This window comes from Mesorhizobium loti CJ3sym (genome assembly GCF_000472785.1).
GTDB classification, from domain to species: domain Bacteria; phylum Pseudomonadota; class Alphaproteobacteria; order Rhizobiales; family Rhizobiaceae; genus Mesorhizobium; species Mesorhizobium loti_E.
On record NZ_AXAL01000001.1, the window covers coordinates 54835 to 275144 of the forward strand.

The window sequence follows — 220310 nt, forward strand, 5'->3', positions numbered from 1 at the left end:
ATTCCAGCGTCTTCTTGACCGTGCCGGAAATCCGCTTGGCCGAGAATTCGAGGTCGGAAAGCGCTGTCGCGACCTTCTTGCCGCGGATGAGCGCGGCAACGAGGTTCAGCTTCTGCGGGCTGATACGGATCGTGCGCAATACGGCGCGCGCTTCGTTATCAGCAAGCCTGCGCGGAGCTTTGGCCTTGCCCATGATTATTTCCTCTTCGCCTTCTTATCCGCGCCGTGACCGTAATAGGTCCGCGTCGGAGCGAATTCACCGAACTTATGACCGACCATGTCCTCGTTCACCGAGACGGGAACGTGCTTCTGGCCGTTGTAGACACCGAAGGTGAAGCCGACGAACTGCGGCAGGATGGTGGAGCGACGGCTCCACATCTTGATCACCTCATTGCGACCACCTTCACGAACCTTGTCCACCTTCTTGAGAAGGTAGCCGTCGATGAAGGGGCCTTTCCAAATAGAACGAGTCACTTGGCGTTACCTCTTCTTAGCTCTTGCGCTGATGGCGCGAGCGCAGGATGAACTTGTCGGTCGCCTTGTTGGACCGCGTCTTCTTGCCCTTGGTCGGCTTGCCCCACGGGCTGACCGGATGACGGCCACCGGAGGTGCGGCCTTCACCACCGCCATGCGGATGGTCGACCGGGTTCATGGTCACGCCGCGATTGTGCGGGCGCTTGCCACGCCAAACCGTGCGGCCGGCCTTGCCGTCGTTGATGTTGCCGTGGTCCGGGTTGGACACGGCACCGACAGTGGCCATGCAGGAGCCGTGAACGACACGCTGCTCGCCCGAATTGAGGCGCAGGATCGCCATGCCCTGGTCGCGGCCGACCAACTGGCCGTAGCCACCGGCCGAACGAGCGACCTGGGCACCCTTGCCCGGCTTCAGCTCGATGTTGTGGACGATGGTGCCGACCGGCATCGAGGCCAGCGGCATCGCATTGCCCGGCTTCACGTCGACCGCTTCGCCGGCCACGATCTTGTCGCCGGGAGCCAGACGCTGCGGAGCAATGATGTAGGACAACTCGCCATCATCATACTTGATCAGCGCGATGAAAGCGGTGCGGTTCGGATCGTATTCGATACGCTCGACCGTGCCGACGACGTCGAACTTGCGGCGCTTGAAGTCGATGATGCGGTACGAACGCTTGTGACCACCGCCGATAAAGCGAGCCGTGATGCGACCGTGATTGTTGCGGCCGCCCGACTTGGTTAGGCCTTCAGTCAGACCCTTGACGGGCTTGCCCTTGTAGAGGCCCGAGCGGTCGACGATGACCAGCTGGCGGGTGCTCGGCGTTACCGGGTTGAATTTTTTCAGTGCCATGTTTCTGTCCTCGCGGCCTTGCTCAGAGACCCGTCGCGACGTCGATCGACTGACCGTCGGCCAGTGTCACAATCGCCTTCTTGACGTCGCTCTGGCGGCCAACCGTGCCACGGAAGCGCTTGATCTTGCCCTTGCGGACAAGCGTGTTCACGGCCATCACCTTGACGCCAAACAGCGCTTCGACGGCAGCCTTGATTTCCGGCTTCGACGCCTTCTTGGCGACGTTGAAGACGACCTGGTTGTTCTCGGAGGCCATGGTCGACTTTTCGGTGATCGCCGGCGAGACGATCACGTCATAATGACGAAGGTCGGTCATTTAAAGCGCTCCTCGAGAGCCTCGACGGCGGCCTTCGAAAGGACCAGCGTGCCGCGGCGCAGAATGTCGTAGACGTTGATGCCCTGGATGGGCAGCACGTCGATGTTTGGAATGTTGGTCGCGGCCAGCTTGAAGTTCTTGTCAAGCTCGGCGCCGCCAATCAACAGGGCGTTGGTCAGGCCCAGCGTCGCGAAATTCGCGATCAGCGCCTTGGTCTTGGCCTCGGTCAGCTTCAGCTCGTCGATGATGATGATCGACGCGCTCTTGGCCTTGGCCGAGAGAGCATGCTTGAGGCCAAGCGCACGAACCTTCTTGGGCAATTCATGCTCGTGGCTGCGAACGACCGGGCCGTGGGCCTTGCCGCCGCCGCGGAACTGCGGAGCGCGTGCCGAATGGTGACGGGCGCGGCCCGTACCCTTCTGCTTGTACATCTTGGCACCGGTGCGCGCGATTTCGGCGCGACCCTTGGCCTTGTGCGTGCCCTGCTGCTTCTTGGCGAGCTGCCAGCGCACTACGCGCTGCAGAATATCCTCGCGCGGATCAAGGCCGAAAATCTCCTCGGAGAGTTCCACCTTGCCGGCGTCTTTACCGCCGAGCGTTGTGATCTTGAGATCCATTATTCTGCTCCCTCTGCGGCCGGAGCCTCGTTCTTGGCGACGACACGGATCGCGGCGGGCTTCGGCGCATTGGCCGGCAGTGCCACCTTGGCCGCATCGCGGACCAGGATCCAGGCGCCCTTCGATCCGGGAACCGCACCGCGGATCAGGATCAGGCCGCGATCGGCGTCGGTCGAAACGATCTCGACATTCTGTGTGGTGACGCGGGTGTCGCCCATGTGGCCAGCCATATGCTTGCCCTTGAACACCTTGCCCGGGTCCTGACGCTGGCCGGTCGAACCGTGTGTACGGTGCGAGACCGAATTACCGTGCGTCGCGCGGCCACCACCCATGTGGTGGCGCTTGATGACGCCCTGGAAACCCTTGCCGATCGTCGTGCCCGTCACATCGACCTTCTGGCCGGCGACGAAGTGCTCGACGGTGATCTCGGCGCCAACATCGATCATGTTGTCGGCGGAGACGCGGAACTCGGCGACTTTCGCTTTCGGCTCGACGGAAGCGGTCGCGAAATGGCCGCGCAGCGCCTTCGACGTGTTCTTCACCTTGGCGAGGCCAACGCCGAGCTGAACGGCGGTGTAGCCATTCTTCTCCTGCGTGCGCTGCGCCACGACCTGGCAGTTCTCCATCTGGAGAACGGTGACGGGAACATGTTCCCCGGCATCGTTATAGATGCGGGTCATTCCCACCTTCTTTGCAATCACACCTGAACGCATCGGTTCAATTCCTTTAGAGTTCCGGGCCAGGGGCACCGCCCCTTACCGCGCTCTCATTCCCTTAGAGCTTGATCTCGACGTCAACGCCGGCGGCCAAATCGAGCTTCATCAAAGCATCGACGGTCTGCGGGGTCGGGTCGACGATGTCGAGCAGACGCTTGTGCGTGCGCATCTCGAACTGCTCGCGGCTCTTCTTGTCGACGTGAGGCGACCGGTTAACCGTGAACTTTTCGATCCGCGTCGGCAGCGGAATGGGGCCGCGGACGTTTGCCCCGGTGCGCTTGGCCGTCGACACGATTTCCTTCGTCGAGGCGTCAAGCACGCGGTGATCAAACGCCTTCAGGCGGATGCGGATATTCTGTCCGTTCATGCGTCAATTCCTTGTTCTGGCGCGGCGCGGGCAACTTCCGCGCCCGCGACAGATCGGTTTAAGTCCAAATTACTCTTTGATGGTGACGACGATGCCGGCACCGACGGTGCGGCCGCCTTCACGGATGGCGAAGCGCAGCTTCTCTTCCATGGCGATCGGCACGATCAGCTCGACGTCGACCGTGATGTTGTCGCCAGGCATAACCATCTCGGTGCCTTCCGGCAGCGACACGATGCCGGTCACATCCGTCGTGCGGAAGTAGAACTGCGGACGGTAGTTGGTGAAGAACGGCGTGTGACGGCCACCTTCGTCCTTGGTCAGGATGTAGGCTTCGGCCACGAACTTCTTGTGCGGCTTCACCGTACCGGGCTTCGCCAGAACCTGGCCGCGCTCGACACCTTCACGATCAACGCCACGCAGCAGCGCGCCGATGTTGTCGCCAGCCTGGCCCTGATCGAGCAGCTTGCGGAACATTTCAACGCCCGTGCAGGTCGTCTTGGTCGTCGGACGAATGCCGATGATCTCGAGTTCCTCGCCAACCTTGACAATGCCGCGCTCGACGCGGCCGGTCACGACCGTGCCACGGCCCGAGATCGAGAACACGTCTTCGATCGGCATCAGGAACGGCTTGTCCAGCGGACGAACCGGGGTCGGGATGTAGGCGTCGACCGCAGCCATCAGCTCGCGGATCGCGTCTTCGCCGATCGTCTTGTTGGAATCTTCAAGAGCAGCCAGCGCCGAACCCTTGACGATCGGAATGTCGTCGCCGGGGAATTCGTTCTTCGACAAAAGCTCGCGAACCTCGAGCTCGACCAGTTCGAGCAACTCGGCGTCGTCGACCTGGTCGACCTTGTTNANNAACACCACGATCGACGGCACGCCGACCTGACGGGCNAGCAGGATGTGCTCGCGGGTCTGCGGCATCGGGCCGTCGGCGGCCGAAACGACCAGGATCGCGCCGTCCATCTGCGCGGCACCGGTGATCATGTTCTTCACATAGTCGGCGTGGCCGGGGCAGTCGACGTGGGCGTAGTGGCGGGCAGCCGTCTCGTATTCGACGTGAGCCGTCGAGATGGTGATGCCGCGTGCCTTTTCCTCAGGCGCCGCATCGATCTGGTCATAGCGCTTGTATTCGCCAAAATACTTCGTGATCGCCGCCGTCAGCGACGTCTTGCCGTGATCGACGTGACCAATCGTGCCGATGTTCACATGAGGCTTGTTACGCTCGAATTTACCTTTTGCCATAGTCTCTTTCCTTGGACGGCCTTGACCTTCAGTTCAGTCGAATGCGGGGCGATTAGCGACAAAGGCCAAAAAACACAAGCGTCTTTTGGCCGGGTGCCGTCTCACTCAGTCCGAACCTGGGATCCGATTGCGGGGATGTGGCGCTGATATAGGAAGGCGAAGCGTGAAATGAAATGGGCGACAGGCCGATCGACAGAGGCCCGCATCAAGTGCTCCCATCGGCCAATCCCTGTCTGAGTTCACGGCCAGTTGATGGCCCATTGCGGTCGTTATCGAGGTCTGATCTCCTGATCCGATGCATTTCATCCCTGCCTCGATCCGTGGCCCCCTGTTCATGATCGTTTCGACCGGGTCGTACCTGGTCAACGATACGATGATGAAACTCGCGACCGCAGGCCTGCCGTCCTACGAAGTGCTGTTCCTGCGCGGGGTCGCGGCAACGCTCTGGGGCTTCCCGCTGCTGTTCCTGCTCGGCTACGGCAAACAGATCCCGCTGATCTTCGACAAACGCGTGCTGCGCCGGAACCTGCTCGAACTGGCGGCGATCCTTTGCTATGTCGTGGCGCTCGCCAATATGCAGATCGCCGATTCCACGGCGCTCGGACAAATCACGCCGCTGCTGATGCTGGTCGGCTCCTCGATCCTGTTTGGCGAACGCGTCGGCGGCCAGCGCATGGCGCTGATAGGGCTTGGCTTCATCGGCGCGCTGATGGTGGCGCAGCCGACCATGCAAGGCATTTCGATCTATGCGTTGCTGGCGCTGGGCAATGCCGCGCTTGCAGCCGCGCGCGATCTCGCCGGCAGACGGGTTTCGGCCGAGGTACCGGGCATGATCGTGGCGATTTCGGCCGTCGTGGTGGTGCTGATCGGCGCCGGCGCCGCGCATCTGGTTTCCGAGCGCTGGGTGATCCCAGAGGCACGCCACCTGCTGCTGATAGCCGGCGCCGGGTTTTTCCTGATCTTCGGCCATTTCTTCATCTTCATGGCCTACCGCGTCGGACCGACCAGCGCCGTGGCGCCGTTCTATTACTGCTTCACCGTCTGGGCGGTCATTTCGGGCCTGCTGGTGTTCGGGCAGTTCCCCAACACGCTGGCCGTCTGCGGCATCCTGCTGGTGGTGGGCAGCGGGCTGACCATCGTATCGCTGGATCAGCGCAAGCGCAGGCTGACCGTCGTCGCATAGCATCGACACCCGAGCGCTTGTTTCCGATGCTGCAGAGGCCAGATTGATCGTCTATCCGGCGGAGCCATGATCAATCAGCCAAGCGAGCTTCCCATGACCGATTTTGACCAGAACAGGAACTCCGACGCCGAGCATAAGGCCGCCATTCGCAAGTCGCTGGTCGGCTGGGCGGTGTTCATCGCCGGAACGCTGATCTTCTTCGCCGCGGCCGATGCCGTGCTGATGCCATAGGCAAGCCCGAAGCCGGTCTTGCCTCAGCAAAAATCCGAAACTTCAGATCATCCGGCTGACGCTTAGAGCGTCCGGCGTCCGCTGAACTGGTGGTAGGCCCACAGCACAACTATCGCGCCAACCACTGAGACGATCAGGCTGGAGATGTTGAGCCCGGTGACACCCACGCCAAAGATTTGGCTGCAGATCACGCCGCCGACGATGGCGCCGACAATGCCGAGCACGATATCCATGAGCAGGCCCTGGCCGGTCTTGTTGACGATCTTGCTGCCGATGAAGCCGGCGATGGCGCCGAGAATGATCCAGCTGATGATACCCATTTTTTCCTCTCCATCCCTCGCCAGCCCGACATTTTCATATGATTGTCAAAACCACAAGCGAGCTTGAAATCCCGCCCGAATGCGCCATTGTTGGAGATGGGCTGGGCTTGGTTGAGATGGAGGATCCACCTATGGGACTTTTTGACAATGCCGTTCCTGGCGGCAACATCACCAAACCACTGATGATCGCGCTCGGCGCGCTGCTGGTGGGAAAGATGCTGAGCGGCAGAAGTGCCGATCAGCCGGATCAAGCGCCTGCGCCAACCGACCCAACGCCTGCCGGAACCACCGCCAGCGACGGCGGCCTGCTCGGCGGTCTGGGCGGCCTGCTCGACAAGCTCAGGGATGCCGGTCACGGCAACGCCGCCGACTCCTGGGTCGGCACCGGGCAGAACCAGTCGATCAACGCCAATGATCTCGGAGCAGCGCTTGGGCCGCAGGTCATCCGCGAGATCGCGCAACGCACCGGCATGGATGAGGGGGAACTGCTCAAGCAGTTGTCCACGGCTTTGCCAGGCATCGTCGACAAGCTGACGCCGAACGGCCAAGTGCCACAACAGCACCAGGTGGCTTCCGCGTTCAACAGCTGACGTTGCGCTGAAACGTTGAAGCGCTGCGCATCGGTCGCGCAGCGCTTGGCTTGCGGTTTCTGCCTGCGTGGAAATCTGAGGCTGGGTGAAGGTCTGGAGCGGGTAGCGGGAATCGAACCCGCATATTCAGCTTGGAAGGCTGCTGCTCTACCACTGAGCTATACCCGCGCCTTGCACTGAAGTACCGGATTCAATGGAAAAGCGCCATGCGCTTTTCGTCTCCGATGCTTTTCGTGTTTTTACGTTTCAGGGCTTCCGGGCCGGCAGTGGTGGAGAGGGTTGGATTCGAACCAACGTAAGCTAAGCTAACGGATTTACAGTCCGTCCCCTTTAACCACTCGGGCACCTCTCCAGTCTGCCGCCGGAGCCATGCAACGAGGCATTCGCGCCAATTCGGACCCGAGTTGTGTCTTCTCCGAAACCAGCGAAGCGCCTTATGGCGGCAAGGCCATTGGGTGTCAACCGCGCAGGAAGGGTTTTTCGATGTTGTTCGCCGACTGCGGCGACTGGGCATATCCTTGGCGGGAGGAGACAGCTATAGAAGCCGGCCATGAGCAACAATTCCAACACCCCAAAAGACACCCATTACGCCAAGCTGCGCCGCGCTTTTCGCGACGAGAAAAGCGGTGGCGCGCCGGCGTTCAAGCCGCGCCAGCCCGTGCCGCCGGGCGAAACCGCAGCCGACGGTGTGGTGCGACTTTATGGCTTGCACACGGTGCGGGCGGCGCTCGACAATCCGAGGCGCAAGATCCGGAAAATGCTGGTGACGCGCAATGCGGCCGAGCGCCTTGAGATCGCCGATCTCGCCGCCCTGCCCTTCAAGACCGAACTGGTCGAACCCAGGGATATCGACAAGATCACCGGTTCGGACGCCGTGCATCAGGGCGTGCTGATCGAGGCGGAGCCGCTGAAGCCCAAGCGGCTCGATGCGCTCGGCGACGCAAAGCTGGTGCTGGTGCTCGACCAGGTGACCGATCCGCACAATGTCGGCGCCATCCTGCGCTCGGCGGTCGCCTTTGGCGCCGGGGCGCTGATCACCACGGCCCGCCATAGCCCGCAGGAATCGGGCGTGCTGGCGAAAGCCGCTTCCGGGGCGCTCGAGCATATCGACCAGATCGAGGTGAAGAACCTTGCCGACGCGCTCGATCAACTGCACGAGGCCGGCTTCCGCACCATCGGGCTTGATTCGGAAGGCCCGGCCGAGCTCGAAAAGAGCTTTGCCGGAGAGAAGATCGCGCTGGTGCTGGGCGCCGAAGGCAAGGGCCTGCGCCAAAAGACGCGCGAGACGGTGACGACGCTGGCGCGGCTCGACATGCCTGGCGCGATCCATTCGCTCAATGTGTCGAACGCGGCGGCGATCGGCCTTTATGTCGCGCAGACATTCTTGAAGCGCGGTTAGAGCGGTTCTCCGTTTCACGGAAACGGTGAACCGCTCTAACCCTTTGTTTTGACGCAATTTCGGACGGAAAACCGTTCACACTTTTCCTGAAATTGCTCTAAGCCTGAAAACGGCAGGCCGTTTGCCGAAAACCACCCCGGACGAGAAACGGGTTCCAGCTTCAAACACCGGAACCCGTTCTTCGACAGGGAAGAGTTGGCGGCTTGGGAACGTTGCGCCGCCCTCTCCTGACCTATGCCGCTTTACCTTTGACGTCGGCTGGCTCGCTGCCGACCTCGAAATTGGCCATCCGCTCCAGCGCGCGGACCAGCGCCGAATGATCCTCCCTCGCTCCGCCATTGGCCGCGCAGGAATTGAACAGCTGCTGGGTGGTCGAGGTGTTGGGCAGCGAAACGCCGAGCGCCTTGGCGCCCTCCAGCGCCAGGTTGAGATCCTTCTGGTGCAGTTCGATGCGGAAGCCGGGCGCGAAGGTGCGCTTGACCATGCGCTCGCCATGCACTTCGAGAATCCGCGAGGCCGCCAGCCCGCCCATCAGCGCCTGCCTGACCTTGGCAGGGTCAGCGCCGGCTTTCGAAGCAAAAACAAGCGCTTCGGCGACGGCTTCAATGGTCAGCGCGACGACGATCTGGTTGGCGACCTTGGTGGTCTGGCCGACGCCGTTCGGCCCGACCAGGGTGATGTTCTTGCCCATCTTCTCGAAAATGGGTTTAGCGCGTTCAAAAGCCTTTTCCTCGCCGCCGACCATGATGGTGAGCGACGCCGTCTTGGCGCCGACCTCGCCGCCCGAGACCGGCGCGTCGAGATAGTCGCAGCCGAGATCGTTGATTTTCTTCGCAAACACTTTGGTCTCGATCGGCGAGATCGAGCTCATATCGATGACCAGCTTGCCCCTGGTCAGGCCCGATACGACGCCGTTGTCGCCGAACAGCACCTCGGCGACTTGCGGCGTATCCGGCACCATCATGATGATGATGTCGGCGGCTTTTGCCACGGCGGCATGGCCGGTAACGGTCTTCAGCCCCTTGGCGATGAGATCGGCCGGTGGCTTCGAGCGATGATCGCTGGCGATGACCTTGTAGCCGGCATCCAGCAGATGCCCCGCCATGGGCGCACCCATGATGCCGAGGCCGATGAAGCCTATGGTTTCCATTGTGGTTCTCCTGATATTTGTGCGAACGCCCCCTCATCCGGCCCTTCGGGCCACCTTCTCCCCGAGGGGAGAAGAGGTTGCAGAGGTTGGTGCGCGTCTCTTCTCCCCACCGGGGAGAAGGTGGCCGCGTTAGCGGCCGGATGAGGGGGCCTTAGCCGCTACGGCGCTGCCCTGCCCGGCCAGGTCCCGGAACCAGCCCAGCCCGGCCTCGGTCCCGGCCTTCGGCTTGTATTCGGCCCCGATCCAGCCGGAATAGCCGATCCGGTCGATGTGATCGTAGAGGAAGGGATAATTGATCTCGCCCGTCCCCGGCTCGTGACGGCCGGGATTGTCCGCAAGCTGGATATGCGCGATGCGGCCGAGGTTTGCCTCGATCTTACGGGCGAGATCCCCCTCCATGATCTGCATGTGATAGATGTCATATTGCAGGAACAGGTTCTTCGAGCCGACGCGGTCGATCAGCGCCAGCGCCTGGTCCGAATAGTTGAGGAAGAAGCCCGGAATGTCGCGGGTGTTGATCGGCTCGATCAAAAGCCGGATGCCGGCCTGCTCCAGTTTCTCCGCCGCGAAGGCGAGGTTTTCGGCAAACACATCCTCGAGCACCTTGCGGTCGGCGCCGGCGGGCGCGATGCCGGCCAGGCAATTGACCTGCGGGCAGCCGAGCGCCTGTGCGTAGGCGATCGCCTTGGCGATGCCCTGACGAAATTCCGGCACGCGGTCCGGCAGCACGGCGATGCCGCGCTCGCCCTTGCCCCAGTCGCCGGCCGGCAGGTTGAACAGCACCTGGGTCAGGCCGTTCTTCTTCAGCCGGGCAGCGACGACATCGGGAGCATGGTCGTAAGGGCCGATGTATTCGACGCCCTTGAAGCCGGCGCGGGCAGCGGCGTCGAAGCGGTCGAGGAAATCATGCTCGCCAAAGAGCATCGACAGATTGGCTGAAAAACGCGGCATCTCTTTTCTCCTAATCCAGCATCACGATCGCGGTCGGTGCATCCTCATGGCTTTCGGCAAGGTCCTCGAATTCGGTGATCTTGTCGATCTCGGTGCCCATCGAGATATTGGTGACGCGCTCCAGGATGAATTCGAGCACCACCGGAACCCGGTGTTCTTTCATCAGTTGCTGCGCCTGCTTGAAGGCGCAGGCAAACTCCTCGGGCTTGCGCACCCTGACCGCCTTGCAGCCCATCGCCTCGGCAACGGCGACATGGTCGACGCCATAGCCGGCCTCGGGATCGCCTGATCGGTTGATGTTCTCGAAGGCGAGGCTGACCTCATAGTCCATCGCAAAACCGCGCTGCGCCTGGCGGATCAGGCCGAGATAGGCGTTGTTCACGACGACATGGATGTAGGGCAGCTTGTGCTGTGCGCCGACCGCCAGTTCCTCGATCATGAACTGGAAATCATAGTCGCCCGACAGCGCCACGATGGTGCGGTCCGGATCGGCGGCACGCACGCCGAGCGCTGCCGGCAGCGTCCAACCGAGCGGGCCGGCCTGGCCGCAATTGATCCAGTTGCGCGGCTTGTAGACATGCAGAAACTGCGCGCCGGCGATCTGCGAGAGTCCGATGGTGGTGACATAGGTGACGTCGCGGCCAAACGCCTTGTTCATCTCCTCATAGACGCGCTGCGGCTTCAGCGGCACCTGGTCGAAATGCGTCTTGCGCTTCATCGTCTTCTTGCGGGCCTGGCATTCCTTCGCCCAGGCCGACCAGTTGCGCAGTTTACCTGATGTCTTCCACTCGGTGGCGACGTCGAGCAGCATCTTCAGCGCCGCGCCCGCATCCGAGACGACGCCGAGATCCGGCGCGAAGACACGACCGATCTGCGTCGGCTCGATGTCGACATGGATGAATTTTTTGCCCTTGGTGTAGACATCGACCGAACCGGTGTGGCGGTTGGCCCAGCGGTTGCCGATGCCGAAGGCGAAGTCGGCTTCGAGCATCGTGGCGTTCCCATAGCGGTGCGAGGTCTGCAGCCCGCACATGCCGGCCATCAGCCGGTGATCGTCGGGAATCGCGCCCCAGCCCATCAGCGTCGGGATGACCGGCACGCCGGAGATTTCGGCGAACTCGATCAGCAGATCCGACGCATCGGCATTGATGATGCCGCCGCCAGCGACGATCAGCGGCCTTTCGGCCGCGTTCAGCATCGCCAGTGCCTTTTCGGCCTGGGCACGCGTCATCGCCGGTTTGAACGGCACCAGTGGCTCATAGGCATCGATATCGAACTCGATCTCGGCCAGTTGGACGTCGACCGGCAAATCAATCAGCACCGGCCCAGGACGCGACGAGCGCATGAGATGGAATGCCTTCTGCAGCGCCATCGGCACGAGATAGGGCTCCATGACGGTGACCGCCCATTTGGCGACCGGTGCTGCGATGGCGGCGATGTCGACAGCCTGGAAATCCTCCTTGTTTAGCCGAGCACGCGGCGCCTGGCCGGTGATGCAGAGGATCGGGATGGAATCGGCCGCCGCCGAATAGAGCCCGGTGATCATGTCGGTGCCGGCCGGTCCGGAAGTGCCGATGCACAGACCGATATTGCCTGCCTTGGCCCGCGTATAGCCTTCGGCCATGTGCGAGGCGCCCTCGACGTGACGGGCGAGTACATGGCGGATCGTGCCCCTTGCCTTCAGCGCCGAATAGAACGGATTGATCGCCGCGCCCGGCACGCCGAAGGCGCAGGAAATACCTTCCTTTTCGAGAACAAGAACCGCCGCATCGACAGCGCGCATCCTGGCCATTTTTCCGGCCCTCCACAGGGTTTGTCATTATTGGATGGCCAAGAATGTCAGCACGTCGGCTATTTTTCAATTTTTTCAGAATATTTTTTCATTTCTAGAAAACGGCTGCTGAGTGCTGATTTTATTGACTTTTCGGTTTTCCAAGAATTTGCCTTCCCGCCCGAGTGAAAAACTTTTTCATTGCTTGTTTGGTGAAATCAGCAAGGATGGCGCCATGGATACGACCGAAAAACGCCAGCGCGGCCGGCCGCGCGCTTTCAACGGGCCTGCCGAGGCCAGTTCGGTGCAGTCGCTCGACCGGGCCTTGCGCATCTTGGCCATTGTCGCTGAGGGCAGCGGCCTGTCGCTGAGCGAAATATCAGCGCAGAGCGGCCTTGCCGCCTCCACCGCCTACCGCATGCTGACGACACTGCAAAACCACGGCATGGTCGAGTTCGATACGTCAGACCAGTTGTGGTCGATCGGCGTCGAGACCTACCGCATGGGCGCGGCCTTTCTGCGCCGCCGCAAGCTGGTCGACCGTGCCCGCATCGTCATGCAGGAGTTGATGGAAAAGACCGGCGAGACCGCCAATCTCGGCGTCGCCGAGGATGATTGCGTGGTGTTTGTCAGCCAGGTCGAGACACATCAGGCGATCCGCGCCTTCTTCCGGCCGGGGACGCGCAGCCCGTTCCACGCGTCGGGCATCGGCAAGGCGGTGCTGGCGCATCTCGAACCGGAGCGCGTAGGCGCCATCTTGCGCAAGGCCGGACTGCAGCGTTTCACCGACAAGACGCTGTCCGAGATCCCTGCCCTTGCCCACGATCTGGCTGTCATCAAGCAGCGTGGCTGGTCTGTCGATGACGAGGAACGGCATCCCGGCATGCGTTGCGTGGCGGCCGCCATCTTCAATGAATTCGGCGAGCCGATCGGCGGCGTCTCGGTGTCGGGGCCAACCGTACGGGTGACGCCGGAGCGGCTGGCCGAGATCGGACCGATGGTGCGCAGTGCCGCGGCCGAAGTGACCAGGATGATCGGCGGCGTGCAAGCCGGCTGATCAGCTTGCCCCGGGCAGCGCACTCCTCGTCGCAATATCGAAGAAATCGAGCAGGATAGCCATGCCGACACCACAGGCGGTGAAGATGAGGCCGGCGATGAAGATGCGGTTGGCGCGTTCATAGACACGCCGCTGCAGGGACTTGATGTCGAGCAGCAGCGACAGCGCCCGCATCTGCAAGGCGATCCCGGCCAGGATCGGCAGAACGGCGACAAGATGGTAGGCCCGCCAAGGGATCGGGTTGGCGGCCCAATGAGTGATGAACCCAAGCGAAAATGCCAGCAGGATGCCGACAGTGGTGACTGTGCCGTTGCGGAAAACCGTCTCGATCAGGTCTTCCCTGGGATCCTGCTCGTCCAAGCCACCCTCCCTCAACCGGCCATCGGGATAGACTAGACGCCGCTAAAATCGCTGTATAGCGCCGCCAGATCGGATTTCACCGCCTTGCCGTGGCGTTCGAATGCATGCGAAAGGGCGCGGATGAGGAAAACGCTTCAGCTTTTGCTTGTCGCTTCGCTGTACGGATGCGTAGCGACGACACCTCAACCCGATGCCGGCGATCAACGCGTCGACCCTATTCCGTTCTCGCTCGCGCTTGAGGAGATCGTCACCACCGGCATTCGTCAGCGCTTGCCAGATCCTGCTTCCGCCAGGTTCGGCAGGACGCTTGCCGGCGAGCGGACGCTGAACGGCCGCAGGGAGATTGTGGTCTGCGGCTTCGTCAACGGCAAGAATCCGCCCGACGGCTCTGGCGGCGACCAAGCCTTCATTGCCAAGATCTACCCGGATTCGGGAAGCAGCTTCGAACTCGTCACCATGGGCAGCGTTTCGGAAACGCGGCGGCTCGTCGGCAGGACCTGCAGCGCTGCCGGATTGCCGATCGCCGATTCCGACCTGCAACGGTAACTATCTATGAGACGAACGAAAGAGGGGCTCGCGCGAGCCCCTCTTCTGTTGCGGAAATGGTCCTCCTCTCAGAGCCGGCAGTAGTGGCTGTAGCCGTCATGGCCGATGTAGGTGTCGGAGTCCGGATCGTAGCTCGAATAACGGTCGAAGCAGCGGCGGACGTGCCAGGAACCGCCGTCTTCGTCGACATAGACGGTGCGCGGCGGCTGCTGAGCGAGCAGGCTGCCCAGGACAAACCCGCCAACGCCGGCGGCGATGCCGATGCCGAGGTCGTGGTGATGCGAATGGGCCGCCGAAGGCTGGACGGTGCCGACCAATGCGGTGGCGGCGACGGTGGAGGCGATGAGGCCAGAAACGAGTGTGCGCTTGAACATGACGATCTCCTTGGTTTGGTTACCGAGGCGATCCATCCGCCTCTTGATCATCTGTCGCTGCGGCAACGAAAAAGGTTCGAATATTTTTTCGAACAGATGGTGATCGCCCAATTCGAAGCGGCATGTGACGCCAATCATCAACGATGGTCGCGCATGACGACACGCAGACGCGAAAAAGGGCGGTCGAAGCCGCCCTTCTCCAATCGCGTCGCCAGATAGGTTCAGTAGATGATGATGTGATGATGATGGTGGTGATGATGATGATGGTGCCACCAATAGTCCGGATAATCCGGATAGTCCGAATAGTCCGAGTAATCCTCGTAATAACCGTGGTGGTGATGATGGTGCATGCCATGGGCCGACGACGTCTGAACCGTGGCGGCTAGCGCGCCCGTGGCGACGAAAATAGCTACGAGAGCGGAAGTGAGCGTGCGCTTGAACATGATGATCTCCTGGATCCTTGACCGAGGCGACCATTCGCCTCTGGAGATCAGTCGGCGTGGCCGGCCAAAAGGTTCGAGAGGTCGAGGAGATTTTCGGCTGAGCCGGAGGAAAGGCGAGTAGCGAGTGGCAACAGCGAAAAGCAGGGGACACCAGAGTGCCCCTCGTTTCCGACTATTCGCTATTTCGCTCTCTCACCCCATGCCCGTGACATGGCGAAGCCAGAAGGCGAGCGCAATGAAGCCTATGATCGTGGTGACGCCGGCCCAGTCGACATTGGCCTTCTTCACATCGCTGATGATCTTCACCACCAGCATCCAGGCGATGACGACGATGGGGAGAATGATGACGAGCCGGATCATGCGACACTCCAGTCCGAAGCGATTGCACCTCACAGATATGTAGGAAATGGCTTTGCGGATTTCAGCACCCCGCCTGCACCGCGTCATCCACCGCTGCGGGTAGCCGAAAACGGAGTTTTGTCTTTACTGGCGCAACAAATATGCTAACCGGAGCGCCGTGCCCTTGTAGCTCAGCTGGTAGAGCAGCGGTTTTGTAAACCGAAGGTCGGCGGTTCGATTCCGTCCGGGGGCACCAGTTTCCACCCGACAATCCCCAGAAATCAAGGAACTCAAGGGTTTCAACGTCCCCCGAGGTACACCAAAAGGTACACCGAGGATGAAAATGGCACTGGAACATGTCCAGCCGCGCGGCAATCGGAAGGTCTATCGTCGGAAGGTGCCAAAGCCCCTTCAAGGCATTCTAGGCAAGACAGAAATGGTCCTTCGCCTCGGTAAGACCGATGCCGAGGTACGCAAGCAGTATGACGCCACCCACGCCGAGGCAGAGCAAATCTTCGCCAAAGCATGGGACGAGTTGCATGGGGTGAAGGCGCCGGCTACGAAGCTCACAGCGCGCGAACTGTTCGACCATGCGACCAAGCGACTTCGGGACCTTGGCTTCAACCCGTATCGTGCCGGCAGCGGCGATCCAGATGATCCTGAGGAACTGTCCGAATGGATTGCTCGCGATGTCGTCGCCGAGGGGATCGTCAAAGGCTATCCAAGGGATGAACAGACCGACCACCCCATTGGCGTCTCCAGCGAGGACCGGGCACTGCTGACGCTGCTTACCTCACCAAGCACCCCTCAGGGTCCCTCACCCACTCTAGAGGACGCCAAGCGGCTTTATCTGAAGGCCCGGTTCACCAAGACCAATCCCTCTGAGAAATCGAAGAAACGGGATGAGCAGCAAGCCGACCGCGTCGTTGGACATGTCATATCAGCTCTCGGCTACGACCCAGTGTTGGCGGACATGAAGCGCGCCGATGCCAGAACCGTTGCTGACGCCATGTTGAAAGAAATCCCGACTGCCGCGACCGTGGACCGATACCTCAACGTCGTGCGCGCAATTGTTGCCCATGGCATTCGCGAGTTCGACCTAACCGGCACAAAAAACCAATTTGAGAAGCTTGATGTTGCCGACAGCAGTCGAGAGCCGGACAAGCGAAAGAGGCTACCCTTCACGTCCGAGCAACTAGCCGCGACGCGAGAGCGGGTGCTTGACCGCGCCGCTAGCGATCTCCAGCAGATTTGGCGGCTCCTAGAAGGCACCGGCTGCCGTCTATCAGAGATTACCGGGCTGCGTGTCAGCGACGTTATGCTGGACGCCCAATATCCGCACATCGACGTTGAGTGGCATGACGAGCGTCGCGTCAAAACCGAAGTGTCTCGTCGGAAGGTCCCCCTCATTGGCGACGCCCTCCAGGCAGCACATGAGGCCGTTGAGGCGGCAGGCGAAAGCAAGATGCTGTTTGCCCGCTATGGCCATGAAGGCGGCGGCGACAAAGCCTCGGCAGCGCTTGGAAAGCATGTCAGGGCCGCTGTGGCCGACAGGAAGGTGACCACGCACTCATTGCGCCACCGCATGGAGGACTTGTTGGTGATCGCTTGGGTCCCCGAGAAGCTCAAACGGTCAATCATGGGCCACTCAGGGGGCGGCGCCGGGGACAACTACGGTGGCGAAGAAGCGCGGCTGAAGGTGGCGACTGAAGCGCTGGTGAAGGCGCTGCTTCTTGAAGAGACGGCCACTTAGACGGGATAGGTCTCGGGAAGAACGCATTGCAGATGTCGGCGCATTATCCTAAGCCTGGCCCCAACTTAATCCATCAAACGCTGACAAGATTCGCAATTGGCTAAGTCATCTGCCTTGTGAAAAAAGGTTTCGGCCCTTGTCGTCAGCGGACATCTTAAACCTTTGTTGACTATAACCGGCCAAAGCTAAGCGCGTGAATGACATCGTACAGCCCACTTTCGCCGAGCTAGATGCCAACGCCGAGGCGGCGCTGATCGCTGGCGCGCGCTTTGCCCAACCTGTCAAGGGTTTGACTCACGGCTTCTACAAATATCCTGCTAGATTCTCCCCTGCATTCGTCCGAGCTACAATTGAAGTTTTTACAAAGCCCGGAGACCTAGTGCTCGACAATCACGTCGGCGGCGGCACGACGATGGTCGAGGCAATCGCTTCTGGACGGCATGCCGTTGGCGTTGACATTTCAAGCCTTGCAGAGTTCGTGTCGTCGGTTAAGGCTACCGTGTTCTCGGACGTTGAACTCGACGAACTTTCAGTTTGGGCGACGAAGCTTCCTCATTCGATTGACCTTCGTAAACAGAGCATTCACTTCGGACACTACGCAGAGCTTGGATATTATAAGCACCTAGAGCACAAGTCTCGGTGGCGTCTCAGAAAGGCCATCGAACAAGGAATGGGAGCCGCCATATCGCTGGGCGAACCCCGCCTTGAAGCGTTTGGGCGGTGTGTTGTGCTACGCACGGCTCAGTGGGCTCTTGACGGGAGGAAGTCTCTTCCATCCATCAGCGAATTTCGGACGTTCCTTGGCGAAGCAGCGACAGCAATGGTTGGTGGCGCCAGGGCCTTGCGGGCCGCTTCGGTCGCAAATGGCGTCCCGACTAGCGCGATAATCCTCAATCGATCCGCCGCAGGCTTCGAAGTCGACGAGCGCGTCACAAATATTCGACCGAAACTGGTCCTGACCTCGCCGCCCTATCCTGGAGTGCACGTCCTCTATCACAGGTGGCAGGTGGACGGCCGCAAGGAATCAGCGCTGCCCTTCATGATCGCCAAGCGGCTGGATGGTAGCGGCGGTGCCTTTTACACCATGGGCGACCGCAAGGGATCGGAGTACTTCGCGAACATAAAGGCCAGCATGGGATCTGCGGCGGCAGTCGCTGACGACAACACCATTATCGTTCAAATGGTGGCGTTTGGCGACGCACAGCACCAGCTGCCTCGGTATCTGGAGACAATGTCCGAGATCGGCCTTGAGGAACTCCTCCTATCCTCCCTGCATGGAGAAGGGGATGGACGCTTGTGGCGCACCGTCCCAGGACGTCGCTGGTACAGCCGTCAAAAGGGGGATACGCCAGGCTCCCAAGAGGTGGTTTTGATCCATCGGAAGCGCGCGCATGGGATTAGGCCGCTTCCCCCGCAATCGCTGACAGCGGCTCAAGTTCACCCGTAATCTGCGATAAAGTGTCGACCAGCGGTAGGAGGAAAGGCGCAATAGCACTTGTCACGTCCTCTACCGTGTCATGCAGATCAGGGCGTTTTGTCTCCTCGCCCTCTTCCTGGCTTTGCGGTTCGCGCTTACGGCTTTCGAGATCATGCCGAATTAGGGCAAGGGTGATGAGGGTCATCCCGAATTTGTATCGATCTCTGTATTCATTCATTCGCTTAGGCCGCGCCTTCACCGCCTGATCGATGAAAATGTTGTTCATGTTGATTGTATAGTCAAAGAGAGCGGTCCCTTCCTCAGCGCCGGGCTGACGCTTGATCCGCATTGCGGTGAATTTGGTGAACGGCGGGTCCTGGTTTCCCCAGCCTGTCTCCCAAACATCAACTGGGTTCGGGACATTGAGCTTCGTGTCGTTCTGAGCGCTTTTACCGGGTTTCTCGCCCGGCACGTCAGGCTTCGGCTTGGGTGGGGTGGGCCGCTCCGGTGTTTCTCCCCTTTCCGCTTGGATAGTCAATACGAAACGATTTCGGAATGGTTCGACGCGGCTCGGGTCCATGATCTGAGCCTCAAATGTTAGCTGTTCGCCAATCGCCGCATCGGGCGGAAGAGACAAAGACAGGGTTGCGTTGCCCTCAAATAAATGCGGTGTCCGCCAATTCTTGGCCGGGACCAGCCCCACTCCCGTGACTTGGAAGAGCTTGAACTCACCAGGGTCCTCATCGCGCCGAAAGTAATCATTCTCGACGTCGGTCACAAAGGCGATACGAGTCTGGGAATTGATGTTGGAGTCGCGCTGCAACTCAACCTCCGGAATGCGGTCCTTGAAGTGAAACTTCGTTGGAAACCGCAAACCCTGCCAGGGCTTCTCAACAACTTCGACGGAATGAGGTTTGAAGGGGTTTGCGATACGGAAGCCTGTTCCGAGAATTTGTTCAAGCAGGGGGTGCTTCTTGACCATATCCTCAATGAACTTCTCGAATGTCGCCGACACCTCCGGATTGTCTGACAGCTCACTCTTCCGGCGGGCATTTGCAATCTGCAGGAGTTCCTTGTGATTTTTAAGCTTCTCCTCCAGTTCCTGTTCCAACCGAAATTTTAAGTCTCCGTGCCGAAGATTCTCACGTGTCGGCATGAATAGCTTCTCGTGGGCGCGCACGCTGATGGCACTTGCGTCGACGAAGACGAGTAGTGAGTCCCACAGATAGTCTTGTTTCACCGCCCTGCGCCGGAAAAAGTCCTTGCTGAAGAAGGCATGACACTGGCCGTTGAACGTGAAGACGACCCCTTCATCCTTCCGGTAGTTGTCGGCGGGATTTTTCTTCTCGTCCTTGGCGCGCTTGCGGAAAAGATAGATGCGACCTGTAAATGTTTCCCCGTCGAGGTTGATGTCGAACTTATCAAACCATTCAACGTTCTGGCGCTTCGGACTTTTACGATCCTCTTCCAAAGTGTGGATCAGGCCGGCCATGGTCGTACTATAACTTCCAGAATGCCCGGAATAGTTGCGACATTCATGGAAATGGACCGGTAGCGCAGGCTCAGGCAGCAGGATGCGGACCCGTCCCAGAAGACCGCCCTCCAACATCATATTAGTGCTCGCCCTTACTGCGTATTCATACAGCTTGAACAAAGTTCCCCAGATGGCCTCTCGGGCATACGGCTCGTTCTTTATCGGGAAAATCGCCAGGGCTGGTGCCTGGAAAGTCAGCAGGCCCCGATTGCCCAGCGCGTCTGGCTCGCCGGCCGGCGCTAAATAGGTAAATCGACTGGCGCGAGGCGAGGCCGGGCTTGGGTCTTCGCGGCGTATGATCGTGAAGCTCCAGAGCGAATCTTCTGGGTCCGCGTCTGCGGGCAGTAGCTTTGGATTTCGCTTGCTCAGCACCAATTCGACATTGTGTTCTACGCCACAGAACTCCAGAACACCGCTGCCACCCATGTTGAATTTTCCCTGGACGAACGGGATCGAGTTCTTATTTCCCTTGTGCAGAGATAGAATAGTCTTCGGCATGCCCTTGGGCGTCTGTCCCTCGCCGTCATCGACGATAGTTATGGAAGGCCGTCCGCGCTTCCCTGTCGCGGCGACAGTGATCGATTGAGAGAGCTTCTCGACGTTCTTAAGTTCCTCTCCGAATAGGAGGTTGCGGGCGTCGAACACGGATTGTGGAGCAGCGGCCCCGTTGATCGGCAGTCCCGCCATCCGAGCTGACGCGATGAGCTTGGTGTCGATCGAGTTCATGAGCTTCTCAATCAGGGCTTGTTCCGCACGGCTTTGCTGTCCGCCAACAGTGGCCCAGTTCTCGGGCTGATCCCCATAGAACCGCCAAGCGGTGGGCTCGTCCCAATACCCCGCGTCCTTCAGCAAGGTAACGACCTCAGCCTCTGTATCCGCCTTGAGCAGGCTGTCGAACAACTTCCGCGCTTCCATGCCCTTAGGCATACGTCACCTCCTATGTCTGTTGCCTTAGAGCTTGAAGTCGACCTCGTCTTTTCCACCGGTCGACATCATGCGAGCCTCCAGCGCGTCCACCTCTTTTGTCAGCGCCTTCACGATCTTTTTGACATCTGTTTCGGTGTATTCGTAGGCATTCTTGTTCGCCAATTTGGCGATAACCTTTATCATTTTAATCGCGTTCTTCGTGCGATTTTCAGCCAATTCAACGAACTTGAGGCGCTTCGCATTGCCGGTTTTCACTTTCGAATTTTCCGCCGGTTTGTCCAGCATCTGTGCAGTCCTTTCGCTGATTTTATATTCGGTAATTGATTTGATAATTTCTCTCCTAAATTAGACGATATCCGGAGTCAAGGAATGAATCTCGGCGCGCCTACGCTGTGCACTCTTTTTCGTTCAAATTGGATGATTTTGGGTGCCGGCGGCAGTGAACACCGGTCGTTCTGGTACGGTAACCACCGTGCTCATGAAACGTTGAAAGGCTCAATTTTGCTAGAATGCATAGAGCAATTGGTCTCTAATCGACCTCAGAATTTTGTCGCAACGGGCCGCCTTGTCGCAATGTGCGATCTCTACAACCTCACCACGAGCCAAGAGGCCATCCGCCAGTGGACTGGCGCCCTGCGGGACATCTTGGGCAATCTTGAGCCATCGACCGACATCTATCCCAACCGACCCGGCCCAGTGGTCCGTAACGCATTGGATGGGGAGCGTGAGGTTGCCAACCTGCTTTGGGGGATGCCGACCCCATCCGAGCGGGTGAAGGGCAAAGCAGACTACGGCACGACCAACATCCGCAAGCCGCAATACACCCACTGGCAGCAGTATCTCGGCGTCGAGCATCGCTGCGTCGTGCCGGTTACAAGCTTCGCGGAACCAAGCCCTAAGGACGAAGATAAGGACCCCGAGACGGGCATTCAAAGGAACTTCTGGTTCGCCTTGAATGAGGATCGCCCGCTGTTCTTCTTCGCCGGCCTGTGGACGCCTTGGCAGGGCGTACGAAAGGTCAAGGACGGCCCAGGCGATCACGAGGTCTACGGCTTCATGACGACAGACCCCAATGCCCTGATCAAGCCAATTCACGAGAAGGCCATGCCGGTCATTCTCACGACACAAGAGGAGACTGAGGTCTGGCTTACAGCGCCTTGGTCAGAAGCGAGGGGGCTTCAGCGGCCCGCACCAGACGACGCCCTCGTGATCGTCGACAAACCCGCCACCCAGGTCAAATTCCCGTTGGGATCGACGCCCGGCGACCAACTGCGGTTGCTGTAGGTATCGTCCCAGGCGAGACGAGCGCTGTCAGACCGTGTATTTTCCCTTGGTGTCAGTCAATTTCTTGACAAGCCCCTTCATCTTTTCGCCGTGTTTGCCAACATAGTTTTTCAACCAATCTTCATAAACCTCATAGGCATCCAGGAGCGCTTCGCGGGTAACATCTCCGTCATGGCTGCCGAGATTGCCGACCACCCTTAGTGCGGTGAGCGTATCTTTGTATTCCGGAGATTTCTCACCGAAGAGGTCTATTCGAGCGGCAAGAGTAATGAAGGCACCCTTTTCTGTCGTAGCCGGGATGCCCTCGCTGTCCAAAATGCGTTCGACGCTGATCCGTAGCCGGTTGGCGGCGGAACCACGGTCTCCCCAGAAAGCGCTGAAAGACTGCTTAATGGCATTTTGGGCCGCGCTCGGCGTCGCCGGTGGAATGTTCATCAAAGGGGCGCCTGGTATCATGCTTTTGGGGACTAGAGACTCGGCAATAAACTGCTCGCTATCGTCGTCCGAACGGAACTCATTTGTCACCGTTTCGCCTATCATCGAAACGATATCGCCACACTTTGGCTGATCACAAACGAGCAAGCAGGAGAACCTACCCCTCTCCCATTCTGGTTCCCAGTCAGGATTGTCACGTTCGGCGATCACATCGGCCGAATAGCCGATCCTCAAGCTTTCTTTGTCAAGCGCGAGGTTGCCGCGACCGCACGTCGGGCACTGCCAGGGCGGCAGATGCTCTTGCATGAAATATTCGTCCCAAAAATAGCGAACGTTTGCCACGGCAACCCCACTGACAGCCAACGCCAATCGTCATTTCGCGTTGGGTATCGTATTTCGCTTCAAATGTCGTGAGCCGTTGTGAGCTACGACGTCATAGGGATGACTGCTTTTGACTCTGAGCGTCCCTCAATCCTCATCCCGCCAAACGACGCGCCGCACCGTCCTGATTTCAGCGAGCCGCCTGACTCGAATGCCATGCCGCTCTCGTGCCGATGGGTTTTGCGTCTCGGCGTGCATGAACTCGTTCTTGCCGCACCGTTTGCAACTCATTCTGCTCCCGACCAGCTCAGCCTCGATATCACCGAAGATTTCCCTGAGGTCAGCCGGCAGATACCAATGCTTGACGTTGCACAGCCCGCAACGGACTAGCACCAACTGCCCAATCTCATGGGCATTGCTAAGCCTCCATGCGCCGCCGCGCTTTCGTCTTCCGCCGGTGTCAGGCATGACCCAAAATAGGAACTCATTCCTCTCGGGGTCAATCGGCTCTTGACATTTACGTTCTCTTTTTGTTCACTGCAGGCAATGGAGCGTTTGGAGTTACCGCAATGGACCGCATCGTCACACTCAGCAGTCGCCAAGAGGCCGCCCTTCAAGCCCACGCCGACGATTTCATTGCCGTCCACAAAGGCGACGTGATGAAGGCGCTCAAGGAAATGATCGTTCTAAACGGGCACCTACAAGAACGCCTTGACGCGCTCACCGCGCCACGCCGCGCGACACGATAGGAGTAAGCACCATGGGCACAATGTACTTCGACGCCGAGGCCAAAGCCGAACTGCACTCTGAAGCGGTGAAGCTGATTGCCCGCTACGACAGCCCCCTTGAGACCGTGAAGGCGCTCATGGCGTACAACTGTGAGCTTGAGACCCAAATCCTCGCCATAGCTCACCGGCATCCGGGGATTGTGGCGATCAGCTACGACCCCACGTCTCCCGTTCTGGGCTGATCTGAATGTCAGCGATCCTGCCTCAACAGAAGGCACCGAAGCTCATCGTCGTCACCGCCTTCGACCGCGATGAGGCCGGCGACCTTCAGCCTATCTTTGGGCCTGCCGAGCAGCAGACCGAGGACCGGGCGATAAGGACCGCGAAGGGCTTGGCAGGGAAACACGCCGGAGTCATTGCGTGGTCTCGCGATGCCAACCCGTCACTGGGTGAATACGGGGAGCCGACTACGCTCTTTGTTGGCGGGGAAGTTCCCGACATGGAGTGAAGATGCGGGGTCAATCCGCTAAGAAGAACCTCCGGCTAGAAAATCCTTCAACTCAGCAATTCGTTGTACGGTCAACCGTTCAAGCTCCGATATGTAGAACACCGGGCGAAGCGTTCCGCCTTCGGCAATTGAGGCAGCCAACGCCGACTGCCCATCTGCATATTGTGCCCATGTGGCCTGCGTGCGAACAACGCTCTCGTAATCCGACGGCGATAGTTTCTGCTCCAGCGCTTCAAAGACGCTCTTCAACACGGCTTGAGCAGAGAACAATTTATTGCTCCACTCTTGGTCAAATTCAGTTTCAATATCGGAGTAAGCTTTAACTTCCAAATTCGGCCTGTGTGCTGAAAGTGCTACAGCACTCTTTACCGCCAAATTTACAATCTGATGATGAGTTTTGGCCGACCTTGGGAGATCGATCTTGACGTCGTCCTCGATCGCACGAAGGCGAGATGGCTTTTGCATTAGGAAATTTTCAATCTCGGCAACTTGATCGAGTGTTAGGCCGTGCTTGTCCATATTGCCGCGCAGCTCGACAATTTTGGTCAGTCTATTTAGCCGCTCATCTGCGTCCGAGCCCTCGATTCTGCGTTTCCCGAGATAACTCAAGGCTCCGGCAAAAAGCCGAACAAGCAACTCGATCATTGCTCGAAGCCCCCCACAATTTCCCTTTCGCCTGTGCCGTGTCCCTGTTGAATGAGACTAAGGGAGGTCGGAAATATTTGGTAGAAATTTCTGCGCGGGTGATCGGATAACTGGCACGCGTGAAGCCCCCCCGTACCCCCCTCGGTTCCACCACACGCGGTTCCCAAGGGTCGCGCTGGATGGCGCAACGGCTGTCGCTGGGGGTTGACTGCGCGCGGACAGGGACAAACCTGACCACTAGCTATGGCAATCGTGCACAAACCTATGCGTTGGTGAACAAAGCCATTGACATGTGCACTAATCGTCCACTAAGTGGTGTACACCAACACTCTTAGAGAAAAGTGCACACCATGATCATCGGCTATGCCCGCGTCTCGACCACAGGCCAGGACCTCGACGTGCAGCTTCAGAAGCTCAAGGCCGCTGGCGTCGATAAGACCTACAGCGAGAAGAAGTCCGGTCTGGACGATGAGCGCAAGGAACTTGCAGCGGCCCTTGAGTATGCCCGCGAGGGTGACGTGTTCGTGGTGACCAAGGTGGACCGTCTGGCCCGTTCAGCGGCTCACCTTCACCAGATCGTCAGGGACCTCGACAAGAAAGGTGTCGGCTTCAAGGTGTTGGATGACGCCTCGCTGGACACGACCACCCGGACAGGCAAGCTGGTGTTCGGCATCCTCGCCAGCATTGCCGAGTTTGAAACGGCGCTGCGGAAGGAACGCCAGATGGAAGGCATCGCCAAGGCCAAGGCCGAGGCGGAGAAGAAGGGTGAGCCGTGGAAGACCGGCAGGCCCGTGACGCTCGACCATGACCTGATCAAGGCCCTGAAGGCCGAGGGACGATCTGTGAGGCAGATTGCCAAGGAAGCCGGGTGTTCTCCCTCGGCGGTCCAGAAGGTCCTCGCAGCGGCGTGACAATTCCCATAGCCATCCCACTAGCACTACGGAGGCGCAAAGGCCCCCACTAGGACCATGAAGGCGGCAAAGGCCTCCACTAGCTTAGGAAGGTAGAATATTAGCGATTGCTGAATAGGCACACTACTAGCACTACTAAGGCGATAAGGCCCCTACTAGCACTACCCAGGCGATTGCCCCAGCTAATAGAACCTACGAAGGCGCCATTGAGGCCACCACTAGCACTGCCCAGGCGACTTCCCCCTCCACGAGCATTACCAAGGCGACAACCCCCTCCACTAGGACTACGGAGGCGATTTGCCCACCTACTAGCACTGGGCAACGGCCATACCCACGTTCAGGCCGCTTGGGCCTAAGCAGGCGACAAGCCCACCCACTAGCACTACCCAACGCTCTTCTCCCGATCGACCATCCTGTGCAGACCTGACAGGCACCCCTGTTGCTCCTTCCGGGGGCGCTTGAAGGTGTCGCCGGGGTGGTCGGTCTTGGTGAGGTGCGAGGCTCAGCGAGCTATCCCGAATGTTCAGACGCGTGTCTGCTCATCTATGCATTTGAGGGTGGACAGCCGCCCGATCGACCATACCCAACAAGGAGCAATGGAATACACGACCGAAGTACTCGACCGAACTACCGGCGACCTCAAGACCGTCTCTCTCGGCAGTTGGATCTCCGTGACTGAATACGGCGCTTCCAAGGGCGTTGGATCTCGGCAAGTCCGAGCGATCCTGTCCCACCTCGGGCTACTCCAAGAACAGCTTGAGGTATCCAAATCAGGCAACTCTAGGGTCACCCGAAGACGCCTCACTAACGAGGCCGTCAAGGCCGGTCTTGGCAAGTGCATCTATCCGAAGAAGGCGGGAAGCTATCCCTTCGATGTCCTGTCGCCCGAGGGCCAATCTTGGGCCGACCTAAGGTGGGACGATGCGGTCAAGACCATGGCGTCTGAGATCGCTTCAAACCCGATTGCCACGACTGCCAAGGAATGCCTCGACCAGTTCAAGCTGTCGCGACTGTCAGACATGACACCTCAGATGGAAGTCTGCTTCCTGTCCGACCACTTCTCCGACCTCCTCCAGGTCGACATCTGCCGGATCACCGGGGCATCACCACGCATGGTTTCCCTGCATGTGAACACCCGAGCGGACCAGATCAGGGCATGGAAGGCTTGGAGGGATAAGACACTTCTCGTCACCGAGCGTGTCACCTTCAATCCCAACTGTGTTGACCTCTAGCGTCCCCCTGAGTTGAACCCGGACTGGGGATTTCCTTCTTTGGTCTCCCCTTGTGTGGTCTCCACCCGAAGGGTTCCCCTAAGTCCCCCAATTAGTTCGCCTTTGGGCGTTCCCTGACTACGTCACCATGATCGTCATCCGACTGGATACCTACATTACACAAGGAGTTACATCGTCGAAAAATGACTACCGATGAGAAGGCGCTGGCGACTCTACGTCAGCCTGGATGGGACCCGAACGGGCTCCATGACCAATACGTTACCGAGCATGCCGTGACGGCTTTCCTTGCGCCCTACCGGGACAGCCACCCCGATGGTCGACCCATTCACGAACATCGCCTTGGAGCGTCGTGGACGGGGCCAAGGAATGCGGCTGGGGATCAGACCTATCTGCCGTCGCTATGGGCCATGCTTGACCATGTGGCCGACGTCAAGGACCTGACTGACAGACAGGTGGTCCATCTCGTCATGACCTCGACCGACAGCGAAAGTTACAAGCCGGAAGAGTGGCAGACTATGGTCGCGGGCAAGATTGCCGAGGCCAAGGTCCGCCATGACGCCGACAGGCGAAGCAAGCGGCACAAGCTCGACCACGACGACAGAGCCGCGCGGGGAGGCCGGGAACGGCTTACGCTCGACCATCTATCGGGCCAACGGGTGATCCCCGACGACTCCTTGTCACAGCGCGCAAAGATGCGCCGAACGAAGTCACTGAAGGACGCGAAGGCGCGGCGAGACCAAAGGCGGAAGACTGCCGAGGGTGTCGTGATCCAACCACGTAAGGAGGAATGGCGGGCGACGAGCCCAGAGCAAGTGAAGCAGTATCATCAGACCATGGACCGGCTGGTTGCGATGGGAACCCTCGACCCGTTCACGGTCGACGACGAGGCGGCGGACCCTGAGGGCTCGCCTATGGCGTACCTCTACCGCATGGGCCGAATGACTTCGAAGGGGGATCGAGCGTGACCCCGGATCAGATCAGGCGGCGCGATTGGGTCGCTACTTATCCGTCGCGGGAGCAGGCTCTGGCCCTGATCGAGTGGTTCAAGAGCGACGACTGGTCGTCCGTCTACTATGACCTCGACAGGCGGCTCGCGGGGATCGGCATCAAATGGACCGACAGTTTCCTTGCGGCTGCAGAGCGATGCTGGGAAGTCTATGGCTACCCGGAACTGGAGCCGGTGGCCCGTGCGCGCAGGGTTGCCGAGGTGACGACGCGGCCCGCCCTCTCAGCGCCACGTGTAGGAGTCGCCAGAGGCAGCGACGACCTTCCCGGTCCATCCGCCCCAACCGCACCTAGCGCTCGTTCTGGAGGCCCTCAGACGATGACCTACGGGTTCTCACCACAGCGCTAACCCAGCCACCACCACCAAGCCTATCTGCACCCGGAGCAATAGCGCACCGGGGCCGATCAACCATGACCAAATCAGACAGGAACTGAAACCATGACCGACTTCACCAACACCACCGCATTCATCTCCGACAGCACCTACGTTGACGCCGACCCGGCAACGGAAGCTGTCGCCAAGGCAGAGGCCGAAGCCCGCGTGGCGTTCGCCCCGCACAGCGCACGGAGGCCAGCCGAGTGGCAGGACCTAACCGGCATCACGACCGTGAAGGACGGCGCTGTCGTCGACATCGTCGAGGAGGATGGTGCCGCAGAGGCCGAGATCGCGGCCGAGACTGAGACCGCCGGCTAAGCCCCAACCGATCATCACCCAGAAGGAACGGACAACATGAACCATTACGACGACAACCCGAACAAGTACCAGGCCGACAACACGCCACTGGCTCAGGCCATGATGCGGGCTCAGGCTGCACAGGTCGAAGCGGACAAGGCCAAACAAGACGCCTTGGCTGCCGAGGGGACAGAGCGGGCCAAGCAGGAAGAGATTGACCGTGCTGTCGAACTCTCGATGTCCCGCATGAACCAGCAACTTCAGGCCCAACGCATGGGCGTGAAGACGCAAGGGGCAATCAGGTCTCAGGACGTTGGGGTGATCCCGCCCATGGCAGAGGTGGAGAAGACCACGGTCAGGGTCCTCGGCGGCATTGAGGTCTCGTACCAGCAGGCCAGGGACATGGCCGAGGTCGGGCAGATCACGCAGGCCGACTTTAACAAGGCCGTGGTCGATGGGCTGGCAGCCCGTGGCTACGCCGCGCCGAAGTCTTTCAGGTAACCGTAGCGGACGCCGAGAAGCCTCTGGCCCCTGTCGAGGGGTCGGAGGTTCCGACTGCGGAAGAGAAGACCGACCAGACCGACAACGAACTGACCGACCACGAGAAGGAGGAGAAGCAGCATGCCGAGTTTGTGCGCATGGCCGACCAGAGCCTTGACCGCTTCAGGGACACCCACAGCGAACCCCAGCAGCAGTTCATCGTGGACGCCTACGTGGAGACCGGAGAAATCCCGACAGGGGAGGCCTTCGGGATCGAAGAGGTTGAGGCGGCTGTGGTCGAGACTGCGTTCAGCCAGCATCTGGACCGCAATGTCCTTCGGCAGCATGGGCTGACGCTGGCGACATACTTCGAGCATGTCGACGCGGCTGACTACCCGGCGCTCCGCAGGGCTGCGGCTAAGGGCGACTGGCACGTCTTCCACGGGCATGCTCAGGCCATAGCGACGGCCCGGAAGGCCGGCACAGCCTTCGCCGACTGACGCCCTTCCCCTTCCCCCCGATGCATCGCCCCAAGAGGTGCGTCGGGGCTGGGGTTCTAACCGATGCTCGGTTCCGCAGCGGGTGCAACTCCGCTTCAAGCCGACGTCTCGTCACATCAGACTTCAACACAACAAAAAGGAACCAACTTTGGACCACTTCACCACCACCTCCACGATTAACTCGGTCAACGAAATCCAAGACGTCTTCAACTGGTCTATCAGGACAACGCACGGCATTTTCAAAGCGCAAAGTTACCGGGCCCAAGACCGAACCTTTCTCTGGGCGCGGGTCGAGGCAGAGGAGGAACTGACGGCGCCAGCTTACGAAGCCTGATCAACCAAATCCGCGCGGCGTCAATCTGAGCCCCAAGCTCACGGGGCCGCGCGGGTCTTCCCGGGTCGTGAAGTACCGCCCCACCGCAGGGATGGTTCCGGTAAGGGAACTGTTCCGTTAACGCATTGAATTTATTTGATTTGACGAGTTTGACGACTACCCGATATCCGATGGCCGGCCACGCCAGCAGGGTGAGGCGACGACAGGAGCAAGTCCCAAAATGCAGATCGACTACAGCACCCTTGAAGTTGACGTGGCCGAGTGGATGAAGGGCCACGTTGAGCGCGTCAAGGAATGCTACGGAGAGGGTGAGGCCTATGCCGAGGCCGTAAGGTTGGTCGACGAGGACCCGTGGCAGGCCCTCCAGTGGTACGTCGAAGACATCCGGCAGGGCCTAAGCGCGGCGTGAGAACGCCTTCATGAGATGGGTCTTTTGTCCACGGCATGAGAAGATTGTGGCCGCCTGCCCCACCACCTCCAGCGCATGCTTGGCATTCCTGGCCCTCAACCGGGCTCTGGACCTTCGGCGAACGGTTCTTCCGAGCGGTCGATAGGTTCCAGCACGTTGACCGGGACCCCTTTCGCTTTGGTGTAATCTACAAGCTTCTGCACGACGTGTTCTGCGACCAAGGTGACGCCCATACACATTTCGCTCAGCTCATGTCTGGACAGGCGTATGGCGGTGCCGACCGGAAATGCACGTTCTTTCCAATGCATCCCGATCCTGACCGCCCCCCCTCGCGCTACGAACGACTGATCAGTTCCCATCGTTGCGTTGTCCATCAAAAGGTTCTGACCGTCATCGCCAACGACAGAAACACCAATCAGGCACCACCGAATGCGAAGCTCACCGCTTGGAGCATCCTCGGAAGTCACATTGCCCATTCGATGTGAGAGGCAGTTTCGAGCGAGCCGAAAGGTCTCGAACATTTCCCCCAAATCAGGATCAAGCTGCAGGTCAGGCGCCAGAACCTTGTACTGTGCGCCCACGTTCAGCTTCTCAAACTTGCGTTTCGCCTTCAGGTCTTCGATTTCGGAGTAGGTCATGGTTTGAAGGATGCGGTGGATGAAAAACGCTTCCGTCAAAAACATCGAAAAATTGTCTGCCAAATCCCTTAGACAGTTACCAATCGTCCAGCTTTCAAACTCGTCGACGTAGTGGCGCTTCGTTTCATCCGATGGGTCTGAGGGAACGAAATGGAACTGCACATTGTCAGAGAGAACGTGGGAGATTGGCGGGCTCACCATTGCGGCGTTCGTGCCCAGTCCCATGAATACGGACGCTCGCATTACCCCAAGTTCGGCTACTGCCTTCAACTTGGTGAAGTCAATTTTGAAGTTTAGCTTCGGGCGTAGTGCTTCGGCATCGTTCATGAGGGCAGACTACCAGAAAAAAGCGAACAGGACTTTGTATCTCCGTTGACAGAAGGTACACCATTCGGGCACAAAGAGGTACACCGAGCTTAACCGCTTCGGGGGAAGACACCCTCCTACCCCATTGATTTTTCACGGTAAGTTCGGGTGGAACGCCCTAGTTGGATTTGGCCATTAGCGCCGTCCGGGGGCACCAGCTTCCTCCAGACTTAGGCCACGCGACACGGCTGGCGCTAGTCCATTCTCATGCTCGGTTTGGTCGGTGATAAAGGTGCAAGGCACATCATTCGCCGATGAGATAATCGATGTCTTGGAGCTTTCGGCATCATCCTCTAGTTAGGGCATTTCTCAAAAAAAACTGATCGCTGGATTTCCGGCAGGCCTTCGAACTGAATCCGAACCACCTCGATCCTTACTCCAACCTTTTGAAAGACAAGATGCATGTTGTCGTAGTCGTGTTGGGATGTTTTGCCATCTGATCGGGTGACCGTGACGGGGTGGAGGCCTATCCCGATCTCGTCGCTGGCAACGAGTGCCGATTCAGTGACTTGATCGACCGTGGTAATCAACACTCCGCCGTGCTTGTCCAGGATGGTCGCCGTCGCCTCTCCGCCAGACGGTGCCGCAAAAGTAACTCTATCCATCGTCGGCTGAGAAAGTTCCCTGCTGCAATTCGACGACCACGCGCCCATGAGGCCAAATTGCTTCATAGGCCCTTCGATGTCACCGCCAAAGGCTGGTGCGGAAAACACCCCAGATGCCAAGAGAGCCCCGAAAAAGATGCGCATTGCCCTCCTGCACGCGTTCCCATGCCGCACGCGCAAGTTGGGCACTGAACTTAGGCACGTCTATGACCGACTCTCGAATGGTTCGCGCAGGCTGCGCCAAGGGTCGGCGGTTCGATCGCCAGCCCCAGCCCGCTACGAGGCGCGGGCAACTTGCCCAGATGCGCCCGTCCTGTTGAACGTGTTCCTCACCCTGATCGACTTATAGACATAAGCTACCCAGATGCCGATCCCAACAAACGAGGCTATTGGTGCAACCAGCGCATTGTCTGCGAGCACCCGGTTCACCGGAACGCCCAGAATTAACGCGATCCAGATCGTGTCCAGGACGAAAACGACAGGGATCGCAAGCCACTGAAGCAGAAACAATTGCGGGAACCGGTGGCTTCGCCGCAGCATCGAAACGAGCACAACGAGTTGAAGCGCCAGAAATGCCAGATTGAGAGCGACCTCGCCATACACCGCCAGCGGCCCATTTGAGAGGGTCATGAGTTGCTGGTAGGCGTCGGCCGAATTGGCGAAGTCAGCGAGTGTACGCAGCGGTGACAATGCCTGGCCGATAGCCAGCAGCATCAGCCAGCCGCCGAAGCCCACGAGAGCTTCAGGATTCTGTGACGGCTTCGCGGCGGATCGAATCGCAAAGAAAACAGGCACGCCGATTAAAAGCAGCACGATTGCCCAATGCCAGATTGAAAACGCCCCCATTTACCTCTCCCTCTTTTATACCCCTATAAGTTGTATCGGATTTCAAAACTCAACTCAAGAGGCGAACCCCGCCTGAAACCACATCTTATGCCGAAGCGACGATTTCTCCTGCCTGCTGCTGACTCCCTCACACCCCGATCGCCGCCACCAAAATCCGGTTCTGCCTGCGTATCGCGGCGCGCAGCTCCGGTATCCTTGCCTCGTCGCGCTTCACGAATTCGATGAACATCATGTTCATGTTGTTGAAGATCAGTTCGCCCAGCGCGGCACCGTCTATATCCTGCCGCACCAGGCCAATCTCCTGCAGCCGGCCGATCAATGCGCGGATCTGTTCGGTCAGCGAGTGGTCCAACTCTGTATAGGCCTGGCCGAACGGGCTGTCGGGGAGTTGGGTCGAGATAGCCATCGCCTGCCGCCACATCTCCTTGCTGAGGTAGTGCAGCGAGTGCTCGATGTAGATGCCGATCAGCGTGTCGAGCGCGTCGCCGACATTGGCCGGCGGCCTGGCGACGACGCCGCGCCCGGCATTGAGCACCTCGTTGACTTCCAACGAGACGATGGCGCCGAGGATGTCGCCCTTGTTCTCATAGTAATTGTAGATCGTGCCGATCGACACTTCCGCCTGCGCCGCGATCGCCTCGATCTTGGCGCCCTCATAGCCGGCCTCGCGGAAAAGCTCCGCGGCCGCCTCGATGATGCGCCTGTGCCGATCTGCCTTTTGCCTGGCCCGCAATCCGCTCATATCAGCCTCTTGCCACAAAAACAGAATTGACTCAATTTTAGAATTGGTTCAATTTTTTGCAAGAAGCCACAAAGGCAAGGGAGAACATTCGATGTCCGTCACATCCGCATCCGGGAATCCGCTTTCCGTCCTGAAGCGCCATCTGCACGCCGCTTGCGCCGCGACCGCACTGCTGCTTGGCGCGGGCAGCGTCGCCGAGGCCGCCGATCTCAACGCGCTGATCTGGTGCGATCATTCCGATCCCGCACTTCTGCAGCCCTTCGAGGAAGCCAACAACGTCAAGGTCAACGTCAAGGAGTTCGAGGGCACCGGCGCCGGCCTGGCTATTGTCGAACAGTCGCAGCCCGGCGACTGGGACGTGATGGTGATCGACAGCATCGACGTGCCGCGTGGCGTCGAAAAAGGACTGTTCGAGCCTTTGCCGGAAGACAAGCTGCCCTTTGCCGACCTGTTTGCGCAGGTGAAGATGGACGGCTCGACCGTCGTCGGCGGCAAGCGCTACGGCATCACCGAAAAGTTCGGCTACAACACGATCGGCTTCAACAAGACCAAGGTCGATCCGGCCGACATGCAGTCCTTGGCGTCGCTGACGTCAGACAAATACAAGGGCAAGGTCGCCATCTACGACTATTACCTGCCGGTCATCGGCATGGCGGCGCTTGCCATCGGCAAGAAGACGGCGGATCTGACCGAAGCCGATCTGCCTGCTCTCAAGGCAGAGCTTCTCAAGATGAAGGCCAACGCCAAGCTGGTCGGTGAAGTGACCGCCAGCCAGACGGCGCTGGCCACCGGCGAAGTCGACATCCTTGTCGGCGGCGGCGAATGGGTGACGGCGGGGCTGGCCAAGGAAAACCCGGCGCTGGACTTTTCCATCCCCAAGGAGGGCGCAGTGCTGTGGTCGCAGTCGCTGGCCATGTTCAAAGACTCCAAGAACAAGGACATGGCGCTGAAATTCATCCAGTACATTATGAGCCCGGAAGGCCAGGCGCGGCTTGCAACCTCCTCCTGCTACTGGGGCATGCCATCCAACACCAAGGCCGCGCTCACCGACGACCAGAAGAAGGTGCTGCGCTTCGACGAGCAGCCCGGCTTCCTCGCCCGTGCGCAAGCCTATCCGGCGCCGAACGCCGATCTCGACAAGAAGATGCAGGACATGTGGACCGAAATGCTGCAGGCGAAGTGAGCTGATACCGCTGATGAGCGCTTCGGCAAACAACCCCCAGGCAGGCCGTGCCCTGCCCTGGGCGCTGGTCACGCCGGCGCTCGGCTGGACGCTGCTGTTCTTCGTGCTGCCCTTCATCGCCATGGGGTTTTCCAGCCTGACGGCGCATGAGGGCGGTGGCTTCACGCTCGGCAACTACAGCCAGTTCTTCACCAACCCCTCCTACTGGCAGGCGATGGTGAACTCGTTGCAAGTGACGGCGATCGTCACCGTGGTCTCGGTGCTGCTCGCCTATCCCTTCGCCTGGATCCTCGCCGAACAGGTGCCGGAACGCTGGCAGCGGCTGGCGCTGATGCTGGCCGTGCTGCCGTTCTGGACTTCTTATGTCGTGCGTTCCTACTCCTGGCTGCTGGTGATGGCGCAGAACGGCGTCATCAACCGCGCGCTTACCGGTTCTGGCCTGATCGCCGAGCCGCTGCAACTCGCCAACACTCGGCTAGCCACGGTTACCGGCTTCGTGCATTTCTTCGTCATGCTGCTGACGCTGACCATTTTCGCCAATTTGAAGCAGCTCAGCCCGAGCTACCGCAAGGCGGCCGCCGATCTCGGCGCAGGGCCGGTGCGTACCTTCCTGCATGTCGTCTTGCCGCTGACCTTGCCCGGCATCATGGTCGGCGCCTTCCTGACCTTCGTGCTGTGCATCGGCGACTACATCACGCCGCAAATCCTCGGTGGCAACAACGAGTTGCTGATGCCGCAGCTGGTGATGATGCAGATCGGCAGGCGAGGCGATTTTCCGCTGGCCTCGGCGCTGTCGATCATCCTGATGGCGGTCGTAACGATCGCCTACCTTGCCTGCGCGCGCTGGCTGAAGATCGAGCGGGCCTGAGATGCGCTGGTTTGTCCGGATCGCATCCTGGGCCTATGCGCTTGCCGTCTACGGCTTCATTTTCCTGCCGGTGGTTGTGCTGGTGCTGTTTTCGCTGCAGGCGACCTCGTTTCCCATTCCGCCCTTCACCGGCCCGTCGCTGCGCTGGTACGATGCGGTGCTCAGCGATACGCGGCTGACCTCGGCGCTGGTCAATTCGCTGCTGGTGGCGTCAATCTCCTCGGCCACCGCGGTTACGCTCGGCTTCCTTTCGGCCTGGGGTTTCGCGCGCTTCGTGCTGCCGGGCTCGGGCCTGCTGCGCGGACTGATCACGCTGCCGCTGACGGTCAGCTACCTCATCATCGGCATGGGGCTACTGGTGCTGTTCAACTGGGCCGGCGTGCCGAAATCACTGCTTGCCGCCGGCATCGGCCATGTCGTGATCAATCTGCCGCTGTGCTTCGCCATCATCTACAGCCAGATGGGCGACCACCAGATCAACATCGAGCGCGCCGCGCGCGACCTCGGCGCGCCGGAATGGAAGGTGCTGCTGCTGATCACCGTGCCGGTGATGGCGCCGGCCATCTTCGCCGGCTTCTTCCTGTCGATGACCTTCTCCTGGGATGAGTTCGTGATCTCCTTCTTGCTGACGCGCTTCGAAACAACGCTGCCGGTGGAAATCTGGAACCTGCTGCGCTCCGGTCTCAATCCGAAAACCAACGCGGTCGGCTCGCTGGTTTTCGCCGTTTCCATCGTGCTGGTCGTGCTGTTCGAACTGACATTGCTGCGCAGGAGAAAAGCATGACCGCGCCTCTGGTCGATATCCGCGCCGTCTCACACCGTTTCGGGCAGCTGGCGGTGCTGAAGAACGTCTCGCTGCGGATCGAGCCCGGCAGCTACACGATCCTGCTCGGGCCGTCAGGTTCCGGCAAGACGACGCTGCTGTCCATTCTTGGCGGCTTCGTCACGCCCAGCGAAGGCAAGGTTTTCATCCGTGGCGAGGACTGCACCGCGGTGCAGCCGGCCAAACGCCCGACGACGACGGTGTTCCAGGACTATGCGCTGTTTCCGCATATGAGCGTCGGCGGCAATGTCGGCTTCGGGCTGCGCATGCAAGGTGTCGATGGTGCAACGCGGGCCGCGAAAGCGCGCGAGACGCTGGCGCTTGTCGGGTTGGCTGCCGCCTTCGACAAGAAACCACACCAGCTCTCCGGCGGTCAGCGGCAGCGCGTGGCGCTGGCACGGGCGCTGGTGATCGAGCCGGCGGTGCTTCTGCTCGACGAGCCGCTCGGCGCGCTCGACCTCAAACTGCGCCGCCAGATGCAGGACGAGTTGAAGGCAATCCAGAAGCGCGTCGGTACCGCCTTCATCCATGTCACCCACGACCAGGAAGAAGCCATGGCGCTGGCCGACCACTGCGTAGTGATGAATGACGGCCGCATCGAGGATGAGGGACCGCCCGAGCGCGTCTATGCCAGGCCAGCGACGCGCTTTTCGGCGACCTTCATGGGTGAAAGCACCATCCTTGCCGGCAAGGTCACGCAAGCCAGGGACAGGACGAGCACGGTAGAGACGCCGGCCGGAGCGGTTTTTGCGCCCAGCACCTTGCCGGTGGGCTCGGCTGTTGCGCTGGCCATACGACCGGAGCATCTTGCTTTCAATGCAGCGGGAGCCGTGAAGCTGGGAACAGCTCAGGTGCGCGACGTCGTCTTCCAGGGCAGTTTCAAGCGTGTGCTCGCGGTTTCCGCTGAGGACCCCTCGCTGCAGTTCATTGCAAAACTGCCCGCGTCAGCCACCGTCCAGCCCGGCGACACTGTTGCCGTTTCATGCGATACCGACCAGATCATCGTTTTGACGGACTGAAATGGGAAGCCTTCCGGTTATCGACGCGCCAGACTGGTACGAGACCATCCGCATGGCCGATGGCGTGACGCTGATCCACGAGCCGTGGATCAAACCTTTCTTCCGCTGCAACATGTGGCATGTGCGCGGACGCGACCGCGATCTCCTGTTCGACACCGGTCTCGGCCATTTCAGCCTGCGCACGCATGTGCCTTTGGTCAGCGAGCGCAAGCTGACCTGCGTTGCCAGCCACACGCATTTCGATCATATCGGCTGCCATCACGAATTTCCCCACCGTTGCGTGCACAGGGCCGAGGCGGAAATCCTCGCCGATCCGCGCAATGAATGGACGGCCGCCGGCACCTATGCCACCGAGGAGATGTTCGATCGCCAGCCACAGGGCTGGGACACGGCGCGCTACGGCATTTTGGCCGCGCCGGCGGACCGCCTGCTCGAGCATGGCGACATCATCGATCTTGGCGACCGCGCCTTCGAGGTGATCCACACACCTGGCCATTCACCCGGCGGCATCGCGCTCTACGAGCGAAAGACCGGCATCCTTTTGTCCGGCGACGTCATCTATGACGGCCCGCTGATCGACGACGTCTATCACTCCGACATTTCCGACTACGTCGAGACGCTGCTCGCCATGCGCGATCTCGATGTCTGCGTCGTGCATGGCGGCCATTTTCCGAGCTTCGGCAAGGTGCGCTACCGCCAGTTGATCGACGAGTATCTTGCGCAGAAACGCCAGGCCGGCTGCCACCTAAGCCAGCGCCCCTGAGAAACAGCTACGGCATCAATTCGAAATGCCGCGGAAATGCCTGATGCAGCAGCAGCAGCATGGTCTTGCGCAGCACATTGGTGTCACGGCTCGAAGGGTTGAGATGATCCCAGTACCATGCGCCGTGAACCAGATAATTCAGGCTCTCCGACAAGGTGTTGATGTCGACGTCGGAATAGCCGCCGCTGCGTGAAATCTCGATCAGAAACTCGCGCGCTTCGGCGGTGTAGGCGAGATCGCTCGGCAGGCCGATTTCATTGTAGATCTGCATGCTCTTGCGGTCGCTGGAGAAGACGACAAAAACGGAAACCCATTTCGGATGCTGCCTGGCGAAGCGTTGAGCGCATTCGACCGCGCCGAGTAGTCTTTCAACCGGCGACAGGCCCGGCGCTCGCACCAGCGTCACCCACAACTCGTCGTACCGATCGCTGAGATACTGCAGGACAGCCCGGAACAGGTTTTCCTTGCTGCGAAAGTGGAAAACCACAAGCGCATTGGACGAGCCAACATGTTCGGCGATGCGCTGCATGGTGACGCTGGCCAGGCCCTCCTCCGCGATGAGATCGATGGTGGCATCGATGATGCGCTGGACGCTTGCTTCGCCGCGCTCGCGCCGACGGTCTTTCGACACGGCATCGTTCGCCGAGCCCCTGCCCTCAGCCATTGTAGCCCTGCGTTTTTCGGCCGCGGTTGCCTCGCGTTGTGCCATTTTTCATCCGGCCTTTCGAACTGTCGGCGAGAATCCCCGGCTCACCATAGCCGACGCCGGAGATCAAGCACCAGTCGCAGACGCTGCCGTTGATCAAAGCGACGGACGTGTCTCGGCATTCCTGTACCACTGGCCCTGTGCCGTTTCATAGGCGAGTGCCGCCCGGAACACATCGGCGTCGCAATAGGTGCGGCCGACGATCTGGATGCCCGTCGGGACACGGTTCGCGGCCCAGCCCGAGGGCATGGAGAGAACCGGACAACGGCTCATCATGTTGAACGGCGTCGTCATCACCCAACCCAGCGACGGGTTCACTTGCTTGCCATTGATCTCGACGGTGTCCCTGGTGTGGTCGAACTCCGCCGGCACCGACGGCAGGGCGTTCGTCGGGCAGATCAGCACATCGTACTTTTCCAGCAGCGGGCCCAGTGTCTGGTACATTCTGGCGGCGACCTCCAGGGTTCCGACAAAGTCCGTCGCCTTCGACCTCTGACCGTCCTCGGCAAACCGGCGCGCATAGCTCGTCATGTCCTTGCCGTGCTCCTTGAGCAATTGCGCCAGCGAGGCGCCGAAGAGATGCTCAAGATAGGCCATACCGGCCTTGAGCACCTCGTCGCCCCAGCCCAGGTCGACCTCCTCGACCGTGGCGCCGAGTGACCGGAACACATCACACGCGGCAAGCGTGTTCCTGCGAACATCGTCGTCGACCTCAAACGAACCGAGGTTCATCGAGAAGGCAATTTTCCAGCCCTTGATCGGCTTGTAGTCGAGCGGCAGGCGCAGCTTGGGACGCAGCGTGGCGATGTCGAGCGGGCTCGGTCCGGCCATGACGTTCTGCAGCAGGATCGCATCCCTGACGTTTCGCGCCAGCGGTCCTGTGTGGCAATAGAAATCGAGGTTGAAGGGCGGCTCGTCGGGATTGCGGCCGTAAGGCGGCTTGAAGCCGACGAGGCCGCAGGCCGAGGCAGGAATGCGGATCGACCCGGCAATGTCCGAACCGGTGGCGATCGACGATGTGCCGGAAGCCAGCGTTGCCGCCGCGCCGCCCGACGAACCGCCTGGCGTGAAATCGCGATTCCACGGATTGCGGGTGACACCCCATCGCTTCGACCAGGTATAGCCGGCGCAGCTGAATTCCGGCGTCGCCGTGCGCGCATGCACGATGCCGCCCGCCTTGATGACGCGCTCGTTCATCGTCGAGGTATGACTGCCGATGGCGTCCTTGGTCAGCAGCGAGCCATGCGAGGTCGGCTTGCCCTTGATGTAGCTCTCGTCCTTGATGCCGATCGGCAGGCCCTCGAGCGCGCCGGTTTTGGCGCCCTTGGCGTATTTCGCCTCGGCTTTCCTGGCCAGTTCCATCGCCTCGTCAAAATGGGTGAAGGTGAAGCAGTTGATCGTCGGCTTCGTGGCCTCGGCGCGGCTGATGGTGGCCTGCATCAGTTCGACGGGCGAAAGGCTCTTGGCCTTAAACCGCCGCAGCGCTTCGCTCGCCGGCATGTAGCAGAGGTCGAGATCGGTCATGAAAGTCTCCTGCGATCGCCGGATCGCCTTGGCTTGATGGATCGAGAGGTGGCCGCGCCGCATGTCGCGGCGCGGAAAACAACGGATCAGACTATTTCTGCAGGTCGGTCCAGATTTTCGTGTAGAGCGCCTGCACATCCGGCGGACAGGCCGCCATGAACTGGCCCTTGGCGGCGAATTCGGCCGGCACGTTCACCTCCGGCGCGTCCTTCATGTCGGCCGGCATGAAGGCTTCCGAGCCCTTGATGCCGTTCGAATAGCGGGCAAAGGCCGAGATCAGGGCGGCGTTCTGCGGATCCATGATGAAGTTCTGGAACAGCTTGGCGTTGTCGACGTTCTTGGCGTCCTTGAGAACCGCGACGTTGTCCATCCAGATCGGATAGCCCTCCTTGGGATAGCCGTAGACGATCTTGTCATTCTGCAGCCGCTGGCGCAGCGAAATGCCGTTCCAGTTGACGCCGGCGGCGATGTCACCCTTGCCCAGGCCATCGACGGCACCGTAGTCGAAGGACAGCCATTTCGCCTTGGCCTCGACCAGCTTGTCGCGCACCTTCTTCAACAACACCTTGTCGTCGGTGCAATACTGACCACCTTCGTAGGCAATAGCGAGAAACATGATGTCACCCATTTCGGGCACGACATTGATTTTGCCGACCAATTCGGGCGGCGGGTCGAGGAAAATTGCCGACGTGTTCACATCGCCCGAATAGACTGATTTGTTCACCGATATGCCTGTCGTGCCCCACTGCCACGGAACCGTGTATTTGCGGCCCGGGTCGAACGGTACATCGACCCACTTGGGATCGACATTCTTGAAATTCTCCATAGCGTTGGGATCGGTTTCCAGCAGCAGCCCCTCGCTGATCCAGATGGGGACGACGCTGGCCGAGGGCACGACGATGTCGAAACCGGCGCCGCCCTGGCGGATCTTGGCGAGCGCGGTGTCGTTGGAATCGAAGTCGGTGACGGTGACCTTGACCTTGTAGGTCTCCTCGAACTTCTTGATGAGGTCGGGGTTGGTGTAGTTGCCCCAATTGTAGATGTTGAGCTCGCCATCAGCACGCGCCACACCCGTGACAGCCAGCAGCGATAGCCCGACGGCTGTCGCGGTCAGTTTCCAGTTCATGCTCGTTGCTCCCATTGTTGGGACCGGCGGCGATGCGGCCTCAGGTCCGTTTCCTGCTGAAGAAAAAGAAAGCCGTGACAATGCCGATCGACAGGACAAGGAAGACTGTCGAGATCGCATTGATTTCCGGCGTCACGCCGCGACGAATCTGGCCCAGCATGAAGGTCGGCAGCGTGTCCTGGCCGCCGGATTTGACGAATTCGGTGATGACCACGTCATCCAGCGAGACGACGAAAGCGAGCATCAGCCCTGCCAGGATGCCCGGCCAAAGCAGCGGCAGCGTCACATGCCGGAAGGCCTGCCATTTGCCTGCATAGAGGTCGGCCGCCGCCGTTTCGAGCGATAGATCCATGCTTTCGAGCCGCGCACGGATCGGCAAATAGGCGAACGGGATGCAGAAGGCGGTGTGGGCTGCGATCAGGTATCCAAGGCCCGAATAACCGGTCCAGATCTTGATGCGCGAGAACACAATCAGCAGCGCCACCGCGGTGACAATCTCCGGCACCATCAGCGGCTGGTTGATGAAGGCGTATTTGAAGGTCAGCCCGCGATATGGCTTGGTCCGGGTCGTCGCCAGAGCCGCCATCGTTGCCGTGATCGTCGCCAGGATGGCGGCGACGGCTGCGATCTGGAACGAGCGAATCGAGGATTCGATCACCAGCGTGTTGTTCCAGGCGACATGGAACCAGCGCAGCGAAAAGCCCTTCCAGATCGCCAGCGATTCGTTGTCGTTGAAGGCGAAGACGACGAGCGTGCCGATCGGCAGATAGAGGAGGAAGAAACACACCATCGCTATGGTGACGAAGCCGTTCTGCTGGCGGACATCGAAGCGCTTAGCCATGGCTGCCATCCGACCTTGTCATGTTGCGGACGTAGAACAGCAGCGCCACCATCACGATCGCCATCAGCGTGATCGACAGCGCCGCACCGAGCGGCCAGTTGCGCCCTTGGCCGAATTGCAGTTCGATCAGATTGCCGATCATCAGATTGGTGCCGCCGCCCAGCACACGCGGCGTCACATAGGCGCCGAGCGAAGGAATGAAGACTAGGATCGAGCCGGCGACGATGCCCGGCGCGACCAGCGGCACGATGATGCGCCGCAACACCTGGAACCGCGTCGCGTACAGGTCGTAACCCGCCTCGATCAGCCGAAAGTCGATCTTCTCCATGCTGGCGTAGAGCGGCAGCACCATCAGCGGCAGGAACACATAGACCATGCCGAGCAGGACGGCAAAATTCGTATACATCAGCTGGATGGGATGATCAGTGATCCGCAGCAGCTGCAGCAGCCAATTGATGAGGCCGTCATTGCGCAGCACTTCCTGCATGGCGAAGGTTCGGATCAAAAGGTTGGTCCAGAACGGGATGGTGATCAGGAACAGCCAGATATCGCGCCGGTGTTCCGGCCGTGTCGCGATGAAATAGGCGGTCGGAAAGCCGAGGATCAGCGTCAGGATCGTGGTCATGGCGGACAGTGACACCGAGCGCCAGAAGATCGACAGATGCGCACTGGCGAAGGACAGCGTGTCGTCGAAGGCGTCTCGCTGAAGCAGCACGCTCACCCAGGCGTCGGTCGAAAACTGCCATTTCACGTCGCCGTAATTGCCTGGGGTGAGGAAGGAATAGACGACCACGATCAGCAGCGGCCCAAGCGCCGCGAGGAAGACGATCAGCAGCGCTGGCGCGGAGAGCAGCCAGCGCGAGCGGATATCGTTGCGTTCGGCCTTGTCGGCGATCTCTTTCGCGGTCGCCATGACCTAATCCTTCAGCATCTGCGCGGCGGCATCGCCGATCTGAATGCCGACCTTGTCGCCGGCTTCGAAGCCGCAGCCGGCACAACGTGAATTCTGCTGGCGCACGATGAAGGGACCGCCGTCCGCCAGTCGGATATGGATATGCGTGTCGGTGCCGAAATAGACGACGGTCTCGACCGTGCCGCTCAGGTCGCCGGCGGCCTTGACCAGCCTGGCATGCTCGGGCCGCACCATCAGCGTCGCCTGGCTGCCCGGCCGGAAATCGCTGGTGGTGGTCGCGAGGATCCTTGCTCCCGAGCGCAGTGTGACCCGCGCCTTGCCATCAGCGGCGCCTTCGACCGTGCCGTCCAGGAAATTGGTCTCGCCAATGAAGTCGGCGACGAAGCGTTGCGCCGGGTGATCGTAGATGTCCCAGGGGGTACCGACCTGCAGGATCTTGCCTGACGACATCACCGCGATGCGGTCTGACATGGTCAGTGCTTCTTCCTGATCATGGGTGACGAAGATGAAGGTGATGCCGGTTTCGTGCTGCAGCCGCTTCAACTCGATCTGCATCTCCTTGCGCAGCTTGTAGTCGAGCGCCGACAAGGGTTCGTCGAGCAAGAGCACCTTCGGCTGCGGCGCCAGCGCCCGCGCCAGCGCCACCCGCTGCTGCTGGCCGCCGGAAATCTGGCTGGTGCGGCGGCTCTTCAATTTCTGCATGTGGACGAGCGTCAGCATCGCATCAACGCGCGCCTCGATCTCGGCCTTGGGCTTGCCCAGCATCTTCAGGCCGAAGCCGATATTCTCGGCCACCGTCATATGCGGGAACAGCGCATAGGACTGGAAGACGGTGTTGACCGGGCGCTTGAACGGCGGCAGCGGCGCGATGTCCTGGCCGTAGAGCAGGATTTCGCCGGCGCTCGGAAAATCGAAGCCGGCTATCAGCCGAAGCAACGTTGTCTTTCCGCAACCGGATGGGCCGAGCAGCGTGAAGAACTCGTTTTCGCGGATGGAAACTGAAACGTTGTCAAGGGCTCGGACCGCGTCCTGGCCTGTCCCCTGGAAAACCCTAGTGACGCCCTTCGCCTCAACGGCTGGCCGCATGGCTGTCAAGATATTCCCCTCCTTAGTGGCCATTCACGGGCGGATGCCAGCTGGCCAACTTGGTAATCTGCGCCAGGATTAATTATAACTAACCATACAGTCAATATCTTTTTGTCATTGCGCGGATGCCACGACACCGGCGGGGCGGCCGATGCGCTGCCTCCCCAAACGTGCTATGGTCACAGAAGAGGCCATTGATGGATTGGGGCAAGCTCTGGCGTATTCGCAGCGGCTTGTGGGCTTGGGTCAGGATCATGCGCCTTCTTGTGGCGACCGTGCTGCTGATAGCCATGTCGTTCTTTTCCGCCGCGCGCGGCGAAGAGCGGCTCGCCTTGGTTGTGGCCAATCCGGGATATGAGGGCTCGCCGGCGATCGCCAACGCCGAACCTAGTGCCGAACTCGTTGCGACCAGCCTGCGGTCACTCGGCTTCACCGTGCGACAAGTCTCTGATGGCGACCGCGCCGATGTCGCGCACGCCATGTATGATTTCGCCAAATCCCTGGCCGACCCGGATGCCGTCGGCATCTTCTACTATGTCGGCCATACGGCTCAGGCCAATGACAGGAACTATCTGCTGACGCGCGGCTCGCGGACCGATTCCAAGGAAGCGGTAGACCAGACGGCATTGCCTCTCGACCTGTTCACGAAGGCGCTTGAGGCGACACCGACATTCAAGGTGGTTTTGCTGGATAATCTCGGCGACGGAGACTCCTCCGCCCCAGGTGTGGTGCGGGGTCTGGCTGCGGTTGGTCCGCTGCCCAACGGCATCGTCGCCTTTTCCGCTCAACCAGGAAGCGTCGCACTGAATGGCGCTGGACCGGTCACGGTGTTTGCCGATGCGCTGGCAGCCGCACTGGCCAGAAAAGGCGTGAGCATCCAAGCCATGATCGCGTCGGTCAGCCAAGGCGTGGCAGACCAGACGCTCGGCGCCCAGCGGCCATGGACAGGCCCTGGCCTGTCGGCAGACTTCGTGCCAACGCCGGACAATCCGATTGCCGCCGAGCCAGCACCGCCGGAGCCGGCTGGCGCGGCGCCACAAGCGGCTGCCCCGGAAGCAGTTGCTTCCGAACCGGCACCGCCACCGATGCAGAGTGGCGCCAATGAGGGCGGCGACAATAGCCCACCGGCCAGCCCCGATTCCGCAAATGAAGGTTCGAGCGCCGGAAGCAGTGACTATGGCTCCGGCAATTTCGATGGCGGCAGCCAGGAAGTCCCTCCGGCGGATGTTGCACCGGGCTCCGGCAATCCCGACGCCATGACGGGCAACAGCGCCGATGAGGCAGCCCAATACGAGGAATACAAACGCCAGGAGTTGCAGCGCCAGCAAGATGAGGAGCAGGCTCGGCAGCAGTACGAGGAGCAAAGGAAATATCAGGAGGATGCCGCCAAGTCGTCGGCCGCCGCCCAGAACAATCTCGCCGATACTTATCCGAAGGGCGGCGCAGCCGCCGGTGCGGAGCCTGCTCAACCGCCCGATGCGCAGTCAAGCACCGAGCCGCCACCGCCGCCCGTCGACCAGGCGGAGATTGCGCCGGGAGGCGGCGATAACGCGTCATTGCCCGCACCAGCATCGGCTGCAACCGGCGCCGAGAGCCCGCAAGAGGCGGCGGCGCCAGCGGATGTCGAACCACCTCCGCCACCCCTCGATCAGGTGGAAAATGCTCCCGGGGACGCAGGCGGCTCGCCTGCCCCACCTCCGGCAACTGCCCCTTCGCCGTCGGGGAATGGGGCTGAAGTCGAAGTGGTCCGCCATCCGACTATCGACGCACCAGACGAAGTGGTGGCCGGTGAGACGGTGACCGTTTCTATTGCCTTGACCGAAGAGCAACTGACACCGGAGGTGAAGGTGAAAGCGGCGCCGGGATCGTCGGTGACGGCGGATGGCGCGCTGGCCATGGCGATGCCGGCAGGCACCGACCAATGGCCCATCGACATCGACCTCTTCGCTACGGGCTTTGACCTTGCCGACGGCGGCAAATGGAGCCGGCAGACCACCCTCTATCGTGAAGGTGACAGCGACTTCGTCCGCTTCGACCTCAAGGCGCGGCCAATTGCAAAGGACAGCAAGCCAAGCCAGTTCATTGCCCGAATCTACAGTGCGGGAAAATTCCTGGGATCGGCGTCGCGGCCCGTTATCGTGCAACGAGCAGCGCCGGTTGAGGCCGCCGCGCCAAGTGCCACGGCCCAAAGGACGGCCGCACCCGCCATGTTGATGCTCGCCTCCGCTCCGCCCCAACAGGCGCTGACCGGTAGCGTCCAACTCGGCAATGCCGCAGCCGACGAGGTGCCCGACCTCGATGTCACCATCCTCTATGACGATCCAAGCGGATTGGGCCCGGGCCAGATCATCATCCATTCGCCGCATCTGGCTGGACCGGTGACCGATACATTCTCAACACCGCCGCAAATGGCGACCTGGCTTGATTCCGAATATCGCCGCTTGCTGCAACTCGGCCTCGGTCTGCGCAGTGCGGTGTCGCTGCAACAGCCTGCCGCAAGCAGCGACCCCGAAGCGCAAAAGCGCTTCGTCACGCTGGCCGCCGAAGGTTTCGGCGATGCGCTCTACAAGGATTACGTGCCGCAGGCATTCAAGGATGTGTTCTGGTCGCTGCGCGACAAGGGCGAACTGCATTCGATCCAGATCACCTCGAACAGTCCCACCCTGCCCTGGGAGTTGATCCGCCCGCAAAGCGCCGATGGCGCAACCCGCGATGGTTTCCTCGGCATGAATTACCGGCTGGCGCGCTGGGCACCGCGCAGCACCTCCTCGCAGGTCGACAACCCACTGGACCGGATGGCTTTTACCGGCGTTGCCGCGGTCGCTCCTTCCTATGTCGACAAGCAGTCACTGCCGTTCCAGGAAGTCGAGATCGACGCGCTGAGCAAGCTCGCCGGCTACCGCCGCTTCGGTGGCGATTTCGTCTCCTTCGAGAAACTGGTCGGCGAGGTGTCGACCGGCTTCATCCATTTTTCGGGTCACGGCGAGGTCAATCAGCCGAGCAGCGGCCGGCCGGTTTTCGCCATTGACCTCGCCGACCAGTCGCTTGACCCCGACACGTGGGGTGCGCTGGTTGCCGCGGCACACGGCAAGGGCAACCCGTTCTACTTCTTCAATGCCTGCGACACGGGCAAGTCCCAGATGCTCGGTGGCTTCGTGCAGGGATGGGGTCCCGCAGTGCTGGCGGGCGGCGCGTCCGGCTTCATCGGCGGCATGTGGCCTTTGACCGATCGCGCCGCCGCTGCCTTTTCAAGCGATTTTTACGGCGGCATCAGCACCCGGCTCAAGGATGGGCCGGTTTACCTCGCCGAGGTCCTGAAAGGTGTTCGCAAGCGCTTCTATGAAACCGGCGACCCGACCTATCTTGCCTACACTTTCTACGGCAACGCCAACCTTCAGGTGGTGACACAGTAGGCGGCAGCTTGCGCCCCGACAGGGCCGAAATCCAATCATCAGTCGGAAATGATTGTCGGAAGCGAGATCACATAGCGCGGTGACACCGATCCCCTCCGGCGTCTCCTCCACAGCCTCAGCCGCTCTCTCCAACTGACTGGAAGCTTCTCGTAGACCGGGGGAGCCAGGCCGGCGAGCTCATAGTAGCCGTCGAGAATGTTGGTGCGCAGCAATTCGCGCTCCTGGGTGTAGAAGCTGAAATGGGCAATGATCAGGTCGCCAAAAATCTTGCCCGGCCGGTCCAGTTTTGCCGGCAGCGTCGCCGACAGCCACTCTTCCTCATCGCTGCCTGACGGCGGATGGAAACCCTCTCCAAGACCGACAATATCCGATCCGAAGAAACCGATTGCGTTGATCGAGAAGCGCGACAGCCTGATCTCCCGGTCAGGCACACGGAAGTCATCAAGCCGGTTGGAGCGGACAGCTTCGATGAAGAAGGGATGAAGCGCCTGCGGAAAGCTGGCATAGGCCCAGGAAAATTCGCAACAAGCCTGGCATGTCAGCGGCCCGTCTACCACCACCCTGGAAAGCTGTTTGATCAGCGAATTGCAGATTGCGTTGTTGATGATCAACGGCGCGTACCAGATAGCCGATCCTCTTTCGGCCATGACCCTTGCCATGAATTTTTGAAAGAAGCCGTCCTCGACAAAAACCACGTCATCGTCGAGGCGAAGGTAGAAGGCATCGGGGTCGTCGCAAAAACGGTAGAAGTCGCCGATGACATTGACCCCGCCATTGGCATGCGGAAGTTTTTTTATCCGGCAACGTGGGTCGGAAGCGGCCAGTCGTTGCAGGTAGGCCCGATCGGCCTCGTTGCGGCAGTTGTCCCACAGGTGCCATTCGTACACCTCAGGACTTTTAAGGACATGGTGGCTGAGCAGGCGAAGATATTTCTCGCGGCCGGCCGGGGTCACAACAATCAATTTCATAACGTCCCGTCCCGAAATGGTTGCGTGTTTTGGTCAGCGCGGCAGCCGTGTTGCGACTCCAGGTTCGCGTTGTATTGCAAATCGCAGCGCCCGACATCTGCCTGATAATGCCAGACGAACAATTCGCTCTCACCCGTGGCTCTTCGCATTGATCCGGCTTTGGTGTAGGGGCTCGCCATGACGGCCTTGGACCAAGACATCGGTGGCGAAAGCAAAACCTTGACGGGGGCCAGCCGCAATCTCGTCATCGTCAGGGCCGGCGACAACTCTCTCCATCGCGGATGGGGTGCGGGCGATCCAGAATGCGTGTTTGATCTGATCGTCAGTTACTACGGGTCCGATCCCCTGGCATTTCGGCAGCCCCATGAAAACAGGGTCGACTACATCGGAGGCAAGTGGGATGGCCTCCACGCCTTGCTCGTTCAGAAGCCGGAACTCCTTGATCGCTACCAGTATATCTGGTTTCCGGATGATGACCTGGAAGCAGACCGGACAACGATCGAGGCGATGTTCGCCAACATGAGACGGCTCGACCTCCACATTGCCCAGCCGGCGCTGACGCCGGACAGCTACTATAGCCATCTGCCGTTTTTGCGCTCCAAAAGTTTCGAATTTCGTCTGATCGACAAGGTCGAGATCATGGCCCCGTGTATGAGATCGGACGTGGCAGGCAAGATGCTACCTCTTTTCAAGGGATCCATGAGTGGGTTCGGTCTCGATCACCTGTGGACGAGGCTTGCCGAGCAGAATCTCGGGAAATCGGCTGTCTTCGACGCCTTGACCGTCCGCCACACGCGGCCGGTTGGAATTCATCTGGCGACAACAATACTCAAGTCCGGCCGGTCGGCCGAGGCGGAATACCGCCAGTTGGCGATGCGATACGGCTTAGGCGAGTTCTTTCCGCTGTCTTATGGCGCCGTCGACCACGCAGGCAGGTGCTGGCGATCACGATCCATGATCGGCCTGCGCATGATGGCCGACTATTTTGTCGAGCGAAAGGATTTCCGGCGGGCGTTTCGGCCGAAGAAGCTGTTGTGGCGCTTTCTGCGCAGACAATGCGCCGAACCGATCGACCTGTCGCAGATCGTGCTCGACGCATGAGGACGACAGAGCCGCGAATAGACAAGGATTTTATCGGGGAAGCCGACATCCTCATAGTCGGCGCGGGTTTTTATGGCGCAACGCTTGCCGAGCGCATCGCCACGAAACTCGGCCGGCGCGTGCTGGTGATCGACCGGCGCCGGCACATCGGCGGCAATGCCTATACCGAACAAGATCCCGCCACCGGCGTCGAGGTTCATTGCTATGGACCGCATCTGTTTCACACATCCAACGAGGACGTCTGGAACTACCTGCGCGGCTTCACCGATTTTACGGCCTATCGCCATCGTGCGTTCTCGACCTATCGCGACAAGGTCTATCCGCTGCCGATCAACCTCGCCACGATCTGCCAGTTCTTCGGCAAGCGGCTGAGCCCGGACGAGGCACGTAGCCTGATTGCCGGGCAAGCGGCCGAGCTTGGCGACCGCCAGCCGGCCAATCTCGAGGAGAAGGCGATCTCGCTCGTTGGCCGTCCCCTCTACGAGGCTTTCATAAAGGGCTACACCGCCAAGCAATGGCAGACTGACCCACGCGAACTTCCGGCGCAGATCATCGCCCGCTTGCCGGTCCGCTACACATTCGAAGACGGCTATTTCAACGACCGCTTCCAAGGTCAGCCTGTCGACGGCTATACGGCGATCTTCGAAAAGATGCTCGCGCACGAGCTCATCGAAGCACGGCTTGGCGTCGATTTCTTCGATATCAAGCCCTTGCTGCCGAAGGACCTGCCGGTTGTCTACACCGGTCCAATCGACCGCTATTTCGACCACTCAGAGGGCGAACTCGGCTGGCGAACCATCGATATCGATCTCCAGGTCATGGACACGCCGGACCATCAGGGCGCGGCGATCATGAACTATGCCGACGAAGCCGTGCCCTACACCCGCGTCGTCGAATTCAGGCATTTCAATCCGGAACGCCAGCACAAGAGCGACAAGACCCTCATCGGCCGCGAGTATTCCCGTTTTGCCGGCCGCACCGACGAACCCTATTATCCGATCGACACACGCCGGGATCAGGCGATTTACCGTCGCTATCTGGAACGGGCCGCAGCGGAGCGAAACCTGCATCTCGGAGGACGGCTGGGCACCTATCGGTACCTCGACATGCATCAGGCGATCGGCGCGGCGCTGAAGGCTTTCGAAACCGTGTTCGAACCCTATTTCACCGGCAGGCTTGATTCTCTTTCGCGGTTGCCATGACGGGCCGGGCCGCAAGATTTTGGATCCTCAGGCTGACGCCGCCGAGCTGCCGTCAGTCACAATCTGCCGCCGGAACCATTCGAAGGTGCGCTGGATCCCTTGCTGATAGCCGATCGTTGCCTCCCATCCGGGAAGAACCTGCCTTGCCAGGGTCAGGTCCGGGCACCGGTTTGTCGGATCCTGCGGGACAGGCGCATGGTGTTCGATGCGGCTGCCCGGAACCAGCGAGCAGACGAATTTCGCGGTCTCGAGAACCGAGATCTCGCGGTTGTTGCCGATGTTCAGGGGACCCCGGTGCGAGATCAAGTCGCGCCAGAAGAACCGCTCCAGGCCATCGACGATATCGTCGACATAACCCCAGCTGCGCGACTGGGAGCCGTCGCCATAGACGGTGAGGATTCCCGTCGTCAGAGCCTGACTGATAAAATTCGAAACGGCGCGGCCGTCATCGACGCGCGTTCGCGGGCCATAGGTGTTGAACAGCCTGACGACGCGGACATCGAGCCCGCTGACGCGCTGTTCTTCGAACAGCAACGCCTCGGTGCAGCGCTTGCTCTCGTCATAGGAGGCCCTTGGCCCGGTGCAGTCCACGGACCCCCGGTAGCTTTCCGGTTGCGGCGACACCACGGGATCGCCATAGACTTCCGAGGTCGAGGCAAAGCAGAAGCGACCGCCGGGCTTTAGCAGCGACAGAAGATTGAGCGCGCCGCCTATGTTGGCCCTGATCGTGCGGGCCGGCTCGCGCATGTACCATACGGGCGAAGCCGGTGACGCAAGATGGATGATCTCATCGAAATGCTGGCCGGACGTGAAGCTCTCGGCATCGGCGATCTGCAGGGTGAACCGCGGATCCGCGACATGGGCAATGTTGTCGCGCAATCCGGTCCATAGATTGTCGACAACGACCAGTTTTTCCAGATCATTGCGCCGCAGCAGGCGATCGACGAGATGAGAGCCGATGAAGCCGCAGCCACCAGAAATCAACACGCTGCGCCGCATGTGCACTCCCCTCCAGAAACACGGCCGACCAACGCGCCGCAAGGTTGTTTCCCAAGGGTGATGGGAACAGGGTCCTGTCCAGATCCGACAAGTCTTCTAGCAGTGCTTTGATCGATGCCGCAATTGCAACGATCAAACTTGTGTTGCGCCAGCCGGTGTTCGGTCGCCAAGGGATGAACTGCATGCAGCGAAGGACCGGGCGGCGGCAGTGCTTGCATGGCCTTCGGTTAAGGTATTGCGCGATCTACAGCGCCCTTTGCGGGCAAGGCATTCCGATAGCATCGCCGCAGCGTGATGCTGTGGGCAGTGGTCTGATGCTCATCTCTTCCGACTGGCGTACCAGCTCGGCGAAGATCAGCGCGAAGCTGCCCAGCATGACAAAAACGATGATCAGGCGTGTTACCGGCAATATGTCGGCCTCATCTGGCTGGTGCGTGCCCTCCGAACATCAGGATGTTCCCAAGGGTCATGCGCACAGGTCAAAAGTGCCACAGCGCCCATTTGCCGTCCCGAAGGATACGGCGGTACTGCGGGCGCCCCCACGCCATTCATGCCGGCTAACATGATCGATCCGGCTTTACGAGAGTTTAAGCTCCGTCTTAACCATCACATTCGTTCGTGCCCTGTCATGAAAAGCGATCCGCCTGCCCGGGCGTCGCTGTCGCCGCTTTGCCGGCTCGCACAACGGCTCTCTTTGCAGACCCGCCCGCCCCATGCTACCCCGACGCTGGCGCGGCCGGACCTGCCACAGCCAATCGGTCGCGATCGGGGAGCCATGAGCACAGCCGCCAACAGCATCGCCTTCGTTTCGTCCGACACAGCAGACGCCAAGGCGGCGCTGGAAAGCCTGTCGGCACGCTACGGCCAATGTCCGGTCGCGGAGGCCGCGGTCGTGGTCGCCCTGGGCGGCGACGGTTTCCTGCTGCAGACCTTGCGCGACACGATGGGAACAGGAAAGAGGGTCTACGGCATGAACCGTGGCACCATCGGCTTCCTGATGAACGAGTACCGTTCCGGCGGCCTCACCGAACGCATCGCGGCCGCCGTCGCCGAAACGATCCGCCCGCTGGAGATGCAGGCCGTCACCTCGGAGGGTGAAACGGTTTCAGCGCTGGCGATCAACGAGGTGGCGCTTTGGCGCCAGTCCTACCAGACGGCCAAGATTCGCATCAGCATCGATGACCAGATACGGCTCGAAGAGCTGAACTGCGATGGCGTCATGATCGCGACGCCGGCCGGGTCGACCGCCTACAATCTTTCCGCGCACGGGCCGATCCTGCCCCTCGACGCGCCGTTGCTGGCGCTCACACCGGTCAGCCCGTTTCGCCCGCGCCGCTGGCGTGGCGCATTGCTCTCCAACAAGGCGACCGTGCGCTTCGATATTCTGGAGCCGGAAAAGCGGCCGGTGAACGCCGCCGCCGACCATACGGAGGTCAAGGCGGTGACCTCGGTAACGGTACGGGAATCGCCGGCAGCAACAGCGACCTTGCTGTTTGACCCCAATCACTCCTGGAACGAGCGCATCCTGGCCGAACAGTTCCGTTACTGAGCCGGCACAAAGACAGGCGGCCGGATTAAGCATCGCGATTAAGGTTACGACTTCACAATCGTGCCAATCCCGCCCGTTTCTGTTGACAAATCGCGGACTTGCGCCTAATCGCAATGCCAATCTTGCAAGCGCGCGGCGCTTGCCGCGACAAACGCCGTTGCGCTTCCCCGAACCAGCCAAAGACAACAACACTTGTCCTCAGACACCACGATCGCTCAAGAAGCGTTGACCTTTTCAGACCTCGGCCTGTCGCCGAAGGTGCTTTCCGCAGTCACCGATGCCGGCTACACCGTGCCGACACCGATCCAGGCCGGCGCCATTCCGCACGCCCTGCTCGGCAAGGATATTTTGGGCATCGCCCAGACCGGCACCGGCAAAACAGCTTCCTTTGTGCTGCCAATGCTGACCCGCCTCGAAAAAGGCCGGGCTCGCGCCCGCATGCCGCGCACGCTGATCCTGGAGCCGACGCGCGAGCTCGCCGCACAGGTCGAAGAGAATTTCATCAGATATGGCAAGAACCACAAGCTCAACATCGCGCTTTTGATTGGCGGCGTGTCCTTCGATGAACAGGACAAGAAGCTGGAACGCGGCGCCGACGTGCTGATCGCGACCCCTGGCCGCCTGCTCGATCACCGCGAGCGCGGCAAGCTTTTGCTCAACGGTGTCGAGATCCTCGTCATCGACGAGGCCGACCGTATGCTCGACATGGGCTTCATCCCCGATATCGAGCGCATCTGCGAGATGATCCCGTTCACCCGGCAGACGTTGTTCTTCTCGGCGACGATGCCGCCGGAAATCACCAAGCTCACCGAAAAATTCCTCCACGCGCCGGTGCGCGTCGAAGTCTCCAAGGCAGCTTCCGCCGCCACCAACATCATCCAGCGGCTGGTCAAATCCGGTTCGAAGCCTTGGGACAAGCGCGAGACGCTGCGCAACCTGATCAAGGCCGAAGACGCGGAACTGAAGAACGCCATCATCTTCTGCAACCGCAAGATCGAGGTGGCGGAGCTGTTCCGCTCGCTGCTGAAGCATGATTTCGATGCCGGTGCGCTGCATGGCGACATGGACCAGCGCGCGCGCATGCAAATGCTGGCCAATTTCCGTGATGGCAAACTTCGCTATCTCGTGGCGTCCGACGTCGCCGCGCGCGGCCTCGATATCCCCGATGTCAGCCACGTCTTCAATTATGACGTGCCGATCCATGCCGAGGACTATGTCCACCGCATCGGCCGCACCGGCCGCGCCGGGCGCTCAGGCAAGTCCTTCACCATCGCGACCAAGTCCGACACGAAGTACATCGACGCCATCGAACGGCTGATCGGCAACAAGATCGAGTGGCATGACGGCGACCTGTCGACCGTGGTCGCCAGCGAGGGTGGCGAAGACGATGCTCCGCGCCGGGGCAAAGGCGCGCCGCGTCGCGCCGGCCGCAAGGACGAGGACCGCAAGGACCGGGGCGAGCGCAAGAGCGGCGGCGAACGCCGCGCAAAGCCTAGCGAAGAGACGGTCCCGGCCATCGTCCAGCAGGATCAGCAGCCGGATGTGACCGAGCCGGCTGTCGCCGATATCGGCGAGCGGCGGGCGCGCAAGGAAGCAATCCGTTCGGAAAACGGCGAGCGCAAGACGTCCGATCGCAACGAGCAGCGCGCACCGGAGCGTGGCGACACCAGGCCGCAGCGCACCAACGCCCGCCCTGCCCGCCATCACCAGGAAGACAACGACACCACCGTCGGCTTCGGCGACGACATGCCGGCCTTCATGCGCATCGTCGCCAAGGTCTGACCGGTACCCGTCCGACCCCACCAATTCTTCCGGAAAACCAAATGAAAACGGCCCCGCAAGGGGCCGTTTTCGATTCAGATGAACCTCGACTTAGACCATGATCTTTTCCGAAAACCGGATTCCACTTTTCGGGATCATGATCCCGTTCAGGTCAGCGGCGAAAGCTGGATCTCGACACGACGGTTCTGCTCGCGGCCGGCGGCCGTCGCATTGGATGCGATGGGCCGTGTCTTGCCGAAGCCGGTGACGGCGAAGCGGCGCTGATCGACGCCCTGGCCGGAAAGGTAGTTGGCGACCGCCAATGCACGACGCTGCGACAGATCGAAATTGTGCTGTTCGCCACCGGTCGAATCGGTATGACCGAACACGTCGACAGTCGTCTGGCGGAACTTCTTCAGCACCAGCGCGACGGAATTCAGCACCGGATAAAAGCCGGGCTTCACCGCATCCTGATCGATATTGAAGGTGATATCCGACGGCATGTTGAGGATGATCTGATCGCCACTACGGGTGACGCTGACGCCGGTGCCCTGGAGCTGCCGGCGCAGTTCAGCCTCGTTCTGATCCATGGTGGCGCCGATAGCCCCGCCGGCCAGCGCACCGATGCCGGCGCCGATCAGCGCGTTGCGGCGGTCATTGCCACCGGCAAGCAGGCCAAGGCTGGCACCCGCCAGGGCACCAAGGCCGGCACCCGCGGCCGTGTTGGAAATCTTCTGATCGCCCGTATACGGATCGGTGGTGGTGCAAGCGCTCACGAGCAGAGCCGTCGCCACGACGACGAGCACGGTCTTCTTCATAGATGGTCCCTCTCCAAGTCGCGCCTTTTCGACGCCAAATCAGCCCTTCCCGCGACTTGTACCATGAATTGCGGCGAAAAGCGGAACGGGAAAGGCGCCTGCAACGGCTTTTCCCGGGGTTGGCTGCGTGACGAACGGCCTTGGCCAGGCTACCAAAGATTCTTGCCGTCGATGACCACCACTTCCACCTCGTCGAGATCGAAATCATCGAACAGCCGCGAATTGACGCTGATCTTTGGATTGTCGAAATCCGGCTCGCCGGTCGACCAGTCCGGTGTTTCGGTGAAGGTGCCGCAGCCGCAGGTGGCGCAAAAACCATGCTTTACGGTTTTCGAGCCCCATTGATAGAAGGAAACATTCTTCAGTGGCGTGATGAGCTTGAACTGCGACGGGATGTAATAGGCCCAGAGCGAGCCGCGCTTCGAGCAGAACGAACAAGTGCATTGCGTCACCGTCCGCGGCGCCTCAGAAACCTCGAATGTCGTCGCCTTGCAATGGCAGCTTCCCTTGATGGTCATCAACATCACCTCTCCATTGTCCGCCGCCCAGGCGGCAAGGCACCATAAAGAGCCGATCCTGACAACTGTCCGTCAGCAGGCTTTGTTCCTCAAACAGCGACTCCAGGTCAGACGGTCCAGGTCCAGTCGATCGGGTAGTTGAAAATCGGGGTAAACGTCACGCCGACCGCCTCCATATCCCTTCGGCCGTCGACGACCATCTCCTTCAGTCGGTCCAATTGTGCCGCATGCTCGTCGGTGTCCCAGACACTGACTTGCACGATCGAGCCCTTCGGCGAGACGCCCGCATAAAAATGAAGGAGCCCCGGCAGCCGTCTGATGGCCGGGATTATGTACTGCGCGGTCTTCTTGCTCGCCGCGTCGACCTCTGCGAACCGGCTCGGATCGTAGCTGGCACGCGAGACGCGGACGACGGCGGTTGCCGGTAATGACTCGGCCATGGTGATTCTTTCAGTCATAGGGATCCTGTCTCCTGGCAATTCCGTTACGATCTACCATCCGTTTGTAACAACCAAAGCGCCGTGGTCGTCCTCGCTGCGGTCGGCATCGCAGCCGCGGCCCCCTCCTGATTATGAGTCCGGACCTTAGTAGGACTGTGGCGGCACGAACAGGCAAATGGTCTTGCCGGCATCGAGCCCGGCCTCGTGCGCGCACCAATGGAACTCACCGTCGGGCGAATCCTTGATCCGTCGGTCGCTGTAGGCCAGCACCTCGCCGGTGTCCTTGATGACATAGCCTTCGGGGCGTTCGCTGATCGAGGTCTGCGACACCTCATGGCAATCGTAATTGGCGCAACAGGCAAATGGATAGCTCCAGCCTTGCGGCTTGGCCGCGGTCGGCTTGGCGTCATGCGCCAATGCCGGCGTCGTCAGAGCCGTGATTGCACAGGCAGAAAATAGCGGCAGGAGAAGCTGGCCAACCGTCTGAACGGCGATGGCCGATCTGGAACTGGCAGCAAACATGGGAACGTTCCTTTCAAACGAGGTTCAAGCGTTTTTGCTTGCCCGTTCCCGGAACGTGTCTTCCCAGTGGCCGGATCGTCAGCAGATATGCCGCGACCGGCCATAAATGCTTTTGTCTCCTCCTCTTTCGATGGTGAGCCGATTTATGAGTCGGCGCAAGAAGAGATCCCGGTCACCACGCCTGCCGGTCGATCGATCAGGCTAGGTTGCGTGTCCTTCAAATTGCGGGAGATCGTCGTTGATTGTGTACCACGGTGCCTTGGAGCCGACAAAGATGTGCATTGTCGGTCGGATCGTCGGAGCATCGACGAGCGTTCCCATGGTGACGTGGGCGAACACACCCTCGCGCACGGCCGAATAGAGTAACGATCCGCACAGCTTGCAGTGGGTATCGTGGTTGGCGCGCTCGTCGCCAAAGATCATGAGATCGCGAGCGCCGTTGGTGAGGCTGAGCTTGGCGCGTTCGATGCCGGCGAATGGCTTGAAGGCCGAGCCGGTCGAACGCCGGCAATTCGAACAATGGCAATTGGCGGCATAGACGAACTCGTCAGCCACCGCGTATTGAACCGCACCACACAGGCATTTGCCGGCAAGCTTGTGACCGGTTGTTGTTTGCCGCTTCGTCATCCGCTGATCCTCGCCGCGAGGCATCGGGCCAACCCGCCTGGACCTGATTGTCCTTAGTCCAGGTCGGCCACGGTTTCGCCGGCACCACCCTCGATGCGTTGCGACAGCGAGGCCTCCATGAAATCATCGAGGTCGCCATCGAGCACGCTCGACGGGCTGGTGCTTTCGACGCCGGTGCGCAGATCCTTCACCAGCTGATAGGGCTGCAGCACATAGGAGCGGATCTGGTGACCCCAGCCAATGTCGCTCTTCGACGCCTCGGTAGCATTGGCGACGGCCTCGCGCTTCTTCAACTCTTCCTCGTAGAGCCGCGAGCGCAGCATCTCCCAGGCCTTCGCCTTGTTCTTGTGCTGCGAGCGTTCAGCCTGGCAGGCGACCGCAATGCCGGTCGCGATATGGGTGATGCGTACAGCCGAATCGGTCGTGTTGACGTGCTGGCCACCCGAGCCGGACGAGCGATAAGTGTCGATGCGCACATCCGATTCCGAAACATCGATCTCGATCCTGTCATCGACGACTGGATAGACCCAGATGCTGGAGAAGGACGTATGGCGACGCGCATTGCTGTCATAGGGAGAAATGCGCACCAGGCGGTGGACGCCCGATTCCGTCTTCAGCCAGCCATAGGCATTGTGGCCCTTGATCAGCAGCGTGGCGGACTTGATGCCGGCTTCTTCGCCGTCGTGTACTTCCAGCACCTCGACCTTGAAGCGGCGGCGCTCGGCCCAGCGCGTATACATGCGCAACAGCATCGAGGCCCAATCCTGGCTCTCGGTGCCGCCGGCGCCGGCATGAACTTCGAGATAGGTGTCGTTGGCGTCGGCTTCACCCGACAGCAGCGTCTCGACCTGGCGGGCCTTGGCCTCGCCCTGCATCGAGCGGATGGCGGCTTCAGCCTCCGCCACGATACCTTCGTCGCCTTCTTCCTCGCCAAGCTCGATCAGGCCGATATTGTCTTCGAGCGCCTGAGTGAAACCCTTGACCGCTGTGATGCCATCTTCAAGACCCTGGCGTTCGCGCATCAGTTTCTGCGCTTCCAGCGGTTCGTTCCAGAGGCTGGCGTCCTCGGCGCGGACATTGAGGTATTCAAGCCGCTTTATGGCCTGATCCCAGTCAAAGATGCCTCCTCAGCAGGGTTATCGCCTGCCTGATCTCGTCGACAATATTCTGCGTTTCCGCGCGCATGGCCTGGTATTTTGTCCTGTTGCTGAAGTGACACTTCGGTCGGCGCGATACATAGGGACGGCGCCGCCATGTGTAAAGCGAAATGGGCCGGCCCCGAGGCCAGCCCAGTGGTCGTCATCTGGACCCGTCAGTAGAGGCCGCCGCCGCCGTCCTGGATGGCCTGGTTGGCCTGCGGCGACAGCGGGCCGCCCGACGCATTGGAGCCGTCGGCACCCATGCCGATCACCCAATAGCTGTCGGCGGGACCGGTGCCCGGCTTGAAGGCCTCGATGATGGTGCCCGCATCACCCGACGTGGCACGCATGCCGGTCTTGCGGTTGATGGCGATCAGGTTCATGCCGTCGGGAACCTTGAAGTCGACATTGGGCGTACCGTCCAGCGCCACGCGCATGAAATCCTTGAAGATCGGGGCGGCGAGACCGCCGCCGGTGGCGCCATGGCCAAGGCCGCGCGGTGTGTCGTAGCCCATATACAGGCCGACCACGAGGTTCGGCGTGTAGCCGATGAACCAGGCGTCCTTCTCGTCGTTGGTAGTGCCCGTCTTGCCGGCGATGTGACGGCCCAGTTCACCGATGGTGGCGCCGGTGCCGCGCTGCACCACGCCTTCCATCATCGATGTGATCTGGTAGGCGGTCATCGGATCGAGCACCTGCTCGGAATTGTCGACCAGTTCCGGCTCCGGCTGGTTCTTCCATTCCGGCGCGTTGCAGCCTTCGCAGCCGCGCTCATCCTGCTTGAACACGGTCTTGCCGTAGCGGTCCTGGATGCGGTCGATCAGCGATGGTTTGATCGACTTGCCGCCATTGGCCATGATCGAATAGGCCGAAACCATGCGCATGACGGTCGTCTCGCCGGAGCCCAGCGCCATTGGCAAATACGGCGCCAGATGATCGTAGACCCCGAAGCGCTCGGCATATTCGACGACCAGCTTCATGCCCATGTCGTTGGCAAGCCGCACCGTCATCAGGTTGCGCGACTTTTCGATACCGGAGCGCAGTGTTGCCGGTCCGGCGACCGTGCCGTCATAGTTCTTCGGGGTCCAGGTCGTGTTGCCGCTCTGGATGGTGATCGGCCCGTCCATGATCACCGAGGCCGGCGTATAGCCATTGTCCAGTGCGGCCGAATAGACGATCGGCTTGAACGAGGAACCCGGCTGGCGCATCGCCTGGGTGGCGCGATTGAACTCCGACTGCGAATAGGAGAAGCCGCCGACCATGGCCAGCACGCGGCCGGTATGCGGATCCATGGCGATCAGGCCGCCTTCCACTTCGGGAACCTGGCGCAGGCTGTAGGCATTCTCGGAACCTTCGTTCTTCTGCACGAAGATGACGTCGCCAGGCTTGAGCACTTCGGCCGGCGACTTGGCCTTGACGGTCTTGCCGTCGACCAGATGGCGCATGGCGAAACCCATGTCGTCCTTGCTGACGGTGCCTTCGACACGTTCCTTGACGATCTCGCCCGACGCCTGGCGCGCAGGCTGCAAGCCGATCGAGAGGCCGGTCGACGAACTGTCGAGCACGACCGCCAGCGACCATTCGGGAACGTCTTCCAGTCCTTTGACGGCGCCCAGCGGGACGCCCCAGTCGCTCGACACATCAATCGACGTTACCGGCCCGCGATAGCCGCGCAGCGTGTCGTATTTCATCAAGCCATTCTGCATCGCCTTGCGGGCGATGAGCTGAACCTTCGGGTCAAGGGTCGTGCGAATGGAAAGACCGCCCTCATAGAGCGCATTCTCGCCATAGCGTGCGATGATCTGGCGACGGACCTCTTCGGTGAAATACTCGCCCGCGAACAAATACGAGCCGGTGCGGCGTGGGGCGACACCAAGCGGCTCGGCCTTCGCCTTCGCACCCTCTTCGGGGGTCACATAACCGTTCTCGACCATCTGGCCGATGACCCAGTTTCGCCGCTCAATCGCGCGATCGGCATGCTTGAAGGGATTGTAGTTGGCCGGACCTTTCGGCAGCGAAGCCAGATAAGCGGCCTCGGCCACGGTCAGTTCGTTCACCGATTTGTCGAAATAGGTCAGTGCGGCGCCGGCGACGCCATAAGCGTTGAAGCCGAAAAAGATTTCGTTGAGGTAGAGCTCCAGGATACGATCCTTGGAATAGGCCTGTTCGATGCGGAACGAAAGAATGGCTTCCTTGACCTTGCGTTCCAGCGAGCGCTCGTTGGTGAGAAGGAAGTTCTTGGCAACCTGTTGGGTGATCGTCGAACCACCCTGCATCGGCCCACCCGAAACATAGGTCAGCACCGCGCGGCCCAAACCCGTTATATCAACACCGGGATGGCTGTAGAAGTTCTTGTCCTCGGCGGACAGAAAGGCCGCCTTGACGCGATCCGGTATCGCCTGGATCGGCAGATACAGGCGCCGTTCGCGCGCATACTCCGCCATCAGAGAACCATCCGAGGCATGGATGCGGGTGGTCACCGGCGGCTCGTACTTGGCCAGCACTTCGTAGTCAGGCAGATCCTTTGCTACATGGCCGATGTAAAGCGCAACGCCCGCCGCGACCAGCAGGGCCAGCGTCGTGCCTACGCCGAAGAAATAGCCAATGAGACGAATCATACCCGCTCCAGTCCTTGGTTCGGGAGTTTCCTAAACGAAGCCGCCTTCCACGCAAGCTTTCGAGCCGGTCCCAATCCGTAATCGAAAACCCATGTCGCCACCATGTGGACAAAATACGGCAAGGCCTGATTTCGTGACCATGCGCCAGAAATAAAGGCACCGGGTGTTGTCAACGCGCAACGCCGCCCCTGGTTGCAGGCGTCGCCAGCCCATGTCAGCCCCCGGTTGCCGTTCCGACACGGGCCGAAGCGAAAAGCGCGACGGCGTTGGTAATGCTTTGTGCGGCCTTGCCGCGCCATTCGGCGTCGAGCAGTTGCGCCTCGTCCTTGGCATTCGAGAGATAACCGAGTTCGACCAGCACCGACGGAACGTCCGGCGCCTTCAGCACCTTGAAGCCGGCCGAACGCTGCGGATTGTTTATCAGGCCGACGCTGGTCGACAGCTGGCCGACCAGAGTGTGCGCAAAACTCATCGAGAAATTGTGGGTCTCGCGGCGGATCAGGTCGATCAGGATGTCGGTGACTTCCTTGTTGTCGTCCTTGATGACCATGCCGGCGAACTGGTCGGAGAGATTTTCGCGGTCGGCAAGCGCCTGCGCCTGCGGATCCGACGCCTTGTCGGAGACCGTATAGACGGTGGCGCCGCGGATGCCCTTGACGCTGATTGTGTCGGCATGGATCGAAATCAGCAGATCGGCCTCGTGCTGGCGGGCGATGCGCACCCGGTCGTCAAGGCGCAGATACTCATCGGTGTCGCGGGTCATGAAGACATCGTATTTGCCGATAGCCGCGAGCTTGTCGCGCAGCTCGGTGGCGAAGGCCAGCGTGACATTCTTCTCGATGGTGCCGTTCAGGCCCTCGGCGCCGCCGTCGATGCCGCCATGGCCGGGGTCGATGACGACGGTGAAGCGATGGCCCGGATTGGAGACCGGCCCGGTGCCAACGCGCCCGCCTTTGTCGGTCGAAACCGTCGATCCAGTGGTCAGCGCCTGGTTGGCAAGGGCTACGTCGAACTCACGTTCAGAGGCGGCCGACATGTCGATGGCAATGCGGTAGCCGGTTCCGTCCTCATTCTTGAGCACATCGAGCTTGTCGACAGCAAACGGCCCCTTGCCGGTAAGGATCAGCCGCGAAACGCCCTCGCCGAGTTCGCCCAGGCGCACGCCCTTGACCAGGCCGCGCGGCTTCAAATCCTTGGCGTCGATGGCCAGCCTCGTATTCGCCAGGTCGATAACGAGACGATTGGGCCCGCGCAGCAGGAACCATTTGATGTCCGGCTCGCGATCGAAATCCAGGACGATGCGCATCTTGGTGGCATCGCCCGCCATCTTGTAGTCTTTTGCCACCAGCGGCGCGTCGGCGGCATTCGCAGCGGGGGAAAAGGCCTGGGAAAGCGCCACCAGCAGCAGGAGGCAGAAAGCGCCAAGAATCCGGCCGCCAACACGACATCCCTTGTCTGTGAAGTCTGCCAGTCCCATTTCTCTTCCAGTCGCTCCGGTTTGGCGCGAGGCGCCCGAACGTTTCTTCGAAGTGCCGGTTAGGCCGCGAACTCGATTAACGATTGGTATCCAGAGAAGGTTAACCAAGCCTTTTCACAGGGATCAGAACCCAGACTTACGCTGCGGAACTGCTTTTTGCCGGCATCGGAAATCGGGGTTGCCTTCCAACCCGCCAAATCATAAAAGCGATAGTGGATCACTGCAATCCTGGAACCGCCCTCCTCCGCAGCTTCCTGCTACAGGGTCAGATGAACGGCGGCTCCTTTCGCTTCACGCGAAAAGGGTTCAGGTGATTGCGACGAATTTCGCAGGCGTGCTCCCGTGGCGGGGGAATCGCCTGCGTGAGGAAAACGGCCGGGTTTGTCCCGCGCCGGCTCTGTATGAGCAAACAAGCTGGTCCGGTTTCCGGGCTTTGGTTCAAAAGGTTCTGCTGGTGACGATGGCTTCAAGCGCAATTATGGAAAGGTCCGCATCAAACCGCGCCAATATGGCTGCGGGCGGCACCGCCATGGCGCGCAGGCCCCGTCCGGCGGACATTCAGACATCCGGCACCCACACTCCAGACACGCAGCAGCGGGCTTTGTTGCCTTGCAAGCTGCGGCTGACGGCTGCCGGGAGGAAACGAAATAATGCCCAACAAAATGCTGATAGACGCCTCCCACCCGGAGGAAACACGCGTTGTCGTCGTACGCGGTAATCGTATCGAAGAATTCGACTTTGAATCCCAGGACAAGAAGCAGCTCAAAGGAAACATCTACCTCGCTCGCGTAACGCGCGTCGAACCTTCCCTTCAGGCAGCCTTTGTCGAATATGGCGGCAACCGTCACGGTTTCCTCGCCTTCAGTGAAATACACCCCGACTACTACCAGATTCCGGTCGCCGATCGTCAGGCGCTGCTGCGCGCGGAAGCGCAGGAGGCCGAGGACGAAGAGGACGAGGACGGTGAAGGCGATGACCGCCAGAGCCGCGATCGCGGACGGCGCGGGCGCCGGCGCGGCGGCAAGAGCCGCGACCGGGCTGAGCACAAGCGCGATGCGGGCGAGGCAGGTGAAGGCTCCGGCGAGCCAGCCGAAGGCAGCGACAATGGCGACATCGTCGTCGAGGAGATCTCCCACACCTCCGAGATCATCGAACACGCAGCCGATACATCAGACCATCCGGATACCTCCGGGCATGCCGATGCATCCGGCCATGATGAGGGTTCGGCCGAGCAGGACGAAACCGAAACCCGCGAGGGTGGCCCGACATCAATCGCCGCCGCGGTCGAAGGCGATGTGATTTCCGAACCTGTCTCGCAGACGGAACAGGGCACTGAAGCAACCTCCGGCGACAATGATCGCGGCATGCTGGAGGAAGTACAGTCCTCGCATCCCGATGACCACGAGGTCGAATCGGTCGGCGCCGAGGATGCGCTGGAAGAAGTGCGCAACCGCCGCAAGCCGGTGCGCCGCCAGTACAAGATCCAGGAAGTGATCAAGCGCCGGCAGATCCTGCTGGTGCAGGTCGTCAAGGAAGAGCGCGGCAACAAGGGCGCCGCGCTCACCACCTATCTGTCGCTTGCCGGCCGCTATTCGGTGCTGATGCCCAACACGGCGCGCGGTGGCGGCATTTCGCGCAAGATCACCAGCGCGGTCGACCGCAAGCGCCTCAAGGAGGTGGTTGCCGATCTCGAAGTGCCGCAGGGCATGGGCGTCATTCTGCGCACCGCCGGCGAGAGCCGCACCAAAGCCGAGATCAAGCGCGACTACGAATATCTGATGCGGTTGTGGGAAAATGTCCGCAACCTCACGCTTCAGTCCACCGCCCCTGCCCTCGTCTATGAAGAAGGCAGCCTGATCAAGCGTTCGGTGCGCGACCTCTACAACAAGGATATCGACGAGATTCTTGTCTCGGGCGAGGAAGGCTACCGCGAGGCCAAGGACTTCATGCGCATGCTGATGCCGAGCCACGCCAAGGTGGTTCAGCCGTTCCGCGACACGACGCCGATCTTCGTCCGCAACGGCATCGAGGCACAACTCGACCGCATGCTGCAACCGCAAGTGACGCTGAAGAGCGGCGGCTACATCATCATCAACCAGACCGAAGCGCTGGTTGCGATCGACGTCAATTCGGGCCGTTCCACCAAGGAGCACTCGATCGAGGACACCGCGCTCCACACCAATCTGGAAGCAGCGGAAGAAGTCGCGCGTCAGCTAAGGTTGCGCGATCTCGCCGGCCTGATCGTCATCGACTTCATCGACATGGAGGAGAACCGCAACAACCGCTCCGTCGAGAAGCGGCTGAAGGATCACCTCAAGAACGACCGGGCACGCATCCAGGTTGGCCGCATCTCGCATTTCGGCCTGATGGAGATGTCGCGCCAGCGCATCCGCGCCAGCGTGCTGGAATCGACCATGAAGCCGTGCCCGCATTGCGGCGGCACCGGCCATGTCAGGTCCGATTCGTCGGTCGCGCTGATGGTGGTGCGGGCGATCGAGGAATTCCTGCTCAAGGATTCGCGCAGCCACATCACGGTGCGGACCCCGGCAGCGACCGCGCTCTACGTGCTCAACCACAAGCGCGGCACGCTGGTGGAACTCGAAAGCCGCTTCGGCCTGACCATCACGATCGAGGCCGACGACACGGTTGGCGCCCAGCATTACGCCATCTTCCGCGGCGCACTGGCTGAAAAGCCGGAAGGCTTTGTCGAGGCGCGCAGCTTCCCGGCCTATGTCGAGACGGAAGAGCCCGAAGACGAGATTGTCGTCGTCGAGGAAGACGACGAGGCACCGGTGCAAGCCGAGCAGCCACGCCAGCAGCCGCAGCAGCAACAGCCGCGGCCCGCCGCCGGTGGCGAGGACGGCGAAGGCCGTGACCGCAAGCGCCGCAAGCGTCGCAGACGCCGCGGCGGTAAGGATCGCGACCGCGAACATGGCGCCCCGACGGACGGCTCGTCCATCTCCGCTCCGGCCGGCGATTTCGCCGAATCGGCAGACGATGCGGATAATGACGAGACCGAAACGGACGATGCCGCTCCGGTCACGGCCAGCGAGTCCGATGAAGCGGTGCAGGCTTCAGATGATGGCCAGGGCAAGAAGCGTCGTCGCGGCAAGCGCGGCGGCAAGCGCAATCGTCGCGAGGACGGTGAAGGTGAGACCGAGGCAAGTGCCGAGGAAACGACCGAGCCTTCCCAGGCAGATGCTTCCGAAAGCGAACCTGCGTCGATCGAGCCGGTGGTTGCTGCTGCAGTGGAAGAGTCGGTCGTTGCGGTGAGCGAAGAGGTGCCGAGCACCGAGAAGCCCAAGCGGGCGCGCCGCCCGGCCAAGCCGAAGAAGGCAGCCGCCGAAACGGCTGCTGTCGAAGCGGCTGCGGAAACGCCGGTCGAGGCTCCGGTGGCCGTCGCTGAGGAAACAGTGGCTGCAGCCGTTGCGGAAGAGCCTGCGAAGGCCCGGCCGTCACGCCGCAAGCCGGCAGCCATCGACGCACCTGTGGTGCCGGTGGTTTCCTCGACCGTCGCCGATGCGCCGGAAGCCAAGGCCGAAGAAAAGCCGAAGCGCGCCGGCTGGTGGCAGCGGAAAGGCTTTTTCTAAGCTTTTCAGCTGATTGAATTGATTTTCTGACAAAAAGAATCCCGCGCTGATCGAAAAGACGGCGCGGGATTTTTCATATCTGACAGGTGGCGCAGTGCTATGGCGCGAAGATCGACCAGTTCATCATTCTCGCCAGCTTCTCCAGCGCGATCGAACCCAGCTTGGAATTGCCGTTGGCGTTGAGGCCGGGCGACCAGACGGCGAGCGAGGCAACGCCAGGCACGATGCCCAATATACCGCCGCCGACGCCGCTTTTTCCCGGAATGCCGACACGGAAGGCAAAGTCACCGGAGCCATCATAATGACCGCAGGTCAGCATCATGGCGCCGATGCGCCGCGCCCGCTCGGCCGACACCACGGAATGCCCGGTCGCCGGGTTCTTGCCGCCATTGGCAAGGAAGCGGCCGGCCAGCGCCAGTTGCCGGCAACTCATGGCAATGGCGCAGTGGTGGAAATAGACGCCCAGAGCCAGTTCCGGCGCATGATGAAGATTGCCGAAGGATTTCATGTAGTTGGCGAGCGCGAAGTTGCGATAACCGGTGGCCCGCTCGGACGCGGCGACCTCACGGTCGATGATGATTGTGTCGTCGTCGGCGAGGAACTGGATGAAGCGCAGGATTTCGCCGATCGCCTCGCGCGGCTGGTGGCCGGCAAGCAGGATGTCGGAAATAACGATGGCGCCGGCATTGATGAACGGGTTGCGCGGAATGCCGTTCTCGTGCTCGAGCTGGACGATCGAATTGAACGGATTGCCCGATGGCTCGCGCCCGACCCGCTTCCACAACGCGTCGCCGACATTGCCGAGCGCCAGCGTCAAGGTGAACACTTTCGAGATGCTCTGGATGGAGAAGGGCTGGTCGGCATCACCCGCCATCAGCACACGGCCGTCATTGGTGACGGCGGCGATACCGAATTTCCTCGGATCGACCTTGCCCAGCTGCGGAATGTAGGTGGCGACTTCACCGCGATCGGTGCGCTCGGCCATTTCCGCCGCGACTTCGGCCAATGCTTGATCAAGTTTGGGGGCCTGATCAAGTTTGGGGACCTGCTCGAGTTCCGGCATGGTGCTACCTCAACCAGCGTTCGATGCGCGCCATCGCCTCGACCATGTCGTCGTGGCTGCCGGCATAGGAAAACCGCATCGTGCGATGCCCCGCCCGGGTGTCGAAGTCGCGGCCGGGCGTCGCCGCCACATGCGCCTCGGCCAGCATCTTGCGTGCAAAAGCCATGCTGTCATTGGTGTGGCGGGTGACGTCGCAAAAGGCATAGAAGGCACCGTCCATGGGGGCGGCAAGAGGAAATTCCAGCTCCGGCAGACGCTTCATCAGCAGCTCACGATTCCAGGCGTAGCGGCCCTTGACCACCTCCAGTTCCTCTGTGGCGGCGAAGGCCTCGATCGCGGCGATCTGCGACAGCTCCGGCGGTGAGATATAGAGGCTCTGGGCGATGCGCTCTACCGGCCTCACTAGCTCTTCCGGCAACACCATCCAGCCGATGCGCCAGCCGGTCATGCAATAGTATTTCGAGAACGAATTGATCACTGTCACGCTGTTGCCGAAGGCGAGTGCCGTGGTGTCTGGGGCGCCATAGGCCAACCGGTGGTAGATCTCGTCGGAGATGACGGCGACCCCCAGTGTTTCCGCCATATTGACCAGCGCCGACAGTTCACTGGGCGGTATGATCGCCCCGGTCGGATTGGCCGGACTTGCAAACAGGACGCCTTTCAGCGGCTTCTCGCGATGCGCTGCCTCCAGATGACCGGCATGCAGATAGGCCGCGTCGCCGAGTTCGATCTCGACCACCTCGATGCCGAGCGCCGCCATGATGTTGCGATAGGCAGGGTAGCCGGGTGCTGCGATGGCGACCCGGTCGCCTGGATCGAACATCGCCAGGAAAGCAAGATTGAAGGCCGCCGACGAACCGGTGGTCACCGCGATCCGGCCGGGCTCGATTTCAAGCCGGTAGTGATCCGCGTAGTGCTCGGCGATAGCCTTGCGCAGGCCCGCCAGCCCCAGCGTGTCGGTGTAGCCAATGCGGCCATCCTGCAAGGCCTTGGCCGCCGCGGCGCGAACCCGTGCGGGTGCCGGATCGGACGGCTGGCCGACCGCCATCGAGATCACCGGCACCCCTTGAGCTTTCAGCCGGTTCGCTTCGGCCAGCACATCCATGGCGTGGAATGGCTCGACATTGCCACGACGTGAGAGCGAAACGACCATTTTATGCCTATCCCGACAGTTGAGCACGCCATGCCCTTGATGCATGCGCCGCACAAATGCCCGATTGGTGTGAGGATCACAAGTTGAGGAAGTTTCCGGTGCCGACTTTTCATCTTTCGCCCGCTCGTCTACCAGTGGACACGTCATGTTGAGCCGACCCAGATCGACGATTGCCCAGGCAGTGCGCGTTCTCGCGACGCTTTCGCTTGGCGTCGCCGTTGCCGTGGCGAGTTCGGTCACTGCCTTCGCCCAAAACGTGCCGGTGGTACGCGATGCCGAGATCGAGGCCCTGGTGCGCGACTACGCACGGCCGATTTTCAAGGCGGCCGGGCTGGCGAATGACGGCATCGACATCGTGCTGGTCAACGATTCTAGCTTCAATGCCTTCGTCACCGGGCGCCGGCTGTTCATCAACACCGGCGCCCTGATGACGGCCGAAACGCCCAACGAGATCATCGGCGTCATCGCGCATGAGGCCGGTCATATCGCCGGCGGCCACCAGCAGAAACTGCGCGACCAGCTCGAGCGCGCCAAGACCATGGCCATCATCGCCACCTTGCTTGGCGCCGGCGCCATCGTTGCCGGTGCGACCACCAACAGCCGCGGCCTTGCCGGCGCCGGCATGGGCGTGGCGGCCGGTGGCGGCGAGATGGCGCAGCGCAGCATCCTCGCCTATCAGCGCACCGAGGAAATAACCGCCGACCGTTCGGCGATCACCTATCTCAACGCCACCGGCCAGTCCGGAATGGGCATGCTGAAGACGTTTCATCGCTTCCAGACCGCGCTATCGCTGTCGGGCACGCAAATCGATCCCTACCGGATCAGCCATCCGATGCCGCAGGATCGAATCTCCAATCTCGAAGTGCTGGTCAAGCAAAGCCCCGATGTCGACAGGCTCGACCCGCCGGCGCTGCAGCAGCGCCATGACATGATGCGTGTGAAGATCGCCGTCTACATGGAAGGCCAGGCCACCGCGTCGCGGCTGATACGGAAGATGCAAGGGACCCTCGCAGGGCAATATGGCGATGCCCAATCGACCTACCTTTATGGAGATATCGCTGCTGCGCTCGCCAAGACCAACGCGCTTATCAAAGCGCAACCCAGGAATGCCTACTTCCAGGAGTTGCGTGGCGACATCCTGATGAAGGCGAACAAGCCTGGAGATGCGGCCGAAGCCTACGCCAGGGCGGTCAGCCTCGATCCGGCGCGATCTGGCTTGCTGCCGGTCTCGCTTGGTCAGGCGCTGATGGCGGTCGGCACGCCCGAATCGCTGAAGAAGGCCGTGGTGCAGATCAACAGTGGCCTGGGGCGCGACAAGGAAAATTCCGTCGGGTATCGTTACCTGGCGCAGGCTTACGGCGAGTTGGGAGACATACCAGGCGCCGAGCTTGCCACGGCCGAAGGTCATTTCTATTCTGGTAATTACAAGGATGCGAAGATTTTCGCCATGCGTGCGCAGCAACAGATGAAGCGCGGCGAGCCGCGCTGGATACGCGCCCAGGACATCATAAACTACAAATCGTCGAGCAATATCTAATAATTCTCATGAACCCTCCGGCCCCGCGCTGCGACACAGCCAGACCGAAAGACAGGCAAAAGGAACGAGAACGATGAAAAAGGCACTGCTTCTGGGCACCACTGGGATCGCGGTAGCCCTTGCCATGCTGGCATTCGGTTTCGTGGCCGGCAGCCCGCAAATCGCCAAGGCCGGTACGACGCAGCCTGCCCAGGTGGCTCAGCCTGTCCAGACGGTGGCTGATACCAAGATCGATCGCACCGAGGTCGAAGGCATCATCCGCGACTATCTGTTGAAGAACCCGGAAGTGCTGCTCGAAGTGCAGGACGCACTCGAGGCCAAGCAGAAGGAAGAGCAGCGCATTGCCCATCTCGGCGTCATCAAGGACGCCAAGGACCAGATCTTCAACTCCGCCTTCGACGGCGTCGTCGGCAATCCGAACGGCAAGGTGACGATCGTCGAGTTCTATGACTACAATTGCGGCTTCTGCAAACGCGCCATCGAAGACATGCAGGCGCTGACCAAGTCCGACCCCGATCTGCGCTTCGTGCTCAAGGAATTCCCGATCCTCGGCCCTGATTCTCAGAAAGCCAGCGTCGTCTCGATGGCGTTCCACCTGATGATGCCGCAGAAATACGGCGAGTTCCACAATGCGCTGCTCGGCGGCCAGGGGCGCGCCACCGAGGCGACCGCGATCAAGATCGCGCTTTCGCTGGGCGCCGACGAGGCGACGCTGCGCGCGAAGATGAAGGATCCGTCGATCCCCGAGGCCTTCTCCAAGACCTACGATCTTGCCAACAAGCTGGCGATCACCGGGACGCCGTCCTACGTCGTCGGCAACGAGGTCGTGTTCGGGGCTCTCGGGCAGGACGTGCTGGCGGAAAAGATCGAGGCGGCGAAAGCCGCGCTTTGATCAGCCACCGGTTTTCTTCACGGGCGCATTTCGACCTGTTGTGGACAGTGAAAGAACGCACTTGCGCTCTTTTCGCGGACGACTATGCCCGGTATAGAGGCCCAGCGCGCCGGCTTGATGCCGGCGCCGGAAAAGGTCTGGCTTTTTGAAAACGGTTTTCGTCCTGAACGGTCCCAATCTCAACGCGCTTGGCAAGCGCGAGCCGGGCATCTATGGCGGCAAGACGTTGGCCGCGATCGCCGACGACTGCAAGCAGGCAGGCGCATCGCTTGGGCTCGAGATCGATTTCCGCCAGTCGAACCACGAGGGTGACCTCGTCGACTGGATCCAGGAAGCCGGCGACAAGGCAGCCGGCATCGTCATCAATCCGGGCGCCTACAGCCATACCTCGATCGCGATCCACGACGCCATCCGTTCGGTTGCGCCGCTGCCGGTCGCCGAAGTTCACCTTTCCAACATCCACGCGCGGGAATCATTCCGCCACGTCTCCATGGTCGCGCCGGTCGCCGTCGGCATGATCTGTGGCTTTGGGCCGCTCGGCTACACGCTGGCGCTACAGGCGCTGGCCGCACGCCTATGACCGGCCAACAAACAGAAGGCTCGAAAATGTCGATAAAGAAGACCGGTGTTGACCAGCAGCTGATCCGCGATCTGGCGGGCATACTGAACGACACCAACCTGACCGAGATCGAGGTTGAACTGGGCGACCTGAAGGTGCGCGTGTCGCGGCAGGCACCAGCCGTCCACGCAATCGCGGCACCCCAGCCCAGCTATGCGCCGACGGCAGGCGCCCAGCCCGCAGCGGCGGCCGCCCCGGCGGTGGTCGACGTGTCGAAGAACGCGGTCACCTCGCCCATGGTCGGCACCGCCTATCTGGCGCCGTCGCCCGATGCCAAGGCGTTCATCGAGGTCGGCCAGAAGGTCAAGGAAGGCCAGACGCTGCTGATCATCGAAGCGATGAAGACGATGAACCAGATCCCCTCGCCGCGCGCCGGCACGGTGACGGCGATCCTGTTCGAGGATGCTTCACCGGTCGAATACGGCATGCCGCTCGTCGTGGTCGAGTAGAGCGGGCCGGATGTTCCAGAAAATCCTCATCGCCAATCGCGGCGAAATCGCCCTTCGGGTGCTGCGCGCCTGCAAGGAACTCGGCATCCAGACGGTGGTGGTGCATTCAACCGCCGACGCCGACGCCATGCATGTGCGGCTGGCCGACGAGAGCGTATGCATTGGCCCTCCGCCATCGCGCGACAGCTATCTCAACATCCATCAGATCGTCGCGGCCTGCGAGATCACCGGCGCCGACGCCGTGCATCCGGGCTACGGCTTCCTGTCGGAGAACGCCAAGTTCGCCGACATCCTGGCCGCGCACAACATCACCTTCATCGGCCCGTCCGGCGACCACATCCGCATCATGGGCGACAAGATCGAGGCCAAGCGCACCGCCAAGCGTCTCGGTATCCCGGTTGTGCCCGGTTCCGACGGCGCTGTTACCGACCAAAAGGAAGCCAGGCGCATTGCGGCCGAGATCGGCTACCCCGTGATCATCAAGGCATCGGCCGGCGGCGGCGGGCGCGGCATGAAGGTCGCGCTTACCGAGGACGACCTCGAGATCGCCTTGCAGACAGCCAGCACGGAAGCCGGTGCCGCCTTCGGCGACGATGCGGTCTACATCGAGAAGTACCTGGAAAAGCCGCGCCACATCGAGGTGCAGGTGTTCGGCGACGGCTTCGGCCGCGGCGTGCATTTCGGCGAACGCGACTGTTCGCTGCAACGCCGCCATCAAAAAGTCTGGGAAGAGGCGCCCTCGCCGGCCCTCAACGCCGAGGAGCGGGCCCGCATCGGCGGCATCTGCGCCAAGGCCATTGCCGATCTCGGCTATTCCGGCGCCGGCACGATCGAGTTCCTCTACGAGAATGGCGAGTTCTATTTCATCGAGATGAACACGCGTTTGCAGGTCGAGCATCCGGTGACGGAAGCGATCACCGGCATCGATCTCGTGCATGAGCAGATCCGCGTCGCCTCGGGCGGCGGACTTTCTGTCAGGCAGGAAGACATCAAGTTCAATGGCCACGCCATCGAATGCCGCATCAATGCCGAGGATCCACGCACCTTCACCCCCTCGCCCGGCACCATCACGCATTTCCACACGCCAGGCGGCCTCGGCATCCGCGTCGATTCCGGCGTCTATTCCGGCTACAAGATCCCGCCCTATTACGACAGCCTGATCGGCAAGCTGATCGTGCATGGGCGCAACCGCGTCGAATGCATGATGCGGCTGCGCCGGGCGCTCGATGAATTTGTCGTCGACGGCATCAAGACGACACTGCCGCTGTTTCGCGATCTGGTCGGCAACGCCGACATCGCCAATGGCGACTATGACATCCACTGGCTGGAAAAATACCTGGCCAAGGAAGAGTAGTCCGGGGACGCGATGACCCGCCCCTACGCGCCTGGCTATCGCATCCCCACCGACCTTCTGCTCAAGGCCTATGCCTCGGGCGTGTTCCCGATGGCTGAGAGTGCGGCCGACCCGGAGGTGTTCTGGGTGCGGCCGGAGACGCGCGGCATCATCCCGCTTGACGGTTTCCACACGCCCAAAAGCCTGAAGAAGACGATCCGCAAAAGCCCGTTCGACATCCGCTTCGACTTCGATTTCGAGGCGACGATCGATGGCTGCGCGGAAAAACGCGAGGACCGGCGCTCGACCTGGATCAATGGGCCAATCCGCGAGGCCTATGTGCAGTTGCACCGCATGGGCCACTGCCATTCTGTCGAGGCCTGGCGCGAGGACCGGCTGGTCGGCGGCCTCTACGGCGTGTCGCTCGGACGGGTGTTCTTCGGCGAAAGCATGTTTTCCAAAGAGACGGATGCATCGAAAACCTGCCTCGTGCATCTCGTCGAGCGCTTGAAGGCGCGCAGCTTCGCCCTGCTCGATACGCAGTTCACCACCGAGCATCTGAAGCGCTTCGGCGCGGTCGACGTGCCACGTGGTAAATACGAAAAGATGCTGGCCGAAGCCCTGAAAGGCGAGGCGATCTTTTTTCCGTAGGGTCGAGCCCTTACTTGGCCGCAGCCTCGATCGGCGTCTGCGAATGGAACATCATCTTCCAGCCGTTGACGCGATGGACATAGCCGGTGCTGACCAGCGCCGCGTAGGGTTCACCGTTCTCCCGCGTCGCATGCGCCTCGTAGGTCAGCATGACAATGTCGCTGCCCGGTTCGATTATTCCCTTGAGCTCGATGTCGAGGTCGCGCCAGCGATTGGGCTTCGTTGCGGTCTCGGCCAGGTCGGCATTATCCATCGCTTGTGCCATTCCAGGGAAAGCTACCAGGCATTCGGTATCGACATTAGCCGCATAGTAGGCCTCGTCGCCCGTCCAGAAGCCCTTTTCGAGTTCGAGCAGCTCTTTCTTGCTTGCCGTGATCCGCTTGCTGTCTGACATCGGAATATCCTCCGGGCGCATCAATGCGCGGTCGTCCGTGGCCCAACGTGTGATGGCCACGACGGTTCCCAGGGATCAGTTGGTGTCTGACGTATCCGGTTCCGTGGGATCGGACTGTTCCACATCCGGGGTGGTCGCGGGCTTTGGCTTGGCCGAAGCGGGTTTGGGCTTGGCCGTCGCAGGCTTCGAAGCATCCGCCTTGGTGGCGTCAGCCTTGGTGGCGCCAGGCGCCGGCACATCCGACTTCTGCTTGCATTCCTTCAGCCAGACGTCATAGACGGCATGTTCGACGGCGTTGAGGCCGGGGCTTTCGGCGAACATCCAGCCGGTGAAGATGCGGCGGATCTTGCGGTCGAGCGTGATCTCGTCGACCTCGACAAAGGAATCTGTCTTCGGCTCCTCGGTCTGCGGCCGCGAATAGCAGACGCGCGGCGTCACCTGCAGAGCGCCGAACTGCACCGTCTCATCGATATAGACATCGAAGGTGATGATGCGGCCGGTGATCTTGTCGATGCCGGCGAACTCGGCAACCGGGTTGGTGATGCGGTCCGATCCAGCGGATGCTGCAGGCGCTGCCGGCGCGGGCGCAGCGGGTGCGGGCGAAGCCGCAAAGGCCGCGGTGCTGACGGCGAGGCCGGCGGCTAGCGTCAGACCGCCCGTCGATATCAGGTTGAAAAAGCTCATATAGGGGTACCGGTGGTTCGTGCCCGGGTGATTCCGTCGATCGCCAAGGCTAGTCGCCGTTTTCTGATCAGCAAGCAGCTAAACACCAATTGTGGCGATAAAGGACCGGCCTGCAGCTTGTGTTGTTACAAGACGGGGCGCCGTTACAACCTCGGGGCCGTTACGATCCGGGTGTCCAGGCGTCGTAGTCACCCGTGACCTGCGGGCGATGCTGATTGGTCAGCACCGAGCCCTTCGGGCGGTAGGCGGCCGGGCTACCCGTCAGGTTGGGCTGGTGTGGCTTCTGCCAGTCGCGCGGCTTGTAGTCTTCGCTCGGCGGCGCGACATCGACGCGATGATGCATCCAGCCGTGCCAGCCTGGCGGAATGGCCGAAGCTTCGGAATAGTTGCGGTAGATCACCCAGCGGCGCGTGCGGCCTTCCGAATCGATACCACCCTCGTAATAGACGTTGCCGACCTCGTCCTGGCCAACCCGCTTGCCGTACCGCCAGGTGTGCAGGCGCGTCCCTATCGTCTGGCTGTTCCACCAGGTGAAAAACTGCGTCAGGAAAGTCTTCATCGCAAAACCCTCGCGCTGGCGGCGCCTGTTTCCTGCTTATGGCGTCAGGCCCTCGGGAAGGCAAGGGTTTTGCCGCAGGCAGCGCGCAAATGGCGCGCTTGGGATCCGACACGAGCCTGTGATCGCGCGAGGCGGCAGGATGCACGCTTGCCAAGCCTTTCCGCTCTTTCTAAAGCTCAGCGCGCCCATGCGGGTATCAACCGGCCATGGGCCGAAGGAGGTGACGATTGGCCACAAGATTGCCGACCACCGACATTCGCATCGGCACCGAGTTGATTCGCCGCCGCAAGGGCGGCACGCCCCTGGTCTGCCTGACGGCCTACACCTATCCCGTCGCTCGCCTGCTCGATCCCCATGTCGACCTGCTTCTGGTCGGCGACAGCGTCGCGATGGTGCTGCATGGCCATGAGACGACACTGGGCGCCTCGCTCGAGATGATGATTGCGCATGGCCAAGCCGTGATGCGCGGCTCTGCCAGGGCCTGCATTGTTGTCGACATGCCAGCCGGCAGCTACGAGGAATCGGCTGATCAGGCCGTGGCCTCGGCGCGGCGCATCGTAGACGAGACCGGCTGCCAGGCGGTGAAGCTCGAAGGCGGCGTCGACATGGCCGCGCAGATCGCGGCGATCGTGGCCGCCGGCATTCCGGTCATGGGCCATATCGGCCTGCTGCCGCAGTCGGTCGAAAAGGATGGCGGCTACAAGATCAAGGGCCGCACCGACGAGACTATCGCATCGCTGATAGCCGACGCGCTCGCCGTCGAAAAAGCCGGCGCCTTCTCCGTGGTCATCGAAGGCACCATCGAGGCGGTCGCGGCCGATATCACACGCCGCATCGCCATTCCAACCATCGGCATCGGCGCCAGCGGCGAGTGCGATGGCCAGATCCTGGTCATCGACGACATGGTCGGGCTGACCGTCGACCGTGTGCCGAAATTCGTCAAGGAATACGCCGATCTGCGAGGCGTGATCGTGCACGCCGCCGAGCGCTACGCATCGGAAGTGCGAAGCCGGACATTCCCCGGCCCTGACCATGTCTTTGCCGACTCAAAAGTCTTTGCCGACTCAAAAGTCCTTTCGGGCACACATGGCGGAGATGATGCATGAGCCAGCCCGACGTCGTCGACAGCGTCGCAGCACTTCGCGCGCGAATTCGTGACTGGCGGCGCGATGGCCTGCGCGTCGCCATGGTGCCAACCATGGGTGCCTTGCATGAGGGACATCTCTCCCTGATCAGGATCGCATGCGAAAAAGCCGAACGCTGCGTGGTGTCGATCTTCGTCAACCCGACGCAGTTCGCACCGAGCGAGGATCTCGACAAGTATCCGCGCCAGCTCACCCGCGACCTAGACATGCTGGCGACGGTCAAGGCCGATCTCGCCTTCACGCCGACGGTCGGCGCGATGTATCCTGCCGGCTTTGCCACCAAAATCTCGGTCGGCGGCCCGTCCGCGGGGCTCGAATCGGACTTTCGCCCGACCTTCTTCGAGGGCGTCGCCACGGTGGTGGCCAAGCTTTTTCTCCAGGCGACACCCGACTATGCGGTCTTTGGCGAAAAGGACTACCAGCAGCTTTGCGTCGTCAGGCAGCTCTGCCATGACCTCGACCTGCCGGTCGAGATCATCGGCGCGCCGACCATACGCGACGCGCATGGCCTCGCCATGTCGTCACGCAACGCCTATCTCGACGAGGCCGAACTCGCTGTCGCCCGCCAACTCAACGTGATCCTGCGTAAGGCCGCGGCGGCGCTGGCGTCCGGCGCACATCGAGATGACGCGACCGCCGAAGCCCGCCGCGCCCTGACCGCCGCCGGCTTCCAGAAGGTCGACTATGTCGAGGCCCGCGAAAGCCTGACGCTTGCACCATGGCGCCGCGACCGCGCGGGGCGCCTGCTCGCCGCTGCCTGGCTCGGTAAGACACGACTCATCGACAATGTGGAGGTTTCCACAGGCTAAGACGGAATTTGGATCACTGATGCTTGCCCCACCGGTATGCACAAAGCCGCCCGACTTCTGTTTAGCTATAGCTAAAATAAACATTTATTCGCGTATGTATGGCATTCCACCCTGACGTAATAATTCCTAACTACTGCGGCATGATCAAGTTACACAGCGGCGCTAGCGTGCAACCTAGCGCAGTGTTGTTGTGGAACCCGGCACTGCGTTACCCCGGAGGCGGTACGAGAGGGCCCATGTCACTGTCGGCGGACACGATCGACCGCGCCCTGCCTCAGGTCGTCGAGGCCATATACGATTCGGTTGCCGACGTTGACCGCTGGCAGTCGACGCTCGAAGCCATTCGTCGGCTGGCGATTGGCCAGCTTGCCATGCTGGCGGTCGTCGACACAGCGACCAATTCCGCTCGGTTTTCCGTGTCCTGCGGCGATCCTGCGATCCTGGAGCCGCTGCAACGCGACTATCGGTCGGAGGTCCCCTTCTTCACGGCCGTGCCGAAGATGGAAATCGACATGCCCTTCACGGTCGATTCCTTCTATTCGCTGCAAGGACCAGACGCGCGGCAGAATTGGATCGACAGCCGCATCGTGCGCGAATGGGTGGAGCCCAACCGCCTGGACGACTTCTTCTGGGTAGCGCTGATGAAGCGACCAACGCGCATCGGCACGCTGATGGTGGTGACGGACAAGGACAGGCGGCAAATCTCGACGGAAGATCTGGCGCTGGTTTCGTCGCTTGCACCGCATGTACGGCGCGCGGTAACGATCGGCGACCTGTTCGAGGCTGAACGACGCAAGGCCGAGATTTTCCGCTCGATCATCGAAAACCTCACGCACCCGGTGATGATCGTGTCCAACGACATGCAGATCATCTTTGCCAATTCCGCGGCCGAAGCCCTGCTGATGGAAGGCTCGGCCGTCTCATCGGTGCGTGGCCAACTGGCGTTCGCCTATCCACAAGCCAATGCCGCGATCAGCTACGCGGTCGAACTCGGCACGCGCGATGAGTTCGCGCTTGGGCCTTCCGGCATCAACATTCCGCTCGCCAAGGTCGGCGTTCCGGCCGTGGCGCATGTGATGCCGCTGGCCCGGCGCGAGATTTCGGCGCGGATGTCGCAGCGCGCCGCAGCCGCGATCTTCATTGCCGCCGTCGGCGCCACGCCGACCCCGGCACTGGACGCGATCGCGGCGCTGTTTGGCCTGACCGCAGCGGAAAAGCGCGTCACCGGCCATGTCGCCTGCGGCAAGACGCGCAGGGAGATCGCATGCGCCAGCGGCGTTTCCGACGGCACCATCAAATCGCAGCTGGCGACGATCTTCGACAAGACGGGAACAGGCGACCAGCGGGAGCTCGAACTGCTGATACGTGAACTGTCGCCGCCGCTGCGCTCACGCTGACCTGGCCTTCCCAGTGCCTACTCCTCCGTCGGCATGTGCAGGTACATCGACTGGATGCCGACCCGACCCGGGCCGGTGAAGCGGTTGACGATGAAGTTCATGTTGGCGCCGAAGAAGCCGCTCGACAGGCGGTCGATCTTCGTTTCCATCCGGACCGAGGCATCCTTGAACAGCCAGCCGCCCGGCTCGATGTCGATGGTCTCGCCGGCGGCCAACGTTTTCTCGAAGACATTGCCGTAGCCGTGCAGCCAGACGATGCCGTCACCCGCATCGCCGCGAAACCGGTCGATGAAGAAGCCGCTCTGGCCAAACAGCATCGTCGCCAGGCCACGTACCCGCTCGAAGGTGTAGTCGACATTGCCCGTGGCGGCGAGAAACTGGTGTTCGCGCACCTGGATCTCTTCGCCGCGCCTAAGATGGATCGGCACGATGTGGCCGGGCCCGTCGCGGCTGAAGGCGATGATGCCCGCTCCCGACGCTTCGGTGACGAAGATCTGCATACCGGCCATCATGCGCTTCAGCGCGCCCTTCAGCGATTTCAGGCCGATGGTGATGGTGGAGTTCTTCCACAAAAGGATGTGGTGCTCGAAATAGACCGGCATTCGCGTCACATCGACCGAAAGCACCGGCACCAGTTCACCCGCTATGTGATAGGTGACGCCACCAAAAGTCTCATCCGACACTTGTGTCGGCATCAGTTCCGGCAAGCTTGGCATGGTTCCCCCCTCGCCGCCTTGCGCGCCAGCCCATTCCGGCTTCCGCACGGTCAGCTGCAGCAGCTTGGTATGTACCCCCCAGGCCGTCAAACGAAAACAGCCCTCCTCCGCACCGCTCGCGCGAAGGTGATCCGGACAGGTGTGCGCCGAAAGGATCAGCCGGCAAGAGGCCGGCGATAGACCACCGTCGGCTCGCCGGAAGCACCGGTGTGCTCACCGGCATCGCCGGATCGCACGAAGCCGTTGGCTTCGTAGAAGGCGATGGCGCGCGTGTTCCGCGCCTCCACTTCCAGACGGATGGCGTTGGCCTCGGGAAAACTTTCGATGATCTCATCGAGGAGCATGCCGCCGATGCCCCGTCCCTGCAGGCTGGGCAGCACGTAGAGCTGTCTCAGGACAACCAGCTTGCCGCCGTCGATGCTCTCGGCAAAAGCCACGCCGCCTATGCGCTTGCCGTCATCGGCAACGAGGAAGTCGCTGTTGGGTTTGATCAGCCGCGCCTTCAGAGAGGCGATCGAATGCCATTCGTCGGTGATCTCGGTGACCTTGGCGGCACCGTAGATGGCGTCATACGTCGCATGCCAGGTTTCGACCAGCACTGCACGAATTGCATCAAGGTCACGTTCGCCTGCGGTGCGGACGAACATGGCCTTACTCGATGCCGAGCTTGGCTTTGACGAGGTCGTTGACCGCCTGCGGGTTGGCCTTGCCGCCGGTGGCCTTCATCACCTGGCCAACGAACCAGCCGGCCATGGTCGGCTTGGCGCGCGCCTGTTCGACCTTGTCGGGATTGGCCGCGATCACCTCGTCGACCGCCTTCTCGATGGCGCCGGTGTCGGTGACCTGCTTCAAGCCACGGCTTTCGACCAGCTGGCGCGGATCGCCGCCTTCGTTCCAGACGATCTCGAACAGGTCCTTGGCAATCTTGCCGGAGATGGTGCCATCCTTGATCAGGTCGATGACCGCGCCGAGCTGGTCGGGTGAAACCGGAGCATTTTCAATGTCCTTGCCCGCCTTGTTCAATTGGCCGAGCAGATCGTTGATGACCCAGTTGGCGGCGAGCTTGCCGTCACGTCCGGCGGCCACCTTCTCGAAATAGTCGGCGACCGACTTTTCCGACACCAGAATCGAAGCGTCGTAGGTCGAGAGACCCAGCGAGGAGATCAGCCGCGCCTTCTTGTCGTCGGGCAGTTCCGGCAGTCCTGTGGCCAAAGCATCGACATAGGCCTGGTCGAATTCCAGCGGCAGAAGATCGGGATCGGGAAAATAGCGGTAGTCGTGCGCTTCTTCCTTCGAGCGCATGGAGCGCGTCTCGCCCTTGACGGCGTCATATAGCCGCGTTTCCTGGTCGATCTTGCCGCCGTCCTCCAGGATGGCGATCTGGCGGCGCGCCTCATAGTCGATGGCCTGGCCGATGAAGCGGATCGAGTTCATGTTCTTGATCTCGCAGCGTGTGCCGAACTCGCCACCGGGCCGGCGCACCGAGACGTTGACGTCGGCGCGCAGCGAGCCTTCATCCATGTTGCCGTCGCAGGTACCGAGATAGCGCATGATGGTGCGCAGCTTGGTGACATAGGCCTTGGCTTCATCGCCGGAGCGCAGGTCAGGCTTGGAGACGATCTCCATCAGCGCCACGCCAGAGCGGTTGAGGTCGACATAGGACATGGTCGGATGCTGGTCGTGTATCGACTTGCCGGCATCCTGCTCCAGATGCAGCCGCTCGATGCCAACCTCGATGTCCTCGAACTCGCCCTGCCGGTCCGGTCCGACCGAGACAATCACCGTGCCCTCGCCGACGATCGGCTGCTTGAACTGCGAGATCTGGTAGCCCTGCGGCAGGTCGGGATAGAAATAGTTCTTTCGATCGAAGACCGACTTGTGGTTGATCTGCGCCTTCAGGCCGAGACCGGTGCGGATCGCCTGCTTGACGCATTCCTCGTTGATGACGGGCAGCATGCCCGGCATGGCCGCATCGACCAGGCTGACATTGGCATTGGGGGCCGCACCGAAAGCGGTCGAAGCGCCGGAAAACAATTTTGCTTCCGAGATGACCTGCGCGTGAACCTCGAGACCGATGATGATTTCCCAGTCGCCGGTGGCGCCAGGGATCAGGCGTTTTGCGTCGGGCGTGCGGGTATCGATGAGTGTCATGGCCTGCCGTCAAATTCAGAATTGATGCTGAATGCACTGCGCATTCAGGAGGTACAAATCGTACCCGCTTCGCTAGTGCAAACCGCCAAAAGAGACAAGCGCAAAGCCGCGGGCTGGCCTTTTCGGCCGCTTTCGCCTATAGGACGCTCATCCCAATGGAGAGTGGATGTCCACTTACGCTCAGTCCCGGTAGAGCCCTGACCTCGTAGCGAGGCAGGGCAGAAAACCTGAAACCCCGTGCCGCGAAGCTTCGCGGCGGCGGCATTTTTTGTTTTCCCGGAAAAACTCTCACATGGATATTTCGCGCAGCGCATGACCCCGAAAATCGGAATCGATTTTCGGAAAGGATCATGCGCCAAGTTATAAGTGCCACAGCGTCCTTTGCGCGTCCAAGAGGACGCGCGGCGCTGTGGGACAGCGCATCCTGCATTTGCTCGCGCAGGGCGGACGCATTGAAATCGAAAAGAACCAAAAAAACGGATCGCCTCCGTCAAATGTCTGACCCGCGACGGCTGGCACTATCCGGGCGTCGATCTCGACCTGTTTCGAAAGTTGAAACGCAAGAAGGCGGTTTCGTCGCCGGAAGATGGCGGTCCCTACCGCACCACAAGGCGCGGACTAGAACTCGTCCGTTCCGAACTCGACAACAGATAGCCTGTGGTTCCGCCGGTCGGCACTCCGGCCGGCGGTTCCGTTCGCCGCTCAGGCAGTGGCGATGTAGGCCCTGATCTCGTTGGCCTCACGCTCGACATCCTCGATGCGTCGCTTGACCACGTCGCCGATGGAGACGATGCCGTCGAGCAGGCCGTCCTTTTCCACAGGCAGATGGCGGAAGCGGCCCCTGGTCATGATCTCCATGACCTCGTTGACGGTGTGGTTCTCATTGCAGATCTTCACCTTCGGCGTCATTGCCGAACGCACCGCGATATCGAGTGCCGCACCACCTTCCTTGGCGACAACCCGCACGATGTCGCGCTCGGACAGGATGCCGACGATCTTGCGATCGCCATTGGTGATGACCAGCGCACCGATCTTGTGTTCGGCCAGGATGCGGATGGCTTCGCTGAGCTTTTCGTTCGGCCCGAGCGTCATCACGTCGTGGCCTTTTCTCTCGAGAATTGCCTTAACAGTCATGGCTTCCTCCTCCGCTTTGCTTTCCGGTCCCCTGCCCAGACCGGCTTCACATAAGAGTGAACATCGTGCGCCGTGATCGGTTGCATTTCAAGTGCGGTGGTCGCTGCTCTCCCATTCGGACGGCTGCCATCGCCGGTCGAACCACCGCAGGCCGAAGAAGCCGGCGACGAAGCCGCCAATATGGGCCTCCCAGGCGATCTGGCCGTCTATTCCAGGGGCGAAGCCAAGCAAGCCTGTGGCGAGATTGATGATCATCCAGACGGCGAGGAAGATCACGACGCCGCGTAAGCGCAGTACAATGCTGATCGGCAGCACGGGACCTGCGAAGGCAGCCTTGCCGGCCGAGCGGTCGGTGCGGAAACCAAAACGTGCCGCGGCACCCATCATGCCCGATATGGCGCCGGAGGCACCGACCAGCGGCGCCTCGCCATAGGGATGCATGGCCCAGAAGAGCACCACGGAAGCCAGTCCGGTGACGGCGAAGAACAAGGCGAACCAGAGCGCGCCGAGACGGTTGGCCAGCGGCGAGCCGAAGGCGGCGAGCCAGACCATGTTGATGGCGATATGGGCAAAGCCGCCATGCATGAAGGCATAGGTGAAGGGCCGCGTGAACAGGAACCAGTCGAAGCCGTATTGTCCGGTGTAAAGGACAGGGATGAAGGCCCCGTCGTAGAGCAGCGTCATTTGCTGCGCGTCGTTCAGGACATATTGCTGCAGCAGAAAGACGGCCGCGCAAATGCCGATCACCGCCAGCACGACCGGCGGCAGATTGAACACCGGCTCGCGTGTCGGAGGTGGCATGTTTTCGGCCTGTTCGGCCTCGGAAGGATTTTGCGGTTCGCTCATCTGCAGTCGCACTCGGTGGTGGTTCGATCTGGGGCTGGTTCGATCTGGCCAGCATCTAGATCACGGCCAACGGAACCGCAAACGGCGAATCGTCCTGATGCGAATCAAAAAAGAAGCCGTTCAAGGTTTCCCTTGAACGGCCGGTCGAGCCCCCTGCTCCCCTAAAACTCTTGACTGAAGTGCTGCCGATCGTCGCGAAACGACCGCTTCTGGAGTGGTTTTGGTGTGCCACAGGGCCTGCTTCGCCGCAACGTAAACCAGTTGTTAACCTTAACGGCCCCGACCCGTGAACAAGTGTTAACGACGCTGGCACGGTTCCTGCTCCCCAACGCATGTAAGTCATCGGAGGGCGCCCTTCTGTTCACCGATGGGACATCAGACGACAGAATGCGCGGAGCAGCATATTATGAACCAAAACGGATCGATCACGCTGTTCCACTATTGGAACCGCCTGCGTGACGGACGCCCTGCTCCGAAGCGTTCGGAAGTCGAGCCGGCCGACATCAAATCGCTGCTGGCCGATACATTCATCCTGGAAAAGGACACGCGCGGGCAACCCGTGTTCCGCCTCGCTGGCACCAGGCTCTGCGCCTGCTATGGCCGCGAACTCAAGGGGTTCTCGTTCCCGTCGCTGTGGCGCGAGAAGGATCAGCGCCTGGTCTCCCGGCTGATTCATGGTGTCTTCGACCAGAAATCCGTCGTCCTGATCGCTTTCGAGGGCTTCAGCCGCAACGGCCGCTCCAACAAGTTCGAACTGCTTGCCTTGCCGCTTGACGGCGGCATCGAAAATCCGCGCTGCCTGGGCGTAATCAGCGCGGTGGAGAAGCCGTTCTGGCTGGGCGCCGACCCGATCACGGACGCAATGATCGATTCGATCCGGGTCATCGATCCGGAGAAGGAACTCCTTAACAACCGTCCGGCGATCGACGTTCCCTCGCTCGTTCCAGCCGAACTCGATGCGCCCGAAACGATCTCGGCGCTTGGCCGGGCGCGCCGCATCCGCCATCTCGTCGTCTTCGACGGCGGGCGCGAGGAATAGTTGATGATCGCACGGTGTTGCAGGCTCGTTTTTTCCCTTTGTTAACCCGCTTTGTTGTACTTCTCTGATGAAATCCCTCGCATTGACGCGCGGGAATGCCAAACGGGGTGTAGGCAGTCATGAGGTCAGCGGCGGTCGACTACGCGCCGTCCCAAGCTGAAAGGCGTAACTTTCAGCGCGTCCGGGTCAAGATATACGGGCGCTTCATGCTGGAAGATCGCACCGAACACCCTTGCCAGGTTGTCGACATGTCGCCCGGCAACGTCGCGTTCCGCACCGACCGGGTCGGCATGCCCGGCGAAAAAGTCATCGCCTATATCGACCATATCGGGCGCATCGAAGGTGTCGTCACACGCACCTTGCAGGACGGCTTCGCCATGACGGTGATTGCGTCCGACCGCAAGAAGGACAAGCTGGCGGCGCAATTGACCTGGCTTGCCAACAAGCACGAGCTCGACCTGCCGGAAGACCGCCGCCACGAGCGCGTCGCGCCGCGCAACCCGACCAGCGTGCTGCAGCTTACCGACGGCCGTCAGTACCAGTGCCGGATTATCGACCTGTCGCTGTCCGGCGCCGCGGTCGAGATCGACGTCAAGCCGGCGATCGGCATCCAGGTCATGCTTGGCACCATGCGCGGGCAGATCGTTCGTCATTTCGAGGATGGCGTCGCCATCGAATTCGCCGTCATCCAGCGCCCCGAAACGCTCGATTCCGAATTCAACACGCCGCGCGCCTGACCGGATCGGACGGGAAACCCCAATCAAACCGGCCCTTCGCGGCCGGTTTTTTGTTTCTGGGCAACAGCGACTGGTATCCCCTGGAAGCGATCGACGTCGCTTCGGGCAACCCGAGGCGGCTATCTGCAGGATCGGCCGCAAAAGCCGCGCGCCCCAGCAGGCCAGATCCGGCAATCCAAACAATTCAATACTCAAATGATTCAAATTTTATGTTTATTCTACTGGCGTTTTACTTAAAGTCTGCTTCGCGCTTTTGCGTCAAATAAATCCAGCTGTGGCAATGTCTCCTTCGAACGGGGAGACTAAAAATGAAAAAAACGAGGGGCAGGCTGTTGCTGTTGGCAATGGCGATGCAGCTTTCCGCTTGGGGATCAGCATATGCCGCGGGACCGGCCTATATGCACACCGGCGGACGTACCACGCAGCCTGTTGGCCATTATGAATTCTGCCAGCGCATACCGATCGAATGCAACGAGAAGACTCCCAAGGGCGATCCGGTCGACCTGAGCCGCAAGCTCTGGGCGACGATCGTCAACGTCAACAATTCGGTCAACACCCGCATCAAGCCGCGCACCGACATGGAAAACTACGGTGTCGAAGAATACTGGTCCTATCCCGACAATGGCTATGGCGATTGCGAGGACTACGCGCTGGAGAAGCGTCGCGAACTGATGAGCGCGGGCGTGCCGGCCGGTGATCTCCTGATGACGGTTGCGCGCCAGCCAAATGGCGACGGCCACGCCGTGCTGACCGTGCGCACGAGCCTCGGCGAGTTCATTCTCGACAATCTGGAAACCAAGGTGCTGTCCTGGACGGACACCGACTACACCTATCTCAAGCGTCAATCGACGGAGAATTCCGGCGTTTGGGTGACGATCAACGACGGCCGCTCCGACGCGGTCGCCAGCGTCCGCTAGGACGCAACGAGAAACCCGGTCGAGTCCCCACCCTCCCCGTCCCCAACGACCGGGTCAAAGGAGCCGGCCCCGTCCCCGGGCCGGCTCCGCCATTTCTGGTCATGGCTGCTGAAATTGATCCAATTTCGATGGCATAGTGCCTATTCGCGTCACCATATCTCCATAAGATATCAGCCGCAGGAGGTACTATGCCGACCGAAGCTCGATCGCCGCGTCTTGCGGTTCTTATCGATGCCGACAACACCTCCGCCAAGATTGCCGACGGCTTGTTCGAGGAAATCGCAAAGATCGGCGAAGCCAGTGTGCGCCGGATATATGGCGACTTCTCCAGCCCTCGATCCAAGGGCTGGGCAGACATCCTGACGAAGCACGCAATCATTCCGCAGCAGCAGTTCGCCTATACCACCGGGAAGAATGCTTCAGATATCACGCTGGTAATCGACGCGATGGATCTGCTCCATAGCGGTCGTTTCGACGGTTTCTGTCTAGTTTCTTCCGATAGTGATTTCACCCGGCTTGCTGCACGCATACGTGAACAGGGTGTCGATGTGTTCGGGTTTGGAGAGCAGAAGACCCCGGAGAGTTTTCGGCAGGCTTGCCGCCGGTTCATCTACACCGAGAACCTTCTGCGTGGCCCGGCGAACATCCCGGACACCGCGCCCGCATCGAAGCCGCTTCGATCGTCCAGTGCCGCGCTGCCCATACTCAAGAAAGTCATTGGCCAGATGGACAGTGAAGACGGTTGGGTGCTGCTCGGCACATTCGGCAAGCAACTCTCGAACCTCTTCTCCGATTTTGACCCTCGCACCTATGGTTTCGGCAAACTGAGTGACCTAGTGAGGGGCACAGCCCAATTCGAAATCGAGGCTCCCAAAGGGGGAGCCATGCGGATACGAATCAAGCCCCCGGCAGCGAGAAGGGGAAAAAGCAAATCCACCTGATCCACGCGGGGATGCCGTCCCCGTAACTTGCCGGTTGGATGGTGGCTTACACCTTCGTCAGCCCAGCCTTGAAACGTTTGCCGTTGGCGACGTAGTGCGCGGCCGAGCTGCGCAGCCTGGCGACAGCTGCATCGTCCAGCACCCGGATCGCCTTGGCCGGCGAGCCGACGATCAGCGAATTGTCCGGAAATTCCTTGCCCTCCGTGACCAGTGCGCCCGCGCCGACCAGCGAATTCTTGCCGATCTTCGCACCGTTCAGCACGATGGCGCCCATGCCGATCAGGCTGTTGTCGCCGATCGTGCAGCCATGCAGCATGGCCCGATGGCCGATCGTGCAGCCTTCGCCGATGGTCAGCGGAAAGCCGGGATCGGTGTGCATGACCGTATGTTCCTGCACATTGGTGTCGGCGCCGATAGTGATCGGCTCGTTGTCACCGCGAATGACGACGCCGAACCAGAAGCCGGCGTTGCGGCCGATACGCACATCGCCAATCAGCGTCGCGTCGGGAGCGATCCAGTTCGTGTCCGCATCCGCGAAGCTGGGTTCAGTTCCATCGATCGCATAAAGCGGCATTGTCGGCCTCCGATTCGTCTCAGATGCCGGACCCTATGAGACGGATCGTCCATGAGGCAATGGCCAGTATGACGATGCCGAGCGCGAGGGACCAGGCAATCGCGGTGCAGCCGCATGACAGGAGCGCCATTGTCGAAATGCGGTTCTGGCGCCGGGCATCGAGGGCATCGTTGACCAGCATGAACGGGCCGGCGCCCGCCGTCGCCGCCAGCGAGCGCAGCACATGCGAGGGCGACACATAGGGCTCTGCGAAGGCGACCTTGCGGCCCGACACCAGCTCCATCGTCGAGCCCGTCAGCCCGCAAACCGTCAGCCCGACGACAAAAGCGAACAGGAAGAGTTCCATCTGGGGCATCTTAACCTTCCATTTACCATGAAATCGCACAGTCGTTTCAGGAAGGCTGCAAGAGCCGTGCCGCGCGATGTGTGCCGTCGAGGGACACCGGGAATGGCGGTTGGGATGAGGACCGAGATGAAGCAGGCAGCAATCGCCAACGGCGCTGAATTCACCGTGGTTGATTCCATGCTGATGAGGCGGGTGTTCTATGCCTTCGCCGCACTTGCCCTGCTGTCGGTAGCGATCAGCGTTGGCGGCAAATGGTTCGGCCATACCATCGCCATGGCCGGATACACGGACGATCCGACCATCCGCCAGGTCGTGATCGGCAACAATGTCATCGCCGTGCCGGCCAATACCATTCGCTTCGCCCAGGCCCGGCGCGACGGCATTGCCTCGCGTCTCGACCTCTATCTGCGCTATCCGCAGATGGACGGCTACAGCGAGGCGGCTCGCGACGATTTCAATCACTCGGAAGCCAACAGGAACATCATCTTCCTGTCTTTCGAACAGCAGATGATGTCGCGAGACATGAGTGGCCGGTTCGCGCCGATCTACAGCGCGCTGATCGTCCAGCCCGGCATTCCCGGACCTGGCGGCACGACGGTCTACGCTTTCAATGAGAAATCAGGCTATCTGAACGAGGTGCTGGTGGTCGGCAAGCGCGAGGGCAAGGACCCGTTCGTGGCCCGCTGCCTGAGCGGGCCGAGTGCTGGAGAATCGCTGGCGCCCTGCGAGCGGGACATCCATGTTGGCAACGATCTCAGCCTGATCTATCGTTTTTCCAAGGAATTCCTTGGCGACTGGCAGGCGCTCGATGCGGCGATGACCGCCGAGGCCGGGCGTATCCTGAAGACCGGACATTGACAGGGAGAGGCGGCCGCGCTCGGCGCGGCCTGCCGTTGGATCGCGGGCTCAGGCCAGATCGATATCGAGGATCGCCATCGAGAAATTGTAGTCGCCGTCGTCCTCATCCTTGAAGACGATGCCGAGAAACTCGTCACCGACATAGACCTCGGCCGAATCGTCCTTGCGCGGCCGTGCCTTGACCTCGAGCTTGGGGTTCTGGAAGACGCGCTTGAAATAGGCGTCCAGCTTTCTGATTTCGTCCGGCTTCAACAGTCTTCTCCGATCATCGGGCTTGCTGGTTTGAAGGGCGCTTCTGGCACGTCGACAATGGCGATGTAAAGGCAAGCCGGCCGTATTGCACCGGAAGCGTCAGCGCCTCCGGGCAAAATCGCAATCACGCCAGGCAACGCGCCGGCGCGGAAAATCAGATATCGAAGCTGACCACCTGGTCCATCGTCTGCGACGGCAGAAGCTGGTCCATCTGGCGCGAGGGCTGGTCGCAGCCGGTCTCGCCAACGACGCGGGCCGGCACGCCGGCAACGGTCTTGTTGTGCGGCACCGGCGACAAAACAACCGAACCGGCGGCGATCTTGGAGCAATGGCCGATCTCGATGTTGCCGAGAATCTTGGCGCCGGCGCCGATCAGCACGCCACGGCGGATCTTGGGGTGGCGGTCGCCACCGGCCTTGCCGGTGCCGCCCAGCGTCACGCCGTGCAAGATCGACACATCGTCCTCGATGACCGCGGTCTCGCCGACGACGAGGCCGGTGGCATGATCGATGAAGATGCCCTTGCCGATGCGCGCGGCCGGATTGATATCGGTCTGGAAGACCGAGGATGAACGGCTTTGCAGATAGAGCGCGAAATCCTTGCGGCCCTGGTTCCACAGCCAGTGCGCCAGCCTGTGGGTCTGGATGGCATGAAAGCCCTTGAAATAGAGCACCGGCATGATGAAGCGGTCGCAGGCCGGGTCGCGGTCATAATAGGCCTGGATGTCGACGCGCACGGTCGTTGGCCAGTCCTTGTCGTCGGCCAGCATCGATTTGAAGGTCTGGCGGATGAGATCGGAGCCAATGTCCTGGTGGGCAAGCCGCTCGGCGATCCGGTGGATCACGGCCTCTTCCAGGCTCTCCTGGTTCAGGATCGTCGAATAGAGGAACGCGGCAAGAAGCGGATCACGGTTGACCGCGTCCATCGCCTCGTCGCGGATCGAACGCCAGATCGGATCGACCGGCTGCAACACGCTGTGGCGGGAAATGCTGATGCTGTTCATCGACGTCTCGTCCTGGGTCCTGCTAGCTTGCGGGTTATGCATGCCTACTGTCTGGCCGCACATATAAGACAGATCATAGCACGAATGAACTCAATTTTCCTTAGTGCTGTGTCAAATGGATTTGGTTCGCAGGAATTCAAGCAGCCATGGAAAACGAACCCTTGATCGACACCGACCTCAGAACCGAGCTCTCGGTGCTCTACAAGGCCGAGGATCGCCACTACCACAACCTTGCCCATATCGAAGCGATGCTCGCGTTGGCTGGGGAGTATCGAGCGTCGCTCGGCGATCCCGAAGCCGTCGAAGCGGCGATCTGGTTCCACGACGCCATCTACGACAGCAAGGCCAAGGACAATGAGGCCAGAAGTGCTGCCCTTGCCGAGACAAGGCTCGCGGGGAGCACCGACGGCGGGCGCCTGAGCCGCATCAGCGCGATGATCCTCGCCACCGCCACGCACCAGTTGCCCCGGTTCGATGACGCGACGGCCACGCGCGACGCCAGCCTCTTCCTCGACATGGATCTGTCGATCCTGGGTGCCGCGCCGGATGCGTTCGACGCCTTTGAGCGCGCCGTCCGCCGCGAGTATGGCTGGGTGGAGGAACCGATGTGGCGTGCCGGACGGGGTGCTGTGCTGACCGGTTTTCTCGCCCGCCCGCATATCTTCCACACGCAGGAATTTCGCCAACGTTTCGAGCCGCAGGCCAGGCTGAACCTGGCGCGGTCGCTGGCGGCCCTGCAAAAGCCCTCGTGATTTTCCGCCGGAGATCTCCCCCGCGCACTTGCATGTGGCCCTAAAAGGCCATTGGCTGACCGATGACTGCGAGACGCGGATCGCTGAAATCGTACAACGTGGATTCTCCCGAGGTGCCGACATCATGAGCAGCAATTTCTTCCAACCGGTCGACGCTTCGGTCGTTCCCCGCTTTGCCGGGCTCTCGACCTTCATGCGGCTGCCGGCGGTGGCGAGCGCCGAGGGGCTCGACATCGCGCTGGTCGGCATACCCTGGGACGGCGGCACGACCAACCGCGCCGGCGCGCGCCACGGCCCGCGCGATATCCGCAACCAGTCGAGCCTGATGCGGCGTGTCCACCACGTTTCGGGCATCGAGCCGTTCAGCATCGCCAATGTCGCCGATGTCGGCGATCTCTCGGTCAATCCGATCAACCTCATGGACGGATTGAAACGCATCGAGGACGGCATTGCTGCAATCGTGGCGGCAGGCGCCATTCCGCTGGCCGCCGGAGGCGATCATCTGACGACGCTGCCGGTGCTGCGCGCTGTCGCCAGGCACAGACCAGTCGGCATGATCCACTTCGATGCGCATTCCGACACCAATGACCGCTATTTCGGCGACAATCCCTACACCCACGGCACACCCTTCCGCCGGGCCATCGAAGAGGGCCTGCTCGACCCCAGGCGGGTCGTGCAGATCGGCATTCGCGGCTCGATCTACGAGCCCGGCGAGCATGACTGGGCGGTCGCCCAGGGCATTCGGATCATCTACATGGAGGAATTCGTCAGGCGGGGTGCTACCAGCGTCATGGAAGAAGCGCGTACTATTGCCGGAACCGGCCCAACCTATGTGACCTTCGACATCGACTGCATCGACCCGTCAATGGCGCCGGGAACAGGCACGCCCGAGCTCGGCGGCTTCACCACACGCGAGGTGCAGGAAATGGTCCGTCTGCTCGACGGATTGAACATTGTCGGCGCCGATGTCGTCGAAGTGGCGCCGCCCTTCGATCTCGCCGGCATGACGGCGTTGGCGGGCGCGACGATGATGTTCGAATTGCTGTGCGTGCTGGCGAAGTCGGTTCAGGCAGCAAGAGCGTGCAAGATCAGGTAAAGGCGCCTATCGTCGACGCCATTGCCGCGAGAATACCAAGCCCTGCCATCACCGACAGGCCGTTGAGGATGATCCCGAGAAGGCCGAGTCCACGGCTATCGTTTGAGCGGACCAGCGCCATGATCCCGAAGATGAACCCAGTGATATGCATGATCGGCGCGGCTATAAGAAATATGGCCATGAAGACCCATGGCGCGATGTCCTGGACCAACTGAGACGCGTCGCGCGGTATCGCCACCATCGTGATGATGGCGAGCGTTCCAGCCCCGAACGCGCACAGCGCCAGCACGACCGAACGTTTGCCGAACTTGCCTTGCGCCACCACGCCCGGCATGTCGGCCATACCTCTTCCCCATTGCGCCATTGTTGCCCCCCGGCTCACCACTCAAAGCGGATGTTCAGCATAAAACTCCAGCACGCGTTGCTTGAAGGTCTTGTCGCCGACCGCCAGCATATGGTCGCGTCCTTCGATGTGAAAAGCCCTGGCGTTGGGCATCAAGGCCGCAAGCTCGTCGGGCGAGCCGCCGATATCGTCCGTGGTGCCGACGGCGACGAGCGTCGGTTGAGCGATGCGGGCGATGTCGTCCTCATCAAGCAACTCCCGCGATTTTGCAATGCAGGCGGCAAGTGCCCGGCGATCACTGTGGGTCTGATCGGCAAAGGCGCGAAAAGAGCGCCCGCGCGGATGGGTCGTCGTGGCCGGATCGTCGGCAAGGAGGGTCGCCGCGATCGGATCCCAATCGCCGACGCCGTCGATCATGCCGATGCCGAGGCCGCCAAAGACCAGCGTCGCCACCTTGTCGGGATCGGACAGCGCCAGGAACGCCGCAATGCGCGCGCCCATCGAATAGCCCATGACATGGGCGCGCTCGATGCTGAGATGATCTAGCAAGGCGGCCGCGTCCGAAGCCATTTTCGCGGGTGTGTAATCGGCCTCGTCGTAGCTCTTCGACGACGAGCCATGGCCGCGATTGTCGAAGGCGATGGCGCGATAGCCGGCATCGTTGAGCGTCTTGAACCAGCCGGGCGATACCCAGTTGACGTAGTGGCTCGAGGCGAAGCCGTGGATCATGAGTACAGGATCGCCTAAGCCCGATGCCGGCTGGCGGTCGAGGAAGGCTAGATCGAAGCCATCATGGGAAAAGAACTGCATCGGCAGGTTAGTTCGCGCTCAGTTGGAATTGACGTTTGGAGAATCACCTTTGTCCGCTGGTGGCATTCCGGGGCCAGATACCGTGCCGACGGCCGGATGGCGCAGCAGATCGTCATACTCGATGCCATTCTTGGCGGCGGTGCCAGCCTTGAGCTCGAGCACGAAGCGCACCGGTACACCCGGCGAAATGACGGCCTCGGATTGCGGTTCGCCATGCTTGACCGCCCGGATCTTGCCATCCTGACCGATAAAAATAAGATCAAGCGGCATCGGTGTGTTCTTCATCCAGAAACTGACCTGCTGCGGTATCTCAAAGACGAACAGCATGCCGTGGTCATCCGCCATGTCGTCGCGAAACATCAGGCCAGCCTCGCGCTCCGGTTCGGTATCCGCGATCTCAATGGAAAAAGAGCGATTGCCGTTCTTCGTCGCCACGACCAATGGCGTCGGATCGACCGGAAGAATCATTGCCCGGCTGTCGGCCGCGCTTGGAACCTGGAAATAGAAGAAGGCGCTTGCTGCTACGATGACGGCAGCAATGGCGCACATTATGCCCGCCGTCAGCCAATTCCTGTGAGCCATGTAAAATCCTCGACCAAAATCGTCCTAGACCATGATCCCCAAAAGGGGAACCCGGTTCTCACTTGAGATCATGGTCAAACAATGAGGAGGTGGAGGAGCCATCCCGATTTTACCGGGATGGACAAAGCCCTAATGCGAGACCGGCAAGGTGCCCATATCGGGGTGAATTTCGGCGGCCATAAGGCCTTTGTCACCGCGCCCGAACCGAACAAGCACAACCTGCCCCGGCCGAAGCTCGGTGATGCCATAGCGACGCAAGGTCTCCATGTGGACGAAAATGTCCTCGGTGCCCTCGCCGCGCGTCAGGAAGCCGAAGCCCTTTGTGCGGTTGAACCACTTCACCAAAGCGCGCTCGAGCCCGCTTTCCGGCGTCACCGCGACATGGGTGCGCTGTTCCTGCATTTCCGCGGGATGGACGGCGGTGGTGATATCCATCGAAAGCACACGGAAGGCCTGCAGCCCGCGATCGCCCTGCTTGACAAGACAGACCACACGCGCGCCTTCCAGGGCTGTCTGGAAGCCGTCCCGCCGAAGACATGTCACATGGAGGAGGATATCGCCCGAGATACCATCATCGGGAAGAATGAACCCATAGCCCTTGGCTACATCGAACCACTTGATGGCGCCGGCAATTTCTGCAAGGTCGGCATCGCCGCCTTCGTCGCGCGCCAAGGCGTCGCCAAGGGTTCCGGCCCGCCCCGTCAAAGAGGCCTTTTCCCCCATAAGAATGCCCCCTTTTTTCAAGAACACCGCAACTGATTCTTGACACCAGATTAACACCGCGGCTTCCGGTGTGTGCAAGACCTTCCCTGCCTTTTTTCACGGTTCATTGCGCGAATGCCGGATTTGTTCTTTGCCGGCATCGCCTGCCGCCTGAGATTGCCCTTTCGCCAGGCCGACCCTATGTTGCGCCGCAGCCCAACGACCTCAGGAAAATCACATGCGCTATCTGCACACCATGGTCCGCGTCGCCGATGTCGATGCCTCGCTCGATTTCTACTGCAACAAGCTCGGGCTGAAGGAGGTCCGCCGCTACGAAAACGAGCAGGGCCGCTTCACGCTGATCTTCCTCGCGGCTTCTGAAGACGAGCAAAGTGGCATCGCCGACAAGGCACCGCTGATCGAACTGACCTACAACTGGGATCCTGAAGACTACAAGGGCGGCCGCAATTTCGGCCACCTCGCCTATGAGGTCGACGACATCTACGCCACCTGCCAGCATCTGATGGACAAGGGCGTCGTCATCAACCGGCCGCCGCGCGACGGCAATATGGCCTTCGTCAAATCGCCGGACGGCATCTCGTTCGAGCTGCTGCAGAAGGGACCGGCAAAGCCCAAGGCCGAGCCCTGGGCCTCAATGCCGAACACCGGCACCTGGTAGCGATCACGCCATCTTGAGCAAGGCGGCCGCGCGGACAAGCCGGCCGCCTTTGCCGTTCTGATCGACGGCACCTATCTACCTGCCTGACGCGTCAGCCAGGCAAAGCCAGCGCCCCGTCCAGGAGAATTCATTCATGCCGACCAGCCGTGCCGATGTCGCCACCGAACATGCCAGCCGCTATCTGCAGCAGCTGTGCAAGCACTGGGCGCACAAATTTCCCGTCGAATTCGACCCCACCCGTGGCACGATCGATCTTTCGCTCGGCCGCACGGTCATGGATGCCGATGCGAGCACACTGCACATCACGGTGTCGACCGACGAAGCCGGGTCGATCGAGCGACTGGAAAGCGTCGTCGCCGACCACATCAAGCGCTTTGCTTTCCGCGAGGAACTCACCTTCGACTGGAAGCCAGCGGCGTAATCGGCCTATTTCTGATCGGCCTGATCGGCCATCTCCAGCAGCGCCAGCGCCGAGCGCCAGTTTCGTGCAGTGCCAGGCACCTTCAGAACGCGCGGAATGAGGTTAGCAAACACGGATTTGCCGAGCCCGTCCGGCGCATGCAAGTAGAGCACGTCGCCCTTAACCTCGAAGCGCTCGGGGCCGGTGCATTTTTCGGTCAGCCGCGCCACCTCATCGGTGGTCGGTTCACGCTCCAGCGCATAGGCGTGGAGCTTGGTGTGGTCTGCGGCCGCTTCCGGATAGGGATTTTCGCACACCAGCCGTTCGAACCAGGAAAGATCGCGCACCATGATGCGCGAATGAAAACCCCATTTCTTCTCGAAGGCCGCTTCGATCTGTTTGGTCAGCGCGGCCGCGTCGCCCTTGCCGGCCCGGAACACTGCATTGCCGCTCTGCACATAGGTGGCGACATCGGAAAAGCCGAGATCCTCGAAGAACGACCGCAACTCCGCCATCTTGACGATGCGGTTGCCGCCGACATTGATGCCGGAGAACAGGGCGATGAAGACTTTCCCGCTCATATGATGAACCCGGCCAATGTCTCGTTGTCGGTGATATCCTGATACTGGACGCCCTCGGCCTCGAAATTCGCCCTGAGCAAATCGAAATTGCGGCGGTCCTTAGTTTCGATGCCGATCAGCACCGAGCCGAAATTGCGCGCCGATTTCTTCAGATATTCGAAGCGAGCAATGTCGTCGTCCGGGCCCAGCATTTCGAGGAAGTCGCGCAGCGCGCCCGGCCGCTGCGGAAAGCGGATGATGAAGTACTTCTTCAGACCCTCGAAGCGCAGCGCCCGTTCCTTGACATCCGGCAGCCGCTCGAAATCGAAATTGCCGCCTGAAACCACGGCGACAATGGTCTTGCCGCGGATCTCCTTCCTGGAAAAGTCCTTGAGCGCGTCGATGGCCAGCGCGCCGGCCGGCTCGAGCACGACGCCTTCGATGTTGAGCATCTCGATCATCGTCGCGCAGAGCCGGTTTTCCGGGATCAGCCGCACCGTGTCGGCGGCGAATTCCTTGAGGTATCGCAAGGGTTCGCGGCCGATCTCGGCCACCGCCGCGCCGTCGACGAAATTGTCGACCTTGGCGAGCTTCAACCGTTTTCCGGCCGCAAGGCTGTCATGCAGGCTCGGCGCGCCGGCCGGCTCGCAGAAGACGAAACGCGCGTCCCGGCCCTGATCGGCGAAAAAATGGGTGACGCCGGCGGCGAGCCCGCCGCCGCCGACCGGCAGCATGATGATGTCGGGCATGCGCGCGCCCGGCATCTGGTCCGAGATCTCATAGGCGACCGTCGCCTGCCCCTCGATGATGTCCTTGTGGTCGAAGGGCGGCACCATGTGGGCACCGGAGCTTTCGGTGAATTCGAAGGCGGCGCGATAGCAGTCGTCGAAGAAGTCGCCGATCAGCCTGATCTCGACGAACTCGCCGCCGAACAGCCTGGTCTTGTCGATCTTCTGCTGCGGCGTCGTCACCGGCATGAACACCACGCCCTTCTTGCCGAAATGGCGGCAGACGAAGGCAAAACCCTGCGCATGGTTGCCGGCCGAGGCGCAGACGAACAGTTCGGCCTGGTTGCCGGCGGCAAGCGCCTTGCGGAAGAAATTGAAGGCACCGCGAATCTTGTAGGAACGCACCGGGCTCAAATCCTCACGCTTCAACAGCACCCGGGCGCCCGTCTTTTTCGACAGATAGTCGTTTTCCTGCAGCGGCGTTTCCGGAAAGATCTGGCGGATCGCGGCGGCAGCGGTAGCGACGCGCGAGGAAAAATTGGTCATCGGAAAGTCACCTTGTGCCGCATGTCTGCGCGGACCCTGTCATCAACCTTGCGCACAGAGAGTCTGTCAGTTGCATCCTGACCTCGCGCAGCCGATCCTGCCTATTGCATATCTGGCCCCGCAACGCCATTGTCCGGCCATCCATGCCCCTCCCGCAAAGGGCATTCGAAGAATCGTTGCAAGCACTTGGGGGCGTTTGTTCATGCCTGTCGCATCGGTCGGCCTGAAATTCATGGCGCTGCCGGAATTCGGCGAACCGACGGTGATGCCGCTGGTTGCCCGGAATACCCATGAGGCGCGCATCGAGGCGCTGACCGCGCGGGGCGCCAAGGCCGGCTTCGATGGCTTCGCCATCTATGGCGACCGCGAACACGCGGCCAATGTCGCCTATCTCTCAGGCTACGATCCGCGCTTCGAGGAGACATTGCTGGTCATCGTTCCGGGCCGGCAGCCAAGACTTCTCGTCGGCAATGAGGGCTGGGGCTATGCCGAACTCTGCAACGGCCCCTACGAGCGCGTGCTCTACCAGACGTTCTCGTTGCCGGCGCAGCCGCGTGACCGCTCGGACGCACTGCCCGACATCCTTGCCGCCTGCGGCCTGAAGCCCGGCCACAGGATCGGCGCCATCGGCTGGAAGCCCTTTGGCGCCGGCGACGCCGGCTTCGATGAGACGACGCTCGACCTGCCCTCCTTCATTGCCGATACGTTGCGCGCTTTCGTCGGCGACAAGGGCGCGGTCGTCAATGCCGCCAATCTGCTGATGAACCCCACCGACGGCCTGCGCGCCATCAACGAGGCGGACCAACTGGCTGCCTTCGAGTTCGCCGCGACCTTCACCTCGCAAGGGTTGCGCAATGTGCTGCGAGGTATCGAGCCCGGGATGACCGAACTGCAGGCGGCGCGGCTGATGGGCATGAACGGCCTGCCGCATGGCTGTCACCCGATGCTGTCGGCGGGAAAGCGCGCCGCCTATGGCCTGCCCAGTCCTCGCCTCGATGTGATCAAGCGCGGCGACCCGATCACCATGGCCTATGGCATCCAGGGCGCGCTCAATGCCCGTGCCGGCTTCCTGGCCGAGGATGCCTCCGAGCTGCCTCCTGCCATCCGCGACTATGTCGAAAAGCTGGTCGCGCCCTATTTCGCCGCGGTTGTCGACTGGTATGAGGCGATCGGTATCGGCACCACGGGCGGCGCTTTGTGGAAGGCGGTGCATGACCGCATCGGCGACCCGTTCTTTGGCGTCTCGCTCAATCCCGGCCATCTCGTCCATATCGACGAGTGGATGCATTCGCCGGTGTTTTCCGGCTCCGGCATCAAGCTGAAATCCGGCATGGCATTGCAGGTCGACATCATTCCGGCGACCGGCAGCGACTATTTCACCACCAACATCGAGGACGGCATCGCACTCGCCGACGAGGTGCTGCGCGAGGAGATCGCGGCACGCCATCCCGAGGCCTGGAACCGCATCGAAGCGCGCCGCGCATTCATGGCGGACGTGCTCGGCATCCGCCTCAAGCCGGAGATGCTGCCCTTCTCCAACATTCCGGCGTTTCTCCCGCCATTCTGGCTTTCGCGCAACAGTGCGATGGCTGTGACCAGCCGCTGACCACATTTCGACCCGATGTGACTTAGTTCTGCCGCACTCTCCCTGTCCGGGAGGTGTCGCGGGGGTGGATGGGCCATTCGGCCAGAGTTGGAATTTCTAAGTGCCTTTGAAGAAGATTTTTATAGTCGTCCTTGCCTTGCTCGTTGCCGGCTGCGCCGGCCCGCAAACCCAGGAACTGCTTGGCAGCGCTGTCATGTCCGCGCCGGTGACGGAAATCGCTGGCAACCACTCGATCTTCATCGCCACGACGCGCAAGAAGTCCGACGATCCCAACAAGGTTTTCGATGGCGAGCGCTCGGCCACGCTAAACTATGCCCGCGTCAACGTCACCGTGCCGGGCATCCATCAGACCGGCCAGATCGAGCGGCGCTCGCGCGGCAAGTCGAATGATCCGGCCAAATATTTCATGGCTTCCGAGGTCGTCGGCTACGACGCGCAACCGAAATTCTCCAGCGCGCTCAACGCCGATATCGCGGCACGCGGCGGCCGCGTCATGGTCTTCGTGCATGGCTACAACACCGGCTTCGACGATGCCGTCTACCGCCTGACCCAGCTCGTCCATGATTCCGGCTACCCGGGCACGCCGGTGCTGTTTTCCTGGGCCTCGGGCGCCAGGACCACCGACTATGTCTATGACAAGGAAAGTGCGAGTGCCGCGCGCGACCAGCTCGAAGTGACGCTGCGGATGCTGGAGCAGTCCGGCGCGCGACGCATCGACATTGTCGCCCATTCGATGGGAACCTGGGTGACGATGGAAACGCTGCGCCAGATGGCCATCAGCGGCGACCGCGACCTCGGCGGCAAGCTCGGCGATGTGGTGCTGGCCTCGCCCGACATCGATGTCGACGTGTTCAAGAGCCAGATGCGCCGCTATGGCAAGCCCGACAAGCCGTTCATTCTGCTGTTGTCTGACGACGACCGCGCGCTCAGGCTCTCCGGCCTGATCGCCGGTTCGCGGCCACGCGTCGGCGACTATAAGGATGCCGCCGATCTTGCCTCCTACGGCGTGACGGTCGTCGATCTCTCCAAGGTCAAAGGCACCGACAGCTTCAACCATACGAAATTCGCCGACAATCCGGCCCTGGTGAAGATGATCGGCCAACGGCTGCGCGAGGATGACGGCTTTGCCAGCGACCGAGATGTGACCGACCGTATCAGCCAGCTCGGGCAGTAGATGCGGTTTGGTGACAGTCGTCTTAGCCATTCACCCTTGCGGACGCCCCGATTCACTTTGAACTGGACCGCGCCCGGCTCTGGCCTTATCGGAATACCAAGCGACGTCATGTTTTTGACGTCCCCCTTTACGGGAGCCGGCGCGTGACCGTGCGTTTGAAGAGTGTCGTCGCCTTAACCTTCGCTGTGCTGGTCGCCGGCTGCGCCGGAAATACGCACGATCTGCTCAACAAGACGACGGTCGCCGTGCCCGCATCCGCCATCGCTGCCACGCATGAGATTTTCGTCGCCACGACCCGGCAGAAAGCGACGAAGGATCCGCGCCAGGTGTTCGACGGCGATCGTTCGCTGACCACCAGCTTTGCCCGGGTCGATGTCACTGTTCCGAAAAGCCATCAGGTCGGCGCCATCGAGCGCGCCAAGGGCTCAGCCAACAGCAATCCGGCCAAGGATTTCACCGCCAAGGACGTCACCTACTACGAAGGCGCGCCGCAATTCGCCAAGGCGGTCGGTGCCGACATTGCCATGCGCGGCGACCGCGCGCTGGTCTTCGTGCATGGCTTCAACAATGGCTTCGACGACGGTATCTACCGGCTGACGCAGATCGCCCACGACACGAAATATCCGGGCACGCCGGTGCTGTTTTCCTGGGCGTCGAGCGCCAAGACGACCGGCTACATCTACGACAAGGACAGTGCCAACGCCGCGCGCGACGATCTGGAGGCGACGCTCAGAATGCTCGCCAAGACGCGGGTCAAGAGCATCGACATCATCGCTCATTCGATGGGAACCTGGCTGACGATGGAGGCGCTGCGCCAACTCGCCATCACCGGCGACCGCGATCTCGGCGGCAAGCTCGGCTATGTCGTCCTGGCTTCGCCCGACATCGATGTCGACGTGTTCAAAAAGCAGATGATGCGCTACGGCAAGCCGAACAAGCCGTTTGCCGTGCTGCTTTCAAGCGATGACCGGGCGCTCAAGCTGTCGTCCATCATCTCGGGTGACAAACCCCGTGTCGGCGACTACGGCAATGCCGCCGATCTCGCCAGCTATGGCGTCTCCGTGGTCGACCTGTCCAAGATCAAGGGCGGCGACGGTGGCCTCAACCACGCCAAATTCGCCGACAATCCGATCCTGGTGCAGTTGCTCGGCGACCGCCTGCGCACGCCAGCTGGCCTCGCCTCGGACGAACCCGATCCGGCACAGCTCAACAATCTCGGCCAGGGCCTCGGCAAGGCCGTCGGTTCGGTCGCCGAGGTCGTCATCACCACGCCATTCAAGGTGCTGACTATCGTCACTGGGGGGTGAGTACCGGACGCTGGGTCGTTGAGCCTAGACGAACAGATCGACCTTCTGGAACGTCGTCACGTCTATCAGGCCGACATCGGAAATCCTCAGCTCCGGGATGACCACGAGCGCCAGCAGCGAGTGCTGCATGTAGGCGTTGTTCAGCGAACAGCCCATCTTGCGCATCGCCTCGGTCAGCTTTTCGGCTTTGGCGGCGACGATCTCGGCGCGCTCGTCCGACATCAGGCCGGCGATAGGCATTTCGACCAGCGCCAGTTCCTTGCCCTTGGAAAACAGCACGACGCCGCCGCCGACTTCGCCCAGCCGGTTGACCGCCAGCGCCATGTCCTGCTTGTTGGTGCCGACGCAGATGATGTGGTGGGCGTCATGCGCCACGCTCGACGCCATGGCGCAATCGCTCATATAGCCGAAACCGGAGACGAAGGCGTTGGTGACGCCGCCCGTGCCCCTGTGGCGCTCGACCAGCGCGATCTGGCAGACATCGTTGCGGCGGTCCATGGCAACCAGCCCGTCCTCGACCGGCAGATCCGCCTCCAACGCCCGCGTCGGCGCCTGGTTCTCGATGACGCCGATCACCCGCACCCGCACTTCGTTGGCGCCCTTGGGGGCCGTGATGTCGAAATCGCCGGCCTTGAGTTTCTTGCCCAGCTTGACGGTGTTCTTCGCCGTCTCTGGATAGTCATAGGCCGGAATGTCGATGTCGAGCTTGCCGCCCTTGGCCAGCCTGACGCCGCGTGCATAGACCTCATCGATGGTCATTGCGGCGAGATCGGAGACAATCAGCAGGTCGCCCAACCGCCCCGGCGCGATCGAACCGATCTCGCGTTCCAGCCTGAAATGCTGGGCGGTGTTGATCGTCGCCATCTGGATCGCCGTCACCGGCTTCAGCCCCTGTTGGATGACGTGACGCACCACCCGGTCCATATGCCCCTCGTGGACCAGCGTGCCGGAATGGCTGTCGTCGGTGCACAGTATGAAGTTGCGCGGATCGATGCCGCCTTCGGTCACCGCCTTGATCTGCGAGGCAACGTCGTACCAGGCGGAGCCCAGCCGCAGCATCGCCTTCATGCCCTGGCGCACACGGGCAATCGCATCCTCGGCGCGCGTGCCTTCATGGTCGTCCTCGGGTCCGCCGGCGACATAGCCGTGGAACGGCAGGCCGAGATCGCGGGACGCATAGTGACCGCCCACCGTCTTGCCGGCTTTCACAGTGGCGGCGATCTCGCCGGACATGACAGGGTCATTGGCGACGACACCGGGGAAATTCATCACTTCGCCGAGCCCGATGATGTTTTCCCAGGTCATCGCTTCGGCAACATCGGCGACCGTGAGCTCGGCACCGGAATGTTCGAGCCCCGGTGCCGAAGGCACGCAGGACGGCATCTGCACATGCACGTTGATGGGCATGGCAACCGCCTCGTCATGCATCAGGCGAACGCCCGGCAGGCCGAGCACGTTGGCGATCTCATGCGGATCGATGAACATCGACGTGGTACCATGCGGGATAACCGCGCGGCAGAATTCGGTCACCGTCACCATGCCGCTCTCGACATGCATATGCGCATCGCAGAGGCCCGGCACGAGGTAGCGCCCGCCGGCGTCGACCACCTTGGTACCCTGACCAATCGCGTGGCTGGCATTCGGCCCACAATAGGCAAAGCGGCCGTCTGATATGGCGATATCGGTGCCGGCGATGATCTCGCCTGAGTGAACATTCACCCAGCGGCCGTTGCGGATGACGAGATCGGCGGGCTTGCGGCCCATGGCGACGTCGACCAGATGTGTCGCCATCTCGGTCCATGGCTTGGGTTTCGTCGCATGCGCCGCCGGCTTCTTTGCCATCAAGAGACTCCTGTTTACGCGACTGTGCCAAGCCTGCCTGGTTTTGGCCAGCGCCAAACAGACGGTGAGGCCTACCCAGCCTTCACGAGGGCTATTTTGCCGTCACGAAGGCTGCTCGGCCTTAACCTCGACCGTGACTTTCGCACCCCCGGCCGAAATCCGTTCCGCGAGGCGCTGGAGCTCGCCAGCGGCGAAGGTGCCGTTGAGCATCACCTCACCGCCGAGAATGGGTTCGACCAGGCGCGGCGACGCCACCACGGCACCGTCGACGCTGAGATCGACCACCTTGCCGACATTCGCCCTGGTGAAGTCGGCGAACGCCTTTGCACTGTCCGGCGTCATCTTGAGGTTGAGGACATCTGTCCCGACGCTGCATCGGATACGACCGCTGCCTTGGCAATGGTGAGCGCCAATGGCGCGGCCATGGCGAGGCCGCAGGCAAGCAGCACGATGGCCACTCCAGCGACAAGACGAGCCAGGCTGTTCATCAGCATTTTCCTCGCAAGAAGACCATCTTGCACGGTGACGCCAGCAATGTCAGCTGTCCTCTGCTTGCCGCCCGGATAGGCGAGCGATACGGGCCGTGGCGGGGAATTCAGGGGCGGCCGACGCCCGCAGGGGGCGGGGGAATGGGTTGGGCCTGATGGCGCCGGCCTTGGCGGATCAAATCCGCTGCACCGATATTTACCCGTGCCAGCGCCGCGGATAATTCCGTGATCGCACCAGTATCGCCGAGCCCCCTCCTCTGGGTTACGGGTTCGGGCAGGCCCAAGAACACGACTTGACGGCTGGTGTCTGGCATCTGAAAAGGGCTGGCCTGCGGACGTGGCGGAATTGGTAGACGCAAGGGACTTAAAATCCCTCGATCTCTGATCGTACGGGTTCGATTCCCGTCGTCCGCACCACCCTTCGCTCTTCGAGCTTCGGGTGGCGGGCCACCTGGAGCTCGTTAGACGAAGGAGTGTCCGCCGAAGCCTTGGCGAAGGAGGACCGGCGAACTCATCTGTTCATACGCACCGGAAATTCCGCTTCCGCACCCGGCCAACCGTCTCCAATGGCTCGGGTCAAGCCTTCATCGGATTCAGCTTCAGGTGCTGGATCAAAATAATCGTCTTGGCGTCGATGATGCGGCCGTCGGCAATGCCGGCCAGTGCCTCATCGAGCGGCATTTCCAGGACCTCGATGTCCTCGCCCTCCTCCGGCGCGCCGCCACCAGCCGAGATGCGGTCGGCCGGCGAATAGCGAGCAACGAAGAACCAGAGCCGTTCGGTGACGCTGCCTGGGCTCATATACGGCGAAAACAGCCGCTCAATCTTGTTCAGGCGGTAGCCGAGTTCTTCCTCGGCTTCCTTGCGGATGGCGGTCTCGGGATCATTTTCATCGAGCAGCCCGGCACAGGCCTCGATCAGCGGCTCGCGGTGGCCGGTGACATAGGCGGGATAGCGGAACTGGCGCACCAGGAGCACGGTCGAACGCTGGGGGTCATAGGGCAGAATCACCGCGCCGTCGCCGCGATCATAGGTCTGGCGGATCTGCGTCTCCCACTGGCCGTCACGCCGGCGATAGTCGAGGACGGTCTTCTTCAGAACAGCCCAGTCGTCGGACAGAACCTCTTCCGAGCGGATGCGAATGCGATCTTCCATCATGGTCTCCATGCTATTGGTCGAGGCGTAGCCGCCAACAGGTATTTGCGCAATGCAGGGGAATGGTTCAAAAACGCGTTTCACCGTCTCGTGTCTGGCGCGCTCTCGATCCATTGCCTAGACAGCGGTTTACCCTTCCCGGAGCGCCCTTTTCATGACAGCATCGCTTTTCCAGCCGATCACGCTTGACGGCCTGACCTTTACCAATCGCATCGCCGTGGCGCCGATGTGCCAATATTCCGCCGAGGACGGCTCGGCCAGTGATTGGCACCTCTACCACTGGATGAACCTGGCGATGTCCGGCGCCGGCATGGTCACTGTGGAGATGACCGACGTCGAGCGGCGCGGGCGTATCACGCATGGTTGCCTGGGACTTTACTCCGACGACAACGAAGCCGCCGCCCGCCGCACACTGGATGCAGCACGGCGCGTTGCCGCGCCGGGCACGAAGTTCGGCACACAGCTGGCGCACGCCGGCCGCAAGGCCTCGAACCGCAAGCCGTGGGAAGGCGGCGGGCCGCTGCAGCCAAATGAAGATCCCTGGCAGACCGTCTCGGCCTCGGCCATCGCCTACGATAGCGGCTGGAATGTGCCGCACGCGCTGGAGGACGAGGAGATCCCGCAGCTCATCGAGCGGTTCGCCGAGGCCGCAAGGCGGGCCGAACGCGCCGGCTTCGACTTCATCGAGCTGCACGCAGCGCACGGCTATCTGATCTTCCAGTTCCTCTCGCCTCTGTCCAACCAGCGCACCGACCGCTGGGGCGGCTCGCTGGAAAACCGGATGCGTCTTGTCGTCGAGATCGCCAGGGCGGTGAAGAAGGCAGCACCAAAGCTGATGCTTGGTGCGCGACTGTCGGTAAAGGACTGGGTCGATGGCGGCTTTGACGTCGAGGACGCGATCGAGGTGGCGAAAGCACTCAAGTCCGAGGGCGTCGCCTATCTCTGCTGCTCGAGCGGCGGCAATTCGCCCTTGCAGAAATTACCCACCGGCCCCGGCTATCAGGTGCACCTGGCGGAGGCCGTGCGCAAGGGCGCCGGCATCCCGACCCGCGCGGTCGGCCTGATCGACGATCCCCGGCAGGCCGAGGCTGTTATCGCCGAGGGCCGCGCCGACATGGTGGCGTTGGCGCGCGCCTTCCTCGCCGACCCGCGCTGGGGGTGGCGTGCGGCCGCGACTTTCAGTGAAAAGATCCATCCGGCACCGCAGCTCGCCCGTTCGGTCACGACCATGGAACACTGGATGAAGGCCGCAGGCTGATTGGCCGCTCCTCGTGACTTCCGGCGAGGCGCCACTTCTTCTGATGTTAGCCCTGCTTCAATTCTGTCCTCAACCTGTTACCTTAGGTAAGGCTGCGGCGGGCGCGGCCGGGCTTGGGAGGAATTCATGTCGTTCAGGGCATTGTTACCGGCTGCCGCGTTCGCGGCTGTCGCCGGACTTTGGATCGGCGTATCGACGCCGGCGGGAGCGCAATATTGCGAAGGTACGGTGCACGGCCTGTCCGGGCGCTACAATCTGGCGACGGGCAGCGGCTTTCTCGCCGTGCGGACACGGCCGAACTCGTCGTCGCGGATGATCGGGCAGCTGTTCAATGGCGATCACACCGAGATCTTCGACCGGCGCGGCAATTGGTACCAGGTCGAACTCGGCGGCACTACCGGCTGGGCAAACGCGCAGTGGCTCCGCAACGATTGCGGCTACTGAGACGCCCCTGCATGTGGCCCAAAATGAATCCGGTTTTGGGACATCAAACAAAGACCTGAGAGCGCGTCGCAAACGCGACGCGACTTTTGGGCGCAGGCCGAAGGCCACTTTTGCAACCAAATTGGCTGTTTTGCGTTCGGCCATGATGGACAACAAACCTTTTGAAACGCCTGTCGTGGTCGAACTCGGCCATGTCGGCAAATATCGCCATATCCGCAGCACCCAGGAAGCGGCGGAGTGTCTGATGACGGTGTGGCCGCTCAATCGCGGTCCGCGTCATCGTGATGCCCTCGACACTTGCCTCAAAGTGCTGGAAGGTTATCGTTCGACGGCGGATGCACGCCGGGCACTGATCGAGGCCGCCAGGGAATCGGAAGTGCTGGTGCCCGACGACAGGCTGCCCGACGACCGGCTGCATTAGCAGGCGGACCTTTCAACCGGAGGTTTTCATGGCGAAGCTGACTTACAAGATCGTCGAACATGACGGCGGCTGGGCCTACAAGGTCGGCTCGACCTTCTCGGAGACATTTCCCACCCATCAAGATGCGCTGCGCGCCGCCGAAATCGCTTCGGCTGAGCAGCAGGTGGCAGGCGCGACGGACGGCATCCAGTATGAGGATGCCGACGGCAAGTGGCACGAGGAGCTGGCCGACGGCCGGGATCGGCCGCAGACCGAGGTCTCTGACTGATTTTGTCGCCAAGGCCGCAGACCACGGACGTGCGTAGAGAAGACGTCTCGTGGCCAGCTGCAAGCCCTCGCGGCCGATTATTTACCGCAATACTGGTCGTTCATATTTCCCTGGGCATTCGCGTCAGGACCAGCCGTGCTGTAGGCACAAGGGCCGACCGCGCCCGAACTGCCAAGAGTATCCATCCCAGAGCGGACGCCATTGATGCTTCCAATCGTGTTCTGGTCGACGCCTGACGACTCTTCGTTGCCGAACGGCCACCAGTTGTGATGATTTGAATATGCGCCGTCGGACGATTGCGCCATCGCCGATGTGGCGAGGCCGATCGTGAGGACGAAAGCTGCGAGAAATTTCGTGTTATTACGCCGTGTCTTGGTCGCCTTGGGTGCGACACGGGGTAAACCCGGCAATCGGCCGAATGGTTCATTGAAGTTGTCGTGAGGCTAACGCGATGGCCGCCCGGAAAACGCGCGAGCTGCAATACGCTCGATAAAAGCAATGATCCGTTCCGGCTCGACGAATTGCGGCATGTGGCCGAGGCCATCGGCAATTTCGAAATCGAGTCCTGCGATCTTGCCTTGCATTGGTTCGCCGTGGGTTCGGATGTCGATGACGCGGTCGGCCGCTCCAAAGAGGATGCCGGCGGGCATGGCGATCTCGCCGTAGCGCTGCTCGATGCGGCCAAGATCCTCTTCGACCGCAACGATATCGGTCGACGTTGCGTGAAAATGAGCAGGCCGCAGTCCAAGCCACCCTCCACCCTCGACCATATAGTCGGAAGGAAAAGCCTGAGGCGCGAATATGAATTCCATCGTCGGCCGCGCATATCTAAGGCTTGTCGGTATCGCCACCGTGTAAGCCATGATCCAGCGCCAAAGACGTGACCGGATATTGAGCAAACCGGTCTTTTCACGCATGCCGGTTTCCAGATGCGTCAACGGCGCCAGCAAGGCGATGCCCGAAATCGCCTCGGGATGTTCCACGGCCAGGGTCAGCGTGATGGCGCCACCCAGCGAGTGGCCGACCACCAGAGGCCTTTCCAGACCCAGCGCTTCGATGAAGCGGCGCACCAAAGCTGCCTGTTCTGGCAACCGGCCCGTGGCACCGTTGGCGCGCACCGAATAGCCCGATCCAGGACGATCGAGCGCGATCAGCCGGTAGCCCGGGCCGAAATGCGCAAACAGCGCGTGCCGGAAGTGATGGAGTTGAGCACCAAGTCCGTGCACGAAGACGATCGGCCTGCCCTCGCCGATATCAACATAGTGGATGCGGCTGCCGTCGATCTCGACGAATTTTCCGACCGGCGGCACCAATCTTTGCGCCTTCGCCGCGATCCACAGTGTTGCGAGCACGAGACAGGCGATCCCCAGGACCGCCAGCAGAAACAGCGCGGCCAGCAGCCACAACAGAATTGACAGGAGCATTGTTCACCCGGATCAGAACCAGGTCAGCTTAGCCGCATCCGATCGCACTGCAACCTTGCATCGAAACGGGCGGTCCGAGGGACCGCCCGTCGACATCGGAATTTCCGATAGAAACGACGCCAGCCGGCCTGACGCGGCCGGCGTCGGAAATCAGCCGTGGAGCTTCGCGGTGATTTCGGCGACTCGCTTGCCCTGGAATTTCGCGCCTTCGAGTTCCTGAGCCGAAGGCTGGCGCGAGCCGTCGCCATCGCTGGTCGTGGTCATGCCGTAGGGCGCGCCGCCACGCACGACATCGTTGCCCATCTGGCCCTGATAGGCATAGGACAGCGGCACGATGATCATGCCGTGGTGCTGCAGCGTGGCCTGCGTGCTCAACAGTGCGATTTCAGCGCCGCCATGTTGCGTGGCGGTCGAAACCATCACCGAGCCAACCTTGTTGACCAGTGCACCCTTGGCCCACAGCGGGCCGGTCTGATCGAAGAAATTCTTCAGCTGCGCGGCCATTGCGCCAAAACGCGTGGAAGCACCGACGATGATGGCGTCATAGTCGCCGAGTTCGAGCGGATCGGCGATCGCCGCTTCCTGGTCGAGCTTGTAGTAGGCAGCCTTGGCGACCGCCTCGGGCACCAGTTCCGCAACACGCTTGATGGTCACCTCGGCGCCAGCCTCGCGGGCGCCCTCGGCGGCTGCCTTGGCCATCTGCTCCATGTGACCCCAGCTCGAATAGTAGAGAACAAGTACCTTCGCCATTTCCATCTCCTTGATTGCGCAACGGAGGCTGACACTGCCTCGTCGCGCAAGGTGTTACTGGCCCCGGTGTTCACTGGATATCTCGTATATGGGAACAGATTGTTCACCGCCCCGGTGGCATTGCCGCTGGCCTCGCGCCGCGCTATTTCAGGCGACCCCGTCCTGCCGGAGCCTTTCCATGCCTGAAATCGTTACCGCCGCCATGCTCGTCATCGGCGATGAGATACTGTCCGGCCGCACCAAGGACAAGAATATTGGTCACCTCGCCGACATCATGACGGCTGTAGGCATCGACCTGAAGGAAGTGCGTATCGTACCCGACGAGGAAGACGAGATCATAGCTGCCGTGAACGCGGTGCGCGCACGCTACACGTATGTCTTCACCACCGGCGGCATCGGTCCGACGCATGATGACATCACCGCAGATTCGATCTCCAAGGCGTTCGGCGTTCCCTGCGAATACGATGCCAAGGCCTATGCCATGCTGGGCGAGAGCTACGCGGCGCGCGGCATCGAATATACCGAGGCGCGCAAGCGCATGTCACGGATGCCCCGCGGTGCCGACCATATCGACAACCCGGTGTCCGTAGCGCCCGGCTTCCGCATCGGCAATGTCCATGTCATGGCCGGCGTGCCGTCGATCTTCCAGGCCATGCTCGATAATGTCGTGCCGACGCTGAAGACCGGCACGAAAATGCTGTCGGCGACGGTGCATTGCCCGTTCGGCGAGGGCCTTATCGGCGGGCCGCTGGGCGACATCCAGAAGGTTCATCCGGACACCATCATCGGCTCCTATCCGAAATATGGCGACGGCAAGTTCTGGACCGAACTCGTCGTTCGCGCCCGCAGCCAGGAGGCACTCGAGGCCGCGCGTACCGATGTCGAGGCAATGGTGGCGGGTTTCGCCACCAAGGCGAGCTGAGGCCGGAACCAAGCACGGCGCGCCAACGTTTCCCTGCACGCGAGATCGAGGCAGATTGAGGGATCATCATGCGCTTCAAGACCATCGTTGCCATTCTGCAGAACGAGCAGGACGCCGAGCGCGTGCTCGACTGCGCCATTCCGCTCGCCAGCCGCTTCGAGAGCCATCTGGTCGGCATCCATGCCGAGGCGCTTCCGGTGCCCTACACGTCGGCGACCGGCTTTCCCGATACCGAATTCCTGCAGGTTTCGGCCGACATGAACCGGGAGCGGGCCGACAAGCTGCAGGCTGTCTTCCTCAGGCGTATCGAGGATTCCGGCCTCTCCTTCGAGTGGCGCAGCCTGGAGAGTTTTTCCGGCGACAGCGCGCTGACCGGCATTTCAAGCGTGCGCGCCGCCGATCTGATTGTCGCCGCCCAGCGCGATACTGGCGGGGATCCGAGCGCCGATGTCGACACGCTGGTCTATGATGCCGGCCGGCCGGTGCTGGTGGTGCCGAGCGCGGGTCCGCTGGTCACCACCTTCAAACATGTGCTGCTCGCCTGGAACGGCAGCAAGGAAGCCGCGCGCGCCGCCTTCGACGCGCTGCCCTTCATCATCGAGGCCGATAAAACCGACATACTGGTCATCGATCCGCCCGATACGCTCGACGAAAGCCCGGAGGCTGCCGGAGCTGAAATTGCGTCGGCCCTGTCACGCCACGGCGCCACCGTCAGCGTCTCGGTGCAGAAATCGGGCGGCACCTCGGTTGACGACATGATCCAGAACAGGGTCGCCGAGACCGGCGCTGATCTCCTGGTGCTTGGCGCCTACAGCCACTCATGGCTGCGCCAGCTGCTGTTCGGCGGGGTGACGCGCACGGTGCTGCGCACAACCCAGGTGGCGGCCTTCCTGTCGCGGTAAGTCCACAGCCATCGCAGCCGGTCGCCCTTGCCAAGTCCAAGGGTTTCCAGTTAATTCCGCGCGCATTCCCCTGTTTTTGTGCACGCGGTCTTCGCGTGCTGCGGAGTGCGCGAAAAATGTCCCTTCCCGAAAAAGCCTTCCCGGTCTCCTGGGACCAGTTCCATCGTGACGCCCGTGCGCTTTCCTGGCGGCTTTCCGGCGCCAACAAGGGACAATGGCGAGCGATCGTCTGCATCACGCGCGGCGGGCTGGTCCCGGCGGCGATCATCGCGCGCGAACTGGGCATCCGCATCATCGAGACCGTCTGCGTTGCCTCCTACCACGACTACACCAGTCAGGGGCAGATGCAGGTGCTGAAGGAGATTACGCCGGCATTGCTGGTCGACGACGGGGTCGGCGTGCTGATCATCGATGACCTGACCGACACCGGCAAGACGGCGGCGATCGTGCGCGCGATGATGCCCAAGGCGCATTTCGCCACCGTCTACGCCAAGCCCAAAGGCCGGCCGCTGGTCGATACTTTCGTCACCGAGGTGAGCCAGGACACCTGGATTTATTTCCCTTGGGACATGGGCTTCACCTATCAGAAGCCGATCGCCGACGACCACGCCGGCTGATTCGAAACAGGCTGCTTTTCCAGACAAGTCGCCACAGATGGCAATATTTTGCTTCCGCAGAGCGGTCTCGGAGCAGGATATCCTGTAAAATAGACCTTTGGTGACGGGATTCGGCCAGCCTGATCAAAGTTTTTACTTTTATTGGTCACGATTAGCCGTAAGATTCGTGAGGCGGCAAACGATTCTGGAGGCTGGGGCTAGCTTTCTCCGATGTTGACGAGGCCAACGACGCATAACCATCTGGCTGAAAGGGTCCGGCGACTCTTCGGCACCGCGCCGTGCCGTCTGCAGGTTGCCGCCCTGCCCTGGCGCGATGCCGGGAACAGCGTCGAGATCATGCTGATCACCAGCCGTGATACTGGCCGCTGGGTGTTGCCGAAGGGCTGGCCGGAAGCCAGGGAGCCACTGTGCGAGGCAGCCGCGCGCGAGGCCGGCGAGGAAGCCGGATTGCGCGGAAGCATTTCCCATCTCGAAGCCGGTCGCTACTTCTATGCCAAGGTGCTGGCATCGGGCGAAGAAGTGCCTTGCGAGGTGCTGGTATTTCCCCTGCATGTCGACAAGATCGCCGACCGCTGGAAGGAAAAGCGCTCTCGTACCCGCAAATGGGTCAGTTCCAGCGAAGCGGTGCGCATGATCAATGAACCGGACCTTTGCCAGATCATCGCCTATTTCTGCGCCGACCCGCACAGGTTCGCCTGAGAGCACAGGTTTGCCTGAGAGCGTGTATCCGCGCCAGTTTCACAACCATGTGATGTGCCGCGTGAATGGTTTGCTAAGTTTTCTTCGCTAGGAATTGGCCAATCCGGCAGTTTCATGATGGCGAATCCTGTAAACCCACTTCAGCAAGATCCCGACGGCCCCAAGCGCGAACATCGTCCGCGCGTGCTCAAGGGCGGAACTGTCATTACCGGAATTCAAAACTCGGAAGTCGCCGTTATGCTGCGCAACCAGCATGCCGGCGGCGCCGAATTGAAAGTACCGCCCGAATCGCGGGTTCCCGATCATTTCCTTCTTTATGTGCCGCTCGACGGTGTCGCCTATCGCTGCGAGGTCCGCTGGCGCCGCAGCGACCGGGTCGGTGTACGGTTCACCGGCACCGAGCCGAAGCCCAAGTTGCATTACGGCTGATATCAGGCGTATCGGCCTGAGAGGCTTTGCGGCCACCGGATTGCCTCTTGACCATCGGCAGCGCGCAACCCCACTGCCGCAAACGGCAATCGTAGCAGCGCGATCTATCCCCGTTATCCACATATGTGACACACAAGATGTTGGGGTCACAAAAGCTACGCAAACGAATCCTTGACGGCGCAAACCGAGTCGCCTTTTATACGCCATGCGCTCCTGTTGAGAGTGCGACCGGAAAGTTCTGAGCCCGGTCTTTTTCCCGGATTATGTGCGTTTTTGCTCGCATTTCCGCCTGTTTACGAGGCAGGCGGAAGCGTTGGGATTGTGGGTGGTGGGGCGACGAAAGGGAGAATTGTCGGACTGGAATAAATAGTCTGTTAACACTATATTTAGTGTTTGCAGGTAGGTTCGACGCTAGATAGTGTGAATTTCCCTCCAGCGAGGGAATCGAAAAAATCAGATTTGAGGGACCTGCGGGTTTCGTCGGCGTGTTGGGCAGAGGCTTCGCAGGAAGCATCATCAGCAAGGGCCGGGAAAGACCGTGACATGGAGAGCCGGCCGTTTTCGAACGCCGGCAAGCGGCGGACACGCGCGTTTCGCATTTGGGGGCAGAAATCCCCTGACGAAAGCGCTATATATAGACAAAAGGGACCGGACCAATGCGCATCGAGCGTCGTTTCACCAAGGCAGGGCAATCAGCTTATGCGGAGATCGAATTCCGCAAGGCACTTTCCGAGATCAAGAATCCGGATGGCTCGGTGGTGTTCCGCTTGGACAATATCGATGTGCCGGCGCAGTTCTCCCAGGTCGCAGCCGACATCCTGGCGCAGAAGTATTTCCGCAAGGCCGGCGTTCCCGCCCGACTGAAGAAGGTCGAGGAAACCGACGTCCCCTCCTTCCTGTGGCGCTCCGTTGCCGATGAGGCGGAACTTGCCAAGCTGCCGGAAGCCGAGCGCTATGGTTCCGAAATCGACGCCCGCCAGGTCTTCGACCGGCTGGCCGGCACCTGGACTTATTGGGGTTACAAGGGCGGCTACTTCAAGTCGGAGGAAGACGCGCGCACCTTCCGCGACGAGCTGGCCTATATGCTGGCCACCCAGCGCGTCGCGCCGAACTCGCCGCAATGGTTCAACACAGGGTTGCACTGGGCCTATGGCATCGACGGTCCGAGCCAGGGTCATTTCTATGTCGATCCCTTCACCGGCAAGCTGACCAAGTCGAAGTCCTCCTACGAGCATCCGCAGCCGCATGCCTGCTTCATCCAAGGCGTGCAGGACGACCTCGTCAACGAGGGCGGCATCATGGATCTGTGGGTGCGTGAAGCGCGCCTGTTCAAATACGGCTCCGGTACCGGCTCCAACTTCTCGCTGCTGCGCGGCGAAGGCGAAAAGCTGTCGGGTGGCGGCCGCTCGTCCGGCCTGATGAGCTTCCTGAAGATCGGTGACCGCGCCGCGGGCGCCATCAAGTCGGGCGGCACGACGCGCCGCGCCGCGAAAATGGTCATCGTCGACGCCGACCACCCCGATATCGAGGAATTCATCGACTGGAAGGTCAATGAAGAGCAGAAGGTCGCTTCGCTGGTGACCGGCTCGAAGATCGTCAAGAAGCACCTCGAGCTGATCATGAAGGCCTGCGTCAATTGCGAAGGCAATGGCGACGACTGTTTCGATCCGGCGCTGAACACCGCGCTGAAGCGCGAGATCAAGGCGGCCAAGAAGGACGCGGTGCCGGAGAACTACATCTACCGCGTCATCCAGTTCGCCAAGCAGGGCTACACCCAGATGTCGTTCAAGACCTACGACACCGATTGGGATTCGGATGCCTATCTGACCGTTTCGGGCCAGAACTCCAACAATTCGGTGTCGCTGAAGGACAATTTCCTGCGCGCCGTCGAGGACGATGCCGACTGGCACCTGACCGCCCGCAAGGACGGCAAGGTGCTGAAGACGCTGAAGGCACGCGACCTCTGGGAAAAGATCGGTTACGCCGCCTGGGCATCGGCCGATCCCGGCCTGCATTTCAACACGACGATGAATGACTGGCACACCTGCGCTTCGGCTGGTGCGATCCGGGCCTCGAACCCGTGCTCGGAATACATGTTCCTCGACGACACGGCATGCAACCTCGCCTCGATCAATCTGCTGCCCTACCGCAACACCGATGGCACGATCGATATCGCTGCCTACGAGCATACGGTGCGGCTGTGGACCATCGTTCTCGAAATCTCGGTCATGATGGCGCAGTTCCCGTCGAAGGAGATCGCCAAGCAGTCCTACGAATACCGCACGCTCGGCCTCGGCTATGCCAATATCGGCGGCCTGCTGATGACCTCGGGGATTCCCTATGACTCCGACGAGGGCCGCGCGATTTGCGCCGCGCTCACCTCGATCATGACCGGCATGGCCTATGCCACTTCGGCCGAGATGGCCGGTGAACTCGGCGCCTTCGCCGATTACGACCGCAACGCCCAGAACATGCTGCGCGTCATGCGCAACCATCGCCGTGCCGCCTATGGCGAGAAGCAGGGCTATGAGAAGCTCGCCGTCAACCCGGTGCCGCTGGTCGCCTCCGACCTCAAGCAGCAGGCGCTTGTCGAGCATGCGAAAGCCGCCTGGGACCGCGCCATCGAACTTGGCGAAGAGCATGGCTACCGCAACGCGCAGGCGACCGTGATCGCGCCGACCGGCACGATCGGCCTTGTCATGGATTGCGACACCACCGGCATCGAGCCCGACTTCGCCCTGGTGAAGTTCAAGAAGCTCGCCGGCGGCGGCTACTTCAAGATCATCAATCGCGCCGTGCCGGAAGCCCTGCGCACGCTCGGCTACTCCGAAGCCCAGATCGGCGAGATGGAGGCTTATGCGGTCGGCCACGGCAATCTCAACCAGGCCCCGGCGATCAATCCCGGCTCGCTGAAGGCAAAAGGCTTCACCGATGAGAAGATCGCGGCGCTCAATGCGGCGCTGAAGTCGGCCTTCGACATCAAGTTCGTCTTCAACCAGTGGACGCTCGGCGCCGACTGGGTGAAGGAGACGTTTGGCTTCACCGACGAGCAGCTCAACGACTTCTCGTTCGAGATCCTGCCGGCGCTGGGCTTCTCCAGGAAGGACATCGAGGCCGCCAACATCCATGTCTGCGGTGCGATGACGCTGGAAGGCGCGCCCTTCCTCAAGGCCGAACACCTGGCGGTGTTCGACTGCGCCAGCCCGTGCGGCAAGATCGGCAAGCGCTCGCTTTCGATCAACAGCCACATCCAGATGATGGCGGCGGCGCAGCCCTTCATCTCGGGCGCTATCTCCAAGACCATCAACATGCCGAACGATGCGACGGTGGAAGACGCCAAGGGCGCCTACATGCTGTCGTGGAAGCTGGCGCTGAAGGCCAACGCGCTCTATCGCGACGGTTCGAAGCTGTCGCAGCCGCTCAACTCCTCGCTGCTCGCCGATGGTGAGGACGATGAGGACGAAGCCCTCGAGCAGTTGATCCAGGCTCCGGCGGCAGCGCGCGCGGCGCAGATCACCGAACGGATCGTCGAGCGCATCATCGAGCGCGTGTCGCGCGAGCAGGAAAAGTTGCCCGGCCGCCGCAAGGGCTACACGCAGAAGGCCAAGATCGGTGGCAACACCATCTTCCTGCGCACCGGCGAATATGATGATGGCCGCCTCGGCGAGATCTTCATCGACATGAACAAGGAGGGTGCCACGCTGCGTGGCCTTCTCAACAACTTCGCCATCGCGATCTCGCTCGGCCTGCAATATGGCGTGCCGCTCGACGAATATGTGCACGCCTTCACCTTCACCAAATTCGAGCCGGCCGGCATGGTGCAAGGCAACGATGCGATCAAGAGCGCGACGTCGATCCTCGACTACGTGTTCCGCGAGCTCGCCATCTCCTATCTCGGCCGCAACGACCTCGCCCATGTCGACCAGTCGGACTTTTCCAACACCGCGCTTGGCCGCAACATCAGCGAAGGCAAGACCGATGCCGTCTCCAAGGGCCTGACCCGTGGCGCCTCGCCGGTGAAGCTGGTGTCGCGGGCCATCGGCAACGAGCCGAAGGGCTTTGCAGCCTCGTCGGGCGCCCCTGCCCGCTCAGTGCCGACCGCCTTCTCCGGCTCCAATGTGCTGGCGCTGAAGCCGGCCAGCGACGAAGCGGTTGCCTACAAGCGCGACTATGAGGAGCGGGCCAAGGAATTGACCGAGGACATCGCCTTCGAGGAAGCGGCGGGCTCTGCTTCCGACGCGACGGCGGGGTTGTTCACCGACGCGGCAGCGAATGAAGCGGCCGAAGCGAAGAAACTCGCCAACGACCGCCGCGCCAAGTCACTGCTGCAAGGCTACACCGGCAATTCCTGCTCCGAGTGCCAGAATTTCACGATGGTGCGGAACGGGACTTGCGAGAAGTGCGATACGTGTGGCTCGACGAGCGGTTGCAGCTGAGAGTTCCCGACATGTCAGAGCGGGAGCAACCCAAGTTCCGGCTTATTGACGGAGGCAATCAGAAGCCTGCGAGGTGGCTGTCGCCACCTGTGACTACCTTGGGTAGGTCACCGTTCGACAAAAATCGAATTATGGCCTACCGGGTGACCAACGGTGACGTGCAAAAGCACTTGGATGCTCGCAAGCGGCAGCCCATCCTCGATCTTTGGTGGCACGTTCATGGGATAGTGCCACCGATATCGGGCGCGGCTAAATTTGACACGACAGACTCTCGAGGAACTCGTGGACTGCGTGGAGCGCATGCTTGCTTTCGCGGCCTGATGCGCCCTGCTGGTGAGGACGACCGGGGCTTTGATTACGTGGCCTTCGTCACCAAACCTGCCATCGGATTGAAGTATGAACCTTCGATGGCATGCTTGATCAAACAGTTCGATTTGCCTGCCGACCTCGTTTTTGTGATATATGCTCGACTTGATTTTCCGGAGGGCCGGAGGCATAATCAGATTGATGGCAAGCCACCGGTAACGGAGGGTGTGATCGTGCTTTGGCAACTCGTCGAGTGCGATCCGGAAAATCCACTGCTGCCAATCGATCATAAATCGCGTTTCCGTCGGAGACTGTGGTAGAGCAGGACAAGTAGCTATGGGCATGCTAACCGCAACGTTTGGTGAGTATACGCCGAGAGCACTGTACTACGAGGACGCGGACGCCCTTGAATACGTTAGAGTTGATGCACCGGTAGTGTATCGGCGTATCGATGAATTTCTTACTTTAATACTCGACCTCGAAACTCGCGAGCCAGTCGGCTTCAAGATCAAAGGGTTTCGAAATTTTTATTTACGAACGATTAAATCCAGCCCTCGGACTATAGAATCACCTTTTCTTCGCTTAATAACTGTTCTGGAAGATTTGATGACCGAACTTGGCGAGGGCTTTTTTTCAGAAGCTCCGCGTCGTGATGCTTATCAGACAGCTGCCGACATTGCAGCCCAAGATCAAGTTATCGTGTCTGACTTTCCCAAAGCCGCTTGAGCATCAGCTAGCGTCCCAAGATTTGCAGCGTCTGTTCGTCAAACAGCGGCTCATCCTGGCCGATGCGGACAAACAGCACTTTCCGCCCCTCACCCGCAGGCGCCTCGAAATACTGGATGCCATCGGGCATTTCGCCCCAGTCGCCGCAGGGCGGCTCGGGAACGTCGTTGAGGTCAGCAAGCGCGGCCAGTTCTTTCGCGTAGGCAGCGTCGGGGCTGAATGTGTAGCGCTTGACGCCGGCGGGCACGGTGCCCTCAGTGTAGGGCGCCAGCACACAGCGGGCGCTGACGGCCTTGTCGGTCTTTTCCAGGAACAGGCGCTGCACGGCAGCCTCGGCGGTTTCGCCCGGCTTGATCTCGAACACCTCGATCAGCGGGTCGGCCGCGCCGCCATCGCTGTATTTGATGGCGAGCGCGTTGCCGGCGAATTCGAAGTGGATCTGGCGGAAGCCGAAGTCGCAGCGCTGCGCCCAGGCGGCAAGGCCGATCGTCTTGTCGGTCAATTTTTCCCAGACGCATTTGTCGATCGGCGGCCGCGACGGCGCCGGCTCGTCCGCGTGTGCCGTGGCCGAGACCGTCAAAGATGCGAACAGGGCGCTCACCCAGAGAATGGACTTCATAGCGCTATTCATCGCTGCATCCTGTCAAAGTGAAGGCATCCCATGCCGGGGCATCGGGATTGGCATTGGCAAAATCGGACAATTCGGTGAGGGACACGCCGAAATCGGGCAACAGCAGGCCTTTCGGCGCTGGTGCCGTTTCGTGGGAGTCCAACTGCTCGGCGCCGCCTCCGGTCAAGGCATAGACTTGGCCTTCCCATATCCGGCAGAGCCCACTGCCATCCTGCATGCCCGCTTCGCGGTCATCGTCGGTGCAGGTGTGGCGGATGGTGCCGAGCGGGAACGAATTCTTGCCGTTGGTCCAGGTGATGTCGGCCGGCAGGCTTTTGTCGGTGTTGGGCACGCTCAGCGAAAATACCTGCGCCGTCAGCGCCGCGGGTTCGTTGTCCAGCGGCCGGAATTGGAGAACCGCGCCCGAGCGCGGCTCGCGGTAGGTGGCGTGGCTCAGCAGACATTCCTTGGCGCTCGCCGCTTGCATCGGGGCCAGCAGGCCCAGGACAACAAAGGCCAGTTTGCGAATGATCACTGGATGTCTCCGGAAAAACGTTCTCTAAGCCAAAAGCCTGTCCTCACACCAGTCCGACCAGAAAGGCGGCGCCGCCGAGAAATCCAGCCGAACAGACCCACAGCCAGAGACCCCTCACCCGGCATTCGAGCACGGCCGAGCCGGGGTTGGCGGGGTCATAGTGCACATCGACCTTGCTGCCCTCTGCATAGCTTCGCGCCTGACCGCTGACGAGGCCGGGCAGCGAAGCCGTAACCGTGGCGCCGAAGCTGACGCGGTCGGCACTGTAGCGCTGACCGGCGACGCCATAGCTGTAGACGATGCGGGATTTGAAAACGGTGCGCCAGCGCCGATAGCCGCTATAGTTTCGCAGTGCCTGCAGGCCGGAGGACTCGATGCGGCCGGCGGTAACAGGCCATTTTGCCGCCTGCTCGGCAAGCGACTTCTGGGCGAAGCCCATGCGCAGGATCATCAGGCCCATGAACAGCAGCAGCGCCGCAGCGCCAAGGTTCTGCGGCTTGGGCAGATGCGGCCGGATCGCCTCCAGGAGCCCGCCGACTGAAAACACCAGCACCAGCGCACCGATCACCAGCCCCGCCGAGAGCTGGACCATGAATTTGAAGGCGCCGTCCGGCATGGTGCGCTCGATCACGGCTTTGCCCGTATTCGCCGGATCATAGAACACGGTCACCGCAGCGCCCTTGGGAAACCGCGCAAGCGTTTCCGTGACTTCAAAATTTCCCAAATTCTCCTGCACGCTGTAGTGCGAACTCTGAAGTGTCTTGCCGCCCACCTTGTACTCGAAGGTGATGGCCGGAAAATTGCGCATCTCGGTGGTATCGCTGCTGTCCGAGCCTGCGCCCGAGCTTCTGACCTCACGCGCCTCGACGCGCGACGAGATGATCTTTCCCGGCGTCGGCAACCAGTGGCTGAGTGCCCGCACCTCGCGCCATTTCACGATGGTGATGAGCGACAACATGCCCGCGACCGAGCAGGCAAAGCCGACAAGCAGAGTCTTGAGTTCCACCCTGATCCCCCCGGATTGCAGGAACCGGCACTAGACAGCACGGCGGTGGCAATGTCTCGCTTATTCGCAAAGCCGCCAGAGTGAGCGGCCCGGGAAATCCAGATGGATCGACGCTGCCAGCGGCGCTTTACTCATCGATCTCCATGACACGGACATAGCCTTCCAGCAGAAGCGCGCGATCCCGGATGACATTGGTCGCGTCAGCGGCCTGCATGGGCACGTACATCGTGCCTTGCCTTGTTTCGTAGAGCGCGTCCCGCGCCTTCGCTTCGGCATCGCGGAAGGTCAGCCAGGCGCGCTGCGACAGGCGCAGTTGTTGGGCGGCCTCGCGCGGCAATTTGTGCATCAGCGTGGCGTAGGCGGCATTCATGCGGTGGTCATAATCGTCAGTCGCCGTCGTCTCGCATTCGGTTTGGCCTGATGTAGAGCCATGATCTGGGTCATTTAGGCAGCGGTCGAGTGTCTCGGCCGTGGGGTCTTTCAGAGCCGAGGCCACAGGGGCGCCGGCGACAGCGTCAGCAACAGGCAGGCCAGCGCTCCGCTGATGAGCTTTCCCCCAAATTTGTGCATTGCTCCCCCCAAAGATGACCCGACGCGCGGGTGACGTTCGCGCATCAGGATCGTCTTCTGCCATTGTGGAGGCAATATGCCCGCGGCATCAGCGAATGCTGCCTGCGGAAGCGTGTCCGTCGAGCAGCCCGATATCACGCTTGAGATGATCCGACATTGCGCGGTGATCGAGCAGGCCGCGCGACCGGGGCCTGAAGGGCGCAACGAAGAGATCGAGGAGCTGATGACGAAACCCGTTGTGCAGCGTGGTGTTGGTCATTGCCGTGTCCTTCCAGGTCGAGTTGATGACCAGAGAATGCCGTGTTCTGCCCTTGGTTTCCAATCGAACGTCGCGTAGCCTGCATCAGGAGGATTGATGCATCATGAGCTGGGACTTACCGCCGTTGGGTGCTATCCGGGTGTTTGAAGCCGCGGCGCGGCTTGGCAGTTTCACCAAGGCCGCGGAAGAACTCGGGATGACCCAGTCGGCGGCCAGCTATCAGATCAAGGTGCTGGAGGAACGCGCCGGGACGCCGCTTTTCATAAGAAAAACAAGACAAATCGCCTTGACCGAGGCCGGGCAGCAATTGGCGCCACACGCCACAAGCGCGTTCTCGGCCCTGGCGGATGCCTGGGTCGCCACCAAGGGTGGAGCGAGCGGCGTGCTTTCCGTCACGACCATGGCGACATTTGCGTCGAACTGGCTGGCCGTTTGGCTTGGAACATTCCAGCTGATGCATCCAGATCTGGCCGTGAAGGTCGATACATCGTCCCGGCTTGTCGATTTCGGGCGCGAGGGCATGGATATCGGCATCCGCACCGGCACCGGCAAATGGCCCGGCCTGACCGCTCACTATCTGTTCAAGGCTGACTACACGCCGATGCTCAGCCCAAAACTGGCCGAGAGCGTCGGCGGCATCAGCCACCCCGAGGACCTCTACAAGGTGCCGCTCTGCGGCCCTGACGATCCCTGGTGGAAGATCTGGTTCGAAGCCGCCGGCGTGCCCTTCGATCCCGCTCGTGTCATCGCGCGTCCGGCGCTCGGCGGGCAGGCCTATGACGCCATGGCGGCACTGACCGACCAGGGCGCCGCAATCCTCACGCAAAACCTCTACAGCGTGCTGTTGGCGAAGGGACAGCTGATACAGCCTTTCGACATCGTCGGGTCCGACGGCGACGGCTATTGGCTGGTGCACCTGGAAAGCCGCCGCAACACACCCAAGATCAAGGTGTTCCGGGATTGGGTGCTTGCCCAGACGGCCGATATTCGAGAACAGGAAGCGCGCCAGACGTAATTTTCCTGGGTGCAATCGCAACTGAGGACAGAATGATCGATCACATAACCATCGAAGTGGGTAACCTGGAGAAGAGCAAGCTCTTCTATGAACGCGCTTTCGCGCCGCTCGGATATCGCCTGTCCTTCGGCAAGGAAGGCGTGTTCTGGGCCTTCGATGTCGGCAATGGCTGCCTGTTCGAGATCCAGCGAACCGGCGAGACGCCGCCCCTCACCCATCTGCACGTGGCTTTGCGCGTCGGCAGCAAGGCAGAGGTCGATGCATTCCATCAGTCAGCGCTGGAGGCCGGCGCCAAGGACAATGGCGCACCTGGGCCGCGTCCCGACTATGCGCAGAATTACTACGCCTGCTTCGTGGTTGACCCCGATGGCTACAACATCGAGGCGATGATCAACGAGCCTTCGGCCTGATCTCACCTTTACCAGCCTCCGCTATTCATCGGCATGAGGCGGACATAAAGCCTTCCAACCGAATCGCGCAATCGGGCACCGGCGCCCGCATCGACCAGTCAGTTGATCGAGATCAATGCAGACGCGTCGCCAGTCCTGTCTCCTCGGCTATCATTCCAAGGAGAGCGAACATGTCGACTTACGACCTCATGATTATCACCGCGGTCCTGCTTAGTTTCGCGTCATTTTCCGGGGCACTAGCGTTTGCCACCTTCGACGAATCGCGTCGTCGTCGCCGAAGATAGAGTTTGGCGTTCCAACCGTATGGATGGACGGTCCGGCGGCCATCCACACGACGAAGTGATACAGGTGCAATTTGACGATGGAACAGATCGAATGAGAACATCAGGAAGATAGCAACCGGGAACTGGCCATGAACGACGACGCCGACGACGACATCGTGAACCAGCTCGCTTATGTCAGGGCCGATCCAACCCAGCATGACACGCTGACGCTTCTGACCATGATCGATGCGGCGCTTGCCGAGATCATGGGCTTGAGGGCGAGGTTGCGGCTGAGCGAGGAACGCAATGGCGGCAGCCACCAGCTCCAATGAAGGTAAGCCGGTGGCGGTGCCAAGAGACCAGTCCTAATCCACGTCAGCCATCATCTGCCGGCCACCGCCGCCGGCCCAGGCGCGCCATTGCTGCTCATCGCCGTGGAAGACGTTGAGATCGATGCGGCCGGTCACGCCATGCGACAGGCCGGAGCCGGAATACTGCCAGAACAGCCATTTGCGGTCGGGATAGACCTTTGACGGATGCCGCGCCACCGCGCGTACCCAGAATGGGTAGTCCATGAAGGCGCCCTGGAGATTGTCGCGGTAGAAGTCAGGCGATGTATAGATGATGGGCCGTTGGCCGTAGCGACGCTCAAGCTTGTCCATGAACACCTGCATCTTCTCCAGCACCTTTTCGCGTGATGGACGCCGCGTGCAGGAGGAATCGCCGTTCCACTCGACGTCGATCACCGGCGGCAGCGCGCCGTCGACCTTCGGCACGTTGCGGATGAACCAGTCGGCCTGCTCGCTGGCGACGCGGCACCAATAGAAGAAATGGTAAGCGCCGCGCTTCAGCCCGGCGGCGTCGGCGCCGCGCCAGTTTTTCATGAACATCGGGTCGAGGTGGTCGCCGCCATCGGTCGCCTTGATGTAGGCGAAGTTGGCGCCCTGGGCGCGCAGCTTTCCCCAGTTGACGTCGCCTTGCCAGCGCGAGACATCGACCCCGTGCACGGCAAGGTGCCTGGGTGAGGCTTTGCCAAAATTGATCGGCTTGGCGTCGCGAAAGCCGTAACGCATGATCGACCCGGCAAACATGGGCGGCGAATTGCGGCTCAACAGCTTCGACGTCGAGACCAGCGCGGCGGCCCCGACGGGCGGCTCGGCACTGTCGGACGGTTCAGGTGTTGCGAGCATCGCCGTTTCTTCTTCCGCCAGGCCAAAAGGCCGGGCAGGCTCGTCCACGGGCGGTGCCTCGGCCAGCTTGCGCGCCTTGGCCTTGGCTACAGGGACCGATGCGATCGGTGCGCTTGGCCGCACCACCGAACTGGTGGTCTCGTTTGACGGCTTCTGCACATCGAGCGCGTCCATGCCCGATGTCGACGAACAGCCGGCAAGGCACAGCGATGCGATCATGAAACTGACGACGCCTGATAACCGCATCTGGACCTGTACTCAGAACACAACAGACCGAAGGCGACGGGCCGACGGACAACCAGCCCAGTTATGAACGAGAAATTACCAATAAAGTTTGAATCAAGTTTTTTACCATAGCTGTGGCTCGTTTAAGACATCCGTTGCCAACGTTCGGCCAAGCCTTGACAGCGCCATGATGTGGCTGTTGAGACAATCTACGGCCACCGACATTTCCGCGATTTCCGAAAAGGCGCCCGATGACTGCGTTGCAGCGGCTTCTCCTCATCCCCCTGCTCGCCGCCCTCTCCTGGAGCGGCGCGCTCGTGGCCGGGACGGCGCAAGCCAGCGGGCTGGTCGTCGTCCCCCCCGGCAATCGCTCGCAGACGCAACCAACGATCCCGGATGCATCGGCGACGCGAACCCGCGCCTTCAAGACCACCTACGCGGAGAAATACGAGAAGATCATTGCGCTCTTGAAGCGCGAGAAGAAACTGGTGGCGCATATCAAGCAAGTCGCCACGGCTTACGATATCGACCCCATCCATATCGTCGGCGCGCTGGTCGGTGAACATACCTACAATGTGACAGCCGTCGGCTCAGTGCAGACCTACTATGTGAAGGCGCTGTCCTATTCCGGGCTCGATTTTTCCTTCCGCTACAAGGGCATGCCGGTGCAGACCTTTGTCCAGCGGCCGGAATTCGCCGCCTGCACACAGACCGGGGACAGTGCTGCCCTGTGGAGCTGCCGCGACAGGGTCTGGGTCGAGCATTTTCGTGGCAAGACGGTCGACGGCGTCACCTATGAAGCCCAGACCTTCCAGCAGGCGTTCTTCCAGCCCTTCTTCGCCGGCCAGACATTTGGCCTCGGCCAGATCAGCCCGCTGACCGCGCTCGAAGTCACGGACATGGTCAACAAGGTGAGCGGCTACGACAAGCTCACACCGGATCATCCGCAGGCGATCTATCGCGACGTCATGGATCCGGACCGCAGCATCGTCTACATCGCCGCGATCGTGCGCGACGCCATCGACGCCTACAAGGAACAGGGCTTCGACATTTCAGGCAATCCGGGCATCACGGCCACGCTCTACAATGTCGGCCAGCCCCGGCAACGGGCGGCGGCTCTCGCCAGCGGCAAGGGCCGCAAGCTGCCGGTCGAGAACTACTACGGCTGGCTCGTCAACGACAAGCTCGACGACCTCAGAAGCCTGCTCGACAGCGGCAGCTGAGAAACGCTTTTATCAGGAGCCTGCGTGCAGTCGTTCATCGACCAGAGCGTTTGTTTCATCGAGAACCATCAGGCCTGGGCTGGCCTGGTGGTCGGGCTGCTGGCCTTTGGCGAGTCGCTCGTGCTGGTCGGCATCCTCTTGCCCGGCACCACGGTGCTTATCATCGTCGGCGGTCTGGTGGGGGCCGGCATCGTCCAGCCTCTGCCCGTCCTTCTGGCGGCAATGATCGGGGCGGCGCTCGGCGATACCGTCTCCTATTTTCTCGGCAGATGGCTGGGCCGTGGTGTCGTCCACAAATGGCCGCTCAACCGTTACCGCCGCGAGGTCGCCAGGGCGCGGCTATTCTTCCACCGCTACGGTTTCTGGGCCGTTTTCATCGGCCGCTTCTTCGGCCCGGTCCGTGCCACCGTGCCGCTGGTCGCGGGTATGATGGGCATGCACCGGCGCCGCTTCCAGATCGCCAACATCCTGTCGGCGATCATCTGGGCCCCGGTCGTGCTGTCGCCCGGGTGGTTGGTGGCCAAGGGTGCCGGCAGCTTCCCCGAACTCGATGTGACCAGCCTGTTCGGAATAGCGGCGATCGCCGCAATCGCCTTAATCATCATAGCGGTGATTGCTTTCAAGCTGCGGGGCAAGCGAACCGCCCGCGCCTAACCCCTCTTTCGAAACACCCCGATCATCGGGCCCAGGTTCCAGTAATCGTCGTTGCGGCCGATGGCGGGCGCGAGCAGGCTCGAAATCGAGCCGTCGAGAAACAGCGCATTGTCGCAGCCGAGCGCATCCCGGAACAGTCGCGCGAATGAATGGAAATTCACCGTGCCGTTCGAAATGGCGAAAACCGCGACGCCATCCTTGCGCACCCCGACCCCGTCGCGGGTCTTGCGCGACGTGCCGTCGGACTGGAATTTCGGATGCAGCTTGCCGTCGACCACCAGCATCGGCCCGGATTGCGTCGCATACTCGGTGGACGGCCGCTTCCTGACGAAGTCCCTGGTCGCCCGGACCGCCGCCTTACCTTGGCTGATGTAGAAGATGCCATTCGGCTGCAGCGAGAAATTGCCGGTTCCCGATCCCGTCTTCACATTAGCCATTTCCTGGCCACGTTCGACATAGAGGCCGACCGGCCTGAGGTCGGGATGATACATGCCGCCATTGATCGCAAACAGCATGGTGCGGCCGGCCGCGCGCTGGGCGTCGTCGAGATTGTGCAGCGACTGATATGGCTTGCCGGCCGGATCCTTCCAGAACAATTCGATCGAATACAGCTTCGGATCGACCTCGCAGACGAGGTAGCTGGACGACTCGAAGGCGAAGTCGTGGCACGGCGGCACCGACGCGAACCATTGGCCGAATGCCATCGTGGTGGCGACCGCCTGCGGCAGCGCCGACTTGAACAGGCTAAGCAACAGGGGCGCCGCGTTCAGAAGTGTCAGAAGATCCATGCATCCATCCGATTGCCAGCTCCAACGAGCCGCCGTGGATAGCACCGTCGGCCGGCACTATGAAGGCCGGTTCGGGAGTATGGACAGTGTATGTGGGGCCGGCGCGGTAGCACCGACGAGACTATTTGACCGAACTGACCAGTTGTTCGTCGCCACCGAGGATGGAGACCCAGTGCCCGGTGTTGTCGCTCGCCTGTCGTTTCAGGTAGCGATAGCTCGTCTGGTTCCAGAGACGAACCTTGTCGGTCAGATTGTCGAGGATGAAATCGCCCTTGTCGGTGCGCACCGTCAGCACGGCGTGGCCTTCGCCATCGGTCTTGCGAACCACCGTCATCAGCAGATTTGCGACGGGAACACCCAAGCTGCTGAGCTCACGGCGCTTTTCCAGCGCATAGTCCTCACAGTCGCCAAAGCCGTTGTCGGGATAGGCCCACCACTCGTCCTTGCCGTAATTGTCCATGTCGCTCATCGGCTTGACGCGCTTGTTGACCGAGAGATTTACCGCCGAGATATCGTGCAGCAGCTTGCTGCTCATATGTTCCGGCACGTTGTTGGGCGAGCGGATCGAGCATTCGGCGACATGGATCTTGCAAAAATCATAGTGGCCGATCGGTTGGGAGGTCGAGCCGCCGACAACCATGGAAACAGGCGCGGCATAGGCGGAACCCGCCGCCACACAGAACGCGGTCAGGGCAACCGCCAGCCCCAGCCCCTGCGCCTTGCGGCGCCAACCCATCGAGGATGCCATCCGGCCCCACCCATCTGTTTTGTTAACAGAACGTTAAGGGCTGTTACATTCCGAAGTCAATGAATGCGTTTGATCACATCTGCGAGTGCCTACTCATCAGTCGAAGGGGTTGCGCACGCGCAACACTTCGCATGATTAAGCCAGCCATCCCATCGCCACGGCCAGCAGCAAGACGACGCCGAGCAGGCCACGGTAAATGACGAAAGGCCAGGCCGAGAAGCGTTCCAACACGCGCATCAGGCCCCAGATGGCAAAGAATGCGGAAATCGACGCAACGACCAGCCCGGTGGCAAGAACCGACCAGCCATGAGCGTCGAGATGGACCTTGTGCAGTTCCCACAACTCCTTGAGACCGGCAAGCGCGATGGCGGGCAGTCCAAGCAGGAACGAGAAGCGCGCCGCCTCGGCGCGCTTGAAGCCCAGCCCCAACGCCGCCGTCAAGGTCGAGCCTGAGCGCGAGACGCCAGGGATCAGCGCGCCGATCTGAGCGACGCCGACAAGCAGCGCGTCGGCCAGCGAGGCTTCGCCGATCGTGCGCTTGTGGCGGGCGAAAATCTCAGCTAGCGCCAGCAGGATCGCCATGGCGATGCAGGCCCAGCCGATCACGCTCAGGCTGCGCAGCGGCGAATTGCAGGCATTGAGCACGCCCGACAGCGCCACGCCGGCAATGACGATCGGGATCGTCGCCAGCACGATCCAGGACGCCAGCTGGAAATGCCGGTCGGCAAAATCGCGTCGTGTGAGAGCGTCGAGCGAGCCGAACAGGAGATCCCTAACATCGCTCCAGAAATAGCTGACCACGGCGGCAAGGGCGGCAAGCTGCATGGCGGCGGAGAAGGCGGAGCCTGGATCCTGCCAGCCAAGCACCGCCGGCACGATGCGCATATGGGCGGTCGAGGAAATCGGCAGCAATTCGGTGATGCCTTGCACCAGGCCGAGAAAGGCGACCTTGGCATATCCCAGGCCGACAAAGCCGGTGTCCACGCCCTGGGTGCAGATGTCAGCCATGTCGGGTTCCGTGTGTGAGAGATCGAACTTGCGCTGATATGACCGGTGTCGGTCAGTCCCGGGCAAGCCATACCGTCATGGGTTGGATAATCAATTTACGGATTCGTAATCTGGCACAGCCGCGTCGAATGCGCACGCGCCGAAACCGGCCCAAGGGGCCGGCCTGTGTCCTCATGGGGGGAAAACGGCAAAGCGATTACGGGCACAGCCAGAGTTTCTGGCAGGTCCTGGCAATCACATGCGCCGGCGGAACGACAGGCTCCTCGGCCGAAGGGCGGCGAGCCCGTTCGAGCAGCATGCGTACCTGCTCGGGGCGCACGCGATCGCGCTCCATGACAAGCAGAACCATCGGATCGCTCAAAAGCTCGTCCAGGGTGCTGATGCTGTGGTCCATCCGTCGTCTCCTCGAATGCCGGCCCGCGCTGCATAGATAGGAAGACAATGATGGCCCGCCAATGACGATTTGCCGGCTATCGCGTGGTGATTTCGATTAAATTTTGGTCATGGTCGCGCATGACCTTCTCCTTGAGCAGAAGGACAGAACTAGCCTGGCGGCGGGCCGCCCTCATACTGCGGCAGGCCATCATCGAGCACCACCCAGGGCTGCTTCGACGCCGTGAAAATGTGCATCTGCGGCCTGAAGAGTGTGGGGTCGTCGAGCGAACCAGTGGTGACGCCGATGATGCCAGCGGAATCACGACGCGAAAACATCGTCGTGCCGCAGCTGGGGCAAAAGCCGCGCTTAAGATCGGGCGATGTGTTCACCGTCGCCAGCGGCCCTTCGATCGTCACCTCGTCGATGCGAAACAGCACGCGCGCGTTGAAGGCAGCGCCGATCGCCTTCTGGCAAAGCCTGCAGTGGCAGATGCGCTCGTTTATGGGATCGACGTCAGCGCTATAGCGAACCGCCCCACACAAACATCCGCCCTGATATCTGGCCATCGCCCTGATCCAAAAATGGAGACAATAAGTCACACGGTAGTCGCGCGATCGACAGGGTCAATTGAAATGGTTTGATACGATGCCATCGATAACCGTGATGCGGGTGAGGCTCATCATGACGCAAGACATCGAAACCATCGGCATCGCGGATCTGTTCGGGCCACCCTCGGCCGCCCGCGACCGCGCTGACGCCAGGATCATGGCCGCTGCCTCCGGAATAGGCTTCATGGCGGTTCGCGATTTTCCTGGCGACGCCTGGTTGACGCCCGGCAACCGAGCGCAATTGCTGCGTGTCTTCACCCTTCCCGACAGCGAGAAGCAGAAATTGCTGCGCTGGAATTTCGACCGCACCCGGAAGAATGTCTATCGTGGCTGGTTCCCGCTGCAGCCGAAAGCCGTTTCCTACAAGGAAGGCATCGACATGGGGCCGGACCTAGCTGACACAGCAGGTGTTTCGGCCTCCGAAGATCCGCTGTGCGAACCGACGCCGCTGCCAGCCGAAGATACACTGCCCGGCTGGCGCACGGCCGCGGCGGACTATTATCGCGCGATGGAGACGGTCGGCAACGCGCTAATGCGGTCGATCGCACGCGGACTTGGCCTGCCGGAAACGATCTTCGATCCTTATTTCGAGCATGGCATCTCGACGCTGCGCCTGATCCGCTATCCCTTGCGCGACGCGAACGCCGGCGTCGACACCAGCGGTCCGGAGTTCTCGGTGGTTCACAAGGGGGAGAAACGCACCGTCATCGGCCGCGAGCATGCCGATTCCGGTTTCGTCACCTTGCTGGCGCAGGACGGCGTCGAGGGCTTGCAGGCAAAGAACCTTGCCGGCGAATGGATCGACGTGCCGCCCGCCAACGGCACGCTGGCGGTCAATTTCGGCCAATTGCTGGAACGCTGGACCGGCGGGCGTGTCCGGGCAACGCGGCACCGGGTGATCGCGCCGAAGACGGCGCGATTCTCGATCCCGTTTTTCTATGAACCGCGTGTCGATGCCGAGATCGCGCCCTTGCCGTTGAGCGGCACCGAACCTTTCCTGCCATTTCTCTATGGCGACTATCTCTGGGAATCGGCGACGAACTTCGTCGAGATGAGCGGCATCAAGCATTTGCGTCAGCCACACCGCGCTAGGGCTTGCTGAGCCCAGGCGCGGTCGTCGTCGAGCCGTCTCGTATCAGAGCGTCCTGGCGAGTTCCTCGAGCTGGTCGGTGCACTGGCCCCAGCCGACGTGAAAACCCATCGCCTCGTGCTGTTCGCGGTCGGCAACACTCCAGTGCCGGACGCGTGCGATGTAGCGGGTCTTGCCCCCGCCTTCGTCCTCGAAGGTCAGCACGCCGGTCATGAACGGCTTTTCCGATGGCTCCCAAGCCTTTGTATAGGCATCGGTGAAGACGATCTTCTTGCCGGGAATGACTTCCAGGAAAACGCCGGGGTTGGGAAATTCATTGCCGTCCGGGCCAGCCATGATGACAAGGCTCGATCCGCCGGTGCGCACATCCATTTCGGCGCGCGGCGTCGTCCACGGCTTTGGCGCAAACCACTGCGTCAGCAGTTTGGTGTCGCTCCAGCAGCGATAGACGTTCTCGCGCGGCGCATCGATGATGCGGGCGAGAACCAGTTCGCGGTCATTGGCGGGGGCGATGTCGAGCTTGGTGGTCACAGTGGTCTCCTCAGGTTTGATCTTGGCTTCCGTCCCGAGGACGAGCAGATCAAACGCAAGCCGACACTTTCAGTGAAAAATTCTGGCAGTGAAAAATTCTGGAGCCGCCCGCATTGCGACGAGGCGGGCAGAGTCAGTGGCGCTTGGCTTGCACCAGATAAGCGTCGATTTCGGTCTCGCCGAGCCACTTCGCCGCCTCGAGCCGATGCAGGCCCTCGACGAGGACATGGCGCTTGCCGTCGTGGCGGACCTGGATCGGCGTCTTCATGCCATTCTCCAGAATGTCCTCGGCGAGACTCCGCACGGTCTCGGGGTGCAGCGTCTTCTTGCGCGCCGTCGGCACGTAGATATCGTCGAGCTTGACCTTTTGCACTCTGAGCATACTGGCTCCCGAGGCGGAAAATACCGCCTCGCCTGAGATAGTCGCTTTGCCGGGTGCGGCCAAGAGCGGCTAAGCAAATGCTGGCCCGATCGTTTCCATTTGACGCTTGGCGGGCAGATGGCCGAAATGGCGCCTTCGATCCTTTCCGGTGTTCATGACCCATCTGCCTACCGAATTCCCCGATTTCGGGTTGACGCCCGAGCAGCGCCGTCACGCGGTGCGCGGTCACTATTACGAATGGCCAGGCATGGACGGCGAGCGCGGCGAGATCTGGTGCTACAGCGACCGCTTTTCCTATCGCGCCGGTGAGACGGTGACGCTGCATGTCAATTCGACGGCTCCGGCATTCAACATGGCGATCGTTCGAGACGGCGGCACCGAGACGAAAGTGTTCGAGACATCAGGCATTGCGGCGGTCTGGCAGGACTCGCCCGACCAGTGTTCCGCCGAGGGTTGCGGCTGGGAAGCCGCCTTCGAATTCCGTGTCGGCAACGACTGGCCGTCCGGTGCCTACCTGATAACGCTGACTGCCGCTGGCCATGACGGCAAACCGATCCAATCCCGTCATCTCTTCATCGTCAGCCCCCAGCCCGGCAAGAAGCCTGGCCGTGTGCTGCAGGTGGCGGCGACGGGCACCTGGCTTGCCTACAACACATGGGGTGGCTCCAACCACTACCAGGGCATTACCGGGCCGGACCGCAACCAGTACTCGCCCATTGTGTCGACGCAGCGCCCCTGGTGCCGTGGCTTCGTCGTGTTGCCCAAGGATGCGCCGCGCGTGCCGCTGGAAGTGGCCGTACCGCCGAAGACAATCCCGCGCTATCCCCACATGGAATGGGCGCTGGCCACCGGCCATTCGAAGAAATACGCCTCATCGGGCTGGGCGAGCTATGACAGTCACTTCTTCCGTTTCGCCGAGCGGGCCGGCTATGCCGTCGATCTCGCCAGCCAGCACGATCTGCATTTTTCGCCCGACATTCTCGACGGCTACGATTGCGCCGTCTTCGTCGGACACGACGAGTATTGGACCTGGGAAATGCGCGACGCGGTCGACACCTATGTCGAACGCGGCGGCCATGCGGCGCGCTTTGCCGGCAATTTTATGTGGCAGACACGGCTGGAAGACGAGGGCCGCCGGCAGGTCTGCTATAAATACCGCGCGCGCGCCGAGGACCCAGCCTATCTCGGTGGCGGCGACGTTACCCGTGCCACAAATTCCTGGGAAGCGCCGGAAATCGGCAGGCCGGGTTCGGCGACTTTCGGCCTCAACGCGACACGCGGTGTCTATGCCGGTTGGGGCGGCTGCGCGCCGCGCGGCGTGCGGGGTTTCCCGGTCTACCGGCCCGAACACTGGGCCTTTGCCGGCACCGGCATCTATTATGGCGATCTGCTGGGCGCCGACAGCCATGTCTATGGCTATGAGGTCGACGGGCTCGACTTCGAGATCCGCGGCGGCCTGCCCTACCCCACATCAGACAGCGGTGCGCCCGACGGGTTGCAGGTTCTCGCTGTCGGCATGGCCAGCCAGGTTGAAGAAAGCGCCGACATCCCGATCGAAGACCAGTTCCTCACCGACGAGGATGGCCGCTTCACCGCCGAGACTTTGTTTGGCGAGGCGAGCGACGCCAATCTCGAAAAAGTCAAACGCGGCAATGGCATGATCGTCAATTTCCCGCGCGGCAAGGGCGAGGTGTTCCACGCCGGAAGCTGCGAATGGGTGGCCGGCCTGCTACGACAAGATCCGATGGTCGAACGCGTCACCCAGAATGTCCTCGATCACTACCTTGGAAAGTCCTGACATGTCGAAGACCCAGACCGCCGCTGAAGTCACCGAGGCACGCCGAGAATCGCATCTGTTCTACCTGTCCAGCCTGCGCCGGCCGCTGATCGATCGCGCCGAAGGCATCTATATGTGGACGCAGGACGGCCGCCGCTTCATCGATGGCTCGAGCGGCCCGATGGTCGCCAATATCGGCCATTCCAACCGCAATGTGCTTGACGCCATGAAGCGGCAGATGGACCGCGCCACCTTCGCCTACCGCCTGCATTTCGAGAACGAGCCGGCTGAGGAACTGGCGCGTGAACTGGCCGGCAAATTGCCGGAGGGCATGGACCGCATCTTCTTCGTCTCGGGTGGCTCGGAAGCGACGGAATCCTGCATCAAGCTGGCGCGGCAGTGGGCTGTCGCCACCGGCCAGCCCAGCCGTTGGAAGGTGATTGCGCGCTTCCCCTCTTACCATGGCGGCACGTTGGGTTCGCTGTCGATCACCGGCGACGACGCGCTCGCCGAAACCTTTGAGCCGATGATGCGGGTGATGCCGACCGTGCCGGCGCCAACCGCCTGGCGCGACCGCGACAATCTTTCGCTTGAACAGCGCGGCGTGCGCTATGCCGACATGCTGGAGGAGAAAATCCTTTCGGAAGGCCCAGACAGCGTCGTTGCCTTCATCATGGAGCCTATCGGCGGTGCGGCAACAGCCGCCCTGGTGGCGCCGGACAGCTATTATGCGCGCATCCGCGAGATCTGCGACCGCTATGGCATCCTGCTCATCCACGACGAGGTGATGAGCGGCGCCGGACGCACCGGGAAATTCCTCGGAGGCGACCACTGGAACTGCAAGCCCGACATCGTCGCCCTGTCGAAGGGGCTGGGTTCGGGCTACGCGCCGCTTGGCGCGCTGGCAGCTCCCATGCGGCTGGTGCAGCCGCTGCTTGCCTCCGGCGGCTTCCAGCATGGCCACACCTATGCCGGCAATCCGCTGGCCTGTGCCGCCGGCCTTGCCGTGCTCGGCGAAATGGACAGGCTCGACCTGATCGCCAATGCAGCTGCCATGGGCGACGTGCTGATGGACGGGCTGAAAGGGCTGGCCAAGCGCTTTCCATTCATTGCCGATGTGCGTGGCAAGGGCTTGCTTACCGGCGCCGAGATGGTTTCCGATCCCCAGACGCTGCGTCCGATCGACCAAAACAAGAAAGCCACGCAGCGGCTGCTCGATCTCGCCTATGAGCGCGGGCTGATCATCTATGGCCGCAGGGTCAAGGGTGGTGTCGACGGCGATAATTTCATGGTCGCGCCGCCGATGATCGTTACCAGCGAACAGGTCGGCGAGATCGTCTCCATCATCGGCGACTCGTTGGAAGTGCTGGCCGCCGAGCTCGACCTGCCGGTCGAAGGTCAGGGCTAAAAAAATGGCGCCGCGAAAAGTCATCATCACCTGCGCCGTCACCGGCTCCGTGCACACGCCGTCAATGTCGCCCTATCTGCCTGTGACCCCGGACCAGATCGCGGCCGATGCGATCGCGGCGGCGGAAGCCGGCGCCTCGATCCTGCATCTGCACGCCCGCGATCCCAAGGACGGCCGACCGACCGCCGATCCGGACGTGTTCATGCAGTTCCTGCCGCGCATCAAGCAGGCGACCGATGCGGTGATCAACATCACCACCGGCGGCTCCTCGCTGATGACGCTGCACCAGCGGCTGGCGGCACCTTTACGGGCCGAGCCCGAAATGTGTTCGCTCAACATGGGCTCGATGAACTTCGCGTTGTTCCCGATACTGGACAAACCACGCGAGTGGCAGCACGAGTGGGAACCAAAACTGCTCGAGGCCACCCGCGACACCATTTTCAAGAACACCTTCGCCGACATGGAGGGCGTGCTCGAAAGGCTGGGTAAGGGCTGCGGCACGCGCTTCGAATTCGAATGCTACGATGTCGGCCACCTCTATTCGCTGGCGCATTTCCGCGACCGCGGACTGGTGTCGGGGCCGCTCTTCATCCAGTTCGTGCTGGGTATTCTGGGCGGCATCGGCGCCGATCCGGACAATCTCATCCATATGAAGCGCATCGCCGACAAGCTGTTCGGCGACAGTTATCAGTTCTCGGTGCTGGCCGCCGGCCGCCAGCAGATGCCGCTGATCTCGATTGCAGCCGCGATGGGCGGCAGCGTCCGCGTCGGCCTGGAAGACAGCCTCTACGACGGCCGCCAGTTGGCGAAATCCAACGCCGATCAGGTGCGCCGCATCCGTGGCATTCTCGATGGCCTGTCGCTGGAGGTTGCTACGCCGGCCGAGGCGCGTGAGATGCTGGCGCTGAAAGGTGGCGATCGGGTGGCGTTTTGAGGCGATGGTTCTGAGATGACGGCGTTCCTTCACACACCCCTCTGTCCTGCCGGACATCTCCCCCGCAAGGGGAGAGATCGGATGCCGCGAACGGTTTCGCCAATCTCCACCGTTGCAAGATGTGCGACACTGCGGAAGCTGCCCATCTCCTCCCTTGCGGGGGAGATGTCCGGCAGGACAGAGGGGGGTGCCTGGGCACCTTGCCTATCGTGAGCAACTCATCTGAAGTCACCCTCCGTCACGGCACAATCGACGACGTCGACACCATCCACGCCGCGCTTCTCAAACTCGGCACCCATATCGGCGCCCATCAGGAGATCACGTCCACACCCGACGACCTCCGCCGCTACGGCTTTGGCGAAAAGCCGGCCTTCTCGACGCTGATCGCCGAAGTCGGCGGCGAATTCGCCGGCCTGTGTCTTCATTTCCCGATCTTCTCGACCTGGATGGGAAGGCCCGGCGTCTATGTGCAGGACCTCTTTGTCGAGGACCGGTTTCGCGGCCGCAAGATCGGCCAGCGCTTGCTGCGGCGCGTCGCGGCAGAGTGCCGGAAGGACGGGGGCGTCTATCTCAGACTGTCCGTTGATACCGACAATGAGGGCGCCAAGGCCTTTTATGAAAGACTAGGCATTGCCTGGTCGAGCTACGAACAGACGCAAAAAATCCTCGGCGAGGCCTTTTTTGTCTTCGCCGACGCACCGGAAAATGGGGATCAGGAATGAAAGCCCTTTATGCCGAGGAGCAGAAGCGGCACGACCCCAAAGCCTTTCTTTCCAGTGGTGCGCCGCAACCAAATCCGGAAAAACCCGAACGCGTTGAGAGATTGTTAGCCGGCGCAAAATCTGCCGGCTGCACGATCGAGCGGCCACGCAATCACGGGCTCGCCCCTGTCTCAGCGGTGCATACGCCTGAATATCTCGACTTCCTCGAACACATCTTTGAGCGCTGGCAGCGCATCGATGGCGCCTCGGCGGAGGTGATCCCCAACATCCATCCGATCGCGCGCAACGGCTCCTATCCGGCATCAGCCGTCGGCCAGGCCGGCTACCATATGGCCGACACGGCTTGCCCGATCTCGTGCGAGACCTGGCAAAGCGCACTGTGGAGCGCGTGGAGCGCGGTCGACGCCGCCGAAACGGTGATGACCGGCGCGCCAGCCGCCTATGCGCTGTGCCGCCCGCCCGGCCACCATGCCTTTGCCGACGTCGCCGGCGGCTTCTGCTTCATCAACAATTCGGCAGTTGCGGCGCAAGTGCTGCGCAAGCAGGCGGCGCGGGTGGCGATCCTCGATGTCGACCTGCATCACGGCAACGGTACGCAAGGTATCTTCTATGCGCGGCCTGACGTGCTCACCGTCTCACTGCACGCCGATCCGGTGCGTTTCTATCCGTTCTTCTGGGGCCATGCCTACGAACGCGGTGAAGGGCCTGGCCTTGGCTATAATTTCAACCTGCCACTGCCGCGCAAATCCGCCGACGCTACGTTTCTGGAAGCACTCGAGGTGGCGTTCCAGCGCATCCGGTCCTTCTCACCCGACGCACTGGTCGTGGCGCTCGGTCTCGACGCATTCGAGGGCGATCCGTTCGGCGGGCTTTCGGTGACGACGCCAGGTTTTTCCCGTATCGGCGAAGCCATCGCCAAGCTCCAGTTGCCCACGGTCATCGTCCAGGAAGGCGGCTATCTCTGCGACGAACTCGGCGACAACCTCACCGCCTTCCTCACCGGCTTCGGCGGCAAGGCGCGGTAGAGATTCAAGCAGGCGTTAAGAGCGCTGCTGCCTGAGCATGGCGATGACCCGGTGCACGCTCTCCAGCGTCTCGTCGATTTCGCCAGCCGTGTTGTAATGCGCGATGCCGATGCGCACGACGCCTTGTTCGGCCGGAATGCCGAGCTGGTGGACGATCTCCCAGGCGTAGTTGTGACCGGACCACAAGAAGATGTTTTCAGCATTCATCTGCCGGACGACCGTCTCCGGCACGATGCCTTCGACAGTGAAGGAGACCGTCGGAACGCGATCACCGAGCCGCTTCGGATCGGTGATGCCGCGGATGGTCAGGCCTGAAATGTCGGACAGGCCATCGATCAGCCTTTGCGCCAACGGGTTTTCAAAGGCGATCGACACTTCGAACGCCCTGGCAACCTTCTGCCTGCGCGAACCACCCTCTCCTGCGGCAGCGCCCAGTTCCGCGAAATAGTCGACTGCCGCCGTGAGGCCGGCCATCAGTTCGATCTGCGGTGTGCCGAGTTCGAACCGCTCCGGCAAGCCATTGGACGAACAACGACATTTGTAGGGCTTCAGGCCTTCGACAACGTCACGCCGCCCCCACAAAATGCCCATATGCGGGCCGAAGAACTTGTAGGCCGAGCAGATCAGGAAATCGCAGCCGAGATCGCTGACGTCGATCAGGCCATGCGGCGCGAACTGGACGGCATCGACATAGACTAGCGCGCCGGCCTGTTTTGCAATGGCAGTCAGGGACTTAACCCGGTTGATCGAACCGGTCAGGTTCGAGGCATAATTCAACGCGACCAGCCGTGTCTTGTCAGACAAGAGATCAGCCAGCTTCGCCTCCTCGACCTGCCAGCTCTTTTCATCGAATGGCAGCCAGCGCACGACGAGGCCAAGATCCTCGGCCAGTTGCAGCCAGGGCGACACATTGCCCTCATGGTCCATGCGGGTGAGGATGATCTCGTCGCCGGGCTTGAAGCCGCGGCCGAGCGTACGCGACATGTGATAGGTCAGCGTCGTCATGTTGGCGCCGATGATGATTTCCCCGGGGCTCGCTGCCCCAAGGAAATCGGCCATCGCCTGATGCGCGTCGTCGACGACAGCTTGAGCGGCGATCGTCGTTTCGAAATAGCCGCCGAGATTGGCATTGGTGGTCAGCAGGCAGCGCGACACCGCATCGGCGACGGCCTGCGGCACCTGCGTGCCGGCGGGGTTGTCGAGATAGATGCGGCGGCGGCCCTTGTCGGTCAGGGAAAGCGCCGGAAATTTTCCACGCACGGCCTCGATTGGAAAACCCACCATTGTCTCCACCCCTCTGCTATTTCCAATAATTCCGTACCCCGCGCCAATCAAGGACAGGGATTGCCGACCCGCTGATGGATTGCATCCACCGCCTTCTGCATCTCTTCGGTCCAGACGACATCCACCGAGGACAGCGCCATTTCGAGCTGCGGAATGGTCGTCGCGCCGATGATGTTCGAGGTGACGAAGGGCCGGCTCGACACATAGGCGTTGGCAAACAGCGCCGGTTCCAGGCCGAAGGAGCGTGCCAGCTCATTGTATTCGAGCTGCGCTTGCGCCGCATTGGGCGTCTCGTAACGCTGGCCACGATTGAACAGCTGCGAGCGTGACCCCTGCGGGCGCGCGCCATGGTCGTATTTGCCGGTCAAATAGCCCTGCGCCAGCGGCGAATAGGGCAGCAACGACACCTGCTCGCGCTCGCAGACCTCGGCGAGGTTCACCTCGAAGGTGCGGTTGACGAGATTGTAGGCGTTCTGGATCGAAGCGACGCGCGGGCCGATGCCCTTGTCCGCCTCGGCAAGGAACCGCATGACACCCCAGGAACTCTCGTTCGACAGGCCGAAATGACGGATCTTTCCTGCCTTCACCAGTTCCTCGAACACGGCAAGTGTCTCTGCGATCGGCGTTTCGTCGGTCGGCGCGCCTACTGCATCAGCACGGGGCGCAACAGCGCCGACGCGCGTCGGGTTGGCGCCCCAGGGGATATCGCGTTCCGGCCAGTGGATCTGATAGAGATCCAGATAGTCGGTACCCAGCTTGGCCAGTGACTTGTCGATAGCGTCAAAGATATCGGCGCGCACCAGTTGCGATGGTCGGTCGCCGCGAAACCAGGTGTTGGCCGTGCGGCCGACGACCTTGGAGGCAAGGATCACCTTGTCGCGGTTACCCTTGGCCTTCATCCAGCTGCCGATGATCTTTTCGGTCCGCCCTTGCGTCTCCGCCTTGGGCGGAATCGGATAGAGTTCGGCGGTGTCGATGAAATTGACGCCGCGCGAAAAGGCCAGGTCCATCTGCGCATGACCTTCGGCCTCGGTGTTCTGCTGGCCCCAGGTCATGGAGCCCAAGCAGATCTGGGTAACAAGGAGATCGGTCCGACCAAGACGGCGTTTGTGCATGGAATTCAGCTCCGGAGGGATAGGCTGGCGCGGTCGCGCGGGAGGAAGCCGCATCTATAGGGAAAGCGGAGGCGCTCTCCAAGCCTCGCCAGGCCGACTTTTGCGTGAACCAGCGGTGTTTAGCGGCGAACGCCGGCCACAGCGTGGCGCTTGGCCTCGTCGATCAGCATGTTGGCGATCTGCATGCGGATCATGGCGCGCTGGCGCAGATGCGGGGCAACGCGGTCGGGATGATTTGCGAAGGCAAAGCTGCGGCGCATGCGACTGAAATCGGCAACCTGCTTGGACTGATTGAGGCCGAGTTCGGCAGCGATCGAGTCAGGATCGATCGGCGGCAGTTTTTCCTCAGGCTTCAGCTCTTCGCCAGCCAAAGCCAGCTTGGCATGATCGAGCAAGGCCGCGAATTCGCTCGCCAGATCGGTACCTGCCTCGCGGTACTCTGCCGCTGACACCTTGATACGGCCGGAATGGAGTTCATCGGCGACCGAGAGATAGTCGAACGGAATGGACGGACGCGCGCCGGCCTCGTTGCCCTCACTGCCGTCGACCTTGTCGGAGGCAACGAAGAGGTCATCGAGCAACGATGCGAAATCGCGCTTGGCGCTGGTAGCGATGTCAGCCTCCCCCTTGCCCGACTGTTTGGCTTAGAGAGCATAGAACCGGCTCGTTAAAAATACATGGCACCGATCTTAAGGAATTTAGTCGTTGCGAGGATTACCGTCCGAGCATCAATGCCTCTCAAACAAAAAGCCGGACCGCACTTTCATGCAGTCCGGAAATTCGCCAGGAGTGGCGAGGAAAAACTAGCCATGTGCTAGCGTCGAAGCCTACGATCCGTACAGCGCAGAAGTTTCATCGGGTCGCAAAAGAATTTTATGAAAATCATCCGGACATAGCAGGCATGCAAATGCTGCACTGCACAATTGTCACGATTCACCTATATTGGCTGGCGTGGAGGACCAACCAGGAGCCTGAATCATGGGTTTCTTCACTGAAATGTTCGCCCGGCCGCGCCCAAAAGAACATCTGAGATACCGCGCGGCGCTCGCACTGCTTCACTCGATGAGCAATGCCGACCGTGCCGACATCGGCATCAAGCCCGCCGATTTTCCACGCATCGCCCGCGAAATGTCCATTGGCTAGACTCTTTGTTTTGACGCAATTCCCAAGGGAAAGCGCCATGCGCTTTTCCCGGAAAACCGCCGACACTTTTTCTGGAATTGCTCAAAGCCGTTGCGAGATGTCCCGGATCGATCCGGGACATCTCAAAGCCTGATTTCTCAGCGCGCTCCGAGGAATGTCGCCTTGCCCAGCGGCACGCCATTGTGGCGAAGGATGTCGTAGGCTGTCGTGAGATGGAAGTAGAAATTGGGCATGGCCAGATGCAGCAGATATTGCATGCCGCCCATCGAGATTTCGCGTCCGCCGAGTTTCAACTCGATCATCTTGTCGTCGGATCCGTCGATATCAGCGGCCGAAAAAGTCGCCAGAAGCGCGAGTGTCTTGGCGATCCGCGCCTCCAGATCGGCAAAGCTAGCCTCGTTGTCTTCATATTTCGGCACCTCGCGACCGGCCAGCCGCGATGGCGCCCCCTTGGCATGATCGGTCGCGATCTGCACCTGCCGGGTCAAGGCGTACATGTCGGGAGCCAGCCTTGAGGTTAGAAACACCTGTGGGTCGATCTTGCGGTCAAGCGCATTCTGTTCGGCGGCCGCCAGCACACTGGAAAGTGCTTTCAGCCTGGCTGAAAACACGGGCACGGATGCCTCATACATCGATATGGTCACGTCAAATCTCCTGTCCGGCCGAACGCCGGCTGGGGGACGTAGCGCCTGCGCGCACGATTCTTCAAGCGCCGTGAGCTCCGCGTCACCACGTCGCCGCAATCGCCGTGGTAGAATTTCCGTTATCGAGCGGAGATTCCCGATGAGACGCGTCCTTCTCGCAGCGACTGCCTTTCTCTCCCTTGCCACGACAGGCCAGATGGCGCTGGCCGCCGACGACGCGCCCGAAGTACCCTATGTTGACGACCGGTCGAGCGCAGAGGCGGTCATCCGCTCGCTCTACAGCGCCATCAACCGCCACGAATTCACTCGGGCCTGGGGGTATTATGGCGACGCCAAGCCGGCTAAGGATTTTGACACATTCGTCAAAGGCTATGACGGTACCGACAAGGTGGAAGTCGCGACCGGTGCTGTTTCAGACGAGGGTGCAGCCGGCAGCATTTTCTACAACGTGCCTGTCGCCATCCGCGCCACGGACAAGAGCGGCGACGCAAAGGTCTTTGCAGGCTGCTACACGCTGCGCCAGGTGAACGCCCAGATACAGGCGGCGCCGCCCTTTGATCCGATCCACATCGAAAAAGGCGCACTGAAACCTTCGACCGCCGATTTCGAGGAGGCTGTGCCGCCAAGCTGTGGCGACGGACCACCGCCGCCGAAGAAGGATACGGCACTTGAGCAGGCCAAGAAGGCCTTTCTGGCGACCTATGGCGATCAGTGCGACAAGGACCTTGTGGCCAATGAGCCGGAAATCTTTTCGATCAAGTACAAGGACAAGAATGCGCAGCCCGGTGATCCGGACAAGGAAACGCGGCTGTTTCATTTTTCCTGTGCGGCCGCCGCCTACAATGAGAACTCGATCTACTATATGACGGATGAGGTCGACGGCGTGCGGCAATTGCAGTTCGCCGAACCGGAGACCGATATCCGCTACGAAAACAACGACAGTGACGGCAAGCTGTTGAGCGTGACGGTGATCGGCTTCCAGACCACGGGATGGGCCACCAACTCCGACTATGACCCGGACGCCCATACGATCACCACTTTCAACAAATGGCGCGGCATCGGCGATGCCTCCGACTCCGGCACATATTTGTTCCGTAACGGTGATTTTTCGTTGGTTCAGTATGACGTCGACGCGTCCTATGATGGCGAAGAAAATCCGCAGACGATTGTCGACTACAACACCGCACCCTGAAGCGCGATACGGTTCAAGCTTTTGTGCTTTTGTATCAAGGCGCCTTCGACAGCATCCAGTTCAGCGTGCCGCGCCAGTCGATCATGCGGATGGGCGTGCCATGCGTGCCGGTCTCGAAGCGGACGAAACGGGTCGGATATGTCTTCGATCTGGCAAGGATCGAGCGGAAGAAGGCTTCCTGGTTAGCCACGGGAAAGACGACATCATGGCTTCCCTGACCGAAGAAAACCGGTACGCGGCGCTTGAAGGCAGGGCTGGCCAAAAAGCTGTCGTCCCAAAGTGAGCCGAGCAGCAGCAGCCCGTTCATGCGCCGGCCGGTATCGTCGCGAGCGGCAAGCTTCCAGCACAACGCGCCGCCCATCGAGCCGCATGCGACGAAGATTTTCGCGCCCGGCGACTGTTCGGCGTAGTGATCGATCAGAGCGGCGACCTGAGCCGCACCCTTGTCGCCGAAATCGGTAAAGTCCGGAGTGAGATAGAGGCCGCCGTTGCCGGCCATCAAATTCTTGATGCGGTTGAAATTGCCGCCGAAAGTGAAGTCGTCGACACCCTGCTTGCGACTGCCGCCCTGCCCGTGCAGGTAAAGCACAATGATGCCGGCGCCTTGCGTCTTCCCCACAGCGACGTGCCTGACATCACCGGCATCGGTCTTCAGCAGCAAATCCTGCTGTACCTTGCGCACGCCGGTGTCGGTGTATTGGGCATGCACGCGCTTCTCCGGCACCTCATCGCGCTGGTTGATGTCGCGCATCTCGCGGTAGTCGATGACCGTATAGGCGCCATTGGTGTCGGATGAGAGCGTGGCCGGATAGGCAAAGAGATCGTCCTTAAAGGGTTTTAGTTCGAGTGCATTGGCCTGGGCGGCAGAAAATAGGAAAAACAATGAAATCAGAAATGCTTGGAGCGCGACCGCCCCCCTCTGGCCTGCCGGCCATCTCCCCCTCAAGGGGGGAGATCGGATGTCACCACGGTTTTCGCTAATCGCCACCGCTGGAGGAAGAATGCCGGCGCGGAAGCTGCCAATCTCCCCCCTTGAGGGGGAGATGGCCGGCAGGCCAGAGGGGGGTAGAAGCGCAAAGGCTGGTGAACTGGAAACCATCCTTCAGCCATGCGTTTTTCAGCTTCGGTTTGTCAATCCTGCAGCACGCCGCCTGCGCCTTCGAGCGCCTCGCGAGTGTCAACATCGACAGAAGCGCCCTCGCCAATCTCGACATCGATGACATCAAGCCCTTCGGCCTCGACCAGATGGCGCGCGCCGGTGTCACCTTCGAGATGGGCGATGGCCGGGAACAGCGAACGCGGCAGGAGCACCGGGTTGCCGCGCTTGCCCTCATGCGAAGCGCGGACCACCGAATTGCCTCCGGCTTTGCGAAACGCATCGATCAGCCGGTCGAGATCGTCGGACGCAACACCCGGCATGTCTCCCAGAACGATCATCACACCGGCGACGTCCTCAGGCAGATAGGCGATACCGGCTTTCAGCGACGTGGACAGGCCGTCGGCAAAATCGGGATTGTCGGCGAAGGTGACGTCGAGGCCCGACAAAGCCGTGCGCACCCGCTCGCGCTGATGGCCGGTGACGACGATCGTACCCGAAGCCTTAGAGGCGAGTGCACGCTCGGCCGTGCGGCGCACCAGCGATTGACCGTTAAACAGCGCCAGCAGCTTGTTCGGCCCGCCCATGCGGCTCGACCGGCCAGCCGCCAGAAGCACGATCCCGACCTTCAGCTGGCTCTTGGCCGGCAGCGGTTCGCGCGGCTGCGGCCGCGTCGGGATTTCCATCAACAGCCCGCCGACCCCCATGCCGGCGATATCGCTCGCGGTGACATCGAGCCCGGCGACCAGACGGTCGAGCACCCAGTCGAAGCCGTTTTCCTTGGGGCTGCGGGCGCAGCCGGGCGCACCGATGATGCGTTTGCCGGCAAGTGTGCCGAGCACCAGCAGATTGCCGGGATCGACCGGCATGCCCGCGCGGATGACAGTACCCCCCGCCATTTCGATCGCCGCCGGAACAACATCGGCGAAATCGCTCATCGCCGAGGCGCCAAAAATCACCACCATGTCGTTGTCGCGCGCCAGCGACGCGGCAGCCTCCGCAACGGCCGTGATCTCATGCGCCGTGCGGCGCTCGGCCGTCAGCCTGCCGCCCGAGCGCGCCAGCCGCGCTTCAGTGACGCGCAAAGTCTTGTCGAGCACGCCGGGCTTGATGCCCGGCAGAACCGTCTGGATGACGCCGACGCGCACCGGTTGGTAGGCGTTGACGGCAAAGATCTCGCCACCGCCGCAGATTTTCATGGCGGTATCGACCAGCGCGGAACTGACCGCGAAAGGAATGATCTTCACCGTCGCCACCATTTGGCCTCTCTCGACCGGCGCATGTTGCGCCAGCGTGGCGATGGTGATGGCCGGATCGATGGCGTTAATGGCGTCGATCATCCCGGCGTTGACGGTGAAGATGCCCGCCGCGCCAGCATGAAGATTGACCCGTCCGGTCGCAGCCGGCCTGGCCTCGATGCCGCGAAACGCCATGCTCTGCGCGATCTTTTGCGCCGCGGCATCCTCGCTGAGATCGTCCGAGGCCAGCACGGCGGCAACGACCAGCGCAATTCCGGCACTCTTGAGTATGGAGACGTCCTCGGCGCTCAGCCTGTGCGCCTTGCGAAAGCGTTTTTCGCCGGCGGTGGTGGCGTGTGCCAGCACGGCGCCTTCGGCCGTTTCAACCGGAATGGGGCCGAATTTCACGCGGCTACGCCCTTGGCATCGACGCCGCGCGAGCGGAAGGCGTGGACGACTTGCGCCAGCACCGCCACAGCAATCTCGGCGGGGCTCGCGGCACCGATGTCGAGCCCGATCGGCGCATGGATGCGGGCGATCTGGTCCGCACTCGCGCCCAGCGCCAGCAGGCGTTCGACGCGCTTGGCGTGCGTCTTGCGGCTGCCAAGCGCCCCGACATAGAAGCAATTGGCGTCAAGCGCCGCCCTCAGCGCGAAATCGTCGATCTTCGGGTCATGGGTGACGGCGGCGAGCGCCGTATAGCTGTCGAGCGGCAGGCGCTTCAGCACATCTTCCGGCCATTCGGCATGCAGCGCGACATCGGGAAAGCGATCCGGTGTCGCAAAGGCAGTCCGCGGATCGATGATTTCGAGGGGGTAGCCGGCTATTTTCGCCATCGGCGCCAGCGCCTGGCTGATATGGACGGCACCGATCACCACGAGGCGTGGCTGCGGCAGATGCGCGTTGAGAAAGAATGTCCGCCCCTCGGCTTCGACGGAGCCGGAGCTGCCTGATCGAAACGCCCTGGCGATCGCGGCTCCGAGATCGCCGGCGACCTGGTCGCCCTCACGCACGATGCGATCACGGCCGTCACCGAGGTCGGTGACGAGGATCGCGGCGCGGCGGGCGCGGCGCTCGGCGTTGAGCGTTTTCAACGCGTAAGGGTCCATTGGATCAGCCTAATCTCTCAACATAAACCTTGATGCGGCCGCCACAGGACAGGCCGACCTGCCATGCAGTTTCGTCGGCAACGCCGAACTCCAACATTTTCGCTTTGCCCGTATCGATGACGTCGATCGCCTCCGTCACGACAGCCCCTTCGACACAACCGCCTGAGACGGAACCGTGAAAATTGCCGTCGGCGTCGATGACAAGGTGGCTGCCCACCGGGCGTGGCGCCGAACCCCAAGTCTCGACCACGGTCGCGATGGCGACATCCTTGCCGTCCTTCATCCAGCCTTCCGCGATGATCAGCGGATCACGGGCTTCATCGAGATAAATGTTGTCGCTCATTGTTGCTTCTCTCAGGGTCTGTTTTTCCAAGGAGCCGGGAAACATATGGCTATGCGGCGTGCCTCGCGCCAGCGTCCATCCATCGCCGCGGATCGACTGAAAGCGCCGACTTCTTGTCCAGCGAGGCGCAGAGGTCGGCGAGCGCATCGAGATTGTGCACCGAGCGGAATTCGTCGACATGCGGCAACATCGCCTTGACGCCGCGGGCTCGTGCCTGAAAACCGTCGAAGCGCAGCAACGGGTTGAGCCAGATCAGCCGCCGGCAGGATTTGTGCAGCCGTTCCATCTCCTCCGACAGGCCGGCGACATCGTCACGCTCCAGCCCGTCGGTGATCAGAAGCACGACTGCGCCCTGCCCCAGCACGCGCCGCGACCACAGCTTGTTGAACTCGGCCAATGTATCGCCGATGCGCGTCCCGCCGGACCAGTCCTTGACCGCCGCCGAACAGTCGGCAAGGGCGGCATCGGGATCGCGATGGCGCATCTGCCGGGTCAGGTTTGTCAGCCGCGTGCCGAAGACGAAGGTGTGCACGCGGCGGCGCTTTTCCGTCAGCGCATGCAGGAAATGCAAGAAGATGCGCGTGTACTGGCTCATCGAACCGGAAATGTCGGCCAGCACCACCAGCGGCGGGTGGACTTCGCGGGCCGAGCGGAATTTCGGCAGGATCAATTCACCGCCGGTGCGCGCAGCCGAGCGCATCATGGCGCGCGGGTCGATGCGGCGGCCATGCGCATCGGCCTTGAAGCGCCGGGTCCGCACCATGTCGACAGGCAACCGCAACGCTGCGATCGCCTTCCTGGCGTCAGCGATCTCTGCGGCATTCATCTGGGCAAAATCCTTGGCCCGCAGCACCTCGTTGCCGGAAAAGGTGAAACGGGCATCGACCTCGATCTCAGGAACTTCCTGCGCCGGCTGGTTCTTCTGGTGGCCTTCGAACATCGCCTGGCTGACGCGGTTCTCGGCCGCGCGCGGCTTCTGCTTCTCCCTGACGTCAGGCGCCACCGGCGAAAACATCGCCAGCATCTTTTCGATCAGTTCGTGCGACTTCCAGAACAGCCGGAAGGCTTCGTCGAAGATCGGGTGATCCTCGTGCCTGGAGACGAGCACAGCGTGCAGCGTCCAGTAGAAATCGTCGCGCGAGCCGATGCCGGCGGCCAGCACCGCCTCGATCGCATCCTTGACCGAGGCCGGCCCGACCCGCATGCCGGCCTTGCGCAAGGTGCGGGCAAAATAGACGATGTTGTCGGCGATGCGTCCGTCCGCCGTCGCCTCTCTGGGGTCGGCCTCTTTGGGGTAAGCACCCGGCGCCTTCATCGACGCTACTCCGCCGCCGCGAGCTCGGCCTTGACCTCGTCGAGGATACGCCGGCCCTCGCCCGCGCCGATGCGGGCAATGTCGTCCTGGTATTTCAACAGCACGCCGATCGTGTCGGACACGGTCTCTGGATCGAGCGCCACCTTGTCGAGTTCGGTCAGCGCACCGGCCCAGTCTATGGTCTCGGCGACGCCCGGCAGCTTGAACAGTTCGATCTGGCGCAGCTTCTGGATGAAGGAAACGACCTCGGCCGAAAGCCGCTGGTTGGCCCGCGGCACCTTGCGGCGCACGATCTCCAATTCGCGCTCGGCATTGGGATAGTCGACCCAGTGATAGAGGCAGCGCCGCTTGAGCGCGTCGTGGATCTCGCGGGTGCGGTTGGTGGTGATGATCACGATCGGCGGCTCTTCCGCCTTGATGGTGCCGAGCTCAGGCACTGTTACCTGGAAGTCGGACAGGATTTCGAGCAGGAAGGCCTCGAAGGCCTCGTCGGTGCGGTCAAGCTCGTCGATCAGGAAGACCGGCGCCGCACCTGCCTTGCCGGTCAGCGCATCGAGCACCGGGCGGCGGATCAGGTATTTTTCGGAGAAGACGTTGCGCTCCATGGCGGAGCGATCGACCTTGCCGGCCGCCTCCTCCATACGGATTTCGATCATCTGTGCGGCGTAATTCCACTCATAGACGGCCGAGGAGACATCGAGCCCCTCATAGCATTGCAGACGGATCAGCCGGCGGCCGAGCGCCTGCGCCAGCACCTTGGCGATCTCGGTCTTGCCGACGCCGGCCTCACCCTCGAGGAACAATGGCCGGTTCATGCGCAGCGACAAGAAAAGCACGGTCGCCAGCGACCGGTCCGCCACATAGTCCGCGCCGGTCAGGAGATCGAGCGTCTCGTCGATCGTCCGCGGCACGGGGCGCGGTTTCAGCTCGGTCATTCTTTCTCCGTTGACGCCGCCGCTCCGCTTTCCAGCACATGGTAGTCGCGGGCGTGGTAGATCAGCGGCCGCAAATTATCGCCCATGCGCAGGCCTGTCACCTTGCCAAAAAGCACACGATGGGTGGCCAGGTCCTTTGTGTCGATCAATTCGCAGTCGAACACAGCGAGCGCGCCCTTCAGCGTCGGCGCGCCAGTGGAAATCACATCCCATTCGCCGAGCGCGAAACGCTCATCCCCCGACAGGCCGGTGATGCCGGAAAAGCCAACCGACAGCGGCTGTTGATGCGAAGCCAGCGTGTTGAGGGCAAAGCGGCCGTTTTTCACGAACAGCTCGTTCTTGGCATTTTCGCGGTTGAGACAGACCAGAATGGTCGGCGGTGTGTCCGACACCGAACAGGCGGCGATCAACGTCGTGCCGCGCTTGCCGGCGGGCCCATCCGTTGTAACCACATGCACATGACCGGCAAAATGGCTCATCGCGTCGCGATAGGCCTGCGGTCCAATATCGTTCTTCTTCAGCACCGGGAATATTCCATAGCCAGCATCTCCTGACATATATGGCCAGACATGACACGCCACAAGCGAAGTGGCTGAAGCGTATCCCGAAATTCGCGTGTTGCGCCAAAGCCGGGCAGCCTTTAGGTCTTGGCGGCAAATCGTGCCAAAAGCATAAGACCGGCACAAAGGACGCCATCGCTCGAATGCGACCCGGGACAAGAACAATAACGGCGCTGTTCTGGCTGTTTGCGGCCGGCGGTGCGCATGCCGCGACGCTGCTGGTCGGCGTCGCCGCGCCCTTGTCTGGACCTTCAGCCATCCTTGGCAAACAGATCGAGCTTGGCACCGGCCTGGCGGCGCAAGCGAACGGCATCGAACTCAAGACCGTGGACGACGCCTGCACCGCCGATGGGGGTGCTGCCGCGGCCAGGGATTTTGCGGCAGCCAAGGTCAATGTCGTGGTCGGCTTCCTCTGCACCGACGCCATCGAGGCGGCGATGCCGATCCTGAAGGACGCCAATATCCCGGTCATCACCGTCGGCGTGCGCACCGAAAGCCTGACCGACCGCCGCGCCAAGACCGGCTGGCCGGTCTATCGGCTCGGGCCGCGTGGCGACGACGAGCGCAACGCGGTGGCCACCAGCCTCACCCACCTTTGGCAGAACGAACTGTTCGCCATCATCGACGACGGTACCATCTATGGCCGCGAGATGGCCGAGACACTTCGCGCGGCGGCCGAGCAGGCAGCGCTGAAACCGGTCTTCGTCGACACGTTCAGGCCGCAGCTCGACAACCAGATCGGCCTGGTCGGCCGGCTGAAAAAGGCCGGCGCCACACATGTCTTTGCCGGGGGCGACGGCGACGACATCGCCATTATGGGTCGCGATGCCGCGCAGCTCCAGGCCGGCATCGTCTTTGCGGGCGGTGAAAACCTGCGCACCCCGCCGGGCGACGTTCCCTATGCCTTTGGCACGTTGATGATCGCGCCGCCTGAATGGGCCGACATCGCCGATCCAAAAGTGCTGGAAAGCTTCTCCGCGCAGAAGATCGCGCCGGACGGTTACACGCTGCCGGCCTACGCGGCGATCGAGATCGCCGAGGCGGCGACGGCTTTGTCCGAGAGCTCCGGCAAGCCGCTGGCCGAGGCGCTGACCGGGCAAGATTTCACCACCGCGATCGGGCCGATCCGCTTCGATGCCAAGGGCGACCTCAGCCAGAGCCCCTACCGCGTCTTCCGCTTCGACGGCACGCGCTTCGTGCCTTTGGAAAGCAATTGATGTTCCGCACCGGCCCGCGCAACCTGATCACTGACGTTGCCGGCCTGCGCGTTGGCAATGCTTCCGACGCCAAGCTGAAGTCCGGCGTGACATCAGTGCTTTGCGACCAGCCGGCCGTGGCCGGGGTCCAGATCCTGGGTGGCGCGCCGGGCACCCGCGAGACCGACCTGCTCGAACCGCACAATTCCGTCGAGGCTGTGCACGCCATAGTGCTTTCGGGCGGTTCGGCCTTCGGCCTCGATGCTGCATCCGGCGTGCAGGCGGCGCTGCGCGAGCGCGGCATCGGGCTGGAGGTGGGCGGTTTTCGCGTGCCGATCGTGCCGACAGCAATCCTCTTTGACCTGCGCAATGGCGGCGACAAGGATTGGGGCCGCTACCCGCCCTACCGCGACCTCGGCTATGAGGCAGCGCAAGATGCCGGGCTTGATTTCCAGCTCGGCACGATCGGCGCTGGCACGGGTGCGCTGACCTCAGGGCTCAAAGGGGGTCTCGGCTCGGCCTCGACGCTGCTCGACAGTGGCGTCACCATCGGCGCGCTGGCAGCCGTCAATCCGACTGGCTCGGTGACCGTCAGCCGCACCCGACATTTCTGGGCGGCACCTTTCGAGATTGGTGATGAATTTGGCGGGCTCGGCTATCCCTCGCCAATGCCTGACGATGCGAAACGCATTCTGTTGAAGTATCGGGACAAGCGCGTCGCCGCGAAGACGGAGACCGGCGGCAACACAACCATCGCCGTCATCGCCACGGACGCGGTTCTCACCAAGGCTGCGGCCAAACGCCTAGCTATATCGGCGCATGACGGATTCGTTCGCGCCATCTGGCCGACGCATACGCCGGCCGATGGCGATCTGGCGTTTGCACTGGCGACCGGCACGAGTGGCATCGAACTTACGGCCGACGCAGCGATCGACCTCTACGCCGCTGCCGGCGCCACCATGGCGCGCGCCATCAGTCGAGGCGTGTTTGCCGCGACGCCAGCCGACAACGATCTTTTTCCGGTCTGGTCGTCGCGTCGCTAGCCGAACCGCCGATCAGACCGGATCGGATTTTTCTTCTTCGAAGGTCACCGCGACATCGGAATTCGCGGACAGCCACACCTTCTTGCCGTCGACCTCGGCAACCAAGGCCAGGGAAATGTAGTGGTGATGCCCCTTGTGAGCGCCCTCGCCGCTGTCGGCCTTGGTCAGCTTGATGCGCTCACCGTCGACCTTGTCGACAGTGCCGACATGCACGCCATCGGCGCCAACGACTTCCATATGTTCACGAATTTTGCTGGTGTCGGTCATGGTGGTTCTCCATTGGGGACTGCCGACAATAACAAATGACGAGCCGATTGGATGCATCGGCTTCTGACCCGCACGACGTTTTGAATTCGTCGTGCTAGGGATTGAACGATTGCGGCTGCCGGAGTGAAAAATGGTGCGAATGCTTTTCCTGTTTGCCGTTTCCCTGGCCGCTTCCTTGGCCGCACAGTTTGCGGCGTCGATCGGCGCCCGGGCCGGCGATGTCGCCGAGCTTGAAATCCTTGGCTTCACAAAGGACGGCGGCGTTTTCGCCTTTGAGGAATACGGCGTCCAGGACGGGTCGGGTTTTCCCTATGCCAACCGCTATTACATCGACACCAGCAATGACAGCTTTCTCCAGGGCACGCCGATCAGGGTCCGGCTCGACGACGAGAATGCCAAACTGGACGCTGCCCGCCTCCAGGCGCGGCAGAAAGGCGAGGCCGTTGTCAGCCAAGCCGAGCTGAGTGCCAACCGCGGCATCACCGCCGGTTTCAACCCGGTGACCGAGCTTTCGGCCGATCCGCACCGCATAGTGGTCAATCCGCGGCCGATCTTTTCTCCGGTCGACCAGCCACTCGAGTTCCGGCTGGACGAGATCGGCATGAACAACACCGAAGGCTGCGAGAGCCAGGGCGAGATCAATGGCTTCCGGCTGCTGCGCATCGAGGCGCAGGATGGCGGCGCCACCAAATTGCTGCACGAGGACAAGTCGATCCCCAAGAGCCGGGGCTGCCCGAACGGCTACCGGATCGGTGCGGTCCAGACATTCTCCATGGATAGCCTCAGCGCCTATGGGGTGCTGATCGCGGTGCGCCAATATGGCTTCGAGGGGCCGGACTATCGCTGGATCGCCGTGACCGGCCGCCTGTGACACCGCTTGTTCAACCCGCCAGGCGCAATCGTGCCCTGGGCCGCCTGCGCCATGCGATGCCAACGCTGCGCACAACGCTTTTCGGGGCCTTGCTATGGGCCGGCACGATGGGCGCCAGCGCGCTCGTCAACCTGTTGCAGGACAATTGGGTAACGCCGGACAAGATCCGCACCGTATCGCTGCTGTTTGCGGGCGGCGGCGCCCTGGCCTTTCCGGTTGGCCTGTTCGCGGCACGGCTGGTTTCGCTCGGAAGGGGCTGGGAGGTTGCCTTCGCGGCGACATTGGTGGGCCTTGCCGCCGCAACGATCGGCCTGACCGCCGGCCTTTATGCACTGCAATACCGATCCTACTATGCCGAATGGCATGCACCCGCCCTCACTCTCGAATGGGGGTTCCAATTCGTCTTCACGATGGCGGTGGCGTTCTACCAGTTCGTGGTGCTGGGTATCAGGCTTTATGTTCCACTGGGTTTCGTCGCCTTGTTTGCCGCGGGCCTCTGGTTTGCGCGGCAGCAACGTTGAGCATTTGGTTCGCCTCTGTTAGGACGCGGGCTAACCCAGAGCGGTTCAGCGTTTGGCAGAACCGCCGACCCGCTCTAATTCCTTCTTTTCGCAATTCCTGTGGGAAAACCGCTGCGCACTTTTCCAGGAATTGCCCTAGATACATCAGGACTGACCGATGATCCCTCGCTATTCCCGGCCGGAAATGGTCGCCATCTGGTCGCCCGAAACCCGGTTTCGCATCTGGTTCGAAATCGAGGCCCATGCCTGCGATGCGCTGGCAGAACTCGGCGTCATCCCGAAAGCGGCCGCGAAAACCATCTGGGAAAAGGGCAGCGCGGCGAAATTCAACGTCGAGAAGATCGACGAGATCGAGCGCGTCACCAAGCATGACGTCATCGCCTTCCTGACCCATCTTGCCGAATTCGTCGGACCGGACGCGCGCTTCATCCACCAAGGTATGACCTCTTCGGATGTTCTGGACACCTGTTTTGCCGTCCAGCTCACCCGGGCCAGCGACATCCTGCTTGCCGACATCGACGGTCTGCTTGCCGCCCTCAAGCGCCGCGCCTTCGAGCACAAGGACACCGTCACCATCGGCCGCAGCCACGGCATCCACGCCGAGCCGACAACCTTCGGCATCAAGCTGGCGCAGGCCTATGCCGAGTTCTCGCGCTGCCGCGAGCGGTTGGTTCACGCACGCGAGGACATTGCCACCTGCGCGATTTCAGGCGCCGTCGGCACCTTTGCCAACATCGAGCCCTATGTCGAAGAGCATGTCGCGGCAAAGCTAGGGCTGAAGCCGGAGCCGGTGTCGACGCAGGTCATCCCGCGCGATCGCCATGCCATGTTCTTTGCCACGCTCGGCGTCATCGCCTCGTCGATGGAGCGGCTGGCGACCGAGATCCGCCATCTGCAGCGCACCGAGGTGCTGGAAGCGGAAGAGTATTTTTCGCCGGGCCAGAAAGGCTCGTCGGCAATGCCGCACAAGCGCAACCCGGTGCTGACGGAAAACCTCACCGGCCTTGCCCGTATGGTGCGCTCCATGGCGTTGCCGGCGATGGAGGATGTGGCGCTCTGGCACGAGCGCGACATCTCGCACTCGTCAGTCGAGCGCATGATCGGTCCGGACGCCACGGTGACGCTCGATTTCGCACTGTCGCGGCTGACCGGCGTTATCGACAAGCTGGTCGTCTATCCCGAGAACATGCTGAAGAACATGAACAAGTTCCGCGGCCTGGTGCATTCGCAACGCGTGATGCTGGCGCTGACGCAGGCCGGCCTGTCGCGCGAGGACTCCTACCGGCTGGTACAGCGCAACGCCATGAGGGTGTGGGAGCAAGGCGCTGATTTCCTTGAGGAACTTTTGGCCGACAAGGAAGTTACGGCGGCATTGCCCGAGGCAGAGATCCGCGAGAAATTCGACCTGGGCTACCACACCAAGCATGTCGATACGATTTTCAGGCGGGTGTTCGGGGAGGCGTGAGGTAAGGCGCTATATCGTCGCTGGCGTCAAGCTGGACCACCCCTCATCCGACCTCGCTTCGCGAGGCCACCTTCTCCCACAAGGGGAGAAAGGAAAACTGCGGCAACCTTGCCGCCAATCATTAGCGATTGAGGTTTGCTAGTCTAGCCGCGAGCGGCTGACTTTACCTTCTCCCCTCGTGGGAGAAGGTGGATCGGCGCGCAGCGCCGAGACGGATGAGGGGTGCTCCAGCTTGGCGCTGCCCCTCAAATCACGCCTTGCCAGGCACGGTCCTGATCACCGTGCCCCACGGGTCCTCACGGCTGCTCTCGCTGACAACATTGTCCGAACGCATCTCGACCCAGGCAAGTCCCGACCGGCTCGGATCGCGGCGGCCGGCTCCGGGACTCTGCCAGGCGTTCGCGCCGATATGGTGATGATAACCGCCCGACGACAGGAAAACCGCCTGGCCGCCGTATTTGGCGACTGTGTCGAAGCCGAACTCCTTGTTCCACCACGCCTCTGCCTCTTCCGGCCTGCCGACGCGCAGATGGACGTGGCCGACAATGCTGTTTTCCGGCGCACCCTGCCAGCCGGCATCACCGGCCGGCACGCTGCCAACGACCGCGGGAATGTTCATGCGTTCCGTTGCCATCGCCACCTTGTCGCCGTTCCACTTCCAGTCCTGCGGACGGCGGTCGGCATAGATTTCGATGCCATTGCCCTCGGGGTCGGTCAGGTACAGGGCTTCGCTGACCAGATGGTCCGAAGCACCCTCGATGGCGATCTTGTCTGATATGGCATGGCTGATCCAGCGACCGAGATCGGCGCGGCTGGGCAGCAGGAAAGCCGTGTGGAACAGGCCTGCGCTGCGCGGATCGTCCGGCTTGGCCGAAGCATCAGCCTCGATGACCAGCAGTGGGCGGCTGCCGGCGCCGAGCGTGATGGCGCCATCGGCACGGCTCAATTCCTGCAGCCCAACGACTTTGCGGTAATAGGCAGCGAGGCTTTCGGCATCACGCGCCTTCAGCCCGACGCGGGCAACGCTCACCGGCGTGGTGGCGGCAAATGGCAGTTCGCTCATCATTGTCTCCGTTGCGGCAACGCTTGATGAAGCTCCCAAAGTCAGGAGCCCGGCGCCGCCGATCAATGTACGTCGTGTCAGTGCCAAAACCCGGCCCCCACGGCTGTTTCTCTCCTGACGACAGATCGTCTATTGCGATCGTTCACACAAGACAGCGAAAGGCGAACATGGTGTTCACCATTGCGAGCAGGAACGTGGCCATCACCGGTTGCATGAGGCAATCGGGCTCGCTATCTCAGCGCCATGAAAGTCAAAGACGCAGATATCCTGATCGTGCCGGGCTACACCAATTCCGGGCCTGAGCACTGGCAGACCCGTTGGCAATCGAAACTGTCGACGGCGCGTCGTGTCGAACAGGCGGAATGGTCGAAACCGGTGCGCGAGGATTGGACGGCGAGCGTGGCCAAAGCGGTCAGCGAAGCCGAGAGGCCGGTCGTCATCGTCGCCCATTCGCTGGGGGTCGCCGCCGCGGTACAGGCCATTCCGCGATTCGTGAAGCCGGTTGCCGGCGCCTTCTTCGTGGCACCGCCCGATGTCGCCAATCCCAAGATCAAGCCAAAGCACCTTATGACCTTTGGCCCCTATCCGCGCGACCCGCTGCCTTTTCCATCGATCGTGATCGCCAGCCGCAACGACCCGTTCTGCGCCTTCGATGTCGCCGAGGACATTGCCGGGGCCTGGGGCTCGCTGTTCATCGATGCCGGCGAGACCGGCCATCTCAATGCGGATTCGGGCTTCGGTCCGTGGCCCGAAGGATCCATGACCTTCGCCAAGTTCCTCACCGATCTGAAGGCGTAGTTTCTTCGGGCGCCTCGTCAGCCGCCGATCGAATCCTTGATGCCCTTCAGCAGGGTCTTTGCGCCCAGCGAAATCACCGCATGCTCGGACCCGGTGGCCAGCAGGCTGTAACCCATCGCCACGACACGGCCGGCAATTGCTGGTTCGACGACATAGATAGCGGCATGTTTACCGGCCTTGCGGGTGCGCTCGGCGACCGATGCTATCGTCTCCATCATGCTTTCCAGCGTCGAATTGACGGTCGTGCCGTTGCTCCAGGCGATCGAGAAATCCGACGGTCCCAGGAAAATGCCGTCAATGCCCGGCGTGTCGAGAATGCCGTCGAGCGCGTCAAGCGCGGCACGCGTCTCGACCATGGCGAAGGCCATGGTGCGCTGGTTGGTGTCACGCAGCCATTCGGCGTAGTCGCCCTTGCCATGGCGTGGAAAGGCGTATGTGGGACCCCAGGAGCGCTCGCCGAGAGGCGGATATTTCATCGCGGCGGCAAACAGCTTTGCATCGGCGACCGAGTTCACCATCGGCGCGATGACCGCCTCGGCGCCGAAATCGAGCGCCCGGCTTGCCATGTCGAAACGGCCGACGGGAATGCGCACCAGCGCTGGTTTGTTTGCCGCGAGCACGGGCACGAGACCGCGCAGCACGCTGTCCTCATGATGGCCGCCATGCTGCATGTCGAGCGTGACCGCATCGAAGCCCTGCTTGGCGAGGATTTCGACGGTCAGGGCGTCCGGCACGCCCGACCAAGCGGTGATCAGCGTTTCATCGGCGGCAAGGCGGGACTTCAGGGACATCAATCTCTTTCCTCGTTAACTCTGGGGAGTTTCAGCCGGAAACGGCGACAAAGGCAAAGAAAAACCGCCCGGCTTGGCCGAGCGGTCGATTGGTCCAGTCATTCCTGGTCTGTCGCAGGTTCTGGCGCAAAACCGTGGGACACTTTTGCGGAACCTGCTCCGGCCCGGATCAGGTGTTCTTGATCTGCTCGATCGCCTGCGCCATCAGTTCGTCCATGGTGCGGCGGATCTGGTGGTCCGACTGCTCGACGCCAGCGGCATCGAAATCCCGGCGGATCTTGCGGAACACGTCATGGTCGCCAGCCTCCTCAATGTCGGAGACAACCACTTCCTTGGCATAGGCATCAGCGTCCGCCCCCGACTTTCCGAGCTTTTCGGCGGCCCACAGGCCAAGCGCCTTGTTGCGGCGCGCCGAGGCCTTGAACCGAAGCTCCTCGTCGAAAGCGAATTTGCGCTCGAAGCCTTCTTCGCGGTCTTTCATGCTGCTCATGGCGTCCCTCCGGGTCAAATTCGATTCGTTTGCAAAAGGATATGTGTGTTGCCAAAGCACAAACCAAAAGGTCGCGGGCCGGTCAATATGCTTCATCGCATGCTGCGCTGCGGCATTTCAGTCCCGAAAGCGGTTGGTTGAAAGGATTTGCCGATTGAGCAAACGATGTGATTGGGATAGACCCGGCATTGAACCCAACCGTCGCCACAACTAATTTAGGCAGACGGACAGGAACTGGTCTCTTGCCGCCTGCCCGCAAATCCAGAGAAAAATTCAGATGAAAAATCGCCGCCGCATTTATGAAGGCAAGGCCAAGATCCTCTATGAGGGACCGGAACCCGGCACGCTGATCCAGTTCTTCAAGGACGACGCGACCGCGTTCAACAAGAAGAAACACGAGATCATCGACGGCAAGGGTGTGCTCAACAACCGCATTTCCGAGTACATCTTCAACCACTTGAACCGCATGGGCATCCCGACCCACTTCATCCGCCGGCTCAACATGCGTGAGCAGCTGATCAAGGAAGTCGAGATCATCCCGCTTGAAGTGGTGGTGCGCAACGTCGCCGCCGGCTCGCTGTCCAAGCGCCTCGGCATCGAGGAAGGCACCGTTTTGCCGCGCTCGATCATCGAATTCTATTACAAGGCCGACGCGCTCGACGATCCGATGGTGTCGGAAGAACATATCACCGCCTTCGGCTGGGCAAGCCCGCAGGAGATCGACGACGTCATGGCGCTGGCCATACGCGTCAACGACTTCCTCTCCGGCCTCTTCATGGGCGTCGGCATCCAGCTCGTCGACTTCAAGATCGAGTGCGGCCGCCTGTTCGAAGGCGACATGATGCGCATCGTCGTCGCCGACGAGATTTCGCCGGATTCCTGCCGCCTGTGGGACGTGGCAACGCAGGACAAGCTCGACAAGGATCGTTTCCGCCGCGACATGGGCGGCCTCGTCGAGGCCTACCAGGAAGTTGCCCGCCGCCTCGGCATCATGAACGAGAACGAGCCGCCGCGCCCGACCGGCCCGGTGCTTGTCGCGTCGACCGACGGCGTCAAAGGCAAGCCGCACTGATAGCGGCTTGCAACCCGATACTTAGAACAGGAGCATGTCCAGCGTGATCAAGGCCCGCATTACCGTAACCCTCAAGAACGGTGTTCTCGACCCGCAAGGCAAGGCGATCGAACATGCATTGTCAGGCCTGGGCTTCGGCGGGGTCGGCGCGGTGCGGCAAGGCAAGGTGTTCGATGTCGAACTAGCAGAAAGCGACAAGGCCAAGGCCGAGGCCGATCTCAAGGCCATGTGCGACAAGCTGCTGGCGAATACGGTGATCGAGAATTATAGTGTAGCCATCGCCTGACTAAGCTTGGCGCGGGATTCGCGGCTTGCGCAGCCATAAATAGCAGATGGCTGCTGCGCTCGCCAAAGTCACTAGCAGCTTATAGGTCATTCGCTCGACGTCACCGGCATCGAAAATCTTGTCGATCAATCCGTATCTGGTCGGGTCGCGAAGCACTTCGATCTCGGTCCCGATCGATGTCGGCATCCTCATATAAAAATCGTCATCCACGGCGAACGTGAACTCGTTGCCGTCCGGAGCTCGGTAGGCAATTTTCGCGGTCGGAATTTTCGTAACGCGCCAAGCACCGCCGCCGGGCGCTGGAGCCGATGGAATTTCGGTTGAGTCGGCAGAGCAGTCGATGCGGGAACGCTCCACCCAATTCCGCCTGACTTTCACTTCCAACGCGCATTGCAGGCCGGTGTCGACCACATTTGCCTTTTGTCGCTCCCAGGTGAAGGTATGGACGAACCGGGTAACGGCGGGTCCGATCGACCACGCACCGAGGACAAATAGCAGCGCCGCCAGCCCGGTCACGGCAATTTTGATCACCAGACGGATGGCTCCCAGGCCCGTTTTCGCCCGCTCCGTTGCCGCCAATTGGACTGCCCTGATCCGCGGATCGTCAGAAAGCTGGTTCGGGTCGCGGTTTTCGGCAATCATCCACCGGACACTCAGCAGAACAAGGATGTTCACCCAACCCAGCAGAAGCGCAATCAGGAGCTGTATGTGCAATCGGTAGAAGATCGTTTGAAAGCTCGTCGCGCAAGCGGTGGCGAGATCCATGCGCGAAATGCCGCGACGCCCGCCGGTGTACCAGGCGCCATCCCCAGAGATGAGCGGAAACAGCAAGAGCGCGGCAAGGAACATCCCGATCAGCAGTTGCTTCCGGTAGACCCCGAGGCTTCTCTTGTAGCTGAAGATATCCAGCACATTCGACGCCACCAGGCCCACGGAAACAATTCCCAGGCCGACCGACAGAGCCGTGTCCGCCATCAGCAGATTTGCAAACGAGGCGGCGCAGCCAGCCAAATCCACCTCAAAGGAAAGCCAGACGGAAAACGACGATCGCATGGATGCGGGAGCGTCCCAGAACGACATTCCCGCGAAGGCGACAAGCGCCGCCACGATGGTCGTCGCCGTCCACATCGCCCGCTTTTTGTATTCCAGCTCCCTATTCTTGCCGTAATCCATGAAATCCTCATGCTAGTAAAATATATACTCCGTTGTATAGCAATATCGTTAAAAACTTTTATTATACCGCAAATATCCGGCAACCAAACGGGCCGAAGCAAAGCGTATGGCTAACCGTTTACTAAGCAGTCGGGTTGACATTCCGAGGCGGCGGCTTCGCCGGTTCCAAGGCATGTTTGACCGAAGTGTGCGACCTCGCTAAACACGGGCCTGCGCTCTGCATCGGCCGGACCTTCCGCACCGCCGACATTAGAAACTACCGTTGCAATGCCGATCGACACGCAAATTTCCAAATTCGTGAGCCTCGTCCTGCGACACGCGCCACAGGAGGCAGGATTGTCGCTCGACGAAAACGGTTGGGCCGATCTCGGCGCGCTATGCAAGGTTATCCAGGCGAAATTCGGCGCGTCGACCGGCGGCGTCGCGCGTATCGTCGCCGAGAATCCAAAAAGACGATTTGCGATCGAGGGCAATCGCATCCGCGCCGTGCAAGGCCACAGCGTCGATATTGATCTTGGGCTAGCGCCAACTATTCCACCGGATACGCTTTACCACGGCACCAAGGAAGGGTTCCTGCCTGCCATACTGCGCGAAGGCGTGACCAGACAGTCCCGCCAGCATGTGCATTTGTCGAAGAACATGGAAACAGCGCTCGTCGTCGCGCGGCGCCGTGCCGGGAAAAGTGTTATCCTGCAAATCGACTCAGCATCCATGAACAAGGATGGGGTGTCATTCTTTCTCTCCGATAACGGTGTCTGGTTGACCAACCACGTTTCACCCCGGTATCTCACTCAGATGCCCGAACGGGAATTGCCATGAAATCCGCCGTCGTCCTCCTGCCTGGCCTCAACCGCGACCGCGACATGATCGCGGCGCTGACCAAGATTTCAGGAAAACCGCCGATCACGGTCTGGCAGACTGACACGGAAATCCCCGATGTCGACCTGATCGCCATTCCGGGCGGCTTTTCCTTCGGCGACTATCTGCGCTGCGGCGCTATTGCTGCGCGCATGCCAGTGATGCGGGCCGTCGCTGAAAAGGCGGCCAAGGGCGTCACGGTCATCGGCGTCTGCAACGGGTTCCAGATCCTGGTCGAGGCGGGGCTGCTGCCCGGCGCCTTGATGCGCAACACGTCGCTAAAGTTCGTCTGCCGGCAGGTGAAGCTTGAGATCACCAATGCCAACACCATGTTCACCCGCCGCTATCAGCCCGGCCAGATCATCCGATCGCCGGTCGCGCATCATGACGGCAATTATTTCGCCGACGCCCAAACCCTTGCCCGCCTCGAAGGCGAAGGTCAGGTGGTGTTCCGTTACGCCGAAGCCACCAATCCCAACGGCTCGATCAACGACATTGCCGGCATCATCAACGAAAAAGGCAATGTGCTTGGCCTGATGCCGCATCCCGAAAACCTGATCGAAGCAGCCCACGGCGGCAGCGACGGTCGTGGACTGTTCGAAAGTGCGCTCGGCATTGCCGCATGATATCACCAAGGCGCATGCCTTGAAAAACAGCCGGACATCAAGTCCGCGTCACATGGGAGAGAGACGGTCATGAAACTCTATTCGCGGCCGTTGTCGCCCTACTCGTCGATCGTGCGGGCGCTGGCCTACATAAAGGACGTGCCGCTCAAGATCATTGCGCCGCCGCCGGGTTTTCCGATCCCGGAAGAATTTCGAGCCGTTTCGCCGATGAACCGGATTCCGGTGCTGATCACCGGCTCTGGCGAAACCATCGTCGAATCGGTGGTCATCGCCGAATATCTCGAGGAGCGGTTTCCGGAGCCGGCACTGCTGCCGCCCGATTCCAAGGACCGCGCACTGGTGCGCATGTTTGCCCGCATCACCGATCTCGACGTGCTGACGCCGACGATGAAGCTTTTCGAACTGCATTTCGTGCCGAAGCGCAACAATGCCGAGATCGATGCCCAGTTTGCCCGCCTGCATCATGGGCTGGCGGCGATCGAGGCGCGCATGGCGCAAGGCCCCTTTGCGCTCGGCGACGACATCAGCTTCGCGGATGCCTGGCTGACGCCGACGCGCTTCATCTTCAACAATTTCCGGGCCATGACGGGACATCACGACCTGCTCGCCGCCTATCCCAAATTCGACGCCTATGAGCAGATCGCTTCGCAGCATCCGGCACTGTCGCGGGTGTGGGGCGAGATGACGGACGGCCAGAAGATCTTCCTGTCCGAACTTGAGATGGGTGCCGCTTGATCAAGGTTAAGACAATCGCGATCGTTGCCGCGGCAGGCTTTGCCTTGGCATCGTGCCAATCGACTCCGAAAAGCACGCCTGTCCCGTCGGGCAAGAGTGCGTCGCTGCTGGCCATGGAGCAGGTGGCGATATCCGCCCACAAATGCTGGATCGCCAGCAAGGATCCGGCCTTCAAGCAATATCAGATGGCCAACGAACTGAACTCGTTCAGCGGCACGCCACGCTTCCTGCTGGTGCCGGCCAAGCATTATGGCGGTAAACCGTTGCTGGTGGTGCAGGCGCAAGGCAATTCGAACCGCGTCGACGCGTTCGGGCCACTGATGAACGATCCGATCGGCGCGCGCATCAGCTCCGACATTGCCCGCTGGCAAGCCGGCAATCCGGCCTGCGCCGCGACTGCCTGACCATGGGCCGTTTTCTGCAGGTCGCGGGTCTGGTCATTGGTCTGGCCGGGCTCGTCCTGCAGTTCTGCATCAGCATTCCAGCGTCTATGGAAGCCGGGCGCAGCCTGCTCGGCTCGATCGTCTTCCTGCTTAGCTTCTTCACCATCCTGACCAACATTGGCGCGGTGCTGGTCTACACATCCCTGCTGTCGTCCGGCGGCTATGCTTGGCTGCCGGCCTTCGCCGGGTCCCGGATGCGCGCGGGTGTTGCGGTTTCGATCACCCTGGTCTTCATCGTCTATGCCACGGTTCTGGCGCGGCTCTGGCAGCCGCAGGGCCTGTTCCTGCTCTGCGACGTGCTGCTGCACTACGTGACGCCGGTTCTGTTCGTGCTGTGGTGGCTGGTCGCGGGTGCCGACGGCAGGACACGTCTGCGCGACGTGTCCTGGTGGGTGCTCTACCCCATCGCTTATCTCGCCTATGCGCTGGCGCGGGCGCCGTTTGCCGGCGAAGTGCCCTACCCCTTCCTCGACGTCGCCAAGAACGGTGTAGCCAGTGTCGCCGCGGCAGCATTGTCCATCACGGCGCTGTTCCTGGTGATATGTGTCGTCGCCGTTTTTATCGATCGCGGCATTGGCCATCGCGGGGCCAAACGGGTCCGCTAATGCATGTCGCGACGCGCCGTAGGTTGGCCGCTATTCCCAGAAAGGCCTGACGCCCTCGCGATGGGCGTCGCAGCGGGAAAGGCCGATGTCCTTCAGTTGATCGTCGGTCATCTCAAGCAACGCCAGCCGGCTGCGCCGGCGATCAAGCAAATGCCCGATCCATTTCGCCAGCGAGATCACCACCCACACCAGACGGCTGACAAAGCCGCGACGACCTGACGGGCGGCGCGTTTGGCTGGGAAGCGCGGCTCTTGAATCACTGATTGTCCCGATTGTATCCATTTTCTTTCTGCCAAAACTCTCAATTGCACCCTTTTTGGTGCGCGATTGATATGTATTGACTCACAATCCGGTGCAATATAGAAAATTGTCACCATGACAAATTGGCTTCCAGACCTCACCGGCTCCGGCCCGCTCTATCAGCGCCTTGCGGACTCTATCGAGACGGACATCGATCGGGGCGTGATCGATGCCGGCGCAAAGCTGCCGCCGCAGCGGGACCTCGCCTACGACATCGGCGCCACGGTCGGCACGGTCGGCCGAGCCTATCAATTGCTGCGCGAGCGCGGGCTGGTGAGCGGCGAAGTCGGGCGCGGAACCTATGTGCTGGGACAGCGCGCCGGCGCTACGAAACCGGAAGCTCTCGACGTCAGCGTCGAAGGCACGCGGTATGTCGATGCGCCCAAGGACATATTGCGTTTCGACAGCACGGCGGCACCCGACATCGGCCAGGGAGCCATTGTCGCGGATGCGCTGTCGCGCGTGGCACAAGACCATCCGCACGAGATTTCAAGCTATACGCGCGATTTCCCCGACCGCTGGTATGAGGCTGGCGCCCGCTGGCTGTCGCGCAATTCCTTCCGTCCGGCCGCCGATACAATCGTCCCTACTCTCGGCACTCATGCAGCGGTGATGGCGGCGGTCGCAGCACTGACCACGCCCGGCGATTATGTTGCCTTCGAGCACCTCACCTATTCGCAGATATCGCGCAGCGCCGGTCTGATCGGCCGGCGTACGGCGTTGGTGGCATCGGATGACGAAGGCCTCGACCCGGCCGATTTCGAGCGTGTCTGCGCGCAAAAACATCCCAGGATGATCTTCCTGATGCCGACGGCGCAAAATCCCACCCTGGTGACCTTGTCGCCGGCGCGTCGCGAGGCGATCGCGCGGGTCGCGCGCGAATACAATGTCATTCTGATCGAAGACGATCTCTACGGCCACCTGACCGACGACCCGACACCGTTGCTCGCCGAATATGCTCCGGAGAGAACAATCGTTGCCGGCGGCCTGTCGAAGTCGGTCGCGGCCGGCATGCGCGGTGGTTGGCTCTCCTGCCCGCCTGCCTATCGCCACCGTATCCGCGTCGCCCACAAGATGATGACCGGCGGCATGCCCTTCCTGTTGGCAGAGGTGAATGCCCGGCTGGTGCTTTCCGGCCAGGCCAGCGATATCCGCAAGCGCAGCATCGCCGAAATCAGCGCCCGAATCGCGATCGTGCGTGAGACTCTGGCCGGTTTCGCCTTCAAGTCTCACGACAGGGTACCCTTCGTCTGGCTGACTTTGCCCGACCCCTGGCTTTCCGGCACCTTCAAGAACGCCTGCCTGGAACACGGCGTGCTGATCGACGATGAGGACGAGTTCAAGGCCGGCCGCTCCGAGCAGGTCTTTCACGGTATCCGCTTCGGCGTTTCGCAGCCCAGACAGCGCGGGGATGTCGCCGACGGCGTTGCGGTCCTGCGGCGCCTCCTCGATGAGGGCCGCGCCGGCTACGACAGCTTCTCCTGACGGAGCGGATCAGCCTTCGGCCTTGAAGTTCCTGGCTTCCTTTTCGGCCTCGTCCTTGCCGCGCTTTTCAGCCAGTTCCTTCGCCTGTCCAGGCGAAACGTCGGTGGTTTCCGCGATATGCATGGCCTCCTTGTCCGAGAGGCGATTATCGTTCTTGCCTTGCTTGGTAGCCATGGTCCGGTCTCCTGAGTGGTTGAGACCTAACGGCTGGCACATCGTAGCGTTCCATTCGGCCTAGCGTTCCTCGCTGCGAAGGCCATCATTGTCGTCACCTTGTGCTTTCTGTCTTTTTTCGTCGATCGACGGTGTATCGGGTGCAAAGCTTGCGATAAGAGGGGACTCAAAATCACCGCTTCCATGGACATAAATCGCCGCCCATGACCATTTCCAATTCCGTGCCGATCACCCCAGAGCTCATTGCCGCGCACGGGCTGAAGCCCGACGAATACCAGCGCATCCTCGAGCTGGTCGGGCGCGAGCCGAGCTTCACCGAGCTCGGCATCTTCTCGGCGATGTGGAACGAGCACTGCTCTTACAAATCCTCGAAGAAATGGCTGCGCACGCTGCCGACCACCGGGCCGCAGGTCATCCAGGGGCCGGGCGAGAATGCGGGTGTGGTCGACATTGGCGATGGCGACTGCGTCGTCTTCAAGATGGAAAGCCACAACCATCCCTCCTTCATCGAACCCTATCAGGGTGCGGCAACCGGCGTCGGCGGCATCTTGCGCGACGTCTTCACCATGGGCGCGCGGCCGATCGCGGCGATGAACGCGCTGCGCTTTGGCGCACCGGACCATCCCAAGACGCGGCATCTCGTATCAGGCGTGGTTTCCGGCGTTGGCGGCTACGGCAACGCCTTCGGCGTGCCGACGGTTGGCGGCGAGGTCAATTTCGATGCTCGCTACAACGGCAACATCCTCGTCAATGCCTTTGCCGCGGGCCTTGCCAAGACCGACGCGATCTTCCTGTCCGAAGCCAAGGGCGTTGGCCTGCCGGTCGTCTATCTCGGCGCCAAGACCGGCCGCGACGGCGTCGGCGGCGCCACCATGGCCTCGGCCGAGTTCGACGACAAGATCGACGAGAAGCGGCCGACCGTTCAGGTCGGCGATCCCTTCACCGAAAAGTGCCTGCTGGAAGCTTGCCTCGAACTGATGGCCTCGGGCGCCGTCATCGCCATCCAGGACATGGGTGCGGCCGGCCTCACCTGCTCGGCAGTCGAGATGGGCGCCAAGGGCGACCTCGGCATCGAGCTCGACCTCGACAAAGTGCCGGTGCGCGAAGAGCGCATGAACGCTTATGAGATGATGCTGTCGGAAAGCCAGGAGCGCATGCTGATGGTGCTGCGCCCGGAGAAAGAAAAGGAAGCCGAGGCGATCTTCCACAAATGGGGCCTCGACTTCGCCATTGTCGGCAAGACCACCGACGATCTGCGCTTCCGCGTCATCCACCAGGGCGACGAAGTCGCCAATTTGCCGATCAAGGACCTTGGCGACAAGGCGCCGGAATATGATCGCCCCTGGGTTGAGCCGAAGAAGCCGGCGGCGCTCAGGGCGGACGATGCACCAAAGGCCGATGTCGCCGATGCGCTGCTGAAGCTGCTCGGCGGACCGGACCTGTCGTCGCGCCGCTGGGTGTGGGAGCAATATGACACCCTCATCCAGGGCAATTCGCTGCAGCTTCCTGGCGGCGATGCCGGGGTGGTGCGCGTCGAAGGCCACGCGACCAAGGCGCTCGCCTTTTCGTCTGACGTCACGCCGCGCTATTGCGAGGCCGACCCCTATGAGGGCGGCAAGCAGGCGGTGGCCGAATGCTGGCGCAATTTGACCGCCACCGGCGCGTTGCCGCTGGCGGCGACCGACAACCTGAATTTCGGCAATCCGGAACGGCCGGAGATCATGGGCCAGTTGGTCGGCGCGGTGAAAGGCATCGGCGATGCCTGCCGGGCGCTCGGCTTCCCGATCGTGTCCGGCAATGTCTCGCTCTACAACGAAACCAACGGCCAGGGCATCCTGCCGACGCCGACCATTGGTGGCGTTGGGCTGATACCAGACTGGTCGAGGATGGCGCGTATCGGCTTTGCCGCCGAGGGCCAGATGATCCTGCTGGTCGGCGCTCCGGCGACATGGGGCAGCCATCTCGGCCAGTCCGCCTATTTCAGAGACATCCATGGCCGTACCGACGGTCCGCCGCCGCCTGTCGACCTCTCGCATGAAAAGCGCGTCGGCGACCATGTGCGCGCGCTGATCGCGTCGGGCGTAGTGACGGCGGCGCATGACCTTTCCGATGGCGGCCTTGCCGTGGCCCTGGCCGAAATGGCGATGGCATCCGGCATTGGCGCCACCGTTCCGGGTCTCGCCGGCACCGACCCGATCCCGGTCTGGTTCGGCGAGGACCAGGGCCGCTATCTCCTGACGCTGTCGGTCGATCCGCAAAGCAGGGAATGGGATGCCATCCGCGAGGAGCAGAGCAAGCTCGGCATCTTCGCGCCATGGATCGGCTCGACCGGCGGAACTGAGCTGAAGCTCGGCGACGCCAGGGCAATGCCGGTCAGCGACTTGACCGCAGCCCATGAAGGCTGGTTCCCCCGCTTCATGGATAAGGCCAGTTGAACAGAGCATGATCCCGAAAAGTGGAACCCGGTTTTCGGAAAAAGATCATGCTCAATCAAAGGAAACTGGCCGCGCGGGCGCTGCTTGCAGTCGTTTTCTGGCCGTCGCTGTTCTTCTTCTGGTTCCTCGGCCCGTTCGTTTTCTTCTTGTTGTCAACGACCTCGAGCGAGGTTTGTCCGCTGTTGGAAAGGCGTGAGCAGTTCCTGGCCTCCGCCAATGGCACGCTGCCGATGCTGGTTCTGCAGAACCTGATCTACGCGGTTCCCATCGTCTGCCTGGTGCTTTGGAACCGGCTTCTACCGGACCGGGCGCGTACAAGGCGGATCGTCACCTGCATCAAGCTTTTCGCCGTTGCGGCCATCCTGGGGGCGCTATGGGAATATGGTTCTTCGCTGGTCTGCGATGGCTACGGGCAACCGTTCTTCTCGCCGGTCTGGCAGATGACCAGCTATCTGCCGATCGCTGACATAGCGGTCAACATTCCTCTCTATGTGCTGGTCTTCAGCCTCGGCCGCGCCTTTTCGACGCGCGAGGATGATCCCACGGACGATACGCTTCGTCTCGACGAGACCGTCTCTTAAAGCTCAATCATCCCCACACCGGATGGAAGCGCTTCAATCGCGACCAGAAACGCTTTAGGTTCATCCCGACTCTCATCGCATGGGCACCCTTGCTGCCTAGCCGCCCGAAACAGGAATTCCGCCATGGCAATGGATGCCCACGACATCGAAAAACTGATCAAGGACGGCATTCCGGACGCCAAGGTAACGATCCGCGACCTCGCCGGCGACGGCGACCATTACGCTGCCGAAGTGGTGGCCGAGAGCTTTCGCGGAAAGAGCCGCGTCCAGCAGCACCAGATGGTCTATGACGCGCTGAAGGGCAATATGGGCGGCGTGCTGCATGCGCTTGCGCTGCAGACCAGCGTGCCCGACTGAGGCCGTTCCAGCCAACACCCGCTTGGCCCAAGCCGGCCCATCCTTTGCGCCATTTCGGCTACGACGCGGCTAATGTCTTGTTTCGGGCAATCTATGGGTTTATTTGATAGGAATGCTTCGAGCCTGACTCCCACGGGCGTGAAAGGATATTCCATGAGCGGTATCAACGACTACATCGACAACGAAGTGAAGGGCAACGACGTCGTCCTTTTCATGAAGGGCACGCCCGGTTTCCCGCAGTGCGGATTTTCCGGCCAGGTGGTCCAGATCCTCGACTATATCGGCGCCGACTACAAAGGCGTGAACGTTCTGGACTCGGCCGAACTGCGCCAGGGCATCAAGGAATATTCAAACTGGCCGACAATCCCGCAGCTCTATGTGAAGGGTGAGTTCGTCGGCGGCTGCGACATTATCCGCGAGATGTTCCAGGCAGGCGAACTGCAGACGTTCCTCGCCGAAAAAGGCGTGAGCGTAAAAGCCACCGCCTGACACGCACCGAGCACCGGGGGCAGCCCAACCTCGGCAATTAACGTGTCCCTGATATCGGGGCCAAGACGAGCCAATGCGCCGGCCCGCCGGCGCGTTTTCGTTTTTAGAGATTGGACTTGCCGTGGACCAGCATTCGACAGCGCCGCAATTGGCAGGCAAACTGCCCATTCCGCGCTGGGAATTCATTGCGCTCTGTGCCGCGTTGATGGCGCTCAACTCGCTGGCCATCGACATCATGCTTCCGGCGCTGCAGCAGATCGGCGCCTCGCTCGGCGTCGAAAATGAAAACCACCGGCAATATGTGGTCACCGCCTACATTCTTGGTTTTGGTGGCGGCCAGCTGTTCTTCGGGCCGATCTCCGACCGGTTCGGACGCCGCGCACCTCTCGTCGTCGGTCTGATCATCTACGTGGCTGCCGTCGCCGCCGCCGCCATCGCGCCGAGTTTTGAAGCGCTTCTCCTTTGCCGAGCCGTGCAAGGCATCGGGGCAGCTGCCACGCGTGTCATCGCGGTCTCGATCGTGCGCGATACATTCGAAGGCCGGCGTATGGCCGAGGTGATGTCGCTGATCTTCATGGTGTTCATGGCGATACCGGTCATCGCGCCCGGTGTCGGTCAGTTCATCATGCTTTTCGCGACCTGGCATTGGATCTTTATCACCATGGCCATCGGAGCGCTGCTTGTCTCGGCATGGTCGCTGCTGCGCCTACCTGAAACGTTGCGTCCCGAACATCGTCGGCCGCTGACGGTATCTTCCATCCTTGGCGGTTTCCGTATCGTGCTCACCAACCGCCTTGCGATTTGCTATGCTTTCGCCAGCACCTTCGTTTTCGCCGCCATGTTCGGCTTCATAGCCTCCGCGCAGCAGATCTATGTCGACATATTCAACGTTGGTGAGATGTTCCCGGTCATCTTCGCCGGGGTCGCCGGCGTGCTTGCCTTCTCCAATTTTCTGAATTCACGCCTCGTCGGCCGCATCGGCATGCGCCGGCTCTCGCAGAGCGCGCTGCTGCTGTTCTTGACCATCAGTCTCGCCTGGCTGGTCGTCTCGCTGGAAATGAAGATGCCGCTTTGGCTGTTCGTCACCTTCTTCGCCAGCGCCATGCTTCCATTCGGTGCACTCGGCGCCAATTTCAACGCGCTGGCCATGGAGCCGCTCGGCCAACTGGCTGGTACGGCCTCTTCCATCCTGGGTTTCATGCAGACGTTTCTTGGCGGCATCCTCGGTACACTGATCGGCCAGGCTTTCAACGGCACGGTGACGCCATTGGCCGCCGGCTTCTGCAGCGTTTCGGTCGCTACACTGCTGATGATCCTGCTCGCCGAGCGCGGCAGGATGTTCCAGCCGCACAACCCACCGGTTTCAGGCCATGTCACCGACCTTCATTAATTCTGGTTTGCAGGCCTGAAGCCTGGCGACTTAACGCCAGCACAGGATCCTACTCAGCCCACAGTTCGCGGCGCAACTCCTGCCAGCTTTCGCGGTCGGGAGCGACGAGCAAGCCGCCGCCGACATGCGACGGCAGGTAGGCGGTGCCGTCAAACCGCGCGGCATGGCCGCCGGCCTCGGCATGGATCAGCACACCTGCCAGATGATCCCATGGCATCAGCTTGTTGTAGACGACGAAATGGCCATGGCCGCTGGCCAGCAAGCGGTATTCGTGGGCGGCGCAGCGGTAGTTGAACTGCGACAGCGTCTTGGTCTGGTTACACGCCAGCCGCGTGCGGTCGGGCTCGGCCATGTATTGCCAGGACACCGCACCGGTCATCTGCGAGATCGGTGCGGGCGCGGCAACCCGCACTTTTTCCAGTACGCCATGCGCGTGGCGGATATGGCTGCCGGCGCCTTTGGTGCCGATTAGCCAATCCTTGCCGACGGGATCATGGATGATGCCAGCAACAGTCTCGCCCTTGACCACGACCGCCAGCATGACGCCGAACAACGGTACACCGGACGCGAAATTGAAGGTGCCGTCGACCGGGTCGATGACGAAAGCCAGATCGGCGGCGCCCAGACCATTGAGCAGTGCCGGATTGTCGGAACAGGCTTCCTCGCCGATGACCATCGCGGAGGGATAGCGGTCGCGCAGCCGCGCCGTGATCAGCCGCTCGGCGTTGACATCGGCCTCCGTCACCAGATCGGCGGCGGAGGTCTTCTGTCTGATGTCGCCATCGCCCAGCCGGCGAAAGCGGGGCATGATTTCGGTGTCGGCCGCCTCGGCCAGCAGGCTGGCCAGCCAGTCGATCGCATTGTCGTCAAATGTCATTGGAAGCGTCTTGTCCTGTGATGAGGGTCTGGTTCAGGGCGGCGAAATCGAACAGCTGTCGATCGAGCAGATGCGACGGCCTGCTGTTGGACAGCGCACGCAGCATCGTGTCCTTGCGACCAGGCATGCGCTTTTCCAGATCGTCCAGCATCGCCTTCATTGCGTTGCGCTGGAGGCCTTCCTGGCTGCCGCAGAGGTCGCAAGGGATGATCGGGAATCGCATCGCGGTGGCGAATTTTTCAAGATCGACTTCGGCGCAATAGCTGAGCGGCCGCAGCACCATCACGTCGCCGTCGTCGTTGAGCAACTTCGGCGGCATCGCGGCGAGACGGCCGCCATGGAACAGGTTCATGAAGAACGTTTCGAGAATGTCCTCGCGGTGGTGGCCGAGAACCAGCGCCGAGCACCCCTCCTCGCGCGCGATGCGGTAGAGATGGCCGCGCCGTAGCCGCGAGCAGAGCGAGCAATAGGTGCTGCCCTGCGGCAGCTTGTCGGTAACGATGGAATAGGTGTCCTGATATTCGATGCGGTGTGCAATGCCGTTGGCGTCGAGATAATCGGGCAGAATGTGTTTTGGGAAATTCGGTTGGCCCTGATCAAGATTGCAGGCCAGCAGTTCGACCGGCAGCAGCCCGCGCCATTTGAGGTCCAGCAGCACGGCAAGCAGACCGTAGGAATCCTTGCCGCCCGACAGCGCGACCAGCCAGCGCTGGCCGGGCACGACCATCGAGAAATCCTCGGTCGCCTGACGGGTCAGCCGCAGCAGTCGCTTGCGCAGCTTGTTGAACTCGACCGAGGACGGCACATCGGCGAACAGCGGATGGAAACCGCCCTCGGCGATCGGTTCAAGCGTTTCGATGTCTGGCAGCATGTTCATGGCGCGGTGGCCCCGGGGATGTAACGTCCGCCCGGATTAGCGCATCGGCCGGAGAATCGAAACCGCAAAGCGGATGCACGAAACAAAAAGGCCGCCTCGAAGGGCGGCCTTTTCGGTATCGCAGAAAAGCGTTCGCTCAGCGCGAATAGAATTCGACGACCAGGTTCGGCTCCATCTGCACGGCAAACGGAACATCCGCCAGGCCGGGGATGCGCGAGAAGGTCGCGACCATCTTGTTGTGATCGGCTTCGATGTAATCCGGCACGTCGCGCTCGGCGAGGCCGACCGATTCCAGGACGATGACCAGCTGCTTCGACTTTTCGCGCACTTCGATGACGTCGCCCGGCTTGCAGCGATACGAGCCGATGTTGACGCGCTTGCCGTTGACGTTGACGTGGCCGTGGTTGACGAACTGACGGGCAGCGAAAATGGTCGGCACGAACTTGGAGCGGTAGACGACCGCGTCGAGACGCGACTCGAGCAGACCGATCAGGTTCTCGGAGGTGTCGCCCTTGCGGCGGTCGGCCTCTTCATAGACCTTGCGGAACTGCTTTTCCGAAACGTCGCCATAGTGACCCTTCAGCTTCTGCTTGGCGCGCAGCTGCAGGCCGAAGTCGGAAAGCTTGCCCTTGCGGCGCTGGCCATGCTGGCCGGGACCGTATTCACGCTTGTTGACCGGGGACTTCGGGCGGCCCCAGATATTTTCGCCGAGACGGCGGTCGATCTTGTACTTCGCGGATTCGCGCTTGCTCATCGCATTCCCTTTCAAAACAACACACCCGGCACCTCATGGTCCGGGTGAAGGAAACGCGCCCTCCTCTGGCCTCCGTTTTCGAGACCTGACAGGGCTTTCCCACGCAACGCGGCGGAAAACCCACGGGACACGTCAGTTCAAACAGGATCAGAAACGATTAGGATGCCTGATCTTGCGCATACAAAACAAACACCGGACATCGCTGCCCGGCGTTGGCGGCTGGTTAAACCGAGATTTAACCGGTGTCAAGCTTTCGCATGGCTTGGCACAGCGCAACCATATATCGTTTTCGGCGTTGAGCGATGCCGGATCTGGCGAAGGTTTTGCGCCAACGGCACCAGGAAGGGACTGGAGCTAGAGGAGTTTATTGAATGAAGAAGTTTTTCCTTGCCCTGACGGGCGCCGCGGTATTGGCGGGGTCGATGGCAGTAATGACGCCGGAGCCAGCCATGGCCAAGCATTGGAGCGGTCACAAGCAGGTCTGCCGTGTCATGGTCAAGAAGAGGGTGGTGTGGCGGCATGGCCATCGCAAGGTGATCGTGACGAAGGTAAGGCGCTGCCACCGCTGGTGATTCCGGCTTAGCCGGGGACAAGCTTCTCTTGGAAGAAATCCGAGGAGGGCCAGCGATCCGTCGCTGGCCCTTTCGCATTGAATGGCTATCAAATCCAGGAACGCCCGCGGGCCCTGCCGCGGACCTTTCCATTTGCAGTTCCCGACTTCGTGATTGGGGATGATTGCCGCGATTCGCTAGAAATCGAATGTCAGACAATGGAGAAACCCTATGAAGACCGCAACCTTGCTTCTGGTCGCCCTGCTTGCAGGCCCGACCCTACTTGCTTCACCGGAACTCGCTGTGGCCGGCGGAAAAAACAACTGCCATTGGGTCAAGATCACCCGGCGTGTCTGGAGCAACGGTCGTCCGCACTGGGTCACGACGAAGGTGAAGCGCTGCGACTACCACCATCATTGATGGCTGCTTTATGATTTCTTGTCGGGCAGGCCCTTGCGCTTGGTCTCGGCAAATTCCTCAAGCTGCTTTTCGGTCATCGATTCGTACATCGCGCGCGACGCGCCTTTGAGTTCGCCGTTCTTGGTCTCGCCGCGCTTGGCGGAAAGTGCGGCGCCGGCGGCTTTTTGCTGAGCTTGTGATTTGGCAGGCATGATTTTTCTCCCTTGCTGTCTGGAGAAACGCCGCGCTTCGGCGACAGTTCCAGCGGCCCAGTTCCTCATCCGACTGATGCTATTCAGGCGGCCGGCTTTGGCGCGTTCGTTGGCAGCCTTCCCGTGTTCGGAGCCCCGGTGTAGGACTGCTGAATGAAGTCTCTGACAGACCCCTCACAAGCTCTCTCCACCGGCCTGGCGAAAATCCGCACCGAATTCCACGTGCCGGATGGATTTCCGGCTGCCGTTATGGCTGCGGCGGAGGCGGCCAAACGTGTGCCGAACCAGCATGCCGATCGAACAGCGATGCCCTTCGTTACGCTCGATCCGGCAAGCTCCACCGATCTCGACCAGGCGTTCTCCATCGAAGCCAGCGGTGGCGATCTTGTGCTGCATTATGCCATTGCCGACGTGGCCTGGTTCGTCGAGGACGGCGACGCGATCGATCGCGAAGCATGGGCGCGGGGCGAGACATTTTATCTGCCGGACGGCAAGGCCGGGCTCTACCCGCCGGTCATTGCCGAGGGTGCGGCGAGCCTTCTGCCGGATGGACCACGTCCAGCTGTTATCTTCACCGTTCGGGTCGCTGACGACGGTGCGGTGAAATTGGACGGCGCGGAGCGGGCAATCATTCAAAGCCGCGCGAAGCTCGCCTACGACAGCGTGCAGCCTGCCGACGTCCCGGCCGGCTTTGCGGAACTGGCGCGGCGCATTGCGGCAAACGAAGAGCGTCGCGGCGCTTCGCGCGTCGACCCGCCCGAGCAAGAAGTTGAAAAGCTCGCCGATGGCACATTCCAGCTTTCGTTCAGGCCGATGCTGCAATCCGAACAGGACAACGCCGCGCTTTCGCTGGCCGCCAACATGGCGATTGCCGACGCCATGCTGGCGCACAAGACCGGGTTGTTTCGCGTGATGTCGGAGCCGGATGCTTTCAAGGTGCAAAGGCTGCGCAGCGCGGCACAGGCTCTCGGACTGTCCTGGCCGGCCCCGACCAGCTTGCGCGACTATCAGCGGACCCTTGATCCGAGCAACAGGCAACAGGCGGCGCTGATGCTGGAAATCCGCCATGCCGGCTCCGGCGCGTCCTATCAGCCCTATCAGGAGGGCGTCGTCCCCTGGCATGAGGCGATGGCTGCGACCTACGCCCATGCAACCGCGCCACTCAGGCGATTGGCCGATCGCTATGTCGTGCGCTGCGCGCTGGCTATATCAAACGGCCAACCCGTGCCGCAGGCCGTCACCGATGCGTTCACTCGATTGCCGAAGGTGATGGGGCGTGGGGACAGCCGCGCTTCGCAGATCAACCATGCGGCCATCGACCTTGCCGAGGCGGTGATGCTCAGGGGACGCGAGGGAGAAACGTTCAAAGCCGTCGTCACCGACCTCGTCGACCATGGCGTGCGCGTTCAGCTTGCCGATATGCCTGTCGTTGCCACCGTAAAAGCCTCCGGGCTTGGACAGGGCGACGGTCTGACGCTGAAGCTGGTCTCAGCCGATCCGGATCAGCGCAGCATCGTCTTCGAAACTGTTTGAGCGGCAGACGTTTCCGCTACCAGCTGCTAACCCACGGACAGTCCAAAGCCCTGCATCAGCCGGCTGGTGGCGAAATCCATTTTGCCTGAGGTAAAGATCGCAATGTCAGGCTCACCTACCGGCAATGGTCCATCGACCGGGGCCAGCAACGACATCGCGCGCCGGGCAATGGCTTCGGCCGGATCGATCCAGTCGACGGGCCAAGGGGCGGTCTTGCGCATGCGGTTGGCCAGGAACGGATAATGCGTACAGCCCAGCACAACGATATCCGTGCGGGCACCGTCCTTCTCGACAAAACACGGCGCGATCTCCTCGCGGACAATCTCCTCGTCGACAAAGCCCTCGCGCATGTAGATCTCGGCCAGTGGTGCCAGCCGGTCGGAACCGACAAGCCGCACATGACATTTCTGCGCCCATTTGCTGATCAGGTCGCGCGTGTATTGACGCTTGACCGTGCCGGGTGTCGCCAACACTGAAACCAGTCCGGAACGTGTACGCTCGGCCGCCGGCTTGATCGCCGGCACCGTGCCGACAAAGGGATGGCCGGGAAATTTCTCGCGCAATGCGTCAATCACCAGCGTTGAGGCGGTGTTGCAGGGAATGACCGAAATCTCCGGCTGGAATTTGTCCAGCAGCGCGCCGAACAGGCCAAGGATATGAGCATTGAGCGCTGGCTCCTCCCAGGCGCCATAGGGGAAGGCTGCATCGTCGGCGACATAGACAAAGCGGCGGTCGGGCATCAGCACGCGGGCCTCGCGCAGCACGGTTAGCCCACCAATGCCGGAATCGAACATCAGGATCGGCCGCTCAGTCATTGTCGGTTCCCTTGCCGCCGAGCGGCGGCGTATCAGTATCGTCGCCGTTGGCGTCAGGCACATGGCCAGCCGCATCCGCCTTGCGGGCACGAGCGGCGGCGGCGGGCAGACGCCTCGGATCATCGCCCGGCGAACCATCACCGCGCGGCATCGCCGGCGAAAACCTGTCGAGCGAGGAAATGATGCCGCGCAGCACTTTGAGCTCCGGCTCGGCAAAGCCGGCGCGCGTCAGCACGGCGCGCAGATTGTCGACCATCTTCGGCTTCTTCGGGGCCGGCCGGAAATAGCCGCGCGCTTCCAATGCGCCCTCGAGATAGGCGAACAGGCCGTGCAATTCTTCCTTGCTGGCCGGCTTCATATCGGGGCCGGAAAAATTGGTCTTGGTCTCGTCCTCGAGACCGGACTTCATCCATTCATAGGACATCAGCAGCGCGGCCTGAGCGATGTTGAGCGAGGAGAAATCGGGATCGACCGGAAAGGTGACGATCTCGTCGGCAAGGCCGACCTCGTCATTGTAGAGACCGAAGCGCTCGCGGCCGAACAGGATGCCGGTGCGCTGACCCATGCCGTGGCGGGCGCGAAGCACCCTGCCCGCTTCGACGGGACCGCGTACGGATTTGAAGCCGTCGCGCTGCCTGGCGGTGGTGGCGAAAACGAAATTCAAATCGGCAAGCGCCGAAGCCAGGTCGTCGAACACCTTGACGGCGTCAATGACATGGTCGGCACGGCTGGCGGCGGCGCGGGCCTTCTCGCTCGGCCAGCCGTCGCGCGGATTGACCAGGCGCAGTTCGGACAGGCCGAAATTGGCCATGGCGCGGGCGACCATGCCGATGTTCTCGCCGAGCTGCGGTTCTACGAGGATGATGGCGGGGCCGGTGGGCTGAAAGTCCGTTTCTGTCATGTGTTCCAGATGGTTGCGCTACGAAGTCTCCGCGTCCTGCCATATCGATACGGCTTTTTGAAGAGTTGTCGGTGACCTGGCCGGCAAATACCTTTTCTTGCCGCCCTTGGGTTTTGCGAGAAAATCCAGATTGGCTTCATTGCCATCGCCTTTCTCGGTGAATCGACGGTGTTCGGCAATGTCACCGGGTCAGCAATACCGGCAGCGGCGCCGTCCAGTCGTTGAAGAACAACGTGAGTTCAGGCAACGGAACCGACGGCACGCCGATCACGGGCTTCCCAGGTCCCGGGAGTATACCGTTGCAGTAAGCGCCTGCCGTTTCCACGGCAGCATGAAACAAAGGCGATGCCGGCTGCCTCTCCAGAGTTTGTGCGGGCATCGCCTTTTTTTCCGATGCTCGCACCAAACTGCCGACAAATAGACAAGCCCGTACTCGTTGTTGGTATTGACGACATTTCCCGGTACGGAGATTATCTGCGATCGAAAGACGTATTTCTTTACAATGGCGTACCGCGTCACTGGAAAATCAATTAGAACGATGTAATATCCAACCGCTTGGGGTTCAATGTGTATCGGTGAATGGTATTTAGGAGGCGGACTGCGTCTTTCATGCGCCCGTCATTATCTATCCCTCAAGTATTTCGACACGGGTTTCAGCGGCCGACGAGGCGTTGGCCAATCTTAGGAGGGGCAAATGAAAGTGGTACGGTTTTTCCTTTCACTCGCTGCGTTGCTTCTGGCGTCAGTTTTCCTGATTGCGCCAGCTTCTGCGCAAGCGACACGGACATGGGTTTCCGGCGTGGGTGACGACGCCAATCCGTGCAGCCGCACGGCACCTTGCAAGACGTTTGCCGGCGCGATCTCAAAGACGGCGGTGAGCGGCGAAATCAACGTACTCGATCCAGGCGGCTTTGGCGCCGTGACAATTACAAAGTCCATCACGATCCGATCCGATCATATCGAGGCAGGTGTACTCGTCTCAGGGACCAACGGGATTATTGTCAATGCTGGAGACACCGGCAAAGTGGTGTTGGAGGGGCTCGACTTTGAAGGTGTCGGGACAGGCCTTAACGGCGTGCACATCCTCAGCGGGCTGGCCGTCTACATCATTCGATGCGACATCCGACATTTCACGCAAAATGGTGTCAATTCCATCAGCAGCACGGCGGGAACGAGGGTCATTATCCAAAACTCTACGATAAATATGAACGGCGGCGGCGTGAACGTGAAGGGAACCGGCGTTGGAAATGCGGTGGCTATAATCGACACTCTGGTCGACGGGAACACGAATTTTGCGGCGCAAGCCGATGGAGCCGGCAACGTAGTTTCCGTCACCAATAGCTCTCTCACCGGCAGCGCAACAGCGTTAAGTCTGCTCAATACGGCGACTGCAACGTCTTTCGGGCCGAGCAATCGTGTGACAGGCGCCGGTACATTTACGACCACGACAGCGTTCAAGTAGCGTAAATTCATCCGAGCGTGGCGCTTGCTTGCAAACGCCGAACTTCGCATAGGACATTAGGCTTAGGTGTTGGCGATAAATGCGAAGTCCGCGAACCGAATGATTCGCGGACTTCGTCGGTTTTTTACCTCGGCGGTGCTGGATTTACCGGTAGCATCAGGAAATCAAGCCAACCGAAAATTTGGCATCCTGAACGTTGCGACCGAAAATCTTGGCGACCATATCCAGATCATTGCCGAAGAGGCGCAGCAGTTGATGCGCGGGGCGGGATTCGACCCGTCCTTTCTTGTCGATCGGGACGACGGCATCGCTCATCCGCGACCGATACCACCCAATGAGCGCGCAGCCATTCTGCTGAACGGTTGGTACAAAACAAATCCAGCAGAATGGCCTCCGCACCAATTATACGATCCTATCTACGTCGGATTTCACATACGCCTTTTTCAGTCACCTAGCCTTGTCGCACCTGCTGCCATTGAACATTATGGCAAGCACGGTCCGATTGGAACGGGCGAATCCCTCGCCGGAGCTCGGGAACAACCGCCTCCCTTCAGGCGAGTACGACAGCATTTCATTTCATGGCGCCACTTGAAGTGGAAGCGTGAAAGGTAAAAAGACCGATTCGCGGTAAGGAGGCCCAGCAGCGGTTTGCGCCGGTGGGATTGCTTTGCTATAGCGCGAATTCCCTTTTGTGGCGGGGTGAATCCCGCGCTCTGTCCTTGAATGAGGCTCCTGTATGGCGAAGATTAAAGTGGCGAACCCGGTCGTCGAACTCGACGGCGACGAGATGACCCGCATCATCTGGCAGTTCATCAAGGACAAGCTGATCCACCCTTATCTCGACCTCAAGCTCGAATATTACGACCTCAGCGTCGAGCACCGCGACGCCACCAACGATCAGGTGACGATCGATTCGGCCAACGCCATCAAGAAATACGGCGTCGGCGTGAAATGCGCGACGATCACCCCCGACGAGCAGCGCGTCGAGGAGTTCAAGCTGAAGAAGATGTGGAAGTCGCCGAACGGCACCATCCGCAACATCCTGGGCGGCACCATCTTCCGCGAGCCGATCATCATGAAGAACGTGCCGCGCTTGGTGCCGGGCTGGACCAAGCCGATCATCGTTGGCCGTCACGCCTTCGGCGACCAGTACCGCGCCACCGATTTTCGCTTCCCCGGCAAGGGCAAGCTGACGATCAAGTTCGTCGGCGAGGACGGCCAGGTCATCGAGCATGACGTGTACGACGCACCCGGCGCCGGTGTCGCCATGGCCATGTACAATCTCGACGACTCGATCCGTGAATTCGCCCGCGCCTCGCTGAACTACGGCCTGCTGCGCAACTATCCGGTCTACCTGTCGACCAAGAACACCATCCTCAAGGCCTATGACGGCCGCTTCAAGGACATCTTCCAGGAAGTCTACGAGGCTGAATTCGAGGCTGAATTCAAGGCAAAGAAGCTGTGGTATGAGCACCGCCTGATCGACGACATGGTGGCCTCCGCCCTGAAATGGTCGGGCGGCTATGTCTGGGCCTGCAAGAACTATGACGGCGACGTCCAGTCCGACACGGTGGCGCAAGGTTTCGGGTCGCTCGGCCTGATGACCTCGGTTCTGATGACGCCGGACGGCAAGACGGTGGAAGCCGAAGCTGCGCACGGCACCGTCACCCGCCACTATCGCCAGCACCAGAAGGGCGAGGAAACCTCGACCAATTCGATCGCCTCGATCTTCGCCTGGACGCGTGGCCTCGCACACCGCGCCAAGCTCGACGACAACACTGAATTGAAGCGCTTTGCCGACACGCTGGAGAAGGTCTGCATCCAGACGGTCGAATCCGGCTTCATGACCAAGGACCTGTCGCTCTTGATCGGTCCCGACCAGCCCTGGCTGTCGACCACCGGCTTCCTCGACAAGATCGACGAGAATTTGCAGAAGGCGATGGCCTGATATGAAAGTGCGGACCTTGGCAGACAAGGTCCGCATCTGTGCGGCAAACAACGCCGATCTCTACGAAGCGGTGTTTCGGGCTCACGGGTTGAGGGAACACCGAAACTTGTTCCTGTGGTGGAGCGATACCCCGGCTCCACCATACTATTCAAATATGACAACGCTGGATCCTGATGCGATCGCGCTTCAGCTCGAAGCAGTCAAGCACTTGAGTTCGGTGCTCGACGGTCCCTTTGCGGTCAAGGACGGATTTTGTCGTCTCGACCTGGCCGACATCGGGTTCAAGGTTCTTTTCGACGCAAGCTGGATATGGGCCGATCCGGACAGCGCGATCGGAAGGACCGGCGGCTGGGCTGCCGGATGGCGACGCATCTGTGATCCCGACGCGCTCCATGCCTGGGAAGATGCATGGGCGTCAGACAACCCAAACGACCGAGGGGGGTTCCCACCGGCGATACTCGATAACCCAAACGTTGCATTTCTAGGGCGTGCTACCACCGCTGGCTTTGACGCCGGATGCATCGTTAACCGCTCGTCGGAGGCGATGGGCCTATCGAATGTCTTTGCAAAGGGTGACGACGCAGAACCCGTCTATCAAGATGCAGCGAATGCCGCCCTTACCTACGCCAACGGTCTTCCGCTCGTGGGATATGAGCGCGGTGCTGCTTTGCGGGCGGCGCGTACAGCCGGCTTCGAATCGGTCGGGAACTTGCGTATTTGGCTTCAGCTCGGCGAGGAAACAACTTGAACAGGCCAACTCTCTACGGCGCGGACTACAGCGTTTACGTGCGCATCGCGCGGATGGCGCTGGAGGAGAAAGGCATCGACTACGAGCTGGTGCCGCTCGACATCTTTGCCGCCAACGGCATCCCGGCCTGGTATCAGGAGCATCACCCGTTCGGCCGTATCCCGGCCTTCGAGCATGATGGTTTTCGCCTCTTCGAGACAAATGCAATCGCGCGCTATGTCGACGAGGCCTTCGACGGTCCGGCGCTGCAGCCTGCCGACGCACGCGGCCGCGCCAGGATGGGCCAGATGACAGGCATGCTCGACGCCTATGGCTACCGCGCCATGGTCTGGGACGTCGCGGTCGAACGGCTGGAAAAGGCTGAGCCGGATGAGACCCTGATCGCCGGTGGGCTTCGGCAGGCGGAGACCGTGCTCAGGGTGCTCACCTCACTCAAGGCGCCGGGAGCGTGGTTGCTGGGCGACCAGTTAACGCTCGCCGACCTGCATGCGGCTCCGATCGTCGGCTATTTCGTCAAGGCCGCCGAAGGCCAGAAGCTGCTGGCCGTGTTCCCCGAAATCCAGGGCTGGTACAAGCGCATCGCTGCTCGTCCGAGCTTTGCTCGCACCGAGAAGGCTGACTAGCGCATCAATCGGGAAGGTAGATCTCGGCCTTCATGAAGGTTTTGGCGCGGCCGCTGATCAGCACGCGGTCATCGGCAAGTTCGCACAGCAAATGGCCGCCGCGTTGCGAGCACTGGAACGCCGAAAGCCTGGTCTCGCCCAGTTTCTCCGACCAGTACGGCACCAGTGTCGCATGGATCGAACCGGTCACCGGATCCTCGGGAATGCCCGCTGCCGGAGCAAAGTAGCGCGATACGAAATCGTGGCCGCCGCCGCGCGCGGTGACAACGACACCGAGCGGGTCGAAGGCCGCGATCCTGAACAGGTCCGGAACGAAGGATCGCACGGCCGCTTCATCGGCAAGCTCGACGAACAGGTTCTCGAAATTGCGAAAGCACGCGACCGCCCGGGCCGACACGCTGTCCTGAAGCGTGCGCGTCAATTCGACATCGAGCGGCTGTGGCGGGAAGCATGGCAGGTCAAGCCGATAGGCGCCGTCATGTTGCGAAACCCTGATCTCGCCGACCCGCGTCGCGAAGGCCATGTCGCTCGACACCTTGTAGGCTTCTGCCAGCACGTGTGCCGTGGCAAGCGTCGCGTGGCCGCAGAAATCGGCCTCATGCACAGGCGTGAACCAGCGCAGGTCCCAACCCGTGCCGTTCGGTCGTGCGAAGGCGGTTTCAGCCAGATTGTTCTCGTTGGCAACGGCCTGCATGACCTCGTCCGGCAGCCAGTCCTCCAGAATGAGGACGGCCGCCGGGTTGCCCTGAAAAATCCGATCGGCAAAAGCGTCGGCCTGATACATGGTCAGTGTCGGCATATCTTTCTCCAGACCAGCCTTCGAAACATCCAGGCGGCAGGCGCGCATTAGAAACTGATTTCCGGCCGGGTCACCATCAGCCAGAGGATCGCAAGCACCGCGCCAAAGGCTGGAAAACCGCACGCAAACCAGATGCGAAACAGGCGCTTCTCCTCAGTGGGCAGCGGCGCGTTCTCGAGGGCCGCCTGCCGCGCCAGGTTGCGGATCCGAATTTGAATCCAGACCACCGGCAACCAGAACAGGCCGGTTACGACATAGAGCAGCAAGGACAGCACGATCCAGCCTTCGGAGAGCGGCCAGCCCACTGCCCGCGCCAACAGCACCCCGGTGATCGGCTGGACGATGACGGCTGTTGCCGTGAAGATCGCGTCGGCGATGACGACCGTACCGGCGACATGGGCAACGAGTTCGGCGCGCCCGGTGCGTTGCGCCATCAGCATGAAGAAGGCGATGCCGGCGCCCGTGCCGAACAGAACCGTGGCCCCGATGATGTGCGCCCAGCGCAGGAGGTCGGCCCAGAGGCTCATCGCTCGTCAAGCACGGCCAGCGCCACCAGCACCAGGCAAAGCATGGGGATTGTCTTGACCAGTGGCCCCAGCGGCGCGAGCCACAGCTCGGGAGCAAGAAGCGTCGACGCGGCCAGATAGAACAGCGTGATCGCAATCATCGCCAGCAGCGCCGGCCTGGCCAAGGGCCGCACCAGGACCGTCGCGCCGACAAGTATGTCCGCGGCGCTGCCGGCCAGAACTGACAAATGGGCGAAATTCACCGACACGCCGCGCAAGACGAGGATGTCGGCGGCCTCATCTTGCCGGATAAGCGCAATGATGCCCGACGCAAGCCAGAACAGCGATAGACAGCCGAAGACGACCGGCTTTGCCAGCCAGAGGCGCGCGAACCATCGCTCCTGGACATTGGCGGGCATGGCGGCCAGCGTTGCCTCCAGCGGCTGCAGCGGATGGTCGGAGATTTCGCTCCAAGGTGTGGGGTTGCCAGTGACGCCCCGCGCCAGCGCGGCAAGGGCGGCGCTGCGCAGAGGCGATCGCCAGCCAAGCAAGCCAAGGCCATCGGCAGCAACTGCCGCGATCCGGCCGAGAAGGGCCGGCATTGGCACCACCTTGGCCTGGGGCAGGCCAAGCCATGCGCGGAAGGCAACCAGGACATCGCCGAGCGAGTGGGCATCGGCTTCGACGAGATCGACCGCAGTGCGGGGTGGCAGGGATCCGGCGATCGCGCGTGACACGGCTTCTGCAACGTCAGTGACCGCCACGGTCTGGATCGGCTGGGGTGCCATGACGGCAGGGATAAAGCCGGGGAATGCCGCAAGCGCGCACAAGTGCTGTCCCGCCATAGGCAGCATGCGCGATCACCAGGCCCGGCCGTAAGATCGTCCACTCCAACGAAGAGCGGGCGACTGCCTTGTCGCCTTGCGCCTTGGTGCTGAAAAAGACATTTGTCGAGGCGAGATCGGCGCCGATGGCGGAGATCTGCACCAAACGGCCGATACCGGCCTGTTCGCAGGCTGAGACCAACGCCACTACCGAGCCCCGGTGGATGGCGTCGAGGCGGTCGCGCGGGCCGTCCTGCAAGGCGCCCGCCGCATTGACCACCGCGTCCATGCCCGCGACCATCGGCAGCCAGTCTTCAGCGGTCAACAGTTGCGCCATGTCAGCCGCGATCCAGCCCACCGCCGGCCAGCGCCGCCTGGCATCTCTGATATCGCGGCCGAGGCCGATCACCTGATGGCCGTCGCGAACCAGGCGCCCGACGACGGCTTCGCCGATCAGCCCATAGCCGCCAAGGACGAGCACACTTTTAGGCATGCGGTGACTTTCAGGCTGCCTCCAGCGCGGCCTTAACCGCGGCGATCGCATCATTGGCCTTCGAGGCATCCGGGCCACCGGCCTGCGCCATGTCAGGCCTTCCGCCACCGCCCTGCCCGCCCAACGCGGCCGACGCCACGCGCACCAGATCGACCGCGCTGAAGCGGCCGACGAGGTCGTCGGTGACAGCGACAACGACACTTGCCTTGTTGTCTTCGCCAGCGCCGACGAAGACGACAACGCCCGAGCCGAGCGAGGTCTTGCCGGCATCGGCCAGCGGCTTCAGATCCTTCGGCGAGACGCCCGATACTGCCTTGCCGAGGAAACCGACACCGGCGACGATCTCGTTCTCGGCTGGTGCGCCGGCAGCGGCACCGCCGCCAAGCGCAAGCTTCTTGCGCGCTTCGGTCAATTCCTTCTCGAGCTTCTTGCGCTCCTCGAGCAGCGTCTCGACACGCGCCGGTACGTCGGCGGGCGAGATCTTCAGCACGGCTGCCGTCGCTTTCAGACGCCTGTCCTGCTCATCGAGATATTTTCGTGCGGCTTCGCCGGTCAGCGCCTCGATGCGGCGCACGCCGGCGGCGACCGCGCTGTCAGAGACGACACGTACCAGGCCGATATCGCCAGTTGCCCTGACATGGGTGCCGCCGCAGAGCTCAACCGAATAGGGCCGGTTTGCCTTGGCGCCATGCAGCCCCGTGCCCATCGACACGACGCGCACCTCGTCGCCATACTTCTCGCCAAACAGCGCCATGGCGCCCTCGGCGATGGCATCGTCGACCGACATCAGGCGCGTCGTCACCGGGCTGTTCTGCACGACGATTTCATTCGCCATGCGCTCGACCTCTTCGAGATCCTCGGCTGAGATCGGTTTGTTGTGCGAGATGTCGAAACGCAGGCGCTCTGGCGCCACCAGCGAGCCCTTCTGCGCGACATGGGTGCCCAGCACCTCGCGCAGCGCCTCATGGATCAGATGCGTCGCGGAATGGTTGGCACGTAGCCTCGCGCGCCGCGCGTGATCGACCTTCAATTCTACAGCGGCGCCCGTCTTGACCGTGCCGCTCGTCACCTTGCCGAGGTGCACGAACAGCCCATCGGCCTTCTTTTGCGTGTCCGAAATCTCGATCGAGAAGCCTTCGCCCGAGATGACACCGGTGTCGCCCATCTGGCCGCCGGATTCGCCATAGAACGGCGTCTGGTTGACGACGACAGCGACCGCGTCGCCCTTGCCGGCGCTGTCGACGGTCTTGCCGTCCTTGACCAGCGCCTGGACGAGGCCTTCCGCAGCTTCAGTCTCGTAACCGAGGAACTCGGTGGCACCAGCCTTTTCGCGGACCGAGAACCAGACTGTTTCGGTAGCGGCCTCGCCGGACCCCGTCCAATGCTTGCGCGCCTCGGCCTTCTGCTGCTCCATCGCATTGGTGAAGCCGGCAAGATCGACCGAGATGTTGCGCTGACGCAGAGCGTCCTGCGTCAGGTCGAGCGGGAAGCCATAGGTGTCATAGAGCTTGAAGGCCGTCTCGCCATCCAGCATGTCGCCGGCGTTGAGCGTTTCCGTCGCCTCGGAGAGCAGGCCGAGGCCGCGCACCAGCGTCTTGCGGAACCTGGTCTCCTCAAGCTTCAGCGTCTCGGTGATCAACTGTTCGCCGCGCAGCAGTTCGGGATAGGCCTGGCCCATCTCGCGCACCAGCGCCGGCACCAGCTTCCACATCAGCGGCTCGCTCGCACCTAGCAACTGCGCGTGGCGCATGGCGCGGCGCATGATGCGGCGCAGCACGTAGCCGCGGCCTTCGTTCGACGGCAAGACACCGTCGGCGACCAGGAAAGAAGATGAACGCAGGTGATCCGCCATGACGCGGTAGGACGCCACAGTGTCCGCATCCGGAGCGCGCCCGAGCGCGGAGGACGCGGCATCGATCAGGTGGCGGAACAGATCGGTTTCGAAGACGCTTTCCACCCCCTGCAGGATGGACGCCATGCGCTCCAGGCCCATGCCGGTGTCGATGGACGGGCGCGGCAGGTCGACGCGCTCTTCCTTCGTCACCTGTTCATACTGCATGAACACCAGGTTCCAGAATTCGAGGAAGCGGTCGCCATCCTCTTCCGGGCTGCCGGGAGGCCCACCCCAAATGTGCTCGCCACGGTCGATGAAGATCTCAGAGCAGGGTCCGCAAGGACCGGTGTCGCCCATCGCCCAGAAATTGTCCGATGTCGCGATGCGAATGATGCGGTCGTCAGAGAAACCGGCGATTTTCTTCCAGAAGCCGGCCGCCTCGTCGTCGGTGTGATAGACGGTGACCAGCAGCTTGTCCTTCTTCAGCCCGAACTCCTTGGTGATCAGGTTCCAGGCAAGCTCGATGGCGCGCTCCTTGAAGTAATCGCCGAACGAGAAATTGCCGAGCATCTCGAAGAAGGTCAGGTGGCGCGCGGTGTAGCCGACATTGTCGAGGTCGTTGTGCTTGCCGCCGGCGCGAACGCTTTTCTGGGCAGTTGTGGCACGTGAATAGGACCGCTTCTCCAGGCCGGTGAAGACGTTCTTGAACTGCACCATGCCGGCATTGGTGAACATCAGCGTCGGGTCATTGCGCGGCACCAGCGGGCTCGAGGCCACGACCTCGTGGCCCTCCTTGCGGAAATAGTCGAGAAAGGTCGACCGGATCTCGTTCACGCCACTCATGAGTGCTGCCTTTTCGAAGAAAACCGCCGGCTAACCGGCGGAACTGGGTTCTGCTTTTCCAGAGATAGACTTGGCCTTTTAGCGGCCATGCTTCACCCTGTCCAGAAACACGGAATTGGGCCAATCCAATGCATGTCGCCCAACAGTGACCTTGGTTTTGGGAGAACGACATGCATGAGAACAAAGACTTGAAGCGCGTCGTGTGAATCCGTTTCGACGCGACGCGCTTCAGCAGCCTTGCGGTCCCCCAAAAACAAAAAACCGCCGGCTCGAAGGCCGGCGGCTTGAAACGCGATACTACGGAACTCAGTTACTTAAGCGTCGGGCGATAGACTGGATTTATGGCCGAACTCTGGCCATTTCCTTACATTGCGCCGGATTCTTCCTCGAAGCCATCGTCGCTTTCACCGCGCTCAGGGCCGCCATTTTCGAGAAATTTCTCGGCGATCAGACCGGCATTCTGCCTGAGCGCCAGTTCGATTTCGCGTGCCGTATCGGGATTGTCGCGCAGGAACAGTTTTGCATTCTCGCGACCCTGGCCGAGACGCTGCGAATTGTAGGAGAACCAGGCGCCCGACTTCTCGACCACGCCGGCCTTGACCCCGAGATCGACCAGTTCGCCGGTCTTGGACACGCCCTCTCCATACATGATGTCGAACTCGACAACCTTGAAGGGCGGCGCCAGCTTGTTCTTGACCACCTTGACGCGGGTCTGGTTGCCGACGACCTCGTCGCGGTCCTTGACCGAGCCGATGCGGCGGATGTCGAGGCGAACCGAAGCGTAGAATTTCAGCGCATTGCCGCCCGTCGTGGTTTCGGGCGAGCCGAACATGACGCCGATCTTCATGCGGATCTGGTTGATGAAGATGACCATGGTGTTGGAGCGCGAGATCGAGGCGGTCAGCTTGCGCAGCGCCTGGCTCATCAGGCGAGCCTGAAGACCAGGCAACGAATCGCCCATCTCGCCCTCGATTTCGGCGCGCGGCGTCAGTGCCGCGACCGAATCGACCACCAGCACGTCGATGGCGCCGGAGCGCACCAGCGTATCGCAGATTTCCAGCGCCTGTTCGCCGGTGTCGGGCTGCGAGATCAGCAGGTTTTCAAGGTCGACGCCAAGCTTGCGGGCATAGACCGGATCAAGCGCGTGTTCGGCATCGACGAAGGCGCAGATGCCGCCCTTCTTCTGGGCTTCCGCCACGGTGTGCAGGGCCAGTGTCGTCTTGCCGGAGCTTTCCGGCCCATAGATTTCGACGATGCGTCCGCGCGGCAGGCCACCGACGCCAAGCGCGATGTCGAGGCCAAGCGAGCCGGTCGGCACCGTTTCAATCTCGACGACCTGCTCGTTGGCGCCGAGCCGCATGATCGAGCCCTTGCCGAAAGCCCGCTCGATTTGCGACAGAGCCGCATCCAGAGCCTTTGATTTGTCCACTGCCTTGTCCTCTACAAGCCGCAAAGAATTCTGAGCCATGATACATCACCCCTTGGTCGTCAATGAAGGCCGGACAATTCGTAATCCCTGCCATTTTGTACCTTTTTTGTTCTCATTTGGCAAGAGGCACCAACCAATTGAAAAACAAGTAATATCCCGATTTGTTCTTTTTTCGTACCAGGACATCGAGCAGGATGCCCCTTTGCGTTGGGCCAGAGGGCTTGGCTGTTTCGATCCGCCGAATCGCCTCCCCTGCATGCGAAGCTCCGTCGCAGACCCTAGCGCTTGTGCGATGGGAATAACAAAGGTCATATCGCCGGCATGGTGAAATCCGCAAAAATACTGGCCGTGGGCGGCGCTCATATCGACCGGCGTGGCCAGGTGTCCGGTGCTTACGTGCCGGCTGCCTCCAATCCCGGCACGATGCGCGAGGATGTCGGCGGCGGCGTCTTCAATGCGCTGCGCAGCACGGTGCGGCGAGGCGTCTCGGGCTCGCTGATGTCGATGCGCGGCGGCGACGCCTCGGCCGAGACGGTTTCGCGCGCCATCGCCGAGGCCGGCATTGCCGATCTGTCGGCGGTGTTCCTCGACCGCACGACGCCGAGCTACACCGCGCTGATCGACAGCGAGGGCGAACTCATCACCGGCTTTGCCGACATGGCGCTCTACGACCTGGCGTTTCCCAAACAACTCAGGCGGTCCAAGGTCCGCGAGGCGATCGCCGATGCCGATGCCATCCTGTGCGACGCCAATCTGCCGACCTCGGCGCTGGAGCGGCTGGTCGGGCTTGCCGCTGGCAAGCCCGTATACGCCATTGCGATTTCGCCGGCCAAGGTGGTGCGGCTGATACCGGTGCTCGGGGCGCTGGCGCTGGTCTTCATGAACTGGCGAGAAGCAATGGCGCTGGCCGGCGTCCACGCGAATGCCACGCCACGCGAGATGGTCGACGGCTTGAGGTGCAGCGGCCTGAAATGCGGCCTGGTGACGGCGGGCGGCGCGCCGGTGTTGGGCTTCGATGCATCTGGCGCCTTCTCGGTCATGCCGCCTGCCCCCAGAAAAATTGCCGACGTCACCGGCGCCGGCGACGCACTGGCGGGAGCGACGGTCGCAGCCCTGCTGCGAGACGTACCGCTGCGCGAGGCCTTGCGCGAAGGCGTTGCCGCGGCGACGTTGGCCATCGAAAGCGCCAGCGCTGTCCCCGATTTCACCGCGGCGCGCTTCGCTGAAGCGCTGGCCCTTGTGCCGGAGGCTCGGGAAGTGGCATGAGACCGGCGAATTCATAATGCCGCGATGTTGCCGAGCCTCCCGATGGATGCGTCGCAACGCGCGTTGGAGATCCAGATGACGCCAGAGACCGCCCGCCCCTTCATCGACATCCACGCGCCGGTAGCGCAAGCCCTGGCCGCGGGACGACCGGTGGTGGCGCTGGAAAGCACCATCATCACCCATGGCATGCCCTACCCCGACAATGGCGCCATGGCGGCCAATGTCGAAAAGATCATCGGCGACGGCGGTGCCGTGCCGGCGACGATCGCCGTGGTTGGCGGCCGCATCAAGATCGGCCTTTCCGACGGAGAGCGCGAATCGCTCGCCATGACGGGTGACGCGATGAAGCTGTCGCGCGCTGATCTCGGCTTCGCCGTGGCGCAAGGCCGCACCGGCGGCACCACGGTCGCCGCCACGATGATCGCGGCGCATATGGTCGGCATAAAAGTGTTCGCGACCGGTGGCATTGGCGGCGTCCACAAGGGCGCGGAAAAGAGTTTTGATATCTCCGCCGACCTCGATGAACTTGCGCGCACGCCGGTCATCGTCGTCTCGGCCGGCGCCAAGGCCATTCTTGATATCGAAAAAACGCTGGAGGTGCTGGAAACCCGCGGCGTGCCGGTGATCGGCCATGGCTGCGAGACGATGCCGGCCTTCTGGTCGCGGCAGTCGCCGTTCCGCGCACCGCTGACCCTGCACACGCCGGAAGACATCGCGCATTTCTACCAGACCAGGGCTGCGCTGGGGCTCGGCGGCGGCGTGCTGGTTGCCAATCCGGTGCCGGAAAACCACGAAATCCCGGCCGAAGAGATGGCCGGCTATATCGCGGCCGCGCAGAAGGCAGCCGAGGCGCTCAATGTGACCGGCAAGGCGGTGACGCCGTTTCTGCTGGGAAAAATCCTGGAATTGACCGGTGGCCGCAGCCTGAAGACAAACATCGCGCTGGTGGAGAACAATGCTCGGCTGGCGGCGGAGATTGCGAAGGCGCTTTAGGGGCTGCGCGGCCAGGGCCCCCTCACCCGGATTGCCAACACCGAATTACCTGGAGCAATTCGGGGCAATCCGACCTCTCCCCGAGGGGGGAGAGGAGCGCGCCGGCGCCGATGCCTGTCTCTTCTCCCCAGCGGGGAGAAGGTGGCCGCGAAGCGGCCGGATGAGGGGGCGGCCTCGACGTGCCCTTCGTGGCCGTCAACAACGGATCAAATCACTTCCCCACCCTTCGCCCCGCCTCATAGGCCCGCTGCGCCCAGACCGCCATCTCATCTGGATCATCAAACGCGTCATCCGGAACACTCCAGTAAGGCATGGCGACCAGTTTGCCGTGGCGCGTGCCGGTATAGGTCCATTGCTGGCAACCGGCGGCTTCGAAGTCGGGTATGCTGTGCTCGTCGGCCTTGAGCAGCAATTCGCCGCGCAGCACGATGGCGACGATGACGCCGTCGAAATAGATGCCCTTGCCGCCGAACAGTCTGCGGATGCTGACCGGGCCGAGGCCGGCGAACAGTTCGGCGATGCGTTCATTGTCCATGCCGCGATCATGTCATCGCGCCCAGGACTTGTCATCGCCGCAACCAAAGCCATGCTGACGGGTTGAGAGAAAAACATCGGAGCTTCCCAACATGCCGCTTCTGCTTAAGGGGTCCTGTCGCTGTAACGCCGTGCGTTTCGAGGTGGAAAGCCACACGCCGGTGCCGTTCATGCTCTGCTACTGCTCGATCTGCCGCAAGCAGCAGGGCGGCGGTGGCTTCGCCATCAATCTCGGCGCCGACTACGAAACGCTGAACATCAGGGGCAAGCGTAGCCTCGGCGTCTTTCGAGCCGAGATCGAGGACGACGAGCATCCCTATTGCGAGGTCTCGACCGGCGAGCGGAATTTCTGCCGCAAATGCGGCTCGGCGCTCTGGCTTTACGACCCGACCTGGCCGGAGCTGGTGCATCCCTTCGCCTCTGCGATCGACAGCGACCTGCCGAAACCGCCTGAAAAAGTACATCTGATGCTGAAATACAAGGCGAACTGGGTCGAGCCCGATATCGGCAAGGGTGACAAGACGTTTGATGTCTATCCTGAAGAATCGATCGCGGACTGGCACAAGCGGACGGGAATGTGGGTGGAATAGTGTTCTTCCGTCGCAGGCAGATGAGGGGCTGCGCTGACATTTGAGAGGCTGGCGCTGCCCCTCATCCGGCCCTTCGGGCCGTTCGTCATTCGAAAAGCCAAGCAATTGGCTTTTCGCCCGCCGCGCGGACCATTCCTCACCTCCCCGTAAACGGGGCGAAGGAAGATCAGGCCGAGGCGCGTGCCTCTGCCAGTGCCTTGAGATCGGCGGGCTTCAGTTCGACGGATTCGCCGCAGCCGCAGGCCGAACTCTGGTTCGGGTTGTGGAAGGTGAAGCCGGTGCGCAGCGTCGTCTGCTCGAAATCCATCTCGGTTCCAAACAGGAAAAGGGCTGCTTCCGGCGCGACATAGACATGGGCGCCGTCGCGCTCGATATGGTCGTCCTTGGTGTTGGGCTCGATCACCAGGTCGACCGTGTATTCCATGCCGGCACAGCCGCCCTTCTTGATGCCAAGGCGGATGCCATGCGCGTTGTCACGCGTGGCAACGATCTCGCGCACCCGGTCGGCGGCCTTTTCGGTCATCGTGATGACGGCAAAGCGTCCCATTCTCTTTCCTTCTCCATTCCATACAGGTTCAAGGCCTGCCGAATGATTCCTCACCTAAAATGGTGAAGTTTTACCACTGGCGCAAGTGCGCCAACCTCTGCTTGCCTAATGCGTGACCCGCTTTAGTCTTTTGCTTTATGCATGTCGGTGTCCCAAAACCGAGGTCACTTTTGGGCGACATGCATCAGTACCAACCCACCGCCACCTGTGCCTCTTCCGACATGCGGTCGGCCGACCACGGTGGATCGAAGGTCATGTTGACCTCGACGCCGGACACGCCTTCGACGGCGCCGACGGCATTTTCCACCCAGCCGGGCATTTCGCCGGCTACCGGGCAGCCTGGGGCTGTCAGCGTCATGTCGATCTTGACCGAGCGGTTGTCCTCGATGTCGATCTTGTAGATGAGGCCAAGCTCGTAGATGTCGGCCGGGATTTCCGGGTCGTAGACGGTCTTCAGCGCCGAGACGATGTCGTCGGTCAGCCGTGCCAGTTCGTCGGCTGGAATGGCTGATCCCGACACCAGCGCGTTGGGCGCTGTTTCCGGAGCGGTCTCAGTGGCAATGCTTGCATCATCCATGGTCGTCATCCAAAGAAATCTTCACCCGAAGAATTTGCGCGCTTTTTCAAGCGCCTCGGCCAAAGCGTCGACTTCGGCCCTGGTATTATACATGCCGAACGATGCCCTGCATGTGGAGGTTACGCCAAAGCGTTTCAACAGCGGCTGGGCACAATGGGTGCCCGCCCGCACAGCGACACCTTGCCTGTCTATCACCATCGACACGTCATGGGCATGAATGCCTTGCAGTTCGAACGAGATGATGGCGCCCTTGCCAGGCGCATCGCCAAAGATACGCAGCGAGTTGATGGCGCGCAGCCGCTCATGCGCATAGGTCTTGAGGTCTTCCTCATGCGCCGCGATGCGCTCGCGGCCGATCTTTTCCATATAGTCGAGCGCCGCGCCCAGTCCAATCGCCTGGACGATCGGCGGCGTGCCGGCCTCGAAGCGATGCGGCGGCTCGTTGTAGGTGACGATGTCTTCCGTCACCTCTTCGATCATCTCGCCGCCGCCCATGAACGGACGCATACCGGCGAGAATGTCCTTCTTGCCGTAGAGCACGCCGATGCCCGAGGGACCGTAGACCTTGTGGCCGGTAAAGACGAAGAAATCGCAGTCGAGGTCCTGGACGTCGATCGGCATATGCACGGCGCTCTGGCTGCCGTCGACCAGCACCGGAATGCCGCGGGCATGCGCGATGCGCACGATCTCCTTGATCGGCGTCACCGTGCCCAGCGCATTCGACATCTGCGTGATGGCGACGAGCTTGGTGCGGTCGGTCAGCCGCTTCTCGAATTCCTCGATGTGGAAGACGCCGAGATCGTCGACCGGCACCCAGACCAGCTTGGCGCCCTGACGCTCGCGGATGAAATGCCAGGGCACGATGTTGGAGTGGTGTTCCATGATCGACAGCACGATCTCATCGCCCTCGCCGATATTGGGCATGCCATAGCCATAGGCAACCGTGTTGATCGCCGCCGTCGTGTTCGAGGTGAAGATGATGTTGTCGGTGCTCGGCGCATTGAGGAAGCGGCGCACCGTTTCACGGGCCTTCTCATAAGCGTCGGTCGCGGCATTCGAAAGGAAATGCAGGCCGCGATGAACGTTGGCGTATTCCTGGCTGTAGGCGTGCTGGATGGTATCGAGCACCACCTGCGGCTTCTGCGCCGAGGCGCCATTGTCGAGATAGACCAGTGGCTTGCCGTAGACTTCGCGCGACAGGATCGGGAAGTCGCGGCGGATCGCCTCGACGTCGTAGGGGATGTTTTCGACTTTCTGGTCCATCATCTGTCTTTCAATGCCCGGTTCAGCGTCTGCCGGCCCTCCGCTATGGCTCCGGGCGTTCGTCGCTCAAAAAGCCAAATCGTTGGCTTTTTGCCGGCTACGCCGACCGCTCCTCACCCATGCGTCACAAACCATTCGTCGAGCTTCGCTTCCAGCGCCTCGACTATGACCTCGTCGTCCAGCTCCTCGATCACCTCGGCGACGAAGGCCTTGACCAGCAGGCCTCGGGCCGACTTCTCATCGACGCCGCGCGCCATCAGGTAGAAAAGATGGTCGTGGTCGATCTCGGTGACCGTCGCGCCATGGCCGCAGACCACGTCGTCAGCAAAGATTTCGAGCTCAGGCTTGGTCGAGAACTCACCATCATCCGACAGCAGCAGCGTGTTGCAGGCCATCTTGGCGTTGGTCTTCTGCGCATACTGATGAACGTTGATACGGCCCTGGAAAACGCCGCGCGCCTTGCCTGTCACCACATTGCGTATGACTTCCGTCGACGTCGTGTGCGGCACGGCATGGTCGAGCACCATGGTCACATCGGTGTGGGTGTCGCCGGCCAGAAGGTTGATGCCGCGCAGTTTGAAATCACCGCCTTCGCCTGTCGTCCTGATCATGATCTCCTGGCGCACGAGCTTGCCGCCAGCGTTCATGACAAAAAGCGTCAGTTTGGCGTTCTTGCCGATATCGGCCTTGAACTGCGCCAGATACGTCGCCGTTTCCGGCTGTTCCTGCACGATCAGCCACGTCACCTCGGCGCCCTCGCCTAGCACGAGCTGGCTGACCGAACTGACCAGAGCAGCACCTTCCCCGGTCTGGCGCTCGACAATAACAGCCTTGGCTCCGGCGCCAACGCGCACCGGCAGGCGCACATGGGTCTGGCCGCCGGCTTGCAGGTTCTGCAGTTCGAGGGGCTTATCCAGCTCGGTGCCATCGGCGATGTCGACAAAGTAGCCATCGGCGACGAAAGCGGTGTTCAGCGCGCCGATCGCATCGTCGCTGCCATAGGGATCGAGCCCCGGCGCGATGCTGCCGTCGGTCAGCTTTTCCGACAGGCGCTGGACGGTGACGCCGTCAACAGCCGGCGTCTTCGCGTCGGATTTGCCGTTCAGGATCGGCAGAACGGCAGAACCTTCGACGATCGGTGCTACGGCCTTGGCGACGGCGGACGGATCAAAGTCCGGCACCACGTTCAACAGCCGGCGCAGGTCCGTATAGTGCCAGGATTCGATGCGCCGCGTCGGCAGGCCGTGCTTGATCGCCTCGATCGCGTCGTCGCGCTTCAGCATGACAGCGCCATCGCCCGGCAGCAGCGACAGCCGGTCACCGAACGCGTCGATCAACGCGGTTTCGGCGGGTGTCCGCTGCGGTTGTGTGTGCATATTCATCAGTTTGACCTTGCCTTCTGGCATCTCACGCGGCTTCGCCGATCACGCCGGCATAGCCATTGGCTTCGAGGTCGAGCGCCAGCGACTTGTCGCCGGACTTGATGACCTGGCCCTTGTAGAGCACGTGCACGCTATCAGGCACGATGTGTTCGAGCAGCCGCTGGTAGTGGGTGATCACCAGGAAGGCCCTGTCGGGCGCACGCAGCGCGTTGACGCCGTCGGACACGATCTTCAGCGCATCGATGTCGAGGCCGGAATCGGTCTCGTCGAGCACACACAGCTTCGGCTCCAAAAGCTTCATCTGCAGGATCTCGGCGCGCTTCTTCTCGCCACCGGAGAAGCCGACATTGAGCGGCCGCTTCAGCATCGCCATGTCCATGCTGAGCGACGCGGCGGCTTCCTTCACCCGCTTCAGGAATTCCGGGATCTTCAGCGGGTCCTCGCCACGCGCCTTGCGCTGCTCGTTCATAGCGACCTTCAGGAATTCCATGGTCGCGACGCCCGGTATCTCCATCGGGTACTGGAAGGCGAGGAAGATGCCTGACGTGGCTCGCTCGGCCGGATCCATTTCGAGGATCGAATGGCCGTTGTAGAGGATGTCGCCCTCGGTGACCTCATAGTCCTCGCGGCCGGCGAGGATGTAGGACAGCGTCGACTTGCCGGAGCCGTTCGGGCCCATGATGGCGGCAACCTCGCCGGCTTTCACCGTCAGGTTCAGGCCGCGGATGATTTCGGTGCCGTCATCGACGATGCGGGCGTGCAGGTTCTTGATCTCAAGCATTGTTCTTTTCTCTGAAATAGTCGTCGTAAGTGATCGAATAGTCGGTGTGCCGGCGCTGTAGCGCCTTGAACCACCAGAAGGACAGGCCGAAGCCGATGGCAAAGACGGCGATGCCGACATAGAGATTGACGAAGGCGGCCAAAAGGATGCCGGCGAAGGCCGTCACGACAGTCGCGCCGGCGTATTTCGCCATGGCGATGTTGCCCTCGCGACGGACGGCCCAAAGCCGCCGCCAGCGGACGGCAAACCAGATTTCTTCTCTGGGCAGCCCGCTCGCCATGGTCACTAGCCTACCGAGCCTTCCAGCGAGATGCCAATGAGCTTTTGCGCTTCGACGGCAAACTCCATCGGCAGTTGCTGGATGACGTCCTTGACGAAGCCGTTGACGATCAGCGCGATGGCTTGTTCCTCGGGAATGCCGCGCTGCATGACGTAGAACTTCTGGTCCTCGGAAATCTTCGACGTCGTGGCTTCATGCTCGAACTGCGCCGTCGAGTTCTTGGCTTCCATGTAAGGCACGGTGTGCGCGCCACACTGGTCGCCGATCAGCAGCGAGTCGCAGTTGGTGAAGTTGCGCGCATTGGCCGCCTTGCGATGCGCCGAGACCTGGCCGCGATAGGTGTTCTGCGAGAAGCCGGCGGCGATGCCCTTGGAGATGATGCGGCTCGACGTGTTCTTGCCGAGATGGATCATCTTGGTGCCTGAGTCGACCTGCTGATAACCGTTCGAGACGGCGATCGAATAGAATTCGCCCTGGGAATCGTCGCCGCGTAGGATGCAGCTCGGGTACTTCCAGGTGATGGCCGAGCCGGTCTCGACCTGCGTCCACGAGATCTTCGAGCGGTCGCCACGGCAGTCGCCGCGCTTGGTGACGAAATTGTAGATGCCGCCCTTGCCCTCGGCGTCGCCGGGGTACCAGTTCTGCACCGTCGAATATTTGATCTCGGCATCGTCGAGCGCCACCAGTTCGACGACAGCAGCATGCAACTGGTTCTCGTCGCGTTGCGGCGCCGTGCAACCTTCGAGATAGGAAACGTAAGCCCCCTCCTCCGCGATGATCAACGTGCGCTCGAACTGGCCGGTGTTCTTCTCGTTCATGCGGAAATAGGTCGACAGCTCCATCGGGCAGCGCACGCCCTTGGGCACGAAGACGAAGGAGCCGTCGGTGAACACAGCCGAATTCAGCGTCGCATAGTAATTGTCGGAGGTCGGCACGACCGAGCCGAGATACTTCTTCACCAGTTCCGGATGCTCGCGAATGGCTTCCGAGATCGAGCAGAAGATGACGCCGGCCTGCGCCAGCTCCTTCTTGAAAGTGGTGACGACGGAGACGGAATCGAACACCGCGTCGACAGCGACACGGCCCGACTTGTAGACGTTGTCGCTCGGCTCCTCGAGATCAGAGGCATCCGTCTTCTGCACGCCGGCCAGGATTTCCTGTTCCCGCAGCGGAATGCCGAGCTTCTCGTAGACCTTCAAGAGTTCGGGATCGACATCGCTGAGCGATGACGGACCGGGCGTGCTCTTCGGCGCCGCGTAGAAGTAGATGTCCTGGAAATCGATCTTGGGATAGTGGACGCGCGCCCAGGTCGGCTCTTCCAGCGTCAGCCAGCGCCGATAGGCTTCCAGGCGCCATTCCAGCATCCAGGACGGTTCGTCCTTCTTGGCCGAAATGAAACGGATGATGTCTTCGCTCAGGCCTTTGGGGGCCTTGTCGACGGCGATCTCGGTCTCGAAGCCGTATTTGTATTGGTCGACGTCGATCTTTCGGACCCGATCGATCGTGTCCTGCACAGCAGGCATATGCGTTCTCCATCCACGCCGGGGTCAAGGCCCGACAGTTTTCAAACTATGGCACCGCCGAAATGAATGCCCAGGGCATTCGCGGCAGCGTAAGTTCCATATAGTGCGCTTCGACCGGAAATTCACCCGGCCAGCATGAAACGCACGGCTCTACCAGGCCAAAAGGCCCAAAATCGTCCAACCGCTACGCGGCTTCTTCTCTATCCGCCTTTTCCCTGGCGGCTTGCCTTGCGGCGATGCCCGCCAGGGCGGTGCGGAACAACTCGATGTCCTCAGCGCCGGTCGCCGGACCGATCGAAACGCGCAAGGCACCGAGACTGTCACCGTAACCCATGGCTTTCAGCACGTGGCTCGGCCCGACCTTGCCCGACGAGCAGGCGGAGCCGGCCGACAGCGCCACACCGGCGAGATCGAAGGCGATCTGCGCGGTTTCGGCCTTGATGCCGGGAATAGCGAAGAATGTCGTGTTGGCAAGCCTTGGCGCGCCGGTTCCAAAGATTTCCACTTCCGGCACCAACATTTTCAGCATGGCTTCGACGTCGTCGCGGCGATGCCGCACCGCCTCCACGGCCAGCAGTCCGGCCAAGGCTTCGCGTGCGGCCACGCCAAAACCGGCAATGGCGGCGAGGTTTTCCGTGCCCCCGCGATGGCCCTTTTCCTGACCCCCGCCATTGATCAGAGGCTTCGGCATCATCAGATCTGCGGCGGCAACGATGGCGCCAACACCCTTGGGACCACCGATCTTGTGCGAAGACAGAATCAGATAGTCGGCGTAACCCGCTGATAGATCGATCGAAACGCGCCCCGCCGCCTGAACCGCATCGACAACCAGGATGCCACCGGCCGCCTTGACGATTTCGGCGACACGACCAATCGGCTGGAGAACGCCGGTCTCGTTGTTGGCGGCGTGGATCGCGACCAGCGGCAGGCCCTCTGCCTTGTCATGACCGCCGAGCGCTGTCGCGAGGGCAGCAAGATCGGCAATGCCGTTGGCATCGACACCGATCCGCGTCACCTGCGCGGCCGGGAAGCGTCCGCCATTCAACAGACAAGGATGGTCAGCCTCCGACACATAAAGCCTGCTCATCCGCACGCTGCCGCGCCCCATCTGCCAGTCGGGTGAAAGGAGCGTCGAGGCGGCTTCGGTCGCGCCGGAGGTGAACACGACATGTTCGGGCTTGGCATTGACCAGCGCCGCAATCTCACGCCTTGCGGTCTCGATCAGGCGGCGCGCGGCACGCCCCTCGGCATGGACCGAGGACGGGTTGGCGGTCACATCAAGCGCCGCGACCATAGCCTCGCGGGCCGCTGCAAGCAGCGGCGCACTGGCATTATAGTCGAGATAGGCGCGTTTTGCGGCCATTTTCGTCGGTTCAGTCCCGTCAGAAGCCATTCCGCAGTCGTATGGCGTTATTTCCTTGAAATTCCAAGGCGAGCCGTCCTATTTACGCGGCTTGCGGCGCGGGTGGCCGGGCTCGACGTCTGGCCACTCAGTTTTGAACAATTCTAAACTAGCTTCTAAGAAGACGCTCGCCCTGCGTCAAGGCCAGAGGAATGTTCGTTCCGGGCGCCGCGCATTCGTATACGTAAGTGGAGTATTTCATGCCTGAGGTCATTTTCACCGGTCCGGCCGGTCGCCTGGAGGGACGCTATCAGCCCTCTAAGGAAAAGAGCGCGCCGATTGCCATCGTGTTGCATCCGCATCCGCAGTTTGGCGGCACGATGAACAACAAGATCGTCTACGACCTCTTCTACATGTTCCAGAAGCGCGATTTCACCACGCTGCGTTTCAATTTCCGCGGCATCGGCCGCAGCCAGGGCGAATTCGACCATGGCACCGGCGAATTGTCGGACGCGGCCGCCGCACTCGACTGGGTGCAGTCGTTGCATCCGGATTCGAAGAGCTGCTGGGTCGCCGGCTATTCCTTCGGCTCGTGGATCGGCATGCAGCTCCTGATGCGCCGGCCCGAGATAGAGGGCTTCATCTCGATCGCGCCGCAGCCCAACACCTATGATTTCTCGTTCCTGGCGCCCTGCCCGTCATCGGGCCTGATCATCCATGGCGATGCCGACAAAGTGGCGCCGCCGAAGGATGTGCAGGGCCTGGTCGACAAGTTGCACACGCAAAAGGGCATCACCATCACGCAGAAGACCTTGCCCGGCGCCAACCACTTTTTCGCCAACGACGCCGATCTGCTGCTCGAGGAATGCGCTGATTATCTTGATCGCCGGCTGGCGGGAGAATTGTCCGATCCACGGCCGAAGCGGCTGCGCTAAAACGTCAGACAAAGGGGCCGCCTGGATGCTGACGTCAACGAGCAGAATCTCGGGGCGGTCGCGTTCTGCTGCAAATGCGGCTTCCTGCCGGTAGGACGTTCCGAGCTGGACGGATCGGGCAAGCCCTTCCCGCTCATTCAAATGGCGCAATCGGCCTGAGCTCGAGCTCAGGCCGGGATGAGACCACGTTCGTCCTTTTTCCTCTGGATTTGCGGGACTATCAGCCTGCCCAGGCGGCCGCGCCCATAGGTTCGAAATCCGTCGAGACTGCAACGTCGCGCCATTGCCTCAACATGGCTTGCGAGTCGGTGATCCGGCGTTCGCTCCGCGTGACGGTGTCGCTGCCGAGCGGCAGCCGAAACGGCGGTTTGGCCAGATTGCCAATGTCCACAATAATTTCTGCCAGCTTGTCCGGATTTCCGGGCTGGTTGTGATTGGCGTCGATTGCCGTCTGGCGCATCGCGCCGGAGGTTTCATGGTAGTCCGCAATTTTGTTCGCGCTGGTGACAAGCGACGATGCATCGAGAAAGTCGGTGCGAAAAAAGCCGGGCTCGACGACAGTGACATGGATACCGAGCGGAGCAAGTTCCATCGAAAGCGCTTCGCTCAGGCCTTCGATGGCGAATTTGGTCGAGCCGTAGACACCCCAGCCGGAGAAGGAGGAGATGCCACCGACCGACGAGATGTTGATGATGTGCCCGGCGCGCTCCTGGCGCATGTGCGGCAGGACGGCCCGTGTCACGGCAAGAAGGCCAAATACATTGGTGCGATAGAGCGCTTCAATCTCTTCGGCACTCGCCTCCTCGACAGCGCCGAGCAGACCATAACCGGCATTGTTCAGCAGAACATCGATACGGCCATATTTGCGGACCGCCTCGTCGGCTGCCGCGCGCGCCTGCGCCGCGTCGGTCACGTCGAGGGTGACCGGCAGAAGATTGGAGCGATCGCCAAACCGTTCGACGATTTTTTTCGAGTCGCGAGCGGTGGCGACCACGGCGTCGCCGTTTGCCAGCGCACGTTCGGCCACGAGGGCACCGAAACCACGCGAGGCACCAGTGATGAACCAGACTTTCATGAGACATTTCCTTTTCAGATACCGGCGATCCCGCCGTTGCCTTCACGATCTAATTTTTCTCCGCTACTGAGAGTAGAGCCTGGATTTTTGATGGAGTACTGAGTATAATTCAGTAATGGCACGCGTTGAACCCAATGACCTTTCGGTTTTCCTGACAATTGCCCGTCATCGGAGCATTCGAAAGGCAGCCGATGAGATGGGTGTGACGCCGTCGGCCCTCAGCCATGCCTTGAGGGGACTGGAAGAGGATCTGGGCGTGCGGCTTTTCAACCGCACGACGCGCAGCGTTGCGCCGACGGAAGCGGGAGAGCGGCTCCAAGCCCGTATCGCACCGGCCTTTCGAGACATCGATGATGCGCTCGAAGACCTCAACAGCTTCCGCGATATGCCAACCGGAACGCTTCGCATCAATGCTTCACGCGCCTCGGCGGAAATTATCCTTTTGCCGATCGTGACCCGTTTTCTCGTGGCCTATCCAGGAGTCAATGTCGATATCGTCGCCAACAACGCCTTCGTAGATATGGTGTCACAGGGTTTCGATGCCGGAGTGCGCTTTGGAGAGGTCATAGCGCAAGACATGATCGCGGTGCCGCTCGGGCCTCCGCAACGTACCGCCTATGTCGCCTCTCCCGATTTCTTTCGACGATATCCCAGGCCGACGACCCCGGACGAATTAAAGGGCTTGCCTTGCATCCGCTTTCGTTTCGAAAGCGGCCGCTATTATGCGTGGGAGTTCGAGCGCGACAACGTGGAACTGTCCGTTGAGGTCAACGGGCGACTTACGCTCGGCGAGCAGGATCTTGCCGTGCAGGCCGCACTTGATGGCGCGGGGATCGCCTTTGCCTTTGAAGCGCAGGTCAAGGACTTCATCGAACAAGGCCGGCTTGAGCGGGTGCTTGAAGACTGGTGCCCGCACTATCCGGGTTTCTATCTCTATTATCCGAGCCGCCGGCAGTTGCCAGCGGCGCTGCGGGCCTTCGTCGATTTTGCACGGAGATCGATTTTGCACGGCACATGACGACATAGGCACGCCGATGCTAAGGTCGCCCGGAAATCAGCATATTGCGACGGCGAAACCGGGAAACTGACGATGTACGAGCCTCCTCATTTCAAGGAAACACGGGTGGAGATCCTGCATGGACTGATCCGGGCGCATCCGCTCGGCATGCTGATCTCGAACGGCCCTGATGGACCGGAAGCCAATGCCATCCCGTTCCTGCTCGATGGGGCTGTGTCTGCGAACGGCAGGTTGCGCGCTCACATGGCCAAGGCCAATCCGCAATGGAAGCTTATCGCGGAAAACCCGTCATCGCCCGTGCTGGTCGTCTTCCAGGGCACTGATGCCTATGTGACGCCCTCCTGGTATGAAACCAAGCGCGAGACCGGCAAGGTGGTGCCGACCTGGAACTATGCCATCGTGCAGGTGCGCGGCACGGCAAAGGTGATCGACGACCAGGACTGGCTGGCGCAGCAGATTGCCGACCTTACCGTCTCCCAGGAAGGTCCCCGCGAGGCGCCATGGGCGGTGACCGACGCGCCGGCGCCGTTTATCCAGTCACAGATCAAGGGCATCATCGGGCTGGAGATCGAAATCACTGAGATCCACGGCAAGTGGAAGGTCAGCCAGAACCGTCCTGTCGCCGACCGCGCCGGCGTTGCGCAAGGACTTGAAAGCGAAACCGCCAATTCGTCCGACATGGTTCGCCTGGTCAGGTCCTACGGCGGATTGGACAGCAATTAGCAGAGACTTATTTTCGCGGCGCAATCAGCCGGAACGATGCTTTGCGGACCGGCAATCCTGACGGTGTCGGGCGGAAAATGAAGCCGAGCCGGGCAAACACCAGTCCGCAGGCCAGCGCGAAGGCGCAGCCGAGGCCGAAGCCGGCCACCGTGTCGCTCGGATAGTGGGCGCCGACGAAAACCCTGGTCGAGGCGAAACAGGCGGTGATCACCAGCGCGATATACCAGCGCCGCGGGAACAGGAGCAGGAGCACACCGAACACCGCCCCCATTGTCGTGGCATGGCCGGACGGAAAACCGGCAAAGCGCGCGTCGAAGGCAAAGGGATGCAGGGCCAGAACACCAAAGTCCTGGAAGTAGAGCGGACGGGCCCGGCCAATGGCATATTTCAGCACATTGACCAGCAGGCCGGACAGGCCAACGGAACTCAGCACCAGGAAAGCCAGGCAGGTCCAGTTGTAGACCAGCATCAGCGATCGCCGCGATAGGCTTCGCCAATCGATCAGATTGGCCGCGACGAGCAAAAGCGCCGATGGGATCAGATACCAGCCGCCGAGAGCGAACTGGGTCAGGAACTCGGCAACCCTGGCTCCCGACCATTGACCATGCAGCACCCCTGCCGGCGTGTCGAGACGAACGAACGCCGCCGCCGTCAGCAACACCCAGACCAGGCCCCAAACCGGCCATGCGACGTTGGGGTAGCGCACGGGACGAAGGGCAAATCGATTTCTGACGATCTGCATCGTGTCGCGAAAATTGCCCAGGGATCGGCGCCCCGCTCCCAGGAGCCCGCCGGAAACAGAAGGACGCGATTTCACAAGCATTGGGATTTCGACCCCATTGTTGCCGTCATGGACATCGACGAGCCGTCATGGCGCCACACGATAAAGGCCGAGCGACATCTTGTCTCCCGACGAATAGTTGAGGCCATCGATCTCGGCGACGCGGTTCACCGACTTGCCTCGCACCGACAGCATGCCATTCAATTTCTGCTCGTCCCCGATCGGCGCCAGTCCCAACGCGCAGGCGGGATCGGCAAGCAGGTGTTCCGCGACACCACCGATGTTGGTCAGCACCGTTTTCGTGCCGACCAGGAACACAAGGCTCGGTTCCTGATACTGTGACGAGGCCAGCACCGTGGTGTCGCAAGGTTTGTTGGCAAGCACCGCTGCCTTGATCGCCGGGCTTAGCCAGATCGGCTTCAGCGACGGGGCGATGACCCCGAACAGCAAGGCATAGGTGATGCCGGCACAAGCGGCTGTGGCTCCGATACGGGGCAGCGGCACCTGCAACTGCCGCGAAAAAGCGAAGTAGCCGGTGCCAAGCGCTGCCGCGGCGGCCGGAATGCTCCACCAGGAGAAGGTGTGGGTGATATAGATCGGCGCCCCAATGCAGACCGCCGCCAGGCCGAGGCTGACCACGACCAGGCCGAAGGCGGTCGACCACCACAACCATTGCTGCCAGCGCTTGAGCGGCGCATTGGCATCCTCCGGCTGCAATGTCAGCATCCAGCCGATCAGCAGCGCCATGCCGGGATAGGCCGGCAGGACATAGTGCGGCAGCTTGGTCGGGATCAGTTCGAACACCAGCCAGAACGGGATGTACCAGGCGAGGCAAAAGCGCAGCCTGACATCGTCGCGCAAACGGTTGAGAGCCTGGAGCCCAGCGCCGACCGCGATCAGCCCGAATGGCCACATGAACAGCGAATAGGTCAGCATGTAGAAGCCAGGCGGCAGGCCGTGCGATTCCTCGCCCGAGGCGACCTTGCCAAGCATGTCCTTGCCAACGGCTTGCTGCAGGAAAGCGCCGTGGCTCTTCCAGGTGATCGCGGCGAGCCACGGCAGCGCAATGACCACGACCAGCAGCAGGCCGCGTCCAATCCTGAGCTTCGACAGCCAGCGCCCATCACGCTCGAAAGCAAACAGCACCGCGATAGTCAGCGCCGATAGCAGCGGCGCAATCGGTCCCTTGATGAGGATCGCCACCCCTTGCGCGATCCAGAATATCCACCAGAGATGACCGGCAACCGGTTCGTTGCGGCGCGATGCCAAATAGATCTGCGCCAGTGCACCTTGTGCCGCCACGCAGCAGGCGAGCAGCATCGCATCGGTCTTGGCGTCGCGCCCCTCGAAGGCCGTGGCGAAGATCGCCGCCATCACCAGGCCTGCAGCGATACCGGCATTGGCGCCGAAAAGATTGGTCCCCGTCCAGGCGATCGCCAGCACCGCAATGGCAATGCCGAGCGCCGAGATCGTGCGGTAGACCCAGATCGGCGCTTCGGCGCCTTGGCCACTCAGCGTCACGGCCGCCGATTGCAGCCAGTAGATACCGACCGGCTTCTGGTATCGCGACGCGTCCTGGAAGCGGATGTCGACATAGTCGCCGCTCTCCGCCATCTGCTTGGTGGCCTGGACGAAACGCGACTCGTCGCGGTCGATTGGCGGCAGGGACGCCAGTCCCGAAACCGTCATCACCAGGCTGAACAGGAAGAGAAGAATGTAGTTCCTGTTCAACGCCATTTCTGAGCCTCTTTGATCATTGCTTGACGGGTGGGCCGCTCAATCGACCTTGGTCATCGCCGCCGCCTTGCGCTCATTGGCGATCAGCCAGAGATTTCTGACATAGATGAACATGCCCATGGCTTGGCCGGCGATGAACACCGGATCCTGACGCACGATGGCATAGATCAGCAGCAGGCCGCCGCCGAACAGGGAAAAGAACCAGAAGGCGACGGGCACCACGCTGCGCTTGGCCTTTTCAGAAGCAAGCCATTGCACGACGAAACGCATGGTGAAGAAGAATTGGGCGATGAACCCCAGCAGGATCCACGCGTCGAATTGCTTGACGAAAACCTGATGAAGCCAGGTTCCCAATTCCTGAAGCACGTTAACCACGGCTGATTTCCTCTACTTTTGGCATTCTGCGCCGCCTGCGGCGCAGCCACCAGACGCCGCCAAGATCGAGCGCGCCCTGCAGGCCGCGGTCGAAAATGCCATAGTTCGACTTGCCGTGGCGACGCGAGCGGTCGACGACGTCGCAATGCACGACGCGATAGCCTTCCTGGATAACCAGGGCCGGGACGAAACGATGGGTGCCATCGAAAAACGGCAGTTTGCGCAGGATATCGGTGTGGACAGCCTTCAGGCCACAGCCGGTATCACGCGTCTCGTCATGCAGGATGGCGTTTCTCAGCCAGTTGGCGAAGCGCGACGCGAGCTGCTTGACCTTGCTGTCGCGGCGCTTGAGGCGCTGCCCTTGTGCCGCGCCGAAATCGGGGCCGGCCTGACGCAAGGCATCGACCAGCACCGGAATGTATTGGGGGTCGTTCTGGCCGTCACCGTCGATCGTGGCGACGATGCTGCCGCGCGCCGCCCAGGCGCCCGAACGCACCGAGAGGCTCTGTCCGGCCGATTTCTGGTGCCGCAATTCGCGTACAGGAAACGGCCGAAGTGCCGTCTGCTCGGCAAGCACAGTCGCCGTCTCGTCGGTCGAGCCGTCATTGACGATGATCAGTTCGAAGTCGCGACCGGTCATCGCCGCCTCGATCTCGTCGATCAGCAGCGGCAGGTTTGCCGCCTCGTTCCTGCAAGGAATGACGATGGATATCAATGCGTCCGGCATGTCGCGTCGGGGCTCTGTCGTCGGATATGGCATTTTGTGGATGCCGTGCGGTGCCGCTCGAGGTCGTGGGCTGCAAGAACCTTTGGCGCGGCGCCTCATTACGCCAGCCGAAACAATGACGCAAGCATTCGTGCCGGACGGCTCGTTGCACCGTTTCAAGAAGGGATGATTACCCGGACATCTTGTAATCCCTGCGGATGGGCAATGTGCCGCAAAACCGGATTCCACTTTTGCTGATCGCGCTTGGGTGTTAAACGCGCCCGTTCACATATGCCCGCGCCGGACGGCCGGACGCTTTTCGGGAAGAAACCATGCCTGCCTTCAAATCCGATTTCCTGCGCACGATGAGCGAGCGCGGCTTCATCCACCAGATTTCGGATGAGACCGGCCTCGACCAACTTTTCGCCAAGGAAACGGTCACTGCGTATGTCGGCTATGACGCGACCGCCACCAGCCTGCATATCGGCAATTTGATCTCGGCGACCATGCTTTACTGGCTGCAGGAGACCGGGCACCGGCCGATCGCGCTGATGGGCGGCGGCACGTCGATGATCGGCGACCCATCTTTCCGCGACGACCAGCGCAGCCTTTTGACGCCGGAGGCGATCGCCACCAACATCGAGGGTATCAAGCGCATCTTCGGCCGCATCCTGCGTTTCGGCGACGGCCCGAACGACGCCGTCATGGTCAACAATGCCGACTGGTTGATGAAGCTCAACTATGTCGAGTTCCTGCGCGATGTCGGCCGGCATTTTTCCGTCAACCGCATGCTGACCTTCGACAGCGTCAAGCTGCGGCTCGACCGCGAGCAATCGCTGTCGTTCCTCGAATTCAATTACATGATCCTGCAGGGTTACGATTTCGTCGAACTTGCCCGGCGCCAGAACTGCCGCCTGCAGATGGGCGGGTCGGACCAGTGGGGCAACATCATCAACGGTGTCGATCTCGGCCATCGCATGGGCACGCCCCAGCTTTACGCCTTGACCACGCCGCTGCTCACGACATCGTCCGGCGCCAAGATGGGCAAATCGGCGAAGGGTGCCGTCTGGCTCAATGGCGACCTCTTCTCGCCCTATGATTTCTGGCAGTACTGGCGCAACACCGAGGATGCCGATGTCGAGCGCTTCCTGAAGATATTCACCCGCCTGCCCCTCGATGAGATCGCGCGCCTGGCAGCACTTGGCGGCTCCGAAATCAACGAGGCCAAGAAGGTCCTGGCAACGGAGACGACGGCGATCGTCCATGGTCGCGACGCGGCGAACCAGGCCGAGGAAACCGCGCGCAAGACGTTTGAAGAAGGCGTGACCGCCGAAAGCCTGCCGACCGTCGAGGCCGACAGGAACGCGCTGGAGGCCGGCGTCGGCATCCTGTCGCTGCTGGTCACGGCCGGGCTGGCATCGTCCAATGGCGAAGCGCGGCGGCACATCCAGGGCGGTGCGGTGCGCATCAACGACCAGTCGGTCAGCGATGACCGCCGCATGGTGACGCTTCAGGATTTGAGTCCGGAAAACATCGTAAAGCTTTCGCTCGGCAGGAAAAAACACGTCCTGGTGCGGCCGGTCTGAGGCCGTTTAGAGCCGTTCACCATTTCACGGAAACGGTGAACGGCTCTAACTATTTGTTTTGACGCAATTCCCAAGGGAAAGCGCTACGCGCTTTTCCAGGGAAAACCGCCTCACACTTTCCTGGAATTGCTCTATCGATACTCGAAGATCGACCGGAATATGCCGGGCGCGATCACCGACAGCGGGTTGACGTCGAGCACCGGCTTGTTGGCATTGCCCCTGAGCCGGTAGGTGACGCCGATCAGGCCACGGTCGCGGCCATTGCCGAGCAGCGCGCCGACGATGGGCAGTTCGCCGAAGATGCGGTTGAGGCCGTAGACCGGCATGAAGGTGCCGGTCATGTCCATGTTGTTGTTCTGGTCGTAGAGAATGCCCTGGAACGTGGTGCCGATGCGCGGGCCGCGCAGAACGCCATTGGCCAGTTTCAGATAGCCGCTGCCCTTGTCGATCTCGGCGTAGCCGCGCTCGAACTTGACCCGCGAGGTGTCGAGATTGCCCTTCACCGCCTGGTTAAGGCTGCGGCTGTCGCCGGTCGGCGTGGTCGAGACGATGGAGGCCAGTTTCGGCTCGTTGACGATGAAGAAGTTGCTGGTATCGACCTTGCCCTTCATCGGCCCGTCGCTGGTTCCTGACAAGGCCAGCGTGATCGCGCCACCTTCCATGTGCTCGTAGACGTTGAGGAACCTCAATATGGCGCCGGCGTCCGCCGACTGCACGGCGAGCGAGCGCCTGCCGTCGCCGGTGGTGTTGCTGATGGTAATCGCAGCGCCGGAACTCGCCGTCGCGCTGACCTTCAATCCGTTCACCCGCGAACCGGCCGCACTGTAGTCCAGCTTCAGATTGGACAGTTGCTCGTCGTGGAAACCGGTCAGCTGCTCGACGTCGGCGCTAACGGAGATGTTGTCTGTTCCGGTCGTCTTGGTTGCGGTGTCCACATCGGACGTGAACTGCTTGACCAGCGAACGAGCATCAAGCGCATTGCCGGAGATGTCGACCGCATAGCCCTTGCCCGATCGCTTCACCGACACGGAAACATCGTCACCCCTGTTCAAGGTGACTTTGCTGAATTTCGCCGAAGACAGGGCGCCATTGACCAGCACGATGCTGCCGCCGACGGAGAAGGTTTTGCCTTCGAGGTCGAAGTCGGACAGTGTCGTGGTGTCGCCGGCCTTGGTCATGACAAAAGTGACGTTGGCGGGAACCCCTGCCCCCTTGCTCCAGCCGGCCCAGGGAACGTCCAGCCTGGCATTGGTCAGATCGGCCGAGACGTTCTGGTTGCCATCGCCGCTCTTGTCGATCGCGACTTTCACCGTTCCGCCCAGCAGCGGCGTCAGGCCGGGCATGGCAGCGGCACGGATCTTGTCGTCCAGCACCAGGGCCACCTTGCGGCTGCGCGCCGGTCCGTCATCCGCCAGCGGTTCGACAAGGTCGAGTTCGGCCGGAATGCCATTCAGCGATGCCTTGGAGGAGATTACCGCCTTTTGCGGATCGACGGTGATCGAACCGTCGGCATCGGTCACGGTCTGCCCCTCGAACGGCTTGGCCAGCGACAGGCCGGTGTAGTCGAGCGACACCAGCCAGTCGAGCTTGGAGGTGTCGATGCCGGACTGCAGCGGGATATCGGCCCTGACATGGCCAGTAACGCTGCCAGACAAGTCCTCCGGCAGGAAGCCGACATGGCGCATGGCGTTGATCGGTTCGTAGGAGGCGAGTTCGGCGACGGCCGCCGCGTCTCCATCGACGTCGATGTCAAGCGCGCCGATGACCGGCGGATGGTTGGCGCCTTTGACCGCCAGCGTGCCGTTGCTCGCAGCCACAGTGCGGCCGCTGGGCATGAAGACCGTGCCCGATGACAGCGAAATGTCGACGTCATTGGCGTGAAATGCGACCATGCCAACCGCGTCTCGTATCGGCGGAATGCGGCCGGCCGTATCGAAGCGCGATCCTTCGATCTTGAAAGTGCCGAACACTTCATCTGCAGAAAGCGGCACGCCATTGCCGAGACGGTCCGGCACGACGTGGAACTGGAGGTTGGCGTCGACGACCCGGCCACCGAACAGATTGCTCAGCACCCAAAGCCGGGCGTTGCGTGCCGAAAACCAAGGCCATAGCTGCTTGACATGCGAAACCTGCATGTTGTGGACGTTCAACGCCACATTGATCCCGGGCGCCTTGCCCTCGACGAACTCGACCGCCGCGGTTCCCATCACCTCGCCGCTGGAATCGGAACGAAGTGCGATCTCCTCGGCCACCAGCTTGTGACTTGTGGGTTGATAGACGCCGGCAATGCGGGCGAGGAAGGTCAGCGCGGGCTCAGGCGATTCCGATGGCGCCAGGGTCGAACCGTCGCTGGTCAGGTCGTAACGATAGGAAGGTTCCTCGCCCGCCTTCCCGGTCGAGGGTTTTGGCCCTATTGAGCCGCCGAAATTGAAAGTAGACCGGCCGGTTTTCAGCAGCAGCCTGTCCACCTGGATCTTGTTGCTGCCGTCGACAAGCGTGGCATTGACATCGACGTCGGCCGGCAGCAGCCCGCGTGCACCCATATCGAGCACGGACCCCGTCGACGACAGGACGGCTGTCAGCCGTGATGCATTCGCGCCGGATCCTTCCGATCCTGTCAGCTTCAACGCGACCGCACCCAATTTCCCGGCGCTGGCCGTGGTGGTTTCATCGGCATCCGCCAGATCGATGCTCGCGTTCAGCGCCGTCACCCGGTGCGCCGCGACATCGCGGGTGGCGGAAGCGGCAACGGTGACCTTTCTGCCATCGACATCCGCCTCAGAGGAAAACGCCATGCCGCCCGGCCCCGACTGGACGACCGTGGCATCGGCGATGGTGACCAGTTTGATCGCTCCGGTTTCGGGCAGCACGAATTCGACATTGTCGAGATCTATCCGGCGCATCGAATCTTCCCGCACGGCGTCGAGCGCGCGGTGGATGTTGCCAAACACTGCCTCTGACAGTTTTTCCGGATCAATGAGGCCATCCTCATTGCGCAGCGCGGCTGTCCAGTCGCCCCCGGACGGCATCGCCGCCACAACGATATGTGCATCGGAAACCCTGGCGCTGGTCAGCCGCACCTCTCCCCACAGCAGCGGTATCAGGCGCACCCCGAAGCGCACGCGGCCGGCGTCGGCCATGGGTTTGCCGTCCGATGTCTTCAGGCTGACATCACTCACCTGGAGTGCGACGAAGCTTGAACTGTCGAGCGTAATGCGGGCAGGCCCGACGGCGACATGGACATCGACACCGGCGAGTTTCTCGATGGCGGCTTCCGCTTCGATGCGCAGTCGGTCTGCGCCGATGCCGGAAAGGCCGATGAGATAGACAGCCATAGCTGCCAGCAGCAGGAGCGCGACGATGCCGGCAAAGACGCGCGAAAGGATGCGGAAACCGCGGCCGATCGACGCTTGGCCGAGCGGCGGGACACGGCACGCGGACGGAAAGGCGCCCAGGTCGGTGATCTCGTCACGCCTGAACCTGATCTTTTCGTGCTGCGGTTGCTCCTGATCCACGCAATCTTCCGTTGTACAAATTCGCTCGTGGACGAATCCCCGGTCGACACTATATCGGTGTGGCTTCGCGCGTAACCTCAAACAAGGGCATCGATATGGCTGACCTCGACGTGGGCGATCTAGCGCCGCAGTTCGATTTACCGCGGGACGGTGGTGGATCAATTAGCCTTGCCGCATCCGCCGGCAAGCCCGTAGTGCTGTATTTCTACCCGCAGGACGACACGACAAGCTGCACGCAGGAAGCGATCAGCTTTTCACAACTGAAACCGGAATTCGAGAAAGCCAGCGCTGTGGTGATCGGCCTGTCGCCTGATAACGCCAAGAAGCACGACAAGTTCAAATCTAAATACAACCTGACCATCCACCTCGCCGCCGACGAGGAGCGCAAGGTGATCGAGGCCTACCATCTGTGGGTCGAGAAATCGATGTATGGGCGCAAATACATGGGCGTCGAGCGCGCGACGTTCCTGATCGGCCGCGACGGTCGGATCGCCAGGATCTGGCGCAGGGTCCGCGTCAAGGGCCATGCTGAAGAGGTGCTGGAGGCTGTTCGCGCGCTTTGATCGTGCCGAAATGAGGCGATCTTACTCGTCTGGCGTTTCAGCCTTCGGCTGCCGCCGCGCCCGCCAGGATTTCGAAACATGGTTCGCACGATCGGCCATCGCGGCGAGATGACCGCGCAGACCGCGCGCGCCCATCACCGACGACAGCGTGACTGATTGCGTGGCAAAGCGCCGCTTGAAATCCTCGCCGCCGCAGAGAAAATCCACTTTGGCCAGGCCACGGTCGAGCGACCACTGGATATAGTCCATCATCAGCACCATGCCCGGCGAGGCGCGCTCGTATTCGGGATCATAGGTGGTGACAAAAGCCATCATCGTGCCGTGCTGCTCAAAATTGATCGAGACAGCGATGATCGCACCGTCAAGCTCAAGCAAGAAGATGCGCAACAGCCCGAGTTCGGCCAGCACCGAAATGAGCGCGGCGAGAACGGGCGAGCCCCGATCGAACAGATCCGAAACGCGGCCATGCCTGACAAGCCAGAGGCGCTTCAGCACCGCAACCCGGGCGAGCACCGGCTCGCGCGGGTTGTCCGCATCGAGCAGGCGGAAACGCAATGTACCGCCTTCCTCCATGAATTTGCGGCCACGGCGGTAGTTCTGCCGGGCCTTCTTGGACAGCGTCTCGAACCATTCCGCCCCCCGCTGCCAGGGACCCGCGACACGATAGCTGATTTCACTGCGGTGGTTGGGCCGAAGTGCCTTGCCGTGGTGCGCGGCCGGGTCCAGCAAGGCATGAACACCGGCATCCGGCAGCAGACGGTTGAGATAGATGAGGTCGAACCCGCCCTGATCGAAAACATGCTGCCAGAGGCGGGAGATCGCCTGCGGATCGCTGTGGGGCGCAACCAGCGCATCGCCATAGTCGCTGTGATCCTTCGCCGCCCATTCGAGCATGCGGATGCCGGAGCGCTTGAAGGTGGCGAGCGCTATCACGCCATCTAGGCGGTCACCGTTCCAGGCAAGCCCGATCCTGAGCGTGCGCCGCTCCTGATGCGGGGTGGTGCGCCACCAGGCCGCGATCCAGTCGGGGTGCTGGAAGACAAGCCCGCCGGCTCGCTGCCGAAGCGCGCTCCAGGCCGGTGCGATCTCGGCCAGGCGCGTCGCCGATGTCACGACTTCAAAGGTGCGTGTCCGCGGGATCGCGAGCACGAAAGGAGCGTTCATGGCCGTTTCCCTTCGGAGGGTCGCGAAGTCCGTGGCTTTCCAGGCCGGATGCGCCTGGCGATATGCCCCCACATCCGCTTCAGCGGCATGACATAGAGGCCGGCGAGCGACTGGTAGTCACGCACATCGCGGTCAACCAGTCCAAACTTGAAGTCCTCATCCGGCCTCGGCACACACAATGTTCCGAAGAGCCGGTCCCAGAACGAGAACAGCAGCCCGAAATTCTTGTCGTAGTGGAGCGGATCGACGCTGTGATGCAGCTGATGCCAATGCGGACAGAGGACCACATGATTGAGCGGGCCGAATGAGATCTTGAAATGCGTGTGCCTGACGAAATCCATCATCAGGATGTTGCGCATGACATAGACGTTGACGCCAAAGACGGTGAGTTCGACAAGGTTCAGCGAAATCAGCGACCAGATGCCGAAGCAGACGCCGACGACGACGCCGTCCCAGGCTCGATTCATCAATTCATCAAGCGGGTGGACCCGGTCCTTGGTGATCCCGACCATCACCTCGGCCGAGTGATGCACCTTGTGCAACTCCCAAAGCACGGGATAGCGATGCTGGGCGAAGTGATAGAGATAGTAGGAAATGTCATAGGCGAGCAGCATGGTGATGGTAAAGATCAGTACCGTCACCGGCCCTGCCGGCCCCTCGATCAGAGGCGGCTGGAACTGGAACAGTGTCGAAAACAGCCAGTTGGTTGCGTAGCCCACCGCCGTGACGAAGACAATTCCGGCGGGCAGCATCAGGAAGGGCATCAGCGCCTTCTTCGTCACCCAGAACATCAGGTCGGCCTTTGCCGAAGGGTGAGTGATGACCTCATGCGGGATGACGAACTCGAAAAACTCCTTCCAGCTCTTCTGTTCGACCGTGTGCCAATAGGCTACGAGCGCGCTGACAAGGGCAGTCAACAGCAAAAGCCCGGTCGCCAGCAGACTGGTGCCCGAGATCTTGTCGAGGATCTTGCCAACCAGATCGCCCAGCATTCCTGTCGCCATAGTGAATCCCAAATCCCGGCAGGCTTTTACTCGAAACCCGTCAATTAAGAGCAATCGAAGACAGTTAAGAAACTGAACCTGATCCGACAACGACAGGCCGTTCTCCCGGCAGCACATTGGTGCTCATCGTCGATGATTTCGCGACACGGTGGCCGATCCTCGGCAATTTTCGTGCAACCTCTTGCCCGCGCCGCTTGCATTCGTTGCCGCTCATGTAATCCGGCAAGCCTTTGTTAACCCTAATAATGTGTAATCAAGCTTGTCGTGGTGTCGTAAACGAAAGCTTGGTCCCGTGAACGCAACCGGTCAGTCCGCAATCTTCGGCAGGCGCAAGGAACCCCACACGGTCATCATCGCCCGGGGCAATGAGATCAGGCACTTTACGATCCGGCCCTGGCTCGCGGCATTCATCGGTTCAGCACTCGCCGCCATCGCCATCGGTTACCTCCTGGCCACGTCCTATCTCGTGCTGCGCGACGACCTCATCGGCGCCACCACCGCGCGCCAGGCGCGCATGCAGCAGGCCTACGAGGACCGCATTTCAGCGCTTCGTGCCCAAGTCGACCGCATCACCAGTCGCCAGTTGCTCGACCAGCAATTGATGGAAACCAAGGTCAGCGAACTGATCGAGCGTCAGAGCCAGTTGAGCCAGCGCCATGGCCGTCTCGGCCCGCTGCTCGAACGTGCCGAGAATGAGGTCGGAACGGCGCCCACTGAGGATCCGGCCGCGGCTGCCAAGCCCGACAAGCACGCCGACGTGACCGGCAGCATCAACCAGCCGGCGCAGAATTACGCGGTTGCCAGTCTCAGCGCCGATCTCGGCGCCGCCGACACCAGGCCATTCTCGTTGTGGTCGACCCGCAGCGATCCACTGCCCAACGATTCAGCCGCCGATCGCGCCGACAAGCTGTTCGTTTCGATCAACCAGTCGCTGAAATCCATCGAGAACGAGCAGCTTACCCGCATCAACACGCTTGCCGACAATGCCTACAAGAGCGCCGACGCGATCACCCAGGCGCTCCAGGCTGCCGGCCTGCCGGTCGACAGTGATTTCGGCAAGAATGAGAGCGATGTCGGCGGACCGCTGATCCCGCTCGACAACTCGATGATCTTCGACAGCAAGGTCAAGGAACTGGACGAGGCGCTGGATACGCTTGACCATCTCAAGAAAGAAGCGCGTCAGCTGCCGCTGGCCAACCCGGCTCCGGGCCACTCCGTCACCAGCCCATTCGGCGTGCGCACCGACCCAATTCTTGGCACCGCCGCCCTGCATTCCGGGATGGATTTCAGAGCGCCCATCGGCATGGACGCCAAGGTTACGGCGCCTGGCATCGTCATCAAGGCCGGCTGGAACGGCGGTTATGGGCGCATGGTCGAGGTCGACCACGGCAACGGCTTTTCGACGCGTTACGGGCATCTCAGCGAAATCGACGTGACCGTGGGCGAAAAACTGGACGCCGGCGCCGTCATCGGCAAGACCGGCAGCAGCGGCCGCTCGACCGGCCCGCATCTGCATTATGAAGTCCGCCACAATGGGGAAGCGATCGATCCGTTGCGCTTCCTCACCGTCGGCAAGAAGGTCGAGCAGTACCTCTGAGGCGCGCCAGTCCTGACCTGATTGGAACCAACACCTCTCAAACCAAATCTGCCCCGCTCTGCAAGCAATCCAGTACTGAGTGATCGCTATGCCCGCTGGCCTCGACTGTCAGCCAGCCGCTTCGCTTCCTTGGCCGGGACCTCATCCAACAATCTAGCAAGCGACTTTGTCCACGGCCGTTTGGCCCGTCGGCGTTGACACAAATCAAGTTGTAGGATGATATGTATAACCATACGCCGCAACACCGACACCGATCTGATAATGACCATTCACGGCATCCCGCCTGACGTTCTCGCCGCCCTGGAGCATCTCCTGGGGCAAGGTGGCGTGGCTGCCGATGCAGCCAACATGGCGAAATACCTCGTGGATTGGTCCGGCGATCATCATGGCGCAGCGGTTGCAGTGCTGAAACCAGCTTCGGTCGCTGAGGTTCAGGCCGCGGTTCGGCTGTGCGACACACTCGGACTGGCGATGATCCCGCAAGGCGGCAACACCGGGCTTGTCGCGGGGGCGATCGACATCGGCACAGCCTGCGGCGCGGTGATCATCAGCCTGGAGCGGCTGAACAGGATCCGCGTCGTCGACGGCGACAATTTCACCCTGCAGGCCGATGCCGGCTGCATCCTGCAGCACATCAAGGATAGGGTCGAGGACCAGGATTGCCTGTTTCCGTTGGCGCTCGGCGCTCAGGGCAGTTGCCAGATCGGTGGCAATGCGGCGAGCAATGCCGGTGGCGTCAATGTCCTGCGCTACGGCATGGCGCGCGACCTCATTGTCGGTCTGGAGGTGGTGCTGCCGGACGGCGAATTGTGGAATGGCTTCTCCGGCCTGCGCAAGGACAATCGCGGCTACGACCTGAAGCAGCTTTTCATTGGCGCCGAGGGCACGCTGGGCATCATTACCGGTGTCGAGGTCAAGCTGTTTCCGAAGCCCGGTAAGGTCGAAACGGCGTATCTGGGCCTTCGCTCATTCGAAGCGGCGATCGCGCTGTTCAGGCAAGCCCGGCGCGGATGCTCCGACCTGATATCCGCCTTCGAGATCATCGGCGCGGAATGCATGGAGCTTGCACGCCTTGTCGACCCGGACACGGTCACGCCAGTGACAGCCCCTGTTCATGTACTGATCGAACTGTCGTCAAGCGCCGCGGTCGACCTCCGGACGCTGCTGGTCGACTTTCTTGCCAGCGCGATGGAAAACGAACTTGTCGCCGATGCAGTGCTGGCCGAAAGCGGCGCGCAGGCACGGGCTTTCTGGGCCATTCGCGAAGGGCTGGTCGAGGGCCAGGCCAAGCGTGGCTATCACGTGCGCACCGATCTCTCGGTGCGCATCTCCGACATTCCCACCCTTATCGCCCAGGCCCGTGACTTCGTTGCGCGGGATCATCCGGGCTGGCTGTCAGCGGCCTACGGCCACGCCGGTGACG

At 61.5% G+C, this 220310-nt stretch carries 241 protein-coding genes, 4 tRNA genes and 1 pseudogene (2 of these 246 only partly in view); 116 read left to right on the top strand and 130 right to left on the bottom strand.

Annotated features, from left to right (window positions below; all coding sequences use genetic code 11):
• From rplV to tuf, 8 genes are all read right to left on the bottom strand, one after another.
• Positions 1–193, bottom strand: the start of a protein-coding gene (gene rplV / locus A3A9_RS0100315) for a 50S ribosomal protein L22 (RefSeq protein ID WP_010909277.1). It extends 197 nt beyond the left edge of the window; 193 of the gene's 390 nt are visible here — the first part of the coding sequence; its start codon is at positions 191–193; its stop codon lies beyond the left edge, outside the window.
• A 2-nt stretch (positions 194–195) separates the two neighbouring features.
• A complete protein-coding gene (rpsS, locus tag A3A9_RS0100320; protein WP_006205463.1) occupies positions 196–474 on the bottom strand; it encodes a 30S ribosomal protein S19 in 279 nt (92 codons plus the stop codon).
• 16 nt (positions 475–490) lie between these two features.
• A complete protein-coding gene (gene rplB, locus A3A9_RS0100325; protein WP_015317983.1) occupies positions 491–1324 on the bottom strand; it encodes a 50S ribosomal protein L2 in 834 nt (277 codons plus the stop codon).
• 22 nt (positions 1325–1346) lie between these two features.
• Positions 1347–1640 carry a 50S ribosomal protein L23 gene (locus tag A3A9_RS0100330; RefSeq protein ID WP_027028839.1) on the bottom strand — a complete coding sequence of 98 codons (294 nt, stop codon included), beginning with the start codon at positions 1638–1640 and terminating at the stop codon, positions 1347–1349.
• Positions 1637–2257: a 50S ribosomal protein L4 gene (gene rplD, locus A3A9_RS0100335; protein WP_027057017.1), complete on the bottom strand. Its 621-nt coding sequence runs from the start codon at positions 2255–2257 to the stop codon at positions 1637–1639. The genes A3A9_RS0100330 and rplD overlap by 4 nt, the downstream gene beginning before the upstream one ends.
• Positions 2257–2970: a 50S ribosomal protein L3 gene (gene rplC / locus A3A9_RS0100340; RefSeq protein ID WP_027057018.1), complete on the bottom strand. Its 714-nt coding sequence runs from the start codon at positions 2968–2970 to the stop codon at positions 2257–2259. The genes rplD and rplC overlap by 1 nt, the downstream gene beginning before the upstream one ends.
• Before the next feature lie 61 nt (positions 2971–3031).
• Positions 3032–3340 (bottom strand): 30S ribosomal protein S10, encoded by a 309-nt coding sequence (gene rpsJ, locus A3A9_RS0100345; protein WP_010909272.1) that lies wholly within the window; start codon positions 3338–3340, stop codon positions 3032–3034.
• Positions 3341–3409: 69 nt separating this feature from the next.
• Positions 3410–4585, bottom strand: coding sequence for an elongation factor Tu (gene tuf, locus A3A9_RS0100350; protein ID WP_027057019.1), 1176 nt, complete (start codon positions 4583–4585; stop codon positions 3410–3412).
• Positions 4586–4880: 295 nt separating this feature from the next.
• Between tuf and A3A9_RS0100355 the strand changes: the two genes are divergently transcribed.
• Both A3A9_RS0100355 and A3A9_RS45040 read left to right on the top strand, forming a co-directional pair.
• Positions 4881–5768 (top strand): DMT family transporter, encoded by an 888-nt coding sequence (locus A3A9_RS0100355; protein ID WP_027057020.1) that lies wholly within the window; start codon positions 4881–4883, stop codon positions 5766–5768.
• 93 nt (positions 5769–5861) lie between these two features.
• A complete protein-coding gene (locus A3A9_RS45040) occupies positions 5862–5999 on the top strand; it encodes a hypothetical protein (RefSeq protein WP_202596349.1) in 138 nt (45 codons plus the stop codon).
• A 62-nt stretch (positions 6000–6061) separates the two neighbouring features.
• Here A3A9_RS45040 and A3A9_RS0100365 read toward each other — a convergent pair whose 3' ends face one another.
• On the bottom strand, positions 6062–6319 hold the full coding sequence (locus A3A9_RS0100365; RefSeq protein WP_027028819.1) for a GlsB/YeaQ/YmgE family stress response membrane protein: 258 nt from the start codon (positions 6317–6319) through the stop codon (positions 6062–6064).
• Between the two features lie 131 nt (positions 6320–6450).
• Between A3A9_RS0100365 and A3A9_RS0100370 the strand changes: the two genes are divergently transcribed.
• Positions 6451–6909, top strand: a complete 459-nt coding sequence (locus A3A9_RS0100370) for a YidB family protein (protein ID WP_027057021.1) — start codon at positions 6451–6453, stop codon at positions 6907–6909.
• Positions 6910–7003: 94 nt separating this feature from the next.
• Here A3A9_RS0100370 and A3A9_RS0100375 read toward each other — a convergent pair.
• Both A3A9_RS0100375 and A3A9_RS0100380 read right to left on the bottom strand, forming a co-directional pair.
• Positions 7004–7077: transfer RNA gene (locus A3A9_RS0100375), tRNA-Gly, on the bottom strand.
• 99 nt (positions 7078–7176) lie between these two features.
• Positions 7177–7261: transfer RNA gene (locus tag A3A9_RS0100380), tRNA-Tyr, on the bottom strand.
• 198 nt (positions 7262–7459) lie between these two features.
• Between A3A9_RS0100380 and A3A9_RS0100385 the strand changes: the two genes are divergently transcribed.
• A complete protein-coding gene (locus A3A9_RS0100385; RefSeq protein WP_027057022.1) occupies positions 7460–8308 on the top strand; it encodes a TrmH family RNA methyltransferase in 849 nt (282 codons plus the stop codon).
• A gap of 232 nt (positions 8309–8540) precedes the next feature.
• Here the strand turns inward: A3A9_RS0100385 and A3A9_RS0100390 are convergent, their stop codons facing one another.
• The 3 genes from A3A9_RS0100390 to gcl form a co-directional block, all read right to left on the bottom strand.
• Positions 8541–9473, bottom strand: a complete 933-nt coding sequence (locus A3A9_RS0100390; RefSeq protein WP_275451158.1) for a 2-hydroxy-3-oxopropionate reductase — start codon at positions 9471–9473, stop codon at positions 8541–8543.
• A 114-nt stretch (positions 9474–9587) separates the two neighbouring features.
• Positions 9588–10409 (bottom strand): 2-oxo-tetronate isomerase, encoded by an 822-nt coding sequence (gene otnI, locus A3A9_RS0100395; protein ID WP_027057024.1) that lies wholly within the window; start codon positions 10407–10409, stop codon positions 9588–9590.
• Positions 10410–10419: 10 nt separating this feature from the next.
• Positions 10420–12201 carry a glyoxylate carboligase gene (gcl, locus tag A3A9_RS0100400; protein ID WP_027057025.1) on the bottom strand — a complete coding sequence of 594 codons (1782 nt, stop codon included), beginning with the start codon at positions 12199–12201 and terminating at the stop codon, positions 10420–10422.
• 214 nt (positions 12202–12415) lie between these two features.
• Between gcl and bhcR the strand changes: the two genes are divergently transcribed.
• Complete coding sequence (gene bhcR / locus A3A9_RS0100405) at positions 12416–13237, top strand: HTH-type transcriptional regulator BhcR (RefSeq protein WP_027057026.1); 822 nt, start codon at positions 12416–12418, stop codon at positions 13235–13237.
• Here the strand turns inward: bhcR and A3A9_RS0100410 are convergent, their stop codons facing one another.
• Positions 13238–13597, bottom strand: a complete 360-nt coding sequence (locus tag A3A9_RS0100410) for a hypothetical protein (protein WP_027028812.1) — start codon at positions 13595–13597, stop codon at positions 13238–13240.
• 120 nt (positions 13598–13717) lie between these two features.
• Here A3A9_RS0100410 and A3A9_RS0100415 point away from each other — a divergent pair, with 120 nt between their 5' ends.
• A complete protein-coding gene (locus A3A9_RS0100415) occupies positions 13718–14143 on the top strand; it encodes a hypothetical protein (protein WP_027057027.1) in 426 nt (141 codons plus the stop codon).
• Positions 14144–14211: 68 nt separating this feature from the next.
• Here A3A9_RS0100415 and A3A9_RS0100420 read toward each other — a convergent pair whose 3' ends face one another.
• The 3 genes from A3A9_RS0100420 to A3A9_RS45045 all read right to left on the bottom strand — a co-directional run bounded on the left by A3A9_RS0100420 (position 14212) and on the right by A3A9_RS45045 (position 15320).
• Positions 14212–14517, bottom strand: a complete 306-nt coding sequence (locus A3A9_RS0100420) for a BA14K family protein (protein WP_027028810.1) — start codon at positions 14515–14517, stop codon at positions 14212–14214.
• Between the two features lie 221 nt (positions 14518–14738).
• Positions 14739–14960 (bottom strand): hypothetical protein, encoded by a 222-nt coding sequence (locus A3A9_RS42255; RefSeq protein WP_082221785.1) that lies wholly within the window; start codon positions 14958–14960, stop codon positions 14739–14741.
• Between the two features lie 192 nt (positions 14961–15152).
• Positions 15153–15320 carry a hypothetical protein gene (locus A3A9_RS45045; protein WP_082221786.1) on the bottom strand — a complete coding sequence of 56 codons (168 nt, stop codon included), beginning with the start codon at positions 15318–15320 and terminating at the stop codon, positions 15153–15155.
• 159 nt (positions 15321–15479) lie between these two features.
• Between A3A9_RS45045 and A3A9_RS0100435 the strand changes: the two genes are divergently transcribed.
• The 3 genes from A3A9_RS0100435 to A3A9_RS0100445 all read left to right on the top strand — a co-directional run bounded on the left by A3A9_RS0100435 (position 15480) and on the right by A3A9_RS0100445 (position 18499).
• Positions 15480–15555: transfer RNA gene (locus A3A9_RS0100435), tRNA-Thr, on the top strand.
• 87 nt (positions 15556–15642) lie between these two features.
• On the top strand, positions 15643–17052 hold the full coding sequence (locus tag A3A9_RS38010; RefSeq protein ID WP_161634464.1) for a tyrosine-type recombinase/integrase: 1410 nt from the start codon (positions 15643–15645) through the stop codon (positions 17050–17052).
• 193 nt (positions 17053–17245) lie between these two features.
• Entirely contained in the window at positions 17246–18499 is a 1254-nt protein-coding gene (locus tag A3A9_RS0100445) for a DNA methyltransferase (protein WP_027057029.1), read from the top strand.
• Here A3A9_RS0100445 and A3A9_RS0100450 read toward each other — a convergent pair.
• Entirely contained in the window at positions 18450–20930 is a 2481-nt protein-coding gene (locus A3A9_RS0100450) for a hypothetical protein (protein WP_027057030.1), read from the bottom strand. The genes A3A9_RS0100445 and A3A9_RS0100450 overlap by 50 nt on opposite strands.
• Positions 20931–20954: 24 nt before the next feature.
• Positions 20955–21215, bottom strand: a complete 261-nt coding sequence (locus A3A9_RS0100455) for a hypothetical protein (RefSeq protein ID WP_051370634.1) — start codon at positions 21213–21215, stop codon at positions 20955–20957.
• A 288-nt stretch (positions 21216–21503) separates the two neighbouring features.
• Between A3A9_RS0100455 and A3A9_RS0100460 the strand changes: the two genes are divergently transcribed.
• Positions 21504–22214 (top strand): SOS response-associated peptidase, encoded by a 711-nt coding sequence (locus tag A3A9_RS0100460; protein ID WP_027057032.1) that lies wholly within the window; start codon positions 21504–21506, stop codon positions 22212–22214.
• 27 nt (positions 22215–22241) lie between these two features.
• Here the strand turns inward: A3A9_RS0100460 and A3A9_RS41660 are convergent, their stop codons facing one another.
• Positions 22242–22991, bottom strand: coding sequence for a DUF4145 domain-containing protein (locus A3A9_RS41660; RefSeq protein ID WP_152536032.1), 750 nt, complete (start codon positions 22989–22991; stop codon positions 22242–22244).
• A 78-nt stretch (positions 22992–23069) separates the two neighbouring features.
• Here A3A9_RS41660 and A3A9_RS44750 point away from each other — a divergent pair, with 78 nt between their 5' ends.
• The 4 genes from A3A9_RS44750 (at position 23070) to A3A9_RS0100485 (ending at position 24206) form a co-directional block, all read left to right on the top strand.
• Entirely contained in the window at positions 23070–23360 is a 291-nt protein-coding gene (locus A3A9_RS44750) for a hypothetical protein (protein ID WP_161634465.1), read from the top strand.
• A gap of 179 nt (positions 23361–23539) precedes the next feature.
• Complete coding sequence (locus tag A3A9_RS0100475) at positions 23540–23719, top strand: hypothetical protein (protein ID WP_027057034.1); 180 nt, start codon at positions 23540–23542, stop codon at positions 23717–23719.
• Positions 23720–23730: 11 nt separating this feature from the next.
• Entirely contained in the window at positions 23731–23940 is a 210-nt protein-coding gene (locus A3A9_RS0100480; protein ID WP_027057035.1) for a hypothetical protein, read from the top strand.
• Positions 23941–23945: 5 nt separating this feature from the next.
• Positions 23946–24206 carry a hypothetical protein gene (locus A3A9_RS0100485; RefSeq protein WP_027057036.1) on the top strand — a complete coding sequence of 87 codons (261 nt, stop codon included), beginning with the start codon at positions 23946–23948 and terminating at the stop codon, positions 24204–24206.
• A gap of 18 nt (positions 24207–24224) precedes the next feature.
• Here A3A9_RS0100485 and A3A9_RS0100490 read toward each other — a convergent pair whose 3' ends face one another.
• Positions 24225–24851 (bottom strand): lysozyme inhibitor LprI family protein, encoded by a 627-nt coding sequence (locus A3A9_RS0100490; RefSeq protein ID WP_027057037.1) that lies wholly within the window; start codon positions 24849–24851, stop codon positions 24225–24227.
• A 350-nt stretch (positions 24852–25201) separates the two neighbouring features.
• Between A3A9_RS0100490 and A3A9_RS0100495 the strand changes: the two genes are divergently transcribed.
• The 8 genes from A3A9_RS0100495 to A3A9_RS0100540 all read left to right on the top strand — a co-directional run bounded on the left by A3A9_RS0100495 (position 25202) and on the right by A3A9_RS0100540 (position 30395).
• Positions 25202–25762, top strand: a complete 561-nt coding sequence (locus tag A3A9_RS0100495) for a recombinase family protein (RefSeq protein ID WP_027057038.1) — start codon at positions 25202–25204, stop codon at positions 25760–25762.
• Between the two features lie 596 nt (positions 25763–26358).
• Positions 26359–26994 carry a hypothetical protein gene (locus tag A3A9_RS0100500; RefSeq protein WP_152536033.1) on the top strand — a complete coding sequence of 212 codons (636 nt, stop codon included), beginning with the start codon at positions 26359–26361 and terminating at the stop codon, positions 26992–26994.
• Between the two features lie 182 nt (positions 26995–27176).
• Positions 27177–27959 (top strand): hypothetical protein, encoded by a 783-nt coding sequence (locus tag A3A9_RS0100505; protein ID WP_027057040.1) that lies wholly within the window; start codon positions 27177–27179, stop codon positions 27957–27959.
• A gap of 479 nt (positions 27960–28438) precedes the next feature.
• The gene (locus A3A9_RS0100515) at positions 28439–28693 is read left to right on the top strand and encodes a hypothetical protein (protein WP_027057042.1); all 255 of its coding nucleotides are present in this window, start codon (positions 28439–28441) and stop codon (positions 28691–28693) included.
• A 36-nt stretch (positions 28694–28729) separates the two neighbouring features.
• Positions 28730–29173, top strand: a complete 444-nt coding sequence (locus A3A9_RS0100520; RefSeq protein WP_027057043.1) for a hypothetical protein — start codon at positions 28730–28732, stop codon at positions 29171–29173.
• 137 nt (positions 29174–29310) lie between these two features.
• Positions 29311–29652, top strand: coding sequence for a hypothetical protein (locus tag A3A9_RS0100530; protein WP_027057044.1), 342 nt, complete (start codon positions 29311–29313; stop codon positions 29650–29652).
• 148 nt (positions 29653–29800) lie between these two features.
• The gene (locus A3A9_RS0100535; protein ID WP_027057045.1) at positions 29801–29986 is read left to right on the top strand and encodes a hypothetical protein; all 186 of its coding nucleotides are present in this window, start codon (positions 29801–29803) and stop codon (positions 29984–29986) included.
• A 220-nt stretch (positions 29987–30206) separates the two neighbouring features.
• Positions 30207–30395, top strand: a complete 189-nt coding sequence (locus tag A3A9_RS0100540; RefSeq protein WP_027057046.1) for a hypothetical protein — start codon at positions 30207–30209, stop codon at positions 30393–30395.
• 95 nt (positions 30396–30490) lie between these two features.
• Here A3A9_RS0100540 and A3A9_RS0100545 read toward each other — a convergent pair whose 3' ends face one another.
• The 4 genes from A3A9_RS0100545 to A3A9_RS0100560 form a co-directional block, all read right to left on the bottom strand.
• Positions 30491–31360 (bottom strand): hypothetical protein, encoded by an 870-nt coding sequence (locus A3A9_RS0100545; protein ID WP_027057047.1) that lies wholly within the window; start codon positions 31358–31360, stop codon positions 30491–30493.
• A 332-nt stretch (positions 31361–31692) separates the two neighbouring features.
• On the bottom strand, positions 31693–32148 hold the full coding sequence (locus tag A3A9_RS0100550) for a hypothetical protein (RefSeq protein ID WP_027057048.1): 456 nt from the start codon (positions 32146–32148) through the stop codon (positions 31693–31695).
• Positions 32149–32280: 132 nt separating this feature from the next.
• Positions 32281–32850 (bottom strand): DUF2569 family protein, encoded by a 570-nt coding sequence (locus tag A3A9_RS0100555; RefSeq protein ID WP_027057049.1) that lies wholly within the window; start codon positions 32848–32850, stop codon positions 32281–32283.
• Positions 32851–32977: 127 nt separating this feature from the next.
• On the bottom strand, positions 32978–33592 hold the full coding sequence (locus A3A9_RS0100560; protein WP_027057050.1) for a TetR/AcrR family transcriptional regulator: 615 nt from the start codon (positions 33590–33592) through the stop codon (positions 32978–32980).
• Between the two features lie 91 nt (positions 33593–33683).
• On the opposite strand from A3A9_RS0100560, the gene A3A9_RS0100565 reads away from it, so the two are divergent.
• The 5 genes from A3A9_RS0100565 to A3A9_RS0100585 are packed head-to-tail and all read left to right on the top strand — an operon-like array spanning position 33684 to position 38248.
• Positions 33684–34775 carry a polyamine ABC transporter substrate-binding protein gene (locus A3A9_RS0100565; protein WP_027057051.1) on the top strand — a complete coding sequence of 364 codons (1092 nt, stop codon included), beginning with the start codon at positions 33684–33686 and terminating at the stop codon, positions 34773–34775.
• Positions 34776–34788: 13 nt separating this feature from the next.
• Positions 34789–35643 (top strand): ABC transporter permease, encoded by an 855-nt coding sequence (locus A3A9_RS0100570; protein WP_027057052.1) that lies wholly within the window; start codon positions 34789–34791, stop codon positions 35641–35643.
• A gap of 1 nt (position 35644) precedes the next feature.
• On the top strand, positions 35645–36427 hold the full coding sequence (locus A3A9_RS0100575) for an ABC transporter permease (RefSeq protein WP_027057053.1): 783 nt from the start codon (positions 35645–35647) through the stop codon (positions 36425–36427).
• Positions 36424–37485, top strand: coding sequence for an ABC transporter ATP-binding protein (locus tag A3A9_RS0100580; protein WP_027057054.1), 1062 nt, complete (start codon positions 36424–36426; stop codon positions 37483–37485). The genes A3A9_RS0100575 and A3A9_RS0100580 overlap by 4 nt, the downstream gene beginning before the upstream one ends.
• A 1-nt stretch (position 37486) precedes the next feature.
• Entirely contained in the window at positions 37487–38248 is a 762-nt protein-coding gene (locus A3A9_RS0100585; RefSeq protein ID WP_027057055.1) for an MBL fold metallo-hydrolase, read from the top strand.
• A 7-nt stretch (positions 38249–38255) separates the two neighbouring features.
• Here the strand turns inward: A3A9_RS0100585 and A3A9_RS0100590 are convergent, their stop codons facing one another.
• From A3A9_RS0100590 to A3A9_RS0100615, 6 genes are all read right to left on the bottom strand, one after another.
• Positions 38256–38912 carry a TetR/AcrR family transcriptional regulator gene (locus A3A9_RS0100590; protein WP_245278948.1) on the bottom strand — a complete coding sequence of 219 codons (657 nt, stop codon included), beginning with the start codon at positions 38910–38912 and terminating at the stop codon, positions 38256–38258.
• Between the two features lie 138 nt (positions 38913–39050).
• The gene (locus tag A3A9_RS0100595) at positions 39051–40478 is read right to left on the bottom strand and encodes an amidase (protein ID WP_027057057.1); all 1428 of its coding nucleotides are present in this window, start codon (positions 40476–40478) and stop codon (positions 39051–39053) included.
• 91 nt (positions 40479–40569) lie between these two features.
• Entirely contained in the window at positions 40570–41604 is a 1035-nt protein-coding gene (locus tag A3A9_RS0100600; protein WP_027057058.1) for an extracellular solute-binding protein, read from the bottom strand.
• A 40-nt stretch (positions 41605–41644) separates the two neighbouring features.
• Positions 41645–42445, bottom strand: a complete 801-nt coding sequence (locus A3A9_RS0100605) for an ABC transporter permease (protein ID WP_027057059.1) — start codon at positions 42443–42445, stop codon at positions 41645–41647.
• The gene (locus A3A9_RS0100610; RefSeq protein WP_027057060.1) at positions 42438–43358 is read right to left on the bottom strand and encodes an ABC transporter permease; all 921 of its coding nucleotides are present in this window, start codon (positions 43356–43358) and stop codon (positions 42438–42440) included. The genes A3A9_RS0100605 and A3A9_RS0100610 overlap by 8 nt, the downstream gene beginning before the upstream one ends.
• 3 nt (positions 43359–43361) lie before the next feature.
• Positions 43362–44444, bottom strand: coding sequence for an ABC transporter ATP-binding protein (locus tag A3A9_RS0100615; RefSeq protein ID WP_027057061.1), 1083 nt, complete (start codon positions 44442–44444; stop codon positions 43362–43364).
• Between the two features lie 254 nt (positions 44445–44698).
• Here A3A9_RS0100615 and A3A9_RS0100620 point away from each other — a divergent pair, with 254 nt between their 5' ends.
• Positions 44699–47857, top strand: coding sequence for a caspase family protein (locus tag A3A9_RS0100620; protein ID WP_033838248.1), 3159 nt, complete (start codon positions 44699–44701; stop codon positions 47855–47857).
• 38 nt (positions 47858–47895) lie between these two features.
• Here A3A9_RS0100620 and A3A9_RS0100625 read toward each other — a convergent pair whose 3' ends face one another.
• The gene (locus A3A9_RS0100625) at positions 47896–48825 is read right to left on the bottom strand and encodes a hypothetical protein (protein ID WP_027057063.1); all 930 of its coding nucleotides are present in this window, start codon (positions 48823–48825) and stop codon (positions 47896–47898) included.
• Positions 48826–49002: 177 nt separating this feature from the next.
• On the opposite strand from A3A9_RS0100625, the gene A3A9_RS41665 reads away from it, so the two are divergent.
• The gene (locus A3A9_RS41665) at positions 49003–49926 is read left to right on the top strand and encodes a DUF707 domain-containing protein (protein WP_051370637.1); all 924 of its coding nucleotides are present in this window, start codon (positions 49003–49005) and stop codon (positions 49924–49926) included.
• Positions 49923–51128, top strand: a complete 1206-nt coding sequence (gene glf / locus A3A9_RS0100635; protein WP_051370639.1) for a UDP-galactopyranose mutase — start codon at positions 49923–49925, stop codon at positions 51126–51128. The genes A3A9_RS41665 and glf overlap by 4 nt, the downstream gene beginning before the upstream one ends.
• 27 nt (positions 51129–51155) lie before the next feature.
• Here glf and A3A9_RS0100640 read toward each other — a convergent pair whose 3' ends face one another.
• Entirely contained in the window at positions 51156–52127 is a 972-nt protein-coding gene (locus A3A9_RS0100640; protein ID WP_027057065.1) for an NAD-dependent epimerase/dehydratase family protein, read from the bottom strand.
• 775 nt (positions 52128–52902) lie between these two features.
• Between A3A9_RS0100640 and A3A9_RS0100650 the strand changes: the two genes are divergently transcribed.
• A complete protein-coding gene (locus A3A9_RS0100650; protein ID WP_027057066.1) occupies positions 52903–53676 on the top strand; it encodes an NAD kinase in 774 nt (257 codons plus the stop codon).
• 192 nt (positions 53677–53868) lie between these two features.
• Complete coding sequence (locus A3A9_RS0100655; RefSeq protein WP_027057067.1) at positions 53869–55458, top strand: DEAD/DEAH box helicase; 1590 nt, start codon at positions 53869–53871, stop codon at positions 55456–55458.
• A 146-nt stretch (positions 55459–55604) separates the two neighbouring features.
• On the opposite strand, the gene A3A9_RS0100660 is transcribed toward A3A9_RS0100655, so the two are convergent.
• The 8 genes from A3A9_RS0100660 to A3A9_RS0100695 form a co-directional block, all read right to left on the bottom strand.
• Positions 55605–56255, bottom strand: a complete 651-nt coding sequence (locus tag A3A9_RS0100660; protein WP_027028786.1) for an OmpA family protein — start codon at positions 56253–56255, stop codon at positions 55605–55607.
• A gap of 149 nt (positions 56256–56404) precedes the next feature.
• Positions 56405–56773 (bottom strand): GFA family protein, encoded by a 369-nt coding sequence (locus tag A3A9_RS0100665; RefSeq protein WP_027057068.1) that lies wholly within the window; start codon positions 56771–56773, stop codon positions 56405–56407.
• Positions 56774–56880: 107 nt separating this feature from the next.
• Positions 56881–57231 (bottom strand): hypothetical protein, encoded by a 351-nt coding sequence (locus tag A3A9_RS0100670; protein ID WP_027057069.1) that lies wholly within the window; start codon positions 57229–57231, stop codon positions 56881–56883.
• Positions 57232–57357: 126 nt separating this feature from the next.
• Positions 57358–57735, bottom strand: coding sequence for a hypothetical protein (locus tag A3A9_RS0100675; protein ID WP_033838249.1), 378 nt, complete (start codon positions 57733–57735; stop codon positions 57358–57360).
• Between the two features lie 201 nt (positions 57736–57936).
• The gene (locus tag A3A9_RS0100680) at positions 57937–58362 is read right to left on the bottom strand and encodes a GFA family protein (RefSeq protein ID WP_027057071.1); all 426 of its coding nucleotides are present in this window, start codon (positions 58360–58362) and stop codon (positions 57937–57939) included.
• 53 nt (positions 58363–58415) lie between these two features.
• Positions 58416–59547, bottom strand: a protein-coding gene (gene prfB, locus A3A9_RS0100685) for a peptide chain release factor 2 (RefSeq protein WP_152536034.1) whose coding sequence is annotated in 2 segments (ribosomal slippage) — positions 58416–59480 and positions 59482–59547 — 1131 coding nt in all. Because the reading frame shifts where the segments join, the coding sequence is not laid out codon by codon here.
• A 127-nt stretch (positions 59548–59674) separates the two neighbouring features.
• Positions 59675–62119 (bottom strand): penicillin-binding protein 1A, encoded by a 2445-nt coding sequence (locus A3A9_RS0100690; RefSeq protein WP_027057073.1) that lies wholly within the window; start codon positions 62117–62119, stop codon positions 59675–59677.
• A 214-nt stretch (positions 62120–62333) separates the two neighbouring features.
• Complete coding sequence (locus tag A3A9_RS0100695; RefSeq protein ID WP_027057074.1) at positions 62334–63596, bottom strand: N-acetylmuramoyl-L-alanine amidase; 1263 nt, start codon at positions 63594–63596, stop codon at positions 62334–62336.
• 650 nt (positions 63597–64246) lie between these two features.
• On the opposite strand from A3A9_RS0100695, the gene A3A9_RS0100700 reads away from it, so the two are divergent.
• The gene (locus A3A9_RS0100700; protein WP_027057075.1) at positions 64247–67186 is read left to right on the top strand and encodes a ribonuclease E/G; all 2940 of its coding nucleotides are present in this window, start codon (positions 64247–64249) and stop codon (positions 67184–67186) included.
• A 97-nt stretch (positions 67187–67283) separates the two neighbouring features.
• On the opposite strand, the gene A3A9_RS0100705 is transcribed toward A3A9_RS0100700, so the two are convergent.
• Complete coding sequence (locus A3A9_RS0100705; protein ID WP_051370641.1) at positions 67284–68249, bottom strand: glutaminase; 966 nt, start codon at positions 68247–68249, stop codon at positions 67284–67286.
• A 4-nt stretch (positions 68250–68253) separates the two neighbouring features.
• A complete protein-coding gene (locus A3A9_RS0100710) occupies positions 68254–69402 on the bottom strand; it encodes a pyridoxal phosphate-dependent aminotransferase (RefSeq protein WP_027057077.1) in 1149 nt (382 codons plus the stop codon).
• Between the two features lie 145 nt (positions 69403–69547).
• Between A3A9_RS0100710 and A3A9_RS0100715 the strand changes: the two genes are divergently transcribed.
• The 6 genes from A3A9_RS0100715 to aat all read left to right on the top strand — a co-directional run bounded on the left by A3A9_RS0100715 (position 69548) and on the right by aat (position 74883).
• Entirely contained in the window at positions 69548–70939 is a 1392-nt protein-coding gene (locus A3A9_RS0100715) for a tetratricopeptide repeat protein (RefSeq protein ID WP_027057078.1), read from the top strand.
• Between the two features lie 73 nt (positions 70940–71012).
• A complete protein-coding gene (locus A3A9_RS0100720; protein ID WP_027057079.1) occupies positions 71013–71831 on the top strand; it encodes a DsbA family protein in 819 nt (272 codons plus the stop codon).
• Positions 71832–71976: 145 nt separating this feature from the next.
• Complete coding sequence (aroQ, locus tag A3A9_RS0100725; RefSeq protein ID WP_019857903.1) at positions 71977–72411, top strand: type II 3-dehydroquinate dehydratase; 435 nt, start codon at positions 71977–71979, stop codon at positions 72409–72411.
• Positions 72412–72437: 26 nt separating this feature from the next.
• Positions 72438–72899, top strand: coding sequence for an acetyl-CoA carboxylase biotin carboxyl carrier protein (gene accB, locus A3A9_RS0100730; protein ID WP_027057080.1), 462 nt, complete (start codon positions 72438–72440; stop codon positions 72897–72899).
• 10 nt (positions 72900–72909) lie between these two features.
• Entirely contained in the window at positions 72910–74253 is a 1344-nt protein-coding gene (gene accC, locus A3A9_RS0100735; RefSeq protein WP_027057081.1) for an acetyl-CoA carboxylase biotin carboxylase subunit, read from the top strand.
• A gap of 12 nt (positions 74254–74265) precedes the next feature.
• Positions 74266–74883: a leucyl/phenylalanyl-tRNA--protein transferase gene (gene aat, locus A3A9_RS0100740; protein ID WP_027057082.1), complete on the top strand. Its 618-nt coding sequence runs from the start codon at positions 74266–74268 to the stop codon at positions 74881–74883.
• Positions 74884–74893: 10 nt separating this feature from the next.
• Here the strand turns inward: aat and A3A9_RS0100745 are convergent, their stop codons facing one another.
• The 3 genes from A3A9_RS0100745 to A3A9_RS0100755 form a co-directional block, all read right to left on the bottom strand.
• Positions 74894–75277, bottom strand: a complete 384-nt coding sequence (locus A3A9_RS0100745) for a hypothetical protein (RefSeq protein WP_027057083.1) — start codon at positions 75275–75277, stop codon at positions 74894–74896.
• Between the two features lie 75 nt (positions 75278–75352).
• A complete protein-coding gene (locus A3A9_RS0100750; RefSeq protein WP_027057084.1) occupies positions 75353–75961 on the bottom strand; it encodes a DUF2155 domain-containing protein in 609 nt (202 codons plus the stop codon).
• Between the two features lie 160 nt (positions 75962–76121).
• A complete protein-coding gene (locus A3A9_RS0100755; protein WP_027028768.1) occupies positions 76122–76520 on the bottom strand; it encodes an NADH:ubiquinone oxidoreductase subunit NDUFA12 in 399 nt (132 codons plus the stop codon).
• A 227-nt stretch (positions 76521–76747) separates the two neighbouring features.
• On the opposite strand from A3A9_RS0100755, the gene panB reads away from it, so the two are divergent.
• The 3 genes from panB to A3A9_RS0100770 all read left to right on the top strand — a co-directional run bounded on the left by panB (position 76748) and on the right by A3A9_RS0100770 (position 79871).
• Positions 76748–77626, top strand: a complete 879-nt coding sequence (panB, locus tag A3A9_RS0100760) for a 3-methyl-2-oxobutanoate hydroxymethyltransferase (protein ID WP_027057085.1) — start codon at positions 76748–76750, stop codon at positions 77624–77626.
• Positions 77623–78474, top strand: coding sequence for a pantoate--beta-alanine ligase (panC, locus tag A3A9_RS0100765; RefSeq protein ID WP_027057086.1), 852 nt, complete (start codon positions 77623–77625; stop codon positions 78472–78474). Before panB ends, panC begins: the two co-directional genes overlap by 4 nt.
• A 236-nt stretch (positions 78475–78710) precedes the next feature.
• Positions 78711–79871, top strand: a complete 1161-nt coding sequence (locus A3A9_RS0100770; protein ID WP_051370643.1) for a helix-turn-helix transcriptional regulator — start codon at positions 78711–78713, stop codon at positions 79869–79871.
• A gap of 17 nt (positions 79872–79888) precedes the next feature.
• Here A3A9_RS0100770 and A3A9_RS0100775 read toward each other — a convergent pair whose 3' ends face one another.
• The 3 genes from A3A9_RS0100775 to gatB all read right to left on the bottom strand — a co-directional run bounded on the left by A3A9_RS0100775 (position 79889) and on the right by gatB (position 82738).
• Positions 79889–80587 (bottom strand): AIM24 family protein, encoded by a 699-nt coding sequence (locus tag A3A9_RS0100775; RefSeq protein ID WP_027057088.1) that lies wholly within the window; start codon positions 80585–80587, stop codon positions 79889–79891.
• A 155-nt stretch (positions 80588–80742) separates the two neighbouring features.
• A complete protein-coding gene (locus A3A9_RS0100780; RefSeq protein WP_027057089.1) occupies positions 80743–81234 on the bottom strand; it encodes a GNAT family N-acetyltransferase in 492 nt (163 codons plus the stop codon).
• Between the two features lie 4 nt (positions 81235–81238).
• Positions 81239–82738 carry an Asp-tRNA(Asn)/Glu-tRNA(Gln) amidotransferase subunit GatB gene (gene gatB, locus A3A9_RS0100785; RefSeq protein ID WP_027057090.1) on the bottom strand — a complete coding sequence of 500 codons (1500 nt, stop codon included), beginning with the start codon at positions 82736–82738 and terminating at the stop codon, positions 81239–81241.
• Positions 82739–83147: 409 nt separating this feature from the next.
• Between gatB and A3A9_RS42270 the strand changes: the two are divergent.
• Positions 83148–83392, top strand: a pseudogene (locus tag A3A9_RS42270) (YjhX family toxin).
• A 48-nt stretch (positions 83393–83440) separates the two neighbouring features.
• Here A3A9_RS42270 and A3A9_RS0100790 read toward each other — a convergent pair.
• Both A3A9_RS0100790 and A3A9_RS0100795 read right to left on the bottom strand, forming a co-directional pair.
• The gene (locus tag A3A9_RS0100790; protein ID WP_027057091.1) at positions 83441–83872 is read right to left on the bottom strand and encodes a CBS domain-containing protein; all 432 of its coding nucleotides are present in this window, start codon (positions 83870–83872) and stop codon (positions 83441–83443) included.
• A gap of 87 nt (positions 83873–83959) precedes the next feature.
• Complete coding sequence (locus A3A9_RS0100795; protein ID WP_027057092.1) at positions 83960–84718, bottom strand: rhomboid family intramembrane serine protease; 759 nt, start codon at positions 84716–84718, stop codon at positions 83960–83962.
• Between the two features lie 406 nt (positions 84719–85124).
• Here A3A9_RS0100795 and A3A9_RS0100800 point away from each other — a divergent pair, with 406 nt between their 5' ends.
• The 4 genes from A3A9_RS0100800 (at position 85125) to A3A9_RS0100815 (ending at position 88352) form a co-directional block, all read left to right on the top strand.
• On the top strand, positions 85125–85757 hold the full coding sequence (locus A3A9_RS0100800) for a PAS domain-containing protein (RefSeq protein ID WP_027057093.1): 633 nt from the start codon (positions 85125–85127) through the stop codon (positions 85755–85757).
• 119 nt (positions 85758–85876) lie between these two features.
• Positions 85877–86494 carry a PilZ domain-containing protein gene (locus tag A3A9_RS0100805; RefSeq protein ID WP_027028754.1) on the top strand — a complete coding sequence of 206 codons (618 nt, stop codon included), beginning with the start codon at positions 85877–85879 and terminating at the stop codon, positions 86492–86494.
• 308 nt (positions 86495–86802) lie between these two features.
• Positions 86803–87411, top strand: a complete 609-nt coding sequence (locus tag A3A9_RS0100810; RefSeq protein ID WP_027057094.1) for a transglutaminase-like cysteine peptidase — start codon at positions 86803–86805, stop codon at positions 87409–87411.
• Between the two features lie 188 nt (positions 87412–87599).
• The gene (locus tag A3A9_RS0100815) at positions 87600–88352 is read left to right on the top strand and encodes an NYN domain-containing protein (RefSeq protein ID WP_027057095.1); all 753 of its coding nucleotides are present in this window, start codon (positions 87600–87602) and stop codon (positions 88350–88352) included.
• A gap of 46 nt (positions 88353–88398) precedes the next feature.
• Here the strand turns inward: A3A9_RS0100815 and A3A9_RS0100820 are convergent, their stop codons facing one another.
• Together A3A9_RS0100820 and A3A9_RS0100825 are read right to left on the bottom strand one after the other, a co-directional pair.
• Positions 88399–88926: a gamma carbonic anhydrase family protein gene (locus A3A9_RS0100820; RefSeq protein ID WP_027057096.1), complete on the bottom strand. Its 528-nt coding sequence runs from the start codon at positions 88924–88926 to the stop codon at positions 88399–88401.
• A 19-nt stretch (positions 88927–88945) separates the two neighbouring features.
• Complete coding sequence (locus tag A3A9_RS0100825; protein ID WP_027057097.1) at positions 88946–89281, bottom strand: DUF6949 family protein; 336 nt, start codon at positions 89279–89281, stop codon at positions 88946–88948.
• A gap of 117 nt (positions 89282–89398) precedes the next feature.
• Between A3A9_RS0100825 and A3A9_RS0100830 the strand changes: the two genes are divergently transcribed.
• Positions 89399–90130, top strand: coding sequence for a hypothetical protein (locus A3A9_RS0100830; protein WP_027057098.1), 732 nt, complete (start codon positions 89399–89401; stop codon positions 90128–90130).
• A gap of 48 nt (positions 90131–90178) precedes the next feature.
• Here the strand turns inward: A3A9_RS0100830 and A3A9_RS0100835 are convergent, their stop codons facing one another.
• Together A3A9_RS0100835 and cysE are read right to left on the bottom strand one after the other, a co-directional pair.
• Positions 90179–90382: a DUF3126 family protein gene (locus A3A9_RS0100835; protein ID WP_013531334.1), complete on the bottom strand. Its 204-nt coding sequence runs from the start codon at positions 90380–90382 to the stop codon at positions 90179–90181.
• Positions 90383–90536: 154 nt separating this feature from the next.
• Positions 90537–91385, bottom strand: coding sequence for a serine O-acetyltransferase (gene cysE / locus A3A9_RS0100840; protein ID WP_027057099.1), 849 nt, complete (start codon positions 91383–91385; stop codon positions 90537–90539).
• A gap of 146 nt (positions 91386–91531) precedes the next feature.
• On the opposite strand from cysE, the gene A3A9_RS0100845 reads away from it, so the two are divergent.
• Both A3A9_RS0100845 and speB read left to right on the top strand, forming a co-directional pair.
• Positions 91532–92137 (top strand): HD domain-containing protein, encoded by a 606-nt coding sequence (locus A3A9_RS0100845; RefSeq protein WP_027057100.1) that lies wholly within the window; start codon positions 91532–91534, stop codon positions 92135–92137.
• A 124-nt stretch (positions 92138–92261) separates the two neighbouring features.
• Complete coding sequence (speB, locus tag A3A9_RS0100850) at positions 92262–93233, top strand: agmatinase (RefSeq protein WP_027057101.1); 972 nt, start codon at positions 92262–92264, stop codon at positions 93231–93233.
• Here the strand turns inward: speB and A3A9_RS0100855 are convergent.
• From A3A9_RS0100855 to A3A9_RS0100870, 4 genes are all read right to left on the bottom strand, one after another.
• On the bottom strand, positions 93226–93576 hold the full coding sequence (locus A3A9_RS0100855) for a hypothetical protein (protein WP_027057102.1): 351 nt from the start codon (positions 93574–93576) through the stop codon (positions 93226–93228). The genes speB and A3A9_RS0100855 overlap by 8 nt on opposite strands.
• Positions 93577–93618: 42 nt before the next feature.
• Entirely contained in the window at positions 93619–94386 is a 768-nt protein-coding gene (locus A3A9_RS0100860; protein ID WP_027057103.1) for an alpha/beta fold hydrolase, read from the bottom strand.
• A gap of 18 nt (positions 94387–94404) precedes the next feature.
• Positions 94405–94968 (bottom strand): DUF192 domain-containing protein, encoded by a 564-nt coding sequence (locus A3A9_RS0100865; protein ID WP_027057104.1) that lies wholly within the window; start codon positions 94966–94968, stop codon positions 94405–94407.
• 129 nt (positions 94969–95097) lie between these two features.
• Positions 95098–95691, bottom strand: coding sequence for a cold-shock protein (locus tag A3A9_RS0100870; protein WP_033838250.1), 594 nt, complete (start codon positions 95689–95691; stop codon positions 95098–95100).
• 217 nt (positions 95692–95908) lie between these two features.
• On the opposite strand from A3A9_RS0100870, the gene A3A9_RS0100875 reads away from it, so the two are divergent.
• Together A3A9_RS0100875 and A3A9_RS0100880 are read left to right on the top strand one after the other, a co-directional pair.
• The gene (locus tag A3A9_RS0100875) at positions 95909–96349 is read left to right on the top strand and encodes a VOC family protein (protein WP_027057106.1); all 441 of its coding nucleotides are present in this window, start codon (positions 95909–95911) and stop codon (positions 96347–96349) included.
• 133 nt (positions 96350–96482) lie between these two features.
• A complete protein-coding gene (locus tag A3A9_RS0100880; RefSeq protein ID WP_027057107.1) occupies positions 96483–96770 on the top strand; it encodes a DUF2218 domain-containing protein in 288 nt (95 codons plus the stop codon).
• Positions 96771–96775: 5 nt separating this feature from the next.
• On the opposite strand, the gene A3A9_RS0100885 is transcribed toward A3A9_RS0100880, so the two are convergent.
• Entirely contained in the window at positions 96776–97330 is a 555-nt protein-coding gene (locus A3A9_RS0100885; protein ID WP_027057108.1) for a DUF1697 domain-containing protein, read from the bottom strand.
• Positions 97327–98583 carry a threonine ammonia-lyase IlvA gene (gene ilvA / locus A3A9_RS0100890; RefSeq protein WP_027057109.1) on the bottom strand — a complete coding sequence of 419 codons (1257 nt, stop codon included), beginning with the start codon at positions 98581–98583 and terminating at the stop codon, positions 97327–97329. Before ilvA ends, A3A9_RS0100885 begins: the two co-directional genes overlap by 4 nt.
• 202 nt (positions 98584–98785) lie before the next feature.
• On the opposite strand from ilvA, the gene A3A9_RS0100895 reads away from it, so the two are divergent.
• The 3 genes from A3A9_RS0100895 (at position 98786) to A3A9_RS0100905 (ending at position 102670) form a co-directional block, all read left to right on the top strand.
• The gene (locus tag A3A9_RS0100895) at positions 98786–100189 is read left to right on the top strand and encodes a M24 family metallopeptidase (protein WP_027057110.1); all 1404 of its coding nucleotides are present in this window, start codon (positions 98786–98788) and stop codon (positions 100187–100189) included.
• 100 nt (positions 100190–100289) lie between these two features.
• On the top strand, positions 100290–101363 hold the full coding sequence (locus A3A9_RS0100900) for an alpha/beta hydrolase (protein ID WP_027057111.1): 1074 nt from the start codon (positions 100290–100292) through the stop codon (positions 101361–101363).
• A 143-nt stretch (positions 101364–101506) separates the two neighbouring features.
• Positions 101507–102670, top strand: a complete 1164-nt coding sequence (locus A3A9_RS0100905; RefSeq protein ID WP_027057112.1) for an alpha/beta hydrolase — start codon at positions 101507–101509, stop codon at positions 102668–102670.
• Positions 102671–102694: 24 nt separating this feature from the next.
• Here the strand turns inward: A3A9_RS0100905 and ade are convergent, their stop codons facing one another.
• The 3 genes from ade to A3A9_RS45610 all read right to left on the bottom strand — a co-directional run bounded on the left by ade (position 102695) and on the right by A3A9_RS45610 (position 105000).
• Complete coding sequence (ade, locus tag A3A9_RS0100910; RefSeq protein ID WP_027057113.1) at positions 102695–104512, bottom strand: adenine deaminase; 1818 nt, start codon at positions 104510–104512, stop codon at positions 102695–102697.
• Positions 104513–104614: 102 nt separating this feature from the next.
• Positions 104615–104854 carry a SecDF P1 head subdomain-containing protein gene (locus A3A9_RS45605; protein ID WP_245278949.1) on the bottom strand — a complete coding sequence of 80 codons (240 nt, stop codon included), beginning with the start codon at positions 104852–104854 and terminating at the stop codon, positions 104615–104617.
• Entirely contained in the window at positions 104851–105000 is a 150-nt protein-coding gene (locus A3A9_RS45610; RefSeq protein ID WP_245278950.1) for a hypothetical protein, read from the bottom strand. Before A3A9_RS45610 ends, A3A9_RS45605 begins: the two co-directional genes overlap by 4 nt.
• Positions 105001–105331: 331 nt before the next feature.
• Between A3A9_RS45610 and A3A9_RS0100920 the strand changes: the two genes are divergently transcribed.
• Positions 105332–105417 (top strand) — tRNA-Leu (locus A3A9_RS0100920).
• 159 nt (positions 105418–105576) lie between these two features.
• Here A3A9_RS0100920 and A3A9_RS0100925 read toward each other — a convergent pair.
• Positions 105577–106155 carry an NUDIX domain-containing protein gene (locus tag A3A9_RS0100925; RefSeq protein WP_027057114.1) on the bottom strand — a complete coding sequence of 193 codons (579 nt, stop codon included), beginning with the start codon at positions 106153–106155 and terminating at the stop codon, positions 105577–105579.
• Between the two features lie 154 nt (positions 106156–106309).
• On the opposite strand from A3A9_RS0100925, the gene A3A9_RS0100930 reads away from it, so the two are divergent.
• The 4 genes from A3A9_RS0100930 (at position 106310) to A3A9_RS0100945 (ending at position 108546) form a co-directional block, all read left to right on the top strand.
• Positions 106310–107413, top strand: coding sequence for an NADH:flavin oxidoreductase/NADH oxidase (locus tag A3A9_RS0100930; protein WP_027057115.1), 1104 nt, complete (start codon positions 106310–106312; stop codon positions 107411–107413).
• Between the two features lie 126 nt (positions 107414–107539).
• A complete protein-coding gene (locus tag A3A9_RS0100935) occupies positions 107540–107857 on the top strand; it encodes an SH3 domain-containing protein (RefSeq protein WP_027057116.1) in 318 nt (105 codons plus the stop codon).
• Positions 107858–107999: 142 nt separating this feature from the next.
• Positions 108000–108278 (top strand): DUF982 domain-containing protein, encoded by a 279-nt coding sequence (locus A3A9_RS0100940; protein ID WP_033838251.1) that lies wholly within the window; start codon positions 108000–108002, stop codon positions 108276–108278.
• A 28-nt stretch (positions 108279–108306) separates the two neighbouring features.
• Positions 108307–108546 carry a DUF2188 domain-containing protein gene (locus tag A3A9_RS0100945; RefSeq protein ID WP_019857848.1) on the top strand — a complete coding sequence of 80 codons (240 nt, stop codon included), beginning with the start codon at positions 108307–108309 and terminating at the stop codon, positions 108544–108546.
• Positions 108547–108989: 443 nt separating this feature from the next.
• On the opposite strand, the gene A3A9_RS0100950 is transcribed toward A3A9_RS0100945, so the two are convergent.
• Both A3A9_RS0100950 and wrbA read right to left on the bottom strand, forming a co-directional pair.
• Positions 108990–109970 (bottom strand): alpha/beta fold hydrolase, encoded by a 981-nt coding sequence (locus A3A9_RS0100950; protein WP_027057118.1) that lies wholly within the window; start codon positions 109968–109970, stop codon positions 108990–108992.
• 150 nt (positions 109971–110120) lie between these two features.
• Complete coding sequence (gene wrbA / locus A3A9_RS0100955) at positions 110121–110720, bottom strand: NAD(P)H:quinone oxidoreductase type IV (RefSeq protein ID WP_027057119.1); 600 nt, start codon at positions 110718–110720, stop codon at positions 110121–110123.
• Between the two features lie 178 nt (positions 110721–110898).
• Here wrbA and A3A9_RS0100960 point away from each other — a divergent pair, with 178 nt between their 5' ends.
• From A3A9_RS0100960 to A3A9_RS0100995, 8 genes are all read left to right on the top strand, one after another.
• A complete protein-coding gene (locus A3A9_RS0100960; RefSeq protein WP_027057120.1) occupies positions 110899–111642 on the top strand; it encodes a competence/damage-inducible protein A in 744 nt (247 codons plus the stop codon).
• 68 nt (positions 111643–111710) lie between these two features.
• A complete protein-coding gene (locus tag A3A9_RS0100965) occupies positions 111711–112544 on the top strand; it encodes a universal stress protein (protein WP_027057121.1) in 834 nt (277 codons plus the stop codon).
• A gap of 116 nt (positions 112545–112660) precedes the next feature.
• Positions 112661–113161 carry a xanthine phosphoribosyltransferase gene (gene gpt / locus A3A9_RS0100970; protein ID WP_027057122.1) on the top strand — a complete coding sequence of 167 codons (501 nt, stop codon included), beginning with the start codon at positions 112661–112663 and terminating at the stop codon, positions 113159–113161.
• A 210-nt stretch (positions 113162–113371) separates the two neighbouring features.
• On the top strand, positions 113372–113860 hold the full coding sequence (locus A3A9_RS0100975) for an NUDIX hydrolase (protein ID WP_027057123.1): 489 nt from the start codon (positions 113372–113374) through the stop codon (positions 113858–113860).
• A gap of 117 nt (positions 113861–113977) precedes the next feature.
• Positions 113978–114289 carry a PilZ domain-containing protein gene (locus A3A9_RS0100980; RefSeq protein WP_027028722.1) on the top strand — a complete coding sequence of 104 codons (312 nt, stop codon included), beginning with the start codon at positions 113978–113980 and terminating at the stop codon, positions 114287–114289.
• 656 nt (positions 114290–114945) lie between these two features.
• Positions 114946–118725: a vitamin B12-dependent ribonucleotide reductase gene (locus tag A3A9_RS0100985; RefSeq protein ID WP_027057124.1), complete on the top strand. Its 3780-nt coding sequence runs from the start codon at positions 114946–114948 to the stop codon at positions 118723–118725.
• Positions 118698–119351 (top strand): hypothetical protein, encoded by a 654-nt coding sequence (locus A3A9_RS43770; protein ID WP_152536035.1) that lies wholly within the window; start codon positions 118698–118700, stop codon positions 119349–119351. Before A3A9_RS0100985 ends, A3A9_RS43770 begins: the two co-directional genes overlap by 28 nt.
• Positions 119352–119367: 16 nt before the next feature.
• Positions 119368–119757, top strand: a complete 390-nt coding sequence (locus A3A9_RS0100995) for a hypothetical protein (protein ID WP_027057126.1) — start codon at positions 119368–119370, stop codon at positions 119755–119757.
• Positions 119758–119764: 7 nt separating this feature from the next.
• On the opposite strand, the gene A3A9_RS0101000 is transcribed toward A3A9_RS0100995, so the two are convergent.
• From A3A9_RS0101000 to A3A9_RS45050, 5 genes are all read right to left on the bottom strand, one after another.
• The gene (locus A3A9_RS0101000) at positions 119765–120388 is read right to left on the bottom strand and encodes a hypothetical protein (protein ID WP_027057127.1); all 624 of its coding nucleotides are present in this window, start codon (positions 120386–120388) and stop codon (positions 119765–119767) included.
• A complete protein-coding gene (locus A3A9_RS0101005; RefSeq protein WP_027057128.1) occupies positions 120381–120902 on the bottom strand; it encodes a hypothetical protein in 522 nt (173 codons plus the stop codon). Before A3A9_RS0101005 ends, A3A9_RS0101000 begins: the two co-directional genes overlap by 8 nt.
• A 43-nt stretch (positions 120903–120945) precedes the next feature.
• Entirely contained in the window at positions 120946–121908 is a 963-nt protein-coding gene (locus A3A9_RS0101010; protein WP_245278951.1) for a DUF3592 domain-containing protein, read from the bottom strand.
• Positions 121909–122035: 127 nt separating this feature from the next.
• The gene (locus A3A9_RS46470; RefSeq protein WP_245278952.1) at positions 122036–122278 is read right to left on the bottom strand and encodes a lysozyme inhibitor LprI family protein; all 243 of its coding nucleotides are present in this window, start codon (positions 122276–122278) and stop codon (positions 122036–122038) included.
• A 288-nt stretch (positions 122279–122566) separates the two neighbouring features.
• Entirely contained in the window at positions 122567–122737 is a 171-nt protein-coding gene (locus A3A9_RS45050; RefSeq protein ID WP_202596340.1) for a hypothetical protein, read from the bottom strand.
• A 103-nt stretch (positions 122738–122840) separates the two neighbouring features.
• Here A3A9_RS45050 and A3A9_RS0101025 point away from each other — a divergent pair, with 103 nt between their 5' ends.
• The 3 genes from A3A9_RS0101025 to A3A9_RS0101035 all read left to right on the top strand — a co-directional run bounded on the left by A3A9_RS0101025 (position 122841) and on the right by A3A9_RS0101035 (position 124757).
• Positions 122841–123752, top strand: coding sequence for a LysR substrate-binding domain-containing protein (locus tag A3A9_RS0101025; protein ID WP_027057131.1), 912 nt, complete (start codon positions 122841–122843; stop codon positions 123750–123752).
• A 32-nt stretch (positions 123753–123784) separates the two neighbouring features.
• On the top strand, positions 123785–124162 hold the full coding sequence (locus A3A9_RS0101030) for a VOC family protein (protein ID WP_027057132.1): 378 nt from the start codon (positions 123785–123787) through the stop codon (positions 124160–124162).
• A gap of 412 nt (positions 124163–124574) precedes the next feature.
• Positions 124575–124757, top strand: coding sequence for a hypothetical protein (locus A3A9_RS0101035; RefSeq protein ID WP_027057133.1), 183 nt, complete (start codon positions 124575–124577; stop codon positions 124755–124757).
• 33 nt (positions 124758–124790) lie between these two features.
• Here A3A9_RS0101035 and A3A9_RS0101040 read toward each other — a convergent pair whose 3' ends face one another.
• A complete protein-coding gene (locus A3A9_RS0101040; protein ID WP_027057134.1) occupies positions 124791–125861 on the bottom strand; it encodes a glycoside hydrolase family 25 protein in 1071 nt (356 codons plus the stop codon).
• A 230-nt stretch (positions 125862–126091) separates the two neighbouring features.
• On the opposite strand from A3A9_RS0101040, the gene A3A9_RS0101045 reads away from it, so the two are divergent.
• Positions 126092–127063, top strand: a complete 972-nt coding sequence (locus A3A9_RS0101045; protein ID WP_033838253.1) for a DUF1402 family protein — start codon at positions 126092–126094, stop codon at positions 127061–127063.
• A gap of 24 nt (positions 127064–127087) precedes the next feature.
• Positions 127088–127717: a DedA family protein gene (locus tag A3A9_RS0101050; protein WP_027057136.1), complete on the top strand. Its 630-nt coding sequence runs from the start codon at positions 127088–127090 to the stop codon at positions 127715–127717.
• On the opposite strand, the gene A3A9_RS0101055 is transcribed toward A3A9_RS0101050, so the two are convergent.
• From A3A9_RS0101055 to A3A9_RS0101075, 5 genes are all read right to left on the bottom strand, one after another.
• The gene (locus A3A9_RS0101055) at positions 127714–128505 is read right to left on the bottom strand and encodes a phosphodiester glycosidase family protein (RefSeq protein WP_027057137.1); all 792 of its coding nucleotides are present in this window, start codon (positions 128503–128505) and stop codon (positions 127714–127716) included. The genes A3A9_RS0101050 and A3A9_RS0101055 overlap by 4 nt on opposite strands.
• Before the next feature lie 121 nt (positions 128506–128626).
• A complete protein-coding gene (locus A3A9_RS0101060) occupies positions 128627–129253 on the bottom strand; it encodes a transglutaminase-like cysteine peptidase (protein ID WP_027057138.1) in 627 nt (208 codons plus the stop codon).
• 135 nt (positions 129254–129388) lie between these two features.
• Entirely contained in the window at positions 129389–130261 is an 873-nt protein-coding gene (locus A3A9_RS0101065; RefSeq protein ID WP_027057139.1) for an undecaprenyl-diphosphate phosphatase, read from the bottom strand.
• A gap of 196 nt (positions 130262–130457) precedes the next feature.
• The gene (locus A3A9_RS0101070) at positions 130458–130655 is read right to left on the bottom strand and encodes a hypothetical protein (protein ID WP_027028707.1); all 198 of its coding nucleotides are present in this window, start codon (positions 130653–130655) and stop codon (positions 130458–130460) included.
• Between the two features lie 149 nt (positions 130656–130804).
• Entirely contained in the window at positions 130805–131203 is a 399-nt protein-coding gene (locus A3A9_RS0101075; RefSeq protein WP_027057140.1) for a GFA family protein, read from the bottom strand.
• A 115-nt stretch (positions 131204–131318) separates the two neighbouring features.
• On the opposite strand from A3A9_RS0101075, the gene A3A9_RS0101080 reads away from it, so the two are divergent.
• A complete protein-coding gene (locus A3A9_RS0101080; RefSeq protein WP_027057141.1) occupies positions 131319–132347 on the top strand; it encodes an isopenicillin N synthase family dioxygenase in 1029 nt (342 codons plus the stop codon).
• 33 nt (positions 132348–132380) lie between these two features.
• On the opposite strand, the gene A3A9_RS0101085 is transcribed toward A3A9_RS0101080, so the two are convergent.
• The gene (locus A3A9_RS0101085) at positions 132381–132866 is read right to left on the bottom strand and encodes an SRPBCC family protein (protein WP_027057142.1); all 486 of its coding nucleotides are present in this window, start codon (positions 132864–132866) and stop codon (positions 132381–132383) included.
• A gap of 133 nt (positions 132867–132999) precedes the next feature.
• Complete coding sequence (locus A3A9_RS0101090; protein ID WP_027057143.1) at positions 133000–133248, bottom strand: ParB N-terminal domain-containing protein; 249 nt, start codon at positions 133246–133248, stop codon at positions 133000–133002.
• Between the two features lie 154 nt (positions 133249–133402).
• Here A3A9_RS0101090 and A3A9_RS0101100 point away from each other — a divergent pair, with 154 nt between their 5' ends.
• The 5 genes from A3A9_RS0101100 (at position 133403) to A3A9_RS0101120 (ending at position 139114) form a co-directional block, all read left to right on the top strand.
• A complete protein-coding gene (locus tag A3A9_RS0101100) occupies positions 133403–135046 on the top strand; it encodes a N,N-dimethylformamidase beta subunit family domain-containing protein (RefSeq protein ID WP_027057144.1) in 1644 nt (547 codons plus the stop codon).
• Position 135047: 1 nt separating this feature from the next.
• Positions 135048–136433, top strand: coding sequence for an aspartate aminotransferase family protein (locus tag A3A9_RS0101105; protein ID WP_027057145.1), 1386 nt, complete (start codon positions 135048–135050; stop codon positions 136431–136433).
• 4 nt (positions 136434–136437) lie between these two features.
• Positions 136438–137367 (top strand): 3-keto-5-aminohexanoate cleavage protein, encoded by a 930-nt coding sequence (locus A3A9_RS0101110; RefSeq protein ID WP_027057146.1) that lies wholly within the window; start codon positions 136438–136440, stop codon positions 137365–137367.
• Positions 137368–137576: 209 nt separating this feature from the next.
• On the top strand, positions 137577–138089 hold the full coding sequence (locus tag A3A9_RS0101115; RefSeq protein WP_082221792.1) for a GNAT family N-acetyltransferase: 513 nt from the start codon (positions 137577–137579) through the stop codon (positions 138087–138089).
• Positions 138086–139114, top strand: a complete 1029-nt coding sequence (locus tag A3A9_RS0101120; protein ID WP_027057148.1) for a histone deacetylase family protein — start codon at positions 138086–138088, stop codon at positions 139112–139114. The genes A3A9_RS0101115 and A3A9_RS0101120 overlap by 4 nt, the downstream gene beginning before the upstream one ends.
• Before the next feature lie 15 nt (positions 139115–139129).
• Here the strand turns inward: A3A9_RS0101120 and A3A9_RS0101125 are convergent, their stop codons facing one another.
• The 5 genes from A3A9_RS0101125 to A3A9_RS0101145 all read right to left on the bottom strand — a co-directional run bounded on the left by A3A9_RS0101125 (position 139130) and on the right by A3A9_RS0101145 (position 143300).
• Positions 139130–140398 (bottom strand): cysteine desulfurase-like protein, encoded by a 1269-nt coding sequence (locus tag A3A9_RS0101125; RefSeq protein WP_033838254.1) that lies wholly within the window; start codon positions 140396–140398, stop codon positions 139130–139132.
• A 47-nt stretch (positions 140399–140445) separates the two neighbouring features.
• Positions 140446–141513 carry an aldo/keto reductase gene (locus tag A3A9_RS0101130; protein ID WP_027057150.1) on the bottom strand — a complete coding sequence of 356 codons (1068 nt, stop codon included), beginning with the start codon at positions 141511–141513 and terminating at the stop codon, positions 140446–140448.
• 119 nt (positions 141514–141632) lie between these two features.
• A complete protein-coding gene (locus A3A9_RS0101135; RefSeq protein ID WP_082221793.1) occupies positions 141633–142094 on the bottom strand; it encodes a hypothetical protein in 462 nt (153 codons plus the stop codon).
• Positions 142095–142446: 352 nt separating this feature from the next.
• Complete coding sequence (locus A3A9_RS45055) at positions 142447–142695, bottom strand: hypothetical protein (protein ID WP_202596341.1); 249 nt, start codon at positions 142693–142695, stop codon at positions 142447–142449.
• Positions 142696–142793: 98 nt separating this feature from the next.
• On the bottom strand, positions 142794–143300 hold the full coding sequence (locus tag A3A9_RS0101145) for a DUF1993 domain-containing protein (RefSeq protein ID WP_027057152.1): 507 nt from the start codon (positions 143298–143300) through the stop codon (positions 142794–142796).
• Between the two features lie 139 nt (positions 143301–143439).
• Here A3A9_RS0101145 and A3A9_RS0101150 point away from each other — a divergent pair, with 139 nt between their 5' ends.
• Positions 143440–144492: a DUF1176 domain-containing protein gene (locus A3A9_RS0101150; RefSeq protein ID WP_027057153.1), complete on the top strand. Its 1053-nt coding sequence runs from the start codon at positions 143440–143442 to the stop codon at positions 144490–144492.
• Positions 144493–144526: 34 nt separating this feature from the next.
• Here the strand turns inward: A3A9_RS0101150 and A3A9_RS0101155 are convergent, their stop codons facing one another.
• The 7 genes from A3A9_RS0101155 to A3A9_RS0101185 form a co-directional block, all read right to left on the bottom strand.
• Positions 144527–145438: an alpha/beta hydrolase family protein gene (locus A3A9_RS0101155; protein ID WP_245278953.1), complete on the bottom strand. Its 912-nt coding sequence runs from the start codon at positions 145436–145438 to the stop codon at positions 144527–144529.
• A 185-nt stretch (positions 145439–145623) separates the two neighbouring features.
• Entirely contained in the window at positions 145624–147234 is a 1611-nt protein-coding gene (locus tag A3A9_RS0101160) for an NTP transferase domain-containing protein (RefSeq protein ID WP_027057155.1), read from the bottom strand.
• Positions 147231–147935 (bottom strand): XdhC family protein, encoded by a 705-nt coding sequence (locus tag A3A9_RS0101165; protein WP_027057156.1) that lies wholly within the window; start codon positions 147933–147935, stop codon positions 147231–147233. The genes A3A9_RS0101160 and A3A9_RS0101165 overlap by 4 nt, the downstream gene beginning before the upstream one ends.
• 4 nt (positions 147936–147939) lie before the next feature.
• Entirely contained in the window at positions 147940–148278 is a 339-nt protein-coding gene (locus A3A9_RS0101170) for an XdhC family protein (RefSeq protein WP_027057157.1), read from the bottom strand.
• 49 nt (positions 148279–148327) lie between these two features.
• A complete protein-coding gene (locus A3A9_RS0101175) occupies positions 148328–149593 on the bottom strand; it encodes a vWA domain-containing protein (protein WP_027057158.1) in 1266 nt (421 codons plus the stop codon).
• 5 nt (positions 149594–149598) lie between these two features.
• Entirely contained in the window at positions 149599–150528 is a 930-nt protein-coding gene (locus A3A9_RS0101180; protein WP_027057159.1) for an AAA family ATPase, read from the bottom strand.
• A complete protein-coding gene (locus A3A9_RS0101185) occupies positions 150525–151052 on the bottom strand; it encodes a flavin reductase (protein ID WP_027057160.1) in 528 nt (175 codons plus the stop codon). The genes A3A9_RS0101180 and A3A9_RS0101185 overlap by 4 nt, the downstream gene beginning before the upstream one ends.
• 179 nt (positions 151053–151231) lie before the next feature.
• Here A3A9_RS0101185 and A3A9_RS0101190 point away from each other — a divergent pair, with 179 nt between their 5' ends.
• Both A3A9_RS0101190 and A3A9_RS0101195 read left to right on the top strand, forming a co-directional pair.
• Entirely contained in the window at positions 151232–152305 is a 1074-nt protein-coding gene (locus A3A9_RS0101190) for an ABC transporter substrate-binding protein (protein WP_027057161.1), read from the top strand.
• Positions 152305–153327 (top strand): P1 family peptidase, encoded by a 1023-nt coding sequence (locus A3A9_RS0101195; RefSeq protein WP_027057162.1) that lies wholly within the window; start codon positions 152305–152307, stop codon positions 153325–153327. Before A3A9_RS0101190 ends, A3A9_RS0101195 begins: the two co-directional genes overlap by 1 nt.
• Before the next feature lie 12 nt (positions 153328–153339).
• Here the strand turns inward: A3A9_RS0101195 and A3A9_RS0101200 are convergent, their stop codons facing one another.
• Positions 153340–153594 carry a DUF2171 domain-containing protein gene (locus A3A9_RS0101200; RefSeq protein ID WP_027057163.1) on the bottom strand — a complete coding sequence of 85 codons (255 nt, stop codon included), beginning with the start codon at positions 153592–153594 and terminating at the stop codon, positions 153340–153342.
• A 133-nt stretch (positions 153595–153727) separates the two neighbouring features.
• Here A3A9_RS0101200 and A3A9_RS0101205 point away from each other — a divergent pair, with 133 nt between their 5' ends.
• The 3 genes from A3A9_RS0101205 (at position 153728) to purB (ending at position 156451) form a co-directional block, all read left to right on the top strand.
• Entirely contained in the window at positions 153728–154465 is a 738-nt protein-coding gene (locus A3A9_RS0101205) for a DUF2259 domain-containing protein (RefSeq protein WP_027057164.1), read from the top strand.
• A gap of 56 nt (positions 154466–154521) precedes the next feature.
• Positions 154522–154986, top strand: a complete 465-nt coding sequence (locus tag A3A9_RS0101210; protein ID WP_051370718.1) for a hypothetical protein — start codon at positions 154522–154524, stop codon at positions 154984–154986.
• Positions 154987–155143: 157 nt separating this feature from the next.
• Entirely contained in the window at positions 155144–156451 is a 1308-nt protein-coding gene (gene purB, locus A3A9_RS0101215) for an adenylosuccinate lyase (protein WP_027057166.1), read from the top strand.
• Between the two features lie 250 nt (positions 156452–156701).
• Here purB and A3A9_RS0101220 read toward each other — a convergent pair whose 3' ends face one another.
• Positions 156702–157514, bottom strand: coding sequence for a VOC family protein (locus tag A3A9_RS0101220; RefSeq protein ID WP_027057167.1), 813 nt, complete (start codon positions 157512–157514; stop codon positions 156702–156704).
• 243 nt (positions 157515–157757) lie between these two features.
• Here A3A9_RS0101220 and A3A9_RS0101225 point away from each other — a divergent pair, with 243 nt between their 5' ends.
• The gene (locus A3A9_RS0101225; protein ID WP_027057168.1) at positions 157758–158312 is read left to right on the top strand and encodes an RBBP9/YdeN family alpha/beta hydrolase; all 555 of its coding nucleotides are present in this window, start codon (positions 157758–157760) and stop codon (positions 158310–158312) included.
• Between the two features lie 17 nt (positions 158313–158329).
• On the opposite strand, the gene A3A9_RS0101230 is transcribed toward A3A9_RS0101225, so the two are convergent.
• Together A3A9_RS0101230 and A3A9_RS0101235 are read right to left on the bottom strand one after the other, a co-directional pair.
• A complete protein-coding gene (locus tag A3A9_RS0101230; protein WP_027057169.1) occupies positions 158330–159103 on the bottom strand; it encodes an HpcH/HpaI aldolase family protein in 774 nt (257 codons plus the stop codon).
• Positions 159104–159272: 169 nt separating this feature from the next.
• Positions 159273–159593: a DUF1476 domain-containing protein gene (locus A3A9_RS0101235; RefSeq protein WP_027028674.1), complete on the bottom strand. Its 321-nt coding sequence runs from the start codon at positions 159591–159593 to the stop codon at positions 159273–159275.
• A gap of 277 nt (positions 159594–159870) precedes the next feature.
• Here A3A9_RS0101235 and purC point away from each other — a divergent pair, with 277 nt between their 5' ends.
• Positions 159871–160665 (top strand): phosphoribosylaminoimidazolesuccinocarboxamide synthase, encoded by a 795-nt coding sequence (gene purC, locus A3A9_RS0101240; protein ID WP_027057170.1) that lies wholly within the window; start codon positions 159871–159873, stop codon positions 160663–160665.
• A gap of 43 nt (positions 160666–160708) precedes the next feature.
• Positions 160709–160951: a phosphoribosylformylglycinamidine synthase subunit PurS gene (purS, locus tag A3A9_RS0101245; RefSeq protein ID WP_027057171.1), complete on the top strand. Its 243-nt coding sequence runs from the start codon at positions 160709–160711 to the stop codon at positions 160949–160951.
• Here purS and A3A9_RS0101250 read toward each other — a convergent pair whose 3' ends face one another.
• On the bottom strand, positions 160952–162124 hold the full coding sequence (locus A3A9_RS0101250) for a hypothetical protein (protein ID WP_027057172.1): 1173 nt from the start codon (positions 162122–162124) through the stop codon (positions 160952–160954).
• Between the two features lie 267 nt (positions 162125–162391).
• On the opposite strand from A3A9_RS0101250, the gene A3A9_RS0101255 reads away from it, so the two are divergent.
• The 5 genes from A3A9_RS0101255 to A3A9_RS0101275 all read left to right on the top strand — a co-directional run bounded on the left by A3A9_RS0101255 (position 162392) and on the right by A3A9_RS0101275 (position 165391).
• Positions 162392–162943, top strand: coding sequence for an RNA 2'-phosphotransferase (locus A3A9_RS0101255; protein WP_027057173.1), 552 nt, complete (start codon positions 162392–162394; stop codon positions 162941–162943).
• On the top strand, positions 162940–163608 hold the full coding sequence (purQ, locus tag A3A9_RS0101260; RefSeq protein WP_027057174.1) for a phosphoribosylformylglycinamidine synthase subunit PurQ: 669 nt from the start codon (positions 162940–162942) through the stop codon (positions 163606–163608). Before A3A9_RS0101255 ends, purQ begins: the two co-directional genes overlap by 4 nt.
• A gap of 69 nt (positions 163609–163677) precedes the next feature.
• Positions 163678–164343 carry a glutathione S-transferase family protein gene (locus tag A3A9_RS0101265; RefSeq protein ID WP_027057175.1) on the top strand — a complete coding sequence of 222 codons (666 nt, stop codon included), beginning with the start codon at positions 163678–163680 and terminating at the stop codon, positions 164341–164343.
• Entirely contained in the window at positions 164340–164747 is a 408-nt protein-coding gene (locus A3A9_RS0101270; protein WP_027057176.1) for a hypothetical protein, read from the top strand. The genes A3A9_RS0101265 and A3A9_RS0101270 overlap by 4 nt, the downstream gene beginning before the upstream one ends.
• Before the next feature lie 2 nt (positions 164748–164749).
• Positions 164750–165391: a Pr6Pr family membrane protein gene (locus tag A3A9_RS0101275; protein WP_027057177.1), complete on the top strand. Its 642-nt coding sequence runs from the start codon at positions 164750–164752 to the stop codon at positions 165389–165391.
• A gap of 30 nt (positions 165392–165421) precedes the next feature.
• On the opposite strand, the gene A3A9_RS0101280 is transcribed toward A3A9_RS0101275, so the two are convergent.
• Positions 165422–165673: a DUF1127 domain-containing protein gene (locus A3A9_RS0101280; RefSeq protein ID WP_027057178.1), complete on the bottom strand. Its 252-nt coding sequence runs from the start codon at positions 165671–165673 to the stop codon at positions 165422–165424.
• A 93-nt stretch (positions 165674–165766) separates the two neighbouring features.
• On the opposite strand from A3A9_RS0101280, the gene A3A9_RS0101285 reads away from it, so the two are divergent.
• The gene (locus A3A9_RS0101285) at positions 165767–167176 is read left to right on the top strand and encodes a PLP-dependent aminotransferase family protein (protein WP_027057179.1); all 1410 of its coding nucleotides are present in this window, start codon (positions 165767–165769) and stop codon (positions 167174–167176) included.
• A gap of 9 nt (positions 167177–167185) precedes the next feature.
• On the opposite strand, the gene A3A9_RS45060 is transcribed toward A3A9_RS0101285, so the two are convergent.
• Positions 167186–167350 carry a hypothetical protein gene (locus A3A9_RS45060; RefSeq protein WP_202596342.1) on the bottom strand — a complete coding sequence of 55 codons (165 nt, stop codon included), beginning with the start codon at positions 167348–167350 and terminating at the stop codon, positions 167186–167188.
• Positions 167351–167553: 203 nt separating this feature from the next.
• Between A3A9_RS45060 and purL the strand changes: the two genes are divergently transcribed.
• The 5 genes from purL (at position 167554) to A3A9_RS0101315 (ending at position 172602) form a co-directional block, all read left to right on the top strand.
• Positions 167554–169785 (top strand): phosphoribosylformylglycinamidine synthase subunit PurL, encoded by a 2232-nt coding sequence (purL, locus tag A3A9_RS0101295; RefSeq protein WP_027057180.1) that lies wholly within the window; start codon positions 167554–167556, stop codon positions 169783–169785.
• A gap of 47 nt (positions 169786–169832) precedes the next feature.
• Positions 169833–170366, top strand: coding sequence for a hypothetical protein (locus A3A9_RS0101300; RefSeq protein WP_033838255.1), 534 nt, complete (start codon positions 169833–169835; stop codon positions 170364–170366).
• 123 nt (positions 170367–170489) lie between these two features.
• On the top strand, positions 170490–170723 hold the full coding sequence (locus tag A3A9_RS0101305; RefSeq protein WP_010909092.1) for a BolA/IbaG family iron-sulfur metabolism protein: 234 nt from the start codon (positions 170490–170492) through the stop codon (positions 170721–170723).
• A 153-nt stretch (positions 170724–170876) separates the two neighbouring features.
• Positions 170877–171212, top strand: coding sequence for a Grx4 family monothiol glutaredoxin (grxD, locus tag A3A9_RS0101310; protein ID WP_027057182.1), 336 nt, complete (start codon positions 170877–170879; stop codon positions 171210–171212).
• A gap of 121 nt (positions 171213–171333) precedes the next feature.
• Entirely contained in the window at positions 171334–172602 is a 1269-nt protein-coding gene (locus A3A9_RS0101315; protein ID WP_082221833.1) for a multidrug effflux MFS transporter, read from the top strand.
• A gap of 49 nt (positions 172603–172651) precedes the next feature.
• Here A3A9_RS0101315 and A3A9_RS0101320 read toward each other — a convergent pair whose 3' ends face one another.
• The 3 genes from A3A9_RS0101320 to rpsD form a co-directional block, all read right to left on the bottom strand.
• A complete protein-coding gene (locus tag A3A9_RS0101320) occupies positions 172652–173479 on the bottom strand; it encodes an inositol monophosphatase family protein (RefSeq protein WP_027057184.1) in 828 nt (275 codons plus the stop codon).
• Positions 173469–174356: a tRNA 2-thiocytidine(32) synthetase TtcA gene (ttcA, locus tag A3A9_RS0101325; protein ID WP_027057185.1), complete on the bottom strand. Its 888-nt coding sequence runs from the start codon at positions 174354–174356 to the stop codon at positions 173469–173471. Before ttcA ends, A3A9_RS0101320 begins: the two co-directional genes overlap by 11 nt.
• A 136-nt stretch (positions 174357–174492) precedes the next feature.
• The gene (gene rpsD, locus A3A9_RS0101330; RefSeq protein WP_027028657.1) at positions 174493–175110 is read right to left on the bottom strand and encodes a 30S ribosomal protein S4; all 618 of its coding nucleotides are present in this window, start codon (positions 175108–175110) and stop codon (positions 174493–174495) included.
• A gap of 371 nt (positions 175111–175481) precedes the next feature.
• On the opposite strand from rpsD, the gene A3A9_RS0101335 reads away from it, so the two are divergent.
• Together A3A9_RS0101335 and A3A9_RS0101340 are read left to right on the top strand one after the other, a co-directional pair.
• The gene (locus tag A3A9_RS0101335; protein WP_027057186.1) at positions 175482–175682 is read left to right on the top strand and encodes a hypothetical protein; all 201 of its coding nucleotides are present in this window, start codon (positions 175482–175484) and stop codon (positions 175680–175682) included.
• Positions 175683–175892: 210 nt separating this feature from the next.
• The gene (locus tag A3A9_RS0101340) at positions 175893–176081 is read left to right on the top strand and encodes a hypothetical protein (RefSeq protein WP_027057187.1); all 189 of its coding nucleotides are present in this window, start codon (positions 175893–175895) and stop codon (positions 176079–176081) included.
• 8 nt (positions 176082–176089) lie between these two features.
• On the opposite strand, the gene A3A9_RS0101345 is transcribed toward A3A9_RS0101340, so the two are convergent.
• Positions 176090–176272, bottom strand: coding sequence for a DUF3008 family protein (locus A3A9_RS0101345; protein WP_027057188.1), 183 nt, complete (start codon positions 176270–176272; stop codon positions 176090–176092).
• Positions 176273–176425: 153 nt separating this feature from the next.
• Between A3A9_RS0101345 and A3A9_RS0101350 the strand changes: the two genes are divergently transcribed.
• Positions 176426–177805 carry an RNB domain-containing ribonuclease gene (locus tag A3A9_RS0101350; RefSeq protein WP_027057189.1) on the top strand — a complete coding sequence of 460 codons (1380 nt, stop codon included), beginning with the start codon at positions 176426–176428 and terminating at the stop codon, positions 177803–177805.
• Positions 177806–177831: 26 nt separating this feature from the next.
• On the opposite strand, the gene murI is transcribed toward A3A9_RS0101350, so the two are convergent.
• Both murI and A3A9_RS0101360 read right to left on the bottom strand, forming a co-directional pair.
• Complete coding sequence (murI, locus tag A3A9_RS0101355) at positions 177832–178620, bottom strand: glutamate racemase (RefSeq protein WP_027057190.1); 789 nt, start codon at positions 178618–178620, stop codon at positions 177832–177834.
• Positions 178613–179521 (bottom strand): RNA methyltransferase, encoded by a 909-nt coding sequence (locus A3A9_RS0101360; protein ID WP_027057191.1) that lies wholly within the window; start codon positions 179519–179521, stop codon positions 178613–178615. The genes murI and A3A9_RS0101360 overlap by 8 nt, the downstream gene beginning before the upstream one ends.
• 694 nt (positions 179522–180215) lie before the next feature.
• Here A3A9_RS0101360 and A3A9_RS38040 point away from each other — a divergent pair.
• Positions 180216–180983: a hypothetical protein gene (locus A3A9_RS38040; protein WP_051370645.1), complete on the top strand. Its 768-nt coding sequence runs from the start codon at positions 180216–180218 to the stop codon at positions 180981–180983.
• Between the two features lie 156 nt (positions 180984–181139).
• On the opposite strand, the gene A3A9_RS44755 is transcribed toward A3A9_RS38040, so the two are convergent.
• Positions 181140–181298: a hypothetical protein gene (locus tag A3A9_RS44755; RefSeq protein ID WP_161634467.1), complete on the bottom strand. Its 159-nt coding sequence runs from the start codon at positions 181296–181298 to the stop codon at positions 181140–181142.
• A 421-nt stretch (positions 181299–181719) separates the two neighbouring features.
• Between A3A9_RS44755 and A3A9_RS0101375 the strand changes: the two genes are divergently transcribed.
• The 3 genes from A3A9_RS0101375 to A3A9_RS0101385 are packed head-to-tail and all read left to right on the top strand — an operon-like array spanning position 181720 to position 184302.
• A complete protein-coding gene (locus A3A9_RS0101375; RefSeq protein WP_027057192.1) occupies positions 181720–182931 on the top strand; it encodes an NADP-dependent isocitrate dehydrogenase in 1212 nt (403 codons plus the stop codon).
• A 1-nt stretch (position 182932) separates the two neighbouring features.
• Positions 182933–183679, top strand: a complete 747-nt coding sequence (locus A3A9_RS0101380) for a hypothetical protein (RefSeq protein ID WP_051370647.1) — start codon at positions 182933–182935, stop codon at positions 183677–183679.
• Positions 183676–184302: a glutathione S-transferase family protein gene (locus A3A9_RS0101385; protein WP_027057194.1), complete on the top strand. Its 627-nt coding sequence runs from the start codon at positions 183676–183678 to the stop codon at positions 184300–184302. Before A3A9_RS0101380 ends, A3A9_RS0101385 begins: the two co-directional genes overlap by 4 nt.
• 4 nt (positions 184303–184306) lie before the next feature.
• On the opposite strand, the gene A3A9_RS0101390 is transcribed toward A3A9_RS0101385, so the two are convergent.
• The 6 genes from A3A9_RS0101390 to recA form a co-directional block, all read right to left on the bottom strand.
• Positions 184307–185101, bottom strand: a complete 795-nt coding sequence (locus A3A9_RS0101390; protein WP_027057195.1) for a PhzF family phenazine biosynthesis protein — start codon at positions 185099–185101, stop codon at positions 184307–184309.
• A gap of 47 nt (positions 185102–185148) precedes the next feature.
• Positions 185149–185628, bottom strand: coding sequence for a DUF2269 family protein (locus tag A3A9_RS0101395; protein WP_027057196.1), 480 nt, complete (start codon positions 185626–185628; stop codon positions 185149–185151).
• On the bottom strand, positions 185625–186371 hold the full coding sequence (locus A3A9_RS45620; RefSeq protein WP_245278954.1) for an SDR family oxidoreductase: 747 nt from the start codon (positions 186369–186371) through the stop codon (positions 185625–185627). Before A3A9_RS45620 ends, A3A9_RS0101395 begins: the two co-directional genes overlap by 4 nt.
• Positions 186358–186924: an NAD(P)H-binding protein gene (locus A3A9_RS45625; RefSeq protein WP_245278955.1), complete on the bottom strand. Its 567-nt coding sequence runs from the start codon at positions 186922–186924 to the stop codon at positions 186358–186360. The genes A3A9_RS45620 and A3A9_RS45625 overlap by 14 nt, the downstream gene beginning before the upstream one ends.
• Before the next feature lie 10 nt (positions 186925–186934).
• Complete coding sequence (gene alaS, locus A3A9_RS0101405) at positions 186935–189601, bottom strand: alanine--tRNA ligase (RefSeq protein ID WP_027057197.1); 2667 nt, start codon at positions 189599–189601, stop codon at positions 186935–186937.
• Between the two features lie 364 nt (positions 189602–189965).
• Positions 189966–191069, bottom strand: a complete 1104-nt coding sequence (gene recA, locus A3A9_RS0101410; RefSeq protein WP_023669117.1) for a recombinase RecA — start codon at positions 191067–191069, stop codon at positions 189966–189968.
• A 282-nt stretch (positions 191070–191351) separates the two neighbouring features.
• Here recA and A3A9_RS0101415 point away from each other — a divergent pair, with 282 nt between their 5' ends.
• Both A3A9_RS0101415 and A3A9_RS0101420 read left to right on the top strand, forming a co-directional pair.
• The gene (locus A3A9_RS0101415) at positions 191352–192296 is read left to right on the top strand and encodes a carbohydrate kinase family protein (RefSeq protein WP_027057198.1); all 945 of its coding nucleotides are present in this window, start codon (positions 191352–191354) and stop codon (positions 192294–192296) included.
• Between the two features lie 75 nt (positions 192297–192371).
• Complete coding sequence (locus A3A9_RS0101420; protein WP_027057199.1) at positions 192372–193289, top strand: pseudouridine-5'-phosphate glycosidase; 918 nt, start codon at positions 192372–192374, stop codon at positions 193287–193289.
• Between the two features lie 211 nt (positions 193290–193500).
• Here A3A9_RS0101420 and A3A9_RS0101425 read toward each other — a convergent pair whose 3' ends face one another.
• On the bottom strand, positions 193501–193824 hold the full coding sequence (locus A3A9_RS0101425) for a TfoX/Sxy family protein (protein WP_027057200.1): 324 nt from the start codon (positions 193822–193824) through the stop codon (positions 193501–193503).
• Between the two features lie 91 nt (positions 193825–193915).
• On the opposite strand from A3A9_RS0101425, the gene A3A9_RS0101430 reads away from it, so the two are divergent.
• Positions 193916–194413 (top strand): GFA family protein, encoded by a 498-nt coding sequence (locus A3A9_RS0101430; protein WP_027057201.1) that lies wholly within the window; start codon positions 193916–193918, stop codon positions 194411–194413.
• Positions 194414–194579: 166 nt separating this feature from the next.
• On the opposite strand, the gene sufA is transcribed toward A3A9_RS0101430, so the two are convergent.
• The 8 genes from sufA to A3A9_RS0101470 form a co-directional block, all read right to left on the bottom strand.
• Positions 194580–194960, bottom strand: coding sequence for a Fe-S cluster assembly scaffold SufA (sufA, locus tag A3A9_RS0101435; RefSeq protein ID WP_027057202.1), 381 nt, complete (start codon positions 194958–194960; stop codon positions 194580–194582).
• A 184-nt stretch (positions 194961–195144) separates the two neighbouring features.
• Positions 195145–195537, bottom strand: coding sequence for an SUF system Fe-S cluster assembly protein (locus A3A9_RS0101440; RefSeq protein WP_027057203.1), 393 nt, complete (start codon positions 195535–195537; stop codon positions 195145–195147).
• A 21-nt stretch (positions 195538–195558) separates the two neighbouring features.
• Entirely contained in the window at positions 195559–196800 is a 1242-nt protein-coding gene (locus A3A9_RS0101445; RefSeq protein WP_027057204.1) for a cysteine desulfurase, read from the bottom strand.
• Between the two features lie 113 nt (positions 196801–196913).
• Entirely contained in the window at positions 196914–198182 is a 1269-nt protein-coding gene (gene sufD / locus A3A9_RS0101450) for a Fe-S cluster assembly protein SufD (RefSeq protein ID WP_051370722.1), read from the bottom strand.
• 25 nt (positions 198183–198207) lie between these two features.
• Positions 198208–198963 (bottom strand): Fe-S cluster assembly ATPase SufC, encoded by a 756-nt coding sequence (sufC, locus tag A3A9_RS0101455; RefSeq protein ID WP_027057206.1) that lies wholly within the window; start codon positions 198961–198963, stop codon positions 198208–198210.
• Positions 198956–199243: a hypothetical protein gene (locus A3A9_RS0101460; protein WP_152536037.1), complete on the bottom strand. Its 288-nt coding sequence runs from the start codon at positions 199241–199243 to the stop codon at positions 198956–198958. Before A3A9_RS0101460 ends, sufC begins: the two co-directional genes overlap by 8 nt.
• A gap of 5 nt (positions 199244–199248) precedes the next feature.
• On the bottom strand, positions 199249–200766 hold the full coding sequence (sufB, locus tag A3A9_RS0101465; protein WP_027057208.1) for a Fe-S cluster assembly protein SufB: 1518 nt from the start codon (positions 200764–200766) through the stop codon (positions 199249–199251).
• 184 nt (positions 200767–200950) lie between these two features.
• Positions 200951–202129 (bottom strand): cysteine desulfurase family protein, encoded by a 1179-nt coding sequence (locus tag A3A9_RS0101470; protein WP_027057209.1) that lies wholly within the window; start codon positions 202127–202129, stop codon positions 200951–200953.
• Between the two features lie 239 nt (positions 202130–202368).
• Here A3A9_RS0101470 and A3A9_RS0101475 point away from each other — a divergent pair, with 239 nt between their 5' ends.
• Positions 202369–203043, top strand: coding sequence for an alpha/beta hydrolase (locus A3A9_RS0101475; protein WP_023669128.1), 675 nt, complete (start codon positions 202369–202371; stop codon positions 203041–203043).
• A 220-nt stretch (positions 203044–203263) separates the two neighbouring features.
• Here the strand turns inward: A3A9_RS0101475 and A3A9_RS0101480 are convergent, their stop codons facing one another.
• Positions 203264–204118 (bottom strand): oxidoreductase, encoded by an 855-nt coding sequence (locus tag A3A9_RS0101480; protein WP_027057210.1) that lies wholly within the window; start codon positions 204116–204118, stop codon positions 203264–203266.
• Positions 204119–204233: 115 nt separating this feature from the next.
• Here A3A9_RS0101480 and A3A9_RS0101485 point away from each other — a divergent pair, with 115 nt between their 5' ends.
• Together A3A9_RS0101485 and A3A9_RS0101490 are read left to right on the top strand one after the other, a co-directional pair.
• Positions 204234–205136, top strand: a complete 903-nt coding sequence (locus tag A3A9_RS0101485) for a LysR family transcriptional regulator (RefSeq protein WP_027057211.1) — start codon at positions 204234–204236, stop codon at positions 205134–205136.
• Positions 205137–205208: 72 nt separating this feature from the next.
• Entirely contained in the window at positions 205209–205859 is a 651-nt protein-coding gene (locus A3A9_RS0101490; RefSeq protein WP_027057212.1) for an FMN-binding negative transcriptional regulator, read from the top strand.
• 7 nt (positions 205860–205866) lie between these two features.
• Here the strand turns inward: A3A9_RS0101490 and A3A9_RS0101495 are convergent, their stop codons facing one another.
• From A3A9_RS0101495 to A3A9_RS0101510, 4 genes are read right to left on the bottom strand one after another with little or no spacing between them, the layout of a single operon-like run.
• Positions 205867–206682, bottom strand: coding sequence for a phosphatase PAP2 family protein (locus A3A9_RS0101495; protein ID WP_027057213.1), 816 nt, complete (start codon positions 206680–206682; stop codon positions 205867–205869).
• Between the two features lie 45 nt (positions 206683–206727).
• Complete coding sequence (locus tag A3A9_RS0101500; protein ID WP_027057214.1) at positions 206728–208377, bottom strand: ArnT family glycosyltransferase; 1650 nt, start codon at positions 208375–208377, stop codon at positions 206728–206730.
• 39 nt (positions 208378–208416) lie between these two features.
• Complete coding sequence (locus A3A9_RS0101505) at positions 208417–208752, bottom strand: lipid-A-disaccharide synthase N-terminal domain-containing protein (protein WP_027028626.1); 336 nt, start codon at positions 208750–208752, stop codon at positions 208417–208419.
• Complete coding sequence (locus A3A9_RS0101510; RefSeq protein WP_027028625.1) at positions 208745–209479, bottom strand: glycosyltransferase family 2 protein; 735 nt, start codon at positions 209477–209479, stop codon at positions 208745–208747. The genes A3A9_RS0101505 and A3A9_RS0101510 overlap by 8 nt, the downstream gene beginning before the upstream one ends.
• Before the next feature lie 311 nt (positions 209480–209790).
• Here A3A9_RS0101510 and tyrS point away from each other — a divergent pair, with 311 nt between their 5' ends.
• Positions 209791–211044 (top strand): tyrosine--tRNA ligase, encoded by a 1254-nt coding sequence (tyrS, locus tag A3A9_RS0101515; RefSeq protein ID WP_027057215.1) that lies wholly within the window; start codon positions 209791–209793, stop codon positions 211042–211044.
• 131 nt (positions 211045–211175) lie between these two features.
• On the opposite strand, the gene A3A9_RS0101520 is transcribed toward tyrS, so the two are convergent.
• Positions 211176–214559: a DUF3971 domain-containing protein gene (locus A3A9_RS0101520; RefSeq protein WP_027057216.1), complete on the bottom strand. Its 3384-nt coding sequence runs from the start codon at positions 214557–214559 to the stop codon at positions 211176–211178.
• A 95-nt stretch (positions 214560–214654) separates the two neighbouring features.
• Here A3A9_RS0101520 and A3A9_RS0101525 point away from each other — a divergent pair, with 95 nt between their 5' ends.
• Positions 214655–215122 carry a peroxiredoxin gene (locus A3A9_RS0101525; RefSeq protein ID WP_027057217.1) on the top strand — a complete coding sequence of 156 codons (468 nt, stop codon included), beginning with the start codon at positions 214655–214657 and terminating at the stop codon, positions 215120–215122.
• A gap of 21 nt (positions 215123–215143) precedes the next feature.
• On the opposite strand, the gene A3A9_RS0101530 is transcribed toward A3A9_RS0101525, so the two are convergent.
• Both A3A9_RS0101530 and A3A9_RS0101535 read right to left on the bottom strand, forming a co-directional pair.
• Positions 215144–216286: a GNAT family N-acetyltransferase gene (locus A3A9_RS0101530; protein ID WP_033838256.1), complete on the bottom strand. Its 1143-nt coding sequence runs from the start codon at positions 216284–216286 to the stop codon at positions 215144–215146.
• Positions 216283–217278 (bottom strand): sterol desaturase family protein, encoded by a 996-nt coding sequence (locus A3A9_RS0101535; RefSeq protein WP_027057219.1) that lies wholly within the window; start codon positions 217276–217278, stop codon positions 216283–216285. The genes A3A9_RS0101530 and A3A9_RS0101535 overlap by 4 nt, the downstream gene beginning before the upstream one ends.
• Positions 217279–217582: 304 nt before the next feature.
• On the opposite strand from A3A9_RS0101535, the gene A3A9_RS0101540 reads away from it, so the two are divergent.
• Complete coding sequence (locus A3A9_RS0101540; protein ID WP_027057220.1) at positions 217583–218887, top strand: M23 family metallopeptidase; 1305 nt, start codon at positions 217583–217585, stop codon at positions 218885–218887.
• A 261-nt stretch (positions 218888–219148) separates the two neighbouring features.
• A protein-coding gene (locus A3A9_RS0101545) for an FAD-binding oxidoreductase (RefSeq protein ID WP_027057221.1) crosses the window boundary here: on the top strand, positions 219149–220310 show its 5' portion. Its footprint extends 278 nt past the window's final position; 1162 of the gene's 1440 nt are visible here — the first part of the coding sequence; its start codon is at positions 219149–219151; its stop codon lies off the right edge, out of view.

Excerpts from the sequence above, each read along its gene's own strand:
- A3A9_RS0100490 (WP_027057037.1), bottom strand. The coding sequence starts at position 24,851 with ATGATCGAGTTGCTTGTTCGGCTTTTTGCCGGAGCCTTGAGTTATCTC.
- A3A9_RS0100620 (WP_033838248.1), top strand. The coding sequence starts at position 44,699 with ATGCGCCTTCTTGTGGCGACCGTGCTGCTGATAGCCATGTCGTTCTTT.
- A3A9_RS0100595 (WP_027057057.1), bottom strand. The coding sequence starts at position 40,478 with ATGACCGATCTCGACCTCTGCTACATGCCGGCGAGCGAAGCGCTGCGG.
- purB (WP_027057166.1), top strand. The coding sequence starts at position 155,144 with ATGATCCCTCGCTATTCCCGGCCGGAAATGGTCGCCATCTGGTCGCCC.
- A3A9_RS0100815 (WP_027057095.1), top strand. The coding sequence starts at position 87,600 with ATGCCGACCGAAGCTCGATCGCCGCGTCTTGCGGTTCTTATCGATGCC.
- A3A9_RS0101470 (WP_027057209.1), bottom strand. The coding sequence starts at position 202,129 with ATGGCCGCAAAACGCGCCTATCTCGACTATAATGCCAGTGCGCCGCTG.
- A3A9_RS0100650 (WP_027057066.1), top strand. The coding sequence starts at position 52,903 with ATGAGCACAGCCGCCAACAGCATCGCCTTCGTTTCGTCCGACACAGCA.
- wrbA (WP_027057119.1), bottom strand. The coding sequence starts at position 110,720 with ATGGCGAAGGTACTTGTTCTCTACTATTCGAGCTGGGGTCACATGGAG.
- A3A9_RS0101485 (WP_027057211.1), top strand. The coding sequence starts at position 204,234 with ATGGCACGCGTTGAACCCAATGACCTTTCGGTTTTCCTGACAATTGCC.
- A3A9_RS0100560 (WP_027057050.1), bottom strand. The coding sequence starts at position 33,592 with ATGAGCGGATTGCGGGCCAGGCAAAAGGCAGATCGGCACAGGCGCATC.
- A3A9_RS0100930 (WP_027057115.1), top strand. The coding sequence starts at position 106,310 with ATGACAGCATCGCTTTTCCAGCCGATCACGCTTGACGGCCTGACCTTT.
- A3A9_RS0100865 (WP_027057104.1), bottom strand. The coding sequence starts at position 94,968 with ATGGCTCACAGGAATTGGCTGACGGCGGGCATAATGTGCGCCATTGCT.
- A3A9_RS0100605 (WP_027057059.1), bottom strand. The coding sequence starts at position 42,445 with ATGGCTAAGCGCTTCGATGTCCGCCAGCAGAACGGCTTCGTCACCATA.
- A3A9_RS0101350 (WP_027057189.1), top strand. The coding sequence starts at position 176,426 with ATGAAGTCTCTGACAGACCCCTCACAAGCTCTCTCCACCGGCCTGGCG.
- A3A9_RS0100695 (WP_027057074.1), bottom strand. The coding sequence starts at position 63,596 with ATGGGACTGGCAGACTTCACAGACAAGGGATGTCGTGTTGGCGGCCGG.
- A3A9_RS0100565 (WP_027057051.1), top strand. The coding sequence starts at position 33,684 with ATGTCCGTCACATCCGCATCCGGGAATCCGCTTTCCGTCCTGAAGCGC.
- purQ (WP_027057174.1), top strand. The coding sequence starts at position 162,940 with ATGAAATCCGCCGTCGTCCTCCTGCCTGGCCTCAACCGCGACCGCGAC.
- A3A9_RS0101250 (WP_027057172.1), bottom strand. The coding sequence starts at position 162,124 with ATGGATTACGGCAAGAATAGGGAGCTGGAATACAAAAAGCGGGCGATG.
- A3A9_RS0101420 (WP_027057199.1), top strand. The coding sequence starts at position 192,372 with ATGACGCCAGAGACCGCCCGCCCCTTCATCGACATCCACGCGCCGGTA.
- A3A9_RS0101125 (WP_033838254.1), bottom strand. The coding sequence starts at position 140,398 with ATGGTGGGTTTTCCAATCGAGGCCGTGCGTGGAAAATTTCCGGCGCTT.
- A3A9_RS0100950 (WP_027057118.1), bottom strand. The coding sequence starts at position 109,970 with ATGCTCCTGTCAATTCTGTTGTGGCTGCTGGCCGCGCTGTTTCTGCTG.
- A3A9_RS0100880 (WP_027057107.1), top strand. The coding sequence starts at position 96,483 with ATGCCGACCAGCCGTGCCGATGTCGCCACCGAACATGCCAGCCGCTAT.
- A3A9_RS0101530 (WP_033838256.1), bottom strand. The coding sequence starts at position 216,286 with ATGAACGCTCCTTTCGTGCTCGCGATCCCGCGGACACGCACCTTTGAA.
- A3A9_RS0101305 (WP_010909092.1), top strand. The coding sequence starts at position 170,490 with ATGGCAATGGATGCCCACGACATCGAAAAACTGATCAAGGACGGCATT.
- A3A9_RS0100780 (WP_027057089.1), bottom strand. The coding sequence starts at position 81,234 with ATGTTCGTCCGCACCGCAGGCGAACGTGACCTTGATGCAATTCGTGCA.
- A3A9_RS0100995 (WP_027057126.1), top strand. The coding sequence starts at position 119,368 with ATGGGCATGCTAACCGCAACGTTTGGTGAGTATACGCCGAGAGCACTG.
- A3A9_RS0100585 (WP_027057055.1), top strand. The coding sequence starts at position 37,487 with ATGGGAAGCCTTCCGGTTATCGACGCGCCAGACTGGTACGAGACCATC.
- A3A9_RS0101220 (WP_027057167.1), bottom strand. The coding sequence starts at position 157,514 with ATGAGCGAACTGCCATTTGCCGCCACCACGCCGGTGAGCGTTGCCCGC.
- A3A9_RS0101225 (WP_027057168.1), top strand. The coding sequence starts at position 157,758 with ATGAAAGTCAAAGACGCAGATATCCTGATCGTGCCGGGCTACACCAAT.
- A3A9_RS0101475 (WP_023669128.1), top strand. The coding sequence starts at position 202,369 with ATGCCTGAGGTCATTTTCACCGGTCCGGCCGGTCGCCTGGAGGGACGC.
- otnI (WP_027057024.1), bottom strand. The coding sequence starts at position 10,409 with ATGCCGCGTTTTTCAGCCAATCTGTCGATGCTCTTTGGCGAGCATGAT.
- A3A9_RS0100795 (WP_027057092.1), bottom strand. The coding sequence starts at position 84,718 with ATGAGCGAACCGCAAAATCCTTCCGAGGCCGAACAGGCCGAAAACATG.
- A3A9_RS0100985 (WP_027057124.1), top strand. The coding sequence starts at position 114,946 with ATGCGCATCGAGCGTCGTTTCACCAAGGCAGGGCAATCAGCTTATGCG.
- A3A9_RS0101300 (WP_033838255.1), top strand. The coding sequence starts at position 169,833 with ATGCTCAATCAAAGGAAACTGGCCGCGCGGGCGCTGCTTGCAGTCGTT.
- A3A9_RS0100420 (WP_027028810.1), bottom strand. The coding sequence starts at position 14,517 with ATGTTCAAGCGCACACTCGTTTCTGGCCTCATCGCCTCCACCGTCGCC.
- cysE (WP_027057099.1), bottom strand. The coding sequence starts at position 91,385 with ATGAACAGCATCAGCATTTCCCGCCACAGCGTGTTGCAGCCGGTCGAT.
- A3A9_RS0101080 (WP_027057141.1), top strand. The coding sequence starts at position 131,319 with ATGACGCAAGACATCGAAACCATCGGCATCGCGGATCTGTTCGGGCCA.
- ade (WP_027057113.1), bottom strand. The coding sequence starts at position 104,512 with ATGGCAAAGAAGCCGGCGGCGCATGCGACGAAACCCAAGCCATGGACC.
- sufD (WP_051370722.1), bottom strand. The coding sequence starts at position 198,182 with ATGAATATGCACACACAACCGCAGCGGACACCCGCCGAAACCGCGTTG.
- A3A9_RS0100700 (WP_027057075.1), top strand. The coding sequence starts at position 64,247 with ATGCCCAACAAAATGCTGATAGACGCCTCCCACCCGGAGGAAACACGC.
- A3A9_RS0101525 (WP_027057217.1), top strand. The coding sequence starts at position 214,655 with ATGGCTGACCTCGACGTGGGCGATCTAGCGCCGCAGTTCGATTTACCG.
- A3A9_RS0100715 (WP_027057078.1), top strand. The coding sequence starts at position 69,548 with ATGTTGAGCCGACCCAGATCGACGATTGCCCAGGCAGTGCGCGTTCTC.
- A3A9_RS0100505 (WP_027057040.1), top strand. The coding sequence starts at position 27,177 with ATGACTACCGATGAGAAGGCGCTGGCGACTCTACGTCAGCCTGGATGG.
- rplD (WP_027057017.1), bottom strand. The coding sequence starts at position 2,257 with ATGGATCTCAAGATCACAACGCTCGGCGGTAAAGACGCCGGCAAGGTG.
- A3A9_RS0101415 (WP_027057198.1), top strand. The coding sequence starts at position 191,352 with ATGGTGAAATCCGCAAAAATACTGGCCGTGGGCGGCGCTCATATCGAC.
- A3A9_RS0101460 (WP_152536037.1), bottom strand. The coding sequence starts at position 199,243 with ATGGCGAGCGGGCTGCCCAGAGAAGAAATCTGGTTTGCCGTCCGCTGG.
- A3A9_RS0100745 (WP_027057083.1), bottom strand. The coding sequence starts at position 75,277 with ATGTCAGACAGCAAGCGGATCACGGCAAGCAAGAAAGAGCTGCTCGAA.
- A3A9_RS0100530 (WP_027057044.1), top strand. The coding sequence starts at position 29,311 with ATGGCCGACCAGAGCCTTGACCGCTTCAGGGACACCCACAGCGAACCC.
- A3A9_RS0101430 (WP_027057201.1), top strand. The coding sequence starts at position 193,916 with ATGCCGCTTCTGCTTAAGGGGTCCTGTCGCTGTAACGCCGTGCGTTTC.
- A3A9_RS0100800 (WP_027057093.1), top strand. The coding sequence starts at position 85,125 with ATGAACCAAAACGGATCGATCACGCTGTTCCACTATTGGAACCGCCTG.
- A3A9_RS0100965 (WP_027057121.1), top strand. The coding sequence starts at position 111,711 with ATGCGCTTCAAGACCATCGTTGCCATTCTGCAGAACGAGCAGGACGCC.
- A3A9_RS0101375 (WP_027057192.1), top strand. The coding sequence starts at position 181,720 with ATGGCGAAGATTAAAGTGGCGAACCCGGTCGTCGAACTCGACGGCGAC.
- rplB (WP_015317983.1), bottom strand. The coding sequence starts at position 1,324 with ATGGCACTGAAAAAATTCAACCCGGTAACGCCGAGCACCCGCCAGCTG.
- purC (WP_027057170.1), top strand. The coding sequence starts at position 159,871 with ATGAAAAATCGCCGCCGCATTTATGAAGGCAAGGCCAAGATCCTCTAT.
- A3A9_RS0100980 (WP_027028722.1), top strand. The coding sequence starts at position 113,978 with ATGGCGAATCCTGTAAACCCACTTCAGCAAGATCCCGACGGCCCCAAG.
- A3A9_RS0100555 (WP_027057049.1), bottom strand. The coding sequence starts at position 32,850 with ATGGGGGCGTTTTCAATCTGGCATTGGGCAATCGTGCTGCTTTTAATC.
- purL (WP_027057180.1), top strand. The coding sequence starts at position 167,554 with ATGACCATTTCCAATTCCGTGCCGATCACCCCAGAGCTCATTGCCGCG.
- A3A9_RS0100600 (WP_027057058.1), bottom strand. The coding sequence starts at position 41,604 with ATGAACTGGAAACTGACCGCGACAGCCGTCGGGCTATCGCTGCTGGCT.
- A3A9_RS38010 (WP_161634464.1), top strand. The coding sequence starts at position 15,643 with ATGGCACTGGAACATGTCCAGCCGCGCGGCAATCGGAAGGTCTATCGT.
- A3A9_RS45060 (WP_202596342.1), bottom strand. The coding sequence starts at position 167,350 with ATGGCTACCAAGCAAGGCAAGAACGATAATCGCCTCTCGGACAAGGAG.
- A3A9_RS38040 (WP_051370645.1), top strand. The coding sequence starts at position 180,216 with ATGAAAGTGGTACGGTTTTTCCTTTCACTCGCTGCGTTGCTTCTGGCG.
- accC (WP_027057081.1), top strand. The coding sequence starts at position 72,910 with ATGTTCCAGAAAATCCTCATCGCCAATCGCGGCGAAATCGCCCTTCGG.
- A3A9_RS0101200 (WP_027057163.1), bottom strand. The coding sequence starts at position 153,594 with ATGACCGACACCAGCAAAATTCGTGAACATATGGAAGTCGTTGGCGCC.
- A3A9_RS0100675 (WP_033838249.1), bottom strand. The coding sequence starts at position 57,735 with ATGTTTGCTGCCAGTTCCAGATCGGCCATCGCCGTTCAGACGGTTGGC.
- A3A9_RS0100660 (WP_027028786.1), bottom strand. The coding sequence starts at position 56,255 with ATGAAGAAGACCGTGCTCGTCGTCGTGGCGACGGCTCTGCTCGTGAGC.
- A3A9_RS0101230 (WP_027057169.1), bottom strand. The coding sequence starts at position 159,103 with ATGTCCCTGAAGTCCCGCCTTGCCGCCGATGAAACGCTGATCACCGCT.
- bhcR (WP_027057026.1), top strand. The coding sequence starts at position 12,416 with ATGGATACGACCGAAAAACGCCAGCGCGGCCGGCCGCGCGCTTTCAAC.
- A3A9_RS0101180 (WP_027057159.1), bottom strand. The coding sequence starts at position 150,528 with ATGACCGAGCTGAAACCGCGCCCCGTGCCGCGGACGATCGACGAGACG.
- A3A9_RS0100940 (WP_033838251.1), top strand. The coding sequence starts at position 108,000 with ATGATGGACAACAAACCTTTTGAAACGCCTGTCGTGGTCGAACTCGGC.
- recA (WP_023669117.1), bottom strand. The coding sequence starts at position 191,069 with ATGGCTCAGAATTCTTTGCGGCTTGTAGAGGACAAGGCAGTGGACAAA.
- ilvA (WP_027057109.1), bottom strand. The coding sequence starts at position 98,583 with ATGACCAATTTTTCCTCGCGCGTCGCTACCGCTGCCGCCGCGATCCGC.
- A3A9_RS0100495 (WP_027057038.1), top strand. The coding sequence starts at position 25,202 with ATGATCATCGGCTATGCCCGCGTCTCGACCACAGGCCAGGACCTCGAC.
- A3A9_RS0101320 (WP_027057184.1), bottom strand. The coding sequence starts at position 173,479 with ATGACATTTGACGACAATGCGATCGACTGGCTGGCCAGCCTGCTGGCC.
- A3A9_RS0101055 (WP_027057137.1), bottom strand. The coding sequence starts at position 128,505 with ATGGATCTTCTGACACTTCTGAACGCGGCGCCCCTGTTGCTTAGCCTG.
- A3A9_RS0101440 (WP_027057203.1), bottom strand. The coding sequence starts at position 195,537 with ATGGATGATGCAAGCATTGCCACTGAGACCGCTCCGGAAACAGCGCCC.
- A3A9_RS0100875 (WP_027057106.1), top strand. The coding sequence starts at position 95,909 with ATGCGCTATCTGCACACCATGGTCCGCGTCGCCGATGTCGATGCCTCG.
- gcl (WP_027057025.1), bottom strand. The coding sequence starts at position 12,201 with ATGGCCAGGATGCGCGCTGTCGATGCGGCGGTTCTTGTTCTCGAAAAG.
- A3A9_RS0100540 (WP_027057046.1), top strand. The coding sequence starts at position 30,207 with ATGCAGATCGACTACAGCACCCTTGAAGTTGACGTGGCCGAGTGGATG.
- A3A9_RS0100485 (WP_027057036.1), top strand. The coding sequence starts at position 23,946 with ATGTCAGCGATCCTGCCTCAACAGAAGGCACCGAAGCTCATCGTCGTC.
- A3A9_RS0101210 (WP_051370718.1), top strand. The coding sequence starts at position 154,522 with ATGCCAACGCTGCGCACAACGCTTTTCGGGGCCTTGCTATGGGCCGGC.
- sufA (WP_027057202.1), bottom strand. The coding sequence starts at position 194,960 with ATGGGACGCTTTGCCGTCATCACGATGACCGAAAAGGCCGCCGACCGG.
- A3A9_RS0101105 (WP_027057145.1), top strand. The coding sequence starts at position 135,048 with ATGTCGAAGACCCAGACCGCCGCTGAAGTCACCGAGGCACGCCGAGAA.
- A3A9_RS0101060 (WP_027057138.1), bottom strand. The coding sequence starts at position 129,253 with ATGGCATCCTCGATGGGTTGGCGCCGCAAGGCGCAGGGGCTGGGGCTG.
- murI (WP_027057190.1), bottom strand. The coding sequence starts at position 178,620 with ATGACTGAGCGGCCGATCCTGATGTTCGATTCCGGCATTGGTGGGCTA.
- A3A9_RS0100895 (WP_027057110.1), top strand. The coding sequence starts at position 98,786 with ATGCCTGTCGCATCGGTCGGCCTGAAATTCATGGCGCTGCCGGAATTC.
- A3A9_RS0100500 (WP_152536033.1), top strand. The coding sequence starts at position 26,359 with ATGGAATACACGACCGAAGTACTCGACCGAACTACCGGCGACCTCAAG.
- A3A9_RS0100450 (WP_027057030.1), bottom strand. The coding sequence starts at position 20,930 with ATGCCTAAGGGCATGGAAGCGCGGAAGTTGTTCGACAGCCTGCTCAAG.
- A3A9_RS0101130 (WP_027057150.1), bottom strand. The coding sequence starts at position 141,513 with ATGCACAAACGCCGTCTTGGTCGGACCGATCTCCTTGTTACCCAGATC.
- A3A9_RS0101265 (WP_027057175.1), top strand. The coding sequence starts at position 163,678 with ATGAAACTCTATTCGCGGCCGTTGTCGCCCTACTCGTCGATCGTGCGG.
- A3A9_RS0100720 (WP_027057079.1), top strand. The coding sequence starts at position 71,013 with ATGAAAAAGGCACTGCTTCTGGGCACCACTGGGATCGCGGTAGCCCTT.
- A3A9_RS0100705 (WP_051370641.1), bottom strand. The coding sequence starts at position 68,249 with ATGCCGGAACTCGAGCAGGTCCCCAAACTTGATCAGGCCCCCAAACTT.
- A3A9_RS0100455 (WP_051370634.1), bottom strand. The coding sequence starts at position 21,215 with ATGCTGGACAAACCGGCGGAAAATTCGAAAGTGAAAACCGGCAATGCG.
- A3A9_RS0101390 (WP_027057195.1), bottom strand. The coding sequence starts at position 185,101 with ATGCCGACACTGACCATGTATCAGGCCGACGCTTTTGCCGATCGGATT.
- A3A9_RS0101360 (WP_027057191.1), bottom strand. The coding sequence starts at position 179,521 with ATGACAGAAACGGACTTTCAGCCCACCGGCCCCGCCATCATCCTCGTA.
- grxD (WP_027057182.1), top strand. The coding sequence starts at position 170,877 with ATGAGCGGTATCAACGACTACATCGACAACGAAGTGAAGGGCAACGAC.
- A3A9_RS45050 (WP_202596340.1), bottom strand. The coding sequence starts at position 122,737 with ATGACCAACACCACGCTGCACAACGGGTTTCGTCATCAGCTCCTCGAT.
- A3A9_RS0100665 (WP_027057068.1), bottom strand. The coding sequence starts at position 56,773 with ATGACCATCAAGGGAAGCTGCCATTGCAAGGCGACGACATTCGAGGTT.
- A3A9_RS0101285 (WP_027057179.1), top strand. The coding sequence starts at position 165,767 with ATGACAAATTGGCTTCCAGACCTCACCGGCTCCGGCCCGCTCTATCAG.
- A3A9_RS0100330 (WP_027028839.1), bottom strand. The coding sequence starts at position 1,640 with ATGACCGACCTTCGTCATTATGACGTGATCGTCTCGCCGGCGATCACC.
- A3A9_RS42255 (WP_082221785.1), bottom strand. The coding sequence starts at position 14,960 with ATGTTCAAGCGCACGCTCACTTCCGCTCTCGTAGCTATTTTCGTCGCC.
- rpsD (WP_027028657.1), bottom strand. The coding sequence starts at position 175,110 with ATGAGCAAGCGCGAATCCGCGAAGTACAAGATCGACCGCCGTCTCGGC.
- rplC (WP_027057018.1), bottom strand. The coding sequence starts at position 2,970 with ATGCGTTCAGGTGTGATTGCAAAGAAGGTGGGAATGACCCGCATCTAT.
- A3A9_RS45055 (WP_202596341.1), bottom strand. The coding sequence starts at position 142,695 with ATGGCGCTTTCCCTTGGGAATTGCGTCAAAACAAAGAGTCTAGCCAAT.
- A3A9_RS0101395 (WP_027057196.1), bottom strand. The coding sequence starts at position 185,628 with ATGAGCCTCTGGGCCGACCTCCTGCGCTGGGCGCACATCATCGGGGCC.
- A3A9_RS0100550 (WP_027057048.1), bottom strand. The coding sequence starts at position 32,148 with ATGCGCATCTTTTTCGGGGCTCTCTTGGCATCTGGGGTGTTTTCCGCA.
- alaS (WP_027057197.1), bottom strand. The coding sequence starts at position 189,601 with ATGAGTGGCGTGAACGAGATCCGGTCGACCTTTCTCGACTATTTCCGC.
- A3A9_RS0101175 (WP_027057158.1), bottom strand. The coding sequence starts at position 149,593 with ATGAAGGCGCCGGGTGCTTACCCCAAAGAGGCCGACCCCAGAGAGGCG.
- A3A9_RS0100475 (WP_027057034.1), top strand. The coding sequence starts at position 23,540 with ATGGACCGCATCGTCACACTCAGCAGTCGCCAAGAGGCCGCCCTTCAA.
- A3A9_RS0100625 (WP_027057063.1), bottom strand. The coding sequence starts at position 48,825 with ATGAAATTGATTGTTGTGACCCCGGCCGGCCGCGAGAAATATCTTCGC.
- A3A9_RS0101045 (WP_033838253.1), top strand. The coding sequence starts at position 126,092 with ATGACTGCGTTGCAGCGGCTTCTCCTCATCCCCCTGCTCGCCGCCCTC.
- A3A9_RS0101075 (WP_027057140.1), bottom strand. The coding sequence starts at position 131,203 with ATGGCCAGATATCAGGGCGGATGTTTGTGTGGGGCGGTTCGCTATAGC.
- gpt (WP_027057122.1), top strand. The coding sequence starts at position 112,661 with ATGTCCCTTCCCGAAAAAGCCTTCCCGGTCTCCTGGGACCAGTTCCAT.
- A3A9_RS0100590 (WP_245278948.1), bottom strand. The coding sequence starts at position 38,912 with ATGGCTGAGGGCAGGGGCTCGGCGAACGATGCCGTGTCGAAAGACCGT.
- ttcA (WP_027057185.1), bottom strand. The coding sequence starts at position 174,356 with ATGAACATGCTGCCAGACATCGAAACGCTTGAACCGATCGCCGAGGGC.
- accB (WP_027057080.1), top strand. The coding sequence starts at position 72,438 with ATGTCGATAAAGAAGACCGGTGTTGACCAGCAGCTGATCCGCGATCTG.
- A3A9_RS0101490 (WP_027057212.1), top strand. The coding sequence starts at position 205,209 with ATGTACGAGCCTCCTCATTTCAAGGAAACACGGGTGGAGATCCTGCAT.
- A3A9_RS0101535 (WP_027057219.1), bottom strand. The coding sequence starts at position 217,278 with ATGCTGGGCGATCTGGTTGGCAAGATCCTCGACAAGATCTCGGGCACC.
- A3A9_RS0100460 (WP_027057032.1), top strand. The coding sequence starts at position 21,504 with ATGTGCGATCTCTACAACCTCACCACGAGCCAAGAGGCCATCCGCCAG.
- A3A9_RS0100805 (WP_027028754.1), top strand. The coding sequence starts at position 85,877 with ATGAGGTCAGCGGCGGTCGACTACGCGCCGTCCCAAGCTGAAAGGCGT.
- A3A9_RS0101190 (WP_027057161.1), top strand. The coding sequence starts at position 151,232 with ATGCGACCCGGGACAAGAACAATAACGGCGCTGTTCTGGCTGTTTGCG.
- A3A9_RS45625 (WP_245278955.1), bottom strand. The coding sequence starts at position 186,924 with ATGCCTAAAAGTGTGCTCGTCCTTGGCGGCTATGGGCTGATCGGCGAA.
- aat (WP_027057082.1), top strand. The coding sequence starts at position 74,266 with ATGACCCGCCCCTACGCGCCTGGCTATCGCATCCCCACCGACCTTCTG.
- A3A9_RS0101165 (WP_027057156.1), bottom strand. The coding sequence starts at position 147,935 with ATGGACCCTTACGCGTTGAAAACGCTCAACGCCGAGCGCCGCGCCCGC.
- A3A9_RS0100810 (WP_027057094.1), top strand. The coding sequence starts at position 86,803 with ATGAAAAAAACGAGGGGCAGGCTGTTGCTGTTGGCAATGGCGATGCAG.
- A3A9_RS0101025 (WP_027057131.1), top strand. The coding sequence starts at position 122,841 with ATGAGCTGGGACTTACCGCCGTTGGGTGCTATCCGGGTGTTTGAAGCC.
- A3A9_RS0100680 (WP_027057071.1), bottom strand. The coding sequence starts at position 58,362 with ATGACGAAGCGGCAAACAACAACCGGTCACAAGCTTGCCGGCAAATGC.
- A3A9_RS0100825 (WP_027057097.1), bottom strand. The coding sequence starts at position 89,281 with ATGCCCCAGATGGAACTCTTCCTGTTCGCTTTTGTCGTCGGGCTGACG.
- A3A9_RS0100775 (WP_027057088.1), bottom strand. The coding sequence starts at position 80,587 with ATGCCAAGCTTGCCGGAACTGATGCCGACACAAGTGTCGGATGAGACT.
- A3A9_RS0100935 (WP_027057116.1), top strand. The coding sequence starts at position 107,540 with ATGTCGTTCAGGGCATTGTTACCGGCTGCCGCGTTCGCGGCTGTCGCC.
- A3A9_RS0101150 (WP_027057153.1), top strand. The coding sequence starts at position 143,440 with ATGAGACGCGTCCTTCTCGCAGCGACTGCCTTTCTCTCCCTTGCCACG.
- A3A9_RS0101275 (WP_027057177.1), top strand. The coding sequence starts at position 164,750 with ATGGGCCGTTTTCTGCAGGTCGCGGGTCTGGTCATTGGTCTGGCCGGG.
- A3A9_RS0100385 (WP_027057022.1), top strand. The coding sequence starts at position 7,460 with ATGAGCAACAATTCCAACACCCCAAAAGACACCCATTACGCCAAGCTG.
- A3A9_RS0100615 (WP_027057061.1), bottom strand. The coding sequence starts at position 44,444 with ATGCGGCCAGCCGTTGAGGCGAAGGGCGTCACTAGGGTTTTCCAGGGG.
- A3A9_RS0100860 (WP_027057103.1), bottom strand. The coding sequence starts at position 94,386 with ATGCAGTTCTTTTCCCATGATGGCTTCGATCTAGCCTTCCTCGACCGC.
- A3A9_RS0100610 (WP_027057060.1), bottom strand. The coding sequence starts at position 43,358 with ATGGCGACCGCGAAAGAGATCGCCGACAAGGCCGAACGCAACGATATC.
- speB (WP_027057101.1), top strand. The coding sequence starts at position 92,262 with ATGAGCAGCAATTTCTTCCAACCGGTCGACGCTTCGGTCGTTCCCCGC.
- A3A9_RS0100820 (WP_027057096.1), bottom strand. The coding sequence starts at position 88,926 with ATGCCGCTTTATGCGATCGATGGAACTGAACCCAGCTTCGCGGATGCG.
- A3A9_RS0101120 (WP_027057148.1), top strand. The coding sequence starts at position 138,086 with ATGAAAGCCCTTTATGCCGAGGAGCAGAAGCGGCACGACCCCAAAGCC.
- A3A9_RS0101000 (WP_027057127.1), bottom strand. The coding sequence starts at position 120,388 with ATGAATAGCGCTATGAAGTCCATTCTCTGGGTGAGCGCCCTGTTCGCA.
- sufB (WP_027057208.1), bottom strand. The coding sequence starts at position 200,766 with ATGCCTGCTGTGCAGGACACGATCGATCGGGTCCGAAAGATCGACGTC.
- A3A9_RS0101425 (WP_027057200.1), bottom strand. The coding sequence starts at position 193,824 with ATGGACAATGAACGCATCGCCGAACTGTTCGCCGGCCTCGGCCCGGTC.
- A3A9_RS45045 (WP_082221786.1), bottom strand. The coding sequence starts at position 15,320 with ATGATCCGGCTCGTCATCATTCTCCCCATCGTCGTCATCGCCTGGATG.
- A3A9_RS0101510 (WP_027028625.1), bottom strand. The coding sequence starts at position 209,479 with ATGCCGGACGCATTGATATCCATCGTCATTCCTTGCAGGAACGAGGCG.
- panC (WP_027057086.1), top strand. The coding sequence starts at position 77,623 with ATGAGCCAGCCCGACGTCGTCGACAGCGTCGCAGCACTTCGCGCGCGA.
- A3A9_RS0101335 (WP_027057186.1), top strand. The coding sequence starts at position 175,482 with ATGAAGAAGTTTTTCCTTGCCCTGACGGGCGCCGCGGTATTGGCGGGG.
- A3A9_RS0101030 (WP_027057132.1), top strand. The coding sequence starts at position 123,785 with ATGATCGATCACATAACCATCGAAGTGGGTAACCTGGAGAAGAGCAAG.
- A3A9_RS0100575 (WP_027057053.1), top strand. The coding sequence starts at position 35,645 with ATGCGCTGGTTTGTCCGGATCGCATCCTGGGCCTATGCGCTTGCCGTC.
- A3A9_RS0100870 (WP_033838250.1), bottom strand. The coding sequence starts at position 95,691 with ATGGGGGAAAAGGCCTCTTTGACGGGGCGGGCCGGAACCCTTGGCGAC.
- A3A9_RS0101065 (WP_027057139.1), bottom strand. The coding sequence starts at position 130,261 with ATGGCTGACATCTGCACCCAGGGCGTGGACACCGGCTTTGTCGGCCTG.
- A3A9_RS46470 (WP_245278952.1), bottom strand. The coding sequence starts at position 122,278 with ATGAATGCCGCCTACGCCACGCTGATGCACAAATTGCCGCGCGAGGCC.
- A3A9_RS0101170 (WP_027057157.1), bottom strand. The coding sequence starts at position 148,278 with ATGAGCGACAACATTTATCTCGATGAAGCCCGTGATCCGCTGATCATC.
- A3A9_RS0100415 (WP_027057027.1), top strand. The coding sequence starts at position 13,718 with ATGAGGAAAACGCTTCAGCTTTTGCTTGTCGCTTCGCTGTACGGATGC.
- A3A9_RS0100690 (WP_027057073.1), bottom strand. The coding sequence starts at position 62,119 with ATGATTCGTCTCATTGGCTATTTCTTCGGCGTAGGCACGACGCTGGCC.
- A3A9_RS0101195 (WP_027057162.1), top strand. The coding sequence starts at position 152,305 with ATGTTCCGCACCGGCCCGCGCAACCTGATCACTGACGTTGCCGGCCTG.
- A3A9_RS0100355 (WP_027057020.1), top strand. The coding sequence starts at position 4,881 with ATGCATTTCATCCCTGCCTCGATCCGTGGCCCCCTGTTCATGATCGTT.
- A3A9_RS0101110 (WP_027057146.1), top strand. The coding sequence starts at position 136,438 with ATGGCGCCGCGAAAAGTCATCATCACCTGCGCCGTCACCGGCTCCGTG.
- A3A9_RS0101035 (WP_027057133.1), top strand. The coding sequence starts at position 124,575 with ATGAACGACGACGCCGACGACGACATCGTGAACCAGCTCGCTTATGTC.
- A3A9_RS45040 (WP_202596349.1), top strand. The coding sequence starts at position 5,862 with ATGACCGATTTTGACCAGAACAGGAACTCCGACGCCGAGCATAAGGCC.
- A3A9_RS0100855 (WP_027057102.1), bottom strand. The coding sequence starts at position 93,576 with ATGGCCGACATGCCGGGCGTGGTGGCGCAAGGCAAGTTCGGCAAACGT.
- A3A9_RS0100960 (WP_027057120.1), top strand. The coding sequence starts at position 110,899 with ATGCCTGAAATCGTTACCGCCGCCATGCTCGTCATCGGCGATGAGATA.
- A3A9_RS0100480 (WP_027057035.1), top strand. The coding sequence starts at position 23,731 with ATGGGCACAATGTACTTCGACGCCGAGGCCAAAGCCGAACTGCACTCT.
- A3A9_RS0100770 (WP_051370643.1), top strand. The coding sequence starts at position 78,711 with ATGTCACTGTCGGCGGACACGATCGACCGCGCCCTGCCTCAGGTCGTC.
- rpsJ (WP_010909272.1), bottom strand. The coding sequence starts at position 3,340 with ATGAACGGACAGAATATCCGCATCCGCCTGAAGGCGTTTGATCACCGC.
- glf (WP_051370639.1), top strand. The coding sequence starts at position 49,923 with ATGAGGACGACAGAGCCGCGAATAGACAAGGATTTTATCGGGGAAGCC.
- A3A9_RS0100570 (WP_027057052.1), top strand. The coding sequence starts at position 34,789 with ATGAGCGCTTCGGCAAACAACCCCCAGGCAGGCCGTGCCCTGCCCTGG.
- A3A9_RS0101480 (WP_027057210.1), bottom strand. The coding sequence starts at position 204,118 with ATGAAAGTCTGGTTCATCACTGGTGCCTCGCGTGGTTTCGGTGCCCTC.
- A3A9_RS0101070 (WP_027028707.1), bottom strand. The coding sequence starts at position 130,655 with ATGGACCACAGCATCAGCACCCTGGACGAGCTTTTGAGCGATCCGATG.
- A3A9_RS0100945 (WP_019857848.1), top strand. The coding sequence starts at position 108,307 with ATGGCGAAGCTGACTTACAAGATCGTCGAACATGACGGCGGCTGGGCC.
- A3A9_RS0100830 (WP_027057098.1), top strand. The coding sequence starts at position 89,399 with ATGAAGCAGGCAGCAATCGCCAACGGCGCTGAATTCACCGTGGTTGAT.
- A3A9_RS0101255 (WP_027057173.1), top strand. The coding sequence starts at position 162,392 with ATGCCGATCGACACGCAAATTTCCAAATTCGTGAGCCTCGTCCTGCGA.
- A3A9_RS44755 (WP_161634467.1), bottom strand. The coding sequence starts at position 181,298 with ATGAGCGATGCCGTCGTCCCGATCGACAAGAAAGGACGGGTCGAATCC.
- A3A9_RS0100755 (WP_027028768.1), bottom strand. The coding sequence starts at position 76,520 with ATGAAGACTTTCCTGACGCAGTTTTTCACCTGGTGGAACAGCCAGACG.
- A3A9_RS0101100 (WP_027057144.1), top strand. The coding sequence starts at position 133,403 with ATGACCCATCTGCCTACCGAATTCCCCGATTTCGGGTTGACGCCCGAG.
- A3A9_RS0100370 (WP_027057021.1), top strand. The coding sequence starts at position 6,451 with ATGGGACTTTTTGACAATGCCGTTCCTGGCGGCAACATCACCAAACCA.
- A3A9_RS0100885 (WP_027057108.1), bottom strand. The coding sequence starts at position 97,330 with ATGAGCGGGAAAGTCTTCATCGCCCTGTTCTCCGGCATCAATGTCGGC.
- A3A9_RS0100580 (WP_027057054.1), top strand. The coding sequence starts at position 36,424 with ATGACCGCGCCTCTGGTCGATATCCGCGCCGTCTCACACCGTTTCGGG.
- A3A9_RS0101345 (WP_027057188.1), bottom strand. The coding sequence starts at position 176,272 with ATGCCTGCCAAATCACAAGCTCAGCAAAAAGCCGCCGGCGCCGCACTT.
- A3A9_RS0101235 (WP_027028674.1), bottom strand. The coding sequence starts at position 159,593 with ATGAGCAGCATGAAAGACCGCGAAGAAGGCTTCGAGCGCAAATTCGCT.
- tyrS (WP_027057215.1), top strand. The coding sequence starts at position 209,791 with ATGCCTGCCTTCAAATCCGATTTCCTGCGCACGATGAGCGAGCGCGGC.
- A3A9_RS0100515 (WP_027057042.1), top strand. The coding sequence starts at position 28,439 with ATGACCGACTTCACCAACACCACCGCATTCATCTCCGACAGCACCTAC.
- A3A9_RS0100845 (WP_027057100.1), top strand. The coding sequence starts at position 91,532 with ATGGAAAACGAACCCTTGATCGACACCGACCTCAGAACCGAGCTCTCG.
- A3A9_RS0100640 (WP_027057065.1), bottom strand. The coding sequence starts at position 52,127 with ATGCGGCGCAGCGTGTTGATTTCTGGTGGCTGCGGCTTCATCGGCTCT.
- sufC (WP_027057206.1), bottom strand. The coding sequence starts at position 198,963 with ATGCTTGAGATCAAGAACCTGCACGCCCGCATCGTCGATGACGGCACC.
- A3A9_RS0101280 (WP_027057178.1), bottom strand. The coding sequence starts at position 165,673 with ATGGATACAATCGGGACAATCAGTGATTCAAGAGCCGCGCTTCCCAGC.
- A3A9_RS0100520 (WP_027057043.1), top strand. The coding sequence starts at position 28,730 with ATGAACCATTACGACGACAACCCGAACAAGTACCAGGCCGACAACACG.
- A3A9_RS0100925 (WP_027057114.1), bottom strand. The coding sequence starts at position 106,155 with ATGGAAGATCGCATTCGCATCCGCTCGGAAGAGGTTCTGTCCGACGAC.
- A3A9_RS0100545 (WP_027057047.1), bottom strand. The coding sequence starts at position 31,360 with ATGAACGATGCCGAAGCACTACGCCCGAAGCTAAACTTCAAAATTGAC.
- A3A9_RS0100365 (WP_027028819.1), bottom strand. The coding sequence starts at position 6,319 with ATGGGTATCATCAGCTGGATCATTCTCGGCGCCATCGCCGGCTTCATC.
- A3A9_RS45610 (WP_245278950.1), bottom strand. The coding sequence starts at position 105,000 with ATGAACAGCCTGGCTCGTCTTGTCGCTGGAGTGGCCATCGTGCTGCTT.
- A3A9_RS0101500 (WP_027057214.1), bottom strand. The coding sequence starts at position 208,377 with ATGGCGTTGAACAGGAACTACATTCTTCTCTTCCTGTTCAGCCTGGTG.
- A3A9_RS0100670 (WP_027057069.1), bottom strand. The coding sequence starts at position 57,231 with ATGACTGAAAGAATCACCATGGCCGAGTCATTACCGGCAACCGCCGTC.
- A3A9_RS0101445 (WP_027057204.1), bottom strand. The coding sequence starts at position 196,800 with ATGGACCAGAAAGTCGAAAACATCCCCTACGACGTCGAGGCGATCCGC.
- A3A9_RS0101090 (WP_027057143.1), bottom strand. The coding sequence starts at position 133,248 with ATGCTCAGAGTGCAAAAGGTCAAGCTCGACGATATCTACGTGCCGACG.
- A3A9_RS0101380 (WP_051370647.1), top strand. The coding sequence starts at position 182,933 with ATGAAAGTGCGGACCTTGGCAGACAAGGTCCGCATCTGTGCGGCAAAC.
- gatB (WP_027057090.1), bottom strand. The coding sequence starts at position 82,738 with ATGACACTCATCGATACCCGCACGCCCGACGCAAAACGCCTGATCCCT.
- A3A9_RS45605 (WP_245278949.1), bottom strand. The coding sequence starts at position 104,854 with ATGACGCCGGACAGTGCAAAGGCGTTCGCCGACTTCACCAGGGCGAAT.
- A3A9_RS0100710 (WP_027057077.1), bottom strand. The coding sequence starts at position 69,402 with ATGGTCGTTTCGCTCTCACGTCGTGGCAATGTCGAGCCATTCCACGCC.
- A3A9_RS0100975 (WP_027057123.1), top strand. The coding sequence starts at position 113,372 with ATGTTGACGAGGCCAACGACGCATAACCATCTGGCTGAAAGGGTCCGG.
- A3A9_RS0101040 (WP_027057134.1), bottom strand. The coding sequence starts at position 125,861 with ATGCGGTTATCAGGCGTCGTCAGTTTCATGATCGCATCGCTGTGCCTT.
- A3A9_RS0101340 (WP_027057187.1), top strand. The coding sequence starts at position 175,893 with ATGAAGACCGCAACCTTGCTTCTGGTCGCCCTGCTTGCAGGCCCGACC.
- A3A9_RS0100750 (WP_027057084.1), bottom strand. The coding sequence starts at position 75,961 with ATGAGCTTTTTCAACCTGATATCGACGGGCGGTCTGACGCTAGCCGCC.
- A3A9_RS0101495 (WP_027057213.1), bottom strand. The coding sequence starts at position 206,682 with ATGCTTGTGAAATCGCGTCCTTCTGTTTCCGGCGGGCTCCTGGGAGCG.
- A3A9_RS41665 (WP_051370637.1), top strand. The coding sequence starts at position 49,003 with ATGACGGCCTTGGACCAAGACATCGGTGGCGAAAGCAAAACCTTGACG.
- A3A9_RS0100790 (WP_027057091.1), bottom strand. The coding sequence starts at position 83,872 with ATGACTGTTAAGGCAATTCTCGAGAGAAAAGGCCACGACGTGATGACG.